We start from the raw sequence: 201,824 nt of genomic DNA, 5'->3' as shown, positions 1-201,824 counted from the left end.
TAGCGTTACTCACGGCATTGCATTTAGGACAGATGATACCATCAGGCCACTTTAGTTTTTCAAGATAGGCACGACAAGCTTCTTCAGAATGGAACCAATCAAGAAATTGGCTTAAAGTTGTCGGGTAATCGGTGCCTGCAACAGGCATGTTGTTGTGATGATCCATATTGGAATTTTGGCAGACATGGAGCTAAGGGGATACCCCATGTTTATATACAGTGTAGTAATATTTGCCCTTTTTGCATATGTTATGAGGCCAATGGCAACACTAATGGATTTGTGCTTCATGACAAGGAAACTAAAAATGTCTTCAAATCATAATGTTAACTCTCTCTTTTTAAATAGTTCATTTTTTCGTGCCGGCCCACTAATAACTGTTATGAGGCCAACGGCCTCTTAAACGGGCTGTTATGCCTTTAGGGTCATTATTTATGTTGAGTAAATTATTATAGAAATTGCTTAAGAATGAGTAGCAAAGATAATATTATTAATAGTAGAGAATTAGATGACAGCTCTTTACGGTTGTGGCGTTGGCGTTCGACTCTAGAAAGAGCAGATAAGTTAGAGTTTAGTGTATTGGCTGGAGTCGAAACACTTTTAGCCATACTAATATATGTGTGGTTAGCTCTAGAAGGGATTACTTTTCATTTAATAGCTGCTGCTTGTGTAACCCCTTTTATACTTTTGCGAACATCCGCTACTACTAAAAACTTCAATAAACTAATAGACATACACTTTAAGCGCCTATCTCCTTACTTTCTTGAGAAAACCACGCATTCTCTAGTATATAGTTTAATGGTGTTTTTAGTGTTTTGTGCAACTTTCCCAATATATATAATATTTACCCGTATAAAGATTGTTATTAAAGAACTTTTCTCTAACCCGTTAGATATGATTCAATCAATTCCCCAAAATTGGTGGAAATTGGTAGGCTGCATTGATGTCTTTTACCCGCCAGAAACGATGCCCGGAACTTTAGTGTCAAAAGCAATGGAAACCAACCCGCTTGCTTTTTTTGTAATAGCCCCTTACCAGTCAATAATTACTATTAGTAAATATATATATTATGGATCTGATTTCAGGACGCATAGGGCCTCTTCAATATTTGCGTGGCTTTTTGGTGGATTTATAATAGTAGTCACATGCGTAGGGCTATTACTACCTGCAATTGTTTATCGGATATCAATGAAGGGGGCATCCATAATATATTTACCTTTGCTTTGGCTTGTTCATATTGGTACTGGAGGCGATGTAGCTAAAAGACTACAAGTTCAAAGTAAATATGTGTTTTACAAAATACAAAGAATAATTGCTATCTTGGCTATTATTGTAGTGTTTACAAAAATTGTAATGTTCCCTTTTTGGATAGAGTTGACCAGTTTTATGGGTGAGTTGTCTCGGGTTCCATTTGTTGATGTCTTTATCGCACCTTTAATGTTGCCTAAATGGCAAATTGCCTCTGCTTTTAATGGATTGATTGTTTGGCTGTTATTTTTAGTAGGGGAGTTCTTAAGTCCATATATAGATTATGCGAAAGGACGAGGTTCAACGGCGGTTAAGGGTATATATAGGGTGTCTTGGTTATTATCTGGATGCTTGACTCTATACACTCTTGCTATCTTGATTTACAACGCATTCATTCTTGATTTTAACCTTCCTCCTATAGGAGAAGAATGGTTTCCTTGGTAAGGGTTGATTACTATCTTTTTTCATGGTTTATATTCGCCATAAGGTTACAAATAGGCATAACAAAAAAATCCAGCTGACCTCCTGCGTCGGCAGCTGATTAAGGCGTTAGATTCCAAGGGAGCTTAATGTGGATATAACAAATGGAAGTGATGTTTCTCATATGCTAATGCATTCCGCATTTGAGGAGCTACATAAAGCCTGTGAACTCTCTAAGGTTTCGTTTGATAAACATAAATTGGATATAAATAAATGCTTCTTTATGTCAAACCAGATAATCCAGAAAAGAAAGGTGATTCGGAAGCATTTAGTTAAGTCTATAGCACTTTTTCAGGCCGGAATGGAAAGTTCAATCCACTACTATCAGTCTGTTAATCCAGAATTAAAAAAGGAACGCAATTTTTCTGATAAATGGGAGAAAGCGTTTGAATATTTGGGCATTGATGCAGAGTTTAGTGGGTACAAGGCTTTCTATACAAATATTCGTAATGCAGTAATCCACCCGGATCGAGAGTCAAGAATTGAGACGATCAATAAAATTGACTTCTTAACTGTATTCAATGGAATTAAAGATGGTTGGGAAGCAGAAGAAAGGCTCGCACTCGCACTTGGAACTCCATTCGATAATGGCTCTTGGGTAATTATGTGTCAAATGTATAATCTCGATCCATTGCCAGATGAAAATAACTTCCCTGATTTAGTTAAGCTGATTGGGTGGCTAAGAAGGAAACACACCGATGGACTATCAGTGGAAACAGAAGAGGCAGAGTAATCTAACAAGGCAATTAAACGGAAAATTTACAGTTGGCTGTTTTTCGTGCCTCAAACATTTTAGCCAACTATAATTTTCCGCTTATTGTGGCGTTGGTATGACTCCCACTGTCAAGTTCACCCGCACTCATACCTGCTTTTTCTTTAAAGCTTTTTTCTCAAAATAGGATGAGTTAACACATCGAATGAGGCCGGTAATGTCGTCGGTTTTCATGCTGGTATTCGTGGGTTACTCATTCTTCAATGAGCAGCGCCTACCTTACTTATTCCGTCGTGGCACCGATCTACAGTCTATGTTCGAGGATCAACTACTTACGTAGTTGCCTGCCTAACGCCGTCGGAGCTTATGCCACTGCCGTGGCCCGATCCAATGCACTAACTCAAAACTGATCATTATGCAGGGACCCGTGATAAACGTTTACTGGGATCAACCGGCGAGAGCACTACTTCTCTGGCAATAGCCCAGATATACGCAATCATCTCTCTAGCAATGGCCGTGACTACGACATTGTAGTGTTTACCCCGTTTCATCAATCGCTGGTAGCGTCTACATAAACGTAACTGTGCTTGCCAACCAATATCAACGATCTCTTTACTCAATGACTCTTGCCGCTTTTGCAGTTCAGTCGAGATGTTCGCGCTATAGCGGTAACTATGAGCGCCTTCGATCAATAAGCGTCGGGCTCGCCCATTCCCGCATTTAGTAATACTGCCTTGTCGCTTATGCCCGCCACTGGAATGTTCGCTAGGGACTAACCCTAGATAACTCATGAGTTTGCGGGGATGATCAAACCGGGTGAGGTCTCCCAGTTCGGCAATGACCCCAACCGCCACTAATAACCGAACCCCTCGCATCGTTTGTACCGCTTTAACAACGGGGTAATAGCGCTAGTTTTTTACATGATGAATTAATTCATTATCTAAACGTTCGAGCCGTTTAACGCGCTCAGTAATGGTTTGTATGTACTCTTGTAAAACGATCTGTTGGCTAGGATAAGGCAGAATGAGCTCGGTTAACCAACGCAGATGTTTTTGCGACCAGTTATCCGTGACCGTTGGTTTAATATTGTTACGCAGTAATAAGGCTTTAAGTTGATACTTAGCGTCTTTAAGATCCTTCATCGCGGTTTCTCGTGCTCGGGATAAATCACGTATCGCTTCATCTTCTGGTTCGGGCACATAAATAGGATCAAGATCCCCGGAACGTAACAGCTGAGCGAGTTTCATCGCATCACGCTTATCGGTTTTAATTCGCTCTCCCGGTTTCTTCGGAATAAGAGAAGGAGCTACCACATAACAAGGATGGCCGAGACTCGTGAGCAATCGATAGACCCAGTAACCGCAGGGACCGGCTTCATAAACAAAATGAAGCGTGGCGTTGGGGTATTTAGATTGAAATTGGCGTACCATTTTTTTAATAGGAAGTTTGCTGCTAGGAACCCGGCCTAAGTGAGTGACCTTAGCGTTGCGATCATCTTCAACATAGGCGACCTCAACAAATTCTTTGTGAGTGTCTAAGCCAATAAAAATTATGCTACTGTTAATCATGCTGACGCTCCAGCGAGTATTGGTAACAGATACAGTATGGCTCTGGCTTACAGCTAACCCACTAAAATGGAGGTCAGCACCTCGTGGGAGTCATTATGTCTAAAGTCAGACCGCAGATATGATTGTAAAAATGTAATGACGGTCACAGGAAATCAACAATCATGAATAAAGATTCTGCCGAAACAGGAAATCTTAAAACACTCCTATCAAGTATCGGAGCCAGCCTTGATCAATTTCAAAAATTTGAACATCCTGATGCGTTTCAATCCAAACAGAAATGGCTAAAAAAACTGGATATTCCGCTACCTCAGAAAGGAGTTGGTATAAAGCAGGTGACCCGAGAATTAGCCATAGATGTTATTGCAAATGGATCTCCAGTTGGTAATCCGTTTATAACCACGGGGGCCACTACGGCGGCGGTGCTTGCGACTACGGCTTCGAGTATTGCGTCTCCACAAAGATATCTCGACACCGCTTTTAATTTTTTGGAAGAGTTGTCATTAAACTGGCTGACTGAAATGTTTAGTATTGGCCACATGAAAGGGGTTTATAGCAGCGGCGGCTCGGTAGCTAATCTCATTGCATTAGGCGGCGCTCGGCAATACGCATTTGAAAAAATAGGTATTGATCCCGCAGCAAATGGAATAGATAGACCTGTCAGCATTTATGCCAGCATGGAGTGCCATCACACTATTCAACGTTCGGGTGGCGTATTGGGCATCGGTAGGAGAGCAATAAAACTGATCGAATGCGACTCCCAGGGGAGAATGAAAATCGATGCCTTGTTAGCCGCAATTGAAAAAGATCAACAAGTTGGAATACTGCCGATGGCTATTGTGGCTAACGCAGGTACGACCAATACCGGCGCAATCGACCCATTGCTAGAGATTGGGGAAATAGCCAAACAAAAAGGGATTTGGTTCCATGTGGATGGCGCTTATGGCCTACCAGGAATTCTAGACGAGCGAGTCAAACCTTTATATGAGGGACTTCAGTATGCTGATTCTGTCATTATTGATCCGCATAAATGGCTAGGCACTTCGGTGGGTGTGGCAGCCACTTTTGTACGTGATCGAGAGTATTTATTGCGAGCATTTACTCAGGAACCCGCCGATTACTTAGAAGGCTCTTCCACTCAGGCAGTAATCGATCAGGCAAATTACGCTCGAGGAGATATTCAAAAAGACAGCTTGTCAGCTAAAATAGAACACTCTCTTGATGATTTTGGAATTCCTTACTTTGACTATGGCGTTGAATTAAGCGCGCCTTGCCGAGGCGTCGCGGTGTGGGCAATGCTAAGAGAAATAGGTGTTGAAGGTATGCGAGCAAGGGTCATTCGTCATAATGATATGGCAAAAGCCATTAGCGTTTTTGCAAAACAACACCCGAATCTTGAAGTGTTGCTTGAACCAACGCTTTCGATTTGTTGTTTTAGATATTTTGATGAAAGAATTACGGATCTAAACTCATTTAACCAACAACTTCACCGGCGACTCATTCGAGAAAATCTATTTATGCCAAGCACCACTAAAGTCAATGGACAACTCGTCATCAGACCCTGTTACGTGGGCGCCCGCCACCTGCCAGCACAAGTTGATGGATTACTCGAAGCTATTTTGAGGATAGGCAATGAGTTGCTTGCTTCATGAGAAAGTTATTAATGTGTGTCCCTGAGATTATTTTCATAACAAGCACATTAATTCGTTCGCTTCACTCACGGGGACGCTCCGCCGTTACACGACTCCTCGCTCCTTATTGTAATCGTTAGGTCTAAATTGGTTGTCGGGAAAGGCATTACTTAAACATTACACTGCTTTAAACGGTACGGTTCGAACTTTTTTAATGACTGTGGTGCTAGCTTGGGGTTTCGCGTGAAAGGCGCTTTACTTGAGGGCATTGAATTGGCAATAGCTACGTTTGATGACGATATTCCGGTCAAAATCGACGCTCAAATATATGCTAATTACAATGCGTCAGGCGCAGTCCCGTTCACTTTTCCACCAGTCACGTTGGCGGTGGGTTATTGGCGGCTAAAAGAAGCTATAAAGAGTAGACCTAGGAAAAGTGTGCCTTTTCCCGATTTAGCCCCATTTCTCAAGTCTATTCATCACGTTGCAATAAATTGTTCTGATGATGAAAAATTAAAGGATTTTTTATACTATGATTCTAGGTGTAGGAATCATTGCAGAAAATTATAGAGAAAGCAGAAACACTTATAAACTCTATTTAAAGCTGCCTTGTAGTATGAAGTATATCTATGATTTTTTTAGGGAGGGGTATTATGAGTTCAGATCAAGTTATTATTAAAAACGATAATTATATACCATTAAGCAGGAAAGAAATTAGCTCTTCTCTAAAGCAGTTTATGGAAGTTAAACCTTGGGTGTATTGGATTGACTTTTTGTTGTCAGTAATAATAGGATTTACCTCATTTCAATTGTTAAACTTGTCAGTCAGTACAGGTTTAATGACCATTCTTCTGTATATGGTTTCAGTTTTTTCTTTTTTACGTGCACTGGGATTTATCCATGAAATTTCTCATCAGTCGAAGGGGAAAAATGCAAACTTCATGAAAAAATTTCGATTTGCCTGGAATTTTCTTATCGGGGTGCCTTTTATGCTCTCTTCTCCTTTTTATTCATGTCACTTGAAACATCATTCGTCAAAGACATTTGGAACGGAGAAAGATCCTCAGTATCCTCATTTTCGTGGTAATCCATTGAAAGTAATTGGTTTTGTAATAGGGCAGGCAGTAGCATCGGTCTTGCTTTTGCCAGTTAGGTTGTTACTTTTAAATCCACTTAGCTTATTCAGTTCTAAATTAAGAATGTTAATTGAGAATCGTTTTTCATCCATTGCTGAGCCACATTATATTGCTGATTTTAGTGCAGAAGATACCTATCTATTGCGGAAAAATGATGCTCTTAGTTTTATATTTTGGGTGGTGGTAATTACTTTGTTAGTGCTTGGTATTGTTCCTGTGAGTTATATCGTCACATATTTATTTGTTGTTTTTGGTGTGATGCTCGTTAATAATTTTCGTGTGTTAGGTGAGCATAAACACGAGCAGAGAAAAGCAATTGAAAATGAAAATTTGTTTGATAAGGAATTTTTAGACAGTTTTAATTACTCAAAAGGTGGTTTGTTAATTGAGCTTCTTTATAATACAGGTCTTCGTTATCATGCGCTCCATCATTTGATGCCTCAAATACCCTATCATAATTTATCAAAAGCTCATCGCTATCTAAAAAATAATCTTCCATCGAATTCTATTTATAATCAGGTTGAGGCGAAAGGGCATTTATATAATGTCATTCAATTGTTTTCAAAATAGTAATTAACTATTAACGCCTAGTAACAAAGCCGCCTTCTGGAACTCTAAGGGAGAGGTCTTGCATTTTACAGTATTGGATACGCTGAGTGATTTTTGAGCGAGTAATATATTTGACGTTAGAGGTAGGTTCACACGGAAATGGATGATGTCACCCTTGATATGAGAGCTGAAAAATGGAGCAAAATAGTGATGAGCGAAAAATATAAAGGTTCTTGCCTGTGTGGTGGCGTTACTTTTAGTGTTAATAGCTTTAGCGACCAAGCTGCAAATTGTCATTGTACTATGTGTCGTAAATTTCATGGCGCTTCTTTTGCTACGCTAGTTGGCGTTAGTAGCCTAAATTGGTTGTCGGGTAAGGCATTACTTAAACATTACAACGCTCCAAACGGTACTGTTCGCACTTTTTGTAATGACTGTGGTACTAGTTTGGGGTTTCGTGTGAAAGGCGCTTCGCTTGAAGAAATTGAATTGGCGATAGCCACGTTTGATGACGATATTCCGGTAAAAGTCGACGCTCAAATATATACTAATTACAAAGCTAACTGGTGTCAGCTACAAAGTAGTTTGCCTTCATTTGGTGAGGGCCGAGAAACTGGCTACACTCTGTAGCTGGTGGTTAAAAGAAGGTATAAAGGGAGGCTTTAAAAATATACTTTGCCCCTATTTATCCCGAGACTCGTTAATTTATTCGAGGAGTATTTCATGCTGGTGACTTTTACAACTGATGCTTATGGCAGTATTACGATGTTTGGTGATGTAGCGCTTGCTATGCTTAAAATGATGGACCACAGCGGCTCCGTGCCCGGTGCGATTCTGGCGGCAGATGTGCCTGTTGCGTTGAGTAAGTTAACCGCCGCGATTGAAGCGGGTACAATGCCATTACCTGCTATGGATAACGATGAGGAGGAGGCTGAGGTGAGTATGGCCACGCGAGCGCTGCCGCTGATTGATCTTTTTACTGCCGCAGCGAAGGCAAAATCTAATGTCATGTGGGAATAACGTAAACGCGGGTTTGCTCTGTGTCTTTTCACCGCTTAATTGTGCAGGTGAAAGCGTTTTGATAAATGGGATTTGCTACTCTCACAAAAAGGAAAAGCAGCGATGACAAGCTTGATTAGAAGGTTGCCGTGGATTGTGCTGATTCTTGGATCGTTAACATTGGGTCTTGCTCCTTTTTTGCCTCAGCCACACCTGTTTGAAAAAGTGCACATGCTCATCAATGGGGAGTTATCTCGTGGTATAGATTTCTTTGATCTGTTTCTTCATGGTCTATTTCCATTTCTGTTAATTCTCAAAGCTGTGTTGTCTTTAACTCATTCCAAAACTAAGCAGTTCGCGAATAAGAAATGAGCCGATCTTTTTTACCCCCTTGGTGGGCAAAAAATCCACATGTGCAGACGATTTTACCTGTGTTTACCAGGGTTGATTCTCCAGTGCTATCGCGCCAACGCTTGGAGTTAAGCGATAGTGATTTTATCGATCTTGATTGGTTGGGCGATCCCCATAACGCCAGCAGCATCATTATTATTTTGCATGGACTGGAAGGTAGTTCTGATTCCCATTATGTACGCCGCTTACTGCAAGACTGCCATCGGTTGGGCTTATGCGCGGTTGTTCATCATCATCGTGGTTGTTCTGGCGAAGCTAACCGCTTGGCTCGCAGTTACCACAGTGGAGATACGCAAGACATTAGCCATACCTTGCAGTATCTCCAACAGCATTTCCCGCAAGCAAAGTTGTGCGCTGTCGGTTATAGCTTGGGGGGTAATGTGTTGGCTAAATATCTTGGGGAGTTGCAAGATAATAGCGCTATTGAGCGCGCCGTTGTTGTCTCGGCTCCTTTGCAGTTATCAGCCTGTGCCAAGCGGCTTGAAAAGGGCTTTTCGACTCTTTACCAATGGTATTTGATTAAGCATCTTCGAGCGAAACTTACCAATAAATTTAATGATCGCACTATTGTTAATGAAGCATCAATAACACCAGAGCAAGTCGGTACGCTGAAAACATTTTATCAATTCGATCATCAGGTTACTGCACCATTGCATGGTTTTGAGGGTGTAGATGATTATTACGCTAAAGCCAGTGGGTTTAGCTATTTGGCGAAAATTGACCGGCCAACGCTAGTCATACATGCCGCCGATGATCCGTTTATGAATGCTGATGTGATCCCCTCAGCTAATCAGTGCTCCACAGAGGTGACTTATGAACTGCACCCACATGGCGGTCATGTGGGCTTTATTGATGGCGGTTCTCCATTCAAACCGCGCTTTTATCTAGAACAACGTATTCTCTATTTTTTGATGACGATTGGTTAAATTAATCATGGAAAAACCATATAATATTTAACATGCAATCAGACCCTAAAAAACTAGTAGAAAAAAATAAAAACCTTACCCACTCCGAACTAATGAAGGTCACCTCTCATGTGCAACGAGAGCAAGGCGACTGGATTTTGCATAGCTTAATGGTAGAGGGTTGTGACGTGCCTTTTAAATTTAAGCGCAAAGGTAATTACCAAAGCTTAAAAGGTGCCAGAGTGAATATTACCTATTACCCAGAACAGGAAACTGTCGCAGGTATGAACTTTGAGGTGATGAAAGTAGTACGCATAAAAAGAGGGTGATGTCTTTGGCGGTTTCATCTGCCCTCATTTTTATTTGGCCCTTTCTTATTTAAGAAGACGTGACTTTTTGTTTGAGACGTATAAACGCTTTGCTGGATTTGTCCTCCTCTTTGCAAATGCTTAATAAGTCGTCAATAAAATGATGCAGTGCCCGGTGTTCAATTTGTTTTATTTTTTCTTGCTGCTTTTCATTAAGCATGTGATACATCGTTGCTGCACCAAAGTCGCCAACAATGAGATTGGCTTCCTCATCAAATAGGGCGTTATGCGCGTATAAGTCGCCATGACATACTTGGTTTGCATGTAAATGAGTAAACACATCTTCCATCTGAATAACGACTTTTTCAATGTGCTCAATTGATAGAGTAAAACCCAGTGCAAAAGTGTCTCGCGTACAGCTTTTAAAGCAGGGTGGCAGGCCTAAATTAGTATAGTGAGGAGGTATCAAGCTCATGATTAACGCTAAATATCCATCTTCATTTACTTGAGCTAACGACTTTACTAGATTTGGGTGGTGGCCTACTTTCAAACACGCTTGTAATTCGTCTTTTGGATAACCATCGCTAGTGACTTCACCCTTAAATACTTTAACGGCAATATCATCAGGAAACAGGGCTTGATGTTGGTTCCAATGCGCCTTTGAGATAACACCAGAGGCTCCTTGCCCTAGTACCTGTTGTAATGTGTAGCTGGAGGATGGCATCTCTGGAACTGACTGAATGTTTATATCGGATTGGCTAAATGGATTGCCAGAAAACGCAAACCAAGAAAGTTTAGGTAAGCTGAGTAATTGATCAGGACATTCAACCAGTTGGTTGGCTGAAATACGCACTAGTTCAAGGTTTGTTGATTGCGCTAAAGTTTGAGGTAGGTGCGTTAAGCGATTACCCGCTAATGCTAATTTTTGCAGTCTGGGTCGTTTACCTAAAGAGTCAGGCAGAGTACTAATCTGGTTGTCAGTTAAAATGAGCCAGCGTAATTTTTCTGGTAGTGAATTTTCGGGGACATGATTAATTTTATTTGATTTAAAACCAACCATTTCTAAGTTGATACATTGGCCAAGTACTTCCGGTACTGTCTCAAAATGGTTGTTTGAGGCAAAAAATATTTTGAGATTTTTCAGCTGTGTGAGTTCTTTTGGCAACGAAGTTAGTTGGTTGTTGGATAAATCCAGAATTTCTAAGCTATCAGCTAGTGATAAAATTTCCAAAGGAAATGAGGTTAGATTTTCTGATAATGCTAAGTGCCGAATACCAGATAGATCGCCAGACTTAAGTTGGGACAGTGTGTGCAAAATGATGAGCTCCGGCTTAGTTTTAAGACTAAAAGCTCGGTAGTTTACTAGAAAACCTTATTCGAGGGTTTGGCCTTTTTAAGCTTCGGCCATATAGTGTGACTTTCAATGCATGGCTCAACAAGAAGGTAGAAAATAACTCACTTATTATGATGAAAGCGATATAATCAGCGCGGGTTTAAGTGGGATTGATGCTCGGGCGCTGGTTTTTCTTGGCTCTCTTTTGTAGGTGCTTTGGCGGCGAAAATATTGGAAATTTTTTCACACAATGCTTGCGGCTGAAAAGGTTTCACTACAAAGCCTGATATGCCTAATTGAATACTTTGGTTGACGAGATCCGCGTTAGCATTACCGGTCAGCATCACAAAGGGTGTTTCTTTATGCCTTTGCATGCCTCGCATCTCTTTGAGTACCTCTAGGCCGTTCATTTCTGGCATCTCCCAATCACAGATGACCAAATCAATCGATTTTGCCTCCAGTATCTGCTTTGCTTCGACGCCGTTTGTCACTTCATGAAACTCTTTAAAGCCGATCGCCTTGAGGCTGGCGCGCACAATAGCGCGTATGGTTTGAGTGTCATCTGCAATTAAAACAACTTTAGAATCGGCATTTTCGACTACCTGCATAATAAATCCCTATCCAATCTGTGCGTTCAAAGCAGCCTATAATGAAATAAGAAAAACATTATATAGTTAACAGCTTAGTCGATAAGGGGAATTATGGATAAGTTTTTACAAGCCGCCATTGATGAAGCAAAAAAAGGTTTAAGCAACGGAGGGATTCCCATTGGTTCTGTACTCGTTATTGATGGGCGCATTGTTGGACGAGGGCATAACCAGCGCATACAAAAAGGCAGCTCAGTACTACATGCTGAAATGGACTGTTTAGAAAATGCAGGAAGACTAACGGCATCAGATTATCGCCGAGCAACGTTATACTCAACATTATCTCCTTGCGATATGTGCAGTGGAGCAATACTTCTTTATGGCGTGAAAAAGGTGGTTGTTGGTGAAAACCAAACATTTTGTGGGCCTGAAGAATACCTCAAGTCTAGGGGTGTTGAATTAGTTATTCATGATGACCACGAATGTCGCCAGATTATGGAGTCGTTTATTCAAAAAAATCCCGAGCTATGGAATGAAGATATTGGCGAATAAAACAATGTCCTAGTGGCAGGTCGGGAATTTATGCCACTATCGTGGCTTTAAGAACACGGAGTCCGCTATGCTCGAGTTTCGCCATGTCCACAAGACTTACACGACCCCCCAAGGGCCGCTAAGCGTGTTGTCAGGCGTGGACCTGCACCTTGACGCCGGCGAAAGCGTGGCGCTGATGGGCGAATCAGGCAGCGGCAAGTCGACGTTGTTGCACTTGGCCGCGGGGCTCGATCTACCCGATCGTGGCGAGGTGTGCATCCACAGTCAGTCGCTGGCCAGTCTAGATGAGTCCGGTCGGGCGCACGTCAGGCGCGAAACTCTCGGCCTAGTGTTTCAGCAGTTTCATCTGGTTGCGAGCCTTAACGTGGCCGACAATTTGCGACTGCAGGCCAGACTGGCGGGGTGTGAAGACTCGGTCTGGTCGGCCAAGCTGCTGGAGCGACTGGGCTTGGCGGGGCGAGAGAATCACTATCCCGAGCAGCTATCTGGCGGTCAGCAACAGCGTTTAGCCATTGGTCGCGCGTTGGCGTCTCGCCCGGCGTTGCTGCTGGCCGATGAGCCAACTGGCAATCTTGACGAAACTACCGCTGAGACGGTGCTCGAGTTGCTACTGGAGCTGGTTGCCGAGAGTGGTAGCAGCCTGCTGATGGTGACGCATAGCCCCAAAGTAGCCGCCCCGCTGGATCGTCGGTTGATCCTGCGCCATGGTCAGCTGCTGGCCGAATCCGGGGAGAGCCACTTGCCATGCGTTTGATCGGTGTGGTGCTGGTGACGCTTTTCTCGCACTATCGCCGGCATCCTGGCCAGCTGGCCATGTTGCTGTTGGGGCTTTGGATTGCGGGGGCGCTATGGAGCAGTGTGCAGGCCATCAATGCCTCGGCACGCGATAACTATGCACGGGCGGAGGCGCTGCTAGGCAACGGCTTTGATCGCCTTGAACGTGAGGACGGCCAGACACTGACCCGAGACGACTTTGTCCAGCTGCGTCGGGCAGGCGTACTGGTGTCGCCACTGCTTGAGGGTGAGCTTATTACTGACCGTGGTGAGACACTCACTCTCATCGGTATCGACCCGCTCACCTTACCCGGTGACAGTACGCTGGCCCGCGGCCAAGCGCTTGGTGGGCTACAGGGCTTTATCATGCCGCCCTGGCAGACCCGCCTAGCACCGGATACCCGCTCCCAGTTGGGTACCAACCCGACACTGCGCAGTGGCACACCTTTTCCGCCAATGATCGATGTGCCCGAACTGCCACCAAATACTCTGGTGATGGATATCGCCATTGCCGCAAAGCTACTGCGTGCCGACGACTCGATCACCGCGCTGGTCAGCGCCGCAGATACACTGCCTGCAGCTCCCAGCGGATTCACGCTGGTACGCGCCGATACGCGGAGTAGCCCCGGTGAGCTGACTCAAAGCTTTCATCTCAACCTGACGGCCATGGCGTTGCTCGCCCTGATTGTCGGACTATTTATTGTTCAGGCGGCGCTGGGGCTGGCGCTGGAGCAGCGCCTAGGGCTATTGCGTACACTACGTGCCCTTGGCGTGTCGGGCCGCACTTTGGTTGCCTTGCTGGCTCTAGAGCTTGTTTTGCTGGGGTTGTTGGGTGCGCTGGTAGGATTGATCAGTGGGTTGTGGCTTGCCAAAACGCTATTGCCAGACGTTGCCGCCACTCTTCAGAGCCTTTACGGAGCAGACGTTAGTACTCAGCTTAGCTTACCTTGGCATTTCTGGTTGGGCGGTATCGGAGTGACGTTGGGTGGCCTGTTTATCGCTGGTAGCGGCGTGTTGTGGCGGGCAAGTCGCATCAGTTTACTAGGGCTAGGTCAGGCTCAAGTGTGGAGAGCCGGTTTTCAACGCCAACTGCTGGCACAAACATGGCTCGGTGGCGTGGCTGCGCTATCAGCTTTAGCGCTGCTATGGCTTAGCACTCGGACTAGCGGCGATGCATTGGACTCAGGCTTTGGGTTAGTCGTGGGTTTTGGGTTGGTCGCAGCCATTATATTAGCCGCTGCCTTGTGGCTACCACCGCTACTGGCCTTGGTACTATCCGTGTCACTCAGCGGGCTATCACGTTTAACATATTTGGCTCGCAGTTGGCCACTCACTCAATGGGCATTAGCCGACTTGCAACTGCAGCTGCCTCGGCTATCGCTGGCCATGATGGCACTGCTGATTGCGCTTTCGGCCAACCTCGGCGTCAGCAGTATGGTCGGCGGTTTTCGTCTAACCTTCCTCGACTGGCTCGACCAGCGGCTGATGGCGGATCTTTACCTCAAACCGCCGGCGGCGCAGTTCGCCGCTATCGATGCTTGGCTTGTCCAGCGCGATGTGGTTCACGAGCGCCTAATCAGCGCCGACGCCGATTCGCAGCTGCTCGAGATTGCCACAGGCAGTGCCGCCTCCCGCCGCCCAGGCTTGCCGCTATTGATATTTGGCATCACGCCGGGGCAAACGCTAATGGCTGACTGGCCGCTGCTCGCTACCCTTGGCGATCGAGACGCCGCCTGGCAAGCGCTTAAGTACGGCAACGCCTTTGTTAATGAGCAGTTGGCCCGGGGCGAAGGTATCGTATTGGGCGACCGGTTAAGTTTAGCCACGCCCGGTGGTGGTGAATCGGTAACGGTAGTAGGCATCTACCCTGATTACGGCAACCCACGCGGCGAAGTGGTGATGGCCACGCACCAAGTAAGGCGGCTGTTTAGGGTGTCGCCGGGCTCCATCGGCGTCGTAATGCAGCCTGGCGAGGATGCTGGTCTGTTACGCCAGCAGCTGATCGAGCGCTTCAACCTGACACCACACAGCTTGCGAGATCAGCGCGAGGTTAAGACCACGGCTACTGCTATCTTCGAGCGTACCTTTGCCATCACCAGAGCGTTGAATGGTCTGACTCTCGGAGTGGCGGCGTTGGCCTTGTTAGCGGCGCTGCTGGCTCAGGCCCAAGAACGGCGCCGACGGCTGGCAGCACTGTGGGCGATTGGTGTGCCACTGCGTCGGTTACTTAGTATTCAGCTAGCTCAGCTGGCCGGAGCCGCACTGATCACGGGCCTACTGGCCATTCCCTTGGGTATCGCTATTACCGCCTGCCTAGTGTGGGGCATCAATGTGGCGGCTTTTGGTTGGCGGTTGCCGCTGCACATTTTTCCCGGTGAGATCAGCTTGACTTTGCTCACTGCCGTGTTGGTTGCTCTGCTGGCGGCGGGCCTACCGATGCTCAAGTTGTGGCGCACACCACCCCGGTCACTGCTGGCTGAGGAGGAAACCTGATGTGCAAACAATGGAACTTGAACCCACTGAGGCGTGGCTTATCTGTGCTGTGCCTGCTGTTGCTCGTCGCCTGCGGCCCGGCTTCTGAATCTAAGTCTGAGTCTGGCAATAGTGCAGATAGTCTTACTGATGTTAGTGGCGGTGACAGAGCTGGCTTTGCCGGCCTGGGTACGTCAAGCAAAGGCTATACCCATGCCAGCTCCACTACCTCTATTAGTTTTCCTGAGGATCACGGTCCGCACCCAGATTTTCGTATCGAATGGTGGTATCTCACTGCCAACCTAGAAAACGAGAACCGTGAGCCCATGGGAATACAGTGGACGCTGTTCCGCCAGGCTCAGCAGCCCCAAGTGCCTGACGTCGAACGTGGAGCTAAGCCCAAACTAGAGCCTTGGGCCACGAATCAACTGTGGATGGCACACATGGCACTGTCCCACGGCGACAGGCATCGTGTTGCCGAACGTTTTGCTCGAGGAGCTAGCGAGCCGCTCCCTAGTGTTGCCCATCAAGCCGGAGTCACGGCCCAGCCCTTTATCGCCTGGCTGGATGACTGGAGGCTTGAAAGCCTTACTAATAATTCTGCGGGTGACACTCTAGATCATCTTCGCTTGACCGCTCAAGCCGAGGATGAAAACGGAACCTTTGGCTATCGCCTCGAACTCAAAGCCGAAGGCCCGCTGGTGCGCCATGGTATCCACGGTTTCAGCCAGAAATCGGCAGATGGACAGGGCTCTATGTATTACAGCCAGCCCTTTTATCGGGTCAGTGGCGAGGTCATGCTAGATGGAGAGCGAGTAGCGGTCAGGGGTCAGGCCTGGTTGGACCGGGAATGGAGCAGTCAGCTACTGAGTGCTAGCCAAATCGGCTGGGACTGGTTTTCGCTGCACCTAGACAGCGGCGCTAGATTAATGGCGTTTCGCCTGCGCGGCGGGGGCAAAAACCACGACGACTACCTTTCCGGCAGCTGGATCAAACCCGATGGCGAGGTGATGCCGCTGGATGGCTCGACACTAACACTTGTGCCGCTGGCGAGCGCTGATGCTGCAGGGCATCGCATACCGGTGCGTTGGCGTCTGACGCTGCCGGAACAGAGCCTTGATCTAGAAATAACGGCTCGCCATGCGAACCGATGGATGAATACCTCGGTGCCCTACTGGGAAGGAGCGGTCAGCGTGAGCGATGCCTCAAGTGGCGTACCGCGCGGCGAAGGCTATCTGGAAATGACCGGGTATTGACGTTGCTAATTTAGCTTATGGGAAGCTTTAATACCGGCTATCTTTCATCAAGAAATCTAGTTTGTTTTGGGCTCTTTTAGGGTTTTTGAGATCAATCGCTTCAATCATTTCACATTCATCCCGCACCATTTCGTCGATTAGGCTTGGATAATGACGACAGTCTTCCGGTCGATTTAAGTAAATGCTGCAGGTGTATTTGTCGGGTGATAGCGGGCCGGTTTTTGGAACCAGTTCGAGAAATGGGCATCTTGTAAGCTGCTCCCCGGATTCAGGATCAAACCATATTTCGTTGTTTTTAACGAACGCGAAAATGTCTGGGTTAAATAACTCCCATTGCTCAATTTCTGCTTTATTGGTTGCTATATCACCATCGCCATACTTGATGCAGCATTTACCGCATTGATTACAATCTTTCATCGTTCGCTAATTAGTTAGGTGCTTTGCTTTTGCGCACATAATTCAAAATTGAAATGGGAACCACTTTTCTAACCGGAAAACCTTCGATTTCTTTTCGCTCAATTATATGGTCCAAACGGCTCTCAATGGCGCATAGGTTTTTAAAATCGCCCATAGCAACAAACGATACCGCTTCGCCCGTTGAGCCAGCACGACCAGTTCGGCCAATGCGGTGGATGTATTCTTCTGGTTTAAAAGGTAAGTCGTAATTAACAACGCGACTAAGCTCACCAATATCTAAACCGCGGGCGGCAACGCCTGTAGCGACTAAGTACTTTAGTTTGCCAGACTTAAAGTCGGCCAAAATCTTTTCACGCATGGCTTGGCTTTTATCACCATGAATGGCATCGGCTTCGATACCGCGTTTTGCCAGCTGTGCAACTAGCTTGGCCGCTCCGTGTTTTTTCTCGATAAAAATGAGCGCCTGATCCCACTGTTGATCATTAATTAAATGACTCAGCAATGCGGACTTTGTATCTTTATCTACCGTGATCAACCACTGGTTTATATTGGGTGTTGTTGAGGCTTTGGGTGATGTTGATATTTCAACAGCAGGGTTGCTCATTTTGCTATCAGAAAAATCATAGGCAATGGAGCGAACATCGTCAGTCATTGTGGCCGAAAACAACAGGTTTTGGCGGGCTTTGGGTAGGCGTTCAATGATCTTATAGATATCATCAACAAAGCCCATGTCTACCATTCTGTCGGCTTCATCTAATACCAGCACTTCAAGCTCATCAAAGTGCAGGGCACGCTGGTGAGACAAATCAAGTAACCTGCCCGGTGTAGCTACTAAAATATCAATGCCCTCGATTAAACGCTGTTTTTGTACCTCAGAATCAACACCGCCATAAACAGCCAAAGAGCTAAGATTTAGATGCTTACTGTACTGTTCAACATTGGCTGCAACCTGAACCGCTAGCTCGCGTGTAGGGGTAAGAATAAGCGCGCGTATGCGTTTACCCCGTAATGTGCGCTCTTTGTTAAATGCCTCTAATATCGGCAAAACAAACGCAGCGGTTTTGCCTGTCCCAGTTTGAGCCGTAGCGATGAGATCTTTACCAGAAAGAATGATGGGAATGGCTTGTTTCTGGATAGGAGTAGGGGCTGTATAACCTAGTTCTTCAATCGCTTGTACAATAGGTTTACACAATCCAAGGTTTAAAAATGGCATAGAGGCTCAGGTAGGTCGTCATAAGGAAAGTAGGGCGCAGTATAACAGTAAGGGTTTAGGTTGCGGTACGTTGATTCTTGCTAATTGTTTGGGCATACAAGATGCTGATAGGCCCGCGGTCTACTCAAAAGGCAAACGCTATGATATGAATGTTTATGTATTGTTAGACAAGAGTGGCTAGCTAATAAGTATGACCTAATAACTAGCAGCTCTTATTAATCAATGAGTGAAGGGAAGCACATGAGCATAGTGGCAACGACAAAAGATGACGCTGAGGCGATAGCTACGATAATAAAATTATCAAACCAAGGTGTAGCGAAAGAGTTTGGTTTAAACATGGATAACAATCCCAAGCATCCTTCTTTTTGTAATAAAGACTGGGTCTTGTCTGATTTTGATCGGGGCGAAGAGTACTTTATGTACAAAGAGGGAAGTATTGGCGTTGGCTGTGTTGCTTTTGAAAACCCTAAGCCATCAGTTGTTTACTTGAATCTTGAGGTATTAAACGACTCGTGATTATAGACAACAGAGTCATCTATTGTGATATTTTTTAATGACTATGGCACTAACACTGGCTTTGTTGGTAAGTTTGTTCTTGTCTGATCATAAGAAATTAATCGTGCAGTATAGATAATGAGCACATTTGAAAATTTCTATATTAGCTACACAACTCACAGCGGAGGTTAATATGGCTGGATATGTTATACATCATTACAAGATCACAGATCGCAGTAAAATTGATGAGCTCACGCAATTGTCGTTACCTATAAATGAGAAGTATGGCGCCAAAGTAATAGTCGGTAGTCCTACTAAAGCGCTTGAGGGGGAAATGCTTACTCATATGGTTATATTGGAGTTTGAAAGCTTTGAGGCAGCAGAAACCTTTTATCACTCCCCTGAGAATAAAGAGCTCACTAAATTCAGGTGTGGTATTACAGAAGGCTGGGCAACAATAGTCCCAGGGGATTGTGAAACCCAAAAAGTTATAGATTCCGGGTACTTCTCAAAGTGATCATAAATAAACCTGCTGGGGTGATAGTTTACGGATGCTCAACATCGCCGATTGTATGCGCTGATAGCTTTCTTTCGAGGGATTTATGAATATCGATACTTTGTTAATTTATGTCTTAGTTTCATTTTTTTATGTGATTAGCCCTGGTCCTGCCATTTTATTGGCGATCTACAATGGTGCAATGAATGGGCCTAAGGTGGTGATGGTTTCTGCTCTGGGTAACATTATCGGCTTAATGTTCTTATCAACGCTATCGATTAGTGGCTTAAGTGCTGTGCTGTTGGCATCTTCAACCTTGTTTAGCGTAGTGAAAATTATAGGTGCTTCTTATCTGATTTATTTGGGTATGCGCCAGCTCTTTTCAAGTAAGAGGGCATCACCAAACAAGAACTCAAAAAGTGCTGATAGACATCGTACCTTGCTCCCTTATTTTAAAGAGGGGCTATTTGTTGCAGCGACCAACCCTAAACCTATACTTTTCTTTGCTGCGCTGTTTCCACAGTTTTTAGATACGTCTAATCCAATTATTACGCAGTTCGTGCTGATGACACTTATCTTTATGACGTTTTCTTTTTTATCGCTGTCAACTTATGGATATATAGCACAGCGAGCAAAAGGCTTTCTATCAAATGTAAAGAGCATTAAGTGGTTTCATCGCATAAGTGGTGGTTTGTTTGTCGGTATGGGAACAAGTATTTTCTTTATTAAAACAGAAAGCTAAGGTGCTTGTTAAATAAGAGGTAAGTGCTGTTTATCGGGTTACTTCGACACGGTAAGTGGTTATGAATCAGGCAATGATTCATCGGTGTTATCAATGTTATCTAAAGCGTTGATGAGCATATCAAAACTCATTGGTATTTAATAAAATACGGCGTACATTGCCTGCTTTAGCAATTCTTTGTATCTTTGCTTTTTCTGCTTGCCCTGTAATCACTAAGCACGCCTGCTCTGGATACTTTCGGCTAATGTAGGTAACTACTTGGTCTCCGGATAATAGTGGCATTTTCACATCAGTGATAAAGGCATAGCAGTCACCTAAATCCAATTCGGCTAAGGTATCTTTTATCGAGCTAAAAAAACGGGCTCATACATTGACGATTCTAATTTAAAACGGCGCTCAAGGCTGCTCAACATCATCCAGAACAATTACTTTATGCATCATCCTGTCCCATCTTTTATCATTCCTTGACTAGGGCTTTTAAGCAGAGTTTCTAGGACATGCTTAAACATCTAAAACCCAATATAGTTTTCTTCATTGTATTCAAGCCACAAGCATTCAACAAATTTCTACCTATCTCAGGTGGGTTCTGTTCCTTCTTCAAACCTTATCCTATTACATATCTTCAAAAAGGGTTGCTTGAGAAAAAGCACGTAGGTAAGTTTGTTCTCATCCCTTAGCTAATGGTATTAACCATCATGGATTTTCCTGAAATAGCCTTCAATTATCAAAAAGCCGGTAATATTGGTATTGAATCGATTAGTCTTGAAGATCTGTATAAGCGGGCTCAAGTTATCGAGTCCAACCCAGTCACACCCCATCGCCTCAATTTTTATAATCTGATCTTTGTCGAGCAAGGATCAGGTAAACATCTCATCGATTTTATTGATTACAACTTTGAGCCCGGTAGTTTTATTCTGGTTCATCCTGACCAAGTACATGCCTATGATCTTGATGCTGATACAAGAGGTGAGGTACTACTTTTTACAAAATCATTTGTAGAGCAAGTGCTGAATAACATGCGTATGCCTGGCTTTTCGCCGAACCACTTAGGTGTTAACTATCAGCCAGTGATTACACCTTCTGATGCTGGTTTATCCAGTTGTGTCCTACTGATGGCCGAGTTATCAAAAGAGCTAGCAAACCCTGATAGGGGCGTACTTATTTTGATGCACCTATTTTCTTGCTTACTGTTAATGCTAAGGAGAGAGAGACATGAAACCGAGCAAAATATGCTTTCAGTAGGGCAAGTGGATAAACTTAATCGTTTTCTGGATCTGCTGCATAATAATTTTACGATTATGCGCGATGCCAACCTTTATGCGGATAAAATCCACACAACATATAAAACGCTGAATCAGGTCTGCAAGAAAGGGACTGGGCAAACCGCTAAACAGTTAATAGATGCCTACACATTACTCGAAGCTAAACGTCGTTTGGTAATAGACAGTTGTACCACTCAGCAACTGGCGTGGGATCTTGGTTTTAATGATGCCAGTAATTTTGTAAAGTATTTTAAGAAACATACACACTACACGCCTTCCGGTTTTCGAAAGCAATATACTCGTACTTTCTCTTAGCTTGCCGTATTAAAAAATTCATCTTTAAAAACGTAAGGTTCGATATTTACCATTTTTAGGCTCTCCCTCACCGCGTTAAATTTGTTGTTCGCCCGTAATCTATCTCCATCTTATTTGGAGACAATAATGAATAAAAAACTCACAAAACTGGTTACCAGCGCAGCAATGACTACTGCAATCTTGGCATCTACAGGGTGCTTAGCAACAACAGAGGATAAAGAGATGAGCCTGTCTAATACAGATAAAGCAGTTAGCCTGATCAGAAGTATTGAAACCGGTGATCAAACGCCCGTTGCTTACATAAACCCTGAGAAATATATCCAACACAACCTTGCCGTTGGTGATGGTTTGGCAGGTTTTGGTGCAGTGCTTCAGGCGCTACCTAAAGGCAGTGCAAAAGCGGATGTTAAGCGTGCTTTTCAGGATGGAGAATACGTTGTATTACACACTAACTATAATTTTTTTGGACCTAAAGTCGGGTTTGATGTGTTCCGGTTTGAAGAAGGGTTAATTGTTGAACACTGGGATAACCTAGCTGAAAAGGCAGAACCAAACCCAAGTGGCCGTACGCAATTAGATGGCCAGACTGATATTCACGATCTAGATAAAACTGCAGCAAATAAACAGGTCGTTGCAGGTTTTGTAGAAACTATCCTAATCAAGGGTGAGATGGACAAGATTACCAATTATATCGGCGAACAAGAGCAAGAGTACTTGCAGCATAATACAGCAGTGGGAGATGGCTTAGCTGCTTTAGGTGTAGCTCTTGGCGCTTTGGCAGAGCAGGGCATGCCAATGATTTACACTCAAAACCATAAAGTACTTGGGCAAGGTAACTTTGTTCTCAGTATTAGCGAAGGTAAGTTTCTAAATGAACATGTCGCTTTTTATGACCTGTTCCGTCTTGAGAATGGCAAAATTGTTGAACATTGGGACACAATAGAAACAATCCCGGCAAAAGTTGAACAGAAAAATGATAACGGGAAGTTCAATTTCTAAACGTTAGGATTGGTTCTAAAAAGGCGCAGTTGCCTAATATAGGTTGCTGCGTTTTTTTGTGTTTATATATCATTTTCGCTTTTACCTATTAATGCCACTTTCTCGTGGTTTTCCTCACTTTTTAGCAAAGAAAAGCAGCGGTAATTCATTGAACTTTAAAGTAGGTGGTTTATGCTCTTACGGCTGGAAGTTAGTAACCGTGAGGGCACGCAAGGTGTCGATAGTTGTCATGAACCGTTATGGCCTTAAGGAGTTTTTATGATTTATTCAACCACAGAGACAATCCCAGGTAGAGATATTACGGAGATAGTCGGCGTTGTTACTGGGAGCGTAGTTCAGGCTAAACATATTGGCCGAGATATTATGGCTGGCTTAAAGAACATTGTCGGTGGCGAGATCCGTGGTTATACCGAAATGTTAACCGATGCTCGGGATATAGCTATCCAGCGTTTAGTTGCAAGTGCTAATGAAAAGGGGGCTGACGCTGTTGTGGGTATACGTTTTACTACCAGTGCAATAATGGATGGTTCGTCTGAAATATTGGCTTTTGGAACCGCAGTTAAATTAAGCAATAAGTAATTCAAACGGAGCTCATTACCGTCAGTTGCTTCACTTCGTTGGTAATTACAGCTTTATAAAATATTGAATGTAATTTGTATTGTGTATAAAGGGAATCAAGTGCGTAATTCATTAAGAGAAAAAGTCATTAAAGTATGCGCTAAGAAGATAGACCAAAAAGGCGATAATGTAGGTGTCTCTTTCTATGCGTTCTTTGCTAATAAAAACGATACTCCCGAGTTACTGATGGAAGCGGCTACTTGGTGGATACAAACACACAAACTTGACCACTTTGAAAAAGCTAAAAAAATTATCGAAATGATTAAGTCAGGCAAATAGTGTGATTTTTCTGATTCTTTAACAATATCTTACGGTGAGGGATTACCTGTGTTTAGACTAGTGTACGTGTTTATTACCTTTCTTTTATCGAGTGCTTTGCCTGTACTAGCGAGCGGTGATTTCTCTGTGGGCTTTCTTAAAATCGAAGTAACATCAAACGAAACCAATACACATTTTCCTATGGCGGTTGTTTATCCCACTCATGTTCCCTCTAGATCCGTTAAATTTGGGCCGTTTAAGATGGAACTCTCCATAGGCAGTGCTATTGCTGAGGGTGCTTTCCCGTTGGTAGTTATTTCTCATGGTTCCAGTGGCTCTAATCTCGGTCATCGAAGTATTGCTTTTGCGCTGGTTAAGCAAGGCTTTATCGTAGCGATGCCATTGCACCCTGAGGATAATTATAAAAACAACTCTGCCCAGGGTAGTGTTAACAATTGGAAAAATCGCCCGCTACATATTAGATCTACTATTGATTCGTTAATGTTAGCCCCTGCGTTAGCGCCGAGTATTGATGTTGATAAAGTTGCTGTGATAGGACATTCAGCAGGTGGTTATAGTGCGCTGGCCGTTGCTGGTGGTGTAGCCAATACAAGGCATATTATTGAGTTGTGTGAAAGTAGCCCTCAACTGAATGCGCCTTTTTGCGGTTTAGTAAAAGACCATCAATTAATGCCGGTGGAAATCAAAAATAAGCGTGATGAACGCGTTAAAGCTTTGGTGTTGATGGCGCCCGTGGGAATACTATTCAAGTCTAAAGATGCTTTAGCTGCAGTTGATATTCCAACGCTGCTTTTAAGAGCAGAGAAGGATAGCGAATTGGTTGAGCCTTATCAGTCAGAGGTAATAGCTAGAAACTTCAAAAATAAGAAAATGCTGAGTTATCAAACCATCGAAAATGCTGGGCACTTTTCGTTCATAACCCCGTTTCCTGATGCTATTAAAAATGATGTTGGCATTGTGGCGCAAGACCCAGAAGGGTTTAACCGGCAAGCCTTCCATCAGGAGTTAGGGGCAACAGTAACCGATTATTTGGGGTCTGTATTAAATAATAAATAAACATTATATAGTGCTTTATTGTTTAGCTGACTGTATGGAGCTAATACCGCTTAAAAAGCGGAGATGTTATCCCACCTCCGCTGGTATTGATGTTAGGAATGTTCTCTTGTTTTCTTTCTTAATCTCATCAGTCCTAGCAAACCCGTTAAGAAGAGATACATCGTTGCTGGTACCGGCACTGTGCTGGCGTTATCGTTGCCATCAAAAACTTTGATAGAGTCCACAAAACCAGAAGGATTTTCACTACCGTCATCAACAAAAAAGTTTAACATTTGAGAAGGATCAGTTATCACAGCTAAATTACTTGAATCATCAAAATCCCATAAGAAATTATCATTCAAGTAAGCTGAAAAAGTATCAGTGCTACCATCTCTGCTAACTTTCAAAGTCATTGCTTCGCCAGCAGAAAAAGTGAAGTTATCAATATCTGGACTAGCATCATAAAAATAAATATAGTTGTCATAAGCATAAAGGCCATAGTCTTCTGCTATGCCATCAAAGGATATTAGTCGTTGATAACCTGAGTCATTAGAATCTAGGCTAAATTGCATCTCAATAGCATAAGTGTCTGTAATTCCAGCTACATTGATGGCAACGCCATTACCGGAATCAAAATTATATCCTGATGTATCTAATCCAGTAGGGGCGCTTAATACTGCATCATTTCCTGGTGTGCCTGCTACAGAACCATTGAAATCCCATTGGCCGATTAGGGCTGCATTTGCATTAACAGAAACGCCTATCGCTGCTATAAAACCGAGTGCTTGGAAGTAATTATTTCTCATATTTCCCTCATGATAAGTTTCCACTCACTATGGTGAGTTTAAATTGTATTTACATCACTATTTCAGCGAGAAGCATGGTCTACCTTAGGGGCTTAATGATTGCTGTATAGAGTGTTTTTTATGCATGTGGCTGTTTTTTATAATGAATTTCCTATTGATAACTAGGTGTCGTTTTCTTTGTTGCGTTGGGTATGTCAATAATATTGAATGAGAGGGGGCGATTACTTTAGCTGTGATTTTCTAATGTCCGTATAATCAGGTGCGATAACATCGTTCGTTTTGTGCACAGAGCTAAATCTGTCTGTTGTGCTTTCCCGCAATTGTCAGCATTTTTAAGTATTGGTTAGGAGTATTATTAGCGTATGTATGAGTTAACTATTCGCTCTGCAAGAGAAGAAGATCTTGATAGATGTTTTGAAATAGAGTCTGTGTCTTATGCCGGTGATGAAGCCGCTACAAAAGAAAAAATACTAAAGCGAATTAAAATATATCCTCAAGGCTTTATTGTTTTAGAGAACCAAGAAGAAATCATTGGTTTTATCAACTCTGGCGCCACTCATAACGTAGTACTGTCTGACGAGGAATTTAAAGAATTAATCGGTCATGACCCAAGTGGTGAGCATATTGTCATTATGTCTGTTGTTGTTCATCCCAAATATCAAGGCAAAGGTATGGCTGATAAGCTAATGAATAGCTTCATTGGTAGTATGAGAGAACTTACAAAAACTGAAATATATTTAATTTGCCAAACTGAGTTAATTCAAATGTACGCTAAGCATGGGTTTGTACATCTCGGCGAATCAGATTCTGATCACGGCGGGCTTAGCTGGCATGAGATGTCACTCTCACTAAAAAACTCATAACTTAGTGCCTGCATAGGGAACGCTATCCGTTCCCTTTTTGAGCTACAATAGAATGCTCATTTCTAAGATTTATATGTAGTAATCTTGATGTTAACTAAAAAATCAATCACTCGCCTTGTGCTTATTTGCTTTGTCGTTTTCCTGAGTGTGCTCGGTTACAGAACATGGCTGCTTAATAGCACTAAATTTATCAGTTTTGATAAGCAGCTAGAAGAGATATCAGGGATTGAGTTTGATAAAAAGCAGCAGCTTTGGGCTATTAATGACGGGGGGGATTCCCCCAGGCTTTATCAGCTAGATGGTGTTGGTAAGATTGAGCGTAGTATTGAAATAGAGAATGCTAAAAACTGGGATTGGGAAGACATGACCCAAGACGATTTTGGACACTTCTTTATTGGTGATTTTGGCAATAATGATAATGATCGTGAATGGCTGACCATCTACAAAATTGAAAACCCTACTGATATCAAATCTGCTAGCACTCGTGCCGAAATCATTAAGTTCACCAACCCAGAGTTTAAGGTCGGGTTAGATGAGCAAGTACGTAAAAATGCACACTACGATGTGGAAGCATTTATCTACTATAAGCGCAGTCTTTATCTATTCACTAAAAATCGTTCTAGCCCGTTTGATGGTAAAACGCGGCTTTATCGAATAGGTGATTATGCGGCAAATTTCACAGCAAAATACATCAATGAGTTTTCGACTTGCACCACTATTAAAGAGCTATGCTGGGTTACATCAGCAGCCCTAAGTCCAGACAGAAGCAAGCTAGTGCTATTAGATTCAGAACGTCTATGGTTGTTTGAAAACTGGCAGGGAGATGATTTCTTCTCTGGAGATGTACATCAAATTGATCTTGGTATCGTGACTCAAAAAGAGGCAGTGGCCTTTTATACTAACAATATTATTGTTTTTGCTGACGAGGTGTTTAGCGGAATTGGTGGTAATGGTTACGTCATTAGGTTAGATAAAGTTAAGAAAAAATTGATTCAAAAATCTGGAAAACTGATTAATGCTCCGGCTGTGAAAATGAAGCCGCCAATAGAAAAAAGTGATCTGAAAGCTACATCACAAAAGTAGCTAAAGATCTGACATCCTGTCAGATCTTTGTATAAGGTATGCGCCGCTATTAGTGGCTTTCAGTCTTATTTTTAAGTGATTCAAAATGTTCGATATGCTGATCTAAGTTTTCTTCCAGCATTTCAGAGTACTGGTTTGTGAACCACGATAATGCATCGTTGCGTTCTGCCGCTAAATCCTTCGATTTATACGCCGTTTCATGAGCACTAAAACGTGCAGCGGCATAACGTAGTGCAGCGCCTACATCTTCTAAGTCTTTATTGTCTGATGTCACTAAGCGATTGGCTACATCAATAAACTCATCGGCCATTTTAAACAAGTTTGCAGCAGCTTCTTTATCAATCATTCTGGGACTACCTAACTAAGTTGGGTTGTTATTAAGAGGCAAAACAACCTCCTACTTATTTTTTGTGTACTTTACAGTGGGTACCAGGCCGGTGCAATTATGCAGGATGCTTAAACTGTCTTGCTCTGTGTCAGAGTAAAGCCAGCTTAATGGTTGATGCTTGTCTCTGCTTGGGGAGATCTCAATTGCTGATTGAGGTCATGCAGTTGCGAGAGTAACGCTTGAAAGCGCTCTGGCGCTAGCCCAGTTGAGCAAGCAACGTCTTTTTGAATAGTGGCAATATCATCATGTAAGGCTTTTGCTTTTGGCGTGAGGCTAATCATTACTTTTCGCTCATCATCGCTGGCTCTTTGGCGAGTGACGAGCCCGGACTGCTCCATCCGTTTTAATAGCGGTGTGAGTGTTGCCGAATCAAGATAGAGCGCTTTGCCTAGATCTTTGACGATCATTGTATCTTGCTCGCTTAAGACGAGGTACGCCAGATATTGTGGGTACGTCATACTCAGCTTAGCTAAGCTCTTTTTGTATTTTTTAATAATAGCTTGAGAAGTGGAGTATAAGGCAAAGCACAGCCGCTCATCGATAGGGGAGAGTGTGTTTGTCATCTTATTGTTACCTATGAAAAAAGAGAGCTGTTTATGACAAGTGTAGCGCTCGTGTGGAGCATGGCAAGCAGGTTTTTACTTCTTAGCTATGTTAACCAATAAGTGGTTTTATTTAAGTCGCTTAGTATTAGGTAACGGGGTTGATGCCAACCCCCGTTACAACAGTATTTTATGCGTGCTTTAAAAAGAGCTGATTATTTTAAAACCAGGTTGAAACTGACCGGAATCGAATGGCCAATACTCGCTAGCCCTGCAAGTTCACGTAGTTTTTCTATTCCTGTATCTAAGCCAAAATCAGCTGCTTTTACAATAATGGGCTGCTGCGTAGAGGCTAAAATAGTTTTGCCATCAGACATCACGGTTACATTAGCTGTAATAGGTTTTTCAAGACCATGAAAATCAAGTAGGCCATCAACGCTAGTGGTAAGGACACCTCCTTGCTTAATTGCACTGAGCGCTTCAGCAGATAGCTGTGCATTTAAGGTAGCGACTTTAAAGTTAGCAGTATCAAATAGATGCTCGCGTATCTCGGATGTCAATTTGAGTCTTGATGCTGTCTAAATCTAATTTAATCTCTAATGCACCCGTATCGCTTAAGCTACCTTGAAGCTTTGTAATCTGGAATATTTCAGCTGCATTCACTTTTTTAACTGAAATAAAACTCAATGAAGATTGCGAGTTATCCAGTTGCCAATCGGCCTGAGCACTCATGCTAGTGACGCTAGCAAAAGCCGTAATTAGTAATGCCTTGGATACTGAAAGTTTAGATGAACGTTGTGCCATGGTAGATCTCCTTATCATGCATAATTTTACGTTATGAGGTTTAGTGTCACATCAAGGTTACCGCGTGTAGCATTAGAGTATGGACATACATGATGTGCTTTGTCGATCAGCTCTTTGGCTTGAGTGCTATCAATCCCTGGCAGGGAAATATTCAATGTAGCGGTGACAGTAAACGCATCACCAATAGGCCCGATACTGACTTCACCTGACACAAGGGTGTCTTCCGGGAAGGCTACTTTTTCACGTGTGCATACAACACGTAGTGCACCAATGAAACACGCCGCATATCCCGCTGCGAACATTTGCTCAGGGTTTACGCCAAACGTACCTGCACCACCTAATGCTTTTGGTGTTGTTAGTGCTAAGTCCAGTGCTCCGTCGTCTGATTTGATATGGCCTTCGCGGCCACCAGTTGCTTCTGCATAGGCGGTATAAAGAATTTTTTCTGGTTTCATTGTGATTTTCCAAACAGAATTAGGTGTCGATAATTATTTATATAGCGCACTATCAAATAGTGCGATATATTTTTATGTATGTAAAGTGTTTTTTATTAATGAAACGAGCCCACTGTTGACGGTTGTTGTAAGGTGCAGTTGTAGAATAACGACAGGTGAAGTAAATATTGTCGCCAAAGAGGAGGTGCTCTTGATATTGTGTGGGTTCTTTTACGCAAAAGTGTTTTGCCTAGAAAAGTAATACAAGGCGCTGTTAAGTTATTGAGTGCGCTAGTGAGTGAGCGTAACCTTCCTCAATGTTGTTTAACTCTTTAAAGGGTAATAGTTAGTTATGCAGGTGAGGGATTATCGATCACAATTTTGGCAAGGGGTAAGGGATCTGATGCCGTTGGTTTCAGGCGTTTTGCCGTTTGGTTTAATTGTGGGTGCCAACGGTGTAGCTTTGGATATGAGCCCCGAGTTAATCATGGGAATGACGGTGTTGTTCTTTGCTGGATCAGCACAATTAGCAGCAATGCAGCTTATCCAAGAAAATGCAGCATTTGTGGTAATTGTGTTAACCACCATCGTGATTAATTTACGCTTTGCCATCTATAGTGCAACATTCGCCCCGTTGTTTTACCCCCTGAAGAAGCGTTTCCGGCTTCCCTTTGCATATCTATTGTGCGATCAGGCCTATGGCTTGTGTATTACACCTGATCAGCAACAACGCACGGATGCAGAACGCATTAGTTATTACTTAGGCACTGCTGTGGCATTGTGGGTTAGCTGGATATTGGCGGTAATACTGGGCATTGCAGTGGGAGCGAGCATTCCTCCTGAATGGATGCTCGGCTTTACTATTCCTCTGGCGTTTCTGGCGATGTTAATGTCGACTATTACTAATCGTCTGTTGTTAATTGTTGCGGTGGTTTCGGGACTAGCCGCTATCTTTTTACAGGGTCTACCTTACAACTTAGGCTTTATTTTGGCGATTGTGGGAGGGGTTGTTGCGGGCTTGATATTACCGCGTATTGCCGGCCGCTCGTTTAACTCAGTGATGGGGCGTCCACATGAGTGAGTTGAGTTTGTGGGGACTGTTTTTTGTATGTGGCCTAGCTACCTTCTTAATACGCCTTTCTTTTATTCAGTTGCATGGAAAACTAGGGCCACTATTAGCGCGTTGCCAGCCAGTGCTCTTGTTGTTACCCCCAGCTATTTTAGCTGCACTGTGCATCCCTCCGATTGTCTTTAGTAAACAAGTTGATGGCTTACAAGTAGAGCTAGCGCAAATTTTAGCAGGGTGTGTGGCTGTTGTTTTTGCAAGTTATTTTAAAAGTCTGCTTTGGCCGATCTTGGGCGGCATGACTTTTTTATGGGGCTATCGCTGGTTAATCGGTTAGGACGAAAATAGAAGACGTTTAAATTAAAAAACTTAATGCCTAGATAAGGAGATTTAAATGGTAACCTGTTATTTACGCTATGTGATTGATCCATATAAGCTTGTTGAATTTGAAAAGTACGCGAAGATGTGGATCCCTTTAGTTAATAAGTTTGGCGGCGTTCACAACGGGTATTTTCTGCCTTCTGAAGGTGCAAACAATATAGCGCTGGCACTATTTACTTTTCCAAGCCTAACCGAATATGAGCAATATCGTATTGATTCGTTCAATGATGCTGAGTGTCTTGCCGCTTTTGATTATGCAAAAAGTACCCGCTGTATTCTGAGCTTAGAACGTAGTTTCTTTAAACCAGTATTTGAGTGATAAGAGGCAGACTCTATACACATCATAGAAAAGAATCCCGCTAAAGCTTTCGGATCAGCGCTCTTTGGGGCGCTTACTAAACCCCTAGTTTAAACCCTCACTGGACACTCGTCAGGATTGCCCTAATTGACTTAACTTTGCATCACCTGTACAAACACGGGCGTTACTGAGCTGTTGATCCGATCAATGCTCTCATGGAACCCGGTGTGAATCCGGGGCTGTTCCCGCAACTGTAATTGCTTAGCGTTTCGCTAATGCAAAAGCCAGATACATGAACCAGTAATTTATATATGCACCGGGCGGGAAAACGCGGTATGACATGTTCTGATGAGTATTATCAGCGGCATACGTTTGTCTCCTTTTTTTACGCCACTACCTGGAGATTAACATTTATGCGTTCGTTAATACTGACGCTTCTGCTTCTCATGCAGACGACAGCTCAATTTGCTTGGGCTGCTACGCCTACTCAAAATAAACAAGACTATTTACTGGTGTTGGTTTCCCAGCGCAATGCCGAGACCGTTGCCGAGGCTGCTCGCCAGTTTAGCCAGCGTTATCCTCAACTGGTTGTCAAAGCACGTACGGATGCTCAATTGCGTCAGTTACCTGAGCAGCAAACCGCCGATCTGATTAACAACAGCGAAGCTATATTAGCGATAGGCCTCTATGGTCCCAGCGTGGCTGAATTACAGCCACTGCTACGCCAGGTAAAAAGACCATTACTCGTGCTCAACAGCGATCACCGCCTGGTGAAACTTAGCCAGCTCGAACACAGAGCCGTGTTTGATAATGACCAACAGTTACGTGAGATAAGCAAAGCCCATCCTGATAACGACTTTGATGGCTGGTTGAATCAGCAGCTACAGCAGTATCCAAACCAAGCCCAGTGGATTAGAGCACGTAGTTACTGGCAGGCAGGTGGTAGTGAAAACGCTAGCCTACTCTTTAGCTGGGTTTATCAGCGTCTGGGAGCCGCTACTAAAATTGAAACTCCCTCTCCAGTTCCTAGGTTAAGGTGGTTATATAAAGGGCAGCTCAGTACTGAAATACCTACGTTAAGCGATCAACCACTGTTGGTGGTTATCGACCATGCGGGAGGAGGGCGGCCTGCTGATGCAGCAATGCTACGCGGTTTATGTGAGCAGGCACGAGAGCGAAACGGTAGCGACTGCTTGACTGCTCTCGCTTACTGGGGAGAGGCCGGTGTTGATGCAGTAGAGCAACTCAAGCCTTACAGTAAGCAGCTGAGCGCTATTGTTATGCTACAAGATTTTGTTATTGGTGGCGGTGAGGGGCGCGGAGCAGTTACTGAGATTCTCAAACAGCTTAATGTGCCCGTGATTAAAGCAATCAAACTGCGAGACCGCACAGCGCTGGAGCGCCACTTATCTTCAGATGGGCTCGCGCAAGAGAAGGTTTACTATCAGGTAGCAATGCCCGAGCTACAGGGAGCTAGCCAACCTTTGGTTATCGCAACCGCTGGAGACAACATCGATGATCCAATCTCCGGTATCCGAGTGCAGGCAATCGCTCCATTGGCAGAAGGTGTTGATACTCTATTAGCGCGTATCAAGCGTTGGCAAACCCTGCAAACTAAGGCTAATAACGATAAACGCATTGCCATCATCTATTACAACCATCCTCCTGGACGCCACAATATTGGTGCTGATAATCTCGATGTTCCCGCGTCACTCTGGCAGATTCTGCAGCAGCTTAAGGCTGACGGTTACGACACAGGAGAGCTACCGGCATCACAGAAAATATTGCTGGATATGATGCAAGAGCGTGGAGTTAACCTTCCTCAGGATGCTCAAGCACTCAAAACGATGAGTCCGAAAATCACTAAAGTGGCGGCAAAGAATTATCAGCAGTGGTTTAAGCAACTGCCCGCGAGCGTGCAGCGAGAGATGGAGTTTGGCCCCTTTGGTTTACTGCACGAGCAGCTTGAAGCTGCAATAAAAGCGGGCAAACCAGAGCTGGCTGAAAATGCATTGCAGCACACCATGGAGGAGATGTATCACCTGCTGGAGGGTGTTGATCATAAGGCTCGCCAGCGTGCATTAATTTTACTGGGTCAATTAAAATCCTGTTATCAACAAAGCCTCAGTCCTAGTAAAAACTCAAATAAGCCCAGCGATAACAAACTCTGTATGGACGATGCGTTGTCTATCATCAAAGCCTTGCAGCAAACCGGTATTGAAGGCCTTGGTGGCTGGGGTAAAGCACCGGGTAATGTGATGACTTATCAAAACCAGCTGCTGTTACCGGGTCTGACGTTTGGCAATATTTTCATTGGTCCTCAGCCACCTCGTGGTTGGGAAATTAACGAAGAACTACTGCATGCTAATTTAGCGTTCCCTCCGCCTCATCAGTATTTGGCATTTTACCAGTATCTACGTGATAGCTTTAAAGCGGATGCATTGGTGCATTTAGGGCGCCACTCAACGTATGAGTTTTTGCCACGTCGCTCGGTTGGGGTCGCAGAAGATGACTATTCGCGTATTGTTGCCGCTGATATTCCCGGCATTTACCCTTACATTGTTGATGGGGTGGGTGAAGGTATTCAGGCTAAACGCCGTGGGTTGGCGGTGATGGTGGACCATTTAACACCACCACTTAAGAGCACGCCTTTATATGATGAGTTACTGCAATTGCGCCAACTTATCGAAAGTTTTGAAACCAGCCACGGTAGTGGTAATCAAGCCGTTGCCAACCGACTAGTGCAGCAAATTCGTGACAAGGTGGAGCAGTTGGAACTTAAGGATGAACTGGCCGAGTCGATGTCTGCCGAGTTGTCGATTATGGGAATCAGTTTCGATGAAGTAGACGACGATATGTTAGTGCATGAGATAGGCCACTACCTGACTACCTTACAAGAAAAGTTTATGCCGCTAGGGTTGCACATATACGGCAAAGACTGGACTGATCAGGCCGTTGATATGATGTTGAACTCAATGGCAGCCAGCGATGAAGAACAGCAACGGGAGTGGCAGAAAAAACTACAGCTATCACCTGCAGCAGAGGCGCAGTCATTACTCAACGGTCTAAGTGGAGGATTTATTACACCAGGGCAGGGTAATGATCCGATTCGAAGCCCAAACAGTTTACCCACAGGACGCAACTTCTATGCGCTAGATAGCAGTCTTATTCCTAGTCGAGTTGCCTGGCAGCTAGGAAAACAGATGGCCGAAGATGCACGTAGCCGCAACCTGCAAAGTAATCAGCAAAACCCAGATAAAAGTGAAGCATTGGTACTGTGGGCATCAGACGTAGTACGCGATGAGGGAGTGATGATTGCTTTTGGGCTGGATATGCTGGGTATTGAGCCGGTGTGGAATAGCCGTGGCTTAGTTAAAGGTTTGAAGCCTCAAGTACTTGATAATGGGCGTGTCAGGCGCGATACCGTATTCACTACATCGGGCCTGTTTCGTGACCTTTATGGCCAGCAAATGATGCTGCTTAATCGTGCCACCCTGATGGCGCTGGATACCAGTGCAGATACTATTATTAAAGACTACCCAGCGCTTACATTGGCTCTACAGCAGGCGTTATCCCCATTGGGGAAACTTGCCGTCGGCGGTAAGGAAAGCTTGCAACAAAACCAAGTAGCTAAGCATTGGGTGAAGCAGGCGCAAGCCTTACTTCTGCAAGGGAGTTCCGCTGAGCAAGCCGGTGTTGTAGCCAGTTTTCGTGTGTTTGGTGATGCTCCCGGCAGCTATGGCGCCGGTATTAATCGCCTTGTTGAGCGTTCGGGTGCTTGGGAGCAGCGCTCTGAATTAGCGGATGTATATTTGCGACGCCTCGGCCATAGCTATGGTGCCGAAGGCTTTGGTAAGCCCGCAGCACAAGCATTTCGAACGGCATTATCTGACGTAGAAAATACCTACTTTGGTCGTTCCAGTAACCTCTATGGGCTCATCGATAATAATGATGCCTTCGATTACTTTGGTGGGTTGAGCTTATCAATTGAGACCCTAACTGGCCAAACGCCCAATAACTTTGTATTGGATCACTCCAACCCAGAACAGATCCGCACTCAACCTTTAAGTGTGGCGCTGAGACAAGAGTTAAGAGGACGCTTTCTTAATCCTGAGTGGCTGCAAGGCTTGATGCAACACGATTATGCTGGCGCTCGCACGATGGGAAGTGAGTTTCTTGAATATCTGTGGGGTTGGCAGGTGACTAACCCAAGCTTAGTCGGTGATTGGGCGTGGGAAGAGGTTAAAGCTGTCTATATGGATGACCGCTACGACTTACAACTCGATGAGTTTCTGGAGAAGGGCCATAACGTGCATGTTAAAAGCAATATGCTGGCCGTGATGTTGGTGGCTGTGCATAAAGGGTTTTGGCAGGCTGATAAGCAAACGATCGCTGAGTTAGCGGATAAGTTTGCTGAGTTGGTTACTAAAAATGGCTTGCCCGGAAGTGGCCATACCGATCCGGATCACCCAATGCTCCCTTGGCTAGAACAGCACCTAAGTGCTGAAGATTGGCAAGCTTTGGAGCAGACGATCAAGGCTGCTAAAGGGGAGCCTGAAGACCAAGCTAAAAAGGCAGTGGAGATCTATCGCCTGACAGAGATACAGCAGCTGCAAGAACAAGCTGTTCAGACATCAAAACAGCAAAGTAAACCTTCTGAGCAGCAAGTCAAGCCGGATAGTGGTCAAAAAGCGGCTACAACAAAAGCAACTGAGCAGCAGTCGGTTGTAGACGAATCTTATTGGCAGTGGCTGGCTCTGGCGTTGTTATTAACTATTATCGGTGCGGGTTTTTATCGCGGCATTCGTCACGCCAAACAACACGTAAAAGGAACCTAGTTACATGATTCACGGTATTGTTCTTGGTGCTTTGCATCAGTTTGTTGATCTATTGTTATATCCAGTACTCGTCGCTTTGGCGTTGGCCGTTATGATGACGTTATGGGAGCTGGGGTTAATGATAGCGGAGCGCTTTATCACCTTGCCAATTTACGCTAAAGGCAGTGATCAGCGTTTTGGCCATTATGCTAATTGTCGGCTTGAGCGCACTGACCTATTGGCTCGTGTAGGCCCTATCCTCGGTCTGATGGGAACTTTGATTCCTTTGGGGCCGGGCCTTACAGCGCTAAGTGCAGGAGATATCGATATCCTAGCAACGGCACTGACCGTTGCTTTTGATACGACAGTGGTGGGGCTATTAGTAGGCTTGTTCGCTTATTGCATTAGCAGGATACGGCGCCGTTGGTATGAGCATACTTGGACTCAACTAACCCAGAGCAGTAACCATGAAGCAGCCTGAGAACAAAAAGCCGTTACCTTGGCAAAGTGGTCGCTTTAGTGAGGGTGATAATGACCCGCTAACAGGTTTCGCTAATATCATGGATGTTATGTTGGTGTTTGCTCTTGGGCTGATGTTGGCACTGGTCTCGCAAAGCCAGGAGATGCGTGAGCATTTTAAGCTAGACGGTAAAACTGAAGTTACCGAAGGGCGTGAACTGGTTGAAGCGCCGGATGCGATTGAGGAGATGATTAACGGAAAGGCAAATGGTATGGAGTCGCTAGGGCAGGTTTACCGTGATCCTAAGACGGGCAAGCTTATTCTTGTGGGGGGGCAGTAATACAGGTTCCGTTTCGTTCATTACAAAAAAAGCCGCTGAACTATAAAATAGTTAGCGGCTAAGAGTCTGTACATGAAGAGAGTATAAAAAGTGTGAACCTGAGTTTTTGAGCCTGTAAATCTGAACCTAGAACTATTCCTATCAATAGTGGTAAGAGTTGAATGAGGGAGGCTTAGCTCCCTCAGAGTAATTAAAGCTGTGCTTCTGTTGATCCTGCTGGTGCAGTTAAGCCTGCAAACACAACAGTGTTGCCATAAGTGCTGACGATATACTGACTATCGTTATCTAGCTGTGCTTCTGTTGATGCGCCTAAGTGAGACAGTGGGCTATCAACTGATGCAAAACCTTGTGCTGAAGCAACATGACCGGCAGCGAGATTAGCTTCAACAGAGTGTTCAGAAAAGTCACTTAAGCCAGCAGCAAATGCCTGTGAAGCGAAAAGAGCAGAAGAAAGAAGAGTAGCCGTAAGTAGAGTTTTCATAATGTTATTTCCTTAAGTTTGTTCAGCGTGTTTCGCTGTGATGGTGCTACTTTAAAACCCGTAACTGAAACCAAACTGAAATAGGAAAAATTATTTAAATATTCATAAAATTTATTCTTCGCTGATGATCTGGCCAATGGCATTTCCTACCTGCATATCGCTTAAGCGGCCAAAGTGATTGAGCCTTATTTGCCCCTGTTGGTCGATTACAATAAGTGTAGGAGTGCCTTGCATATAGTAGGCGGCCATCGTTTTTGGAATAGCCCCTGTGTTTGACGGGGCATCTACCGCTATGGGAAATGTGAGCTGATACTCCGATGCAAAAACCTCGAGTGCTTCTACCGTCATTACGTCATGGTGTTCAAAAACAGTATGTAGGCCAATGAGTTGCACATCGTCATGTGAATATAGCTCGTGTATAGCGCCAGCTTGGGGAATGCCATGTACGACACAAGCCGGGCATAGCATTTGAAAGGCATGAATGACGACTACTTTTCCTCTTAAGTCGGATAAGGTGAGTGGTATATCTGTGTTAAGCCATGTCAGGGCTTCTAACTCGGGTGCTTGCCCGTAGGTAATGATGTTTTGCATGCTGTTTCTCCTTTTTTTATTGCCTCGAAGAAAGAAACATCCTTGTCGCTAGGTTTGCTGTTTATTGGTTTGCTTTGCCCGGAAGACTTAAATCGCCTGAGGCAATATCGATGACATTAACCACACATAACAGGGGAGCGTGCACACTTTGGTTAACACGTAAGCCTGCAGTGACGCCATCAAATGAGGTCTTCTCAAAAACCGTAATGTCATCAAAGGCGACGTTAACTTCTACAGTATCACCATTAAATACAGGATCCCAACCGGGGCTGTCTAATAGGATAGGAAGTCCTGGCCAGGTTTTAGGTAATTTTGGTGTAGCGCCTTCGGGGATATCAACAACGCCGAGTGCTCCTTTACCGCACTGCTCATTGGGTTGCAGGACCACCCAATGGCTGTGCCAAATATCACCATCATTCCCTGGATCATTGTCTGCGTTTTCATCATAGAGTGGCGTATCGTCAAAATCTGGGTGTGCTGTTACTGCCAGTGCCAAAATACCTGCGTTACTTTCAAATCCTACGCTAGCGCTATCAAGGCTGGTGGGCCATACGTATGAGTAAACCGAGCTCCCCGCTAACTTCCCACTCGCACTGGGCTTGCTTGTACCTGCTTGTGAGGCGACAGCCATATGAAAGGTGGCGATATTATTTTTTGTAGTCACTTTAGTGTGAACAATGTCAAAGGTGGGCTCAATGTTTTGAGATGTGCTTAGCTTTGAATGTATACCACTGGTATGTGAGCCATCGGCAAAGCTTACTGAGCAAGTGAGTAGGGCTGTAGCCAATGTAGCTGTTGTTAGTACGGGGTGGGTGAGTAAATGTTGAATCTTCATGGTTACTATCCTTTTGGTATTGACTCGAAACAATATTATGATGAAGTGGTTTTCTCTGCTTGTCAACAAGGTATTGATTCGATACTATTTGCTTATGAATAAATTGATAGATCAGCAATTACTGGAAAGGTTGGCGAGTTTACTGCGAAGTGAAAGCAGGGGAATGCTCCTAGAGCATGGTTTGCAGCCCGTACAGTTTGAAGCATTACAATATATTGCGAACTGTAACCGTTACTCAGATACGCCCATGGCCGTGACTGAATTTTTGGGGCAAACCAAAGGTACGGTATCGCAAACACTTAAAGTGCTTGAGAAAAAAGCATTGATAGAAAAGCTCACAGATGAAAAAGATAAGCGTGTTACACATCTGAAAATAACCGAAGCGGGGAGAGCGGTAACACAGCAGATGTTGCCTTCTCCTATCTTGAAAGCAGCCAGTGATCTTATGAGTACTGATGAGGTTGCCATGATCAACTCATCCTTACAGACCTTGCTGTATCAGCTACAGAACGCTAATGATTTTAAACCTTTCGGCCAATGTTCTAGCTGTGTTCATAATACTCAGCAAGCCTCTGGTGAGTACTTGTGCGGCCTAACTCAAGAACTGCTTACGCCAAATGATGTTCAGCTTATTTGTCGTGAGCATCAGTATTCTTAAGTGATAAAGCCATAGGAGGAAATTATGTATATAAAATGCTTCCATGCAAAACATTATTATAGCTTCTCATATTGGAAGAAATTCACCTGTAACTTATTTGCAAGTTATGAGTACGCTCGTTTTGCATTATTGTTATGCTACAATAATGCTAATTCTGGCTGTTTAAGGATGAGAAAAGCTGCAAAACACAAGCTAGTGATTTGTTAGAACCAGTTATGGGCGCTTTGTGTTATTGTGTTTTAAGAGAGTAATGAATAGGAATGTTGACAGATGGCACTTTTACAAAACCCACCCCTACTTGAAGCAATTTTTGAGTTGAGATGGGGAGAGCATGCTCCAGGTCAGTTTCAATATACTAATGATGATCAAACTCTTTTTGCTGGCAAAGTAAGTGCACTTGCTTCATTAAATGGCTATGACCATATTGAGATGTTGGGTGATGGTTCACCTTCTGTATTTCCAATGACACTTACTCATCGTTATCGTAAAGCAGAGAATAAATGGCCTTGCTTTCAAACGGGTCTGGGCCTCTTTACTGTTAATCAGGTAACAGAAGGCTATTCTTGGAGTGGTTTCAAACAGGCTATTCAGGAATGCCTTAAGATTTTTGATCAAGCTGGCCCTCATAAACTTAAGACAAACAAGGATTCACTGGTTTTAATCTTAAGATACCAAGATGCTTTTTTTCCTAAAAATGGTAATAGTGCAGAGAAGTTCCTGTCAGACACCTTTCACATCAATACGAGCTTGCCAGAAAAATTCTTGAGCAAAGATACAGTAGAAGAAGAAATTGTGGCAGTGAATTGTCAATATACAATTAAGTCACTTGACCCAAAAGGTGAAGCAGTCGTTAAAGTAGCTAGTGCGATTATCAATGATATGCCAGGATTTATACTTGAGACATTAGTGGTATCAAAGGTTTCAAGCGATTTTACAACTGATATCGATCAAACAATGATACTTGAATGGTTAGATAAAGCTCATGACCTGCAAAAGCACTCTTTTGGCACGCTAGTAAATTCGGAGGTTTGTAAATAGCTATGATTGCATGCGAGCTACCTACAGAAAACGCTATGACCTCTTACATTCAAGGTCATGATGTCACTGAAGCTGTTAATATTTCAGCTAGGCGTGCTACGCGCTCCTCAGTGGTATCTATTGTTCGCTTTCCTTTAAATACGGCTCAATCAACTGCTAGCATTCCAGCAAGAGTTTATAGTACAGAGTATTTCAGTTTGTATAAGAAAGCGCCGTGGGTATCTGACTTTTATGGTAATTCAAAAAGCTTAGATAATGTTAAATCCCTGCTGCCTTATTATAAGAGTATAAATGAGCTCCTAAAAAATCACGAATACGAAACTTGTAATAGTTTCTTGCGATTCGTTAAAGCAAAAGACTTGAGTGATGTGTTGTTAGTTGGCTTGCTGCGTTTAACAAGCTCTTGGAAGGATGATTTACCTGAATGGACTCGGTTATTATCAAGTGTTACCACTGAAATGAGTAGTAGAGGTAAAGACCCCCTAGTTTCTCTGAAAGGACTTATCTGATTTTTAATGGATTTTTATTCTTGTTTTGACTCTGACCCACAGGACATAGATCTTTTTTGTATTGCTATTGGAAGGCCTGATCGGTCAAGAAAACAGCAGCACATTGGAATTTATTATACTTCTGCAACTGGTGATACAAAATTTTTACATCAGCCTTTTCATTATCATGCTCTAGAGTCAGATCCTGAAGATAAATATCTTTGGTTGGATGTTCCATTAGATGCAGACAATAAAATGCATATGGCGACATTCTGTGCAATGGTAGCTGAGGAGAACCCGAAGGGAATCGCTTATAGCATTTGCCATAAAGGAACTAGCTTCACTAAGACTGGGAAATTCCATACAGAGAGTCAATTTGCTGGTTTGACTTGTGCAACCTTTGTTATGCAAATATTTGAGTCACAAGTATTGCCAATAATTGACGTTAAAAACTGGAAACATATTCCGTCTGATAAAGATTGGCAAAACCAAATTTTACAAGTTTTAGTTAAATACGGAGGAGTTGAAAAAGATAGTGATTATTATCTTTTTCAAAAGAAACGCTTGGCAGATGGTGTTGCGCGTTTTAAGCCTGAAGCTGTAGCTGCAGCAGCCGTATCACCAGATGCTCCACATAGCCCTTCGGATATACTCGATTGTTCTAATGAAATCTTAGAGGCAGCTATTGCGCACTCTAATAAAGTCTAAATAAATATAACACCGCACCTTTATTCTTGTTCTGTATAGAAATTACTTTTAAATTAGTAGTATAAATCTGTAAGAAAAATCAGGCTCTCTTCCTTCATAAATCTAACCTGTCTACATTTCAGATATGCTGTATTGGTCTACTTTACTTTACCTCGTTCCATAAACGTTTTACGGTCAATGCTGCGATGTCGCGCTAGCATCTCTTCAACCTTTGCTGGGTTGAGAGGATCGTTGCCTTGTAGATAGATTTCTAAATGTTCTTGTTGATCATTTCCCCAGAAAAGCTCGTCGTCCACGATGAAGGTGGGTACTCCAAAAACACCTCGTGCAATCGCTTGTGTGGTTTCTTGTTGCAGCTGGGTTTTTATATCTTCAGTTTTGATCGTGCTTAGCATTTTTGTGCTATTCAAACCGAGTGAGTCTAGTACCTTGGCAAGGTCTTCTTCAGAGGCTAGGTCGATTCCGCGAGACCACCCTGCCTCAAAGATAGCACTAATAACCTGGTGCTGGGCATCTCCGGCAACAGTAGGCAGTGATAAGCGTAATGCTGGTAATGGATTGTATGGATGGTTGCGGGGTGGATCAAAATCAAAACCATTGAGCTGTGCGTAGCGGTAGCAGTATTTATAGAGCGCTGTTTTTTTAGGCGGTACTTCTGCAGGCCCTAGTTGCCCCCAGTGATCTAGTAGCTTTCCAAATACAACGGGGTGCGCATTTAACGTGAGGCCATATTTTTCGCACAGAGGTTGCACCCAGCGCCAGCTAAAATAGGCATACGGAGACAGGTAGTCGAAGTAAAAATCCAGTTGTCGTGTTTCCATAATAATCCCTTTTTAGTCTGTTTATTTCAGTGCTATTTTTGTTTTTCTATTTGAAAGCACAAACGACAAGATGCCAGATGTGAAAATGATTGCCAAGCCTATGAGGCTGTATGCATCTGGCCATTCATTAAAGAGGAAAACGCCTAAAAGAGCGGCGGCGACCAGCTGGGAATATACGAACGGCGCTACAATGTTGGCATCTAAGCGGCGGTTAGCTTCAATAATAATGAGGTTACCCAGGGCCGAGGCAATAGAAGAGACCAGCACTAGCCAAATAATACGGCTATCGATTGTTTGGGGGATGGACTCAATACCGGCGGGTGTTAATGCGATGCTTCCGGCCAATAATGTTGATAGTAAAATCAAGCGTGGCCTAAAGAAGCCAGCAAGCCAGCGGTTAGCTACCAACATGCAGCCATAACACCCCCCCGCAATGAGGGCGAGCAGCATACCTGTGGTTATACCAACACCGGGTTTTACAACGAGTAGCACACCAGCAAAGCCAATAAATAATAGTACAGAGCGCAGTAATGTTATCCGTTCTTTAAGCACGGCGGCGGCTAAAAAATAGGCAACAATGGGCCCGATAAAAAAGATACCAAAGACGTTGGCAATAGGCTCCGTTTTAAGTGCTGATATCATACAAAATATGGCGCTGGTAAAGAGCGCTGCACGTAGCAGCATACGCCAGTCATAGAGCTGCTTTATCTCGGCGCGTACTAACCCACTAAAGGGAAGAATAAACAAAAAGCCTACTAACAGACGGCTCCAAGCAACAAACACCGGAGAGACATCCATTTCTGTGAGCAGTTTTCCGGCTGAGTCGCCTACGGGAATTAAGCTCATCCCCAGTAGTATCATCGCCAGTAGCATCGGCTTGTGTTGAGCGCTCATGTTAAAAGTTCATCCGCTTTATTGGCATATTAGAAATCTAAAGAAGCAGACAATCTAAGGGGTTAGCCGGTATAAATCGAGAGGTTTACGCTAATAGTGGGAAATAAGTACCTCTGGCTGTTATTTATATATCGCCATAAGGTACGTCTTACTGCGAATATCCTCGTTATTAAAAGGCACTCATAATTTTATCTGCCTAAAACATCTCTTAATTGCGGTGCTGCCCAGTCTAAAAAAGCTCTCACTCTGATCGAGAGTAAGCGGTTATGCGGGTAAACAAACTGTATAGGAATAGATGTTTTTTCATACTCAGGGAGCAGACGGATTAGCTGGCCTTTGCTTAACGCTTCATCTACTTGGTAGTGGAGTAAGCGCGTAGCCCCTAAGCCGCTGATGGCGGAGGAAAGAGTGCTATCAACTTGGTTGGAAGATATGACGGTATGCATGTCATAGGTGTTGAGTGTTTGGCCGTTATTAAACGTCCATTGGCTACTTTGCGGATTAAAAACAACGAGAGGCCAATGGCGTAATTCTTCAGGCGTGCTTGGTTTTCCCATTGTTTTTACTAGCGAGGGGCTGGCGCAAATGATATGGCGGTTGAGCCCTAAAGGCATTGAGATAAGAGATGAGTCAGCAAGATGCCCTATACGTATGGCCAGATCAAAACCCTCATCAATAATATCAACAATACGGTCAATCAAGGTGAGTTCAACGCGCAGGCCGGGGTGCTCACTTAAGTATCGGTTTAGCAAAGGGACAATATGCAAACGGCCAAACATCATTGGGGCCGTGATTGATAACTTACCCTCTGGTGCTCCACGGCGAGCATCCAGCAAAAATTCTGCGTCGTTGATATCCGCCAGAATACGCCGACAGCGCAAAAGGTAATCTCGTCCTTCATCAGTGAGGGATATACGTCGGGTGCTACGGTTAAGTAAACGCACACTTAAGTGGTTTTCTAAATCAGCGAGTGCTCGGACCACAGAGGCAGGAGAGCGATTAATCGCTTCAGCGGCAGCAGAAAGGCTTCCTCTATCGACGATTTCTACAAAGGTCGCCATCGCTTTGAGTTTATCCATGGTCGGCTCATTTGTGCATTTTATGCAAAGAACTTATCAGTATATGGGTATTTATTGCAACTGATGAATAAAAGATACTGTTGTCTCTTTCTATCAGGAGTAAATGATGAAAAGCATCCAACCTGTGTCGCCAATGCCTGAGATGATTCGCGCATTTGATCATGTAGGTATTCGCGTTAGTGACCGGCAACAAGCTACGGCGTTTTATGCACGGCTCGGGTTTGTAGAGACCGCTTACTTTGCCGCATATGAGGCCAATGAGATGGTGGCGGGTGATGGCGTGAGGATTAACTTAATTTTTAATGCCGCCAGGCAACCTCAATCTCGTAATGCATTGCTAGATATGCCGATTAAATATCCTGGCTTGACTCACCCTGCATTTGTTGTGGATGACTTGTATAGGCTGCGGGATTGGCTCTTGGAGGAAGGCATTACTATTACGGAAGATATTCATCCCATTGGTTCGCGTCGTGTCGCGCTTTTCTTTCGTGATCCAGACGGTAACGTGCTCGAATTTAATCAACTGATTCAAGCTATTTCACACTAATAACTTTCATATTAATAAAAGGACAATTAGGCATGAAACTTTACGATTTAGAACCTTCAGGTAACTGTTATAAAATTCGATTGCTTGCCTCGTTAATGCAAAAAGATTTGGAGCTTGAAGCCGTCGATTTTTTAGAGGGGGCGCATAAGCGCTCTCCGGTTATTGATCTTAATCCGTGGGGACAAGTCCCTGTGTTGGTCGATGGTGAGGTTGTATTACGTGACTCACAGGCGATTCTTGTTTATTTAGCTCGCCAGTATGGCGGTCATGCATGGTGGCCAGAGGGTGCTGCTCAGCAGGGTGACGTAATGCAGTGGTTGTCTACGGCTGCCAATGAGATCCAAAATGGCCCCGGTGCTGCGCGTTTAGTCGATAAATTCTCTGCTCCACTTAATAAGCCGCAAGCGTTGGCAGTTAATGATGGTATTTTGCCTTTATTAGAAGCGCATCTTTCTCAACATGATTGGTTAGCCCTAGGGCGCCCGACTATTGCTGATATTGCTGTTTTCCCATACGTTGCTTTAGCACATGAAGGTGGAATAGACCTCTCTTCTTATACCTCTATTTTGAATTGGTTTGAGCGTATTAAAGCGTTGGATAACTTTATTCCAATGTCGGGAATTTAGAAGATAAACGCAAATCCTAGTTATACATGTAAGCAGGATCTAGCTTGATCCTGCGGGTTAAAGCAGCAACTAGATAGCGGAGCATTGTCTACAAAAAATTGCTATGGTGCTTTTCTATTAGTTTTGTTTAGTTGCTCTTTAGTGAATTGGTGCTGTTTCTTTGAGACTCAGCAAGATACTGCCCAGGACTAACGCCGCTTTGAGCACGGAACATATAAATAAAGGGGGAGGGCGAGCTATAGCCCAACTCTAAAGCAATACGGGTAATACTCTGGTTTGTATTAAGTAGCTCGATCGCTTTTAAAAATCGTAAACGCAGGCACCATGCTTGTAATGATTTTCCGGTTTCTTTAATGAACCGCCTTTCCAATGTCCGTTTAGAAACGTTTAGCTCTTTAGCCAATATAGCAGTCGAATACCTCCCTTCTGGGTGATTATAAAGCTGTGTACATAAATGATATAACTCAGTGGATGTTGGCCAAGGAAGATGAGTTTTGTCTTGTGCTAAACGTGGAAGCGAGCTCAAAATTAAAGAGATCACTTGTTGCTCGTAACCTGTTGTAGAGTAGTTTATTTCGAAAGAAGAGGCTTCAATAACTAACGATTTAAGCAATGCTGATATTTCTAAAACGAGACTTTTCTTTGTGTCTAGCTGTTGATAACTGGCGTCGATATAAAGGCTCTTTAACTCTGCCCCGAAGGCCGTTGATACGCTGTGCTCACACCCCATAGGAAGCCATACCGCTTTTTCTGGAGATATAAATAGGCGCTCATTAACAACATCAACGGTTAATACTCCAGAAGTGGCATACAGTAGTTGGTGCCAGTTATGGGTATGAGCAGGGAAAAAATGTTGAGCCGGTATATATTGCTGGCGAACGAAAACTTCACGCGGTAAAGATTCCATTTCCAGTAGAGATAGTTTGTTTTCTTTCATTGGCTTGTTTATTTCTTGATTTGACGCTTTATCTATACATATTGTCATAGTGTATAGAGAAATGCGGATGATTGTCAGATAACCTCAAGGTCATCATCTTTTTGAGTCATCTTTTATGGTCATTACAGAACAAGTTAGGGTTCAAAGTGCTTGTGTTATCGGTGGTGTTATCACGGTAGGAATTGCACGATTTTCCTATACGCCGATGTTGCCGGAAATGGTTGATGGTATTGGGTTGACTGAGTCAGTTGCAGGTTTTTTAGCAGCGGCTAACTATGCGGGTTATCTGTGTGGCGCGTTGATTGTCTCATTTTTACATTGTATTAGTTTTAAAGTTGCACTCTATAAATGTAGTTTATTCGTTGCCGCCATTACGACGTTAGGTATGGCAGTGACTGTGAATGAAGAGATCTGGTATCTGATGCGTTTCTTGTCGGGTTTAAGTGCCGCGGGGGGCGTGTTATTGGGTGGTGGATTATTGATGCACTGGTTGCGTGAAAATAAGGCTAAGCCTGAGTTGGGTATATTTTTCTCCAGCTTAGGTATTGGCATTGTACTGACTGCCGTGACTGCAGAGATGATTAAAACCTCCTTTTCATGGGATCAGCAATGGTTAATTTATGGGTTGTTAGCGAGCGTGTTGATTATCCCTGTGCTGTTTTGGTTTCCGAGTTTTGGTCATCTAGTTAAGACTACTGGTTCGGTTAATATTCAAACTAAACCCTCCCGTTTATTTTTCGTGATTTTGCAGTCTGCTTATTTTTGCGCAGGGTTTGGTTATGTTGTAACAGCAACTTTCTTGGTTGCGATAGTAGAGATGTTGTCAGGGTTGGAAGGTCAAGGTTGGGCTGTTTGGTTATGGGTCGGTATTGCCGCTGCACCGGGATGTTGGTTATGGGATCTTTACGCACGTAAAGCTGGTTTGTGGTCAGCGCTGCTGCTGGCTTACCTTGTGAATGCTGCGAGTGTTGCTTTGTTACTAATTGAGCAGTCTCAGTGGACTGTTTATAGCAGCGCTGTTCTATACGGCTTTAGCTTCATTGGTATTGTCAGTATGACGTTGTCCATGATGGGGCGGCTATATCCAAGTAATCCATCAAAACCAATGAGTCATTTAACTTTTAGTTATGGAATGGCTCAGGTTATTGCGCCTGCTCTGGTGGGCGTGCTAGCGCAAAAAAGCGGAAGCTTTAGCGAAGGCTTAAGCATTACATTGGCCATATTAGGGGTAGGCACAGTCTTATTAGTGTGTGCTTCAATATTGCTTAAGCGCTCTTCAGCGGTGCTTAGCATCAATTCAGCATCATAATTAAAGGAGGCTAAATGCCACTCATCATTAAAAAAGGTATTTATCAGTTAGTTGAAGAAGCTAATAAGATCGTTGAGGAAGTCTCTATTTCTGAGGCTCTGTCACTTTACCAAGAAGAGGGCGTGCAGTTTGTTGATTTGAGGGATATTAGGGAGCTGAAGCGAGAAGGGAGGATTCCTGGTGCCTATCATTGTCCTAGAGGCATGTTGGAATTTTGGATTGATCCGCAAAGCCCGTATGCAAAAAATATTTTTCAACAAGATCTTAAGTTTGTCTTATTTTGTGGCGGTGGATTGAGGTCTGCGCTTGCCGGTAAAGCGGCTATTGAAATGGGTTTAAGCAATGTTGTACATATGCATGGTGGTTTTTCTGCCTGGGTAACAGCTGAAGGTTCTATCTCGACATCATAATGATCTAGGTTGATTTAACTCTATTTGGGATAGGGGTATTAGTTTGCTCGTTTTAATACAGACCCCAAAATTCTATTGAGGTCTTGTAGTGAGTTACAGGTTTCAACATGTGAGCAAAAGGGAGCGTACTTACTCATAATGGAGTCAGCGCTATCCCAACTGAACTCGCCTTCGGGATTTAGCCATATGACTCGCTGGCTGCGACGATACACCTCTTCCCAAACAGAAATATTGCCGTCTTCATTATTGTTTCTGGCATCCCCGAGCATGATGACTGTTGTGCGGCTATCGATATCAGCAAGCGCTATTTGTTCGAAGTCTGTTAGCGCTTTGCCATAGTCACTGGGTAGGTTGGCCCATTTTTGCATGACTTCTGCTAAGGCTAGATCCATACCCTTGTGCTCGAAAAGTTGGGTGACTTCGGCCATATCAGATGAAAATACAAAAGAGCGAACCTTGGGTAATACATCTTGTAAGCAATATAAAAACAGCAGCAAAAATCTAGCAACCTCACTTACTGAGCCGCTGACATCACACACCACCATGACTTTAGGACGGTCTACCCGAGTCGATTTCCATTTTGTGTGAAACAAAAATCCATCATAAGCAGCGTTTGTAGCAATCGTTCGTCTAACATCCAATAGGCCGCGCTTGGTAATTCGTCGTCTGCGGCTGTGCATACTGGCAAGTCGTTTAGCTGCTTTACGAACGAGTTCACCCATAAGCTTGTAGTTACGGTGGTCGATGCTGGTTAGGTTAACTTTTTGAAGGTTACTTTCTCGTAGTTTATTGGGCTCATTTTGATTAAATATCAAATATTGCTGCTCAACGTAATCTCGCACTTGTTGCTGCAGTTGTGACCTTCGCTGGCGTAATAGTTGTACAGTAGCACTGCTCTCATCACTGCTGGCTAGTCTAACCAGTTCTTGCTGAAACTCAGTATCGCCCAAGGCCTGCATAACCCGATATGTCACCATGGGTACTTGGGTAATAAATGAAATGTCCTGAGCACCAGAAGCCGTTGCCGCACTGCTAATCATGACTTGCATAGCAGACATGTCACCGTTCATTAATTGTTGTGCCAAAGGTGAATTCAGGTTGGTTACGGGTTCGTTCAACGGTGCTTGCTTAGGGCTCTTTGCTTCTGCTTGAGCGTTCTTTTCTAAGCCTTCTGTGGCGTCTTGTGGAGGCGCTTCTTGATAGCCTTCTTTAAGTTGATCATAGCTAGTAAAGTACTGATCAAATATTTGCTCATAGGTAAGGCGATGCTCCAAGCGTTTGGTTAACGTCATACCAAGCGAGTGCTTGAGTAGTGGGGCATTGTCTATCCCTACCAATTGAGCCGCTCTTAGTGCATCTAACGTTTCCGCTGATGAAATCGGTAATCCGGCATGTCGCAATGCGTGAATAAAGTCGCCCAGTACTTTTTGCATGATAATTATCGATTTTTTAGGTCGATTAGTTTTCCTTAGTGGCTGCTTTTAAAAGGTTATCAATCTCAGGCTCGACGGCTTCTATGTCGTCTTGGAACTTAAGCAGTAGATTGAGAGTAGTTTTTATCCATTCATGATCCAAGTTTTCAACATTTAGGAGTAAAAGAGCACGGGCCCAATCAATGGTCTCACTCACCGCAGGCACTTTTTTTAGCGCCATTTCCCGTAACTCGCCAATAAAAGCGACTAACTGTTGTTTAAGCTTGTCATTCAGTTCAGGGACTTGGGCTGTAATGATCTTCTGTTCAATGGCTTTTGAAGGGAAAGGGATATACAGGTGCAAGCAGCGCCGCTTTAACGCATCGCCCAGTTCCCGGGTATTGTTACTGGTTAAAAATACGATGGGTTTGGACTTTGCTTTAACCGTTCCCAGTTCAGGAATCGATATTTGATAATCAGAAAGGAGTTCTAAGAGAAACGCTTCGAACTCTTGATCTGCTTTATCAATCTCATCAATTAGAAGTACAGCGCCATCTTCTGATCTTAAGGCTTGCAGAAGCGGACGAGGTTCAAGAAATTCATCGGAATAGAATATATCGCCAAATTGATGCAGCCGAGAAACCGACTCATCAAGGCCTTTGGCGCCGCGCATTACATCGCCTAGCTGGTCTTTTAATAGCTGTGTATAGAGCAGCTGTTTGCCGTACTTCCATTCGTAAAGCGCCTTAGCTTCATCCAGCCCTTCATAGCATTGCATGCGAATAAGTGGCGAGGATAATAGTTCAGATGCTTTCTTGGCGAGCTCAGTTTTACCCACACCCGGAGGGCCTTCAACCAAAATAGGTTTTTGCAGATGACAAGCCAAGTAAACCGAAGTGGCAATAGCGTCACTACAGATATAGCCCAGCGCTTCAAAATTTAGTTTGATTGTATCGGGTGAGTTGATTTTGTCCTTATTACGGATGATCACCGGCGGCCTCTTATTTGTCCATTTACTCGATTGTATGACCGACCAAAGCCGGATGAAAGGGCTTGTAGACTATTGGCCCTTTATGGAACTGATACTATACATTAGTGAGCGCTGATGTTTGTCCGTGTTCTGAGGTTTTTCTGTTTCTCGGCGTTTTTTTCAATACGTAATAGGCCAAGCAAAAATAGCGTGCCAATCATCATGACAGCAGCAGAGAGGTAGAGCCCAAGATCATAGTTTCCAAAAGCTTCGGCAAGATACCCGGTACATACGGGGGCAATGATTTGTGCGCAACCATAAGCTAAGGTCATTGTTCCCATGAACTTAGCCGGATTACTTGGGAAAAACTTACCCGCCATGGTTAGTACTAGGCTAACACAGGCGATAAACGTCCCACCAAACAGCAGCGCACTTAATATAACTACAGGTAAAGTATCATTAATTGCCGGTAGAACAATCCCTATCGCCTGTAAGGTATAGGCGGCTAATAACGCTTTGAGGTAGCCGACGTTTCTTGCAATTCTGTCCCACACCAATGCTGCTGGAGATGCTGCTAATCCAACCAATATAAAAGCAAAACCTCCTTGTCCTTGTAAGCCTTTAATACCTTCAACAATATCCACAATAAAGGTGGAGCTAACAACATAACCATAACCTGCACAAAAATAGGCTAACATCATCATCGATGTGAAGGCTTTACTTGGAGGTGTATCTTTAGCCGTAACTCCCGCTTGGCCTTCTGTAGAAGGGTGTGGCATCCATAACCATGCTGGAATGGCGACTATTGCAGCCAAAACGGCTAAAGCGAGCCACTGTTGCTGCCAGTCGGCTGACATTGCTAGCATTATTTCTACCAGCAAGGATGTAACAATAATACTCAGCCCTGCACCAGTGAAGTGAATACCTAATTCTGCACGGTGATTATTTTTAACTAGCCATTTTAATATCAGACCCGAGGCAATAATAAGGCCTCCTGAGGCACAGACCCCTGCAATAAATCGCAACACAGCCCAGGTAATCATATCGGTAGTCACCACCATGGCTGCTGAGGTTACAACACTTAAAATAAGATAAACCCGGTGTAAGTTGTATTTATGGTTTAGGTTGTGCAGGCTGGCAGCAAGTAGGACTCCTAACATGTAGCCCATAAAGTTAGTGGTAGCCAACCAGCCTCCGCCGGACTCGGTAAGGCCCGTATTATCCTGCATTATTGGTAGTAAGAGGCTATAGGAGAAACGTGCCACACCAACGGTCACGATTAAACTACAAATACCTGCAAAGTAGACACGGCTTTTTGTTAGCTCCGTTAACATGCTAATTACCTTATTATTGAAAGATCATTCACAAACATTACTCTCTTCTGATAATCTTAAAAATTGAATTATTTAGAACTTAATATTCTGATTAAGAGAATCTTATGGAAATTCTAATGCTCAAGACCTTTCAAGCTGTTGTGGATGAAGGTGGTATTAAAGGGGCCGCTGATAAGCTGCATACGGTCCAATCCAACGTTACTAACCGAATTCAAAAGCTGGAAAGGGAATTAGATACCAAACTGTTTAAATTGGTTGGAAGAAAGCTACAGATAACGCCAAGTGGCCAACAGCTTTGTGAATATGCTAATCAGATCTTACAGTTGGAATATCAAGCTACCTCTGCCATTTCGCAAAATAAGGACCGTTATGAGTTAAGAGTGGGTATGCCAGAAACATTTGCCGCCGTTCATATGCCCTTAGCGCTAAAAAAACTCAAGCAGAACCATTCTGAGATTCGAACCAAAATTTATACTGATACCAGTGACAGGCTCGTGTTTGCTGTGCTGAACAATAAAGTCGATTGCGCTGCTTTAGGCAATGCCCCTAAGCATGAAAACCTTGTGGTTATCCCCATTGTGCAAGAAGAGTTGGTTATGGTGACGCCTCTGGAGAGTGACTATGATCCTGTACTGTTTGTTCGAGAGGAAGGCTGTGGTTACAGGAAGCACGCGCTTGCCTGGCAACAGGAAGCTGGTCGAAACACAGATGAGCTAATGGTAATGAGTAGTGCCGATGGTGTTTTAGGTTGTATTTCTGCAGGTTTAGGCTACACCATTATTGGCAAGAATATGGTGGTAGGTAGTCGGTATGAGAAGTCCCTTGTTATGACGCCGGTTAGCCATGGCCCGGCATATGTTCAGTTATCGATCGTCTATCGTAAAGGGAGTCCGCTAGAGTCAGGAACTCTGATCCTTGCCAAACTGTTAACAAAGTAACTTAACCTTCATGTGCTTGCTTACAATCTCACACGAATGAGAGCGATAATGGAAACTCTGAACATGATACCAACGATGATAATTAGGATTTTCAGTAACCCCTCTACTCTTGAATACTTAAACTTGCCAATCGTGGTCATTAGGTCCGCTGCAGTAATCTGGAAATCAATTACCTAAACCTGAAGTTTTTATGGCACCCGTCTCATTCATTGTGAGTGAAATTTTTCATCTCGCTGAACAGGACTTGCCAAGCAGGTTCTTGTTCCAAAATCACGTGATTTGAACTCTCCAACATGACGAACTGCGCATCCTTAATGCCGGCGGCAATGGATTGACCTTGCTCCAGAGGTTGTACCGAATCATTACGGGCGTGAATGACCAAAGTTGGCACTGAAACTTGGTTGAGCAGAGCAGAAATGTCAAAATGATCAATCGCACTTCTGATGGTCACCGCATTTTCTGCGGTGGTGGTTTTCTGTTGTAAATCTACCAGTGAATCGATCTGCTCTTTTGTTGAGTCAGGAATGAAAAAAGATGAAAACCCTTTTATAAACGCCCCTCCAGGCTTTCCCCAACCATGCTTGATTAATGTGAGTATTGCCTCACCCTGAGCGGCTTCCTCTATAGAGGGGCGAACCATTCTGCCTTGTACAAAGCCTCCTTGTAGAATGAGATGACTGACCTGTTCTGGGTGACGGGCAGCATATGCGACAGAAACAGGGGCTCCTTGAGAAGTTCCGTACAAGACAAACCGTTCCAAGCAGGAAGCCTCTACGACAGCTTCCAGATCCTCGACACACCTTTCCAGTGAAAATTCGCGAAGCTGCCAATCGGACAAACCGTTTCCTCTCTGGTCATAACGTGTAACGCTAAATGATTCTCCCAGAGTATTTAAGAAGGGGCGCCAGATCGGGCTATGCCAGTCATGCTCTAGATGTGTTAACCAGTGTCCAGTCCTGACAAGAGGTGTTCCATTACCTGTGGTGGCGTAGCCTATTCGAGTTTTATCTCGGGATAAGCAATATCGAATCCGTTGTGCGTTCCTTGTCTCTTTGATTGCGACAGCGGGGGAGTGTGTCTTAGTGTCAGGTTTGCTCTTGTTTTTGCAGGCTGCGGGTTCAACAATGAAACGGAACCCCTTGCGCGGCACTGTTTTTATAATTGCTTGTCTGGCCCCACTATCCCCGACAGCAGAACGAACAGCACTTATTCGTGCATCAATTGCCGAATCGGAGACTATTCTTCGCGACCATATAGTGTGGATCAATTCCTCCCGACTGATAATGCGGCTATGGTTTTCCAAGAGGAGAACAAGGAGGTCAAACACTTGTGGCTCAAGGCTGTTGGGTAGCCCGTTTCGGGTGAATTCACGTGTATCGGTATCCAACCAGCAATCTGAAAATTTGTATTGCATTTCAGTTTTCCCCCTAACATCCACCGATGTTTTCATCAGTATGACAGGTTTTACGAAGAATAAAGAAAAACACAAGGAGATCTAAAGGGAATCATCAAGCAGCCTGAATGTGACTGAAATACCATTTTCTTACATCGAAACCTATTAGTTTTTAAAGAGGAAATCGTCATGGCTTTCAGTGTTAGCTCCTTGATAAAGAGTGCGTTTACCTTATCACACTCGCCTAAACCAACGATGGCAGGTGATTGCGAAAAAGTTACACCTGAACCAAGCAGAGCCCTCCGATCACAAAATAAACAGTGTGATGATATCCCTGCAATGGAACCTAATTGGCAGGGACAATGGCGCTTATTGAAATACGTTTAGACACACGTATAACGATGAAACATACATCACAATTGTTATACAGTGTGGAGTAGCGTGGGCTTCACGGATTAGTATTTCTTAATCACTTTATTCTAATGGCTGTCATTAATTGCACGAATGTACTTAATGCGTGCTTTGTATCTCTCTAAGAGAGGTTTTAACTGACTTACCAGCACAATGGCTACCAGACTTATACCAAAAACAGGAAACAGTATGGCAAGGGCTAAGATAATACCCAGTAGAGCTTTGCCTACGTTAAATTGTGCGGGTACGGTAGGAAATCCCCAGCCGTTGCTGGGCTTTCGTTTAAGGTAGCTTATTAATCCGGCTATTGAGCTGAGTGTGAACAGTAAGCTAACAATGAGTACGCTATACCAGCTGATTCTGCCGTACTCTCCTTGATGTAGGCGCATGGCGACCTGGCGCAAGTCCATGAGAATGCCAACCTCTTTCCAGCTATGGCGTTTGAGTACTTCTCCTGAAAACTGATCAAGATAAATAACCTGCTGGTCTTGTAACCAAAAACTGCGATTGGCAAGTTTAAAGGTGCCTGTGGTTTCTTTGGGCATCGACAGTGTTAATTTTCCTGCAAGGTCTTGGCTTTGTGCAATATTGATTATTTTCTCTAGTGGCAGTGCCTTGTCTTGTACTGTGGATAACACGTTAGGGGCTTTGCGCCATGTAGTAGGAAACCCCGTATCAGTGGCCGCTTGGATCTGCTTTAGGTTGCCGCCAAATATATCAGTCCATGGCATACCACCCGCGATGATAACGAGCATAAAGAGGGATAACCAAAATCCGCCAACCGCGTGAATATCTCGCCATAAGATACGTTGACCCTTTTGCGTGCGAATGCTAAACAAGCCTGCTGCTGACCATTTTTTTAATGGCCACCACATATAAATTCCAGTGATTAATAAGATGATAAACCAACTAGCAACTAGCTCCACGACTAAGGTGCCAGGGGTGTGTAGTAATAGCTCACCGTGTAGTTTTCTGATGGTGTACATCAGGCTGTCATGTTGGATGAACTCTCCGCTTACTTCGCCCGTGTAAGGGTTTACGTAGACGAGCTGTCGTGTGTGTCCCTTGGCTTGAATACGAAAGCTGGCTGCCTCTTTCTCTGAAGAGGGTAAGGTTATTTGCATAATAGGGCGGCCAGCATGCTGGCTGGCTGCTTCTAATTGCTTATCGAAGCTTACGTATCCGCTTTGGCGTTGGTTAGCTGTAGGAACAATGGTCCGTGCCTGTTGGTATGCCCAATTATTATAGTCCTCTTTGAAAAGGTAAATGACACCCGTAAGGCAGAGTAAAAGGACTATTGGCAAGGTAATAAGCCCAGCAATAATATGCCACCGCCAAAACCAGCGATTTAAATCTTGTTGTTTGAACATAAAAAGCTCTCTTTGGCGATTATATTAGTCATCATGTGGTGACCACTTAAAATTTATAAGAAACGCCGGTATAAAAAGCACGGCCATCGGCAGTACGAAACTTCAACTGTCCACGGCTGTAAGTGGCCCTGTCTTCACGTGTGTCAGTGAGGTTTAACGCGTTTGCCCAAAAAGACCAGTTCTTTTTGTCGTATGTCATCCTGATGTTAAAACGCTCATCTCGTTTGAACTTTCCTGCCGGTGTATTGGCATCGTCACTAAAGTAAGTGCTATAGAAGTCACCCTCAAACTCCACTACTAGATGCCCAATAGGTTGCCATGCAAGCCGCGCGTTAAAGTGATGTTTAGGTGAGCGGTGCATATCATTACCCGAAAAGTCTCCTTTTGAGCTGATAAAGCTATAGTACGTATTGAGTGCATAAGTATGTGTAAGGCCTACACGCCAGTTGGTCTTATAAGGGGCGTATTCAATAACAGATTCAATACCTTTGACTGTGACTTGGCCGGCATTGGTGGTGCTTAAGTACTCGCTACCGACTTCGCCAAAGGTTTGTGTCACTAAATAGTTTTTAATTCTTGTGTGATACACCGCAAAATCATAATTGAAGTCGCCACTACTGCCACGTAGACCAACTTCAATGTTGGTGGCGTCTTCAGGTTTGAGATCAGGGTTGCCCGAATCAATGTTAAAGAGACTTTTTAAACCTGGAGCATAAAAGCCTTTTGAAATGTTTAACCACAGCATTTTTCCTGCGGGTAAATCATACGTCAGGCCAAATTTAGGTGAGATATCAGAAAAGTTAGCGTCATCCTCATAAAGGCTGGATTGAAGAGTAACGTCTTCGTAACGAACACCGCTTGTGAGTATCAGGTTTTCTGTGAGATAAGCTTGGTATTGAGCAAACCATGCATACAATGCTAACTCATTATCAAATGTTGTGTACGGCCCCGACAGTGATGTATCTGCGCGACCATAGGCTTTGGTGAATTGTTCACCCTTATAGCTTTCAAAACCGATAATGGCGTTATCTTCTGCAAAGTTATGCCGGTACATGATCTTGGAGCTAATGGCTGAGTCATCCTCATCTTTAGGACCGCTAAAACGAGATAGTCCTATAGTAGATTTTTCACGCCACACTACTGAGCCATCTAAGGATCCACTTTCAAAATCTTGTTCAGCTTTAAGCGAAATATAATCTTGTGTGTAGTCTGTAGCAGAATTCAATCCTCCTGCCTGGTTTGGGTTATCGGCAAGCTGTGCGCGGGTTAAATCTCCCCGTACGACGGTGTCTTCGCTTAAGTGTTCAGCTCTTACGGTAAAGCGGAGCGCGTCATTTACATCATAAAGTAGTTTTATACTGGCTTGCTCTCGATCATTTTTAGCATCATCGCGCTGTCCGTCTGTTCTTCTTATATTGGCATCAATAAAATATCCAAGTTTGTCTACCCGCCCGCCTGCGTTTACGCCAAAACGTTGTCGAGAGAAGCTGCCGCTTTCTGCCCATACTTTACCTTCAGGCTCATTGGGTGCTTCTCTACTAATGACATTAACGACACCACCAAAGGCATTATTGCCATAGAGTGCCGATGAGGGACCTTTGATGACTTCAACACGCTCAATATCTGATGTATTGACGCGGTCTAGTCGTTGGGTGGCTCCCTCGTAAGGGCTTTCTAGTGGAATACCGTCGAGCATGGGAATGGTGTAACTTTTGCCACCATTAGGTATGCGTAAGTTACGTACTTGTGTTTCACCTGGGATTCGGTCTAAAAATTCATCGGGGTCAACAAACTTGAGGCGTTCAATCTCTTCTCTGGTAACGACATGCGCGTTTAAGGGAGATTGCTTCAGCGGTGTTCCGCCGATAGTTGCTCGTTGATCAGAGGTACCGTTAATGACTGAAATGGTACCTATCGATACATACTCGATATCTGATGTTGGTAACAGCTCACTTGCAGATAAACTGACAGGAGGAATGAGTACTATCATGCCGATGAGTTGTTGGATGTTCAAAGTTGCTGCCCTCATAAACGAATGGATCATTTTTGGGAGGGCATACTAATGAGCTTTTACGAGGCTAGGAATGTGGCATATTGTCACGCAGTTAAGAAAAGCAAGAAAAAACAGAAAAATAGTTATGCACGCAAGCTGTGGATAAGTCTATGCATTACATATGCACATCTCTTCTAGAGCCCGATATATAAGGGCTCTAGAGAGTTGTTGCTTTAATAGCCTATTTTTAAGCAGCACTTATTATTAGTGGTTCAGGTTGCTTAATCGGGAATGCTCGATCGTACCCTAGTCCAAATAAAAATGTGTAAATTACGACAGCTGCCATCATGCCGATATCTAATAACAGTGCATTTACTAAGCTTAACTCTAACCACCAGATGATTAATGGTAGGGTGAAAAGGAGCAAAATAAGCTCAAACCCCACCGCATGATAAATCCTATGTTTTACTGAACGCTCTGTTGGAATACGCCCAAAAGAAACATCTATGTAGTCATAAGCATAGTTGTAGAAGAGATTGGTAGCCATGGCGATAGCACTGAGAACGAGTGCAAGATAACTGACTTCCAGTAAATTGCGTTCAAGAATGAAAGAGATAATAACCGTTGAGCTGGCGACCAAAATAGCTTCAAACAACAGGATATAACGTAGTCTGTCGAGACTACTACGAGTAACGATATTTGCTGTTGCTTTTTCTGACACCTGCAATGACATGTTGTTCTCCTGAGCTTTACTTTGCGTGTATTTAACTGATCGCAATATTAAAGATATTATTGATGCTTTGTAGTTAGTAAGTATCTATTATTTAGATAGATGGTTTTGGATACGCGTTTTTTAGTTTGTGCTTTCGTGCGCCATAAAAAGGAGTGGGTTATATGCCAAGTATTGAGCAGTTAACGTGTTTTGTTGTTGCCGCTGAGGTAGGTTCATTCTCTGGCGCAGCTCGCCAGCTTGGCAAGGTGCAGTCTGCAGTGAGTACTGCTATTAATAACCTGGAAATTGATGCTAACGTCGAGCTTTTTGATAGAAGTAGCCGCAGTCCCGTACTCACAGACGCGGGCCAAGTGCTACTTAACTCAGCAAGAAGCGTTTTGCATAGCCACCATGAGTTTAATGCTCATGCAGCCTCGTTGAGTAACAGTGATGAAACGTCATTGTGTATTGCTATCGAGCAAAATGTAGCATCACCCGTTGTGGTAACAGTGTTAGAGCGTTTCTCTGAGACGTTCCCCTATATTACATTGGAATTACTTGACCCTGGCAGTGGTGATGTAGCTGAGTTGGTACGCAGCAATCGGGCTGATATAGGTTTAATGATTGAACAAGAATATTATCCGCAGGGTTTTAGTTTTCGGGGAATAGGATATTCGCGTGTAATCCCTGTATCAGCCCCCAGCTTTGCGTTAGCACAAAAGAAACAGGTAACGCATGCTGACCTTAGACAGTATCGGCAAATTGTCGGGCGTAGTTTGGATCCAGACAACCAAACGCATGAACGTTACACAGTAAGTCCGCAAGTATGGCTGTCAGAAAGCCCATTCGTCATTTTAGAACTCCTAGTTGCCAACATCGGTTGGGCGTTCATACATGAGGCGGTAGTCGATGAAAAACTGCAATCAGGAGAGTTGGTAGTGCTTGATTTGGTTTACCAACAAGCTGATATTCTGCAAGGTATTGACTTGGTATGGACTGAAAACCGTGCGCTAGGTAAAGCGGGGCAATGGTTATTACAGCAGCTGCAAAACTTACATTTAGAGTAGTTATTATGCAGAGAAATTTAGCTTAAGGAGATAGGGTAGCTAGGCTATCAATTATTAAACTTATGATGCCATACCTACTCGTTTCTTATATATGAAATTTACCTATAACTTAAAATTGACTTTGGTCAATTCTATACCAGACTAAGTGAAATATAAGTTCAGTTTATAAGTGTTAGCTGGAATTTAAGTTTTATGGAGCTGCACGAATGTCTTTTTTTTCAAAAATGTCAATAAAAGCAAAACTTTTTTTGGGTTTTGGGTCGCTAATAGCCATATCAGTTTTAAGTTCTTTGTTAGTTTTTAACCAGTTAGAAAAAACCTTAGAAAAGCAAAAGTTATTACTAGATGTAAGATACCCTACTGTTGAGGCAGGTGAGCGCTTATCAGGGGCTATTAGCCAAACCTTGTCTGGCTTAAGAGGCTACCTTATTTTGGGTAATGATCCTGTTAAAGCGAATATATTTAAGAAAGAGCGCGCTTTAGGTTGGCAGGAGTTAGATGCTGCTTTGAGTGAATTGAATACTTTCTCTCAACAATGGACAGTACCAGATAATATCCGCAAGCTTAATGAAATGAAGCTATTGATTGGTGAGTTTCGAATATCCCAACAAGAAATAGAAAGCCTTGCTCATACCAGTGCCAATATCCCATCATTTGATATATTGCTAACAAAAGCTGCTCCAAGAGCTTCCAAAACTGTTGCTGCTTTAACTGCTCTAATAGAAAAAGAGATGGATAATACTTCCAGCTACGAGCGTAAAAAACTCTTCAAAACACTGGCGGATAGCCGGGCATCTTTTGCGCTAGGTCTTGCCAATATTCGAGCTTATTTGTTGTCTGGTGATGAAGCGTTCAAAGCAAAATTTTTAGCGCTTTGGGATAAAAACGAAACACAATTTAAAAAATTAAAGGCAAGCAGCATATTGTTCGCACTTAATCAAAAGAGTCATTGGAATGAGTATAAAAAACAACGCGCTGAGTTTCGTCCATTTGTTGATGAAATGTTTGCCTCACGCGCTAGTTCTGAATGGAATAAGGCTAATGCTTGGCTAGGAACGAAAGCCGCTCCGAAAGCTAAAAGAATTAAGGAAATACTCTTAAAGATGAGTCAATCTCAGAAGACGCTACTCAAGGCTGATGAGGTAAAACTAGTCGATGCGGTCGATACACTCGAGCTAGTGCTGCTCATTAGTTTGCTATTAACTATGGTACTTGGCTGTCTATTAGCTTATACGATTAGCCGCTCTGTCACTAAGCCCTTAGGTGGTGAGCCAAAAGATATGGCATTGTTAGCAGATCGTATCGCTAATGGGGATTTAACAACAGATTTTAATAACAGCGAAAAAGCACACGGGCTTTATCTCTCTATGATTAATATGAATACAAAACTACAGGGTTTAGTAAATGATATTCATATGCTTTCTCAGGCCTTAGCGAGTACTTCCACAGAAACAGCATCCATTGCAGAGCAAACAAATAATAATGTTCAAGCTCAATATGAACAAACTGAGCTAGTAGCAACTGCCGTCGAAGAAATGACAGCAACAGTGAGCGAAGTTGCTGAAAATGCAGCTAATTGCGCACTCTTAACTGAAGAGTCTAGTGAGATTACGATCAAAGGGCAGGGCAATGTTCAAAGAACTATAGCGACAATAGAACAGCTCTCTGGAGAAATTAATCAGGCATCGAAAGTTATTGTCTCTGTACAGGAAAAAAGCCAGTCGATAGGGTCTATCTCTGAAGTGATTTCAGGTATAGCAGAGCAAACCAATTTATTAGCATTAAATGCTGCTATTGAAGCGGCTCGTGCAGGTGATCAGGGCCGAGGTTTTGCTGTTGTTGCTGATGAAGTTCGCTCTTTGGCTTCTAAGACTCAGGAGTCTATAGCCAGCATTAATAGCATTATTGATACATTGCAAAATAGTTCTAATGAGGCTGTAAGTGTTATGCAGCAAAGCCAGCAAAAATCACAAGACACATTAGAGCAGGCACATACCTCAGGAGAGTCTCTCAACCATATCGCGAGTTCAGTACAGAGAATCCAAGATATGGTGAGTCAAATTGCAGTTGCATCGGAAGAGCAGGCGAGTGTTACAAGAGATATTAGCCAAAATGTACATCAAATTAGTAATGTTGCTCAGCAAACTTCTGTTGGTGCTAGCGAAACAGTCCAAGCTGGTGAAGAGATGTCGAAACAAGCAGAGGCTTTGCAAAGCTTAGTGACAACATTTAAGGTGTAAAAGTACGCCTTTACATTGGTTTACTTGTTATGAATTACATAAGAGTGCTCTTTTTATTAGCGAGTTAGATCTTATGTGAACCCAAACGTTATACCCTGTAACTGAACTTTTTAAAGATACCTCATTATGATCAATGAAATTCTTGAACTTAGGTCCGGGCAAGTTGCGTATATTAGTAGTTTAATGGCGGGCTTTTCTTTGTCTATCGCTGTACAAATTATTCGTGGCAAAGATCAACGCTTGGTTGCTACTGTTAATTATCTGTTGTTTATCGTTACTACCTTGCTATTTTTAATTGCTTTATATGTTGATGTCTCTATTAGTTTGCGGCTGGTGGGTATTGAACATTTTTCTGATGATGCACTTGTTCAAATTGGAAAAATACGAAACTTTAGTACATCCGCAGCAACCTCTGCTTTTCTTCTATTTGTGCTGTCGATAGGAGTGCTTGGTTGGTTAAAATCAAACAAAACAGGGGTCATTAGTACCGTCATGGTAGTCATAACCTTATCTACCATTATTGTTGCTAGAAATATGATCACTGGTTTAGACTTTTAAAGTAACAACTAATTAAGATCGGTTTTTTATTATAGGGAATATTCTTGACTAGTAAGCACCTAAAACAGTTATGTGATAATGCCACTGATGCTCATACACGTATTAAGCAAGATTTTAAAGAAATTGACCCTGTTGTTGGCGTAAGTCAGAAAATGCGCGAAAGCGGCATCTCCGCTGATGTAATGACTATTGATTGTTTAAGAAGCGGCAAACGCATCATTCTTATATTGCATGATCAGCAGCCTGATATCGTTAGTTATCAATTTACCTTCAAAGCGCAAGACCCTGCAGAGCAGTTTGAGCAATCTCTATTGGACGATGTGTCGGCAGATAAATTATACGACTGGATGAAAAACTATTTTTCTAATACGGTTCATATAAAGCATTGAGTTAAAAGGAAGGGTATATAACCAAGAATGTTATTCTTGGTTATGTTCATGATAGCTATGCTTTTTAGGTGTTTTTAAAATGTCTAAAGAGCTTAAGCTTGAAGAGCTAATCAGTACTATTGATAAACTAGAGCCTAGATAGTCACGGTTGTGATCTAGGAAAAATGGAGAGCAGCGAAGGGGAGCTGCCTCCATTTTGTCGCAATAGTTAAAAACGCGCTGCTAGTGTCAGGCGGATATCTCGGCCGGCTTCTGGTAAACCAATCACCTGACCACTGCTAGTACTGACACCATAACTTGCGTGACTAAGGTACTGCTTATCAAACATGTTTTTAACCGTCAAAGTGACAGCAAGGTCTTCGTTACCTTGTGGGTACCACTTCGCGTAGGCGTCGTGTACTGCGTAGCCTGCTTTTTCACTACGACCTGAGGGTACGTCGGTTAAGCGTTGAACCACTTGAGAAGACCAGCCAAATTCTAAGTTTTTCTCAGGCAACATATGTGTCACAGAAGCAGTCAGAGTATCACCAACAGCCGTACCGATAGCCATATCTCCATCATCTAGCGGTTTGCCGTCAATTTCTGGACGGTTATAGCTGTATCCTAAATGTAGGTCAGTATTATCCCAGTTGTAGCCAACGTATGCGGTTACACCTTTGTTCTCTACATCGCCTTCGTTACCATAAACTGAGCGAGAAACTCGGGTCACTGCATTATTAATATGACTGACATAGGCCGTCGCACCAAAGCTGATACGGTTTTTACTGTAATCAAAACCCAGCTCAAAGTTATCTGCTTTTTCAGCTTTACGGTTTGGATCATTGGTCGCAAAGTTCAATAGATAGGCTTCTTTAACATTAACTCCTCGCAAAGCGCGTGCGTACCCTCCATGAATATCTAGTGCTTGGTTAACTGCATAGTTCAGACCGATATTTGGGCTAAGCCCTTTAGTCTTAAAAGTCTGCCCGGTATTGTCATCAATATCGTAGTAATCGTATCGAAGGCCTGTATTTAGAGTGAGTTTCTCAGTTAGAGCAATTTGGTCCTGAGCATAGAGTCCAGCAACATTTAATACTTCATCTTGAAAGCCCGGTGTTGAGCTATTGATGTAATAACCTGTATCTCTACGAAAATCTGTACCGTATGTCAGGCTGTGATTATCTATCTGCTGAGTATTACGTAAGTCAAATCCGATAGATTTAACTCCCGCGCCATCGCGGGTACTACCTGATGGCTTCTGGCTAATATATGCCTTCGTATAGTAAAGGTTTGCTTGTAAGTCGACCTTATCGCCTGCTGGGTTTAGGTTGTACTGCAGGTTAGCAGTATCGCGATGGCTTTCTTGTTTATTTGCTTGATTCCATCCTGCTGTAATGAAATGTGGTCTGACATTACGTGTGCCATCGTCATAGCGAAAGTCATAACTGAATCGTAATGTTTCATCTTCAGATAGCTGTCCGACAACTTTGATCAAACCGCTATTTATCTTAGATTTCGTATTACCTTGTTCGTTACCTTCACCATCAACAGTATTGCCTGCATCTTGTTGAGTCAGAGAGGCTAGGATGGAGATATCGTCGGAGAGACGACCGAACAGACTGCTGTGCAATTTAACGCCGTTGCTATTATCAAAGTAACCAAGCTTAACTAAACCACCGAACTTTTCACCCTTACGTAGTAGGTCTTCAGGGTCTTTAGTAATAAATCGGATCGCACCTCCTAGTGCGCCAGGGCCATCTGTCGCTAAGCCTGCTCCGGCCTGAACTTCAACTTGCTTCAATAACTCAGGCTCTATACTCACCCGTCCTTGATGGTGGAACAGGTAGCCAGCTTGCTGTGCACCGTCAATGCTGATATTCAAATTAGTGTCTTCAATACCACGGACATAAATTTTCTGACCAGTACTGAAACCGCCTCCAACACTCACATCAGGGTTATGCTGGAATACATCTTCTAGGTCGGCTGCCTGAAAGTTATCCAGTGAGTCTTGATTAATGATGCTATCAACAGCGCTCGATTGCCCTGTGATGGTTAGCTTGTTGTCTTCAGCTAATACTGTTGCTGATTGAGCAAAAACAATTGCAGCCACAGCCAAAGACATTGTGTTTTTTTTCCAAGACACTCCTTGCCTAGCATCAAAACCTGAGTGGTACATTTACATTATCTCCAAAAAACCTATCGTTAATGAAAATAATTATCGTTTGCTTTTGCGTTTATATGAACGAATTTTACATTTCTTACATTTCTTACATTTCACGCCACTTATTCAAACTAAATCGGGGAAATGTAAGCTCAGCAAAAATATAGGTGTTTATTTAGTGGTAGTCATTTATCCACAAACATGTGATTAGCTGCCGTGACACCTCGGTCATAGGTGCAAAAGGTGTCTGTAGCAGCAGGCGTTTTGCTGTGAATTTTGATGTTGGTAATAACCTCTAAAGCGCCGGCGTCATAACAAGCTTGCTGTGCTGCTTTTACAATATCCAAGAGTTGATTCAATTCACCTTTCATTGTTGTTTCCATGGCGCCTACTTGAAAAGACACACCTGCGGCTTTGACTACGGCTATTGCTTTATCGACTACTTCAAAGTTGTTTCCTTCCTTTAATCGAGGGATGACTTGGAAAGCTAAAAATACTTCATTGTTTGGTGTATTAGATTCTGACATATGTGTTTTCTTATGATGATGTGCTGTGAGTTTGTTGCGTCTATGTATAAAGGTTTTTTGCTCTCGTCTCAATATTCCACTTACCGCGATGTAGGAGATCTTTCTGACATCAAGCACCGTCTGGGTTACAGTAAAAGGTGTAAGTACATTAAGCACTATGCAGATTGACTGCTTTTTCTGGGTAGGCCAGAAAGTGGAGGTAATCATGGAACACGTTGCACAAGCTCAATCCACCTTTCCTTGGGATCAATTGGTTTTAAAACTTATCGATTGGCCATTTCTATTATTTCTTATCGTCGTGTTTCTGATTTTCATGATGAAGGATCAGTTAAAGGCGCTGGTGGATCGTTCAAATGTGAAGATAACATGGGGGGATCGCTCAATCGAATTAAATGATCTGGCGGATAATGTTGACCAAGATATCGATCCCATAAAAGAGCGTATCGACTTACTTGAAGAGCGTTTGGCAAAAATAACCACGGATGATGTGCAAATAGAACCGGTTAATGAAGGTCCAGAGCCGACCGATGACGATATAGACAAGGTGCTTCATGTAGGGTTAGCCAACCCTAAATACAAATACCGTACAGCATCCGGTGTAGCAAGAGAGGCTAACATCCCTATTCAAACGGCGCAGAAAATCTTAACCTCTAATCCAAAAATTAGAGTGGTCAAAGCCCGTGATGGAAAGGAAATCTATGCGCCTCGATAAATTTATTTGTAAAAGCACTGAGCTAACAAGAACTGAAGTAACAAGCTTACTGCGTTCTGGTGTTGTTTTGGTTAATGGTGACGTTATTACAAACGAGGCAACTCAAGTTCATGAAAATAATAGAATTACTCTACATGGAAAGACCTTAACGGCACGTGCGTCACGCTATATTATGATACACAAACCATTAGACACAATTTGCTCTAATGTAGATGAAGCTTACCCCTCGCTATTGAATTATTTGGATGTAAAGAAGTCGAATGACCTTCATTTTGTCGGGCGTTTAGATGCCGATACCACAGGGTTGGTATTGGTAACAGATGATGGGCGTTGGTCTTACAATATAATTACGCCAAAAAAACAGTGTGCAAAAGTATATCGTGTTCATTTGCGTGATGATGTTAATGATGACGTGATCACTCGCTTTTTACACGGAGTTCAGTTGCAAGGTGAAGCATCGTTAACCATGCCTGCGATACTTGATATTGTGAATCCTAGAGAGGTGCTATTAACCATTACCGAAGGTAAGTTTCATCAAGTTAAGCGTATGTTTGCAGCTGTTGGTAATCGGGTTGTAGGACTTCATCGAGAAAAAATTGGCAATGTAAGCCTAGATATTGATCACGGTACATGGCGTTTTTTAACAGCAAATGAAATACAGAGTTTTCAAAATGAAGTGTGAAGCATGAAGAAATTTTTTATTGTTGTTTTAGCCATTATTGTTGTAAATGAGTGGCGCGATATTCGCAATGTTTTTAGTCCTCCTCCTGACTTTTCATCTGTGCATGAAGAGACCGCTGTACTGTATTCGACACAATGGTGCCCATTTTGTAAAAAAGCACGCGAACTATTTGATGAAAAAGGGATCTCTTACTTTGAGTATGATATTGAAAATTCAGAGGAGGGGAATGCTCAGTACAAGCGGTTAGGAGGTGGTGGTGTGCCTATTATTCTTATCAATGGTGAAGTGTTAAAAGGTTTTAATCGATCGACAGTTTTGGCGTTAATAGACGAGAGGTAAGGCCTTTTATTGCAAGGCTTACACTTATGAAGTTACATATTCTTTCAGATCTACATTTAAGTGCCAGCCCATTTGAGGTCCCTGTAACGGAAGCCGATATAGTGGTGCTTGCCGGAGATATTGCTCGTCCTAAAGAGGCTATACAGTGGGCTAAAAAATTCCCAAGCCTGTCTCTACGTGCCAGGCAACCATGAGTTTTATGGTAGTAGTATTGCGGCTACTATTCATGAGCTTAAGCAGTTGTCTCTTCATAGCAATGTACATGTTCTATGCGATGCCGCTTTAGAAGTAGAAGGTGTGCGTTTTCTTGGAACAACGTTATGGACCGACTTCTTGTTGTTCGGTGAGTCAGGAAAGCAGCGTGACCTTGCTATTGATACGGCCATGCAGGTAATCAGGGATTTCAGCCGGATAACGGCTGATGATAAGAGCGGAGAGTTATTTACACCGCAAGACTCTGTTTCGCAATTTAACGATCATTCCCGCTGGCTTGAAAGCAAATTAGCAGAACCATTTTTGGGATCAACGGTCGTAATTACACATCACTCGCCTTCGTCTAAGAGTATTCATCCGCGCTTTGCTGATTCGCCGTTGAATGCTTGTTTTGTTTCTGAGGCTGAATGGTTGCTTGGTGGTGATCGCGTGACATTATGGGTACACGGACACACTCATGATAGTTTTGATTACTCAATTAAAGGAACACGTGTTGTTTGTAACCCGCGTGGTTATGCAGAGGCAGGAATCAATGAAAACCTCCACTTTGATCCTAACTTTATTGCAGAGTTAGTCTAGGTAAAGCATGAGTAAGCTAGATACTCAAAAACAGTCTGAGGCGATGTATGTTAAGGAATAATTACACAAAATGGTTAGCTAACCTGATTGGTTGCGGGCTATTCGCTGTCATGAATTTTGCCGCTGCCGGTGAAGTTAGCATTCTCATGGCGGATTTTCGCAGTGCGGGTAGTAACCATTGGGCGGTTAATGTCACGCTAAAACATGATGATTCCGGTTGGGACCATTATGCGGATAACTGGCGTGTGGTTGATGTAGATGGCAATGTTCTGGGTGATCGCGTGCTATTTCATCCCCATGTTGATGAGCAGCCCTTTACACGTGGAATAAACAGTGTTCTTGTCCCAGAGGGGGTCACCACAGTGTATATAGAAGCACATGACAAGGTTCATGGTTGGACCGAGAAACGCTTGAAAGTTGACCTTAAGGACGCCAAAAATGGGCATGTTCGTGTTAAAGCTCAAGGTATGAGTCAGTAAGTGTTTGCTTGGCGAGTAAAAAATCTAGGTGATGCCATGTTAGCTGCTGAGGCGCTAGAGCATATTCAGATGCTGTTTCTAGCTGCCTATAAAAAGGCAGGTTCTCCTGACGATATGGCTGTCTATGTTCGCCATGAGGCAGAAGGGCGACTGCATTGCGAAGTTAAACTATATTTTACGCCAGCTACTCATGAGGTAGCTGAAGCTATTAGCGCTAGGTATTGCCCGCCACCCTCGCCCGAGGGTCTTGGTTTGTTGGCCGGCTCTGAAACCGCCTTATCAACTAATTAGTGCTTACCTTCTAACAAGGTTCACTCATAAGGGTTATGTAATGTCCGATTTACTCGCAGCAGATCTCAGTCACTTTGAAATTACGACTAAATGGCCAGCGAATTATCCTGAACGCTTACAGCTTTACTCACTGCCTACACCTAATGGAGTGAAAGTCTCCATTATGCTTGAAGAGATTGGCGAGCCTTATGAAGCTCATCGTGTGAATTTCTCTAGTAATGATCAAAACTCACCTGAATTTTTATCGCTCAATCCTAATAATAAGATCCCGGCAATTATTGACCCTAATGGCCCGTCGGATAAGCCTCTGGCGTTGTTTGAGTCGGTCGCTATCTTGATTTACCTCGCCGATAAGTCGGGGCAACTAATGCCTGACAACCCTCATGAGCGGGCAGAGGCGATGCAGTGGCTAATGTTTCAGGTAGGTGGCATTGGTCCTATGTTTGGGCAGGTAGGTTTTTTTAATAAGTTTGCAGGCAAAGATTTTGAAGATAAACGCCCTCGTGACCGTTATATCAGTGAGTCGCGGCGTTTGCTTGGCGTGCTTAATCAAAGGCTAGCGGATAATGTTTGGATGCTGGGTGATGAGTATTCGATTGTGGATATAGCAACTTTCCCTTGGATACGTAACTTGGTTAGCTTTTACGATACCGGTGACCTCGTCGGGATTAATGATTTCCCTCATGTTAACCGAGCCTTAGCTGCTTTCTTGGAACGTCCGGCTGTGCAGCGTGGCCTGCTTATCCCTGAAGAGTAATCTAGATTATGCGCATGGCTTAGCGCTGTTTTTAGAGGGATGATGAATGACATCATTTGAGTTTTTATTAACGCAAGTACGCTCATGTACGCTTTGTGCGGAACATTTAGAGCACGGCGTTCGCCCCGTCTTACAGATAAGCCCTCAAGCGAAGGTATTGATTGTTGGCCAAGCACCCGGCAGAAAAGTGCACGAGTCGGGTGTCCCTTTTGATGATGCCAGTGGCGATCGGCTACGAGAGTGGTTAGGGGTTACCAAAGACGTTTTTTATGATCCTGAGAAGATAGCCATTTTGCCAATGGGCTTTTGCTTTCCTGGTACTGGCAAGTCTGGTGATCTTGCCCCTCGCGCTGAATGTGCACCTGCATGGCGAGAAAAGCTACTGGCGCATCTAACGCACATAGAAGTCACACTTCTGGTGGGCCAATATGCTCAAAAATACCACCTTGAAAAGAAACCTGCCTCGCTGACCGCTACTGTGCAAGCATGGCAATCATACTGGCCTGCAGTGGTTCCTCTACCGCATCCAAGCCCAAGAAATAATATTTGGTTGAGTAAAAATCCATGGTTTGACGAGACCCTGGTTCCTCGTTTGCGTTTACGAGTAGCAGAGGTATTAGGAAAAGAGACGAGTGTTAACAACTCTATCTGATAGGTTTAGTATCTGTATTCAATACAACATTTTAAAGATAAATGAACTGGAGAAAGTCTAGTGTCAGTCAGTCATAAGAGTAGTGCAGCACTGTTAGGTATTTTCATATTTCTAGGGTTAGCTGTTCTGGGCTATACGCTGGGCAATGCTGCCATTCAATATAAGCTATATGACCGTAGCGTAACGGTAAAAGGGCTTTCTGAGAGGGAGTATCCTGCCGATATTGTTATTTGGCCGATACAGTTTAACGTTGCTGATAATGATCTTGGCAGCCTGTATAAAGATATCGATGCTAAAACTCAGAGCATTCGTATATTTTTAGAACAAAATAATATTGCTCCGAATGAAATAACGGTCGCAACACCCGATATTACGGATAAATCAGCACAGCAATACGGTAATAACGATAGGGCTCCATTTCGATATACCGCTTTTCAAACCGTCACTGTTTATTCTAAAAATATCGAAGCGGCACGTGCTGTGATGAGCTCATTATCCCAACTGGGTAAGCAAGGTATTGTCTTTAATACGAACGACTACGAATCACAAACTGAGTATATTTTTACACGCTTGAATGAAATAAAACCTGAGATGGTTGAAGAAGCAACTCGCGAAGCGCGTGAGGTTGCGCAGAAATTTGCCACCGACTCACAAAGTGCTTTAGGAAAAATTAAACGTGCTTCCCAAGGGCAGTTTAGTATCAGTGCCAGAGATAAGAATAACCCACATATAAAACGGGTTCGTGTGGTTTCAACAGTGGAATATTATTTGTCTGATTAAGATGAAAACTTCTTTCTCCACTTGTGACAACGCAGTTCATCACGTTCTTCATAAAGGCGAATAGCAGAAGGTAAGCATAGTGCGAAGCTGCTCTCAGCGTCATTACCTAACGCTGTCAAGCGCATGGTGTACCAAGCTGTTATCCCGCCTGAAGGCGCGGTCTCAAATCTAGGAAAAACTGGATCAGCACCTGTATTAGTTAACCAATCATTTGCAAGCGAAGGGTTTAATACCATCGCGCGTGCTATGCCAACCATATCAACTGCACCGCTTATAAGTGAATCCATAGCTTGTGTACGAGTTTTGAACCCCCCAGTAACGACTATAGGTATACTAGTTACCTGCTGTGCTTTTTTGGAGAAATCAACAAAGTACGGCCCTGCACCTGAGCTATCAGAACTTGATTTTGCTCCTGGGAAATAGGTACCTCCACTTAGCTCAATTAAGTCAATCGAAGTCTGGTTTAGAATTCGAATAGCCTCTAGCGCATCGTCTTGGGTTAAACCTCCTTCCAATTGATCAGTTGAGTTGATCTTAATTCCGATAGGGAATGAGGTGCCCACTGCACGACGAACTTTATCGATCACCTCGACAATAATCCGACATCTCGCTTCAATTGAACCGCCATACTGATCATTGCGATGATTGAATAAAGGGGATAAAAACTGGCTAAGTAAGAAGCCATGCCCCGCGTGAATCTGAATACCTGTAAAGCCTACCTCTTTCGCCATTAGCGCTGCTTTAGCATAGGTGTCTGGCAACTGCTTGACCTCAGTAATCGACATACCTGCACATTGAAAGCTTCCAATTTCAAGTGCTGACGGCCCAGTAGGGAGGCTGATAGGGGCGTGTGACAAAGCGCCAGCGTGGCCTATCTGAGGCCAAATATGAGCGCCATTTATGGAAGCTCGCGTGGTTAGTTTACGCAGCATCTCAAGGTTGGAGTGCTTGCCTAAAACTAGGTTGCCGGGTTTTTCAGGAAAACGTGGATCTGCTTGTACTTCACCAATAATCGATAAGGCTACTCCTCCTTCAGTCCACCTTTCATAGAGTCGGACTTGTGCCTGAGTTGGACTGCCTTCTCCATCGGCAAGCGAGTCTGACATGGCTGACTTTACAAGTCTGTTTTTTAACACTGCTCCGCAAGGAAGCTCTAGTGAGCGACTAAAAAGCTGGTTTGAATCTTTTGCTTCAATCATATCGCCTTCCCATGAATGACATTGCTGATGCCTCGCGCACTGAATTGCTTTTACGCTGCATAGTAAAGACATTATTAATGATATTGGATAAACTAAAAATACAGTAATTTATTAAACACTATTAAAAAATATTTAATAATGAATACCTCAGATCTAAGTTTGTTCATTCGAATTGCTGAAACTGGAAGCATAACCGAATCAGCTAAACAACTGGGCATCACCACGCCTGCGGCGAGTACTGCGCTTAAGCGGCTAGAAAAGCAGCTAGATGTTCAGTTGTTTATAAGAACAACTCGGCAATTACGCATCACCACGCAAGGGGAGAAGTTTCTTTTTCATTGCCGTCAGGCATTAGAGTCTCTTGAACAAGGTGTCACATCGACACATGAGCAGCAGGGTAAGGTTAGTGGAGAGTTACGGTTTTCGGTTTCATCAGATTTAGGGCGCAATATAGTGTTTCCTTGGGTGGATGAAATGATGGATAAACACCCCGCATTATCAATCGATCTTAATGTGAGTGATACGCTGTCTAATTTTTTTCTGGATCAGGTGGATATAGCTCTTCGATACGGGAAGCCAGAAGACTCAACTATGGTGGCATTTCATATTGCGACTATTAACAGAATTACCTGCACTTCTCCTTCCTATCTATCACGCTATGGTGAACCTTTACACCCAGAGGATTTAAGGCAGCATAATTGTTTGCTATACAGGCTTGATGGTCGTCTCTTTAACTATTGGGAGTATACGAATAATTCAGCTAGTCACAGAATAAAAGTAAGCAGTAACAGAATCAGTAATGATACTGATATTGTTAAGCGCTGGGCTATTGCTGGGAAGGGTATTGCTTATAGATCTCAGATAGATATCTCATCTGATTTATGCACGGGCAAACTGGTACAGCTATTTCCAGATTTTCAATCACCCCCAGTCGAACTCTACTTACTTTGTCCAAGTAGAAAGCAAGTCACTCCTGCGGTAATAGCTTTCAGAGAGATGTTAAGAGAAAAGTGTGCACAGATGATTACTAAAGCTAAACAGCCCACATAATTGCGGGCTGTTTATTGTGCGTTGAGTTATTAAGCTTTCTAACGTTAAGCTTTAACGCTTTCCTGCTCAGTAACAGGTTCTACTGAATTATAGATAGACTCATCTAGCTCGTCCTCGGACTTGGCAATTAATACAGAGACCATAAGGTCGCCAGAGACGTTAACAGAGGTACGTGCCATATCAAGAATACGGTCAATACCCGCGATAATAGCGAGTCCTTCCATTGGTAAGCCAACAGTCGTTAATACCAGTGACAACATGATTAAGCCCGCCCCAGGTACGCCCGCAGTACCCACAGAGGCCAGCGTTGCCGTAGCAATGATGGTGAGGTAGTCGCCAGTGCTAAGATCAATACCAAAAGCTTGAGCTACAAACAAAGCAGCAACACCTTGATAAAGAGCGGTACCGTCCATATTAATCGTTGCGCCTAATGGTAGAACAAAGCTGGCGGTTCCTTTAGAAACACCTAAATTTTCACGGGCGCAGCGAATACTAACAGGCAGTGTGCCTGAACTGCTGGTAGAGGAGAACGCCATCATTTGTGCGTTAACGATCCCTTTAAGATATTGAACAGGGCTTAGGCGCGAGATAAAAGCAATTGCACCGCTGTAAACCACCAATACGTGTATTATGCAGCCGATGTAAACGGCACCAATCACTTTAAATAGCGGTAGTAGAACGTCCATACCGTATTTTCCTGCTACCCAAGCCATTAGCGCAAAGATACCGTACGGTGCAAACTTCATAACAAGTTCAGTTAGCTTGAACATTGCTTCAGCAAGACTGTTAAACAGCTTGATAGCAGGTTCGCCTTTTTCGCCGATCATGTTCAGTGCGATTCCCAAACCTAAAGCAAAGACGATGATCTGGAGAATTTTACCACCAGCCAGTGCTTCAATTGGGTTTTTAGGGATCAGGTTGATAATGGTAGAGACTAGGTTAGGTGCATCTTTAGCAACCGCTACGGCGTTAGCGTCAGCAACCATATTAAGACCATCACCAGGGGCTAAAATCGTACCTAGGCCCAAACCAATGGTGATAGCAACCGCTGTCGTTAGTAGGTAAATAAAAATTGATTTAATGCCCATGCGACCCATTTTAGCGCTGTCTTGCATCGCGGTAACACCCACGACCAATGAGCAGAACACCAATGGAACAATCAACATCTTGATAGCATTGATAAACAATGTACCGATGGGTTTTAGCATCTCTGCATTAGGCCCCATGATGGCGCCGACAATGATACCGGCGACCATGCCGATAAGAATTTTTTTCCATAGTGCTAGATTGCTCCAGCCTCCGCTTTGTTGTGCTGTTGTAGTAGACATAAATAAGCCTCTAATAGTTTTTTATCGTTGTTTTTTAGCTTTCATTCAGTTTTTTAGAACGCTTTACTAGCGCCCCGGACGAATCATGTTTTCTGGTTTAAGGATGTCGTGTAATTGCTCGTTAGAGAGAAGTTGTTCTTCACGTACTAAGTCGATTACGCTGCGGCCACTGGCAAGGGCTTCCTTGGCTAGCCGTGTGGCATTTTCATATCCGATATGTGGGTTCAGAGCCGTAACCACACCAATGCTGTTATCTACTTGTGCTCGACAGACCTCAACATTGGCGGTAATGCCACTAATGCAACGGTGCTGCAGCATTGGCATGGCTTTGCTTAGTAGGCGGATTGATTCCAATACGTTGTAGGCGATTAGAGGTTCCATTGCGTTGAGCTGCAACTGGCCAGCTTCCGCTGCAAAAGATACCGCTAGGTCATTCCCCATAACTTGGTAGGCAACTTGGTTGACTGCCTCAGGGATAACCGGGTTGATTTTTCCGGGCATAATTGAGCTGCCAGGTTGCTGTGGCGGCAAGTTGATCTCGTTTAATCCGGCCCGTGGGCCCATGCTCAGCAGGCGCAAGTCGTTGGAAATTTTGGAGAGCTTGATAGCTAGCCGCTTTAGCATGCTTGAGAACAATACAAATGCGCCCATGTCTGAGCTGGCTTCAATCAAGTCTGTGGCTTGGATCAAGGGAAAACCGCTGATGCGTGCAAGTTGAGACACCGCGCATTTTCCGTAGCGCTCATCTGCATTGATACCGGTTCCTATTGCTGTACCGCCAAGGTTGATTTCATGCAGTAGCTCAGCAAGACCGGCAATACGTTCAACATCTTCTCCTAGTGTGGAAGCCCAACTCTGAAACTCCTGACCTAGGGTCATAGGAACGGCATCTTGTAACTGTGTACGGCCCATCTTTATGACATCAGAAAACTCATTAGCTTTAACAACCAGTGACTGTTGTAACGAGCGCAAAGCAGTTACTAGGTCAGCGTGGCTGAGTAAAATAGCGACTCGTACAGCGGTAGGGTAGGCATCATTGGTAGACTGAGACATGTTGACGTCATTGTTGGGGTGCAACTGTTGATAACTGCCTTTATCGTGTTCCATCAATTCTAGAGCGACGTTAGCGATGACCTCATTAGCGTTCATATTGGTTGAGGTGCCGGCACCGCCTTGAATCATATCGACAATAAATTGGTCGTGATATTTTCCATCAATAACCTGTTGGCAAGCGGTATCAATAGGCTTTGCCCGGCTAGGTTCTAGGTAACCCAGTTGAAGATTGGCACGGCCTGCTGCTTGCTTGACCATTCCCAACGCGCGAACCAGTTGAGGGAAGTGGTTCAGTGTTACTCCGCTTAAGTCAAAATTTTGCTGTGCTCGCCAGGTTTGTATTCCGTAATACGCTGTTGCTGGAATATCGGCTTCACCGAGTAGATCTTTCTCTGTGCGTGTGGCGGTTGTAATAGCGGCCGCTGCTGAGACTGAGTGCGTCATGAGTATGAATAGCTCTTTTTATTATTAGTTGTTGATTACCGTGCTTATTAATAGAGCAAGTCTGATGCCAGTTGCTTTGTGTTTATTTAAATTGTTGTTTCTAAAGAGTTTTATGGTTTTTTTATTGAGTTTATTTGATACAAATCGTTATAACTTTAGTTATAGGGTGAAAGGTAAATCATCGCTACTATTGAGCTGTAGAGCAGTGCTGGTGCGGGATACGAGTAGGTATAACAGGCGTTATGGTTATAACTTTTGTTATAAGGGGATGCTTATGAGTGGATGCTTACAGAAAGTCGATGTATCAGTATGTACAAAGCTTACCTATTCCTAATGGTTATAGATTGTTTGCGTGGGTTTCTCTGTTAGTGACAGGTGTTTGGCTGGTAGAGTGCGGGCTCTTGGATAAGGGAATGACGATGGAACTAGATATAACGCTCATCATTGTATTGATCTTAACGGGCTTTGGTGCTGGTATGATTGACGCTATTGCTGGAGGTGGAGGCCTTATTACACTGCCCGTGTTATTGGCGACCGGTATGAGCCCAGTAGAGGCGTTGGCGACGAATAAACTACAAGGAAGCTTCGGTACTTTGGCGGCGTCCGTTTACTTCGTGCGTAAAAAACTGGTTGATCTATCAGAAATGAAACTAATGATCGCCTGTACCTTTGTGGGAGCGGTAGTCGGCACGCTACTGGTACAGCAACTGGATGCCAGTTTGTTGTCAGCCGTTATGCCGGTATTACTGGTGTTAATTGCGTTGTACTTTATGTTTTCTAAACGAATGGGTGATGAAGACCGAGATAGAAAAATTGGTAATGCACTATTTGCGTTTGTATTTACCTTCGCGATTGGTTTTTATGATGGTTTTTTTGGCCCAGGTACAGGCACTTTTTTTGCGGTGGCCTTTGTTTCTTTACTGGGTTTCAGTATGGCTCGTGCCACAGCGCATACAAAAATATTGAACTTCACATCTAACATTGCTTCGCTTATTTTCTTTGCTATGTGTGGCAATATTATCTGGATAGCGGGGTTTATAATGGCTGTGGGTCAGCTGGTAGGTGGTCAACTCGGCGCGCGAATGGTGGTGAGCAAAGGTGTGAGTTTAGTGCGCCCTTTAATTGTTATTGTTACGCTGGTGATGTCAGCCAAGTTACTTTTTGACCAGTATCAACAAGGTGATATTCAGTCATTTTGGCAGCTATTAGGTTACTTGAACTGAAAAGAGCAACCAAATAGCCTAAATATAATATGTTAATAAATAATAAGCAGAAGAATACCAAAAATTATTCTATAAATACCAAAAGCAACAAAAGTAAAGTTTTCTAAAAATTTAATAAACAGTTTTATCGCTAAGAACGCGACAATAAAAGATACAATAAAACCAATTGATAGATTAAATAAATTTTCATCTGTAAGAAGTGTTTCATGATGTTTTAATAAATCATATGCTGTTGTTGCACACATGACAGGAAAAGCTAAAAGAAATGAAAATTCTGCACTGGCTTTTCTATTCAGGCCCACAAGCATTGAACCAATAATACTAGATCCCGCTCTTGACGTTCCTGGAATTAATGCGAATACTTGAGCAAGACCAATCCATGCCGCTTGTTTATAGGTGACATCTTCAACACACAGGGTATGTTTTCTTTTCTCGTTATAAAATTTTTCTACAGTTATGAATACTATTCCGCCAATAATGAACATATAGGCGACTATCTCCACCGAAAACATTGCTTTTACTTGTGTAGAAAATAAAAAGCCAATGGCTGCAATTGGAAGAAATGCAATAAAGATTTTTGTCCATAAATTTATATATTTGAAAGTGAATTTCGAAGGGTAATTTAAAACAACTGCTAAAATAGCTGCGAATTGTATAATGACTTCAAATGCTTTATTTGTATCATTTTGTTCTAACCCTAAAAATTCACTTGCAACTATTAAATGCCCTGTGGAGGAAATAGGTAAAAACTCAGTAACTCCTTCAATACATCCTAGTATTATCGTGTCAAATATGTTCATTTATAGGTTTTTACTTTTGTTGGTTTATAAAGTGAGGTGCTGTAGATAAGAGTAATATTTTACTTCTAAGCATGGATATAAATCAATAATGCTGTCAGTTTCGTCGGGGTTCCAAGTTGGAATATTTATTGTTAGTGAGGACACCGCGCATATTGTGGTTTTTGGAGGAAGGAGGTCTAAAAACTCTAAATTTTTAGACCGTAATATTACTCTACTGGTCGGGATTTTTTGAGTCGTTTACTAAGGGCTGGCTGTGAGATGCCCAGTAGTCGTGCTGCCAACGACTGATTGTTATTAGCACGGCGTAATGCTTCTTCAACGAGCAGGCGATCCATCTGCGCTAGTGTTGGTAAAGGCTCCTCAGCATTGAAGTGGGGTGGGCTGTTGTTTAATTGCTCCGTTTGGTGTTCTGTTATTTCAATGTTTTGCCCTATTACTTGGCGAAATACTTCCATTGATAATAGGTGTGAGCGGTGTTGGCTTAGTGCATCAAAAATAAGTGCACGTAGTTCACGAATATTCCCGGGAAAATGATAGTTACTTAATAAAACAGGTAGCTCAGGAGGGTAGCTAGGTACAGATTTACTCATCTCTTGTGCCGCTTGAGCTAAAAAGTGCTCAAGCAGTAAGGGGATATCTTCTTTGCGTTGACGTAAGGGTGGAATATGAATCTGATGTGTACATAAGCGGTAATACAGGTCGCGACGAAAACTGCCTTCTGCTTGGCGTTGCTGTAATTCTTGATGAGTCGCGACAATAACACGCGCACGGATTCTTTTCGGGCGATCACTGCCTAAGGGATAGTATTCGCCTTCTTGTAATAGACGCAGCAACTTTACTTGCGAGGCCATACTGAGATCTCCAATCTCATCGAGAAACAGTGTACCTCCGGCGGCCTCTTCTATTAACCCTGCACGGCTGCGTTCGGCACCGGTAAAAGCGCCACGCTGGTGGCCAAATAAAGTATCAGCAAAAACATTATCATCTAGCCCTGCAACATTAACAGACACCAGTGGCCCTGCACGGTTACTCAGCTGATGTGCTGCTTTAGCCAGTAACTCTTTACCTGTTCCGCTTTCTCCGCAGATCAGTAGCGGCTGATTACTTGGTGCTACTGATTCAAGATATTGAAAGACTGCACGCATTTGCTTGCTACAACCAATGATTGGGTCAAAGACATGCGGGCTTTCAAGGTTGTTGTTGAGGATGCGCTGGCCTAATGCTTGGTTTTCTCTGCGCATCTCTTGCATACGGATGGCGCGTTTTATGCCTTCTATTAAACGACCTTCTTCACTGGTTTTTACGAAGTAATCAAATGCACCTTGTTGTAAGCATTTAACCGCAGACTCAACGTGGTTCAAACCGCTGATAATAATGACCGAAATATCAGGGTGTTGCTCGGTCATTGTTTGAAGAAGTTGTTGCCCTGAAATATGAGGCATGGTGAGATCCAGTAATACCAGCCCAATCGATTCTTGTTGAATAATGTTCATAACATTACGGCTATCACAGCAGCGGTAAATATGAGTAATGCCGCCATTGCGTTCCAGTGTAATGCTTAAACTACGTAGGAATGATGCTTCATCGTCAACCAGTAGTATGCCGAATTCTGGGTAGAGCGTTTGGTTGATCATGTTTTCTTTCCGTTGATTGGCAATGTCATGGTAACGGTTGTACCTTGGGCCGGAATTGAATCAAAGTGGAGTGTGCCGCCGTGTGTTTGTACTATTCCACTTGAAACAGATAAACCTAACCCTGTACCACCATGCTCACGTCGCGTAGTGAAAAAAGGATCGAGCAGACGAGATAAATTACGTGCTTCGATACCGCAGCCTTCATCGCTGATTTGTAAACAGATCTGTTGTGTTTCACTTATTAAATAAGTTCTTACAGCAATCGCTTTACTACGCTCATGTAATGCTTGGCAGGCATTTAGAATCAAGTTAATGACAACCTGTTCAATTCTTTGGGCGTTACCATAGATAGTCGGAAGTTTGGCGCTGTAGTTGCTACTGAAATTGTCTGTGCTGTTGTGAATAGAGTTTTCGGCTAACCTGACAGCTGTTGTCACTACCTCGTTAAGGTCAAATGCTTCGTAGATGTCTTCACTTTCTTGGCGGGAAAAATCTTTTAGGTCATTAACGGTGCGTTTTATGCGCCGTGCGCCATCATGCATATCACTCATTAGCACAGGGATTTCGTTGCGCATTTGTGAATAGGCTAAGCCTCCAAGCAGAAAGTCGCCGTGTTGTTCATAATGCTGCTCAAGTATCTCTTCACAGTCTTGCCATGCTTCTTGGATAACGGGCATGTTAAGTAGTAGTAACCCAGTCGGGTTGTTTATTTCATGTGCTACACCTGAGACCAAAATTCCTAGTGAAGTCATTTTATCTGCTTGGATTAGCTGTTGCTGCTGCATATCCAGCTCAGCTGTTCTTTTATCGACTTGTCGTTTCAGCATGCGATTCCAGATGATGCTACCGCCAAGAATCAGTAATAACAGCGCAGAAACAAATGCAGCAAGTTTTCCCAGTTGCTTCCAAGGAAGACTCTTTTCCTGAAGTGGTCCGAGCCATTTATTATAAATAAGTTGTTGGCGGCCCGTATTTTTAAGAATGGCTAACCCTTCGCTAAACTGGGCGAGCAAGTCTTCGTTACCTTTCAGAACGGCGTATCCGTAATGTTGTGCCTGGAAGGGTTTGCCAACCGGGATTATATTAGAGAGCCCTAACTCTTTACCAAGGTATAAGCCTGGTAGGTTGGCAACCAGTGCATAGTCATGTTTACCCGCCGCAAGTTGGCGTAAGGCATCGGCATGAGTTTCGACAGTGAAGAGCTGTGCGCCAACATCATTTTGAAGTAAGTAATCATGCATAATGCCATTTTTTTGTACGATGACTTCTTTGCCTTTTAGCTGTTGCAGAGATGCGGTACGTGGGGTGCCTTGTCGTGCAAAAATAGACTGGTGAATAATGGCGTGTGGCGGGCTAAAGTCAAAGGTCTCACGGCGCTCTGGTGAGTTCACCATGCCTTGTAAGGCGTCGATATTACCCTCTTTAAGAGATTCTCGTACTTGGGCCCAGTCTGAAAAAATAAACTCTACTTTCATTCCCATTACTTCTGCAATGGCGAGTGTTAGCTCGACATTGTATCCATTGGGCTTACCTTCATCATCGAGAAATTCATAAGGAGGGTAGTTGTAATCGCCGCCTATTAGCACGGTTTGATCAGGGGATAAGTTTTGAGCACTGGCAAACGGGCTGAGGAATGCTAACAGCAGCAGTAGTTGGCATAATGGCTGTCTATGATTTAAATACATAATGACCAAATAGTGTAGACTTTAGTCGTGATCATAGCGGTATTGAGTAACGGTTCATAGATAGCAGTTATATCAGTGCCTACATTTTTCTTCTAGGAGGTTATTGGTGAAGTCCCATCCGCAGCGTCAACAGATTGCCGATGAAGTGCATGCGCGTCCCTTTCAACAGCTGAGTTCTCCTCTAAAAGTGATGCATTTTGCAGTGATGAATGCTGAACACAGTACAGAGGATATTCTACATTCAGTGTCTGCTTTGTATGAAGTGTGTGGTGCAAACCCACTGGCTGAAGGCGCTACTTTTGGGTTTCAAGATGTGGGGCAGTTATCACTGCGCTGGGAAGCACATAACGAGTTTTATACCTTAACCTTTTACTATCGTGGTGAGGAACAGAGTTGGCAGCAGTCTATACCTGGAATCCCGCAAGACTGGAGTGAGCAGATTGTCGGTGAGCTTATTACTGGTGTGCAAATACTGGTTAAAGCACCGCAGGAAGATGAGGCTAGTTTGTCTGAAGATCCCGTTTCTATTTCTGATAATCTGGCTATTGGTTCGCACATTATGCGAAAAGCAGCCACATTGTGGACTGATTTTAAGGGAAAGGCAGAAGTTGCTATTCTGTATGAAGGTCCAGTTTTAGACGGGGTATTTGGTGATAATCAGGCTATTGGATCGCAGGTTATGCGAAAGTCTGCCACCTTGTGGACTGATTTTAAGGCGCAGGGTGAGTTTGGTCTAAATTGTATTTTGCTACACGATCATCATTTGCATGATTTTCAATGCGGTCGATTGATTCAGCGCTTGTGTGAAATTGATACTTATCGTGCTGTGGCTTTGCTGGGCTTATCACCAGCGCGCTTAACGATGAAACAGATAACAGATTTAGGGAATGAGCTATCTGTTATCACTAACCATTTAAGCAACCTTGAGGCTGGAGAGGAGCCAGAGGCATTATCAGCGTTGATGGTGATGGCAGCAAAAGTAGAAGAAATTTCAGCAGAAACCGCGCATCGTTTCTCTGCCTCTGAGGCGTATTATGCTGTAGTGAAAATGCGTATTTCTGAATTGGACGAAACGCGTATCGAGGGGCTACAAACGATTGAACAGTTTATTGAGCGTCGTGTAGATCCTGCCATGCGTACGTGTAAAGCGGCATCTATGCGGCTAGATCGTATCTCTCAGCGTATTGCGCGTGCCAGTAATTTATTACGCTCTAAAATTGATTTGTCGACTGAGCAAAAAGTACATGATCTGCTTAGTTCGATGAATAAGCGGACGAGGCGTCAATTAACACTCCAAGCAAAATTGGAAACGTTTTCTATTATCGTAGTGACTTATTACTTATTTGACTTAATCGACCGTACCGTTCATTACCTTACTTCAGGTAAAACAGAAGAGATGGCAACCAATGGCTTGGTCTATTCGCTACCGGCTGTCGTGTTAGGTGTTTGGTGGTATGTGCGCAGAGTCACTAAAGAGTTTAAGTCAGACGAGTAACGGAACACTCAGGCGTTTGTTTGAGTGATCCGCTGTTTTAGCCAGTGCTTATAGCACTGGTGCATCAAAGTCGACTGGCTCATCGCTATAAACACAGACGTTCCATTTTTCTACAGGGCCGTTTTCGGCGACACAGTTGGTTTCGAAAAACTCAACAATTTCTTTACGCTGACAATGCGCTTCAAAGGCTGCTGTATCACTCCAAATTTCATGAAAAGCAATCGGGTAGCTTTCACCTTCAGCAAATGGGCTGGCGATATGGCGGGTGACTGTATATTGAATACAGCCGTCTTCACGGTGTGCGTTGGGTTCGAGTGCTTGCAGTGTGGCAAAAACTTCTGCTTCTTTGCCTGCTTTAGGTAAAAACTGTGCAGTACAATAAACCTTTTTAGACATATGCTTTCTCTTATTTATTTTCTATAAACACTGAGAACAAAAAAGCCTCCATTATTAATAAGGAGGCTTTTCAGTGACGCTATTTAAAAAGGAACTACTTTTTATTTAGCTGCTTCGTACATTTTAACGCCATCAACGATAGCTGCACGTGCTGCGTCAGCACCTTCCCAACCATCTAGCTTAACCCATTTACCTTCTTCCAGGCCTTTGTAGTTCTCGAAGAAGTGCTTGATACGAGCCAGTGTCATTTCAGGCAGGTCGCTGATGTCGTTAACATCTTTGTACATTTTTGTTAGCTTGTCATGTGGTACTGCTAGTAATTTAGCATCCTGACCGGCTTCATCAGTCATGTTTAGAATGCCAATTGGACGACAGCGGATCACAGAACCCGGAATAACTGGGTAAGGTGTCAGCACTAGTACGTCAACGGCATCGCCGTCATCAGCAAGCGTGTTGTTGATGTAACCATAGTTAGCAGGGTAAAACATAGGTGCTGCCATGAAACGGTCAACGAAGATCGCGTCTTCTTCTTTCTCGATCTCGTACTTTACCGGGGAGCTTTCCGCCGGGATCTCGATGATCACGTAGATGTCGTTCGGTAGATCTTTACCAGCAGGCACTTTTGCAAAGCTCATGCGTTCCCTTCCTGTTCTGAAGAATAAAAAAAATTGGATTCAGACATTATAAGAGTCGTACACGTTAGTTTGTATACGACTATCAGACGATTTATGCCTCTTTTGTGCTTTCTACTCGTGCGTGATATTCCATTAGCGCTTCCACTTCTTTGCGCGAACCTAATGAAACAGAAACACGTTCATGAATGTCATCGGGTTCAACATCCATGATGTCGGAGTAGCAGTTTGTCGCTAATCCGCCAGCTTGCTCAATCAGCATGCTCATTGGGTTGCCTTCGTACATTAGACGCAATTTACCCGGTTTCTTAGGCGAGCGAGCATCCCAAGGATAAGTGAAGATACCGCCGCGAGTAAGAACGCGGTGAACTTCAGCTACCATCGCAGCAACCCAGCGCATGTTGTAGTTTTTCTCACGCGGACCATCAGCACCGAGTAGTAGGTCATCTACGTAGTTACGCATGGCGGGTTCCCAGAAGCGATGGTTTGACATATTGATGGCAAACTCACGCGTTTCTTCAGGAATCATAACGTTTTCGCGTGTTAGTAAGAAGTCACCGGTATGCGACATGGTAAACATGTTAACGCCTTTGCCGGTTGTTAATACCAATACAGCGGAAGGGCCATACAAAACATAACCCGCAGCGACCTGTTTACGGCCGCTTTGAAGGTAGGGATGTTCCGTGCTGTAGTCTTGGTCTTTTGGTGCTTCAAGAATAGAAAAAATAGTACCAACAGATACATTGATATCAATATTTGAAGAGCCATCTAGGGGATCAAAAACGACCAGAAAACGACCGTCTGGGTTACCCGGTACTGACTCGCTTTCTTCTTCAGAAGCGACGCCGGCTACCAATGAATGGTTAAGCAAGACTGTTTTCATTATCTCATTGGAAATCACGTCCAGTTTTTTCTGGGTTTCGCCCTGAACGTTAGTGATATCGGTCGTTCCGAGCACTCCCGCTAATGCACCTTCCCGCAGTTGTAACGCGATCTCTTTACAGGCGACCATGAGTGTAGCAATCAGGTCCATTAATTGTTCGTCAGTGTCGTTGCGTCTCAGAAACTGGCTCAGCAGTTGCATGGGGGATAATACCTTTGAGTGTGTGAAAAAAAGGGCGAAACAAATTTTGTAGTAATTTTACGTGATTAAGACGGGAAAATCATGTGATGAAGTTCAAAAAATGCTTATAAATCGCGCCCTTTTTTCATAATTGCCGGTATTATTATCTGAATTGTTTTATTGGCTGTTTCTTAGGAGTGACACTTTGCATATTCATGTTCTGGGTATCTGCGGAACCTTTATGGGTTCGTTGGCTATATTGGCACGCGAGTTGGGTTATCGAGTAACGGGTTCAGATGCCAATGTATACCCACCTATGAGTACTCAGTTAGAAGCTCAAGGTATCGAGCTAATGGAGGGGTATTCGTCGGAACACCTAAACCCTGAACCTGATTTGGTGATTATCGGTAATGCGATGTCCCGTGGTAACCCCGCTGTAGAATATGTCTTGGATAAAGGCTTACGTTATATTTCAGGGCCGCAGTGGTTGTGTGAACATGTACTCCAAGAGCGCTGGGTACTGGCTATCGCGGGTACGCATGGTAAAACGACTACGTCTTCGATGCTGGCTTGGATTTTGGAATACGCTGGTATGGAGCCGGGTTATTTGATCGGTGGTGTACCGAATAATTTTGAGGTGTCGGCGCGCTTGGGTGGTTCTCCTTTCTTTGTAATTGAAGCAGATGAATACGATACTGCTTTTTTTGATAAACGCTCTAAGTTTGTACATTATCGCCCCCGCACTTTGGTGTTGAATAATCTTGAATTTGATCACGCCGATATCTTTCCCGATTTAGCCGCTATCCAGCGACAGTTTCATCATGTAGTACGTACCGTTCCCGCTAATGGCCAGGTTATTATTCCTCAACAACATGAAGCCATTAAAGAAGTCATCGATATGGGCTGCTGGACACCCGTTGTCAGTGCATCGGTTGGTGATGGCGGGGAGTGGTCTGCACAACTGGTTCGCGAAGATGGCAGCACCTTTGATATTTTGCACGAAGGCAAAAATCTTGGTCAAATCTGTTGGGGTATGACGGGGCGGCATAATGTTGAAAATGGTTTGATGGCGTTAATTGCAGCGCGTCACGTAGGTGTACAGCCTCATCACGCTATTGAAGCACTATCTGCTTTTGGCGGTGTTAAGCGTCGTATGGAAAAATTAGCTGAAGTCGCCGATGTTACCGTTTATGACGACTTTGCTCACCATCCAACAGCGATAGCAACAACGCTACAAGGACTGCGAGCACAAGTCGGTAGCGATAGCATTGTGGCAATTATTGAGCCGCGCTCCAACACTATGAGGTTAGGTGCCCATCGTGCTGCATTGGCTGATTCAGCAGAAATGGCAGATGAAGTCATTTGGTATCAACCTAGCGGTTTGGACTGGTCGCTCGATGATATTGTCAATGGGCGTGAAAACAAAATGCGTGTAGCAAGCAGTATTGAGAAAATTATCGCCTCTGTAAAAGCGTCTGTTACTAAAAACACACATATAGTAGTGATGAGTAATGGCGGTTTTGAAGGTATTCATCAGCGCTTGATTACTGCGTTAGAAGAGCGATTTTCAGAGGGTAATAATCATGGCTGAGTTTGCTCAAAGAATCACACTAGCAATTACCGGCGCATCAGGTGTGCAATATGCTGTGCGACTAATGGAATGCTTGGTTGCTGCTGATGTACAAGTATTGTTGATGATCTCGCGTGCAGCACAAGTGGTGGCAGCGACAGAAACAGCATTGTCTATTCCTGGCGCAACCGCTGCACAGCAAAAATATTTTACTCAGTTGTTTAACGCTAAACCGGGTCAAATTAAAGTATTTTCGCGTGAGCAGTGGATGGCGCCGGTTGCCTCAGGTTCAGGCGCGCCAGCGACTATGGTGGTGTGCCCTTGTAGCACGGGTACCTTGTCAGCTATCGCGACAGGTGCGAGTAATAATTTGATCGAGCGTGCGGCTGATGTTGCTTTAAAAGAACGTCGGCAACTGCTGTTGGTGCCTCGTGAGGCGCCGTACTCTGAAATTCATTTAGAAAATATGTTGAAGTTGACACGTATGGGCGCGGTAGTTCTGCCGGCGAGCCCTGGTTTTTATCATAAACCTGAAACGATTAACGATATGATCGATTTTGTGGTCGCTCGAATTCTCTCTCAAATAGGGATTGAGCAGTCTTTTATGCCACGTTGGGGCGATGCTTTGCTGCAAAGTGATGAAAATCCGCCGTCGCACGATTAGAATAGGCTCCTTTTGTATAACTGGAGTGGGTTAATGCCTAAAATTCTTGCCTTGGATACCTCTACTGACGCCTGTTCAGTGGCTTTACATGTGGCGGGTGATATTCGTGAGGATTTCAGAGTTATCCCCAGGCAGCATACTAAACAGCTGCTGCCGATGATTCAATCGATGCTAGATGGTGCCGGCCTTAAAGTAAAAGACCTAGATGCCATTGCTTTTGGCCGAGGCCCGGGATCTTTTGCCGGTATTCGTATTGCTACCGGTGTTGCTCAGGGTTTGGCGTTTTCAGCAGAGCTGAATTTGTTACCTATCTCTACATTGGCTGCTATTGCATTAGCGCACCACCTTAAAACAGGTGACCAGCAAGTGATTGCTGCTTTGGATGCGCGCATGGATGAGGTTTATTGGGCGACTTATAAATTTGAGAATGGGCTCCCCATTTTAATAGGTGAAGAACGTGTTGATGCGCCTGCTAATGTTTGCCTGCCAGATGCCAGTGAATGGGCTGGAGTGGGTTCGGGCTGGCGTTATTTACAAGGCATGTCTGATCAAGTGAAACAATTGGTCACTACGCTAGAAGGGGATTCTCAAGACGTAGATGCTGAGAATACCACTTACCCAACAGCGGCTCATATTGCGCGCTTGGCTATTCAGGATTATCAGGAAGGGAAATCGGTATCGCCAGAACTGGCTTTACCCGTGTATTTACGCGATAACGTCGCATGGAAAAAGAAGGATCAGCAATAAATGGATTGGGTTCAAACAGTTGTACTTGCGATAATACAAGGCTTAACAGAATTTTTACCGGTATCAAGTTCTGCTCACCTGATCTTGCCTTCTCAGTTATTGGGTTGGGAAGATCAGGGGCTAGCTTTTGATGTCGGTGTACATATGGGTACGCTAGCAGCAGTTGTGATCTATTTCCGTCAAGATATTACTAATATGTTGGTGGCCTTTTTTGCTTCCCTTAATGGCGTTAGGTCGGTTGATGGGCGTGTCGCTTGGTTTGTTATTTTTGCGACGATACCGGCTTTGATTTTTGGCTTCATGCTCAATGATATTGTTGATCAATATGGTCGTTCTATATTAGTGATTGCCGCTACTACGCTAATTTTTGGGGCATTGCTATGGTGGGCTGATATCAGCCGAAAAGAGGTCAAACCTCTAGAAGAAATTACATTGCGCGATGCTATTACTATTGGTTTAGCGCAAGCTGTGGCGTTAATTCCTGGCACTTCGCGTTCGGGTATCACCATTACAGCAGCACTCATGTTAGGTTTTACACGCCAAGCTGCTGCACGTTTCTCATTTTTGCTGTCGATTCCTGTGATATTAGCAGCCGGTAGTTTTAAAAGTTTAGAGTTATTGCAAACCGCGACCGCGACACAGTGGGAGATGGTGATAGGTGGAGCACTTGTGTCAGCACTGAGTGCTCTTGCTTGTATTCATTATTTCTTAAAGCTACTTGATCGTACCGGTATGCTGCCTTTTGTCATCTATCGTTTGTGCTTGGGTGTTTTCTTGCTAGGTGTTTACTTTTACGTACCTGTAAATGCTTGATTTAGTTGATGGCATTCAAATAGCTGCCAGTGATAAGCCTTTGCTAGATCAGGCAACACTCCTTGCTAAGAAGCTTGGTTTAGCACCTGCGCTGGTTATCTCTGATGTTTCTCGCTGCGCTTATCCTTTGCTGCTTTATGTCACTTATGATGGCGTAAAGTTACAAACGACAGGAAAGAAAGCTCCTGGGCCTGTTTGGGTCGACTTTCTTAGTGGTGCGGTAGCACACCGTAGAAAGTTTGGTGGTGGAGCAGGGCAAATGATCGCCAAAGCCGTGGGAGTTAAAGGCAGTATTCGCCCGACGATATTAGATGCGACGGCAGGGCTTGGACGCGATAGCTTTGTGCTGGCAACGTTGGGCTGCCAAGTCTCAATGATCGAGCGTTCTCCCATTATTCATGCGTTGTTAGAAGATGGGTTGTCTCGCGCGATGGCGGATGATGAAGTCTATGACGTTTGCTCAAAAATGAAATTGCTACAGGGAAATTCTATTGAGTTATTGCATTCCATTGAGCCTCCACAGGTAGTGTATGTTGACCCTATGTTTCCGCATGCAGAGAAGTCCGCATTAGTGAAAAAAGAGATGCGTATTTTTAGAGATATTGTCGGTGACGATGAAGACTCTTCCGCTTTGCTAGAAGCGGCGCTAGATGTGGCTTCAGCGCGTGTAGTTGTTAAGCGCGCACGCAAAGCCCCACTGATTGAGGGGCGAGCACCTAGCTACCAGTTAGAGGGAAAGTCTAGCCGCTATGATATTTATGCACTGGCTAAGCTAACATAAAAACTTACGTGAAAGCTGATTACTGTCCCGCGCTTGTTAGCGCGGATGTAGGTTATGCTCTATAGCATTCACATAGTGTGGATTCAATATTTGAGAGGCCCGTTTTAGCAAGGCGTTGCTCTCGATCTGATAATGAACTTGACCGTCTTTTTCTGCAAAAACGTTTTGTTGAATCAATGTTTGTATAAAAACATTGAGCACGCGCGCGTCAGCATATTCTGGTGAGTTAAAAGCAAACTGTTGATGCAGGTGAGCCGCAATGCGTTGGCTTTCACTTACTAAGTCTGCAATTGGCATAACTGTACCGTCAGACAATAAGCGGAACACAATATAGTAGCGTACCAGTATGGGTTCTGCTGTTTGCATTAGCGCAATAGACAAAGGTGTTTCTATAACACGAATTATGTTGCCTTCGCGCTTGATCAAACCACGTTTTTCCATACGCAGCCGCAATTGCTTTAATGCTGTTTTTAATTCTATAGCATCCCAAGGTAGGTATAGCTCTGCCTTTAAGTAGGGATAGAGCGTATTCAGAAGCCGTGGCAGGGTTTGTGGCAGTGGTTTAGGGTAGCGCTTAGCTAACAGTAAAAAGACCCCAGGGAGCAGTGTCATATGATGCAATTGGTTTCGATAAAACGTCATCTCCTGAGCCTGAGTGCTGCTAAGGAATACATGGTCCTCAGAGCGGCTAAGTTGTCGGCGTTTGCATGCTTGCTTTATCCATTTTTTGACAGGCCCGGTTGCAGTAGCAATAGGTGGGTTAGGTAATATATTAAGTAACGCAACTAGCTCTTCTGCTTCTTCCGATAACTCAGTAATACTGCGTTGTTTTTTCGGGTTGGACAGCATTAGTGTCGCTAGTATTGCTGTTTGGTTTGCATAGGCTGATTGATTAATACGTTGCAGCACCTGTTGGCTGATATGCTGAGTTAGCTCAAGCTTTGTGCTAGCAGGCGTTTGGTCAGTGCTTTCAGGCACTTCATTGAACGCCTGTTGTAACATTATGGGCTCACCAAAACTAAGGGCCGCATCGCCGAACTGGTGGCGAAACTCCTTTAATGACCTGATGAGTCCTAAAAAGGATTCTTTGCGCTTTTCTCCACCAGATAGCTCTTGTTGATAGCTTTTGCTTTCAACAAGCTTGTCATAACTAATCCATACAGGTATCAGAGCAACAGGTTTTTCCGGATGGTTTAAGTGATTCTCTAGCGTCATGGCTAGTAAGCCTGTTTTGGCTGGTAACAAGCGTCCTGTTCGGCTGCGTCCCCCTTCAATAAAGTATTCTAGAGAGTGGCCTTTGTTAGACATTACAGACAAATAACTTTGAAATAGCTGAGCATACAACGGGTCATCACGAAAACTACGGCGCATGAAAATAGCACCGCCACGTTTGAGGATATTGCCTAAAACAGGGGTATTTAAGTTATCACCTGCAGCAATATGTGGAACCATTAATCCATGCCTATATAAGTGTGAAGACAGCATGACATAATCCATGTGGCTACGATGGCAAGGAAGATATACAAGCTGATTTTCAGGTGCACAAAGCTGTATGCGTTCTATGCCATTGATATGGATTTTTTTATAGATTTTTTTCCAAAAGATACTCAGTAAAGACGCCAGAATACGAGTGGTCGTCGGACTGAAGTTAGCAGCCATTCCTTTTAGCAGAACCTTAGCGTCGTTATTCACCTGCTCTACTGTTCGGTTTTGTTTTAATGCTGTTTGGTAAATGGCTTCTTTGACTGCAGGCTCTCGTAAAATGAGTGTAAATAAAGTACTACGGTGGGATAAATTAGGGCCGATAATAGCGAGTCGACGACGATAAAAATGATGATGAAAAACCCGCATGGCTTTATGAGCAATAACACCCGCGGGTTGATGAGGTGATTCCTTTTTGAGCTGCCTTAACGATAGCGCTGGATCAACCTGCATGAGGGTCTGACGTCCGTTCACTAACAATTGCATAAAACGCCCAACAATACCTGTTTTGCTCCAGCTCTCGGCATATAGCAAATTCAGATAAGAAGTTTCTCGTTGCGGCATTCGCCCGTGATAGACCGAGATAGGAACAATCTTGATATCTTGCTCTGGGTTAAGAAAGCTTAATTTATCAACTTGAGCTTCAATGCGGTTACGTAAATCATCTTGATGATCATGCGCGGCGCATAAAATCTTTTGTTCAGGCAGAGTGTTGCCTTGGCGGCGCAGCTGTTCAATTAACAGTAGCCTATGCGAGTATCGAGCTGTCTCGATCACGAACAATGTATTAGGAGTGGGCTTTAAATGCTGCCTACCTTCAACTGTCGAATTTATAATAAGCCGCAATAAGAACCGGCTAATGCGGTTTAATCCTCGCATGTATTCAGGCCTTATCTCGTATTAATAGTGTGGTGGTGGGGCGTCATTAAAGGATATACCTTGATTTTCTTGTCCCACTGTTTTGAGCTGTTGGTTAAAAGCTGTGATCAATTTCTTGAGTTCAGAAATAGTTTTATCTTGATGAGATATTACGTCGTTTAGCTTGTCCAGCGCATCTTCTTGGAAGGCTACTCGGCTTTCGAGTTCGGTTATACGTTCGTCGTGATTCATTACAGTGCCTGTGACATAGAGTTTAATGTAATAAGCATAACGGAGTGGCATAGTGAAAGTAAATTCAGTTGTAAGTGGGTAAGCTATTGAAATTTTAAGTTTTCTTGTGTATACCTTTGCGGTTGCTGCTTTAAATTAAGTATGGGTGGCTCAAATAATAGTAATTATCATGATAAGACAAGAGATAGATACATGAGTGGTAACCAAATAGTTCGTAGTGTAATTGTAAGTATTATTGCAGCAGCGTTGATTCCTGTGCTGCTTAAAGCTGTAGCTGGTGTTGAAGTAGGGTTAACAGGCCCGGTCATCGCAGTAACATTTATTGTGGTTCTAATTAGCAGCCTGATTTCTGCTATGGGTGGAAGTACTTCTTCGGTTCCAGCTCTTGATCAGGTTGCTGATGAAGATATGGAAGAGGAAGAAGACTACGAAAATGATGACCGTGAACTGGGAACAGTGAAATGGTTTAATGTTTCTAAAGGTTTTGGATTCATTACGCGCGAGAATGGCGACGATGTTTTTGTTCATTTTCGTAACATTCGTGGGCGTGGACATCGTTCTTTGAGTGAAGGCCAGCGTGTTCGTTTTAATGCTCGTGAGAGTGATAAAGGTTTGCAAGCGGAAGATGTTTCCGTGATGCGCGGCTAATCACTTCAATAGCGGAAGCCTAGGCTTCCGCTTTCTTTTTCTGCTTTCTTTTTCTTCTGCATATTATTCCGCTTGTTCGATAATCCCTTGTAAACGTTTAATGACTCCCTCAGAACTACAATAACCATCACTGATACGTATCGCTTGTTGGCCTTTTACTGCGCGTAATGCAGGAAATCCCGATACATCGAGTTGCTGAGATATCATCATGTGATTTTTTAGTTGCTGATGGGTATCTTGTGCATCCAGCTGTATTGAAAATTCAGTTGTATCAATGCCTATTGTTGTTGCTAGTGCTGTTAGTGTTGCGCTGTCAGAAGGGTTCTTTGCTTCTAAGTAATAGGCTTGTTGTATCGCTTGAGCCATTGTCGAGGCGCTACCCGGTTGTAATTGGTCGGCAACAATAATAGCTCTGCATGCTCGCCAAGTACTTCTTCTGGGCGTGCACTGCGTCCAGAAATCGTAATTAAACTGTGCCCCTGTTTTAGCTTCAATTTGATGCCAAATAGATTGGATAGCCTTTTGTTGCTCTAAGGACATTGTTGAGTCTGAATCGGTTGCTAGCCCTCCCATGACGTATTGAATAGTAAGTGTGGGGAAGTGTTTTTTTATAGCCTGTATTGTTGGTGAAAATGCCCAACACCAGCTGCACATAGGGTCCATGACATAAAGTAGTTGCATCAGAATAGCTCCGGTTGAAGGGTGTCTTTGTTCCAAATAGTCTGTACGGGAATATCGGGCCGATGTTTATGAATTTCTTCACTGAAAAAACGAGCAACTTCAGGTGCCTTTTTATTATCGGGCGTATGGAAAAACAGATACGGTGTACGTTCTTCGTCTATCCATTGCAGCGTTTTTTTGACCCAAGGCATGAGGTATGCGTAGCCATCGATGATTTTCAATGGAGTAATGATGCGTACAAAGGGGGTTATTCCTGTAGCAATCGCATGTACGGGCATTCTAGGCTTGGCGCGTAATGCATCTTGGGTAATGGCATCCTTGCTTGGGTGAGCGAATAAAGCGCGTGTATCGAATGTTATACGGTTAATAGCGTGTTGTATGAGTAACTGGTTAAAGCGCTTCTCTATATCATCCTTTAAAAAGAACCCTGTATGCCTAACTTCAATACCATAATTAAAATCTGGCGGTAGGCTCTGAATAAACCGCGATAGTTTATCCAAGTCTCTTGGTGAAAATGAGGCGCTTAACTGCAACCAGAGCGTGCCTAATTTGTTTTCTAATGGTGCAACTCTATTAAGAAATTCGCTGACTTGCCGATCACAATGATGAAGCTTTGCATGGTGTGTGATGGTTTGTGGGAATTTAAAGCAAAACTTGAAGTGTTGGCTGCTTTGTTGCTTCCAGTTTTCTATAGATGAAGCACTCGGAAGGCCGTAAAAGCTACTGTTGCCTTCCACGCTCGAGAAATGTTTTGAGTACTCAGGCAGGGCCTGAGCAGCGGCATCTTGACCTATGTGCCAGTCAGGATGGTGCCATTGAGTTAGGCCAATATAATAGCTTGGAATGTTTTGAGGGTAATCGTTGTGCATGCACTTATGGTGTACTGAACAGCTGCTATACTCAAGTAATTGATTATTAATAAATACTCGGAGTGACTTAGGAGATGGATTTTGCATCACTTATAGGAATCTTGTCAGGACTGGCATTAATTGTTTCAGCCATCTTGATTGGTGGTAATGCGGACATCTTTGTTAATGTGCCCGGCATGATGATTGTTGTCGGTGGAACGATGGCCGCTACCCTATTAACCGTTCAGTTTCGTGACGTTATGAACGCGTTTAAGGGGGCGTACATGGTGTTTACTAAAGACAAAACTAACCCTTCTGAAATGATCGACACAATGATTAATTTAAGCAAAATTAGTCATCGGCATGGGCTTTTGAAGCTGGGCGATGTGAAAACTGACTCAGCAGTATTGCGCCGTGCTTGTGCATTATTGTCTGAAGCTGCCTCTGAGCAGGTGATTCGCAATACATTGCAGAATGAGATTGATTCCCTAGTGGCACGACACTTTTCCGTACAAGATGTATTCAAAAAAATGGCAGCTTATGCGCCGGCATTCGGTATGTTAGGAACCTTGATCGGCTTGATTCAGATGCTAAGTGAACTAGATAATCCAGATACGATTGGCCCTGCTATGGCTGTGGCTTTGTTAACTACTTTTTATGGGTCACTATTAGCGACAATGGTTTTTTTGCCTATAGCCGGTAAGTTAAAGGCGCGAACCTTATTAGAAGTCACTAACTTAGAAATTATTCGAGAAGGCAGCATTAGCATTTTGACCAATGATCATTATGCGCATGTTTATGAGCAGCTGTCGTCATATCTTCCTGAGCGGGTGCGAAAACCTATATTCAACCAGAAAAAAGCTGCACCTAAAGAGGCCAAAAAATGAGTGCTCGGCGTGCCATTATTGATGAGGCAGAGCCTAGTTGGATAGTTACTTATGCCGATCTTATGACGCTTCTTCTGGTGTTTTTTGTATTACTATTTTCTATATCAACTGTAAAAAAAGAGCAATTCGCATCGACTATTCGCTCATTTCAACTAGCAATAGGCGATACCGGAGGAAGTCTTATTCCTCTACCTGAAGAGTTAAGAGCACCGGCCATTGAGATCCCCGATTCGTTAGAGCACAATAATGCAGATCAGATAACACCGCCAATAGTCGTGGTTCAAGAGGTAGAACAAGAAGAGATTCGGCTCCCTGAAATGCCAGAAGCTGAAGAGGAGGATCTCTCCTACATGTCGAATACCTTAAGAGATGTTTTTGCTTCAATGGGTGTTACTGACGCTGTCGATGTGGGGGAGCCGCGTGATGGGAAAATACGCATTAGAGTTAAAGGGTCGGTACTATTTAAATCTGGTGATGCTGAATTTAATCGACAAATGATGCCTATTTTAGATGGGTTATTAGAGAAGCTTGAAAAAAATCCAGAATTTAAAATGGGTATCCAAGGGCATACTGATAATATCCCGATTGAAACGGCTAAATTCCCCTCTAATTGGGAGCTGTCTGCTATCCGCGCGACTACTGTTTTACGATACCTTGTAAGGGGAGGGATAGACCCTGAGAGAGTTACTGCAACAGGGTATGGTGACGCACTACCCATCGCCCCTAATGAAACAGCAGAGCAGAGAGCAGAAAATCGTCGTATTGAGTTTGTGTTAGAGAAGGTGCGTGAGCCATGAAACCTGTAATTGAAATTGATAATGATGACTCTCAGCGCCTTACTTATAGGGTGAAGTTACATCATGATGACCCTGTAAGCTTGAGCGTTGCCGGTGTTGCTGTAGATATTATTGATATATCAGCAAAAGGCGTAGCGTTTCGCTATCAAGGTGACGCCACAAAAGAGGTCTATCCGATGTTGTTAACATTTGAAACGGACAAGGTGTATGAAGTGGCGTGTAATCTGAAAATCCATCGTAGAAGTAATCCCGAATACAGTGCTGAGTATATCGATATTGATGAAAAAGATGTCACACGAATCACTGGGCTGATTATTGAGTGCCAAAAACGAGACATTCGTCGTGAAAAGTTGCTAGAAGTAGAACGTCGTGAAAGAACTTGAGATTAATGTTGCACAAGCGAAATAATCACTATAGTATTCGCTCCACAATTTGATGCGGGGTGGAGCAGTATGGTAGCTCGTCGGGCTCATAACCCGAAGGTCGTTGGTTCAAATCCGGCCCCCGCTACCAATTTTGTAGAAGCATATCAAAGAGTTACTATTGATGGCTTCGATGTGAACTAAGTAAAAGTTTTAAAGTTGTTGCGGGGTGGAGCAGTATGGTAGCTCGTCGGGCTCATAACCCGAAGGTCGTTGGTTCAAATCCGGCCCCCGCTACCAATCTTAATTTACTTGTTCAGTGATAGTGTTGCGGGGTGGAGCAGTATGGTAGCTCGTCGGGCTCATAACCCGAAGGTCGTTGGTTCAAATCCGGCCCCCGCTACCAACACTAATATAAAGAAACCAAATCAATAGTTTTATTGATTTGGTTTTTTGCGTTTTACCCCTGAAAAATTATCTCCTATGATTTTTAGCCTCCTTATCCGTATCTATACTAAGGACTTTGGGTCAAGCAGTACTGTTAGTTCTTCAAGAGATAGTCCGGTTTTCTCCTTTGCAACGCTAATAATTGGGCGTTTTTCCTTGTAAGCTTGTTTTGCAATTTCTGTGGCTTTTTCGTATCCAATAATTGGGTTTAGAGCAGTGGCTAATATCGGATTGAGTGCTAAGACTTGTGTGAGGTTTTCTTCGTTTACTTTAAAAGTAGCTATCGCTTTATCGGCTAACAATATACTAGTGTTTGATAAGAGCTGGATACTGTTAAGTAGGTTGTAAGCAATGAGTGGCAGCATTACATTTAATTCAAAATTTCCTGATTGGCCAGCAACAGTAATGGTTGTGTCATTACCTATTACTTGTGCGGCTACCATCGCGGTTGATTCTGGAATAACAGGGTTTACTTTGCCTGGCATAATAGAGGAGCCAGGTTGGAGCGTTTCTAGCTCTATTTCGCCCAGCCCAGCTAAGGGGCCCGAGTTCATCCAGCGTAGATCGTTCGCTATTTTCATCAAAGAAACCGCTGTAGTTTTTAGTTGACCTGATAGCGCTACTGCCGTGTCCTGCGAGCTAATGTAAGAAAAGACGTTATCTGCAGGGGTAAATAGTACGCCTGTTGTAGCGCTTAACTCTTTACAGAAACATTTTGCAAAGTCAGGGTGGGCGTTAACGCCTGTGCCCACTGCTGTACCGCCTTGTGCTAGTCGCTGTAAGCAGGGTTGTAGCTGTTTGATGTTCTCTGTGTTGAGCTGGATTTGTGCAGCCCAGGCGCTCAGGCACTGGCCAAGCCTTATCGGCATCGCATCCATCAAATGAGTACGCCCTGTTTTGATAATGTGATTAACTGAGCTGGCTTTTTGGTGAAGGGTTTCAGTAAGGTGGTAAAGGGCAGGCAGTAACTTTTCTGATAGAGCGACTGCTGCACTAATATGGATAGCAGAAGGGATGCTGTCATTGCTGCTTTGGCCAAGGTTTACATGATCGTTAGGGTGAATGGGTAAGCTTGATTGCTGCTTTGCTAGCGTTGCAATGACTTCATTGGCATTCATATTAGTGCTGGTGCCCGAGCCTGTTTGAAATACGTCTAATGGAAAGTGTTGCATCAAGTTTTTATCAACTAATAGAGTTTCTACTGCTTGGTTAATGGCTTTTCCTATCTCTTGAGGCAACTCGTGGAGTGATGAGTTTACGGTAGCTGCGGTGGCTTTTGTTTGTAATAGAGCTCGTATGAATGCTTCGGGCATTGTTTGTCCGCTGACAGGAAAGTTGTTAATAGCACATTGCGTTTGCACACCGTATAGCGCATTTTTTGGCAGAGATATCTTACCTAAGCTATCACTTTCAGTTCGTTTTTCGTGTCGTTTAAGCATGATCTGTCTCCCGTGTATAAGTGCTGTCTTTCAGGAGTGTGGAAGGTATTAATAATTATTAGATTACCTACTTCTTTGATAGTTTCGTACTGTGAGTTAATGAGGTTTTTAGGCCGCTATATACTCCTTCAGAGGAATAAACAGTGCGGCATTGCTGTGACAAAATAGGGGCATCTTTTTGTGGAGGTACTTACAATGTTTAAGGGCAATGTGTCAGGAGAATTTACCAAGCTGCTTGAAGCTGCCAAACAGCAGGATCAGCCTCAGCGACTGCTCATGCTTTTTGCTCGTGCTGAAGGTGATGAGGAAAAGATAAGCAATGGATCTCATGAGACAGGTACGGTTACTCCGCTAATGTGTGTTGATAAGTTACCTGAAGAAATTGATAGTTTTGAAGCTCTCGTAAAAGAAGCAGATGCTATTGAAAGTAATTGGAGTTTTGTGCTGATAGCCGGTTTAGGGGGTGTTGATGGTGAAGCGCCTCCAACCGAGGCTGCTGAGCAGTATCTAAATCAGATGGCTAACGATTTGATGATGGGCCAGGATCTGTCGGGTTACACTATTCTTGATCGCCAGCAAAGCCCGGTAATCTTACAGGCCAGTTAATTTTAAATGGTTTTCTATCTAGTTTGGCTGTCTCGTTTGTAAATGAGATAGCCACTCCTCTCTTCTGTATATTTTAAAAAGTGTCATAGGCACTCGTTCTTATTTTATTCATCTATACTTTATTTTAAATATTGATAGGTGTCTCTATAGTGCATAAAAGCTGCTTGTTTTTTGAACAGATTTTTCCTGGTTTGAGAATGGCTTTTTCTCTCTTAATAATGCTTATTTGTAGTGCTTGCAATGCTTCCAGTACATCGGCAGATGAGACTATTGTCTTGCAGTTGAAGTGGAAGCACCAATTTCAATTCGCGGGCTTTTACGCGGCTATCAAAGAGGGATATTTTGCAGAGGAAGGTTTGAATGTCACTATTCGAGAAGTCGATAAGCAACGAAGTGCGACACAAGTAGTGCTCAGTGGTGATGCGCAGTTTGGTATCACTGATTCTAGTGTGGTATTGGCACGGCTAGAAGGGCAACCTTTGGTTGTAGTTGCCGCTATTTTTCAGCATTCTCCTATGGTTTTGTTAACGTTAGGTTCTTCAGGAATCTCCAGCCCTTTGGCGTTGAAGAATAAGCGAGTTATGTATCAACGAAATACAGATGATGCGGTTTTATTGGCTATGTTTACTCAGCTGGGTTTAACTGAATATGACCATACGCATGTGGCACATGATTTTCGTGATGATGTGCTGGTGAATACTAATGTGGATGCAATGTCGGCTTATATCACAAACCAGCCCTATATGTATAAAGAGAAAAATATCCCAATTAATGTCATTTCACCGATTGATTTCGGTATAGATTTTTATGGGGATTTGTTGTTTGTTGAAGAAGGTTTTCTTAGAGAGAATAAAGAAAAAGTACTGGCGTTTCGTCGTGCTAGTTTAAAGGGTTGGAAGTATGCAGTTGATCATCAAGAAGTAATGGTTGAATGGATGCTGGCGAACCTTAACACTGGTAAATCTAGAGCGCATTTACTTTATGAAGCCCGGAATTCTATGCGGCTAATTCAACCAGAGGTTATTGAGTTAGGTTCTTTTAACGCGAACAAGTTTATTGGTATTTCCGAAATATATAAGCAACTAGGCTTTGCCCCGTTAACCGGTGACATCGCAGGGATAGATTATCAAGAGTACTATGTTAAAAAGCTAAACCCCAATGCTTGGTTTTTCAATGCTGTACTAGTGGTAACGGCCTTTTTTATATGTCTAGTGTTTTATAGATGGATAAAAAGAGAGATACTCATGCGTCAGTTAGCGTTGAGAAAGACTCATTTTTTGCTAAAGCATTACTAGGCTGTTAATAATGAATTTTTAGGGTCTAGCCTTGTAACCAAAGAGCAGCCATTAAAAACATGGATGTAATAAACCAGACTAAGGACATCATCTGCCAGAAAATAACACTCTGTGTTTTTTTCTCTACTTCTTTTGGTAATAAAAATTCAGGGTTAGGGTGGGTTGCATCCTGTAAAAACTGATCAATTGTGTCGTATCTGCCTTCTGATTTAATTGATACCCCTTTCATTAAAGCACGATCAAACCATAGTGGTAATACAGGGTTGTAGCGTTCAGAAGGGATGTATTTCAATTTTTCAAGCTGCTGGGGTGTCTCACACCGCTCAAGCCCTTCCCCGTAAGGTAGTTGGTGAGTAAACATCTCGTAAGTAATGCAGGCTAAAGAAAAAAGATCTCCTTTTATACCCGTGTTCTGTCCTAACCTGAGTAATGGGTCAGAGTAATTAACGGTACCAAGCACTCGATCTCTTTCGATGGGTATGAAAATTTCGTTGATACCAGAAACATAAACGGAGCCGAAATCGACTAGCGTAATATGATTATCTGGCGAAATCATAATGTTGCTGGGTTTCAAGTCCTGATGTAACGTTTCGCGTTGATGAAAGGCTTGTAGCCCTTTTGCGATCTGCTTTACCAGTTTTATCGCTTCTGAAGGTTTAGGGTAAGGGTTATCTTCGATCCATTGTTCTAATGAAACCCCTTCAACTTTTTCCATCAAATAGTAGAGAAACGTTTTTGGGCGGTTGGCGTTACAAACTTTAACGACATATGGGCTATCAATGCGGCTTCCTACCCACTCCTCCATAATGAAGCGCTCAATATAAGCAGGGTCGTCATTAAAGTTTTGTGAAGGTGTTTTCATTATTCGTTGTTTACCGTTAAGAGGGTCCTTAACGATATAGAGCTGGCTGCGACTACTGGCGTAGAGCTCTGAGACAACTTCATAGTCATCAATACGCATACCAGGCTCTAGGTCTGGTGGGAAAGGTAGTTCGGTTAGTTTGTCGGTTAGATCATCGATACTTTCTCGGATGATTTGGTCAACACGTATTAATTGGCAGCTTATATTATCAGTGCTGCCTTTCTCGTAAGATCGGCTGACTAATTTTTCGCATGCTGAGTCTAGAGATTCACTTTCATGAATGAGCGTTTGTATCTCTTGTGGTGACAGAGTGTCATGTACACCGTCGGTACTAAGAAAGAAAATATCATTGGGCTCTATCGAGATTGTCCGATAATCAATGTCTAAATGCGTATCCATGCCCATGGCGCGAGCTAAGCAGCTGGTGCTTTGGCTTAATGGAGTCGTATGATCAGTGGTTAAGCATTCCATATGGTCATCGCGAATACGATAAATACGGCTGTCGCCTATATGGAATATGTGTGCTGTATGTGACTTGATGATTAAAACTGAAAATGTACACACATAACCGCGAGTGCTGCTTAGGTATTCATGACTACGAGAGTAGAGTGAGCGGTTAATGGAAGTGAGTACTTTTTGTGCAGATTTTTTTACTGTCCAGATATCGGGTGTATCGAAATAGTCATTTATAAATTCACGTACACAGTGTTCGGCGGCCTCAGCGCCGGCTTCGGCAGTGCTGACGCCATCGGCAATCATTCCGCAGGCACCTTTCGTCGTGAGGAGGTTACCGACAGGCATAAAAAAACCCAGACAATCCTCATTACGGGCCTTTCGTCCGGTAATGCTTTGCTGGGCAGTCGATAATCTAATTTCACTGTTAAGGTGCATAATGGATCCTTGTCGCAGAACCTGAATAAACTGTATAGCCCGTATTACGCAATATAAAAGAGAGCCCTAAGGCTCTCTGCGTAGAGTTACTTATTCAACGTCAATTAGCTGGACTGTACCATCGGGTAATATTTCAGCCATCTGTCCTGAAGGCTCATCCATAAATTGGACGAACAGGAAGGCGACTGCGGCAGATGCGCCAATCACCAAAAAGAATGTTGAGTAGTCTACAAACGATAGCACTGTTAGGTAACAAACTGCACCGACGTTACCATACGCTCCTGCCATACCTGCAATTTGCCCTGTCATACGACGCTGAATTAAAGGTACTGCTGCAAATACAGCTCCTTCACCAGCTTGTACGAAGAAAGAGCAACCCATTGTGGCAATAACGGCAACAGGGATAAACCAGTTAGCGTCAATTTGACTGAGCACAAAATATCCCACAGCTAAGCCTGCAATGAATATGGACAGTGCTTTACGACGACCGTATTTATCGCTGAAGTGACCACCTGTTGGGCGAGCAACTAAGTTCATAAAAGCAAAACCTGAAGCAAGTAACCCCGCTTGGACTGCACTTAGACCTTCAAATGTATCGAGGAAGAACAGTGGTAGCATTGAAACAACAGCCAATTCAGATCCGAAAGTAACGAAATAAGCTATGTCCAGTACAGCAACCTGTTTGAATTTATAACGTTGAATCTCAGGAACACCATGCTTCAGGTTTTCTTCGTTTACATGATAGATGGCACGCACTTGAACGATGAACAATGTTACAAGTACTGCGTAGATGCCGTACGTGCCTATGTCGTTTAATAGACCTAAATTTGAAGGTGAAAGTTTCCATGTCAGCACAGCAAGTGCTAAGTACATAGGCACATTCATTAGTAGGTAAAAATAGAAGTCGCCTTTACTGGTAACTTCGAGACCGCCGTGTTTTTTTGGCTTGAAGTAAGTCGAACCTTTTGGAGTATCACGTGCAATTTTTCGATAAATGAGACCGTATACAAAAGCTAACACACCAGTCATGCCTAGCGCATAGCGCCAGCCATCCTCACCGCCGAACATAAGAGCAAGAGAGGGAAGGCTCATAGCTGCTGCTGCTGAACCAAAGTTACCCCAGCCGCCGTAAATCCCTTCAGCAATCCCTACTTGCTTGGCAGGAAACCACTCAGAGACCATACGGATACCGATAACAAAACCCGCACCAATAAAGCCACTAAGAAAACGTAGTATTGCCAGTTGCTCATAAGTTTGTGCTGAGGCGAACCCAACGCAAATAACTCCCCCTATCATCAGTAGCATGCTGTAAATAGTACGTGGGCCGTATTTATCTACTAACGTGCCAATGACGATGCGAGAAGGGATGGTTAGCGCAACGTTAAGAATTAACAATGCTTTGACTTCAGGGGTAGTAAGGTCAAAAGCTTCTTTGATTATAGCCATCAGGGGAGCATGGCTAAACCAGACCATAAAGGTCAGGAAAAATGCAAACCAAGTGATATGCAAAGTTTTTATCTTTGGATCACTAAAGTTTAGTAATTGGATTTTGTCATTGGACATTGGACTACTCCTGTAGCGGGTAAGGACGTCGCTACGTCTTTGAAGGCATCGTTTAAATCGTTGTGTTTATCTTTTGGGTAAATTCAGCTATCCGAGCTAGTCATCAGCAGATAACGTGTTATCCATATAGGGTAAAAATAGGGGAGTTTTGAGAGGGGCGTGTTGATATGAATCAAGGCTTATGTCGGTGCCGTAAATAGCATTTTTAGCCTGTACCTATTAAGAGGTATGTGTTTTTTTGTGTTAAGTTATTGATTTTTATTGGTTGTTTTTTTATTTTTATTTGTCTGCTAAAAAATAGATGGTTTCCGATTCATAGGGGGTAGCTAGTCTGCGCAGTAAAAATACTTGCCTTAATTTTTATTGTTTATCTAATGTTTTAATAAGAACATTAATTTGAGCAATTAACATATCCCGTTGTTGATGAAGTTCAGCTAAACGGTCGCATGCTAACGTGTGGTTTCCATCACTAACCAGTTCTATTAGCTCGGCGCTCAGTGAGCAGGTTGCATCATACAAGGGTGCTATATTTTGAAACTCTTCTAAGGTGCCGTAACGGGCAAATCCACTACTGCGGTACCAGCGTCTGAATTGACCATGATTGTTGATTTTTCTTGGGTGAGGGCAGCTTGGGTCCCTCATAAATGCTTCTAGAGAGTCCAGCCAATTTATATGGCTCTGCATGGCGACTTTAAGGCTTAGGTTTGTATCTTTTCCAATAGGTTTTCTAATGGCTAACCAGGGTTTAGTCTCTTGCCATTGTGTTGCCCAGCTAGGGATGCTTTCAGCAGGCATTGGGCGTGCTATGCCGTACCCCTGTGCCTGTTGGCAGCCGAGTTGTACGAGCATGGCTCCATGTTCTAAGGTTTCTACACCTTCCGCAATAACGGGGCGGTTAAAGGTTTGAGCGAGGCGTAGGATACTTTCAACAATATCTAAATCGTTTGGGTCATCTAGCATGTCTCTTACAAAGCTCTGATCAATTTTAAGAATATCGACAGGCAGGCGCTGAAAATAAGTCAGTGACGAATAACCCGTTCCAAAGTCATCTAAGGCAAATCGGACACCCATATTACGGCACTGCGCTAATACATTATTTGCTTGGTCTAAGTCGTTGAGAGTACTTGTTTCAAGAATTTCTAATTCTAAATCTTCATGGCGAACAGCGGGGTAGCGTTCTAACATTTCTTTTAAGCGTTCAGAAAAACCCTCTTTTAATAGATGGTTAGCGCTTAAGTTCGCGCTAACTTGAAAAAACAGCCCTGCTTTATTCCATTCTACAATCTGTTTTATGACAGATTCTATTACCCATTCACCTATATCAATTTCAAGGTCGTGCCCATCAATGAGATCTAAAAATGCTGCAGGAGGAAGAATACCTTTAACAGGGTGCTGCCAACGGATTAACGCTTCAGCACCTGTCATCTCACCGCTGACTAGATTTACTTTTGGTTGATAGTAGAGAACGAATTCATTATTTTTCAGAGCTTTTTCAATATTCTTAAGTTGAGATCGCCTGGCTTGAACTTCCAAATCTAACTCTGGATCAAAGAGGTGGTAACGGTTTTTTCCTGCATCTTTTGCTCTATACATGGCTTGGTCTGCATGTCGCAAGAGTGTGTCTGCATCTGCGACATCTTCAGGGAATATCGTGACGCCGATACTGGCTGAAATACCAACAGTATTGCTTTCAACTTTTATCGGTTCACTGATCGCTTTTAATACTCGATTTAGGGCTACATCTATCTCTTCAGGCTTTTCTATTTCGGCAAATAAGATAACAAACTCATCACCACCTAAGCGTGCTAGAGTATCTTCTTCTCGCAATATTTTTAGTAGTCGTTGAGTTATTTCTATGAGTAGTAAGTCACCTGCGGCGTGTCCATATTGATCATTAACGGGTTTAAACCCATCTAGGTCTAAATAGCATACAGCCAGAGACCTGTTACTACGTTTTGATCTTGCGATTGTCTGAACAAGCCGGTCACCCAATAGGCGACGATTAGGGATGCTGGTCAATGGATCATAATTAGCACTGCGGTGAAGTTCGGCTTCGTGTATTTTTAAGCGACTAATATCAGAAAAAACAGCGACGTATTGGCTAGTCTCGCCGTTTTCTTTGTGGACTGTATCTATTGATAAACGCTCTGCGTAAATTTCACCTGACTTTCTCTTGTTCCAAATTTCACCTTGCCAGGAGCCCGTTTCATTTAGGGTGCTTTTCATTTCTGCATAGAATTCAGGTGACTGTTGGCCAGAAGAAAGTAGGTTTGGATTTCTCCCAATAACGTCGTTATAGCTATAACCAGTAATACGGGAAAAAGCTGGGTTTACGTCAATAATGAGGTTGTTCTCATCAGTGACCATAATACCTTCTTGGCTATTAGTAAAAACACTGGATGCTTGCCGTTGTCTGGTTTCTGATTTTTTACGCTCTGTAATATCGGTACTAACACCGATGAAGTGCTGTAAATGGCCTTTGTTATCATAAAAGGCTGTAATAGTTGCTTGGACATCATAGAGGTGACCATTTTTACATCGGTTTTGTAGCTCTCCTCGCCATACTCCTTTTTCGTGGATGCACTCCCACATCTGTTGATAGAAGGTGTTGTCTTGTAGCCCAGAAGAGAGTACTCGAGGGTTCTGGCCAATAACATCTTCAGGGCGGTAGCCTGTTATTTGGCTAAAGGCTGGGTTGACTGAAATAATATTGGCATTGATATCGGTAATAATGATGGAGTCAGCACTACTGCCAAAAACAGTCGCATTAATACGTTGAAGCTGTTCCGAGTTTTCACGTTCACCTTCAATCTGCAATTGGCGTCGATAAAATACAATGATGAGCCCTGCTAATGTGAGAACGATAACTATGATGACACCAAGCAGTGTCTTCGCTTCGGCCTTCCAGTTTTGCATCGCGCGCTGGCGATCGATACGGGTTATGAGCAAAAATGGGTAGAGTCGGGAGGCCCTAAAGGAGCTAAAGGCTGGTGGATTGTTTTCAAGTAACGACGTTAGAAGTTGGCCTGACTCGGCGGTTTCTGGTGATAATGATTGTTCAATTTCTTGATATAAAGAACCTATTTTTGCAGAGACTTCGGTACTCATCAGTAAGGTGCCGTCATAGCGAATAATATCAACAATACCGTTTTCGTTATCGAGAACTTGGGATATATGGTTAATGAAAAAGTCAGGGTTAATAGCTATGAGTAACGTAACTGTTCTTGTCCCAAAAGCCAGTGTGTGCACTATTGGGACAAAGTTTAGCTGCTGTGAACGGGTGGGTTTTTGGTGAGTCGTTGGACTTGCGCTAATAAAATCACGACCAACCCATGGCATTCCAATACTTAGAAGGTCTTGTTCGCCTGTAGGAGTGGGTAAAAAATTATTTGTATTAATGACAATGCCAACGTTTGCTCGGTTGGAGCTGGCGATGATGCGTCCTTGCTCGTTCAAAAGTGAAATTGAGCGTTGTGCCGGGTTGTTTTTGAGCGTTGCACGAAGTGATCTTTCTATATTGAAAAGGTTCTTTTTCCTGCTGTCCATATTAGCAATATTGGTTGTGGCCAATTCGGCTAAGCGAAAATTCTGGGTTAGAAAGTTTTCAAAGCTTCGAGTGTGCATTGTTGACACTTCTTGCATTCCTGCGGCTGTTTCTTCGTGTAGCCGCCATAAGGAATACCAAGTAATCACGATAATTACTGCCACGAAAAACACAACGGCAGTGATATATATATTACGCAACTGTTTGGATTGTGAGTTCATGGTAAGAGGATGCTGGATAATTTGTGGTATTTGGCAGACATCCTTAACCGACCATCTTGCTTGATGTCCCGCACAAAACTTTCAATACGGTTATACCAGATATCATCCCCATGTTTCATTGCATATGCATAGGATGTTTTATGGTAGTTAGCGGGTGGAAGAATCAGTCTAGCCCAGTCGCGTGTTTTTAGAAAACGTAGGCTATATGGATAATCTGTCATGAAAACATCAGCCCGACCTGAGCGAACCTCTAATTCACGAGCAAAAGGTTGGTTGAGTATTAACAACTTTGCTGACCGTAAAGCCCCCTTCATGAATGATTCTTGTAATGTACCTTTCCTAACGGCAACAATTGAGCCGGGTTGGTCAATGTCATGCCAATTTTTTAAACGAGGATTACTTTTTGATGTGACCGCATAAATATCACTATGAAGGTGGGGTTGGCTAAAGCGTAGCTTTTCTTTTCGGTAAGGTGTGATACCAATAGCAAACATGGCAATGTCACAACGATCTTGCGTGATATCTTCGGTTACTTTTGAAAAGGAGCTGTTTACAAATTTTACTGAAGCTCCCAAGTCTTTACCGAGCTCGTTGGCCATATCGAAATCAAGGCCCGAAAGCTGTTGTGTTTTCGGGTTTCGGTAGGTGATGCTGTAATACTCTGGCCAGATACAAACGCGAATAATCTTCTGGGCAGTGATCTTAGTTAGCCGGCTTATATCACTGCTTTCAGATGCTGACGCCTGAAAAGAAAAGCCAAAGACTACTAGCAATAAGGAGCATAGTAATCGCATCGCAGTCTCTTTTTATCTTTTAATTTTTGATCAAACAGTCAATGTTGGATAAAAGTATAGACTAGCTATTTGTTTGTGCGTTAATGATATGCCCATATTATCAATAACTAGGTTGTAGTGCTTCCTCCCTAAATTAATCATTGGCTATTCACACGGGAATGGGTGAAGGTGGTTTGTCATGACCTAAGCTATCTAGCTCAGTAAAGCCGAGGTCTTCGAGTATTGCATAAGAGGCTGGTAGCACTAGCAGTAATAACAACGTAGCGGACAACATGCCAAACACTACGCTGGCAACGAGTGGAACTAACACTTGTGCCTGTAAGCTGGTTTCTGATAATAAAGGAATCATACCTGCCACGGTGGTGACAGATGTTAGGAAAATAGCCCTGAAACGATCTCGGACAGCTTGTCCTGCAGCCTCATGTAAGAGCATTCCTTCCATACTGCGTGCTTTCACAAACTCAACTAAAAGTATTGAGTCATTGACCACAACGCCTGCTAATGACACAAAACCAATCATGCTTGGTAAGCTTAAATCTAAGCCCATTAAAAAATGCCCCCAGATAACGCCAATCAACGCCAATGGAATATTAAGTAGAACAATAATAGGCTCTTTAAAATTGGCAAACTGTAAGCTCAATAGTAGGTAGACTCCGGCTATGCCAAGAATGAAACCGGTTAATACTGAACCGCTGGTTTCTGAGTCGTTTTTAACTTCACCTTCTAAACTAAAAACTAAATCGGGATAGCGCGCTTTTAACTGCGGCAAAAACTCATTGCGGGTATGGCCGATAATTTCATTGGTATTTGCTATTTGAGTATCAACGTCACCACTGACCGTCACGGTGCGCTGATGGTTTATACGCACGATACGTGAGTATTGACGACTTTCTTCAATATCGGCAATCGACTTAAGTGGGATATCTACACCGGTTTTGGAAAAAAGGGTAATGTTTTCGAAATCATTCAATGCGTTTTCAGGCTTGCTATCAAGCATTACGTTAATTTCGTAAGCTTCGCTGCCGCGGTATATATCGCTAACTTTGACGCCTTGGTAAGCAGCTCTGAGTTGCGATGAGAGTCCTTGGACATCAATACCTGAGCTAATAGCGCCTGCCTGTAGTTGAACCTTGAACTCTGTTTTTCCGGGACGAATATCAGACATGATATTACTAGTGCCAGAATAACCTTTCAGCCAATTTTGTAATTCCCAAGAGGCTGTATAGAGGGTATCCAAGTTATCGCCTTGTAAGCGAATTGAAATGGCTTGCCCGGAGGGGCCAAATTTGGGTTCTTTAAATTGAATGGATACAGCATCTCTGATTTGTGGTGTGAGTTCGCGCCAGCGCCGTTTAAGTTCTACGAGTGAGGTGTTACGTTTTTCTGCATCCAGTAAATCAAGGCTGATGGTGGCAAGGTGGGCGCCACTTTCATGTGCATCATCATTGCGGCTGTATAAAATGGCAGTATTTTTAACCAGTTTACCTTCAGTTTCGACAGGGAGTTGTTGCAAGGTTTTATCTAGACTTTGCGTCAGAATGGAAACGACTTCTTGAGTACGGCTAAACGGTGTTCCTTGTGGCATTAAAACACGTACTTCTAAGCGGTTTCCTTCTATGTCAGGAAAGCCTTTAAATTTCACTGTGCCTGATATGAGTAAACTGATCGATATGATTAACATGACAATGGCAAAGCCAACAGTAAGGTAGCGATAACGGATCGCTGTATCTGCCATTAATCCTACGCGTGCTCTTAGCTTTTCAAACTTTGCTTCAAAATTGCTACGCCACTGTGGTGGTTGGCGCTCACTGTGATGAGCTAGAGAATGTTGTAAGTGGTGAGGTAGAATTAGGAAAGCCTCAATAAGGCTAATAGATAGTACGGTGAGTAGTACAACAGGCAATACGCCAAGAATCTGGCCCATATCACCCTTTAAAAATAATAAGCTTCCAAATAGCATCGTTGATGTGACGAAGGATGAAAAAACACCGCGTGCAACTTTTTTAACACCATCAATACTGGCCTGAAAGGGTGACTTTCCTTTGCGATATTCATGATCAATGCTTTCAGATAGAACAATGGCATCATCCATCAATATGCCGATCGCCATGAGTAATGCGACCATGGAGATCATATTAATACTCACCCCAAGCGTCGACATGATGACTAGCCCGCCCAAGAAGGATATAGGCAATCCTAAGGCGACCCAAAATGTATAACGCCAGCTAAAAAACATAAATAATGCGAGGGTAGCGAGTAATAAACCTTGCCAACCATTTTTCATTAACAAGCTCAGTCTATCTTGGACAATAGAGGCTGAGTCTTGCGTGATAATTAATGAGGTACCGGCAGGTAAGCGAGCATTCTCCTGATCAATGAATGTTTTTGCGGCGTTGTAAATTGTCAGTGTATTGTCGGTCTTGTTTTTACTGATTTGTATCAGTGCAGCAGGCTTTCCGTTTAATTCGGTGCGTTGTTCTTCATCAGCAAAATCATCTTGGATCGTTGCTATGTCGCCCAGTGTGATCTGGCCGCCTTTTTCATTATTGAGAATAACGAGGTCTTCCAGTTCCGTCACAGTGCGGCGGGTGTTTTCAACACGGATTTGGTAAGAGTTTTGGCTTCCTTCAAGAACACCTGCGGGTAGGTCTACAGCCTGTGCTGAGATGAGATCAGCTACATTTTGAATACTGAGTTGGTATTGACGCATGGCATCTGGTTTTACGCGCACACTGAGTTCGTGTTCAGAAAAACCGGTAACAGTAACGATAGGAATTTCAGGTAACGCTAATAGACGGTTGCGATAATACTCAGCCAAAGCTTTAAGCTCTGGCATGGTGTTATTAGCCGTCACTGCAATGCTTAATACAGCCTCTGTTCGCCCTGACTCTTGTACTACTGGGTCTTCTGCTTTATCAGGAAAATCATTAATGCCGTCAATGGCAGCATTAACATCATCGACAAATTGTTTTATATCTCCAGCTTCTTGCATCTCTAATGTTAGCGTTGCCAGGCTATCGCGAGCTTCACACATTTGTTCGTCTAAAAAGCTCAGGCCATCAGTAGCATCCTCTAAACGGTTACATAGCCCTTCTTCAACATCGGCTGGGCTGGCGCCAGGGTAAGTCACAGTAACACTGACTTTATTGAGCTTAATCTCCGGAAATGTCTCCTTGTTTAATTCAGGTAAAGCGACTAACCCAAGTAGAATAATCACTACCATCAGAATATTGGCAGCAGTTGGGTGTCCTGCAAAGTAGCGGATCATTGAGCTGCTCCGCTAGTATTACCCGCCTTGTCGATAATAGTGGATGTTAGCTGCGCTGGGTTTTTAGCCGCTGCCCTCAGTGCTGATTCGCGCTGAATATCAAGTATAGGTTGTAAAGGCATACCTTCAATAACTGGGATCAGGTCATTGATAATGATCTGTTCTCCTGCTTCTAAACCAGACTCGATAATGATTAGATTATCTTGATTAAACAGCACATTAACCGAGCGTATTTCCAGTTGTTGCTGTGTGTTTGAAAGGTAAACTCGACCTTCATGTAACGCGCTTCTGGGTATGACAATAGCTTGATATGCTGGAGCATAGAGGTCAACCGCTGTGTACATTCCTTTAATCAGAGGAGGGCGCTTCCCAGGGATAACTTTCTGATAAGGGTTATCCACAGCGACAACGACCCCTAAAGTGCGACGAACGGGGTCCACAGATTCGCTGAAGCGTAGCAGTTTTGCCTCCCAGTGGGCTTCTGAACTTGCGCCTACAAGGCTGACATGAGCTGAAAAGTTCAACTGTTCCATAATTTGGCTCAAATCAAAGCCAAGGGTGTCTGCTTCACCTTGTGGCATTCCTGAGCTGATCAAGGTGCGCATTTTTTGCACGGGTAATTGAGCATTTATTTCAATACGATTAATAGCTAAAGACTCAAACAGGTAAGTGCCGACCGTGACATACTCGCCTTCTTCGATTAATACTTCGCCCACTCGAGCATCAAAAGGCATGTATATCTCAGTTCTACCTAGCGTGGTGGTTTGCCCTTTGACTTGCTGAGTAGCACGCTCTATCTGCGCTTTGGTGGAGTCTTTACGACTAGCGTATGTATTGAGTTGTCCTTGTAAGTCTGTGGTGCTTTGGCGTAGCTGTAATACTTTTTGCTCTTCGGCATCAAGTGTTGAACGGGATATAAGCTGTTTGTCCCAGATATCCCTGATTCTGGCTAACTCTTTTTCTCCAACACGTAAGTTTTGTCGAGCATATTGTAACGAGCGGCGTGTGGTTTTCTCTTCTTCGTTGAGCTGTGCTAAAGATGATAAGTTAGCACGCAAGTCTGCTTCGCTTTGGCTGAGTGATATTTGAGAATCTTCAGGGTCAATCTTTGCAACCAGTGTGCCCTGTAAAATACTTCCGCCTGATTGTAAACCGGGATGAAGGTAGCTGATTTTACCGCTGACTTGTGCTTTGGTCTTAAGTGCTATTGCAGGCTCAACCGTGCCATAGGCTGTTACGTGCGGGCTAATCTCTATAGGCCTAACGGTTATAACATCAACGGCTTTGGCTGGCATTCCTGTAGTCGAGTGTTCAATGGTGGGTTTGCTTTTGATCATGAAAGCAGCCAGCGCTGCTCCGATAAGTAGCATGACAAAAAACATAAATGGTTTTTGAAACAGAGCTTTCATCAAATTTTCCAGAGCAGCAGGAGAGAGGAACAATAAATTTTATATATACAGTCTCTAATATATAGAAGATTTGTTCATGGCACAGCCAACTTTACAGAGATTTACATTACTGCTTGATCTAGCGAAGCAGAGAGGTCTCTTTTATACGGTCTAGTGTGCGTGAGTGGGCGGCAATTTTCTTAGAGACTTCTTCTACTAGTCTTCAACTTTCATGCGCGTGTAATAAGGGTCAAACAAGGCGGCAGCAGCATGGGTATGAAAAGGATGCTCTTTGTAGAGAGTAAAAGTGCTTTGTTTGATATCGGTTGGCTCACGGCCTAATGTCATGATTTCCCGGTGTGCCTCATGTTGGTCGCTATTACGTACCAGCATGCGTTCCTGTGGATAAAGCTGTAATGGTTCAGCGAGCTTTACCAAGGTTTCAGATTCTTGCAGTGGCAGTAGTATCCATACCTGGCCGTTTGCTGTTAGTAGCTTATCGATTGCTTTGATTAAATCAATGAGAGGGAGCTGGCTATTGTGGCGTGCCAGTGATGCTCTATCGCAGGCATTGTGGGTTGAGTCTGTAAAAAAAGGAGGGTTAGTGAGGATGCAATCATAGCGTTGAGGCTGTTGATCGGCGTAGTCACGAATATCCATCTCGATTAACGATAAACGTTCAGGCCAGGGGCTATTATGGAAGTTTATTCTGGCTTGAGTTGCTGCTTGTGCATCTAGTTCGACGGCATCTATAAAGGCGGATGTTCGTTGCGCCGCGAACAGACTCAACAAGCCTGTTCCTGTGCCAATATCGAGTATTCGCTGGGTGTTTTTTACATTGGCGTAAGCACCCAAAAGTGAGGCGTCAGTGGTGACTTTCATGGCGCAATCACCTTGCTCAATTTTAAATTGCTTACATTCAAAGTAGCTATTGCGTTTACGCCGGGTCATAAAAAGCTCTAAGGATATTAAAAGTGTGTGAGAGTTTTTATAGCTGAATAGTTGAAGCTAGAGATTAGCCCAGCCCTTCCTGTACAGCCCAAACGGCGACTTCAACACGTGAGCGTAAACGTAATTTTTTAAGTAGATGTTTTACATGTACTTTTACTGTGCCTTCGGTGATGTTGAGCTTTCGGGCGATTAACTTGTTAGGTAGCCCACCAGCAATCAATTTGATGATTTGCTTTTCTCGAGGTGTAAGACTGCTGATATCTGATTTGTTACTACTACGACCAGACTGCAGTGCTTGTGCTAATAAAGTTGTCAGTTTATCACTGATTACTACCTTGCCCAGTGCTGCTTGGCGCAAGCTCTCAAGGAGCTCTTCTGGTTCCATGTCTTTTAACAGGTAACCGTCGGCACCGGCTTTTAATGCAGCCACTACGTCTTCTTCGTTATCAGACACCGTAAATACGATAACGCGTGATGCTACTTCTTCATCGCGTAGCATCTTGAGTGTCTCTATGCCGTTGATATTTGGCATGTTGAGATCAAGTAAAATTAGATCGGGTTCTGTTTCTTTGGCCGCTTTTATACCCTCAATGGCATTGCTGGCCTCTGCGATAACGATTAGTTCATCATCAAGCTCGATCAGTTGTTTCACGCCTTTACGCAGTAGCGGATGGTCATCAATGAGTAGGATAGAAGCCGATGTTGTGTCACTCATAAAATTGAGTCCTTATTCTTGTATTCTCAATGATGTTTTGATTTAAATATTAACAGAACTCGGGTGCCGCCGCTTGGCTGGTTTGCAACACTCAGTTGGCCGTTAATGGTGGCCGCTCTGTCTTGCATTATGACTAATCCATAGTGGTTAGTTAGTTCCTGGTTTTGGGGAAGCCCCACACCGTTATCTTGTATAGAGACTGTGATTTCATCTTTCTCTGCACTGATCGAGACATTAACCTCGCTGGCTTGAGAGTGCTTGACGACATTGGCCAACGCCTCTCTCAATAATTGAAGCACGTGAATCTCTTCGTTAGGTGTTAACGTTAAGTGGTGGATACCGTAGTGATATTTTATAGGGACGCCTAAACGTTCCGAAAATTCATTGATGGTGGTTTCAAGCGCATGTGCCAATCCTGGCTCATCCAGTTTGAGACGAAAAGTGGTAAGTAGCTCGCGTAATTGACGATAAGCGTTGTTAAGCCCTTCTTTCAGCTCATCTACAACATCATCGATACTCTCTGTGCTCGATTCTTTTTTGCGCAGGATTTGTAGGCGAGTGACCTGTATTTTTAAATAAGAAAGTGACTGAGCGAGCGAGTCATGAAGCTCGCGTGCAATAACGGCGCGCTCTTCTATCAGTGATAGTTGCTGTTCTTGTTCTGCTTTTAACTCAAGAGACATTGATGTAGCTAAGTTTTCTACTATGGTTTCAATCAGTTTTATCTCTGACTGATTAGGAGGGACATGAGGAAGAAACTGTGCATTAAACTCCCCAAAATACGTTTCTCTTGTCTGAATAGGTAAAGATAATGTTTTGTGCGGACGGTGGTCAAGTTCTTGAACGATACAGCTATTACAGCTGAGTACACGACAGTTCTCAGGCCTTGCTGTGGTTTGTGTAGTGAGCTCTCGGTAGCTTTTTTTGTTGTTGGGTTCGCAAAGAGTTACTTCTATTGGGCCAAACGGACTGACCGTTTCCAACTGCTGCATGACCGGCATTAAGCGACGACAGATATCTTCTTTACGGTTAAAGCATCGAGTGGTGTCGTATAAGAGCTGTAAGGATTCATTTGATTGCTGTAATAGAGCGGTTTTACGCTCAACACGTTGTTCTAGATCTGTGTAAATTTTTGAAAGCTCTTCGGCCATATGGTTAAAAGAATCACCGAGTACACCGAGTTCATCTTGGCTTTCATATTCAACCCTAGCTGCTAAGTCACCACGGCTGGCACGACGAGCCATATGCACGAGCTCTTGTAGAGGGAGAACTACGTTATTTTTTATGTCTAACATGGCAATAAAGATGATCAGTACCGTCATAAAGAGGCTGATAGCCTGAACCAAACTGAGTAGCTTAATTTTAGATTCAGTACTGCGCTCTAGCAGTAATACCATCTGATCGATTCTGTGAACAAATTTCTCAATTAGATCGATATACTTATGTGAAGGTTCGGTACTAATCAGTGCTTTGTTAAGGGATGGGATTATATGCTCATTCCAATCATTGACTAGGTTCTTGTGGAGGCGGTAGAGGTCATGGTCGCCGTCCTGAGGTATTACGGTTTTGAGGATGGGGCTATTAATGCGCTTTTCAAATTCTGAGATAGAGAGTTTTACTTTGCTATGATTTTCATCAGAAGGGGATTGAGTGTATTGGCCTGTTTCAGCAATAACTCTGTAAGAGAGCATTCGCAGAGAGCCTGCTAGGTTAATACCTGCGGCGTCACCTTGAGTACTTTCCGCTACAATAACTGATCCAATCATGCTGACTACCGCCATGATGCTGATAGCTAACATGGCTGCACCTAAGCGCGCGATGATTGATTGTTTAAAAAAGTGCATTGGCTTAATTGTGCCTCTAGCAATGCCAAATACTCACAAAGAAACTGTGGGAAAGGGCTTTCTGAATGATTGGTCTAGTCTGTGTTTAAAATATCAGTAAAATCATGTGCTTACAAAGATAAAAAGAGGTACTCATAAAGGGGTATTTTGGTAAAAAATGACTTTAATCATAAGGTTAGGTCTTGATTTCGATCAACAAAAATAAATAGCTACGGGCTTACCTTTACACCTATTCATATCACTTTGAACGGGTGTTCGATGATAGTTAACAGCAACCAGCAACAGATATCTGCGATCGCGATGGCCACATTGGCCTTTTCTGCGTGTTTCGCAGTCTGGACATTGGTCTCTGTTATCGGTCTTCAAATAAAGCATGAGTTGGGGCTTTCTGAGACACAGTTTGGAGTGTTGGTGGCTACGCCAATCCTGACAGGTGCACTACTTCGATTGCCGATGGGGATTCTTGCTGAGCGCTGGGGAAGCCGAATTCTGATTGTTGCCTTACTCATGTTCGTCAGCGTGCCTCTGTTCTTGTTTTCTTACGCGTCTACTTTTCATCACTACTTGTTACTGGGTTTATGTGTAGGTGTTTCCGGTAGCATGTTTAGTATTGGTATCCACTTTGTTTCTTCTCGTTCTAGTGAGCGCTCGCAAGGCTTGGCCATGGGTATTTTTGGTGCAGGTAACTTGGGAGCGGCAGTAACAAATTTAATTGCGCCGCTAATAATTATTGCTTATGGCTGGCGAATGGCACCAACCGTTTATGGTGTAGTACTGCTGTTGCTGGCTTTTTTGTTTTGGATACTGACTGATGAAGATCAGAAAAGTATTGGCAAGCCGCGTCGAGTATACCGTTTAGCTGAACAGCTTAAACCACTCGCTGATGCCCGTGTATGGCGTTTTGGTTTGTATTACTTCTTTGTGTTCGGGGGGTATATAGCGCTTGCTTTATGGCTGCCTGATTACTATGTCAGTCATTATGATTTGGATATTCAGACCGCATCATTTCTGACATTAATGTTTACGCTTCCAGGTGCGTTAACACGCATCTTGGGAGGTTGGAGTGCAGATCAATTAGGAGCTCGCCATGTTAATTGGAGTGTCTTCTGGGTTTGTCTCGTGTGCTTGTTTTTCCTTTCCTATCCCCCCACCACTATGACAGTTCATGGAATTCGTGAGGATACGACGTTCGTGATCGATATGCCGGTCTGGCTGTTTACTGTTTTAGTTATGGTGATGGGTGTGGCAATGGGCTTTGGGAAGGCCAGCGTGTTTCGTCTTGTCTACGACTACTATCCAGAAAGAATGGGTGTAGTAGGGGGCATGGTGGGCATGTTGGGTGCGATTGGTGGGTTTGTCTTGCCAATCCTGTTTGGCCTAGTGGCCGATACGATGGGGGTTCGCAGCTCCTGCTTTATGTTGCTCTACGGCGTTTTGGCTGTCTGTATGTGCGTAATGTACTACGGAATCTCTGTTGAAGAGCGGCGTTCTCGATTGCAGGAAGCGATCCGCAATAACTTTCTAAAAGAAGATTCTGATATTACCAGCAGCAGATAATGGCAGTAATTATGCGTGTATCAAGCTGTTCAGATTATGTAGGTCGAATGCAGAGATTGTCATTAGGCGGCGTTGCATTCACTTTGGAGAAAAAGTATGTCTGATATAAAAAAATGGGACGTAGAAAACGAACAATTCTGGGAATCAGAAGGTAAGCGAGTTGCTACGCGCAACTTGTGGATCTCTATTCCTAGTTTATTGTGTGGTTTTGCCGTCTGGTTGTACTGGGGCATCATTGCGGTACAGATGCTTAACTTGGGCTTTCCATTTGAGAAGGCTGAACTCTTTACATTAGCAGCGATAGCGGGGCTAACAGGGGCAACCTTGCGAATACCGAGTAGCTTCTTTATTCGTATAGCTGGTGGTCGAAATACTATTGTCTTTACTACCGCATTGCTTATGATTCCTGCTATTGGTGCTGGTTTTGCTTTGCAAGATCAAAATACACCGTTGTGGGTTTTCCAATTGCTGGCTTTCTTGTCAGGGATTGGTGGTGGTAACTTCGCATCTTCGATGTCTAATATCAGCTTCTTCTTTCCAAAGAAACAGCAGGGTTTGGCGTTGGGGCTAAATGCGGGTTTAGGTAATGCTGGTGTAACTACCATGCAGATCCTTGTACCACTAGTCATGACTATGGGTATCTTCGGTGGTGCACCGATGATCCTAGAAAACACTTCAGGTACCTTGATTGGTAAGATTCCTGCTGGATCTGAAACGTATATCCATAACGCTGGTTTTGTTTGGTTGTTGTTTTTAATTCCGCTGGCGATCGTTGGTTGGTTTGGAATGAACAACCTTCGCACAGATGATGTTTCTCCCGATATAGGTTCACCTATCGGTGCGATGTCGAAAATTGTCGGCTTGCTGCTTATTGGTTTTCTGACAGCTGCTGCTGGTTTGTTCATTATCTTACCAGACCCAACTGGTCTCGGTGCTCCAGGCTGGGCTAAGTGGCCGGTGATTGTTGGTATTCTCTTCTTCACAATTATGCTGATGAAGATGATACCTGGCGACATCAAGCCTAATTTGCAGCGTCAGTTTAAAATCTTTGAAAACAAGCATACTTGGGTAATGAGTGTTATCTACACTATGACTTTTGGTAGTTTCATTGGTTACTCTGCTGGTTTTGCATTGGCAATCAAAGTTGTGTTTGGTTACCAGCACATAATGGTTGATGGCGTGATGACTCATAATATAGTCAACGCGAATGGGCCTTCTGCTCTAATGTTTGCTTGGATGGGACCATTTATTGGTGCTTTCATCCGTCCTATCGGAGGCTGGATGGCCGATAAGATGGGCGGTGCACGCGTAACTCACTATGTTTCTATTGTAATGATTGCAAGTGCTCTAGGGGTTGCTTACTACCTTAAAGCGGCTTACCAGTCAGCGACACCTGAAGAGTATTTTGTACCTTTCATTGGATTGTTCTTAGTGCTATTTGCTGCAACAGGTATTGGTAATGGCTCTACTTTCCGTACTATTGCGATGGTATTCCCTAAAGAGCAAGCGGGTCCTGCACTAGGTTGGACTTCTGCTGTAGCTGCTTACGGTGCGTTTGTTATACCAAAAGTATTTGGTGAGCAGATTAAACTGGCTACACCTGAAATGGCTCTCTATGGCTTCGCTGTCTTCTACTTGCTGTGCTTGGCGCTGAACTGGTGGTATTACCTAGGTCCTAAAGCTGAGTTTAAGAACCCATAGATGCATAATTAAGCATTATAGCTTTCTATTTAAAAGAGCCCTTCAAGGGCTCTTTTTTTATGTCCACCATTTCTGTTTTTGCTGACTACCTACAAATACTCCTCTGTCGTTATTTTGTTAGAAGCATTGCTGGCGTATTTATTTTTTATTCTTATGAAACATGTGCTTAAGTTGTTTTTTCGATATATCACCAAAGTGGTATTTTCTACTTTTGGGGTTGGTTTTCATGGTTTTTATGTTGATACAGATCAACAAGTTTTGAGCATTAAAGCGGTTATTGTGGGCTCAACAGTAAGCAATAGGGCTTGTTCATCAGGGATGGTTGAACAGCTTTATGACCGGATAAATCGGTATGCGCTCAAGACAACTGACCTTGTCGGCGTATTAATAAAACGGCTCGGGGTTATAGCCCCGTCCTGACCTAGCGGTTTCAGGAGAGAATAAAATGAGTCATTTGCTCGATAGATTGAGATTTTTAAAGAAAAAGCAGGGTACCTTTGCCAACGGGCACGGAGAAACTGTTAAAGAAAGTCGTGAATGGGAAGATGGATATCGTCAGCGCTGGCAGCATGACAAAATTGTTCGTTCCACTCATGGTGTTAACTGTACCGGTTCTTGTAGCTGGAAAATCTACGTTAAGAATGGTCTGATCACTTGGGAAACCCAGCAAACAGATTATCCTCGTACGCGTCCTGACCTGCCAAACCATGAGCCTCGTGGTTGCCCTCGTGGTGCAAGTTACTCTTGGTACATCTACAGTGCTAACCGCCTTAAGTACCCAACTGTACGTAAGCGCTTAATTAAGTTGTGGCGTGAAGCACGTGCGACCAAAGATCCAGTAGCTGCGTGGGCTTCTATTGTTGAAGACTCTGCAAAGGCAACATCTTATAAGTCGATGCGTGGTCAAGGTGGTTTTGTTCGTTCCACTTGGGATGAAGTAAACGAAATCATTGCTGCTTCAAATACCTATACGATTAAAGAATACGGCCCAGACCGCGTGATTGGCTTCTCGCCAATTCCAGCGATGTCTATGGTTTCTTATGCTGCTGGTGCGCGTTACTTGTCGTTGATTGGCGGTGTTTGCCTGAGCTTTTATGATTGGTACTGTGATTTACCACCCGCGTCTCCTATGACCTGGGGTGAGCAGACTGACGTTCCAGAATCAGCTGACTGGTATAACTCTAACTATATTATTGCTTGGGGCTCTAACGTTCCTCAAACACGTACACCTGATGCTCATTTCTTCACTGAAGTGCGTTATAAAGGTGCTAAAACAGTATCGATTACTCCAGATTACGCCGAAGTTTCAAAACTGTGTGATCAATGGTTGAACCCTAAACAGGGTACTGATGCTGCCTTGGCGATGGCTTTTGGCCATGTCATTCTGAAAGAATTCCATGTTGATAATCCAACTGAGTACTTTACTGATTACTGCCGTGACTATACGGATATGCCATTTTTGGTTCAGTTAGAGCAACGCGATGATGGTTCGTATGCTGCTGGCCGCTTTATCCGTGCTTCTGACTTTGATGGCAACATGGGGCAGGATAACAACCCAGAATGGAAAACCGTTGCTTATGATGAAGCAACGGATAGCTATGTAGTGCCAAATGGTTCTATTGGTTTTCGTTGGGGTGAGAAAGGTAAGTGGAATATCGAGCAAAAAGAAGGGCTTGAAGGCCGTTCTACTTCATTGAAAATGAGCTTGCTAGATAGCCATGATGAAGTGGCTTCTGTAGGGTTCCCGTACTTCGGTGGTGTAGAAAACGAACACTTCACGCACAATACCTTTTCTGATGTTATTCATCACAACCTTCCGGCTAAGCGCGTTAAGCTAGCTGACGGTTCAGAGTCACTGTTAGTAACAGTTTATGACTTGATGATGGCTAACTACGGTATTGATCGCGGTCTAGGCGGTGATTTTGTAGCGACTAGTTATGATGATAACGCACCGTATACGCCTGCATGGCAAGAGCAAATTACCGGTGTAGACCGTAATGTTGCTATCCAGATTGCACGTGAGTTTGCTGATAACGCCAGTAAAACTAAAGGTAGATCCATGATCATCGTGGGTGCCGGTATGAATCACTGGTATCACATGGACATGAACTACCGTGGCCTGATGAACATGTTAATCATGTGTGGTTGTGTTGGTCAGTCTGGAGGTGGTTGGGCTCATTATGTGGGTCAGGAAAAACTACGTCCTCAGACGGGTTGGACACCACTAGCTTTCGGTCTTGATTGGCAGCGTCCACCACGTCACATGAACGGTACTTCTTTCTTCTATAACCACTCAAGTCAGTGGCGTTATGAGAAATTGGATGTTACCGAGATTTTATCGCCATTGGCTGATAAGTCTAAGTGGACAGGTAGCTTGATTGATTACAACATCCGTGCAGAACGCATGGGTTGGTTGCCATCAGCTCCACAGTTGGACCTTAACCCGTTACACATTACTAAAGCGGCTGAAGCTGTCGGCAAAACGCCTCAGGAGTACACGGTTGATCAGTTAAAATCAGGCGCTATAAACTTTGCCTGTGAAGATCCTGATAATCCTAAAAACTTCCCTCGTAACATGTTTATCTGGCGCTCGAACCTATTAGGCTCGTCAGGTAAGGGGCATGAATACCTGCTGAAATACCTACTCGGTACTAATCATGGTGTGATGAACAAAGATCTAGGCGAAGCGGGCACTAAAAAGCCGGAAGATGTGGTATGGCATGATGAAGGAGCTGAAGGCAAGGTTGATCTGTTAGTGACTTTGGACTTCCGTATGTCTACTACATGTTTGTACTCAGATATCGTTCTACCAACAGCAACTTGGTATGAAAAAGATGATCTGAATACATCAGATATGCATCCGTTCATCCACCCATTGTCTGCTGCTACTGACCCTGCTTGGGAAGCGCGTTCTGACTGGGATATCTATAAAGGTATTGCTGAGAAATTCTCAGAAGTGTGTGTAGGGCACCTAGGTGTAGAACAAGATTTGGTGACTATTCCAATGCAACATGACTCTCCGGGTGAGCTGGCTCAGCCGTTAGGTGTTATGGATTGGAAAAAAGGCGAATGCGATCCTGTTCCGGGTATTTCCATGCCGAATCTGGTAGTCGTTGAGCGTGATTATCCAAATACTTATAGACGCTTTAGTTCAATTGGTCCTTTGCTAGAGTCTGCCGGTAATGGTGGTAAAGGGATTGGTTGGGATACTAAAGACGAAGTTAAATTCCTTAAAGAACTTAACTGGACGCACACTGAAGAAGGTGTTCATAAAGGCCGTGCAAAACTGGATTCGGCGATTGATGCTTGCGAGATGATTTTAAGTCTGGCACCAGAAACAAACGGACAAGTCGCAGTAAAAGCGTGGGAAGCGTTGGGTGAAATGACCGGTCTTGATCACACGCATTTAGCGAAGCCTAAGCAGGAAGAGAAAATTCGCTTCCGCGATGTGCAGGCTCAGCCGCGTAAGATCATCTCTTCACCGACATGGTCGGGTCTGGAAGATGAGCACGTGTCTTACAATGCTTGTTACACCAACGTTCATGAGTTGATCCCTTGGCGTACTGTTACAGGTCGTCAGCAGTTCTACCAGGATCATGAATGGATGCGTGACTTCGGTGAGGGTTTTGTTTCTTATCGTCCACCGATCAATACGAGATCTGTTGCACCGTTGATGAACAAAAAACCAAACGGTAACCCTGAGGTCGCACTGAATTTTATTACCCCTCACCAAAAATGGGGTATCCACTCTACTTATACCGATAACTTGCTGATGCTGACGTTGTCGCGTGGTGGTCCGATTGTCTGGATGAGTGAAGGTGATGCAACTACCGCCGGTATTGAAGATAACGATTGGATCGAGGTGTTTAATGCTAACGGTGCAATTGCTTGTCGTGCGGTCGTGTCGCAGCGTGTACCTGAAGGGATGACGATGATGTATCACGCACAGGAGCGTATCGTAAACGTCCCCGGGGCTGAAACAACCGGAACACGTGGTGGTATCCATAACTCGGTTACTCGTGTATGTCCTAAGCCGACACATATGATTGGTGGTTATGCACAGCAAGCTTATGGCTTTAACTACTACGGTACTGTGGGTTCTAACCGTGATGAATTTGTCATTGTTCGTAAAATGAAAAACATCGATTGGTTAGATGGCGAAGACAACGATTACACTCAGGAGGCAGCCAAATGAAAATCCGCTCCCAAGTAGGTATGGTGCTTAACCTTGATAAATGTATCGGTTGTCACACCTGTTCAATTACTTGTAAAAACGTCTGGACCTCTCGTGAAGGGACTGAGTATGCCTGGTTTAACAATGTAGAAACCAAGCCAGGTATCGGTTACCCGAAAGAGTGGGAAAACCAAGAAAAATGGAAAGGTGGTTGGGTACGTAAAGTCGACGGCAGTATAGAGCCGCGTATCGGTGGTAAATGGCGTGTGTTAGCGAATATATTCGCTAACCCTGATCTGCCAGAAATCGATGATTACTACGAGCCGTTTGATTTTGATTACCAGCATTTGCATAACGCACCTGAAGGTAAGCATCAGCCAGTAGCACGTCCTCGTTCATTGATTACTGGCCAGCGAATGAAGAAAATCGAGTGGGGCCCAAACTGGGAAGAGATTCTTGGTACTGAGTTCTCTAAACGCTCGAAAGATAAAAACTTCGACAATGTACAGAAGGAGATCTACGGCCAGTTCGAGAATACCTTCATGATGTACTTGCCGCGTTTGTGCGAGCACTGTCTAAACCCTGCTTGTGTAGCATCTTGCCCAAGTGGTGCGATCTACAAGCGTGATGAAGACGGTATTGTACTGATCGATCAAGATAAGTGTCGTGGCTGGCGTATGTGTGTCAGCGGCTGCCCTTACAAAAAGATCTACTACAACTGGAAAAGTGGTAAATCTGAGAAGTGTATCTTCTGTTACCCACGTATCGAATCAGGTATGCCAACTGTCTGCTCAGAAACGTGTGTAGGGCGTATCCGTTACCTTGGCGTGCTTTTATATGATGCAGATCGCATCGAAGAAGTGGCTGCCAGTGGTAGTGAGCAGGATCTATATGAGAAGCAGCTTGAGATCTTCCTTGATCCGTTTGACCCAAAAGTTATTGCTCAGGCAAAACTGGATGGTGTCACTGATAACGTGATTAGTGCGGCTCAGAAGTCTCCTGTTTACAAAATGGCGGTAGATTGGAAGCTGGCATTGCCACTTCACCCAGAATACCGCACATTGCCAATGGTTTGGTATGTACCACCACTAAGCCCAATTCAGTCTGCTGCAGATGCAGGTTCAATTGGTATGAATGGTGCGATCCCAGATGTGGATTCACTACGTATCCCAGTGAAATACCTTGCTAACCTGTTGACTGCTGGTGATGAAAAGCCTGTTCGTCTTGCTCTTAAACGTCTGTTAGCGATGCGTGCATACAAACGTGATGAGCAGGTTGAAGGTAAAATCAATCTTGATGTACTAGAAGATGTTGGCCTGACAGAAACACAGGTACAAGAAATGTACCGCTACCTAGCTATTGCTAACTACGAAGACCGTTTTGTTATTCCAACCAGCCATCGTGAGCTTGCTAACGACGCTTTCCCTGAAAGAGGCGGTTGTGGTTTCACATTCGGTAACGGTTGTGGCGGTGGTGAAGAAGAAACCAATATGTTTGGTGCTAAAAAGCAGACAGTCACCATGGTCAAAAAAATCAGCGGTGTACAGCAGGTTGATCCTGCACTGTTGAACGATGGGGAGCGATAAGATGCGTAGTCTTAAAGTGATCTCTTTGTTGCTGGATTACCCCAGCGACGAATTACTTGAAATACAACAGGAACTGATCGAAGAGATCAGAGCCGACAAAGCGCTGCCTGAAGGGCAGCGTGCACCTCTGATCGAATTTATTGATCAGCTGTGTACCACGGACCTGTTGGATGCTCAGGATAATTATGTAGGCCTGTTTGATCGTGGTCGTTCACTGTCATTGTTGTTGTTTGAACACGTCCACGGTGAGTCCCGTGACCGTGGTCAGGCGATGGTAGATTTGATGGCTGTGTATGAAGACAACGGCTTCCAAATTGATGCTAAAGAACTGCCGGATTATATCCCACTGTTCTTAGAGTATCTCTCTAAGCGTCCGATGGAAGAAGTGCAGCAGTGGTTGGGTGATGTGAGTCATATTCTAGCGTTGCTAGAGACTCGCTTAGATCAGCGTAAGAGCTTTTATGCAGTACTTTGTACCGCGCTTATCGAGATATCAGGTGTAGAAGTAGAGCGTAAAGAACTGGTAGCTAAGGTTGCTACTGAAGCCGCTGATGATACACCTGAAGCGCTTGATAAAGTGTGGGAAGAAGAGATGGTTCGCTTTACTGAACCCGCCACTCAAGACTGTGGCAATGATGCTGTAACGCAGCGTCGTCGCGAGCTTGATCAGGTGCAGCAGTTGCATATCAGCGATGCTGTTAAACATATCACCCCTACTGGACCATCTGGCTCTTGAGGGGCCGAGGAGAACAAAAATGTCTTATCTAAATGACTTGCTCTTTGGCATTTACCCATACCTTGCCGGCGCTGTATTTCTGGTAGGGAGCTGGGTACGTTATGACCGTGAGCAATACACCTGGAAAACAGGCTCCAGCCAGATGCTGAGCAGTGCTGGTATGAAACGTGCGAGCAACTTGTTTCACGTGGGTATATTGGCCATTTTCTTTGGACACTTGGTAGGTTTGTTAACGCCACATGCGTTTTATGATCCTTTCATGTCTGCAGGCACTAAGCAGGTGATCGCTATCCTGATTGGTGGTGTGGCCGGTGTTGCATGTTTGATAGGTGCCGCGTTGTTATTGCAGCGTCGTCTGTTTAATCCACGTATTCGTGCAACCAGTACAATGGCAGATATCCTGATCCTAGTGATCTTGATGGTTCAGGTGACGCTAGGTTTGTTCACAATCTTTGCATCGTTAGGGCATCTGGATGGCAGCGTAATGCTACTACTAGCTGGCTGGGCGCAAGGTATTGTAACGTTCAATGGTGGTGCAGCGGATTACCTATTAAATGTGAGCTTCATCTATAAGCTACATATCTTCTTAGGTATGACGATCTTCCTACTGTTCCCATTTACTCGATTGGTTCACGTGTGGAGTGCTCCAGTGAAGTACTTGGCACGTAGCTACCAGATCGTTCGTCAACGTTAATTATCACGTAAAGCTTATAAGGGGTGGTACGCCGCCCCTTCTTTAAGGAGACTCTTATGGAACTTATCGATTCAATTACGGTGTCGGATATTGTTAATGACTTCGTACCGGTAAGCGTTAATGGCGAAGCGATTGACGAAGCGGAAATCTTGCAAGAGATGCAATACCATTCTGCTGAAACAATAGAAGCAGCTCATCAGAAAGCAGCCTCAGCTTTAGTGGTAAAAGAGTTAATGTTACAACGGGCAAAAGAGCTTGAGTTATCAGCAGAAGTGTTGACGGGTGAAAACCAAGATGAAGCACTTATTCGTACGTTATTGGTTGAAGAAGTAAAACAACCGACCCCTAATGAAGAGGCGTGTGAGCGCTATTTTCTTGCTAACCAAGATAAATTCACAACACCCATGCTAATTGCTGCAAGCCATATTTTGCTAGGTGCAGATCCTCAAGACCAAGAAGCGCGTGAATTTGCAGCACAACAAGCAGAATCTATCATCGCTACACTCGTAAAAAATCCGGATAGCTTTGCTGATTTGGCGAAACAATATTCTGATTGCCCGTCTAAAGAAGTTAATGGCGAATTAGGCCAGCTGGAAAAAGGTCAAACAGTTCAGGAGTTCGAACGCCAGGTTTTTAAAATGGAAGAGGGCCTTGCTCTACATCCAGTGGAAAGCCGCTATGGGTTCCATATTGTGCGTTTGGACAAACGTGTAGAAGGTGATCCATTACCGTATAACATGGTGGCAGATCGTATTGCTACTTATCTTAAAGACCAAGTTTATCGTCGTAGTATCAGTCAATATGTTTCACTTTTGGCAGGGCAAGCTTCCATCGAAGGCATAGATATTCAGGGTGCCGATTCTCTGTTAATGCAATAATAGGTACCGCAGATGTTGCGTGATTTGTTAGATAACAATAAGCAGTGGGCACGCTTTATGGAAGTGCAATGCCCAGGCTTCTTTAAAGAGTTGTCCGAGCAGCAAAAGCCTGAATACTTGTGGATAGGTTGCTCTGATAGCCGTGTCCCTGCGAATGAAATTGTAGGCATGCTGCCGGGTGAACTCTTTGTGCACCGTAATATTGCTAACTTGGTTTTGCACACCGACCTCAACTGTATGTCGGTACTTCACTATGCCGTCGAAGTACTGCAAGTGAAACACATAATTGTATGTGGGCATTATGGTTGTGGTGGCGTTAAGGCGGCACTTGGTAACCAGGATCTAGGTCTGATCGATAATTGGCTGCGGCATTTAAAAGATATCGGTTTTGAATACAGAGATGTATTGAATGCAGAACCTGATGAAGATAAACGAGTTGATCGTTTATGTGAGTTGAGCATACAAAAACAAGTAACCAATATTTGCCATAGTAAAGTAGTACAAAGGGCCTGGAAAAATGGTCATGAACTGACAGTACATGGTTGGATTTACAGCATTGAAGATGGAATTATCAAGGAACTTAATGTTGATATCAGTGGTTTAGATGATATTCCCGATATTTACTGCATGAATACTTGATAAGCTGAATGAGCAGTACGGTGATTTTTAACATAAATGCCACCTTCCTAAGAAGGTGGCATTTTGCGTTTTAGTGATTGTCGAATTTCTTAATTTCTCCTGATTTCAAACGTGACATATATGAAGTCAGTTCTTTTTTAACGATAGGCATTAAGAAGTAAAGCCCGATGATATTGGCAACTGCCATGGCAAAGATGGCGGCATCGGAGAAGTCGATCACTGGGCCAAGATTGGCTGCGGCACCAATTACTACGAAAATACAGAAGATTATCTTAAAGGTTAACTCTGTTGTTTTTCCTTCACCAAACAGATAAGTCCACGCTTTTAAGCCATAGTAAGACCAGCTAATCATGGTTGAAAAAGCAAACAACACTACCGCGACAGCAAGCACGTAAGGGAACCAGCTGAGTGCTGATGAGAATGCGGCAGACGTCAGCGCAACTCCCGATGAGCCATCTGCCGTTATGATGCGACCATTCTCTCCAACGAGGTAAAGTCCGGTCGCTGGATCTGAAGTTAACTGCCCTGTAATAATGATAACTAGGGCCGTCATTGTGCAGATCACAACCGTATCAATAAATGGCTCAAGCAGAGAGACTAACCCCTCTGTAATAGGTTCTTTGGTACGTACTGCGGAATGAGCGATGGCGGCAGAACCGACTCCGGCCTCATTGGAGAATGCGGCACGTTTAAATCCTTGAATTAGAGCGCCGACAAACCCTCCGGCAATACCTAATCCAGTGAAAGCGCCGACGAAAATTTGCTCAAAAGCCCAACCAACTTTATCGATATTCATCAGAATAATGACTAATGCTGCTGCAACATATAGTAGCCCCATGAATGGAACAATTTTTTCGGTAACATTTGCGATGGATTTAATTCCACCAACAATGACAGCAAAAACGATAAGAGCAAAAATAATACCGGTAATCCAACCTGGATAAGCACCGACGATGCTACTTATTTGAGCATGCGCTTGATTCGCCTGGAACATATTCCCGCCGCCTAGCGAACCTAGAATACAAAATACCGCAAATAAGCCCGCAAGGAATTTCCCGCCAGGGACGCCACGCTCTTTGAAGCCTTTTGATATGTAATACATTGGTCCGCCCGATACGGTTCCATCTGCATACTCATTACGGTATTTCACACCTAACGTACATTCGGTGAATTTCGAAGCCATCCCCATTAAGCCTGCAAGAATCATCCAAAAAGTAGCTCCGGGGCCACCAATGCTAACGGCTACGGCAACGCCGGCGATATTACCTAAACCGACGGTGCCGGATAAAGCGGTAGCCAGTGCCTGAAAGTGAGATACCTCACCTGCATCGTTAGGGTCAGAATAATCACCCTTCACAAGGGCAATCGAATGCCGAATCGCTCTGAATTGAATAAACCCGAAGTAGAATGTGAAAACAGTGGCACCAACCACCAACCATAGAACGATCCATGGAAAGCTGGTGCCGGGTAGTGGGGCAAAAATCAGGTTGACAAACCAGCCTGTTGCCCATGAAAAGGCCTCATTTACCGTTTGATCAATACTGCTTTCTGCTAATGCGATTGAGCTTTGAAAAAGTGAAATAAGGGAGATGATTGCGCAACTTATTATTTTTTTAGTTTGCATAATAAAAACCTCAGTTTACGACTGTGACGGGAACGCTAGCACTCATCACAAGTTTTGCGGTGACACTGCCAAACAGCTTTGCTGCAAAGCCACTTTCCTTCGATCGGGCGACAATAATCTGTTCAGCTTTATCTTTGGTTGCTACTGAGTTCAGGATTTCTGCAGCATCACCGTGCAGCACACGTCCATTTGCTGAGAAGCCATCACTGTTAAGTGCAGCCAGTGCAGGTGCTATCACACGCTCTGTTGCGGTTTTTATCTCTTGGTCTCTGCGTTTATGACGCATGGCGTTTTCTTCGGCGGTTTGGAAGCTGTATGGAGACCATTCAATGATATACACCAGTTCAATGGTGCAATTACCAATGAGCTTTGATAAGCATTTAGCGTGTTCGAGAGCTCTATCTCCTGGCTCACTACCATCCAAACCTACTATTAGTTTCGTTGTCATTTGATCACTCCTTTTCTTATTATCTAATCAGTAAGTCTATATATGAGTGGGGAGTCAAGGATGGTGTCGATATTTAATAGGTAGAGGTCTCAGTATTGAAACTTTGCTTCTGTTTGTCTGCAAATAGTGAGTTGATGACTTTAGTGAGAAGAAGTAGGGGTATATATTTGTTGGATAAATACTTCGTATGTAACCAGAACAAACTGATTATATAAATGCCACTTTCCATAGAAAGTGGCATGTTACGTTTTACTGCTTACATAAAAATTTAGTTAGACGCTTTTATGTAGGGGCCAGAAGGAATACCGATCCCTTTGTTGTTAAGCGCCAGCTGGTTAGCAAGTGTAGCAACGGAGGGTGTGTAGTCGAGAATGTTTCCTGCAATCTGCTCAACAATAGCGGCTACCAGTATGCCAGCAAGACCGCCGCCACCATCTCCAGATGAGCGTTGTCCTGCTGCAACACCATCCCAAATTACCGTCCCTGTTTTAGCATCAACAAGTTTTAATGTTGCTTGCACAACAGTCGTTGAGGCCAGAACTTGGTATTTCTGCCCCCACTCTTCAATATTTACATAAAGAACAGCATCTGGAGCGATAAACTCATTAATTTTCTCTAACGGAATACTATGCATCTCTGCAGGAGAGGTTAAACCGTTTTGTTTTAATAATTGGTCTATCACTGCAACAGGAAAAACATAATATCCTTTTTCTGCCAACGGGCGAGAAATCGTTGAAAGATAAATATACGGAGCATTGACCTCAACAGTATTGTTTTGAGGGGGGATGACTAAAATCGATTTTGGTTTGCTGGTTTCAAATGCACTGTAATCATAAGTTTGCTGCTGTTGGGCACAACCTGTGATTAATACAAGAATGAAGGCAGGTAGCAAGCGGATAATTTTTGGAAAACGGCTGATCATTTCTGAACTCCTTTATTGTTCCTTAATAAAGTCTCAATAAGAACTGAGGACTCCGGATACGCTGCCTTCTCTTTTTGTAAAGCATCGATGGCTGAATCAGCTTGATCTATGCTTGCGTACATCATACCAAGATGCGCGTAGACTCCAGGTGGAGGATTTTTTCCTTCGGACTCAGATTTTTGAATATCTAGGTTGAGTTGATCTATCTGTATTGTCGCTGTTGCCTTATCAGGTGCGACGTACATATTACGTACTAAACCTTCATAGCTTCCCCAGTGATAAAGCTCTTTCTGAGTTGCACATCCTGTTATTACAAGACAAAGTAATAGCAGGGCTGATGTGTTTTTAATGAGAGTCATCTTAATAATCCTTTATTTTTCAACAACAAAAATACCATTTTGTAGATCTCGTGACATATTATTTACTGCTGCTTGTATGGAAAGGTTAAGCACTTTTCCATTGAGGGTGGCATCGTAACCAGCCGTTCCTCCAAAGCCGACAACCTCTCTATTGCTGAGTTTGTATTCTCCAGCTCCTTGTGTTGAATAGATTATTTCAGAAGTGGCCACATCCACAATATTAAGGGAAACTTTCGAGTAAGCTGTCTGTGTTTTACCAGAGCCTAAAATACCGAATAATTGATGGTCTCCAGTAACTTTTCTGCCGAACTCAGTTACGTGACCAGTGACAACATATCTAGCTCCACTTAGCTTTTGCTTAACATTTCTCATTGCTGCTTCTTGTGCAATTTGCTGCATGTTTTCGCGATCAACGACTTTAAAGCGATTCGTTTGCTGCAAATGAGTTTTCAAAATTGTTTTAGCTTGATTACCCAAGTGGTCTGTATCTGAAGAGAATATTCCTTGTAAATGTGTGGAGCGGTTTTCAAATGCACCTACTGCTAAGGTTGCCTTAACACCTTGATATTGTGTTCCGTAGGTTTCTACGGTTTGAGGTTTAATCGTGACATGGCTTTCTGTGGCACAACCAGATAAGGCTAATAGGGCCATTAGACTGAATGTGAGACGTGAGAGCTTGTAGCTAAGCGAGTAGTTGAACATATCTATTTCCTTGACGTGTAAGCTTTAGGCATATTTTAAAAAAATGGATTATATCCCTTTTAATCCATTTAGTTACCACCTGTTAGGTATATTTCAGTAGAGGCCACCCCTCCATAATATAAGTTAGCTGAAAAGGGCGAGAACTATTATGGCGGACAGCACAATTAACAGCAGTATTGCTAGTTTATCGGATACACAGTTGGTCGACGGTTTTGGGCGTCGCATCGAGTATCTGCGTATGTCAGTGACTGATCGTTGTGATTTTCGCTGTGTTTATTGCATGTCTGAAGATGTTAAGTTTCTTGCACGCTCACAAGTTCTCTCTTTGGAAGAGTTAGCGGCTATCGGTCAGGCGTTCAGTGAGCTGGGTGTTAAAAAGATTCGTTTAACAGGCGGTGAGCCACTAGTACGCCATGACATTATCTCTTTGGCGGAAAAATTAGGTGTATTACCGGGCCTTGATGAAGTCACGATGACGACTAATGGTTCTCAATTAGTACGTTATGCAGAGCCTTTGCTAAAAGCGGGCGTCAAGCGCTTGAATATTAGTTTGGATTCTTTAAACCCTCTGCGTTTTGCGGCATTAACTCGACGAGAAAAGCTTGATCAGGTGCTCGAAGGAATACGTGCAGCAGCTGCTGCAGGTTTTGAGCGAATCAAGTTGAATGCTGTTGTCTTGAAAGGTCGTAATGATGATGAAGTTATTGATCTTGTGGACTTCGCTAGAGAGTTGAATATTGATATTAGTTTTATTGAAGAGATGCCATTGGGAGTGGTTAGTTCGCATAACCGCCAAGAAGCATTTTGTTCCAGTGATGAAGTGTTTGAGCGTATTCAAACACGTTATGCATTGATTGCTAGTGATGAAAAAACAGGTGGCCCATCACGCTACTATCGAATGCAAGGCAGTGATACTCGTATCGGTTTTATATCGCCACATAGTCATAATTTCTGTGATACCTGTAATCGTATTCGTCTAACGGTTGAGGGGCAGCTGTTGTTATGTTTAGGGCGTGATAATGCCGTTGATTTAAGAGCAGTAGTAAGACGTTACCCTGGGGATACGGAGCGTTTAAAGCAGACGATTATTGACGCTATGCAATATAAACCCAAAGAGCATACTTTTTATCAGGATGACCAGCCTCAGGTCGTTCGTTTTATGAACATGACAGGAGGTTAGTTATGAATCCAGTTATTCGAGTAAAAGTACTAGATCGAGTACGAGTGCATCCATTATTTTCTTCGCTTAAAGATGAAGATTTGGTTCAGCTATTTGAGCGAGCACGTCCTATTGATTTAGTGGCACATGAAAAGCTTTTTTCACAAGGCGAAAAGGCAGATCGTTTTTTTATCGTAGTATCAGGAAGCGTTAAGCTTTTTCGATTCTCGAAAGATGGGCAGGAGAAAGTCATAGAAGTGATCGAGGAAGGACACTCTATGGCAGAAGCGATCATGTTTATGGAGGATCTCAGTTGTTATCCAGTGAACGCTGAAGCTTTGGAAAAAACTACCGTTGTTGGTTTTAATAGTAGTTTGTATTTACAGATTTTAGAGTCATCACCACAGAGTTGTTTTAAAATTCTTGGTACACTTTCGCGCCGTTTACACACCCGTCTAAATGAGATAGAAACGCTGACATTAAAAAATGCGAGGCATCGTGCCTGCCGATACTTGCTTGATCTTGCAGGTAAAGATGCGCTGTCAGGACAGGAGATTCACCTGCCTGTTGCAAAACAACTCATTGCAGCTAGGTTAGCGATGCAGCCTGAAACCTTGTCTCGTATTCTAAGAGAGCTAATTAAAGAAGAGATCATCATAGTCAACGGTAGAGATGTAACTATTAACAATCTTGAACGGCTTAAAGCGGTAGATTAGTTGTTTGTGAGCACTTTATGCGGATATGTGTGCTCACAATATACTGAGATAGAGACTGCTTAAATGCGTAAATAGCGGAGTAAATCAATGGGACACGCAAAAGAAGGAGTGGCCTTTGCGCCACTAAATATCGCTGTATTAACTGTATCCGATACACGAACATTTGAAACAGATACGTCAGGCGATACATTAGAAACCTTGTTAACGGCCGCCGGGCACCATTGTACTGAACGTAAAATTGTTCCTGATGACATCTATCAGTTACGTGCGGCAGTTTCTCATTGGATTGCATGTGAATCTACACAGATTATCTTAGTAACGGGTGGTACTGGCTTTACTACACGTGATAGTACACCTGAGGCGTTAACTCCCTTGTTTGATAAGCATGTTGAAGGATATGGCGAGTTGTTTCGGACTCTATCTTATGAAGAGATTGGAACTTCAACAATTCAGTCTCGTGCGGTTGCTGGTATTGCTAACCGTAAAGTTATTTTTTGTATGCCGGGTTCTCCTAAAGCCTGTAAAACTGCTTGGACACGCATTATTGAAGAGCAATTAGATGCACGTCACCGTCCTTGCAACTTTGTAGAGATGGTCTTACCACATGCACAAACTGCTTGCGGGAGCCGCTCATGAGCTGCTCATGTGACAGCGGTAAATTACAGCCCTTTGAAAGTGGTTTAGCGCAATTAGTTAATGCGGCGAGTAGCGTTCAGGAAACAGAGGTCGTTGAGTTACAAGAAGCGCTTGGTAGAGTGTTAGCAAGAGACATTCGTTCGACATTATCTGTTCCTCCAGCAGACAATAGTGCTATGGACGGGTATGCGGTTTGCGCTAAAGACTTAGAAAATGGGAAGGTTTTTAGCATATCGCAGCGCGTCGCGGCAGGCCATAAAGCAACGGCTATTCAACGTGGTACAGCCGTTCGATTATTTACCGGATCAGAAATTCCTAAAGGCGCTGATACAGTCATCATGCAGGAAGAAGTCTTGCTTGATGGCGAAGGCGTTCGTTTTATTGGAAAACCGGTCAAAGGCGATCATATTCGTCGCGCAGGCCAAGATATTAATATCGGTGATCAGGTTATTACCCAAGGAACCATACTAGCACCACAGCACTTAGGTGTTTTGGCCTCTGTTGGTGTGGCCGATGTGACTGTATATCGGCGTTTACGGGTCGCCGTATTAAATACCGGTGATGAACTAGTCATGCCTGGAATGCCTTGTTCACAAGGGAAAATATACAACTCAAATTTTTTCACGTTAAGCGGTTTATTAACACGTCTTGGCTGTGATGTATGGACCCCAGGCATCGTTAAAGACACCCCAGAAGCGACACAGCAGGCACTCGTGCAAGCAGCGAGTAATGCCGATGTTATTATCAGTAGCGGTGGTGTCTCTGTGGGTGAAGAAGATCACGTAAAATCAGCGGTTGAAGCGCTAGGCTCTTTAGATCTTTGGCGCTTAGCAATTAAACCAGGTAAGCCATTAGCGTTTGGTGAAGTAAAGGGAACACCTTTTATTGGTCTGCCAGGTAACCCTTCTGCCGTATTAGTAACATTCTTAATGCTGGCGCGTCCGTATCTTTTGAAAATGCAGGGTTCGAAAAATGTTGAACCTCGTTGCTATCAGGTATGTGCAGGGTTCGAGCGTAGCAAGGGTATCTCTCGAAAAGAGTTTTTAAGGGTTGTAGTGAAAAATGAAAACGGACAATTGTTGGCAACACCGGCACATAGTCAAAGTTCGGGTGTGCTTAGCTCGGCAGTAATGGCTGATGGTTTGCTGGTGGTACCTGAGCAGCATCAGGTTAAGCGTGGAGATGTATTAGACTTTATTCCGTTTTCAGACATTGGCGCTGTTTAGATAATTAGTCGGCTGAGAATAAGCACAATACTAGATAAATACTATGCAAAGGATGGGCAATGAGTGAACCTTCTCGCTTTTAGCAATCCGATTTAATTACAGAAGGCGCATTTAGCGCCTTCTTTATTTTTATTGTGTAGCACGCACCAAGATCGTTTAATGTTTATTGTCGTAACGAATACCTTTTCGTGTCGCCTTTATTGCTTGATCAATGTTGATGATGGCAGCAATTTTATGGACGCCTTTGTCGTTTGAGGCACGCTCTAGTTCCCATTTTGCTTTTTCTAGGCTTTTGAGTGCGGCTTCCATTAATGGCTGAGATTCAGCGATGACCACGCTACTCATTATTAGTGTTAGCAAAGTAGAAATAACAGCAGTTTTTACGAGTGTCATGAGTGTTCTCTAATTTTCATTCAAAGTGTTTTGAAAAGAGTCGTTTTTAGATGGCTCTTTTGTCGAGGCAATTAAACGTTTAGCAAGTGTTTGTGCCCAATCATCTAGCGTATCTTTTACTAGCACCCAAGGCGCTGGCTCATTTTGACCAACCGTTTTACTGGCTCCTTCTTGTGTGTCGATAGCAGTCGCAAGGCGTTTGTTTGTAACACTATCCAAGTATTCAGATTCAAGCGTCATTTCTAATACAATCAGTTCACTATTTTGTGTATTACGCACAACATCTTTGGCGGTATTGAGTACTAAGCGAAACGGAATGTAGTCCAGTGCATTCTTGCTGGGAGCTTTTCGCTTAATGTTGGTGATAGCGAGCCTAATGCGCAGAACATCAAGGCCTGGTTCATCAACAATAGTGAAGTGCTCGCCAAGGTTCTTACTAAACGTGCCTTCCAAGTAGTCCACAACGGATTGTAGATCTACCACTCTCATGCCGTGAACAGGCGAGTCTGGATGAAACCATACTTCAGCTGGGTCTAGCATGATTTTTGTGTAGCGTTTAATGGGTTGTTTCTCAACATCAGGGCTAACCCAGATACTTGCACCACTAAAAGAGCTTTGCTTCATTTGATCGTAGTTGTCTAAGAATCCTGAGTGCGGCGTAGCGGCTTGTACGGGTGAAAACGTGAGTAAAGAGCATAAGCAGGAGGTGAGCAATATCTGTGATGTTTTCATAAATTTTATCGTCTCATTAAGGTTAATAGGCAATAAGCCTAGTGCAAAGTGATGAAACACTAGCTTTGTAATCGTTGTTGCTTATATTCCTGAGGGTTGCATTGGAACCAGCGTTTAAAGGCACGAGTAAAATTACTTGGCTCAGAAAAACCTAATAAATAGGTTATTTCGGCATGGCTCTTCGGCGACCCTTTTAGATACTGCTCAGCAAGGTCTTTACGGGTATTTTCTAACAACTCTTTAAAGCTACAGCCTTCGTGCTGTAATTTGCGTTGTAAGTTTCTTAAACTGCAGTTTAGCTCTTTAGCGACGACTTCTTGAGTAATACGACCGCTAGGTAACGACTCAATAATAATTGCCCTGACCTGCGCTATGGTGTTGTCTTTATCAAACCTTGCAAGGTAGTCGATGACAACTTGATCGTTAACTCTGGCTAGTACAGGGTTTGCGGTAGGCAGCGCTTGATCCAATGTGTTGTTATCAAAATATATACGATTCTCTTTACTTGAATACTCAATAGGGCATTTAAAAAATGTATCAAATGGTGTGACGTCCAATGGTTTAGGGCGCCTCATTTCGACTCTCAAAGGTGTTATTCCTTGATCTGCCGTTATCCTACATACCTGAATAAACAAGGCTAAGGCTGAATCAATCGATGCATTAATAACATGTACAGCCTCTGCGGGAATGATAAGCCAAAGACAAGACTCGTGTTCATCCCTATTTAATTCAAGCGTCGTTCCATTATTGATAAGCTTGAAATAGCGGGAGAGCCGTTGTAATGCGTCAAATAAGGTATCGCTAGCTAGCCAAGAAAAGCCTAACCCATTGAATGCAATAGGTGACAGCTGCTGGGCCACCGTCAGCCCTAAGCTTTCATTACCCGTTTCCTCTATCGCAAGGTTCCAGGCCTTTTGCATGGCAACAGCCGGAAAACGAGCTTCAGGGTTTCTTGCTTGGGTCGCATCAATACCTGCTGCTTTGAATATTGGTTGACTATCACACCCATGAGACTCAATTGCCTGCTTAACCATTAATACGATGCTGGCGATTGTTGTTCCTTTAGCTGCATCGGATAGCGGTGCTTGTGACATAACCTGAAACCCATAGTGAAAATGCTAATGTAAGAGCATTTTGTTCAAGGTACAAGTTGATACAGCTAAGGGTGTTCATTGCTTATGGGTAGGGAGCGTAACCTAGATTTAATCTTTGTATAACAGGCTGGCATAAAAGGACAAGGGGTCGGCATACAAGGATAACTAGCGTATGACTCGGTGGCATTAATATGGAGGCATAATTCATTACAACGTAATAATAGGAAGACTAATGATTATTTCGAAGTCACTTTGTAAAGCGTGTGTTCTATCCATAATTAGCGTTGTGTTAATTTTGCCTACGGCTTCTCAAGCGGCAGGGTTCGCTGATCGCCAGGACAATAGACAAGAGAACCGCTCGGATGACCGGCGCGACGATAGACAATACGATCGCGTTGATGACAGACGGGATGACCGTGTAGGTTATCGAAGGGATGATCGTCCTTATGAGTATAGAGATGGTAAGCGTTTAGTGGTGGTTGCTCCACGTGAACGGCATTTTCGTAATGTGGTGGTTATTCGACCTCATGGACATGCTTACTACGGCTATGGCCGATATACATTAGATGATGATGCTTGGAAGTGGATGGCTTTTACGGCAATCACACTAAAAGTCTTGGATAACATAGATGAGCAAGCACAACGTGAACATGAGGCTGCTCAAGTACGTGCAACCACGGCGCCTATTGGCAACACAATTTATTGGGATACGGGAGATGCAGCCGGCTATGTGGTTGCTACAAAGCAAGGTATAAGCAGCAATGGTGCGACCTGTCGAGAATTTCAGCAGGTCATTACGGTTGGCGGTAAAAAGGAGCAGGCTTATGGTACGGCTTGTTTACAAGCTGATGGTGCTTGGAAAATTATAAGCTAGAGTTAGCAATAGTAAATGCGCAGGTTTAACGGGCGCATTTTGCTTTTTGTATTGCTAGAATCGCTTTATATCTACTTTATGTGAGGGAACCATTCAATGAAGCCACTTATCTATTTATTACTGATGTCATCTGTAGCGTTGACGATTACAGGATGTAATCAAAATGACGCATCAGCACCTGCTGTAAAAGTACCTCCACCGTCAGTAATAGTGGCTGATGTCATTTCTCAGCAAATAACGGGCGGCACTGTTTTTATAGGACGAACACATGCGACGGAAAAAGTAGATCTTATTGCGCGTGTTCAAGGTTTTCTTAAGGCAAAACATTTTGCAGAAGGAAGCTCTGTAAAAAAAGGTGATGTTTTATATGAAGTTGAAACCGAGCGCTACGATGCTCAAGTAGCTCAATCCAAGGCGAAAGTTGCGGCAGATAGAGCTAAGCAGACAGAAGCGACGTTGCAACTCAAAAGATTACGCGCACTGAGTAAGAAAAGATTAGCGAGTCGACAAGATTTGGATGCAGCGGTTGCCAGTGAACAAGCAGCCAGAGCTGGGGTTCAAGAAAGTAAAGCGAAGCTACAAGATACAGAGTTAAACCTGTCCTATACAAAAATTATAGCGCCATTTTCTGGACAAATTGGTGCTGCCGCAGTGGATGTAGGCAACCTAGTGGGGCCTGAATCGGGCGTGCTGGCAACCATTATTGATCTGTCTGAAATGGACGTTACCATCAATATTAGCGATACCCAGTACCTTGCATTTACAAAGCTGACAGCACAAAGGGCTGAGGAAGGTAAAGCTGAACTTAATATAGTACCGAAACTCATTTTAGCGGACGGCTCTGAATATGCTCAGGAGGGCGTCGTACGCTTTATTGGCAATGAGGTAGAAGCCGCTACAGGAACAATCCCTCTGACTATTCGTTTTCCTAACCCAACACAGTTATTACGTCCCGGGTTATTTGTAACGGTTAATATGAGTAGTGCAGAAACAGAAGCCTTGTTAACCGTACCGCAGTCGTCGGTTCAAACAGGCCAAGGAGGTTATTCTGTGCTGGTGGTGGGCGCCGATAATAAAGTTGAGCAAAGAGTGATACAGCTGGGTGAGCGAACTGGAAATGATTGGATTGTTGTTGCAGGACTAAAAATAGGTGAACGAATCATTGTCGAAGGTCTACAAAAGGCTAAACCAGGAAGAACAGTGAACCCTGTTTCTCTGTAACGTCAATAAAAGGACACGACTATGTTCAGCGGTTTTTTTATATCCCGACCTAAGTTTGCATTTGTACTCTCTATTCTAATTACCCTTGCAGGACTTTTGGCATTTCCAGGTTTGCCTGTCTCACAGTTTCCACAAGTGACACCGCCTACCGTGCAGGTGACGGCTGTTTATCCTGGTGCTAGTGCTGAAGTCGTGGAGCAAACAGTAGCTCAGCCATTAGAGGCCGAAATAAACGGTGTAGAGAATATGCTCTACATCTCTTCAAAATCATCAAATGATGGCAGCATGACGCTAACGGTGACTTTTGAAATAGGCACTGACTCTGATATTGCAGCGGTCAACGTGCAAAACCGCGTGTCTGCAGCGTTATCGAAATTGCCAGAAGATGTTAAGCGCCAAGGGGTTGTTACCAAGAAAAGTGCCACCGATATGGTACTGCTGATTAATCTATTCTCCCCTGATAACTCGCGTGACGGTATTTTCCTGTCCAATTATGCCTCGATCAATATTCGAGATGCGTTAGCGCGAGTCGAAGGCGTGGGTAATGCGATGCTATTTGGATCTCAAGATTACAGTATGCGGATTTGGTTAGACCCTAATCGTATGGCGAGCTTGAACATTAGTGCTTCGGATGTGGTTAACGCGCTTAAAGAGCAAAATGTACAGATTCCAGCAGGCCAGGTTGGTGCACCTCCGGTTGCTTCAGGGCAGCAATTTCAATATACCGTCACGACTCAAGGGCGTTTAAGCGACCCTGAAGAGTTTGGCGATATTATGGTGCGGGTCAACAAAGAAGGCTCACAAGTAAGAATTAAAGACTTAGCTAGAGTAGAGCTGGGTGCTGCATCTTACGGGTCGTTCGGGCGTTTAAATGGTAAGCCAGCAGTGGCCATGGCGGTATACCAACTCCCAGGGGCTAACGCATTAGATGTTGCCGATAATATCAGGGCAGAGTTAGATCGTTTAGCTGAGAGCTTCCCTACGGGTGTCACTCACGACATTCTTTATGACACCACTAATTATGTACGTATATCAATGACTGAAGTAGTGGTCACACTCTTCCAGGCATTGGTGTTAGTTATCTTGGTTGTATTCGTGTTTTTAGGAGATTGGCGTGCGACGCTGGTCCCCGCTATTGCCATCCCCGTATCATTGATAGGCACCTTTGCTGTCCTATCGTTGATGGGTTTCTCGTTGAATACGGTGGTTTTGTTTGCGCTGATATTAGCGATCGGGATAGTAGTGGATGATGCCATTGTGGTGGTGGAAAACACTCAGCGGCATATCGATGAAGGATTATTACCCAAAGATGCCACGATTCAAGCGATGAAAGAAGTCTCAACGCCCGTTATTGCAACCACGTTAGTGTTGTTAGCGGTGTTTGTGCCAGTAGCGATGATACCGGGTATCACCGGGGAGCTGTATAAGCAGTTTGCTGTAACCATAGCCGCTTCAGTAACACTGTCATCTGTGGCAGCACTAACGCTGAGTCCTGCATTGTGTAGCATATTACTGCGCCCTAAAGCACAAGCATCCACTGGGATGCTGGGCTTCTTTAATCGTGCAGTGTCAAAGCTCACTAACGGTTATTCATCAACGGTTAGTTTCTTGTTACGCCGTTCTTTTATGGTAATGCTGGTATTAGTTGTCATGATTGCTGGTGTTTGGAAACTGTTTGAGACGCTGCCGACTGCTTTTTTATTACCTGAGGATCAAGGCGCACTCATGATCGATGTGCGTTTGCCAGATGCCGCTTCACTTGAAAGAACCACGGCTGTTTTAGCTAAGGTTGAACAAAAGCTGTTAGAAGTCCCTGGGGTAACAGATGTGATTGGTGTGACCGGTTTTAGCTTGATGTCTGGTACCGTTGCTTCAAATACCGCTTTTGCTATTGTTATGCTGGATGACTGGAGTAACCGCACCACGCCAGAGGTTCAACTGCGTGGCTTGATGGGTCGCATTTGGGGGGATATGTCGGCCATACCTGAAGCCAACATTATTACCTTTATGCCTCCGGCTATTCCTGGCTTAGGTAGTAGCGATGGTTTTGAGTTTATCCTTCAAGATAAGTCAGGTTCAACACCGCAAGAGCTTGAATCTGTCATGAATGGGCTTTTAGTGGCCGCCAATACGGATGAGAAATTGAGCCGCGTATACTCGCAATACCGTGCGAACGTGCCGCGCGTATGGGTTGATATTGATAAGCAGAAAGCGAAAGCTCTGGATGTACCTTTGAATGAAATATTCACAACCTTACAGACGCAACTAGGGGGTTATTATGTGAATGATTTCCCTAAATTTGGGCGCATTTACCGTGTTTTAGTCCAAGCGGATGCACAATATAGGGATGAGCCTGACGACATAAGCCATCTTTTTGTGAAGAGTAATGCTGGAAACATGGTGCCGTTATCAACACTCGTGACGGTAGGTATGCGAACCGGCCCTGATGTTATTAGCCGTTATAACATGTTCCGCTCGACAACCATCAGCGGTAATGCCGCTCAAGGGTTTAGTTCGGGGGATGCTATGTCTGAAATGGCATTGTTAGCCGAACAAAATTTACCCGAAGGTATGGGGTTCGAGTGGTCGGGAATGTCGTATCAAGAATTAAAATCGGCAGGTCAAACCACGCTGATCTTTATGCTTTCTTTACTGTTTGTTTACCTGTTTTTAGTGGCTCAGTATGAAAGCTGGACGATTCCATTAGCCGTCTTGTTGTCTGTTCCCGTTGCTATTTTAGGTGCTTTGGGGTTGGTGGGCTTTGTTGGGATGCCTGTGAATATTTATACCCAAGTCGGGTTGGTTATGTTGATCGGTCTTGCCGCCAAAAATGCTATTTTGATTGTTGAGTTTGCCAAAGAGTTGCGGGAAAAAGGCGAAGATACAATGGCCGCTGCTGAAAAAGCTGCACGATTGCGTTTTCGTGCCGTTATGATGACAGCAATCTCTTTTGTGTTAGGTGTGTTGCCTTTGGTATTGGCAACAGGCGCTGGAGCCGTGAGCCGAGTTTCCATTGGTTTAGCGGTATTTGGTGGTATGCTTGCAGCGACCTTGATTGGTACCTTGATGATTCCTGTACTCTATTATGTGATTCAAAAAGGGCGTGATCGCTCGTCCGGATCTGATACAAAAACGAGTGCTTTATAGACTCTGTTGATAGGAGCCAGTCTTGGCTGATCTGATTGGACGTTTACCGTTAAAGAGCCTCAATATTTTTCGTGTGGTAGCAAGGCTCAATAGTTTTAAACAAGCGGCAGAAGAGTTGTGTGTTACCTCGCAAGCGGTAAGCTTACAAGTTCGCTCGTTGGAAAGTGCGCTAGGTATTACTTTGTTCCAGCGTTTTGCTGCAGGCGTTGGGCTTACGCCTGCGGGGGAGCGTTTATATGAATATACTGAGCGTAGCTTACAGCTATTAGAGCAGGGTATTCGTGAAGCGCAATCGTGCCAGCAGCGACGCCAGTTCCGTATTAACGCCTCTCCATGGTTCGCTATTCACCGTTTGCTACCCGTGCTGGAACAGTTTGAGCAACAGCATCCTGATGTAGATGTAAAGATAACAACCGCGGTTGGTTTTCCAGACTTTGTATCGCAGCGGTTAGATTGCGCGATACAGTGGGGATGGGGGCAGTGGCCTAGCAGCGCTAAACAACTGTTGTTGAAAGATGACAAAAGGCTCGTTTGCGCACCTTCACTAATAAGCGCTCAAAAACCATTAGATACGCCCGCAGACCTTAAGCATCATCGTTTATTGTGCACTGAACTGTCGGTGGCTTTGTGGCAACAGCTATCTAATACGCTAAGTCTTGACCTGTTATTGGAACGGCAAACGCTTATTCTTGATAGTCAGGCCAGCCAGGTAGAAGCAACCGAGAAAGGATTAGGTGTAGCCTTGATTTCAGATGCTCTGGCGCTAGAGGCTTGTAAGGAAGGCCGGTTGGTAATGCCATTATGGGAAACGCCTGTGAGTGTGCTTAATCCTTCGCTATTACCGGGCTATTGGTTGGTAATGGGGGAAGAACGTCAGCAAGACGAGCTGACGTTGGCATTCAAAAAATGGCTGTTTAATACATTGAAGAATGATGCTCGCTTCGCGGGTTTTTAACATCAGTCCAGTGCTTTAGCCCAATAGCTCGTCCAGTTGGGCTTCAGAGTATCGTTCTCGTAACGTTCGTTTTAACAGTTTACCGGCGGTATTTTTGGGTAAGTTGTCAGCAAAAATAATTGCTTTGGGTACTTTAAAACTGGCTAAGTGTTCTTGGCAGTGATCGATCAGTATTTGCGCTGTTGTTTCACCGTCAGGCTTGAGAACTACGACGGCTGTAATGGCTTCAATCCATCGGTTGTGGGGAGTGCCTATTACGGCAACTTCAGCCACGGATGAATGCAGATAAAGCGCTTCTTCTACATCACGGCTGGCAACCAATACGCCCCCCGTATTGACGACATCTTTAATTCTATCGACGATATAGATAAACCCTTCTTCATCAGCATAGGCTAAATCACCGGAGTGAAACCAACCTCCTTCAAAGGCTTCACGGGTTTCGTCAGGTTTATTCCAGTAGCCAATCATCAAGTGCGGTGAGCGGTGGACTATTTCACCACGCTCACCCGGAGTGCAGTCGATCATCGTTAGTGGGTCAACAATACGAGTAGTAACGGACATCACCGGCTTTCCTGCAGATGAAAGCCTTCCCGCATGCTCATCTGGGCCTAATACAGTGGCCAATGGCGCAATTTCACTTTGCCCATAGCAGTTATATAAACGACTTCCGGCTAAACGTTTGGTGAGCTCTGCGACAATCGGCTCTGGCATAATAGAGGCGCCGTAATAAATATTTTGTAGAGAGCTAAGATCGTATTGGTCAAATGCAAGGTGGCGTAAAAGGCCAATCCATACGGTTGGCGGGGCAAAAAATGAATTTATTTTTTCGCGACTAATAATGTCAAATACCGACTCAGGTAGAGGCGCTTCCATTAAATAAGTTAGGCTGCCAATCATCAATGCCGGCATGGTAAATACATGCATTTGTGCTGAATGGTAAAGAGGTAATGCGGCTAATGATCGGTCCGTGCTTTTTAGGTTTAAATGGTGAATACAGCTGTTGTATTCACTCATGAAAGAGCGGTGCGTGTGCATAGCGCCTTTAGGGTGTGAGGTAGTTCCTGACGTATATAAAATTTGTACTACATCAGTATCGCTAATATCGATATTTGGAAGATGGTCGTTACCTTGTGATCGAGCAATCTTGAGTATATCTAATTCATTATCTGATGTGTTTTTTGAGCGTAATCTGCCAACAAGTGAAAGTGACGTTGAGTTTTTTATGTTTGATACATGCTCCGCTAATGCATCATCTACAAAAACCGCTTTGGCGCCCGACTGCTTTAACAGATAGCTGAGCTCATCTTGAATAAGCGCGAAGTTGACCGGCACATGAATTAGCCCAGCACGTGTGCAGGCAAGCCAAAGTATTAAGTAAGCATCTGAATTTTTACCATAAGCGGCGACCCTATCTCCTTGCTGTAGACCAGAGTCTGTCAGGCAGTTAGCTACGCGGTTAACCGCTAAATCCAGTTGTTGATAAGTCCAACGGCGCTGTTCGAAGATGATGGCTTCTTTATCAGAAAATCGCATTGCTGAGCGCGTTAGCCCGTTGCCGATAGTATTACTGGTTGCAGCTTGGATAACAGGTAGAAAATCAGTTTGCATCGTCAATGGCCTCTAAAATTTTATTGTTGTTTTCTCATGGGCTTTTATCGAGTTGTCTCATATTTTCGATGAGTGCTGTTAGGTAAACAATGATTATTATGTCCAAAAGGTTTAACGATTAAGGCCAGCAAGGTGGTCGATGTTTGATGTTAACCTTAAAGAAGGTAGGACTTTAGCCGATATGCTCAATACTGATCAGTTAATACTAAACAGCTAGTTAACATGGCCAATATGTGTCGGAGTTGGTGTGAATACAGAAAATTTCCAAAAAAGTACTGCATATCTAGATGGTGCCTTGATGTCTCTGGATGGGGATAAAGTCATCATCATTAGTTTTGGGGCCCTACAAGAGCGTTTTTATGTGTCCAGCAGTGGTGAAGTAAATCGTTGTGGCGAACAAGGCCCTGTCAGAGGAGATGAGAGTGACTTTGAGCGCTATCGGATGGCTTTTTTAGAAGCATTGATGGATGGCGGGTCATTGATCGTGCGTCAAGTTGCAGTGGGTGAACTTAAATTGCCCGACGCTTTGGGCAGCGGTGTTGTTCCTTTAGATTATTTAAGCGCAGCAAAAGTAGGACCTAAAGGGGTGCGCTCAATGAAAGCGGAAGAGCTAAAAAAAGTGTACCAACAAGGCGCTGATGGTGCTGTGGAGTACCATGATTTTCCTAGTAAGAATCAAGTGAAAATTGCCATGCTTAAGTTGCTAGAAACCGAACAAAATTAATATCGAAAGGTGTGATTAAATGAGCTGTACTGCTTTTTAGCTTCAGCTCATTTGCACAATAAAAGAGAGAGGATCTGCAATGGATCTTCATAGCCTATTATTCTGCTATGTCAAATAGGAAAGGCAAGCTGTTGTTTTTTTAAGTATGCTATACCCTCACGGCTGAGAAATCAGACGTTGATATTCTAACGAGCTAATGAATGACCATGACCTTTTGGTTGTTTAGTGCTTAGAGGATATGGAGGGGCGTATGAATCTTTTTGACATAGTAAAAGGTGCCTCATCGCATGGCAGGTCTGAACTTGAGAGAATTGACTACTTAGATGGATGGAGAGGAGTAGCTATTTTACTCGTTCTACTGAGTCACTTTTTTAATGTTGTCGAAGTTGATTTGGGTAGAATGGGAGTCGATGTCTTTTTTGTCTTGTCCGGCATGCTCATGTCTAACATCTTATTTATTAAACGAACACCACTGAGCACTTTTTATAAAAGGCGCATTAGCAGGATTCTTCCAGTTTTTATTGTTTTTCTGTCTTTAATAAGTTTGATGAGTTTAGTTTTTAATCTCTCTTCTGAACATTTCAATTATTTTTATAATGTGTTTTTTCTTCGATCATATTATCCAGTTGAGCCTGGGGTACTAAATTCTGGTTTGCCTCTAGGGCACCTTTGGTCACTCAATGTTGAAGAGCATATCTATGTATTACTAAGTTTAATTACACTGATTTCATTCTGTAAAAATCGTATTTGCTTGATACTCCTGGCATTGGGAGGGGGGTCTATATTTCTTCAAGTGCTATATGTGAAGTTTCCTCATTTAACATCGGAAAACTATTCGTTTAGAACAGAGGTGGCGGCAAGTTTTTTATTGATTTCGGCGGGGTATTTTTTGCTGAAAGAAAGGATGGAGCAATTTGTACCGTCATGGTTGCCTATTATAACTTTTTTGATAGCATTAATTTGCTACAGTGACTTTCCTCTTCATTGGTCTGCACAATGGTTGATTGCCCCTATTCTTTTGGCCTTTACAGTCAACCACCTCAACTCGCTTTCTCCTTTCTTAAAACGCTTACTTTGCGTGCCTGCCTTGAGGCTTGCTGGACTTTGGTCTTTCTCTATATATCTTTGGCAACAGCCCTTATATTACTGGGGAACAAAAGGTGGAGATGCTTTTTATTTGGCGGGCCCAGTTCTCTTTGTACTAAGTATTATTTTAGGGGCAATGTCTTTCTATTTAATAGAAAACCCTGCGCGAAGATATCTAAATAATAATTGGTGATTAGTGGGTTTTATTTCTGCCGTTTAAATTAAATATTAGATTGCAGATAAACACTAGGAGCTACGCCGGTCCAGTTTTTAAAAGCTCTACAAAAAGCCGCTTGTTCCGTAAAGCCTATGAGCTGGCTGATATCAGCAATGGATAGTGATTCTTCTGTGAGTAAACGAATCGCTGTATCGCAGCGCAATCGGTCTTTAATCTGTTGATAACTTACTCCCTCATCTTTTAGCTTACGGCGCAGTGTTCTTGCTGTCATGTGTAATAGCTCCGCTATTTTCTCTAACGTGGGCAGCTGCTCAAGCCCTTGTTTAAGCAATAAACGCCTTACTTGGGAGTGCAAAGAGCTGTCTTGCCCTACGCGTCGTAGTATTTCTAACGGAGATTGTTTTAAGAATGTTGCAAGCTCGTTCTGGTCTCTGACAATAGGAAGGTTGAGTAGTTTGGAGTGTAATGTAAACCCCGATGTTGGTTGTTCAAATAATAGCTGCCCACTAAACATGGGAGCGTACTCATTATTATGAAAAGGCTCTTGATAGTTGAAACGTGTACCTAAAAAGGTCACTTGTTTGTTGACTAGCCAACAACTAAAACGCTGCCACATTAATAGTAAAAATTCTTGGAAAAGGTGGTTTGGGTCGTACTCAGGATGGCGCAATGTAATTGAAAAATCGACGATGTCACCTTGTTGCTCGATGATAAATTCAATGTCGTTTTGTACACGGCTATAGAACCGAGCGCTTTGCTGCAGCATGCCGCCAAGTGTTTTGGACTGCAGTACTGATTCAGCCATTAATTCAAATACCCCAAGACGACAAGGGGTTTCCGTCAGCCCCATGAACTCATCACCCGTTTCAAGCCATACACTGCGTATTAAATTAGCGAGCTGAATCTCGGTAATGCGAGCGCGTGGCTTATTTACCAACTCCAGTGGAATTGAGGCTTGAGTTAAAAGCTTCTGTTTTGAGAAACCCGCCTGAAGCGCCCCACTGATGGTGGCGTGTATGTAATGGTTGGATACCAGTTTCTTCTTCATTTTACTCTACGTGAAAACCCTAGTTTAAGAGCATAACGCTATTGCTGTTTGCCTGCCAGTCTGAGATTCGAGCTTCGAATAGTTTCTTTTAAAGGCGTACATGGACACTTTGGTTAAATAAAACGTCTGTAATCATCATGGTCAGTATGTGCACTCACCGTTAATACTGATATGCAAAAGCACATGATTAGATCAGTGTTTCCCCTGCAGCTATTAGCGGAGTGTTCCTAGTATGAATGTTGATAATAAAGTAGCGGTGGTGAGCGGAGGAGCATCAGGTTTGGGGTTAGCCACTAGCTTACGTCTCATCGAACAGGGGGCCAAGGTTGCTATTTTTGACCTGAATACTGAATTGGGCAAATCGTTACAGGCAGAGTATCCACAGCAGGTTGCTTTTTATCACGCTGATGTCACGCAAGGTGGAACTATTGAGTATGCCCTCAGTGATGTAGTGACACGCTGGGGAAAGATTAATATTTGTGTTAATTGCGCCGGTATTGTTGCTGCAGGAAAAGTGCTTAATCGTGAAGGTAAAGCACAACTCTTAGCTAGTTTTAGCCAAGCAATACAGATTAACTTAATTGGAGTGTTTAACGTATTACGTGTCGCTGCTGAAAAGATGGCGCTTAACCCTCCTGATGCTGATGGTCAGCGCGGTGTCATCATTAATACGGCATCAGTGGCTGCTTTTGATGGGCAGGCAGGACAAGCGGCTTATAGCGCGAGTAAGGCTGGCATTGTTGGTATGACGCTTCCATTGGCACGAGATTTAGCGGGTATCGGTATTCGTGTGATGACGATTGCCCCTGGGCTGTTTGATACTCCCATGATGAAGTCTTTACCACAGGAGGTGCGTGAGCCATTGGTTAGCATGGTGCAGTCACCTAGTCGTTTTGGTGAACCGAATGAGTTCGCCTCTTTATGTTGCCATATTATCAATAACAACTACCTCAATGGTGAGGTCATCCGCTTGGATGCCGCTATTCGTATGGAGCCTCGCTAATGTTAAATGAAGAAATAAACCTCTACCGTGATATGACCATTCGTATGCTAGAGCAAGAGGTCGTACCTTTTTATGAGGCGTGGGAAAGTGCGGGACAAGTACCACGTTCTCTTTGGAATACTCTAGGGGCCGCGGGCTTGTTAGGTGTTGATATGCCTGAACGTTATGGCGCAGCGCAAGCACCGTTTGATGTGGCTCAGATGGTTCTAGAAGAGATGTCGCGTATGGGGTTTGGTGGGCTGGCGAGTGGGCTGAATATACATGCCAATATCGTTATGCCTTATATTCTGGCGTATGGCAATGAGGAGCAAAAACAGCATTGGTTGCCTAAATTAATTTCAGGAGAGGCGGTAGGTGCAATAGCAATGACGGAGCCCAGTACTGGTAGTGATTTAGCTGCAATTCAAACCCGTGCAGTACGTAAGGGTGATAACTGGGTTCTTAATGGATCAAAAATATTTATCACTAATGGGCTACATGCCGATGTAGTTATTGTTTGCGCCAAAACAGAACTACAAGCAGGCGCGAAAGGCATCTCATTGTTTCTAGTGGATACCTCTTTAGCGGGTTTTTCTCGCGGCCCTGGGATTAAAAAAATAGGCCAGCATGCCAGTGATACGGCTGAGCTTTTCTTTGATGATTTAGTCATCCCACATGTAGCCTTGTTAGGTGAAGAGAAGCAAGGCTTTACTTATTTGATGCAAGAGCTACCGCGGGAGCGACTAGGAGTGGCGACTCAAGCGGTAGGTTCTGCTGAGGGTGCATTGGCACTAACGATTGATTATGTCCAGCAACGTAAAGCTTTTGAACAACGCATTGCTGACTTTCAAAATACCCGTTTTAAACTGGCTGAAATCAAAACCCGAATAGAGGTCTGCAAAGCCTATTTGAACCAGTGTATGCGCTTATATCAGGCAGGAGATATGACTAGCCAAGAGGCATCTATTTTAAAATTGAGTTCGACCCAGATGCAGTGTTGGGTAGTGGATCAATGCTTACAGTTATTCGGTGGGTACGGTTATACGCAAGAGTACCCTATCTCGCGTTTTTATCTTGATGCTCGAGTGCAAACTTTATATGCCGGTACATCTGAAATCATGAAAGAAGTGATTGCCCGTGGCATGATCAGTAAGAGAGAGACAAAATGAGTAATGCAAAAATTGCCGGTGTCGGCATGGTTAAATTCAGCAAGCCAGGACAACACCAACCTTATAGCTTGATGGTCAAACACGCGGTAGAAACTGCATTAACAGATGCTAGCATTAACTTTACAGATATTCAGCAGGCCTACGCCAGTTATATTTATGGTGACAGCACTAGTGGACAAAATGCTCTCTACACGGTGGGAATGACCGGTATTCCGGTGATTAATGTGAATAATAACTGCTCTTCTGGATCAACGGCGTTATTTTTGGCTCGTCAGGCTGTTGCATCGGGGGCAGTGGAGTGTGCATTAGCGTTTGGTTTTGAAGAGATGCAACGTGGTGCATTGTCTTCTCATTGGACAGATAGAGAGTCGCCGTTTGATTCGATGTTGCAGCAACTGGATGTTATTGCTCCTGAAGCACCAGCGGGACCATTAGCTTTACGTATGTTTGGTTCAGCGGGTACGGCGTATATCGATAGGTATGCTGCAAATCCTGATATCTTCGCTAAAGTTGCTGTTAAATCACGCAAGCATGCAGTACAGAATCCATTTTCACTCTTTAATAATGAATTAAGCGTTGAAGAGGTGATGTCTGCGCCATCTATCTATGAACCTTATTTAACACGATTAATGGCATGCCCACCGACCTGCGGAGCTGCGGCGGTGATTGTTTGTAGCGAAGCATTTGCACGTCGACATGGTATTAAGGCATCTGTTGAAATTGCAGGCCAAGCAATGGCGACTGATCTAGCTAATAGTTGGGATAACCCAATGGACCTGATTGGCGCGCAGATGACGAGAAAAGCAGCCAATGAGGCCTACCAAGAATCCGGTATTGGTATTGATGACGTTGATCTAGTTGAGCTGCATGACTGCTTTACACCTAATGAAGTTATTACCTATGAAGCCTTGGGGATGTGCGGCGAAGGGCAAGCTGAGCAATTGATCAATGATGCAGAAAATACATACGGAGGTCGCTTTGTTGTGAATCCATCAGGGGGGTTAATGTCTAAAGGGCATCCTATTGGTGCGACGGGCTTAGCGCAATGCACCGAGTTGGTTTGGCACTTACGCGGTCAAGCAGGTACACGACAAGTGCCTAATGCAAAAATTGCTCTACAGCATAACTTGGGCTTAGGGGGCGCTGCTGTCGTAACGATCTATAAAGCCTGTTAGTAGTCATTACAGGTTCATGTGGCTGAGGAGTAAAACTTGCCCTTGGTGGTAAGTTTTATTGTTTGCTCTGTAGTGTGTTCACCGTCAAACTTAGAAAAAATAAACCTTTTCTTGGAGCGCCTCATGCAAGCTGAAATCTTTTTTAATGAACTGTGGACTGATTACGTCAACATTGCTCCACAGGCTCAGAAAATTCATGATCTGTTTGCGGCCACGGATGGTGAAGTGATAAATGATCATGTTGCGTTTCGTACGTTTGCTAATACGCCGCTGCGACTTGACCTACTTGAGCCTCTGATTCTAGCGATGGGGTATGAGCGCCAAGATAGTTATGAGTTCAAAGCAAAAAAACTACGTGCTCATAGCTTTATTCACCCCAACCCTCTGGTACCCAAAATCTTCTGCTCTGAACTGCTGGTGGAGCAGCTGAGTGACTCTGCACAGAAAACTATCGAGAAATACACAGCACAGATAACAGAAAAATCACTCGATCAATCAGTTTTTTGGTCTGGCCGCCACTGGGAAATGCCTAGCTGGGATGATTACAACACGCTCATGGCTGAAAGTGAATATGGTGCTTGGTTACTGGCTATCGGTGTACGAGTTAATCATTTTACTGTCAGTATTAATCATCTAACGACGACGAGTGCGATCCGTGAAGTGTTAGAGCGCGTGAAGAGCGCAGGATATAAAGTGAACACGGTAGGGGGGGAAGTCAAAGGTACGCCTGAATCCTTATTAGAGCAAAGCTCGACAATGGCTGATCGTCAGTTTTTTGAATTTACAGGCGGTGATCAGCATGAAATCCCAACGTGCTTTTATGAATTTGCTAAACGCCATGCTGATAATCAGGGTGTTGTTTACCAAGGCTTTATTGAAGCGAACGCTGATAAAATTTTTGAATCGACAAACGGTTAACTTTTTCTATTTATAACGCATTTAGTTATACACATAGGCCTGCCTCTATAGCGCAACGGTTATTTAGCGCGGGCCTTGTTGATTTTATTCATATATTTTAAAGTGGATACCTCCTATAGTCGTTTTGCTATCACAAGGAGGAACCACTTAATGAATTGCTGTCATCATTTTCAGCTCATGGCTATCTATAATCGACGGCTGAATAAGCAGGTCTACCAAGCCTCAACGAACTTATCTTCGGCTGAACTAGAAGAAGGTATAGGTGCCTTTTTTAAGTCTATTTTAGGGACCCTGAATCATATAGTTGTCGGGGATTTGTTGTGGCTATCACGCTTTGCAACGCATTCGATCCGTTATCAATCTTTAACGCACCTGACAACGTATCCCCAACCATCTTCATTGGATGAGCAGCTGTATGATAATTTAGATGCATACTGGCGCGCTCGTAAAGATATAGATGACAGGGTGCATGAATGGTTGTCGAATGAGGTTTTGGAAGCTGATTTTGAGCGTGACCTTACCTATACCAATAGTAAAGGTATTGTCAGTAAACGAAATTTTGCTGAGCTAGTTTCGCATCTTTTTAATCACCAGACACATCATCGAGGACAGGTCAGTGCTTTACTTTATCAGAAGGGTATTGATATAGGCGTGAGTGATTTTTTGATGGATATACCTGATACGATAATTAAATAATTATGCTTATTCGTTCTTGGTAGTGAAACCACCTAAATTATTAAGGAGTATGTTGTCTAGTCCATAGGTTTGCATAATTTGCCCCCAATTCTTGTCAGCTAACATTTTTTGTGGTATTTCCTCTATGTAGCTTGATAGCTCTTTATTGGTTGTTTTAATTAAAAAATGTCGTTGGTAGTTATGATATATAGAATATGAGAAGTCATCTTTCCAACTGTTATCTTTTATAATATAAGCAAACGAGCTATATGGGCCAATGCCATCATCGAAACGCTTAAGCAATAACATTTCTAAGAGTTGTTGCTCTGAGCCTGTATCTGAGCGCTTAACCTCTCCAGATTTTACGAGCGGGCCGACATTGATGAAGTGGTATCCCTGTATTCCTCCTAAATGAAATCCTTTTAGGTGCTCGGGTTGTGAAAATGTTTGAACACTCTTTTTATTCCAAATATAAATACTAGCATCTTTAAAAATAGGCTTAGACCATTGGTATTTCTCTGTGGCCTTTGGGCCAAACCATGCATACGACACCCAAGGAATAATCATGTCGGTTTTAGTTAATAACATGTCCAAGCGATTGCGTGGTAATACTTCAACATTGAATTGATAGGCACCATTGCTATTTTTAGAGAGGTAGTTTGCAAGCTCATAGCCCAACCCCACTGCTAGTAATAAAAGGGGTAAGTGTATAAAGTGACTTGCTCTGAACCGGAGGCCCACATCGAGGTTAGCCCAGCAAGACTAAATATAATCTTGATGAGGCGTCTGTGATACTGAATACGGTTTTTCATGGAGACTCACCTATTGGTTCATGTGTCAGCAATATCCTAATAATTCAGTTTTTAGCACCTGAGTCGTTTAATTACAATTTAGTATAGATGACTCTTGTTAGATGTGGCCGGATATACAAATTTCATAGTAATACCCGTTAATTTTTTGTTATATATAGCTAGCAATTAAGCCAATTAGACCGCCAAATACGCCTCCCCAAACGACCAACCAACCTAGATGTTTTTTGATCATATGTTGAATAATATTCTTGACCATTTCTGGCGTTAGTTCATTTAAGCGCGCATCGACAATCTGTTCAATATGCTTGCTAATATCAGCCCCGAGTTTTTCTGTACTTAGGCTTTGATGAATGGCTGCCTGAAAGCGCTCGCTTTGTGCTATCTCTTGCAAAGCAACACGCATTTTTTCAGATATGGGTTGGCGTAAAGGCTCAAGTGCCTCAGCCCCACCCATCATGTTCAGCATGGCGCCAAGAGACGAGGAGTTGATGGCGTCGATCAGCTTTTGAAAAATATTATCGTAATCAACCGCATCCAAAACAGGTGTGAAGTCTAAATCCTTTTTAACAGACTCTTCTTCAGATTGAATGAAGCGTTTAATGTTGTCTGTGGTGAAAAATTGCAACATGATGATATTTTTAATGCCGCTTTTGAAATCTTCGAATTGATTTGGAATAACCCCTGAGCCATACAAAAATGGTACTTTCTCAAAGAGCATATGAATAGCTAACCAATTGGTGATGGCACCAGAGAGAGCAAATAAGCCGATAGATAATAAGGTATGTGAATACACAGGAGAAAAGAAGCCAGCAATAACGAGTAAGATGGCAAGGAGGTTGGTGATGAGGCTTTTATTCATAATATGAAACTGATTTAACTGTTAAAGTTTGGGAGAAGGATTTTAGTACATTATTGGCTTATTGAAGAGAGTATTTGATGAAAACTTACCTTCTTAAAAGCAGAACGATCTATTTGTCAGTCATTGTGGGTTGATACACTACTAATGCTGCCCATTCTCTAATGGCTGGTTTATGTTTTTTTATTATAGGTAAGTAGGATTTGGAGCATTATTCATGGACATGAAAGCTATCCCATTTGGTACCACCGACTGGTCAGAAGTTAAGCCCACTCAACATCCCGGCGAAAAAGGTTTTGCTCTATGGCGTACATGCCAGTTCGGAGATATTCGCGTTCGTATGGTTGAATATTCAGCTGGCTACCTTGCTGATCATTGGTGTTTGAAAGGGCATATTTTGCTTTGTCTTGAAGGTGAGTTGAATACAGAGCTAGATGATGGTCGTGCATTTGTTTTAAAGCCAGGTATGAGTTATCAGGTAGCTGATAATGCTGAGGCTCATCGGTCATCTACGAAAGTGGGAGCTAAACTTTTTGTGGTTGATTGATGGAGTATTTTTATTACTTGTAAGCTTCTGGGAGGCCTAGCCTCCCATTGCTATGTTTTTTTGAGTTTATAGTAGCGCTTCGCTCGAGTTTGATGGTACTTCTAAGCCATAACTTGCAACTGTGCTGCCCACAACGTTAGCTGTATGTGTCTCTGTTGCAAAGTGTGCTTCAGTTGATGTGCCTAAAGACGAAAGGGGGCTAATCACTGCAGCAAACCCTTGAGCCTGAGTAGTAACACCAGCAGCTAAATTATGTTCTACTGATTGAGTAGAAAAATTATTTAAACCACCAGCAAAAGCCTGTGAAGCGAAAAGTGCAGAAGTGATCAGTGTAGCGTTAAGTAAATTTTTCATGTTGAGTTACTCCAGTAATGTAAGTTGATGTGTGTACTTTAACGACCATTACTGAAACGAAACTGAAAAATAATATAAAGTATGATTATTTTATTACATAAAGTTTTTAAACCTTTATGCGTGTAATTTATTAAAAAGGAATGTTCTATGGATATCGATAAAACAGGGATTATTCTTAATACAGAAAAATATGATGAGTGTGTTGCGTTTTATCAAAACTTATTTTCACTTAAGGTTATTTTTGAAAAAAATGAAGAAGAATTTAAGCTGACTAGCTTCGAATTTGGCGGTGCTTATTTGTTGGTAGAAACAGGAGGCTTAGCCAAAAATAAACAGAAATTGATATCTGAAAACTCAACAAAGATACGTTTTAATGTCACTGATATTGAAAAGGCCCTAGAGGAAGTTATCCAATACGGTATAGCGGCGAAAATAGAGACATATGAGTGGGGAAAAACGATTAATATTACAGACCCTGATGGGAATCGAGTCGGTATTAGAGATATCCCGAAGTTATGTCGTTCTTTGTAGAGATGAGATGTCTAACTATTTTATATTAAATGCTTATGGGAGGGGGTACCTCCCATTTTTGTATTAATAGCGTTTATAGAAGTACTTCAGTAGAGCTTGCAGGCGCTTCCAAACCAAAACTTGCGACTGTGCTGCTAACAGTGTTTGTTGCATGTGAATCCGTTGCAAAGTGTGCTTCAGTAGATGTGCCTAAAGAGGAAAGGGGGCTAATCACTGCAGTAAAACCTTGAGCCTGAGTAGTAACACCCGCTGCTAAATTATGTTCTACTGATTGAGTAGAAAAACTATTTAAACCACCAGCAAAAGCCTGTGAAGCAAAAAGGGCGGAAGTGATCAGTGTAGCGTTAAGTAAAGTTTTCATGTTGTGTTACTCCAGTAATCTAAGTTGATATGAGTACTTTATAACTCGCTACTGAAATGAAACTGAAAAAATAAAATTATAAAAAATATATGTTTTTTTATAATAGTAATAATTAGTTTTTATATTAATATGTGTTGGTATTACTGTATATATTAATACTTTATAGGTTTTCTTATGCTTTCTGTTGAAAGGCTCTTTATCATGAAGATAAAGAGCCTTTTAAGAGGATATATGAATTAGTTTAGAGCTTCACTCGGGCCAAAAATTTCAAAGTGTAACTGTTTTTCGGCTACGCCTAACTGGAGTAGAGTCGTGTATATTGCTTGCATAAAAGGTAGCGGCCCGCAGAAATAGAATTCGGCATCTAATGGGCAGTTTTCTTTTATTAGCTGGGCTGTCATATAACCTTCATGGTTATAATCAGTTTCTTTTGTAGCACCTGTCACGTCATCATAAAAAACAACTTTTGTCAGGTTAGGTAAGTCGTTGTTTAGGGCGTTGATATGCTCTCGAAACGCATGGGTTTGGCGATTACGGGTGCCATGCAGCCATGCAATTTTTCGTGTTGAGTTTTGTAGGGTTAAGTCATTTAGCATGCTTAGTAATGGAGTGACGCCTACACCTCCACTGATAAGGACAATAGGCTTATCTGATTCGTCTAAATAAAAATTCCCACCTGGTGCGTGGACTAAAATTGTGTCTTCTACATTGATTTTATCGTGAAGAAAATTAGAAGCAACGCCAGCAGGGATGCCATCTTGTAGTGTTGGTTCACGCTTAACAGAGATGCGATAGTGCTCACCATTATGTGAATCTGACAAGCTGTATTGGCGCAGTTCTGTGTTCTCTAAGTCAGCGTCAGTAATTTTTAAGCTAATATATTGACCAGGTTTATAATGAGGCAATGGTTGTCCATCAACTGGTTGCAGGTAGAAGGAGGTGATTTCGCTGCTTTGACTAATTTTTTGAACGACACGAAAAGGTTTAAAACCAGACCAACCACCTACAGCATTTTGCGCATCGTCATAAAGTGCCTTTTCTGCACCCACGAGAATGCTTGTTAATTGTCCGTAAGCTTCTGCCCATGCGCTGATTACAGCGTCGGTTGCAACGTCTGCTCCTAGCACTTCACGAATAGCTTTTAACAAGTTTCTGCCAACAATCGGATATTGTTCGGGTTGAATGTCTAAACTGAAATGCTTAGCTGCAATGCTACCGACGGCATCCCCAAGAGCTTCTAGCCGGTCAATATTGGCTGCATAACCCAGAATGGCGTTAGCAAGGGAGGCTGGCTGGCGGCCATTCTTTTGGCTTGCCATATTGAATATATCTTTGAGCTCAGGGTTTTCTTCAAATAAAAGGTGGTAGAAATGCTGGGTGATCTCTTCTCCACGTTCTTGAATAACAGGTACGGTTTGTTTAATTATTTCGATATTTGACGCTAGCATAGAATGTCTCATTTATAGATGTATTTTGGATGCATTAAAATGGATGCTTATTAAAATGTCAATAAAATACATCTTTAATTGCAAACTAAATGAAGTTAGCTAGCCTTGTCTGCTAAGTGAAAAATTGAACGGTTTTTGCAAACAATCGGGCTTTTAAATACTTTGGATGTTCTGGCTAAGTGTGTGTTTTTTGTAAAGGGCGGGGCGTTTTTATATTCTGTAACTAGAATGAAAAGGCGGTACTATCATATTTATTCAAAAACGATGGGAGACTTAGCCTCCCATTTTTGTGTTGAAAACATTTATAGAAGTACTTCAGTAGAGCTTGCAGGCGCTTCCAAACCAAAACTTGCGACTGTGCTGCTAACAGTGTTTGTTGCATGTGCACCCGTTGCAAAGTGTGCTTCAGTAGATGTGCCTAAAGAGGAAAGGGGGCTAATCACTGCAGTAAAACCTTGAGCCTGAGTAATAACACCAGCTGCTAAATTATGTTCTACTGATTGAGTAGAAAAATTATTTAAACCACCAGCAAAAGCCTGTGAAGCGAAAAGGGCGGAAGTGATCAGTGTAGCGCTAAGTAAAGTTTTCATGTTGTGTTACTCCAGTAATCTAAGTTGATGTGAGTACTTTAAAACTCATTACTGAAACGAAACTGAAAACAATAAGATACTTTTAAAAGAAACTTCAAGTGCGCTAATAAATCGCATTAGCAGCCAGTATCATTTGTTATAACTTATAGCCACGCTTTATAAAGTGTGGCTATAAGTTGGGTGCTGTTGGCGTTAGTTAGTTTGCGATGCATGATGTGCTTGTGCTTCGAGTTCTGCTTTTAAAGCAGGCTCGAATTTTAATTGTCGAGCGAGCTCTTCTAGATAAGCTTTTTCCATAAAACTATCTTCATCAATAACTAATAAGCTAGCCAGGTACATCTCTGCTGCCATCTCAGGAGAATTTGCGTTACGGGCGATATCGGCAGGATCTAACGGCTTGTGCAGCTCTTGCTCGAACCAGTGTTGTAATTCAGGGTCATTGATTATCCCTGCAATCCCTTGATCAATTAACTGGCGCTCATGTTCGTCAATATGACCGTCTGCTTTTGCTGCACCGATCATTGCACATAAAACAGCACGGCTATGATTCTCGGCTTCTTGCGCTGGTAGGGCGTTTATTGGGCGCGCAGCAGGGGCTGACGAATTATCTTGTTGCTCTTGCCAGTTATTGTAGGCTTTGTATGCAACAGTACCTAAAGCAGCGAGACTGCCGTACGTTAGTACTTTTCCGCCTATCTTACGTCCTTTTTTGCTACCCAGAAGTAGTCCAAGAACTCCGCCAGCAAGTACACCACCGCTGGTGCCTGATAGCAGGTCACCAAGTGCTGATCTATCTTGCAGTTTACCGGTGGTATCAGTGCTATTGGTGTTTTTGTTCTGTAAAAAATCTGTTCCTGATTTAAGGAGTTGGTCTAGTAAGTTACGTGTATCCATAAATATCCCTAAAGGTTGTTTATATGGCTATTCGACACCGGTTACACAGAATAATTACTGAGTACTCAGTCATTCATTTTCTATCTATGCACTCTGGTTGAGAGTAGTTTTGTTTTATTGGTAACAGTGTTTAGTAAGCCATCTTGTGTGGAATGAAAGAAGAAAATGAGCCAGGTAAGCTGGCTCAGTGTAATTTAAATCAAGTCTCCTGGTGAAGGCGCTGGAGAGCTGGATTTATTCGAGTCTGTATTGGCGAAGCCTATGCTCGCTTGAGCGGCTTCCTGCAAGAAATCCCAACTGAGTACGGCTGCAGCGTCATCGAATGTATAACCGATACCCGCATCAAGTCCGAATGATTTATTGGTATAAGGATAAAAAGTTGCGCCTACTGCTGCGACGAATTCATCTTCATCGTCACTTGATAGTGCTTTAACAGTGACACCAAACTCGCCATTAAATGCATAGCTTAATCCAAACATTATGGCAGGATCAGCTTGAGCGGTTGACGTACATAGAATAGATAAGGTGAGAAGTAGAGTTTTTTTCATGTTGTCATCCTTGCACCCAATTGTAGGCCGTCCTGCATCAGGGTGCTTAGATGTTGAACGGTTAACTACTTGTAATACTGCTGATAGGACAAGTTTCAAAATAGGGAGAGCCTTTCGAGTATTGCGTTATGGCATCCTAGAAAAGTTTCTAATTTTGATCATGCAATTTTTTTTTAGATGAGTCTAGTGCAGTTTTTCAAACCTTGTGCTACTGCCAGTTAGTTGCTTGTATTCATAGGAAAAATAAAAATTATACTTTAGGGAGGTTAACCATAACGATAAGAATTGATGTAAGTATGGACACTTAACCGTAACGCTTGAGGATTTCCATGTACTTACTAACCTGCGCTGAGGTGCGTTGCTCAGGGCTGAGTTTGTCGGCGATAGTTAGCGCTGTTTTTAAATCATTTATGGATTGTTTCTCATCTTCTGTGAGAATTTTAGAGTCATCGCTCTTTAAATAGTGATCAAGTTCGGCTGCGGCTGTTGCTGGGTCGATAGGAAATGTTTTTGATTTTGATCCATCGAGGTTATCGAGTATTTTTTTTGATTTATCCAACACAGATAACAGACCAGATACACCTTCTTCATCTTTTACACGCTCAAATATGGTGTCTAAAGCAGACTTCAGTGTTGTGAGGCTTTGCGTAGATTTACTTCCGTCACTGGTAAGCGGTAAACCTTGGTTCAACTCTGTTGCTTCGCTTTTGCTTAATAACCCTATTTCGGATAGTCGATTAATAAACTGTTGTGAAATATGAAAATCAGAGCCGGTAATATCAAACTCTTTGTTCATCTGGGCCAACATTTCTGCTCGTGAGCTAAATTCTGGCTGAGCACTTTGTGATTCTGTTTCTTTCGCTACCGAAGTGTCTGTATTTGAAACTGATTTAACATCTTCTGCTTTAGCTGGATCAGTTTTAGCCGTACTTGATGCGAGTGGGTTGCTGTGGAGTGTGATCAAGTTAGGCCTCAATTAAGTCCGTTTATTTATGGCAAACTATAGCATGATTTTTCTTCTTGTAAGCAAGACGATTCACAGAATTGAACAGTCAAAAAAGCGGCATAAACATCTTGTTTCTGCCGCTTACGAGTAGCCCTTATCTGCGCTTTGCGAGCTTCTTTTCTTGGGCTAGCTGGTCGGCTAGGTATTCTTCATAGGTGCCCTGGAAATCGACAAGCTTTTTGTCTTTTATTTCGATGACCCGCGTAGCCAATGATGATACAAATTCGCGGTCATGGCTGACAAAAATAAGTGTGCCAGGGTAGTTTTCCAATGCCAAGTTTAACGCTTCAATTGCTTCCATATCGAGATGGTTAGTTGGTTCGTCCATAATTAGGACGTTAGGATTAGACATCATTAATTTGCCGAATAACAGACGGTTTTTCTCACCACCGGAGCAGACTCTTGCTTTTTTGTTATAGTCATCAGCAGAAAATAGCAGCTGTCCAAGTATGGAGCGAACAACCTGGTCGCCATGTTTGGGTTTGCGCCATTGGCTCATCCAGTCAAATACGTTGATGTCAGAGTTAAAATCAGCGGTGCTATCTTGTGGGCAGTAGCCAAAAGATGTGTTTTCAGACCATTTAACTGTGCCTTCTTTCGCACTTAATTGATCTAGCAAGCAACGTAATAGTGTGGTTTTACCTGCACCATTTTCGCCGATAATGGCCAAGCGGCTACCTGCATCAAGGATGATATTACCACCTGTAAATAGTGGTTCTCCTTCAAACCCGTGTCCTAAGTTTTCCAGAACGAGCGCCTGACGAAATAGTTTTTTATCTTGTGTGAAACGGATAAAAGGATTAATACGGCTAGAAGGTTTGACTTCGTCAAGTTTGATTTTATCGATTTTTTTAGCGCGTGAGCTAGCTTGCTTAGCTTTAGAGGCGTTCGCTGAGAAGCGGCTAACAAACTGCTGCAGGTCAGCAATTTGAGCACTCTTTTTCGCATTTTCTGATAACAGACGTTCCTGGACTTCGGTTGCAGCCATCATGAAGTCGTCATAGTTGCCTGGATAGACACGTAGCTCGCGATAATCGATATCAGCCATGTGAGTACACACAGAGTTGAGGAAATGGCGGTCATGCGAGATGATTACCATTGTACTTTTTCGCTCATTTAATAGTGCTTCCAACCAACGAATAGTGTTGATATCCAAGTTGTTGGTAGGCTCATCCAATAATAAAATATCTGGGTTTGAGAATAGCGCTTGAGCTAGTAATACACGTAATTTCCAGCCCGGAGCAACACCGCTCATTGGACCATAAAAAAGAGACTGGTCAATACCGGCACCTAGCAATATTTCTTCAGCACGGCTTTCTGCACTGTAGCCATCCATTTCGGCAAAAATGACTTCGAGCTCCGCAACCTTCATGCCTTCTTCTTCAGACATCTCAGGTAAAGAATAGATGCGCTCTCGTTCCTGTTTTATCTCCCACAGTTCTTTATGACCCATGATGACAGTATTAACGACACTGAATTGTTCGAAGGCGAACTGGTCTTGATGTAGCTTACCAACACGTTGGTTAGGGGATATCGAGACGTTACCGGAAGTCGGTGCTAGGGTACCATCCAGAATTTTCATGAACGTCGTTTTACCGCAGCCATTTGCGCCAATCAGGCCATAACGATTACCGTTACCAAACTTTACAGAGATGTTTTCGAACAATGGCGTGGTGCCAAATTGCATGGTGATGTTTGCGGTGGAGATCAATGGATTATTCCTGAATCTGGGAAGCGTTTAGAAATGCTGCATGAGCGGTACGGTACTATAAAGGATTGTGCAGCGATTCAAAGGGGGAGATGCATATTATTGGATAAATTTTGTGCAATAGTTAGTAGGGTTATGGATTTGTCCTATTGCGGTATTAATAACTCTACGCTCATGCCTTGGTCTATCCATTTTAGCTCAAGCTTCCAGCCAAGGCGGTCGCAAATTTTCTGTACAAGAATGAGCCCTAACCCAAAGCTATTGTCATGATCTGTATGTGTTACATGACTACGATTAGTGATAATGATTCGGTATTGATCCACAGATAACTCAATTTCTCCCTGATCAGTATACTGATAGGCATTACGCAAGAGGTTGCTGAGAACAATCCTTAGTGGTGTGTGAGGTAAAGCTTGCTCGGTCAGCCCACTGACATAATTACGTGTGACGTTTACTTCTTTATCTTGTAGTAGGTAATCCAGCTCTTCGCTGAGTTCATCCAGCAGTATGTCAGGCCTTATCTGCTTTAGTGTGGGGGCTGTTTCATTTTCTCGGCTGAGCCAAAGTAAGGTTTCAGTCAGTTGTTGCATACTTTGGTTAGCCCGGCTAACTCTTTCTATAGGTCTATGCAGCTCTGTCGGTATACCAATTTTCTGTAATAACTCCATATTGGCACGAATTATTGCTATAGGTGTACGTAACTCATGGCTGGCATGACGAAGAAATTGGTGCTCACGATTCATTAGCCCTGATATTCGTTCAAATGCTGATAGCAGTTGTTCTGCAATACTGTTTAGCTCACGAAAGTGAAAATTAGGGCGTGTTTGTTGCAAATTTGAGAGTACCAGAGAATCTGCCCAAAGGGCTAAGGCCTGGGTATAGCGGTTGATTCGTTTGTTATACAACCAAATTGCCAGCAACATCAATAACAGGTACACACCTCCAAATAGAAAAACCTTATTAAGTTGGTCATCAAACTCTTGCTGCTCTTCTTTGGTGAGTAAGTTGGCTTGGTAGTCGACAACCGCATATAGAATGCGCTGATCCGGAAGCGTATGTTGATAGACGATGAGGTAACGTGAGTCTTTCCACTCTTCTTCTCCATGCGGGCTCCAGTCATACTCGACAAATTCTTCGTTTTCGAGCTCATCTTGCTTAATTATCTGTCTATAGATAGGGGGGGCTTTCTGTAAATCGTCATAAAAAACTCGAAGACTTGTGCCTGTGGGTAGTGGCGTGCTGGGGTCCTCACGATAGCGCGCCTCAAAGGCGCGGGTTTCCATGAGAATAAATCCCTCGACAGCATCTGTCATGCCATCCTCAAAGAAAGATATTAAGGTGATGATGAATGCAAAGGCAGAGCCGGCAGCCAAGCTAAGAATGTACAGGCTTAGCTCTCGACGCATCGTTCGGCCAATAGGCTTGGTTTTCTTATCAGGCATTGTTAATGACAAACCCTTGCCCTTTTACTGTATGTATTAAGGGTTTGGAAAAGGGCTTATCCACTTGTTGTCGCAAGTGGTACATATGAACCTTTAAACTGTTTGTGTCGGGCAGATCATTCGGCCATAAGACGTGTTCTAGTTCTTGCCGGCTGACTATAGCTGGGCTCGCTCTTAATAGCGTTTCTAGTAGCGTCCATTCACTTGGGGTGAGTTTTATACTTTGCCCATCTCTGGTGGCGGTTTTAGTGTCTAACTCCAGAGTTAGGCCCGCTGTTTGTAGCTTTCTTACCTGCCCACTGCGGCGTTTAGCTAGCGCTTGTATACGTACGATTAGCTCTTCGAGTGCGAAAGGTTTGACTAAGTAATCATCAGTACCCGCGCTGAACCCTGCAATTTTATCATCCAATGTATCTCGAGCCGTTAACATCAATACTGGGGTGTCGATACCCTGCTGACGAAGTTTTTCGCATAAGGTGAGTCCATTCATTCTAGGGAGCATTAAGTCCAACAACAGTACATCGTAGCTGTTCTCAAGCACTAGCGTTAAACCTGCTTGGCCATTGTAGGCATGATCGACACTGATTTTTTCAAGTAGTAAGTAATCTGCTACTGATGCCGCCAAATCTCGGTCATCTTCAACCAGCAAAACCTGCAGGACGTTATTGTTCATAAAGCGATATCTGCTTTCAATTGACGGGCCTTACGTTGAGCCAGCCAGTGGCGAATGTTTAGGTCATCACTGATTAATACTAATGCCGGAATCAGTAATAACGTGATCAAAGTAGCAAACAGAATACCATAGCCCATAGCGACTGCTGCGGGTATTAGAAATTGTGCATTCTCAGCTGTTTCCCAGATGAGTGGTACTAAGCCTGCGTAAGTCGTAATTGACGTTAAAATGATTGCGCGCATCCTACCGCATCCAGCTTCAATCATGGCGAGCCGTGCTGGTTTTCCCGCCGCTCGGTTTTCATTGTAGCGACTGATCAGTAGCAAGCTATCGTTAACCACAACACCAGACAGCGCCAGAATACCAAACATTGATAACAGACTGAGTGGAATACCATGTAACCAGTGACCAAGTAGGGCGCCAATTACACCGAAGGGAATAGCGCTCATAATCATGAGAGGTTGAATATAGGATTTCAGTGGGATGGCCAGCAATGCATAGATTGCGATCAGTGCTACTAAAAACGCTCCTTTTAATGAGCCCGTGGTTTCCGCTTCTTCTTGGGCTTCACCCGCAAACGTGACGGTGAGGTCTGGATAATCTTGTTGTAGCTGAGTCAGTAATTGCTTATCTAAGCTATTAAGAACTTCAGTCGGTGATGCGACCATTTTATCTAGATCGGCGCTAATGTAAGCAACTCTGCTACGATCAATATGCTCTATTTCATCAGAGACATAACGTGTACTGATGTGGGCAACCGTTCGAAGTTGGACTATCTGACCATTGGGTGTTCGGATGCGTGCTTGTTCCAAATCCTCAATGCGGCGACGCTGTTCGTCAGGGTAGCTAACTTTTACTTTGACTTCATCTCGCCCTCTTTGGATACGTTGAATTTCGTAACCTTGGTATGCCTGTTGAATTTGTTGTGCCAACATAGCGGTGGTTAGCCCCATAGCTTCTCCAGCGGGAAGTAGCTTGAGATCTATCTGAGCTTGGCCTGCTTTAATACTGTTCTCGATGCCAGACACACCACTGAATTGGGCCAGTGCATTTTGTACTAGCGGCGAGGCTTGTTTAAGTGTTTGTGCTGATTCAGAACGCAATTCAATCGTAATATCTGCGGCGCCTTCCCATGCAGTGACAAACTTGAGTTTACGTACGGCTTCCATCGCACTAATTTTTTGTTGCCAAAGATCAGCAATTTCAGAAGTACTTAATGGACGCTCGGTTCTTGGTGAAAGCCCTGCAATAATGGTGGCGCTGGTGTTCCCGGTTAACGTCATTAGGTGTGGTATGGGCTCACTGCTAAGTTGGTGTTTTTCCTGTAGTTGCCTATTTACCTGCATGGCAATTTGCTCGATCTCTAATGCTTGTGCTTGTACCAGCCCGTAACCGGCTTGATCCTCTAATTCTAACTGCACTTCGATGAAGTCACTGGGGATATCCGGGAAAAAGACAGAGCGTATCTTCCCTGAGGGAACCAATCCACCCACTAATATAAACAGCGCAATAGCGAGTAATACTGTTGTGTAGCGAAAATTCAGAACCTGATGAATAAAAGGCCGGTAGATTTTACGGGTAAAAAATCTAAGGCCTTGGTTGGTCTTTTTTTGTAGCCAACCCCATCCCTTGCTAATAGGGTTCTTTGCTGATTTATTCTCCATTTTAAGGTGCGCTAAATGAGCCGGTAAAATCAATTTTGATTCAATCAACGAAAAAATTAAGCAAAAGGCAGCAGCATAGGCAAAGAAACTAAAAATTTTCCCCATTTCTCCCTCTACCAATGTTAATGCCATAAAAGCAACGACGGTTGTTAAAACGCCAAATACTGTGGGTACTGCGACTCGTTGCGCGCCACTAATTGTTGAATTCAAGCTAGCACCGTGGCGCTGTCGCTCAGTATAGATACTCTCACCGACTACGACTGCATCATCCACCACGATGCCTAAAGCGATGATAAAGCCGAAAGTAGTCAGTTCGTTTAGGGTCATATTAAATAGGCGGGCGTCCATCAGCAGCATGGCGCCGGCAAAAATAACGGGAAGCCCAGCGCCTACCCAAAAGGCGACTCGTACGTTTAGAAACAGAGCGAGCAGGAGCATGACGAGTGCTATGCCCATAATGCTGTTTTTAAGTAACAGGTTTAGACGATTAGCGATATATATGCTTTGGTCATTCCAAACGGTAATTTGAATGCTGTCGGGTTGTGTCAGGCGAAAGTGTTTAACCTCTTTCTGAACGGCAGTAGATATTTCCATGATATCGGAGCTGGAGTACATTTTCACATCTAACCAGATGGCTCGTTCACCATTAAAGCGTGACAGCACACCGGACTGCTCGTAAGCATCCTTAACCGTGGCAATATCTGCTAACGTCAGTCGTTGGCCACTCTGTGTTTGTTTGATGAGAATCGATTCAAAGTCTCGTAGTTGGTAACGTTGCTGATCTGCTTTAACAATGAGGTAACCATCTTTACTGAATAACTCACCTCCAGCGACAGTGAGGGAAGAAGCTGCAACCTTATCTGCTATATCACGGATAGTAAGCTCTAGTGCTTGCAGTTGCTGCTCATTCACTTGAATACTGATTTCTGGCGTGTGTCGGCCGTTACTGTTGACCCTTTCTATAGCGGGGTTGTTTAGTAATTTTTTGCGTAAAGTGCGAGCGCTCTGTTGCAGAACATCTTGTGGAACATCACCAGCAAGATGAACGGAAACCGCATCTTCAAGATAAATCTCACGGCTGATGATGGGGCGTTCTGCGTCGTTTGGTAAGGTAGCTATACCATCCACGCGGTTTTTGACGTCTCTGTATAGTGTATCTAGATCGTAGCCGCTGGTTCTATTAACCGTGATCGAAGCACTACTGGTGTTTGATGTGCTGGTTACTGTTTTGATTCCCTGCACACCTTGTAGGGCCTCTTCTATCTTTGAAGTCACACCTTCTTCAACTGATCGAGCTGATCCGGTGTCATATTCGACACTAATGCTGACGCTATTGGGTGGTAGCGGAGGAAAGGCTTCGACCCGTAGATTAAGTGCTGATATGACGCCTGCTACTAATATTAGGGCCATGAGAAGATTCGCCGCTACTGGGTTAGAAGCAAACCAGGCAACCCAGCCTTTCGAGGTGACTTTACTCATCAGTTAGCTCCGTTTGCATAAGCTAGAGATTTGGCTACTGGCCCTGTTGTGTATGGTTCAACTTCCATGTCAGGCAAATAACTTGCTAAAGGTTTTACGACTAAGGCTATTTGTTCTGGTAATTGTTTTTGTGGGATATATAGCTTTCCGTTGGCGCTGAACAACGGCTGGCTTTTGTGCCTTTGGAGGCGGTCATTAGTGATACTCCAGATATAACCATCAGCGGTTAGCGATGTGCTTGGAATTTCGAAAAGGTTATCTATCGAGTGACCTTTGATCCGTGCGCTGATAAAGCTACCCGACAATAATGGAGGTTGCTGAGCTAGCGGGTTTTTTACGTGGATAGTCAGGCTGCGTTGCCGGGTTGAAGGATCAATTGCGGCCGATAAGGGGCTTATTCTCCCTTCCCAGTGACTTTCTGGTTGATCGGGGTTGTGCAGTTGAACTACGGTTGCACTTAAATCTTGTGGTAGTTGTTGCCACTGGCTAGCGGATAAGGTCAGAACCATTTCTGCTTCAGCGCTGCCGCGCAGGGTTGATAGAGTGTTTCCCGCTTCTACATAGCTTCCTAGAGCAGCGTTTCGGTTGATAACAACACCACTAAAAGGTGCTTTTATAGTTGTTTCTGCGAAGTTCCTACGAGCGTGAATTAAGCTGCTTTTAGCTGCTTTATAACGTGCCTGAGCTAGCTTTAACTGTGGTTTACGTAGAGCAAGGGCGCTAGGTCTTTCAGACAAGCCTGAGCGTTGCCAATCGGTCTTTGCTTGACGTTGTTGTTGCTTTTCTTTTTGTAAATCTAAATTAGCTTCAGCTAAGTTTTGATGAGCAATTGCCAGTGCTTCGCGGTATTCAGTATCATCAAGACGTAGTAGAGCATCCCCTTTAATGACTTGTTGGCCGTTAGTAAATCTTTGCGAGCGCCAAGTAACTCGGCCGCTAACAAGGCTGCTGAGGCTGATTTCATCGCTTGCCCTCACTTCAGCATAACTTGTTACAACGCCTTGGTGTGCAGCACTATTTAGCTGAATAACAGAAACTCGAGGGACTGCAATTTGAGCTTCAGACTGCTCAGGCTCATTCTGAATACTGATAGCATAATTGGTGTAACCGATGGCTAGAGGAATTGAGACTAAAGCGATGGTCGTTAGTAATATGTGATATCTGCGTTTTTTCTGTTTCATGTCTAATTCACATCTTCATTAATGGCAGTGCTAGAGCGCGTACTTGTTTTAATATTGAGTCCTAAAGCAAGCCCTAGGCTGATTCGGTTGCTTAGGCGAGCTTGACGAATTTGGAGTACTTGAATTTGAGCTTCATAGGTGCTTTGTTGTGCACTGAGTAAGTTTAGAATGTCGCTGACACCATCTCGATAACGAGTTTGGTAATGGTTTAGGCTTGCTTCAGAATTCTGTTGTGCTTTGCGTAAAGCTTGCTCTTGATCTGCTAAACTCAACTCCTGATTCAGTGTGCTTTCGACTTCATTGAGTGCAATGAGAAGGGTTTTTTGGTAGTTAAGAAAGCTTAATTCTGCATCTAATTGGGATATTTTAACTCCAGCTTTTAATCTTCCCGCATTAAATAGAGGTGCTGTTAATTGGCTTAGTAGGCTCCAAGCCGGGGAACCCTTTAGTAGGTCTTCAAGATGTGGACTACTATCAGAGATGCTTGTCCTGAATGAAAAGTTAGGCAACAGTTGCTTATAAGCAACGTGGCTAAGATTATCAGCTGCCTGTATTTGCAAGTAAGCTGACTGTAGGTCGGCACGGTTTGCTAGTACTTGTGCCGGAAGTAGTGCGGGAGGTGTGCTGATATGAGGGACTTTTAGCAATGTAGGGAGTGTTGCGTTGGCGGCTTCTCCTCGTAATAGATTTAATGCCCTTTTGGCATCTCGTTGATTCGTCTGGCGAGCGATAAGGTTTGCTTTAATCCTTGCAGTTGCGGCACGTGAGGTAGCTAGATCATTCAAGTCTCCAAGGCCGCGCTTGTAACGCTCTAAGATAACAGCTTCGTTGTTTTGCAGGCTGGTTAGCCATTGTTGTTCTGTATTAACAATTTTCTGGCGTAAAGAGATATCTATCCAACTTTGAATTGCCCTTCCTGCAAGAGAGTTACGTGCTGCCTGATAATCCAGAGTTTGGGCTGCAGTTGTGCTTTGAGCAGCATTGTTTGCATCTGCAAGCCGGCCCCATACATCTAGTTCCCAGTTTAGGCTTAATGCTAAAGAGTGAGCGGTGTTGATTTGTTCTTCTTTATTACGCTGACTGGTTATATTCAGATTTAAATCAGGTCGACTGTCTGCTTTTGTTTGGCGGGTAAGTAAGCGTTGTTGCTTTAATCGAAGGGCTGTTTGCTGTAGGTCTAAATTGTTGTTTAAGACTTCGTTAATGAGCTTCTTAAGTTCGGGCTCGTCAAAAAGATCAAGCAGCTTAGTGCTCCCTTCACTAGCATTGATGTGGATATTGCTATCCCATTCAGCTGGAATACTGAGCTGTTTGGTTAACTCTGCACGAGGTTGAGGTAGTGAACCACAAGCGCTAATAAGCATTGTTAGTAACAGAATTAGGCCGGTTTGTGATATCGCCTTAATGAGCATTTAGGGTATCCGGTTAAAGTTTAGAGTCGTTATACTTCAAACGGGGTAAAGAGAAGGTAAAGAGAGAGTGAAATACCGTGGAGTTTATTTGTGATTTTTTTAAATGAAAATTAGTCAGCGCTTACAACAGATCGACCGGATGATAACTAAGGAATACGAGCATATATGGGATTGTTGTTGTGATCATGGCTTGTTAGGTTTTTTACTGCTGCAACGTAGTGCAGCAAAAGTTGTTCATTTCGTTGATATAGCTGAACCTTTGGTGCTTGAAGTAGAGACTAAGCTACAACGTTTTTTCCCAGAACCGCAGGTTAACCACTGGCAGGTACATGCGGTTAATGTAGCCCAGCTGCGGTTGGCAGAGGTTAGCTGCATCGATGACAGTGGTCGTCATTTGATGATTATTGCAGGGGTGGGTGGTGAGCTATTAATTGAATTAGTTGAAGGGCTGCTTAATGAGAACCCGCAGCAGGAAATGGAGTTTTTGCTATGTCCAATTTTGCATACGTATAAAGTGCGTAATGCACTAATTTTAATGGGGTTTTATTTGATTGATGAGTGTTTAGTAAAAGAAAATAACCGTTATTATGAAATATTGCATGTTAGCTTAGATGCATCAAAAGCTATCTCTCCGGTTGGTTCAATTATGTGGGACTTTACGCAAGAAGATCATCAAGCGTATCTGAAGCGCACATTGGGACATTATCAACGTGTGTTTCAAACCACAGATAGAGAAGGCCGTAAGGTTTTAGAAGATTATCAAGCTTTAAGCTTCGCACTTGGTGATAAAAAATAAATATCATCAAGTGCTCCAGCCGCAGTGCTTAAATTGTTTAATCAGCAAATACGACAGTACGCTGCCCGTTCAAAAAGACACGTTGTTCAACATGGTAACGTACCGCTCGTGAAAGCGTGACGCGTTCTATATCTCGGCCTTTGGCGACCAAATCTTCGGGGTAGTACGCATGGTCTACTGAGTCGATACCTTGAGCAATAATAGGGCCTTCATCAAGGTCATCATTAATATAGTGGGCGGTTGCTCCCACTGTTTTAACGCCTTTTTCATACGCTTGATGGTAGGGTTTGGCGCCTTTAAAGCCGGGTAGCAATGAGTGATGGATATTGATTGCCCAGCCCTCTAGATGCTGGCACAGTTGTGGAGACAGTACCTGCATGTACCGTGCAAGTACGACTAGCTCAGCGTCCACATCTTTGATGATCTGCATGACTTTTGCTTCTTGAGCCGGTTTAGTCTCTGCGCTCACCGGTAGGTGGTAATAAGGGATACCATGCCATTGAGCTAATGATTCAAGATCCGGGTGGTTGGAAATGATAGCCGGTATCTCGATTGAGAGCTGTCCAATACGGTGCTTGTAAAGCAGGTCATTGAGGCAGTGATCAAATTTGGAAACCATGATCACGACTTTAGGTTTGTCGGCAGTGGAGCGTAATTGCCATTGCATATCAAACTGTTCAGCTTTTAATGAGAACTCTTGGTGGAAGGCTGCTTGATCAAACGATGTATTGGCACGAAACTGCGCTCTGATAAAGAATTGCTTGCTATGGCAATCATCAAACGAGTGCAATTCAGTGATGTAATGTTGATTGTTATAAAGCAGCCCAGTAACAGCATCGATAGTCCCTAAGCGGCTTGGGCATTGTGCGGTAAGAATCCAATGATTATTGTCCATCAATTACCTCCAAAGAGTACGATAAAAAACCAGTGTAGAAGATATTACTCTCCAATACCTGTTATGCCGCTTGTGGGTGTATTTTTCGAACAGACGATTTATTCATTGTGATAAAGCGTACTAGGCCCCCCACAGCAAGTTGTAATGCTTGAAAGGTTGCTTGATCAATAATGAAATCACCATTTTCAGTAACCTTCCCAGGCGCTAAAGCAACACGGTAATCATCAAGATCCTCATTACTCACTAAATACATCTGTGATGAGGCAGGTAGATCACTTACCACTTGAAAGTGGCTGCTGCAGCTATCTTTAACACTGCGAATCTCTTTAGTGTCGGCTTGTACAGAAGGGCCACCATCAAATAAATCTACATAGCCTGAAAACTGAAAGCCTTCTTTTTTCAGCATGAATAACGCAGGCGCGGAGAAATCATGCGGCTTACCTATTACCTCTTGTGCTTCTTGTGGTAGAAGGCTGATATAGATTGGGTATTTAGGCATTAAATCAGAGATAAACTGTGAACCTTTGAGTGCTGCTGTGTTTACTGCGTCTTGGAACTCAATACCAAAGAAGGGCTTTCCAAGGTTATCCCATAACGGAGAACGGCCATTATCATCCTGCCAGCCACGTAGTTCAGCAATGACTTGATCACCAAAACGTTCTGGGAAGTCAGCCATCGTTAAAAAGCGTGCGCGAGATAAAAACTGCCCGACACCTGGCTTGCGGTATTCAGGTAACAAGTAAATAGAGCCAACTTCGGTTGAGCCTGTGTAATCATTGACGATATTGAGTACTTGGGTTTTACGAATCATTTCAAGGTCACTGCTGCTACTGACCAGTGTGGATATTTTATAAGAATAGAAAGGGCGGCTAAGACCAACACCTGTATAAATAGCCGTAGTACCGGCTAGATGCCCAGTGGCCGTATCTTCCAATACCATAAAATAAGTATTGCTCTGTGCAGCTGGTTGAGCAGAGTTAAAAGCTTCTGCCGACGCACTGATCTTTTCTAACCAGGCCTCCTCATCAGCAGGCATTGATGTCATCCCTTTGCCGACAGCATGGGAAATATTCATCAAATCATCCAAGTCACTTTCTTTACAAGGGCGAATAATCAGCATGTTGGGCTCACTTAGTTATCATTATTATCTGATATTTTACGCGTCGCCTTTCAAAATGAGCTGTTTAAATACTTGCTTAGCTAGCAATAAAATACGGAAATAATAATTTCTTCCGAATATTATTCGGTCTATAGGGGAGGAGCTGTACTAGTGATTTCTTATGGCAGAGCAGGTGTTTAAATGCAGTTGTCTATAGGGAATGTGGCTGTTGGGGAGTTTAAAGCGTATCTATACAAAATATTCTTTTGTAATTGAAATAAAAGAAAGCTTTTTTACTTATCTAAAAAAGTCATCATAAAAGTGCTGGGCATACAAAACTACATAGCACTATAAGAGAGTTCGTCGATCTCCATAGCAGATCTGTATTGTTTGATGATCGCTCTAGCTGAGCGAGTGCACTTACCACAGCAGCTACCAACTGATAGCGTTTTATTGAGATCAGCGACACTTGTAGCACCGTCGTCCAGTGCATCTTTAATTTGTGAGTCTGTTACTGCGTTGCAGATACATATGTACATAATTAGAGAACCTATATGTTATTAAGATTGATAATAGTTCTCATGTAGATTTATATCAAGCTTTTGGTGGGTTTTTTATCCTAACGTACGACTTTTGTATTTCATCGTCTTGTGCTTCTGGTATCGTACGAACTTAAGTAGAGTCTGCCGGAGAATGATATGCAGGGTGATAAGCAAGTACTAAGTATGCTCAATAAGGTTTTGACGGCCGAGTTGACATCCATTAATCAGTTTTTCTTACATGCTCGTATGTATAAAAATTGGGGACTGGGTGAGTTAAACGACAAAGCTTATAAAAAATCGATCAAAGATATGAAGCAGGCAGACGAGCTGATCGAGCGAATTTTATTCCTTGAAGGTTTACCGAACCTTCAGCATTTAGAGCGATTACGTATTGGCGAGAACACTGCTGAAATGCTGCAATGTGATCAGGATTTTGAAACAGATCAATTGTCACAACTACGTGAAGCGATAGCGCTGTGTGAGACCCAATCAGACTACGTTAGTAGAGACATGTTAGAAGAGATTCTTGAAGCTGAAGAGGCGCATCTTGATTGGATTGAAGCTCAGCTATATCTGATTAGTCAGATGGGCATCGAAAATTATCTACAGAGCAAAATGTAAGAGAGCGGAGAAAAGAGATGAAAGGTAATCAACGCGTTATTGATGGCTTGAATTCATTGCTGGCAATGGAGCTAGCCGCTATGGATCAGTACTTTATCCACTCACGTATGTACGATGATTGGGGGCTATCTAAGCTTTTTGAGCGTATCGATCATGAAGTAGAAGATGAAAAAGGTCATGCCTCGTTACTGATCGAGCGTATGTTGTTTCTCGAAGGCACGCCAGATATGGTGACACGAGAAGGTTTGAAAATCGGTACTAATGTTGTTGAGATGATAGAGAGTGACTTACGGATTGAATATACCGTGGGAAATCAGCTCAAAGCAGTGATTAAAATCTGCGAAGAAGAACAGGATTACCAATCCAGAGAAATTCTTGAGAAGCTACTAGAAGACACTGAGGTTGATCATGCTTATTGGCTTGAGAAGCAGCTGGGTCTTATTAAGATGATTGGGTTAGAAAACTACCTCCAATCACAGATGTAATTCGTTTTTCTTTTAACTGATAGTCGATAAAAGCGGCTACTTTTTTAAATTAAGGCGCCGCTTTTTTATTAGATTTTTAATTTATATTTATCAACTTGCGGCCTTTAATGCTTGTTGGCGCAATGTTTTGCAGCCGCCACCATGTTTTGTAAAGCAGGGGTTACCTCTTTTCACTGTCGAGTTTTTAAACCACAATCTGGGTTGATCCAAAGACGTTCAGCAGGAATCCGTTGAGCTGCTTTCTCTATTAATTTAATAATTTGATCCTGTGGTGGTGTGTTTGGTGTGTGGATATCATATACACTTGGACCAATGTCATTGGGATAGTTGAAATGATCGAATACGTCCAGTAACTCCATATCTGAGCGTGATGTTTCAATAGTAATAACATCTGCATCCATATCGGCAATGGCAGAGATAATATCGTTAAACTCGGAATAGCACATATGCGTGTGGATCTGAGTCTTATCATCGACGCCGTTGGCGCTGATACGAAAACTTTCAATGGCCCATTGTAAATATTCTTGCCATTGCCATTGGGATTGGCGCAAAGGAAGGCCTTCACGTAGTGCTGCTTCATCAATTTGTATGATGTTTACACCGGCTTTTTCAAGGTCCTGAACTTCTTCGCATATCGCTAACGCTAACTGGTAACAGGAGACTGAACGTGGCTGATCATCTCTTACAAATGACCAGTTAAGTATGGTCACAGGTCCGGTTAGCATGCCTTTCATGGGTTTCTTTGTTAATGACTGGGCATATTGAGCCCAATTGACAGTCATAGCTTTTGGCTTGCTTATATCACCAAATAGAATGGGTGGTTTTACACAGCGAGAACCATTCGGCTGTACCCAGCCGAATTGACTGAAAGCGTATCTTTGAAGCTGCTCGCCAAAGTACTCCACCATGTCATTACGTTCAGCTTCTCCATGTACCAGCACGTCCAGACCCAGAGCTTCTTGCTGCTCCACAGCGTGTTTAATCTCTTGTTGCATCAATTGTGTGTAGTCGGGTTAGCTGCTTACATCTGTTCATTACACGCTATTGACAAAGTAGGGTGATTTTTATATAAATGTTATGTTATAACATTTATATAAAGGTTGTATTTTAGATGAATTCCCTCGCATTACCTGATGTCGCCAGCCAACTTAACTCTTATCAAGACACCCCCCTCAAATTGGTTGGTATGCAAGGAATTGCTTTACCAATTAGGCTTGCTGGTCAGCCGTTAAATGCATATGTAGATGCAGGTGTCAGTCTTGACAAGTCAAAGGCTCGGGGTATTCATATGTCACGCCTCTACTTGGCATTAGAAGCGCTTGAAGATCAAGAGTTGACCATCCCGCTACTCAATGAAGTGCTTGACTGCTTTCTCGATAGTCATTCTGACCTATCCACAGCTGCACATCTAAGTATTAAGGGTGATGTATTGTTTAAACGTCCGGCATTGCTGAGTCAACTTGCTGGTTGGAAGGCTTACCCCTTTGAAGTAAACGCAATTCGCAGTGGTCAAGATACTCGTATAACAGTGAAATTAGACATTGGTTATTCCTCAACGTGCCCTTGTTCAGCGGCGCTTGCTCGCCAGTTGATACAAAAACAATTTAATAAGGATTTTGCTGGAAAAGACTTACAATATGCAGAGCTGCACGACTGGCTCGGAAGCTCGCAAGGTATTGTAGCGACACCCCATAGCCAGCGCAGTACAGCTACACTGACAGTACATTTAGCGGAGAATAATAATACAGAATTTCCCTTGCTTGTACTGCTTGATCGCGTTGAATCAGCTCTTGGTACTGCTCTGCAAACAGCAGTGAAGCGGGTTGATGAGCAGGCGTTTGCTTTGGCTAATGGACAAAATACTATGTTCTGTGAAGATGCTGCTCGCCGCATTCATCAAGCTCTACTAGAGGATACCTGTATTCAAGGTTTTCATTTGCGCATTGCGCACATGGAAAGTCTACATGCCCATGATGCTGTTGCTGAAAGCGCGTGGAACTGGGGGAGCCAGAAATGATCAAGTACAGAATTGAGGCTCTCATGGCTGCGCCTAATCGATGAATATCTGGATGCAATTGGAACAGGCTGAGGTAGGTCAAACGCGTTCATTAGCTGCTGTGTTGGATGCCATTCCATGGAATAGTGATGGTTTAGTTGCAGCTATTGCTCAACAGCATGACACTGGTGAAGTGCTGATGTTGGCGTGGATGAATCGTACTGCACTAGAAGAAACCCTAGCAACAAATAGGGTGTGTTATTGGTCTCGTTCACGTCAGCAGTTATGGCGAAAAGGTGAGACCAGCGGCCACCGTCAATCTCTGATAGAAGCCCGTTTAGACTGTGATGGTGATGCTATTCTGTTGCGCATCGAGCAGCAAGGTCCTGCTTGCCATACTGGCCGAGCAAACTGTTTTTACAACTCCATTCAGAGCGATCAAATAGTGGTTATCAGCGCGCCGCAATGACGTATGTATTGAGTGAGCTAAGCATCCATTAGTACTCACTCAATCCTGCTTTGGTATTCATAAGCTAGGTAATAGTAATTAGTGAATATCCCTTAACTAGCCGCTATCATGGACTATATCTGCAGAGTAAATAAGAAGAACTAGGCTAGCTCATGACTCTTGATCGTATTAATCGTAAGATCCTTTCGGTACTTCAGCAAAGCGCACGTATTACTAATCAAGATCTGGCTGATCGTGTCGGTTTGTCGCCGAGTTCTTGTTTAAATCGTGTGAAAAAGCTAGAAGACGAAGGCTTAATTGATGCCTACATGGCCGTTTTAGATCTGCCTTCTTTGTGTCGCAGTGTGACGGTTATCGCAACAGTCAGTTTAAAAGACCAAAGTACCGAAGCCTTTAAGCTATTTCGTCATGCTGCAGATGAGATTCCTGAAGTGGTGGAGTGCTATACAGTGAGTGGTGCATTTGATTTCTTTCTACGCATTATCGCTCCTGATATGCAGCGCTATAATGCCATTAATGACCGTTTGCTGGATCTACTGCCTGGTCAAGTGAATATCAGTAGCCATGTTGTATTGGAAACGGGTAAGCCTTTTAAGGGCTACCCATTAGAGCAATTACTGGATGAGATAAAGCCTGTTAAAGCATAACGGGCTTCATCTCATCTGTTGTTTTACGCTTTGCTTATTGCGGCAATAACAGAAATTTCGACCAATAATTCAGGGCTAGCCATACGCGCTTCCACGCAAGCTCTCGCCGGCGCTTTGCCTTCTTCAACCCATGCATCCCAAACGCTGTTCATTTGGGCAAATAAGTTCATATCTTTTAAGTAGATAGTGGCTGACAGAATGTTGTCTTTTGAGCTACCGACAGTCTCAAGTAGAGAGGCAACTTTTGCCAGCATAGTTTGTGTTTGCTCAGTAATATCTGTTGAACGATCTTCTGCTACTTGCCCACAAAGGTAAACAATATCGTTGTGTACAACAGCACGGCTCATACGCGCGGCGGTTTCATATCGGGTAATCGACATCTCTTTTACTACCTGTAAGTTGGTTAGTGATGGGTATTGAACTTTTATTCCGCCAAATCTGCCAGTTCACCAATAGTGAGCGGTTTAATGGGGGTGCGTATCTGGTAATAACCCACCTCACTGACGGGAACTTGTCTCTCATCAGCGATAATTTGAGCCACTGTTAATCCGCAAAGGCGTCCTTGGCAGGGCCCCATACCTGCTCGGCTAAAGGCTTTGGTTTGGTTGGGCCCTGTGCAACCTTGTGCCACCATGCTGCGTATCTGACCTGCGGTTACTTCCTCACAACGACACACTAATGTTTCGTCCGAAGGCTTTAAAAATTCATCTGCCGGTTGGTACATCGCATCAAGAAAAGGGCGTATTGCCTGTTGTTGCTGAAGTAACCTGCCTGTTTTGGCTGTTTGTAGCAGTAACGTTTCTTGAGATAATTTATCGAGTTGTTGCGCGATACGCTGTGCTGTTAATTCGCCCATATACTCAGCGGCACGTGCGCCTGCAATGCCACTTGAATCACCTGCTACAAAAATCCCGGTTTGGCTACTTTCTCCCCAGCTATCGAGTGTAGGTTTCCAGCACTGTTGTAGCTCATCCCACTGGTGCTCTAATTGCAAAGCACGTGTTAGCTGCACATTAGGAACAACTCCTTGATGCACTAGTAGTGTCTTGCAGTTGAGTGTTTCAGTTGATTCATCGGTTTTATATTGCAGTTTGGTTAGCAGGCCTGTGTCATCAGGTAGTGCTTTTAGCTGTTCTGCATTGTTGATATAACGAATACCGGCACGCTTAAGTTCGGTGAGTAGCCCCAGCCCTTTTAAGAGCAAGGGTAAGTTACGTAAAGCTCCGGGCAAATGCCGAATAGACTTTAAGTAACGTCCTTTTGGGGTCGTATCCAGAATGGCCTCAATCTCAACACCTGCTCTGTTAAGCTGCGCCGCTATTAATAACAGCAGTGGCCCGCTACCCGCCAAAACGAGAGGGCCTGCTGGGGTTAGTCCGCTGCTTTTAAGTAAGATTTGCGCCGCGCCGCAAGTCATAACACCAGGCAATGTCCAGCCTAAAAAGGGCACAGGACGCTCTTGAGCACCGGTAGCGATCAACAGCTTTTTAGCTTGAATCTTGCTACTTTTTCCCTCCCGGCTAAAGCTGATAAATAGCTCGGATGAAACCGTCCATACGCTGCTACTAGGGAAGTAATCAACCCCGGCATAGCGCATCGCTGATAATAATGCCCGGCCATGGTAATAATCAGCGCCTAGAATGCTTTCGTCAGCGATAGCGGGGCTGCTAATGGAGCGGTAAATTTGTCCGCCAGGCGCTGTCTGTTCATCTAAAATAGCGACTTTTAAACCATGAGATGAGGCTGTTGTTGCAGCAGACATTCCTGCAGGGCCTGCCCCGATAATGACTAGATCATATTCGGGAGTGTTCATACGACCGTGCCCTCTTTTTTAATGTGGCTATTTTTTAGATCATCAGGTTTTAAGGTACTAGGGTTTGAGTCGTTCAGTTGCCTCGCTTGTTTCTGACTCATTATCTGCATTCCTTCGCGAGCGGGTGTCATGCAACCCTGTACATTTTCTACACCGTCAATTTGGAGTAAGCATTCAAAACAAACACCCATGAGGCAGTAGGGTGTGCGACCGCTACCGCTGACCACAGTAGTACGGCTAGGTTGCAATCCTGCGGCTAAAACTGCTGCTGCAGCACTATCACCTTGGCGTACTTTGACTGGCTGGCCTTCGATATAAACAGTCACCCACTCAGCATTGTTGGTAGGTAGGCGTTCAAAGGGTAAAGCGTTTGGCATTGAATACCTCCAAAGGCAATTCAGTTCGGTCATTGGCGATCCAGTCGGCAATAGGGCCTTCATGTAAGGCGCCTAATGTGACACCGCTGTGGCAGGTAACGAGGTAAGCTCCTGGGTGCTGCTGGGAAGCTTCGTACAATGGGTAGCCATCAGGAGTCATAACACGTAACGCACCCCAGGCGCGGATCAAGCGAACATCACGCAAGAGGGGGAACATCTGGCTGGCTCTGTGTGCAATTTTTGCGACAATGTCTGAGGTTGTACCAGAATCGAAACCAACATCTTCTTTTGAGTCACCTAATTGCAGAGTGCCTTCGTTGGTCTGTCTCACATGGCCTGTAGGGTAATTTAGAAATGGCTTTACACGTTCGCAGATAAGTACTTGGCCACGGTTAGGAACTAACGGTGCAGACAAACCTACTTGAGGGGCTAAATCACGGTTACCCAAACCGGCGGCTAATATTATTTGATCGCCATGCCATTGTCCGGAATCTGATGAAAGCGTGAAGCCGGAGTCAGTTGGTTCTATTTTGGATACCTTGCCTGAGTTATCAATTATCCCGCCGCGCTGTAGAAACTGTTCTGTCATGGCGCGTAAGTATAAAAGCGGGTTTAGATGGCCATCTTCTGGCCCCCATGTTGCCCCTGCTACTTCAGGGCCTGCTTCGGGGATAAATTCACGAAGTTGTTGTAGGTCGAGTGTTTTAAAGGGATAGTCGCCGTCCACTGCTTTTTGCATACGAGTTAGCATGGCATGTCGTTGCCTTAGCTCTTCTTCGTTGAGACATAAGAACAAGCCGCCATTTTGTTGCAGCTGTACATCAATCCCGGTGGCTTCTTTTAGGCGTTGTGCATGACTAGCCCAGAGTTTTGCTGATAGACGTGAAATAGCCGCATACTCAGGTAATGTATCGCCTTTACCTTGCACCCAGACTAGGCCGAAATTGCCGCGTGAAGCACGCAATGCAATATCGCCTTCATCAAGAATAGTTACGCTCAGTCCATTGCGTTGTAGACCCAATGCGACGGCCAGACCGACAATGCCGCCGCCCAGAACGCAAACATCTGTTCTACGTTGGCTGTCAGTTGAAAACTGCGTCATGGCGTGTCCTTTATTAGGGAAAAAGGCCCGGCATATATTCGCCGGGCAATGAGACAAAAATTACTGCAAGGGCTTCGTTGCAGGGTTTACATCTACTCTTTCTATATTTAGTGGCTTATTTCAAGGCTTCGTCTAAAACGCCTTGTGCCCACTCTGCGCCAATGTCATTGATGATTTCAGGCCATACTTTTTCGCGAACAATGGTTGCATGAGCTTCAATTTGCGCTTCGCTAACAGGAACAATATGTGCACCTGCTTTTTCTAGTAGTTGTTCGTTTTTAGCCTGATCACCGCGTGCATTTTCCCACCGTGTCGCTTCAAACTTATCAGCGGCGCTTGTGAGTTTGGTGCGCTGATCATCATTTAACTCATTGAAAACGTCTTTGTTAATGATTAGGTACCACATTTCAAAATGGGTATTGATAGGCAGGTAGCTCTTGGTTACATCACGAAATGATGCGTAATAACCTTCAGCCCCCGATCCCATAACACCATCAACAACACCGGTTTGTACGGCTGTGAAAGCTTCAGAGAAGGGTAGAGGCGAGCCAATAAAGCCGATATTGTCAGCGGTTAGCTGGAACGTTTTGATAGGTGGAACGCGAAGCTTCGCACCTTTGTTTACTGAAGGATCTGCTGCATTATCTATCTCTTTATTCAAAGAAACGCCGCCGAAGTAAACCGGCCATGCACCCAGAACAGTGATGTTCTGTGCATCATAAAGTTCTGCAACGGTTTGGCGCATAGAAGAGCCTTTAGCAAAAACTTTTTGTGCGTCATCCCACGTTTTCACAAGGTAAGGCATGTAAACAACCTGAAAGCGTTTATCAACACCTGATGCTGGTGGTTGTACCGCCATATCAACTGCGCCCAAACCTACGCGCTCTTGTACAACGGTGTAGTCACCTAGTGCGCTAGCCGCATAGATTTTTACCTTAACCTTGCCATCTGTTGCTGCTTTTATGTCGTTAGCAAATTGTTTGGCATCCATATCGATGGCAGTTGCTTGTGGGCGAACATGTGACAGTTTTAGCGTGACAGCTTCAGCTGTTGCTGTGAGTGATACTGATAATGCGACCGCCATGGCCAGCTTATTAATCAGGTTTTTTTTCATTGTTATCTCCCGAGTGACATTGGATTTTTTTATGTTGTTTTAATAACCGAACGCGCGTGGAAAGTATTCCGACAGGTCAGGCCAAACTGAGACCAGTATTACAACTGGGATGTATCCGAAGAGGATCAGCAGCATGGCTGGCTTAACCACTTCTGTGAATTTAACTTTACCGATACGAGCACCTAAATAGAGGATGCTGGCATACGGTGGTGTAACGCCCCCCATCGCTGTGTTAACACCCATGATGGCAGCGAATTGAATAGGACTAACACCTAAGGCAGACATCAATGGCAGCAATAGTGGGGCTGTAAGAATGATGGCTGTGATATCGTTTACGACCATGCCAATAGCGAACAGGAATAAGTTAACGAGTATTAGCAGCAGCACTTTGTCGTCGGTGATCTCAAAGATCTTATCGACTAACATTTGTGGAATATCTTCCATTACATAAATCTGACTCAGCATTAGGCTGAATAAAATCATGATCAGAATAGCGCCGACAGCAGTGGCAGATTCTTTACCGGATTCAAGTAGGGTTTTAAAGGTCAGTCCTTTGTAGATCATGAAACCGACAGGCAATGAGTAGATAACAGCAACGGCTGCTGCTTCAGTTGGCGTCATAATACCGCCGTAAATTCCACCTAAAATTATGACCGGCATTAGCAAAGCAGGAACCGCGTTAACTGTGCGTTTACTGGCCTCACTCATCAATTGTTTCATCGGCATTGGATCGTCAAGAATCAACGGAAATTTACGTGACATCACCATGTTAACAATGGAAAAGTTAGTCATTATTAACAACCCAGGGCCTAATGTTGCCAGAAAGCATGCCAGGATTGAGGTGTCTGTTACCCAGCCATAAACAATCATAGTGACGCTGGGTGGAATCAATAGTCCAAGAATGGAAGAGTTAGCTACCAAGGCTGTTGCATAAGCGCGGGGGTAACCTTTGCGCTCCATTTCAGGAATCAACAAAGGGCCGATGGCTGCAATACCCGTAAGCCCACTACCTGAAATGGCACCGATAATGGCACAGCTAATGGCTGCCACCACACCCAGTCCACCGCGGATACGACCAATAAAGATGTTAACGAAATCGAGTAAGCTAGCGGCAATGCCGCTGATACTCATAATAGTACCGGCAAATACGAACAGTGGAATCGCCAGTAGTACGGGGTTTGTGAGTTGGCTAAAGCCCCACAGCATCATGCCGCGCATAGATGCTTCGCCTACGGTTGTCATAACGATGAGTCCAGCACCAAAACAGTAGGGTAGTGGTACTCCAATGGTCAGTAAAATGACCAGTACGGCAAATGCCAGAATAGCGATCTCAACCATTGTTATTATCCTTTTGTGTGTCAGCTAGCATCTGAAACTCCTCTACCTCGTTGGTAGTTGGAAGGTCCGGATCAATCTCATGATCTGGTTTAGTGCGGTAGCCCAGCAAGAACTGCACATTGCGGATCAAGTGCCATATCGTGAATGCGGTCATCATGAACAAGCCAAGGAAAAGAGCAGACTCATAAATGAAGGTTGGGATATATAGCGTTGGCGTACCTTTCCAAACACGTAGTGAGTAGCTGAAGTACAGCCAAGCCCACCAGGTTAACCAGATAGAAATTGCTATACTGATAATCTCTGAAATAGCCTGTAGTACAGCACGTGCTTTATCTGTCTTGAGAAAAATTTCAAGTACGTTTGCGCGTATTTGGGTGTCTTCACGTGAGGCGTTAACACTACCCATGATATACAGCCAGATTGTTGGAATCAGTGCCGTTTCTTCTAATCCCATAATGGGCGTTTCGAAGACATACCGTGTAATCACTTGTATGAATTGGCAGGCGGCTACTGTGCTGATTAAAGCGGTCAGTAGGTAACGAAACAATTGTTCCATCAGTCCCTCTCTTTTTTATGTTTCTAGTTGAGGTGTCGGCTTTATTTAATGATGATGATTTGATTAAATAACATCAAATCGTTTATTTATATTACTTGATAGTATTTTGTTATTAAGTGGAGAAGGTAATGGCACGTGTAACTTACCGGCAAATAGAAGCATTTAGAGCCGTCATGATTAGTGGAACCACGAGTGGCGCCGCGGATATTTTGTGTGTATCGCAGCCTGCGGTGAGTCGTTTGTTGAGTGATTTTGAGAGCATGGTTGAGGTGCAAATGTTTGAACGCCATAAAAAACGTTTGATTCCAACACCAGAGGCCCATGTGTTTTATGCAGAAGTAGAGCGCTCTTTTGTTTCAATGGAAACACTGGCACGTGCTGCTGATGACTTGCGTGAGTGCCATACAGGTACATTGCGGGTTGCTTCTATGCCTGCTGTTTCCATCGATTTTATTCCGAGAATTACACAGCTATTTGGAAAAGAGTATCCCGATGTCACCTTTTCATTACAGGTGAGAAGTACTCAGCAAGTAGCCGATTTGGTGGCCAGCCAGCAGTATGATTTAGGGGTGGTTTCTGCGATTCCTATGGCTGATGTAGCGATTGAAGTTGAGCCTTTGGCCGAAAGCCGCTTGGTGTGCATTCTTCCTACAGGTCATCCGCTTGTAGAGAAAGAAGTGATCGTTCCGAAAGACTTAGAAGGAGAGAGCTTTATATCTCTGGGTACTGAGCAAAGCATCCATCATAAAATTGATAGTGTATTTGATTCTGCAAGTGTTAAACGCAAGCTCTTAATGGATACACAGCTCTCTTATAGTGCGTGTGCGCTCGTTTTATCTGGAGCAGGAGTTTCTTTAGTAGAACCCATTACGGCACTACATTATCAAAAGCTTGGTTTAGTGGTAAAACGCTTCGAACCACGCATCGCTTATCGTTATAACTTGATATTTCCTGCGCACAAAACTAAATCAGCGTTAACCTTGTCTTTCGTTCAGCTGCTACGAAAAGAACTGAAAATGCTTCATAAAAGCAGTAATGGTTTATTTGAAAAACTATCGGGTTAAAAAGGATTAGCGGTAGACGCAGGCTTTTCATTGCCTCAATACGGGTTATACGATCTTTATTCAGTTGATTGAGTAGCTAGGTAAGCCATAGGTTATTCGCTGTACTATGGTCCAGAGTTTATTAGCCACGAGTTCTCAGCATAGGCGTTGAAGAACAAAATACATATCAAATATATTCAGTCCGGTAACCCACAATAGAATGCCTATACTGAACGCCACAATCGTACAGTTAGATGAAGATTGGCATTCTCCTTTGTGAATCTAAAGTCGGGCGGCTCAAACTGATTGAGATTCAAATTGATAGTCGTTGAACCGCTAGCGCCTTTTTCTTGGTAGCGCTCTGTTCACTTGGGCTAAGTTATGTTCAATAGGACAATAGTGATAAAGAGCATGAAGATAAAAAAATTTGCTTATACCTCCCATATGGGAGGTAACTTAATCGCATGAAACCAATACAATTCCAGCAAAGCAGGAAACGGAGAAAAGCTTTTAGTACTGTGTCGTTTAGAGTTCTTTTTATTTTTCTGTCTGTAAAGCTAGAGAAGTTACAAATACCGCTAAAACTGTATTTCACGCTTCATTACTAAAACCACGACTTTAATGAGAGAGTTCATTATGACTAAAGTAACAACCGCTATTTCAATACTGGTTTTTGGTAGTATGAGTCATTCCGCTCTGGCAATGCCAATAAACGACATCTCACTGATTGAAGTTCGCCAGTTTGAAAACAGAACAACTCCTTCTGAAAACACCCTCATTAAATTCACAACAACGAACAACAGCGTATCCAATGCACTCCCGTCTAACGTTGGCAGTGACATCCGTGTCCGTGGTGATTTGTCTACCGGACAAACCGGTAGCGTTGCGACATCAACATCGGCTGAAACAAATAATATTGCTTCCCGAATTCAGATGTTCGACACACTCAATTTTTCAACTAGTGGCGGATTGCCTACCAACATCACATTCGGACTGAATTTTGACGGCTCTCTTACTAATGACGGTACGGGAATCTCAGGAGGAGCATCCACAGCACAAGCCAAAGTCTCTATTTTTGATATTACAGGGCTGAATACCTGGTTAGTCTCTGGTGGAACAATAACCTATGCCAATCCACTTGCATTACTTGTGGCTGATTTACGCATTGAGTTTGCGGTAGGCTCACAAGATTTTATTGATATCTTTAGTCCATCGGGGTTTTTCGATGAGTTGATCGTTAATACCAGCGGGCAAACATTTGACTTTGATCTTAGCAAACAAACTTCCTTTCTTGCCGACCCTAGCAAGACGTATGGCATCCAACTCAGTACCCGCACTGGGACGATCGGTGGAGGCTCATCAAACTTCTTAAACACCAGCGCCTTTCAGTTCACTAATTTGAATGGTGCATCTTTTACATCAGGATCAGGCGCATTTTTGAGCAATTCACAAGTAAATTTTGTCCCTGAACCATCATCTGTATTACTTGTAAGTACAGCATTTTTATTACTTATTGGTTTTCGACGAAAAAGAGGCCAGCCCTCATGACATCGTTCACCTTCACGGATTAGCGTATAAGCTTCGCGGTAATAATAAGAATATGGGCGTGGTGAAAACCGCGCTAGGAAAAGCAATACATGGCAATGCGCTATAATAGTCGAGCTTCACCTGCCTCGACTATTATCGCCCTCGCGTTGACTTCACACCCTTGCTAAACGTAACCCGTACGTATCGTAAATTTCGATGATTCAGCTAAACCAGCCCCCAAGCGGTATATTCATCTATTCCTTTAAAGCCGATAAAAACCTTTAAGCTCAATTCGTAAGTTCCGCAATATAAGGATACTCCATGAGATTTTTTCTAACGTTAATATTACTAACCATCACCTCTTTCATTCATGCAAATGAGCAGATAGCCGAGGCTATCAAAACGATTGAAATTCAAGGAATTAATATTTTCACGGATTCAGATAAAGCACGTTCAATACTGACACAAAACGGTTATAAACCGGTTCTAGGCCATAGTAATGCCCCTAACACCCTCTCTTTAAAAAAAGACGCTTGCTACATTGATTATATTAATCAACCTGCCTTAAGAATACTAACATATCGATGTGATCAGCAAGATTATGATGAGGGTATTACACACGCTTTTGATAAGCTCTGCGGCATTGAGTCAAGCGACCCTCGGATAAAAAAACAATGCGAGACAAACGTCCCAATAAAACCGTTCACACATCAACAAAAGCATGAGGGCTATCGATATTCTGCTGCATTTAATCTGTCGCGTAATCATTACGCCTCTAGCAAAATAAGCATTAGAGCAGATGGGTTCGCTGTACCTAAAGATGACGATGGAACAGCCAAAGTGATAGGTTCATTGCATCGAGTTCGGTTTATGCCGCTCAAAGTTGAAGGGCATAAAGAGCCACTAATATCGATGCTGGTTCAGCTTCACAGAAATTCGAATGCGTCGGATGAGGTGAAGTTAAAATGTCATGAAACTTATTACCTTAATACCACGCCGGGCTCACGGCAAGCCGGCCTGATGGGTCGAGAAGAAATAGAAGAAAAGGTTCATGAAATAAAACAAGCGGGTAAAACCTTAGTCGGTCTGAGCAACATAGAAATTATTAAAAACAGAAACAAACACACCTGCTTATTTAGTGACATCGAAATTCTGCAGCGATAAAAAACAACTAATCAATATATAAGGATATTCCGTGAAATTTCTTATCACATTAATAATATTAGCGCTCACTCCCCTCACCTATGCAAACGAGCAGATTGCAAAAGCGATAAAAACGGTCAGTATTCAAGGGGTTAACTTCTCTATGGACCTGGAGCAGGCACGCTCAATTTTGACCGGTAATGGTTATAAGGTCAGATCCTTTGATGCAGTGTCCAAATATGCAACGTTTGATAAAGAAGGTTGCAGCGTACTTATTGACAGAAGCACCACTAAAAGAATGCTTCAATATAATTGTCGAGTTGAAAGCCATAATAACTTTGTTATTCAGTTTTTAGACGAATTATGTAAAAAAAGTGACGATGCGTCGATTAGGAAGGGGTGCAACCTTGACGGCGCTTCTGCGAAACTGAATATATATGAACAATTTACGAACTTAGAAGCCTACAAAAAATACAAATATTCTGCCCAAATAGGCTTGGTGCCAGGAAAGTCTAGCATTCAGATGACCGCAGACACTGAATATGAAGAAATAAGGAATAGCACGGCTAATATCACAGGAAGGCTTAGTGGGATTCGAAAAGATATTAAGATAATTAACGACCAGCAAGATAGTGTATTTATTAGAATAGACCTTAGAGATACCAGTAGAAATGTTGCTGATGCCGCGTCATGTGATGGCGTTTATTACGTCAACAAAACGTTCCCAAAGCTACAACCAGGAGAAGCGTATAACGATCAGTCCATAAACGATGAAGTACAGAAATATACTGAAAAAATGCATGATCTTGGTTCCGCGAAGGAAACATGGTTTGGGCTTTCAAATTTAAAGATGATTAAGGGGCGTTTTGGCTATATCTGCCTGTTTGAAGACATTGAAGATATTTCATACTCACCTATTGATCGTGGGGTTGAGCACGTTGAGGAAGTTGTTAAAAACTTTAACATTCAAGGAGTTAGCCTGTTCACTGGCATAGAGAAAGCACGCTCCATACTCATGGCTAATGGTTTTAATGGAGCGATCCACCCCCATGGTGGTGTAAGTGTAGGGTCAGATTTAAACCTCACCAAAGAGGGTGGCCTCTGCAAATTTTCTATCGCCTCTACTCATCAAGATTTCTCTTATCGGGGTGTAGTTTCCTCGAAAAACGTAGATTCGTTATCATATAGCTGCCCTTCTGACGGCGAAGGAAGTCTTGAAATTGCCAAGCTTTTTAAAGAGTTATGCGCTCTCGATTACAATGGAACGTTGAAAGGTCACCGGCAAGGCTGCTCGCAACCATATAGGGGAGAGCCCTCACAAATACATGAAACTTTTGAGGTTAAGACCGAGGGTCAGGATAAGCATTATGTCGTAACAATAAAATCTCATAAAACGGCCCCCTTAACTTTTTATTACTCGTTAGGTATACGTGCGATAAGGACCAACAAATGAGTAAGGTAGAAAAAATATTATTACTTGTCTGCATGCTTGTTAGCTTTCCTGAGGTGTCTTTTGCCAAAGAAACGTTGTTAGAACGGAGTGAAGTTGCCGCTTTTATTGGCTCCCGTGACGTTCTACATGACTTATCCGAAGAAATGAAAGTGGCCGGAGTTCGAACATTTTATACATTTGATCGAACATTAATGGCTAACAAAAGCATGCCCGTTTTTTTTGAAAACGTGCGTATTATGCAGGAAAATTCCCCAGCATTTTATGACAGGTTTACGGGCATCGTAACGAACTATTCCCACGATAGCGGGGAAAATAGCGACCCTGTTTATCGTTTCAAAAGCGCCAATGACTGGGCTCAAATTGGCGACCGTATAATGCTGGCTTACTTCACAGAAAATTCGACGGCAAGTCGTACTGCCTATGATGATTTTATGGCCCAGATGCCGCCTGGTATGCTGGAAATGCTTAAGCCTGAAGATAGAGCAAAAGTGGACGAGCAGTTAGGGTTATTACAATCAGCCCAAAATGTTCCAGAAGGAGATAAAAAACTTGTAGAGAGCTTTAAGGATAAGCTCAAAATGGTTCTCATTGAAATCGAATACGAATTTTAGAGAGGTAAACTAACAAGTCCCATAGATATGTCTTTTGCTAAAAGCTCCGTAGTCAACGGAGCTTTTTCTAATTCCATGTAGATACTTCGCTCTTGAAATATTTGAAGCTGTTCAGGCTTTATCGGTGGGGAATTGCCGTTCACCTGTTCTGGTTGAATATTACGGCTTACCAAGAAATGATATGTCTTGCATGAGCTTAATGATAAGACCTGACTGACTATTCACATCGAGCTTACTCATAACCTGTTTAGAGTACCACCGCGCCGTCTCCTTGGTCAGCCCCATAACTTCGGCCACTTGGTTGACCGACAAGCCTTTAAGAAGATTACAGCCGAACTCGGCTTCTAGAGGCGTTAAAGACCAGCGATGTTCAAGGTATTCAGCATTCCCAATTTCCCTATCATCTGGGTCGGTAATAAGAAGAGTGACATAGCGGGATGTCACGCCTAAAAAGCCCTTATTACCACTCGAAGGTAGTATCGTGATAGTGAGGGGCGATTTTCGCTCTCTGTTAATTTTTATAGTCGATGATTTTTCTTGCGCATAAGCGCTATCAATACAATGCAGCAACGCTCTGTTACAGCTATCCGAGACAGCCTTTAATCTTGATCTATGATCAAACAACCCATTTTTTGAATAAATAAGGTTTCTCGCGTAGTCGTTCATATATTCCATTCGACCTGACACACCAAGAGCAACGACTGCAATCTTCAAAGTATCAAGAATAGTTTCCGTTAAGGCGGTCTGTAGGTTTGAATTATCAAGCCGAAAATTCACATCTGCCGCCCTCACTAGGTGACGACATAAACTACTATATTCTAAAATCTCTCTATCACTGTAATGCCCTGAATGGTGAGATCGAAAGAAAGAGAAATTAAGCATATTACCATTCATGTCGATCAGGTTGCCGCCCATGAGATGTCTGAAATCCAATGTTTTGCACCACCCCTGATAGAAATCAGTACTCGAAAATGCCTTTCTATCCTTGTAAAGTTCCTCAAGTGAGTAGTCCGTAAGAACGCGACCCGGCTTCATTAATCCAGGAACAGTAAACCACGGATTTTTTTCTGCATAGTGTGCGCCATAAATACCCATTACATCTGGATCAATACCCAGAATGTGATTTTCGACAAGTTGATTGTTTTTTGTTTCGATGAAAAAGCCTGCCGCTTCAGAATTGAAGGCGGTTCTTATGCTAGATACCGCACTACGCCATAAATCAGGATTAAGTGCTGCGTCATATATATTATCAACGAGGGCATTGTAGGTTTCACGTTCCATGTGAGCTTAGCCTCCTTACACATTAATAACTGATATATCACGCATGATTTTGATGATTAATCTAGACTGGCTTGTTCACATCAAGCTTACTCATAACCTGTTTGGAATACCACCGCGCCGTTTCCTTCGTTATAGCCATAACCTCGGCCACTTGTTTGACAGAAAAGCCTTATCTTGGTCTATCAGATTTCGGGCATAGATGTTCATATGCTCGATACCGCCAGTGTGACCTAAAACAATGACACCCAAGTTTAAAGCATCAAGAATTAAATCGTTCGTAGATAGTCTTTCTTTCAGGCCATCCATGTATGAATTTAGCTCAACAGCTTTCATAAGATATCGCGATAATGACTGAAAAATATTAATTTCAGAGTTCTTATAATATCCGTCTTTAGCAGATCGAATGAAAGTAGAGTTAAGGTGATTACTTCGACTATCTATCAGATTAATGCCCATTGAATGCCGAAAATCCAGTGGTTTAAAAAAGCACTGATAATAATCGTTATTCACAAAATACTTATCATCGCCATTGAGTAATTCCAGGGTACGGCCACTGATAATTTGGCCGGGCGCAGCAGGTCAGGTGTTAAAAACCAAGGATTAATAGCCGCAAATTCGCGTTCATATTGAGCGAGTATACTTTGCTCAAGCCCTTCAAATATATCTCCACCATATTCCTGATTTTTGATTTGGACAAAAAGGCCGGTAACGGGAGATGCAAATGCATGCCAATATCAATCACAACATTTTGTCATTTTTCCGGCTCTATTGAGGCATCATATATGTTTTCAACGAGGCCATTGTAGGTTTCACATTCCATATGAACGAAGGTCTCAATAGCTGGGTTAGTAAGCATCTATTCGAGGCTCGGAAGGACGTTCAAGACTATGCAATAAGTTGTATGGCTTTACAATTATGAACGGCCACATGAAGTCAATGACGATAAACCGCTGATTTAAAACCCTATGAATTAACAACATTTGTGGTTGCTTGGTAATTTGAATCTGTATTTAAGGGTAGATACGGGGTTCTAGGTTGCAAGAGATTATTAGGATGAAGGGATTTTAAACAAAAAAAACCGGGCTTTCACCCGGCGACAGAAGAGCAATAACTAATAAGAGACTTCCAGCAAGCTTATGCTCGCTGGAAAGGGTACACCGAGCCTAGGTGTAGAATTTGAGTCAAGGCATCTAATGCACTGCGGGATTCTAGTAATAGCTGAGGGTCAGCTAAGTCGGCTTCAGAGATACGGTCGCGATAATGTAGATTAACCCATTGAGTTAAGCGGCTATAAAGTGCTTCACTCATCAGTGTATTTGGGTTGCAGGCCGCTTGTTCTTGCTCATTGAGCACTACGCGTAAACGCAGGCATGCTGGCCCACCACCGTTGCTCATGCTCTGTTTTAGATCGAACACTTTCAACTCACTGATAGCGGAATCACCATCACGCAGCTCTGTTAGGTAATCCCAAACAGCGGGTGTTTTTTGGCATTCTTCAGGAATAACAATGACGGTTTTTCCATTGATTGAAAGTAGCTGGCTGTTGAATAGATAGCTTTTTACAGCATCCTCAACAGAAACGCGTGCGCTCGGGACTTCGATAATATTGAACTGGTTGTTCATTGATGCAGTGAGCTGTTTAAGTACTTCGGGCTGGTTCAGAAATGCTTCCTGATGACAGAACATGAGGTCGCGGTTACCTACAGCGATAACGTCGTTATGAAATACGCCTTTATCAATCACATCCGGGTTTTGTTGTGCATAAACTACCCCTTTATCTTGCAAGCCGTGCAAACGAGCTACGGCTTCAGATGCCTCGTAGGTATGGCGGGCAGGGTAGCGAGTTGGTGCAGGTTTACTGCTATCAAATGCATAGCGCCCATACACGAAGAACTCTACACCGGCTTGGCCATACTCATGGCAGAAGCGCGTGTGGTTTGCTGCACCTTCATCACCGAAGTGCTCAACACCTGGTAATGCTTGGTGGTGAGAAAAATAGCGCTCATCACTGAAAGTCGCTTTAAGAATTCGCCCTGTTACTTCATGCTCAATTGATCGATGGAATTTATTGGTTAGGTTTGCGGGTGTGAAATGTACTTTGCCATCAGCTGTGTCGGCACTGGGTGATACGGTGGCAGCATTGGCTGTCCACATGCTAGAGGCTGAGCAGCAGGCTGCCAAAATTTTAGGTGCTTGTTTACCGGCTGCTTGCAGAACATTAGTATCACTACCGGTAAAGCCAAGGCGGCGTAGCGTATTAAGGTCAGGACGCTCTTGCGGTGCAAGTACTCCCTGAGTCATACCCGCATCGTGCAGGGCCTTCATTTTGGCTAAGCCTTGCAGCGCCGCTTGTTTGGGATTTGATGCTTGCGCAGAGTGGCTCTGCGAAGCAACGTTACCAAATGACAGGCCAGCGTAGTTATGAGTAGGCCCGACTAGCCCATCAAAATTAGCTTCTACCGCGTTTGTAGTGGGTGTCATCTTAATCTCCATGCGGCTTAGTTGAGTGTTAGGCCAGGGGATAGTGTTGCTGGCATCGACAGCTGCTCTGCTTCAATGCCTGCAACCGGGTAAGCACAATAATCTGCGGCATAATAAGCACTAGCACGGTGATTACCACTGGCTCCGATGCCACCAAAAGGAGCCGCGCTACTGGCACCTGTTAACTGTTTGTTCCAGTTAACGATACCGGCACGAATATGTCGGTAAAAGTGATCGAAATTGGCTTGATTGTCGCTGAATAGACCGGCGGACAAACCAAACTGAGTAGCGTTGGCTTGGCGGATAGCATCATCAAACTCTGTGTAGCGAATGATTTTTAGTAAGGGGCCAAAGTGCTCTTCATCTGGCATGTCTGTAACGGCTGTGACATCAATTAAACCTGGAGAAACCAAACCAGTACCGGCTTTGATTTTTTCTAGTTTAAGTAAAGATGTCGCGCCCATATCAAGCAGTTGTTGCTGTGCTGTAACCATACCATCGGCAGCGGCTTCTGATATGAGGCTTCCCATGAAGGGGGCGGGTTCATCAAACTGACCGCCCACTTTAATTTTACTGACGGCGGCTTTCAGCTGTTCTATGAACTGATCGCCCGTGTCGTTTAACGGTACAAATAAGCGACGTGCGCAAGTGCAGCGCTGCCCAGACGTGATATAAGCAGATTGGATGGTTTCGTGAACGGCGGCTTTAATATCACTGATTTCGTCAATGATTAGTGGGTTGTTTCCACCCATTTCCAGAGCCAAAATTTTACCCGGATGGCCTGCGAATTGTTCATGCAGCAGATGGCCAGTACGTGAGCTGCCGGTGAAGAATAGGCCATCAATTTCAGGGTTGGCCGCCAGAGCGATGCCTGTTTCTTTCTCCCCTTGTACTAGGTTAATCACGCCGCTAGGTAAACCTGATTTCTCCCACAGGGATACCATTAGTTCAGCTACTTTTGGGGTAAGTTCGCTTGGCTTGAAAACAACGGTGTTGCCTGCTAATAAAGCCGGAACTATATGACCATTGGGCAAGTGTGCAGGGAAATTGTAGGGGCCAAAGATAGCCACAACACCATGTGGTTTATGGCGAAGTACCGCTGTTGCGCCAGCCATATCACTACTGCGCTCTCCGGTACGTTCAAGGGCTGCCTTGATAGAAATTTCTACTTTACCAATAACAGCAGCGGCTTCAGTTTGGGTTTCCCAAAATGGTTTGCCGGTTTCTTCTGCAATGGTGCGAGCCAATAGCATTTTATTTTCGCTAAGTTGTTCTGCATAACGACGTACTTGTTCGCAGCGCTTCTCAAAGCTTAAGTTTGCCCATTCAGTACTCGCGGCACGAGCGGCTGCGACAGCAGAGATCACTTGTTCGGGATTAGCAGAAGAGCCAGACCAGATAGTTTCTCCGTTAGCCGGATTAACCGAGTTAAAGCTTGTGCCTTGGCCTGCTAACCATTGGCTGTTAATAAAAAGTGATGTGCTCATTTTAAAATCTCCTTCCTGAGGACAGCGGAACAATGCGAACGGTGGTACCCTCAATAACATTCAGTGCAGAGGCCACGTCGGGCGTTATCGTTATTACGTTTTTACCAGCGCGGCTGATAGGTGACATACAGCAGCGAAACTGTGAAAACTCAGTGGTGCTGATTAGGTAAGTTTCACCATCGGATGGGATGTCAGCGATATGAACTTTTACGTATTGGCTTTCTTGGATTGCACGAATATCGTTGACACGTGCTTCAAGCGTTGGGCCACCATCAAAAATATCGATATAGCCTGTGTATCGCAGCCCCTCATTTTCTAAAAGGCGGCGTGCTGGTGTAGTTGCTTCATGGGTTTTACCAATGGATTCTTGTGCATCCTTTGATAAAAGGTTCGTATAAATGGTGTTTTTAGGCATTAGCTCCGCAATGAAAACTTTGTCCATTGAAGAGATCTTATCGGCTTCTGCAAAATCCAGAGAAAAGAAATGCCGGCCCAGGCCTTCCCAAAAAGGAGATACGCCACTCTCATCTGAGTAACCGCGCATCTCGGCAATGAGGTGCTCGTTAAAACGTTGTGGGAATTCTGCCAAAAACATAAAGCGAGATTTAGATAGCAGTGAGCCTTGCTTGCTATGACGTGCTTCAGGCGTTAAAAATAATGTGCACAGCTCAGAGTAACCGGTGTGGTCATTGGTAATCGTCAGAGTGCTAATTTGGTTATAAACGTCGAGCTCTCGTGAGGCATGTACCATCGTGCCGACTCGATAATTATACCAAGGGTCAGACAAGCCTACGGCTGATTCTATACCGCAGATACCGACAACTTCTTGTGTCTCCGTGTCTTCCATAACAAACAGGTATAGGGCTTCAACGGGAACACTTCCTGCTGTAAATGCAGCCAAGCCAGCCTCAAGCTTTGTGGCGACTTGCTCATCATTATCTTGTAATGATGTAAAGCCAGGCCCGGTTTTGCGTCCTAGCTCGCGCAGTGCCTCATGGTCATTTGCCTGAATAGGGCGGACTACCATCATAATTAAACTATCTCCTGTGCGGGTTAAAGGCTAATAATACGAATGTTATCGCCATTGCTGAGGTGCAATAAACTCGCTACTTCAGCCGTTATTTCGGGTTGCTGAGGGTCAAGTTTGACTACTAGGCAACGAAAGTTTTCCCGTTCTGTATTACTGATCAATACGTTGACCTGTTTTTCTGATGACGAGCCACTACTAATGTTGATAGTGCTTCTTTTGCTTTGAGCTACTGTGCGGATATCTTGAGTGCGGGCCTCGAGTGTTGGGCCAGCATCAAAAATATCAACATAGCGTCTGTAGTTAAAACCTTCTTCTTCCAAGAGGTTTTTAACATCGACCATATCTGGACGAGGTTGCCCTAGCGATGCTTGTGCTTCATCGCTCAGTAATGGTACATACACTGGGTAATGAGGCATGAGATCAGCAATAAAGCCTTTAGAGTTAATACCTGTGAGGTAGTTAGCTTTAGTAAAATCCATATTGAAAAAGTGTCGGCCCAGACATTCCCAAAAAGGAGAACGATTTTCACTGTCAGCAACACCTTGTAGTTCGGCAATTAACTTGTGTGCAAAGCGCTCTGGGTGCTGAGCCATGAACAACATGCGTGAGCGGGAGAGTAAGTTTAGGTTCTCTTCAGTGCTGTAGGCTTTATCGAGAAATAGTGTGCAGAGCCTCGCTGAGCCTGTGTAATCTTGGCACAAATGTAATGCAGGAATGCGGTTATGGATCTGTAACTCGCTAGAGGCATGTACGACTTCATCAACGCGGTAACTATAAAAGGGGGTATTCATACCCACGCTTGCATCAATACCACAGACGCCCACTATCTCACCATTGGTTTGCTCTTCCAAGACAAAGTGGTAACTCTCATCAGAGTATTGAGTCACTTCTTTACGTAATGACTGTCGAGTGCGGTTGATTAGCTCATTTAAATGATCACGGTTGGCTGGCAGTGTCGTCATGCGGCCACCAGAAATAACCGCTAAGCGTTCTAATCCTTGTAGATCGGCAAATGTCAGAGGGCGGATTAACAGCATCTATTGCTCCTTCAGCCAACTAAGGTCATCGGCACTAGCTAGCTTCATTAATAGCAAGGCACTCAAGCGGGCGCGTTCAGATAAGCTACTTACAAACATAAACTCATCACTTGAATGGATTTTCCCACCCTGCACACCCAAGGTGTCGATATTAGGAATGCCTGCTGCTGCCAAGTTATTACCATCACAACAACCGCCGGTAGCAACCCAATTAATGCGCATGCCTAAATCTGCACCGCACTCTTTAGCGAGTTCAAAGAGTTTTTGGTTAGCGCCACTGAGAACTTTTGGCTTGCGACCAAAGCCGCCGTGCAGTGTGGCATTAATACCGTCGCGTTGATTGAGGTCTATTAGCAATTGTTCTATGTGGTGTGTGCACCATGCTTCATCTTCTGGGCGTTCTAAGCGTATATTAAAACGTGACAAGCACAGATCAGGGACCACATTGACGGCACCACCGCCTTCAATAAAGCCAGGATTAATTGTTACGCCTTCTCGTTGTCCGTTGAGGTCGTCTAAGCGTGAGATGAAATCACACATAGCTCGGATCGCATTGCGCCCAAGGTGGTGTTCACGCCCTGCATGGGCTGCTTTGCCACGTACAACAATACTGAAATTACCGCTGCCTTTACGAGCACCCGCCAGTGTTCCATCTGGCATGCAAGGCTCATAGATCATACCAAGGTCAACACGCGTTGCCGCATCAGCAATTAAGGGAGCGGAGCCTGGTGAGCCTATCTCTTCATCTGGGTTGAATAAAATCTCCCAGCCAATATTATCTGCCCACGGGCTGCGCTCTAATGCTTCAATAGCTTTAAGCATCACTATTAAGCCACCTTTTAAATCTGCGACACCGGGACCATTGAGAGTGTTGTCGTCTAACCAGGTAATATCTTGAAAGGTAGAGTCTACAGGGAACACGGTATCCATATGGCCACAGAAAAAAATCTGCAGTGGCGCTTCAGGACGTTTTCTAATACGTAGAGCATCCCCTAGTGGCGCTTGGGACACTTCTCCTGCAGCATTAACGAACTCGAAAGGAGCCACAGGAATAACTTCGGCTTTTCCGCCAAGGGGGGCAAAGTATTGTGCTAGTTTCTCACGAACATGATTCACGCCAGCAGTATTGAGTGAGCCGGAGTTTATCAGGGCGAGTTCAATGGTTTTGTGTAGCATTTCATCTTGCTGTGAATCGATCCAATCCAGCCATTGTGTGTAATCGTGAGCCATGTGTGAGTCCTTTTATCTGATTTGACCATTATTGGTGAAAACTTTAAAAGAATCTGTTGAGTATGCGACCTGATTTTCAGATTTTTTAAGGAGTATTTACTCTGTTAGCAAAGTTGTATGGCAAGAAAGGGGAAGTGGTTGCTGCTATAAAACTCACGTTAGAATAAGCAGCTAAAACATGATAGCGCGGCTGATTAGCAACAACCGCGTTTGGTGTTTACAGTGTTTTCATTATTTATCAAAGATTAAACGAGAGGCCTTCTTGTTTTAGCATTGCTTGAATAGAGTTGCGTTTAAGAAGGTTTTTCAGCAGTTGCTCGAGCTTTGGGAAGTCTTGTGCTCGGCTTTCGTAACGTCGGCTCCAGTAGGCAATCATGAATAAATGAAAGTCCGCACCGTTTAAGGTGTCTCCGAGCATCCAGGGGCCAGCTTTGTCTAAGTCATTTTCTATAACGTGCCAGCAACGCTCAAGCTCTTGAGATGCTTTTGTTTTTAGGGAGTCTTGGCCTGCTTGGTCATCACAGTATTGCTCGGGATGTGCCCAGCGGTTGGCTGCCTCTTGTAGTGTGTTCGACATCCATAATAGTGATTGATAATAACGGCCCCGCTGAGGTGACGTTGTAACAGGAGCTAGGCCTGACTCAGGGTGTTGGTCTAGTAGGTATATAAGAATGGCAGCTGATTCATAAACGATATTGTCATTATGCAATAGGGTAGGTACCTTTCCATTTGGATTAATGGCTAGGTATTCAGGCGTTTTTTGCATCTGGCGGGTGAGGTCAATCTCTACAAGCTGATAGTCAACACCAAGCTCTTCCAAAAGAGCATGAGTCGCCATATTAGCGCCTCCGCGATCCCAATATAGTGTATAGATAAGCTGTCTCCTGTCGATTTTCTATCAGGAAATATTATACATAAAGATAGTTTTTCTGGCTTCTGTATAAGTGATTACTGACTATTCGGTCTGTGAAGTGTGCTTATGTTCCCCTACAATAATGCCTTTTTATGAGCTGGTTAAAATCATGCCAAGAGCTTCAGAACTTAGAAAAGGTCATGTTGTAGATATCAGTGGAACGCTATATCGAGTTCTACATATTGATGTGCGTAGTCCATCATCAAGAGGCGCTCAGACACTGTATAAAGTGCGCTTTAATCAGTTGCCTCAGGGCGGTAAGCGTGAAGAAACTTTCACCGGAGATGATGTCGTTACTTCTGTGGCTCTTGAGAGGTGTCAGGTATCTTTGCTCTATCGAGAAGATAACATTTATACCTTTATGGATCAGGAAGACTATAGCCAATATAGCGTAGATAAAGAGACTATTAGTGAGCAGTTGCCTTTTCTTAGCGATGGTTTGGTCGGCATTAATGCCATGTTGGTAGATGAGCAGTTGATCGCAATTGAAATACCAATAATGGTGGAATTGTTAGTTGCGCAGTGCATGCCCGGAACACAAGCTGCCAGCGCTACGGGGAGAACCAAGCCTGCAAAGTGCGTCAACGGATATGAGTTGCAGGTGCCAGAATATATAAAAGAGGGTGAGCAAATAAAGGTTAATACGGAAACGGGTAAGTTTGTTTCGCGTGCCTGATGTTGGTAGTAGGAGTGAATTCATACAGTAAAAGCCCAGAACGACGAAAGCCTACATAAATGCAGGCTTTTCGGGCTTTACTCAGATCAGCAAATTGAAAGCAGTAAGGTTAATTATCTGCTCTCAATATAGCCTCAGCACTGTTATATAACCAAAGTTATTGAGCAATGCC

The 201,824-nt window shown here is 43.6% G+C and carries 198 protein-coding genes, 3 tRNA genes, 3 pseudogenes and 1 riboswitch; of the genes and pseudogenes, 108 read left to right on the top strand and 96 right to left on the bottom strand.

Annotation, left to right across the window (positions count from 1 at the left end; genetic code table 11):
• Positions 1-166 (bottom strand): transposase (locus tag G511_RS24165; protein ID WP_169565719.1); only part of this gene is annotated, 166 nt, incomplete at its 3' end.
• A 299-nt stretch (positions 167-465) separates the two neighbouring features.
• On the opposite strand from G511_RS24165, the gene G511_RS0105475 reads away from it, so the two are divergent.
• The 3 genes from G511_RS0105475 (at position 466) to G511_RS24805 (ending at position 2,777) form a co-directional block, all read left to right on the top strand.
• Positions 466-1,689: a hypothetical protein gene (locus tag G511_RS0105475; RefSeq protein ID WP_028468741.1), complete on the top strand. Its 1,224-nt coding sequence runs from the start codon at positions 466-468 to the stop codon at positions 1,687-1,689.
• A 127-nt stretch (positions 1,690-1,816) separates the two neighbouring features.
• The gene (locus G511_RS0105470) at positions 1,817-2,458 is read left to right on the top strand and encodes a hypothetical protein (protein ID WP_028468740.1); all 642 of its coding nucleotides are present in this window, start codon (positions 1,817-1,819) and stop codon (positions 2,456-2,458) included.
• Positions 2,459-2,654: 196 nt separating this feature from the next.
• The gene (locus tag G511_RS24805) at positions 2,655-2,777 is read left to right on the top strand and encodes a hypothetical protein (RefSeq protein WP_281170401.1); all 123 of its coding nucleotides are present in this window, start codon (positions 2,655-2,657) and stop codon (positions 2,775-2,777) included.
• Between the two features lie 73 nt (positions 2,778-2,850).
• On the opposite strand, the pseudogene G511_RS21910 reads toward G511_RS24805, so the two are convergent.
• Positions 2,851-4,005 (bottom strand): annotated as a pseudogene (locus G511_RS21910) (IS110 family RNA-guided transposase).
• A gap of 161 nt (positions 4,006-4,166) precedes the next feature.
• Here G511_RS21910 and G511_RS0105460 point away from each other — a divergent pair.
• The 7 genes from G511_RS0105460 to G511_RS0105425 all read left to right on the top strand — a co-directional run bounded on the left by G511_RS0105460 (position 4,167) and on the right by G511_RS0105425 (position 9,962).
• A complete protein-coding gene (locus G511_RS0105460; RefSeq protein WP_028468739.1) occupies positions 4,167-5,654 on the top strand; it encodes a pyridoxal phosphate-dependent decarboxylase family protein in 1,488 nt (495 codons plus the stop codon).
• A 632-nt stretch (positions 5,655-6,286) separates the two neighbouring features.
• Entirely contained in the window at positions 6,287-7,339 is a 1,053-nt protein-coding gene (locus tag G511_RS0105450) for a fatty acid desaturase family protein (protein ID WP_028468737.1), read from the top strand.
• 138 nt (positions 7,340-7,477) lie between these two features.
• Complete coding sequence (locus G511_RS0105445; RefSeq protein ID WP_245573818.1) at positions 7,478-7,948, top strand: GFA family protein; 471 nt, start codon at positions 7,478-7,480, stop codon at positions 7,946-7,948.
• Positions 7,949-8,041: 93 nt separating this feature from the next.
• The gene (locus tag G511_RS0105440) at positions 8,042-8,338 is read left to right on the top strand and encodes a DUF1840 domain-containing protein (protein ID WP_028468735.1); all 297 of its coding nucleotides are present in this window, start codon (positions 8,042-8,044) and stop codon (positions 8,336-8,338) included.
• A 102-nt stretch (positions 8,339-8,440) separates the two neighbouring features.
• Positions 8,441-8,689: a hypothetical protein gene (locus G511_RS0105435; RefSeq protein WP_028468734.1), complete on the top strand. Its 249-nt coding sequence runs from the start codon at positions 8,441-8,443 to the stop codon at positions 8,687-8,689.
• Complete coding sequence (locus tag G511_RS0105430; protein WP_028468733.1) at positions 8,686-9,654, top strand: hydrolase; 969 nt, start codon at positions 8,686-8,688, stop codon at positions 9,652-9,654. The genes G511_RS0105435 and G511_RS0105430 overlap by 4 nt, the downstream gene beginning before the upstream one ends.
• A 32-nt stretch (positions 9,655-9,686) precedes the next feature.
• Positions 9,687-9,962 (top strand): hypothetical protein, encoded by a 276-nt coding sequence (locus G511_RS0105425; protein ID WP_028468732.1) that lies wholly within the window; start codon positions 9,687-9,689, stop codon positions 9,960-9,962.
• 49 nt (positions 9,963-10,011) lie between these two features.
• Here G511_RS0105425 and G511_RS0105420 read toward each other — a convergent pair whose 3' ends face one another.
• Together G511_RS0105420 and G511_RS21905 are read right to left on the bottom strand one after the other, a co-directional pair.
• Positions 10,012-11,256, bottom strand: coding sequence for a leucine-rich repeat-containing protein kinase family protein (locus tag G511_RS0105420; RefSeq protein ID WP_028468731.1), 1,245 nt, complete (start codon positions 11,254-11,256; stop codon positions 10,012-10,014).
• Positions 11,257-11,423: 167 nt separating this feature from the next.
• Positions 11,424-11,882, bottom strand: a complete 459-nt coding sequence (locus G511_RS21905; protein WP_051221599.1) for a response regulator — start codon at positions 11,880-11,882, stop codon at positions 11,424-11,426.
• A 93-nt stretch (positions 11,883-11,975) separates the two neighbouring features.
• Between G511_RS21905 and G511_RS0105410 the strand changes: the two genes are divergently transcribed.
• The 4 genes from G511_RS0105410 (at position 11,976) to G511_RS0105395 (ending at position 16,915) form a co-directional block, all read left to right on the top strand.
• Positions 11,976-12,413 (top strand): nucleoside deaminase, encoded by a 438-nt coding sequence (locus G511_RS0105410; protein ID WP_028468730.1) that lies wholly within the window; start codon positions 11,976-11,978, stop codon positions 12,411-12,413.
• A 67-nt stretch (positions 12,414-12,480) separates the two neighbouring features.
• Entirely contained in the window at positions 12,481-13,167 is a 687-nt protein-coding gene (locus G511_RS0105405) for an ABC transporter ATP-binding protein (protein ID WP_028468729.1), read from the top strand.
• The gene (locus tag G511_RS0105400) at positions 13,158-15,680 is read left to right on the top strand and encodes an ABC transporter permease (protein WP_028468728.1); all 2,523 of its coding nucleotides are present in this window, start codon (positions 13,158-13,160) and stop codon (positions 15,678-15,680) included. Before G511_RS0105405 ends, G511_RS0105400 begins: the two co-directional genes overlap by 10 nt.
• Positions 15,680-16,915, top strand: a complete 1,236-nt coding sequence (locus G511_RS0105395; RefSeq protein WP_036551319.1) for a lipocalin-like domain-containing protein — start codon at positions 15,680-15,682, stop codon at positions 16,913-16,915. The genes G511_RS0105400 and G511_RS0105395 overlap by 1 nt, the downstream gene beginning before the upstream one ends.
• A gap of 27 nt (positions 16,916-16,942) precedes the next feature.
• On the opposite strand, the gene G511_RS0105390 is transcribed toward G511_RS0105395, so the two are convergent.
• Both G511_RS0105390 and G511_RS0105385 read right to left on the bottom strand, forming a co-directional pair.
• On the bottom strand, positions 16,943-17,332 hold the full coding sequence (locus G511_RS0105390) for a YkgJ family cysteine cluster protein (protein ID WP_028468726.1): 390 nt from the start codon (positions 17,330-17,332) through the stop codon (positions 16,943-16,945).
• Between the two features lie 10 nt (positions 17,333-17,342).
• Positions 17,343-18,545: a DEAD/DEAH box helicase gene (locus G511_RS0105385; RefSeq protein ID WP_028468725.1), complete on the bottom strand. Its 1,203-nt coding sequence runs from the start codon at positions 18,543-18,545 to the stop codon at positions 17,343-17,345.
• A 240-nt stretch (positions 18,546-18,785) separates the two neighbouring features.
• Here G511_RS0105385 and G511_RS21900 point away from each other — a divergent pair, with 240 nt between their 5' ends.
• From G511_RS21900 to G511_RS0105370, 3 genes are all read left to right on the top strand, one after another.
• On the top strand, positions 18,786-19,061 hold the full coding sequence (locus G511_RS21900; RefSeq protein ID WP_211224869.1) for a hypothetical protein: 276 nt from the start codon (positions 18,786-18,788) through the stop codon (positions 19,059-19,061).
• A gap of 172 nt (positions 19,062-19,233) precedes the next feature.
• Complete coding sequence (locus G511_RS0105375) at positions 19,234-19,557, top strand: DUF1330 domain-containing protein (RefSeq protein WP_028468724.1); 324 nt, start codon at positions 19,234-19,236, stop codon at positions 19,555-19,557.
• An 85-nt stretch (positions 19,558-19,642) separates the two neighbouring features.
• Positions 19,643-20,278 (top strand): LysE family translocator, encoded by a 636-nt coding sequence (locus G511_RS0105370; protein WP_028468723.1) that lies wholly within the window; start codon positions 19,643-19,645, stop codon positions 20,276-20,278.
• Positions 20,279-20,398: 120 nt separating this feature from the next.
• Here G511_RS0105370 and G511_RS0105365 read toward each other — a convergent pair whose 3' ends face one another.
• Positions 20,399-20,623, bottom strand: a complete 225-nt coding sequence (locus tag G511_RS0105365) for a response regulator (protein WP_084629019.1) — start codon at positions 20,621-20,623, stop codon at positions 20,399-20,401.
• A gap of 350 nt (positions 20,624-20,973) precedes the next feature.
• On the opposite strand from G511_RS0105365, the gene G511_RS0105355 reads away from it, so the two are divergent.
• From G511_RS0105355 to G511_RS0105330, 5 genes are all read left to right on the top strand, one after another.
• Positions 20,974-21,855: an AraC family transcriptional regulator gene (locus G511_RS0105355; protein WP_028468720.1), complete on the top strand. Its 882-nt coding sequence runs from the start codon at positions 20,974-20,976 to the stop codon at positions 21,853-21,855.
• A gap of 126 nt (positions 21,856-21,981) precedes the next feature.
• On the top strand, positions 21,982-22,854 hold the full coding sequence (locus G511_RS0105350; RefSeq protein ID WP_028468719.1) for a nuclear transport factor 2 family protein: 873 nt from the start codon (positions 21,982-21,984) through the stop codon (positions 22,852-22,854).
• Between the two features lie 258 nt (positions 22,855-23,112).
• On the top strand, positions 23,113-23,433 hold the full coding sequence (locus tag G511_RS0105340) for a heavy metal-binding domain-containing protein (RefSeq protein WP_028468717.1): 321 nt from the start codon (positions 23,113-23,115) through the stop codon (positions 23,431-23,433).
• Positions 23,434-23,532: 99 nt separating this feature from the next.
• Positions 23,533-23,751, top strand: coding sequence for a DUF6500 family protein (locus G511_RS0105335; protein WP_028468716.1), 219 nt, complete (start codon positions 23,533-23,535; stop codon positions 23,749-23,751).
• A 48-nt stretch (positions 23,752-23,799) separates the two neighbouring features.
• The gene (locus G511_RS0105330) at positions 23,800-24,807 is read left to right on the top strand and encodes an alpha/beta hydrolase family protein (RefSeq protein WP_156905149.1); all 1,008 of its coding nucleotides are present in this window, start codon (positions 23,800-23,802) and stop codon (positions 24,805-24,807) included.
• Positions 24,808-24,899: 92 nt separating this feature from the next.
• Here G511_RS0105330 and G511_RS0105325 read toward each other — a convergent pair whose 3' ends face one another.
• The gene (locus tag G511_RS0105325; protein ID WP_028468714.1) at positions 24,900-25,592 is read right to left on the bottom strand and encodes a PEP-CTERM sorting domain-containing protein; all 693 of its coding nucleotides are present in this window, start codon (positions 25,590-25,592) and stop codon (positions 24,900-24,902) included.
• 362 nt (positions 25,593-25,954) lie between these two features.
• Between G511_RS0105325 and G511_RS0105320 the strand changes: the two genes are divergently transcribed.
• Positions 25,955-26,455: a GNAT family N-acetyltransferase gene (locus G511_RS0105320; RefSeq protein WP_036551315.1), complete on the top strand. Its 501-nt coding sequence runs from the start codon at positions 25,955-25,957 to the stop codon at positions 26,453-26,455.
• 87 nt (positions 26,456-26,542) lie between these two features.
• Positions 26,543-27,538 carry a hypothetical protein gene (locus G511_RS21895; RefSeq protein WP_051221596.1) on the top strand — a complete coding sequence of 332 codons (996 nt, stop codon included), beginning with the start codon at positions 26,543-26,545 and terminating at the stop codon, positions 27,536-27,538.
• Between the two features lie 49 nt (positions 27,539-27,587).
• On the opposite strand, the gene G511_RS21890 is transcribed toward G511_RS21895, so the two are convergent.
• The 5 genes from G511_RS21890 to G511_RS0105295 all read right to left on the bottom strand — a co-directional run bounded on the left by G511_RS21890 (position 27,588) and on the right by G511_RS0105295 (position 29,727).
• On the bottom strand, positions 27,588-27,884 hold the full coding sequence (locus tag G511_RS21890; RefSeq protein WP_036551312.1) for a DUF3144 domain-containing protein: 297 nt from the start codon (positions 27,882-27,884) through the stop codon (positions 27,588-27,590).
• Positions 27,885-28,030: 146 nt separating this feature from the next.
• Positions 28,031-28,489, bottom strand: coding sequence for a MarR family winged helix-turn-helix transcriptional regulator (locus G511_RS21885; RefSeq protein WP_036551308.1), 459 nt, complete (start codon positions 28,487-28,489; stop codon positions 28,031-28,033).
• Between the two features lie 194 nt (positions 28,490-28,683).
• Complete coding sequence (locus G511_RS23770; RefSeq protein ID WP_051221594.1) at positions 28,684-29,028, bottom strand: YceI family protein; 345 nt, start codon at positions 29,026-29,028, stop codon at positions 28,684-28,686.
• The gene (locus G511_RS23765; RefSeq protein WP_051221592.1) at positions 28,997-29,272 is read right to left on the bottom strand and encodes a hypothetical protein; all 276 of its coding nucleotides are present in this window, start codon (positions 29,270-29,272) and stop codon (positions 28,997-28,999) included. The genes G511_RS23770 and G511_RS23765 overlap by 32 nt, the downstream gene beginning before the upstream one ends.
• A gap of 26 nt (positions 29,273-29,298) precedes the next feature.
• Positions 29,299-29,727, bottom strand: coding sequence for an organic hydroperoxide resistance protein (locus G511_RS0105295; RefSeq protein WP_028468712.1), 429 nt, complete (start codon positions 29,725-29,727; stop codon positions 29,299-29,301).
• Between the two features lie 382 nt (positions 29,728-30,109).
• Between G511_RS0105295 and G511_RS0105290 the strand changes: the two genes are divergently transcribed.
• The 6 genes from G511_RS0105290 (at position 30,110) to G511_RS0105265 (ending at position 37,068) form a co-directional block, all read left to right on the top strand.
• Complete coding sequence (locus G511_RS0105290; protein ID WP_169565714.1) at positions 30,110-30,787, top strand: AzlC family ABC transporter permease; 678 nt, start codon at positions 30,110-30,112, stop codon at positions 30,785-30,787.
• Positions 30,780-31,109 (top strand): AzlD domain-containing protein, encoded by a 330-nt coding sequence (locus G511_RS0105285; protein WP_028468710.1) that lies wholly within the window; start codon positions 30,780-30,782, stop codon positions 31,107-31,109. Before G511_RS0105290 ends, G511_RS0105285 begins: the two co-directional genes overlap by 8 nt.
• Positions 31,110-31,166: 57 nt before the next feature.
• A complete protein-coding gene (locus tag G511_RS0105280) occupies positions 31,167-31,472 on the top strand; it encodes an NIPSNAP family protein (RefSeq protein ID WP_028468709.1) in 306 nt (101 codons plus the stop codon).
• 152 nt (positions 31,473-31,624) lie between these two features.
• Positions 31,625-31,765, top strand: a riboswitch (cobalamin riboswitch).
• Between the two features lie 99 nt (positions 31,766-31,864).
• Positions 31,865-36,289, top strand: a complete 4,425-nt coding sequence (locus G511_RS0105275) for a cobaltochelatase subunit CobN (RefSeq protein ID WP_028468708.1) — start codon at positions 31,865-31,867, stop codon at positions 36,287-36,289.
• Positions 36,290-36,293: 4 nt separating this feature from the next.
• Positions 36,294-36,749 (top strand): MotA/TolQ/ExbB proton channel family protein, encoded by a 456-nt coding sequence (locus tag G511_RS0105270; RefSeq protein ID WP_028468707.1) that lies wholly within the window; start codon positions 36,294-36,296, stop codon positions 36,747-36,749.
• A complete protein-coding gene (locus tag G511_RS0105265; protein ID WP_028468706.1) occupies positions 36,736-37,068 on the top strand; it encodes a DUF2149 domain-containing protein in 333 nt (110 codons plus the stop codon). Before G511_RS0105270 ends, G511_RS0105265 begins: the two co-directional genes overlap by 14 nt.
• 190 nt (positions 37,069-37,258) lie before the next feature.
• On the opposite strand, the gene G511_RS0105260 is transcribed toward G511_RS0105265, so the two are convergent.
• The 3 genes from G511_RS0105260 to G511_RS0105250 form a co-directional block, all read right to left on the bottom strand.
• Positions 37,259-37,549, bottom strand: coding sequence for a hypothetical protein (locus G511_RS0105260; RefSeq protein ID WP_028468705.1), 291 nt, complete (start codon positions 37,547-37,549; stop codon positions 37,259-37,261).
• Positions 37,550-37,660: 111 nt separating this feature from the next.
• A complete protein-coding gene (locus tag G511_RS0105255) occupies positions 37,661-38,140 on the bottom strand; it encodes a redoxin family protein (protein ID WP_028468704.1) in 480 nt (159 codons plus the stop codon).
• Between the two features lie 61 nt (positions 38,141-38,201).
• Entirely contained in the window at positions 38,202-38,975 is a 774-nt protein-coding gene (locus G511_RS0105250; RefSeq protein WP_028468703.1) for a hypothetical protein, read from the bottom strand.
• A 94-nt stretch (positions 38,976-39,069) separates the two neighbouring features.
• Between G511_RS0105250 and G511_RS0105245 the strand changes: the two genes are divergently transcribed.
• From G511_RS0105245 to G511_RS0105230, 4 genes are all read left to right on the top strand, one after another.
• Positions 39,070-39,633 (top strand): MarR family winged helix-turn-helix transcriptional regulator, encoded by a 564-nt coding sequence (locus G511_RS0105245; protein ID WP_028468702.1) that lies wholly within the window; start codon positions 39,070-39,072, stop codon positions 39,631-39,633.
• A gap of 270 nt (positions 39,634-39,903) precedes the next feature.
• Entirely contained in the window at positions 39,904-40,671 is a 768-nt protein-coding gene (locus G511_RS0105240) for a TIGR04255 family protein (RefSeq protein ID WP_028468701.1), read from the top strand.
• A 35-nt stretch (positions 40,672-40,706) separates the two neighbouring features.
• Positions 40,707-41,180 (top strand): hypothetical protein, encoded by a 474-nt coding sequence (locus G511_RS0105235; RefSeq protein ID WP_156905148.1) that lies wholly within the window; start codon positions 40,707-40,709, stop codon positions 41,178-41,180.
• 6 nt (positions 41,181-41,186) lie between these two features.
• A complete protein-coding gene (locus G511_RS0105230) occupies positions 41,187-41,867 on the top strand; it encodes a hypothetical protein (protein ID WP_028468699.1) in 681 nt (226 codons plus the stop codon).
• A gap of 137 nt (positions 41,868-42,004) precedes the next feature.
• Here G511_RS0105230 and G511_RS21875 read toward each other — a convergent pair whose 3' ends face one another.
• From G511_RS21875 to G511_RS0105215, 3 genes are all read right to left on the bottom strand, one after another.
• Entirely contained in the window at positions 42,005-42,688 is a 684-nt protein-coding gene (locus tag G511_RS21875; protein ID WP_051221590.1) for a 2-hydroxychromene-2-carboxylate isomerase, read from the bottom strand.
• Positions 42,689-42,709: 21 nt separating this feature from the next.
• Positions 42,710-43,582 carry a DMT family transporter gene (locus G511_RS0105220; RefSeq protein WP_028468698.1) on the bottom strand — a complete coding sequence of 291 codons (873 nt, stop codon included), beginning with the start codon at positions 43,580-43,582 and terminating at the stop codon, positions 42,710-42,712.
• 188 nt (positions 43,583-43,770) lie between these two features.
• A complete protein-coding gene (locus tag G511_RS0105215) occupies positions 43,771-44,661 on the bottom strand; it encodes a LysR family transcriptional regulator (protein ID WP_028468697.1) in 891 nt (296 codons plus the stop codon).
• Between the two features lie 103 nt (positions 44,662-44,764).
• Here G511_RS0105215 and G511_RS0105210 point away from each other — a divergent pair, with 103 nt between their 5' ends.
• Both G511_RS0105210 and G511_RS0105205 read left to right on the top strand, forming a co-directional pair.
• A complete protein-coding gene (locus G511_RS0105210; RefSeq protein WP_084629018.1) occupies positions 44,765-45,208 on the top strand; it encodes a VOC family protein in 444 nt (147 codons plus the stop codon).
• Positions 45,209-45,240: 32 nt separating this feature from the next.
• Entirely contained in the window at positions 45,241-45,834 is a 594-nt protein-coding gene (locus tag G511_RS0105205; RefSeq protein ID WP_028468695.1) for a glutathione S-transferase family protein, read from the top strand.
• A gap of 127 nt (positions 45,835-45,961) precedes the next feature.
• Here G511_RS0105205 and G511_RS21870 read toward each other — a convergent pair whose 3' ends face one another.
• On the bottom strand, positions 45,962-46,771 hold the full coding sequence (locus tag G511_RS21870) for an AraC family transcriptional regulator (protein ID WP_036551304.1): 810 nt from the start codon (positions 46,769-46,771) through the stop codon (positions 45,962-45,964).
• A gap of 115 nt (positions 46,772-46,886) precedes the next feature.
• Between G511_RS21870 and G511_RS0105195 the strand changes: the two genes are divergently transcribed.
• Complete coding sequence (locus G511_RS0105195; RefSeq protein ID WP_028468694.1) at positions 46,887-48,080, top strand: YbfB/YjiJ family MFS transporter; 1,194 nt, start codon at positions 46,887-46,889, stop codon at positions 48,078-48,080.
• A gap of 14 nt (positions 48,081-48,094) precedes the next feature.
• Positions 48,095-48,490: a rhodanese-like domain-containing protein gene (locus G511_RS0105190; protein WP_028468693.1), complete on the top strand. Its 396-nt coding sequence runs from the start codon at positions 48,095-48,097 to the stop codon at positions 48,488-48,490.
• Positions 48,491-48,528: 38 nt separating this feature from the next.
• Here G511_RS0105190 and G511_RS0105185 read toward each other — a convergent pair whose 3' ends face one another.
• From G511_RS0105185 to G511_RS21865, 3 genes are all read right to left on the bottom strand, one after another.
• On the bottom strand, positions 48,529-49,923 hold the full coding sequence (locus tag G511_RS0105185; RefSeq protein ID WP_036551302.1) for a vWA domain-containing protein: 1,395 nt from the start codon (positions 49,921-49,923) through the stop codon (positions 48,529-48,531).
• A 25-nt stretch (positions 49,924-49,948) separates the two neighbouring features.
• The gene (locus tag G511_RS0105180) at positions 49,949-50,893 is read right to left on the bottom strand and encodes an AAA family ATPase (RefSeq protein WP_028468691.1); all 945 of its coding nucleotides are present in this window, start codon (positions 50,891-50,893) and stop codon (positions 49,949-49,951) included.
• Between the two features lie 101 nt (positions 50,894-50,994).
• Positions 50,995-52,206: a YbfB/YjiJ family MFS transporter gene (locus tag G511_RS21865; protein WP_036551300.1), complete on the bottom strand. Its 1,212-nt coding sequence runs from the start codon at positions 52,204-52,206 to the stop codon at positions 50,995-50,997.
• Positions 52,207-52,322: 116 nt separating this feature from the next.
• Between G511_RS21865 and G511_RS0105170 the strand changes: the two genes are divergently transcribed.
• Entirely contained in the window at positions 52,323-53,144 is an 822-nt protein-coding gene (locus tag G511_RS0105170; RefSeq protein WP_245573817.1) for a LysR family transcriptional regulator, read from the top strand.
• Between the two features lie 202 nt (positions 53,145-53,346).
• Here the strand turns inward: G511_RS0105170 and G511_RS0105165 are convergent, their stop codons facing one another.
• Positions 53,347-54,594 (bottom strand): alpha/beta hydrolase, encoded by a 1,248-nt coding sequence (locus G511_RS0105165; protein ID WP_084629017.1) that lies wholly within the window; start codon positions 54,592-54,594, stop codon positions 53,347-53,349.
• Between the two features lie 132 nt (positions 54,595-54,726).
• Between G511_RS0105165 and G511_RS0105160 the strand changes: the two genes are divergently transcribed.
• Positions 54,727-54,924, top strand: coding sequence for a hypothetical protein (locus G511_RS0105160; protein WP_028468688.1), 198 nt, complete (start codon positions 54,727-54,729; stop codon positions 54,922-54,924).
• A 92-nt stretch (positions 54,925-55,016) separates the two neighbouring features.
• Here the strand turns inward: G511_RS0105160 and G511_RS0105155 are convergent, their stop codons facing one another.
• The 3 genes from G511_RS0105155 to G511_RS0105145 form a co-directional block, all read right to left on the bottom strand.
• Positions 55,017-56,318, bottom strand: coding sequence for a PepSY-associated TM helix domain-containing protein (locus G511_RS0105155; RefSeq protein ID WP_028468687.1), 1,302 nt, complete (start codon positions 56,316-56,318; stop codon positions 55,017-55,019).
• A gap of 46 nt (positions 56,319-56,364) precedes the next feature.
• Positions 56,365-58,332: a TonB-dependent receptor family protein gene (locus G511_RS0105150; RefSeq protein ID WP_169565713.1), complete on the bottom strand. Its 1,968-nt coding sequence runs from the start codon at positions 58,330-58,332 to the stop codon at positions 56,365-56,367.
• Positions 58,333-58,558: 226 nt separating this feature from the next.
• Positions 58,559-59,044: a PACE efflux transporter gene (locus G511_RS0105145; protein ID WP_051221586.1), complete on the bottom strand. Its 486-nt coding sequence runs from the start codon at positions 59,042-59,044 to the stop codon at positions 58,559-58,561.
• Positions 59,045-59,205: 161 nt separating this feature from the next.
• Here G511_RS0105145 and G511_RS0105140 point away from each other — a divergent pair, with 161 nt between their 5' ends.
• From G511_RS0105140 to G511_RS0105125, 4 genes are all read left to right on the top strand, one after another.
• Entirely contained in the window at positions 59,206-60,090 is an 885-nt protein-coding gene (locus G511_RS0105140; protein WP_036551294.1) for a LysR family transcriptional regulator, read from the top strand.
• A 206-nt stretch (positions 60,091-60,296) separates the two neighbouring features.
• Positions 60,297-62,330 carry a methyl-accepting chemotaxis protein gene (locus G511_RS0105135; protein ID WP_028468683.1) on the top strand — a complete coding sequence of 678 codons (2,034 nt, stop codon included), beginning with the start codon at positions 60,297-60,299 and terminating at the stop codon, positions 62,328-62,330.
• A gap of 126 nt (positions 62,331-62,456) precedes the next feature.
• A complete protein-coding gene (locus tag G511_RS0105130; protein WP_051221583.1) occupies positions 62,457-62,888 on the top strand; it encodes a hypothetical protein in 432 nt (143 codons plus the stop codon).
• Positions 62,889-62,932: 44 nt separating this feature from the next.
• Positions 62,933-63,277 (top strand): hypothetical protein, encoded by a 345-nt coding sequence (locus G511_RS0105125; RefSeq protein ID WP_028468681.1) that lies wholly within the window; start codon positions 62,933-62,935, stop codon positions 63,275-63,277.
• A gap of 208 nt (positions 63,278-63,485) precedes the next feature.
• Here G511_RS0105125 and G511_RS0105115 read toward each other — a convergent pair whose 3' ends face one another.
• Together G511_RS0105115 and G511_RS0105110 are read right to left on the bottom strand one after the other, a co-directional pair.
• A complete protein-coding gene (locus G511_RS0105115) occupies positions 63,486-65,432 on the bottom strand; it encodes a TonB-dependent receptor domain-containing protein (RefSeq protein ID WP_051221580.1) in 1,947 nt (648 codons plus the stop codon).
• A 170-nt stretch (positions 65,433-65,602) separates the two neighbouring features.
• Positions 65,603-65,944: a thiamine-binding protein gene (locus G511_RS0105110; RefSeq protein ID WP_028468679.1), complete on the bottom strand. Its 342-nt coding sequence runs from the start codon at positions 65,942-65,944 to the stop codon at positions 65,603-65,605.
• 205 nt (positions 65,945-66,149) lie between these two features.
• On the opposite strand from G511_RS0105110, the gene G511_RS0105105 reads away from it, so the two are divergent.
• The 10 genes from G511_RS0105105 to G511_RS0105065 are packed head-to-tail and all read left to right on the top strand — an operon-like array spanning position 66,150 to position 71,428.
• Positions 66,150-66,656 carry a hypothetical protein gene (locus G511_RS0105105; RefSeq protein ID WP_156905147.1) on the top strand — a complete coding sequence of 169 codons (507 nt, stop codon included), beginning with the start codon at positions 66,150-66,152 and terminating at the stop codon, positions 66,654-66,656.
• Positions 66,643-67,338: a pseudouridine synthase gene (locus tag G511_RS0105100; RefSeq protein ID WP_028468677.1), complete on the top strand. Its 696-nt coding sequence runs from the start codon at positions 66,643-66,645 to the stop codon at positions 67,336-67,338. The genes G511_RS0105105 and G511_RS0105100 overlap by 14 nt, the downstream gene beginning before the upstream one ends.
• Before the next feature lie 3 nt (positions 67,339-67,341).
• A complete protein-coding gene (locus G511_RS0105095) occupies positions 67,342-67,677 on the top strand; it encodes a glutaredoxin family protein (RefSeq protein ID WP_028468676.1) in 336 nt (111 codons plus the stop codon).
• Between the two features lie 26 nt (positions 67,678-67,703).
• A complete protein-coding gene (locus G511_RS24615; RefSeq protein WP_211224868.1) occupies positions 67,704-67,871 on the top strand; it encodes a metallophosphoesterase family protein in 168 nt (55 codons plus the stop codon).
• Positions 67,855-68,469 (top strand): metallophosphoesterase family protein, encoded by a 615-nt coding sequence (locus G511_RS21860; protein ID WP_211224867.1) that lies wholly within the window; start codon positions 67,855-67,857, stop codon positions 68,467-68,469. The genes G511_RS24615 and G511_RS21860 overlap by 17 nt, the downstream gene beginning before the upstream one ends.
• A gap of 47 nt (positions 68,470-68,516) precedes the next feature.
• The gene (locus G511_RS21855; RefSeq protein ID WP_028468675.1) at positions 68,517-68,948 is read left to right on the top strand and encodes a hypothetical protein; all 432 of its coding nucleotides are present in this window, start codon (positions 68,517-68,519) and stop codon (positions 68,946-68,948) included.
• Positions 68,949-69,239, top strand: a complete 291-nt coding sequence (locus G511_RS0105080; RefSeq protein WP_028468674.1) for a hypothetical protein — start codon at positions 68,949-68,951, stop codon at positions 69,237-69,239.
• A gap of 40 nt (positions 69,240-69,279) precedes the next feature.
• Positions 69,280-69,996: a glutathione S-transferase N-terminal domain-containing protein gene (locus G511_RS0105075; protein WP_028468673.1), complete on the top strand. Its 717-nt coding sequence runs from the start codon at positions 69,280-69,282 to the stop codon at positions 69,994-69,996.
• Between the two features lie 46 nt (positions 69,997-70,042).
• Positions 70,043-70,648, top strand: coding sequence for a uracil-DNA glycosylase family protein (locus tag G511_RS0105070; protein WP_028468672.1), 606 nt, complete (start codon positions 70,043-70,045; stop codon positions 70,646-70,648).
• A 60-nt stretch (positions 70,649-70,708) separates the two neighbouring features.
• Positions 70,709-71,428, top strand: coding sequence for an SIMPL domain-containing protein (locus G511_RS0105065; RefSeq protein ID WP_028468671.1), 720 nt, complete (start codon positions 70,709-70,711; stop codon positions 71,426-71,428).
• On the opposite strand, the gene G511_RS0105060 is transcribed toward G511_RS0105065, so the two are convergent.
• A complete protein-coding gene (locus tag G511_RS0105060) occupies positions 71,425-72,627 on the bottom strand; it encodes an NADH:flavin oxidoreductase/NADH oxidase family protein (RefSeq protein ID WP_028468670.1) in 1,203 nt (400 codons plus the stop codon). The genes G511_RS0105065 and G511_RS0105060 overlap by 4 nt on opposite strands.
• 138 nt (positions 72,628-72,765) lie before the next feature.
• Between G511_RS0105060 and G511_RS0105055 the strand changes: the two genes are divergently transcribed.
• Positions 72,766-73,677: a LysR family transcriptional regulator gene (locus G511_RS0105055; RefSeq protein ID WP_028468669.1), complete on the top strand. Its 912-nt coding sequence runs from the start codon at positions 72,766-72,768 to the stop codon at positions 73,675-73,677.
• Between the two features lie 44 nt (positions 73,678-73,721).
• Here G511_RS0105055 and G511_RS21850 read toward each other — a convergent pair whose 3' ends face one another.
• Together G511_RS21850 and G511_RS0105045 are read right to left on the bottom strand one after the other, a co-directional pair.
• Complete coding sequence (locus G511_RS21850) at positions 73,722-75,005, bottom strand: dicarboxylate/amino acid:cation symporter (protein WP_051221578.1); 1,284 nt, start codon at positions 75,003-75,005, stop codon at positions 73,722-73,724.
• Positions 75,006-75,071: 66 nt separating this feature from the next.
• Positions 75,072-76,502, bottom strand: coding sequence for an aspartate ammonia-lyase (locus G511_RS0105045; RefSeq protein WP_036551290.1), 1,431 nt, complete (start codon positions 76,500-76,502; stop codon positions 75,072-75,074).
• 278 nt (positions 76,503-76,780) lie between these two features.
• Between G511_RS0105045 and G511_RS21845 the strand changes: the two genes are divergently transcribed.
• Entirely contained in the window at positions 76,781-77,725 is a 945-nt protein-coding gene (locus tag G511_RS21845) for a TSUP family transporter (RefSeq protein ID WP_245573816.1), read from the top strand.
• Positions 77,726-77,757: 32 nt separating this feature from the next.
• Here the strand turns inward: G511_RS21845 and G511_RS0105035 are convergent, their stop codons facing one another.
• From G511_RS0105035 to G511_RS0105025, 3 genes are all read right to left on the bottom strand, one after another.
• Positions 77,758-78,525 (bottom strand): undecaprenyl-diphosphate phosphatase, encoded by a 768-nt coding sequence (locus G511_RS0105035; RefSeq protein ID WP_028468667.1) that lies wholly within the window; start codon positions 78,523-78,525, stop codon positions 77,758-77,760.
• Positions 78,526-78,731: 206 nt separating this feature from the next.
• On the bottom strand, positions 78,732-80,156 hold the full coding sequence (locus tag G511_RS0105030; RefSeq protein WP_028468666.1) for a sigma-54-dependent transcriptional regulator: 1,425 nt from the start codon (positions 80,154-80,156) through the stop codon (positions 78,732-78,734).
• Positions 80,156-81,844 carry a transporter substrate-binding domain-containing protein gene (locus G511_RS0105025; protein ID WP_036551288.1) on the bottom strand — a complete coding sequence of 563 codons (1,689 nt, stop codon included), beginning with the start codon at positions 81,842-81,844 and terminating at the stop codon, positions 80,156-80,158. The genes G511_RS0105030 and G511_RS0105025 overlap by 1 nt, the downstream gene beginning before the upstream one ends.
• Before the next feature lie 106 nt (positions 81,845-81,950).
• Here G511_RS0105025 and G511_RS0105020 point away from each other — a divergent pair, with 106 nt between their 5' ends.
• Complete coding sequence (locus G511_RS0105020; RefSeq protein WP_028468664.1) at positions 81,951-83,339, top strand: DUF3422 domain-containing protein; 1,389 nt, start codon at positions 81,951-81,953, stop codon at positions 83,337-83,339.
• Between the two features lie 48 nt (positions 83,340-83,387).
• Here G511_RS0105020 and G511_RS0105015 read toward each other — a convergent pair whose 3' ends face one another.
• The 3 genes from G511_RS0105015 to G511_RS0105005 form a co-directional block, all read right to left on the bottom strand.
• Entirely contained in the window at positions 83,388-83,735 is a 348-nt protein-coding gene (locus G511_RS0105015; protein WP_028468663.1) for a putative quinol monooxygenase, read from the bottom strand.
• Between the two features lie 101 nt (positions 83,736-83,836).
• The gene (gene ppa, locus G511_RS0105010; protein WP_028468662.1) at positions 83,837-84,370 is read right to left on the bottom strand and encodes an inorganic diphosphatase; all 534 of its coding nucleotides are present in this window, start codon (positions 84,368-84,370) and stop codon (positions 83,837-83,839) included.
• Between the two features lie 91 nt (positions 84,371-84,461).
• Positions 84,462-85,451 carry a class 1 fructose-bisphosphatase gene (locus tag G511_RS0105005; protein WP_028468661.1) on the bottom strand — a complete coding sequence of 330 codons (990 nt, stop codon included), beginning with the start codon at positions 85,449-85,451 and terminating at the stop codon, positions 84,462-84,464.
• 184 nt (positions 85,452-85,635) lie between these two features.
• Between G511_RS0105005 and mpl the strand changes: the two genes are divergently transcribed.
• Genes mpl through G511_RS0104980 form a run of 5 tightly spaced genes read left to right on the top strand, consistent with a single transcriptional unit; the run spans position 85,636 to position 90,005 of the window.
• Complete coding sequence (gene mpl / locus G511_RS0105000; RefSeq protein WP_028468660.1) at positions 85,636-87,021, top strand: UDP-N-acetylmuramate:L-alanyl-gamma-D-glutamyl-meso-diaminopimelate ligase; 1,386 nt, start codon at positions 85,636-85,638, stop codon at positions 87,019-87,021.
• A complete protein-coding gene (locus tag G511_RS0104995) occupies positions 87,014-87,664 on the top strand; it encodes a flavin prenyltransferase UbiX (protein WP_028468659.1) in 651 nt (216 codons plus the stop codon). The genes mpl and G511_RS0104995 overlap by 8 nt, the downstream gene beginning before the upstream one ends.
• Positions 87,665-87,697: 33 nt before the next feature.
• Positions 87,698-88,411, top strand: a complete 714-nt coding sequence (gene tsaB, locus G511_RS0104990) for a tRNA (adenosine(37)-N6)-threonylcarbamoyltransferase complex dimerization subunit type 1 TsaB (protein WP_028468658.1) — start codon at positions 87,698-87,700, stop codon at positions 88,409-88,411.
• Positions 88,412-89,224 (top strand): undecaprenyl-diphosphate phosphatase, encoded by an 813-nt coding sequence (locus G511_RS0104985; RefSeq protein WP_028468657.1) that lies wholly within the window; start codon positions 88,412-88,414, stop codon positions 89,222-89,224.
• Positions 89,217-90,005, top strand: coding sequence for a class I SAM-dependent methyltransferase (locus tag G511_RS0104980; protein WP_028468656.1), 789 nt, complete (start codon positions 89,217-89,219; stop codon positions 90,003-90,005). The genes G511_RS0104985 and G511_RS0104980 overlap by 8 nt, the downstream gene beginning before the upstream one ends.
• Before the next feature lie 36 nt (positions 90,006-90,041).
• On the opposite strand, the gene plsB is transcribed toward G511_RS0104980, so the two are convergent.
• Positions 90,042-92,366, bottom strand: coding sequence for a glycerol-3-phosphate 1-O-acyltransferase PlsB (plsB, locus tag G511_RS0104975; protein ID WP_036551286.1), 2,325 nt, complete (start codon positions 92,364-92,366; stop codon positions 90,042-90,044).
• Between the two features lie 21 nt (positions 92,367-92,387).
• Positions 92,388-92,597 (bottom strand): SlyX family protein, encoded by a 210-nt coding sequence (locus tag G511_RS0104970; RefSeq protein ID WP_028468654.1) that lies wholly within the window; start codon positions 92,595-92,597, stop codon positions 92,388-92,390.
• 192 nt (positions 92,598-92,789) lie between these two features.
• Here G511_RS0104970 and G511_RS24800 point away from each other — a divergent pair, with 192 nt between their 5' ends.
• Entirely contained in the window at positions 92,790-93,245 is a 456-nt protein-coding gene (locus G511_RS24800; RefSeq protein WP_028468653.1) for a cold-shock protein, read from the top strand.
• A gap of 63 nt (positions 93,246-93,308) precedes the next feature.
• Here the strand turns inward: G511_RS24800 and G511_RS0104960 are convergent, their stop codons facing one another.
• Positions 93,309-93,926, bottom strand: a complete 618-nt coding sequence (locus tag G511_RS0104960) for a DsbA family protein (RefSeq protein ID WP_028468652.1) — start codon at positions 93,924-93,926, stop codon at positions 93,309-93,311.
• Entirely contained in the window at positions 93,926-94,882 is a 957-nt protein-coding gene (locus tag G511_RS0104955; RefSeq protein ID WP_084629014.1) for a DUF72 domain-containing protein, read from the bottom strand. Before G511_RS0104955 ends, G511_RS0104960 begins: the two co-directional genes overlap by 1 nt.
• On the opposite strand from G511_RS0104955, the gene G511_RS0104950 reads away from it, so the two are divergent.
• The 6 genes from G511_RS0104950 to G511_RS0104925 all read left to right on the top strand — a co-directional run bounded on the left by G511_RS0104950 (position 94,870) and on the right by G511_RS0104925 (position 97,226).
• Positions 94,870-95,661 carry a motility protein A gene (locus tag G511_RS0104950; RefSeq protein WP_028468650.1) on the top strand — a complete coding sequence of 264 codons (792 nt, stop codon included), beginning with the start codon at positions 94,870-94,872 and terminating at the stop codon, positions 95,659-95,661. The two genes, G511_RS0104955 and G511_RS0104950, sit on opposite strands and share 13 nt — an antisense overlap.
• Complete coding sequence (locus G511_RS0104945; protein WP_028468649.1) at positions 95,658-96,458, top strand: OmpA/MotB family protein; 801 nt, start codon at positions 95,658-95,660, stop codon at positions 96,456-96,458. Before G511_RS0104950 ends, G511_RS0104945 begins: the two co-directional genes overlap by 4 nt.
• Positions 96,455-96,841, top strand: a complete 387-nt coding sequence (locus tag G511_RS0104940) for a PilZ domain-containing protein (RefSeq protein WP_028468648.1) — start codon at positions 96,455-96,457, stop codon at positions 96,839-96,841. Before G511_RS0104945 ends, G511_RS0104940 begins: the two co-directional genes overlap by 4 nt.
• 53 nt (positions 96,842-96,894) lie before the next feature.
• A tRNA-Met gene (locus tag G511_RS0104935) sits at positions 96,895-96,971 on the top strand.
• A gap of 72 nt (positions 96,972-97,043) precedes the next feature.
• A tRNA-Met gene (locus G511_RS0104930) sits at positions 97,044-97,120 on the top strand.
• A 29-nt stretch (positions 97,121-97,149) separates the two neighbouring features.
• Positions 97,150-97,226, top strand: a tRNA-Met gene (locus G511_RS0104925).
• A gap of 103 nt (positions 97,227-97,329) precedes the next feature.
• Here the strand turns inward: G511_RS0104925 and G511_RS0104920 are convergent.
• A complete protein-coding gene (locus tag G511_RS0104920; protein ID WP_028468647.1) occupies positions 97,330-98,706 on the bottom strand; it encodes a class II fumarate hydratase in 1,377 nt (458 codons plus the stop codon).
• Positions 98,707-98,901: 195 nt separating this feature from the next.
• Here G511_RS0104920 and G511_RS0104915 point away from each other — a divergent pair, with 195 nt between their 5' ends.
• Both G511_RS0104915 and G511_RS21840 read left to right on the top strand, forming a co-directional pair.
• Complete coding sequence (locus G511_RS0104915) at positions 98,902-99,312, top strand: hypothetical protein (protein WP_028468646.1); 411 nt, start codon at positions 98,902-98,904, stop codon at positions 99,310-99,312.
• 197 nt (positions 99,313-99,509) lie between these two features.
• The gene (locus G511_RS21840) at positions 99,510-100,607 is read left to right on the top strand and encodes an ABC transporter substrate-binding protein (protein ID WP_156905146.1); all 1,098 of its coding nucleotides are present in this window, start codon (positions 99,510-99,512) and stop codon (positions 100,605-100,607) included.
• Positions 100,608-100,632: 25 nt separating this feature from the next.
• Here G511_RS21840 and G511_RS0104905 read toward each other — a convergent pair whose 3' ends face one another.
• The 9 genes from G511_RS0104905 to G511_RS0104865 all read right to left on the bottom strand — a co-directional run bounded on the left by G511_RS0104905 (position 100,633) and on the right by G511_RS0104865 (position 116,648).
• Positions 100,633-102,360: a bifunctional protein-serine/threonine kinase/phosphatase gene (locus G511_RS0104905; protein WP_028468645.1), complete on the bottom strand. Its 1,728-nt coding sequence runs from the start codon at positions 102,358-102,360 to the stop codon at positions 100,633-100,635.
• 90 nt (positions 102,361-102,450) lie between these two features.
• The gene (locus G511_RS0104900) at positions 102,451-103,923 is read right to left on the bottom strand and encodes a NarK family nitrate/nitrite MFS transporter (RefSeq protein WP_028468644.1); all 1,473 of its coding nucleotides are present in this window, start codon (positions 103,921-103,923) and stop codon (positions 102,451-102,453) included.
• Positions 103,924-104,283: 360 nt separating this feature from the next.
• A complete protein-coding gene (locus tag G511_RS21835) occupies positions 104,284-107,631 on the bottom strand; it encodes an EAL domain-containing protein (protein WP_169565712.1) in 3,348 nt (1,115 codons plus the stop codon).
• A gap of 53 nt (positions 107,632-107,684) precedes the next feature.
• Complete coding sequence (locus tag G511_RS0104890) at positions 107,685-108,482, bottom strand: ABC transporter substrate-binding protein (protein WP_028468643.1); 798 nt, start codon at positions 108,480-108,482, stop codon at positions 107,685-107,687.
• Positions 108,483-108,630: 148 nt separating this feature from the next.
• Positions 108,631-111,750, bottom strand: a complete 3,120-nt coding sequence (locus tag G511_RS21830; RefSeq protein ID WP_051221570.1) for an efflux RND transporter permease subunit — start codon at positions 111,748-111,750, stop codon at positions 108,631-108,633.
• Positions 111,747-113,159 (bottom strand): efflux RND transporter periplasmic adaptor subunit, encoded by a 1,413-nt coding sequence (locus G511_RS21825; RefSeq protein WP_051221568.1) that lies wholly within the window; start codon positions 113,157-113,159, stop codon positions 111,747-111,749. The genes G511_RS21830 and G511_RS21825 overlap by 4 nt, the downstream gene beginning before the upstream one ends.
• A 195-nt stretch (positions 113,160-113,354) precedes the next feature.
• Positions 113,355-114,089, bottom strand: coding sequence for a tRNA1(Val) (adenine(37)-N6)-methyltransferase (locus G511_RS21820; protein ID WP_051221566.1), 735 nt, complete (start codon positions 114,087-114,089; stop codon positions 113,355-113,357).
• Between the two features lie 64 nt (positions 114,090-114,153).
• Positions 114,154-114,804, bottom strand: a complete 651-nt coding sequence (narL, locus tag G511_RS0104870) for a two-component system response regulator NarL (RefSeq protein ID WP_028468642.1) — start codon at positions 114,802-114,804, stop codon at positions 114,154-114,156.
• Between the two features lie 26 nt (positions 114,805-114,830).
• A complete protein-coding gene (locus G511_RS0104865; RefSeq protein WP_036551281.1) occupies positions 114,831-116,648 on the bottom strand; it encodes an ATP-binding protein in 1,818 nt (605 codons plus the stop codon).
• A 258-nt stretch (positions 116,649-116,906) separates the two neighbouring features.
• Between G511_RS0104865 and G511_RS0104860 the strand changes: the two genes are divergently transcribed.
• The 8 genes from G511_RS0104860 (at position 116,907) to can (ending at position 128,613) form a co-directional block, all read left to right on the top strand.
• Positions 116,907-118,205, top strand: coding sequence for a nitrate/nitrite transporter (locus G511_RS0104860; protein ID WP_051221564.1), 1,299 nt, complete (start codon positions 116,907-116,909; stop codon positions 118,203-118,205).
• A 96-nt stretch (positions 118,206-118,301) separates the two neighbouring features.
• Complete coding sequence (locus G511_RS0104855) at positions 118,302-119,906, top strand: MFS transporter (RefSeq protein WP_028468639.1); 1,605 nt, start codon at positions 118,302-118,304, stop codon at positions 119,904-119,906.
• A gap of 445 nt (positions 119,907-120,351) precedes the next feature.
• Positions 120,352-124,101, top strand: a complete 3,750-nt coding sequence (locus G511_RS0104845) for a nitrate reductase subunit alpha (protein WP_028468637.1) — start codon at positions 120,352-120,354, stop codon at positions 124,099-124,101.
• Positions 124,098-125,666 carry a nitrate reductase subunit beta gene (narH, locus tag G511_RS0104840; RefSeq protein ID WP_028468636.1) on the top strand — a complete coding sequence of 523 codons (1,569 nt, stop codon included), beginning with the start codon at positions 124,098-124,100 and terminating at the stop codon, positions 125,664-125,666. The genes G511_RS0104845 and narH overlap by 4 nt, the downstream gene beginning before the upstream one ends.
• A 1-nt stretch (position 125,667) precedes the next feature.
• A complete protein-coding gene (gene narJ, locus G511_RS0104835) occupies positions 125,668-126,402 on the top strand; it encodes a nitrate reductase molybdenum cofactor assembly chaperone (protein WP_028468635.1) in 735 nt (244 codons plus the stop codon).
• 19 nt (positions 126,403-126,421) lie between these two features.
• On the top strand, positions 126,422-127,096 hold the full coding sequence (gene narI / locus G511_RS0104830; protein WP_028468634.1) for a respiratory nitrate reductase subunit gamma: 675 nt from the start codon (positions 126,422-126,424) through the stop codon (positions 127,094-127,096).
• A 56-nt stretch (positions 127,097-127,152) separates the two neighbouring features.
• Complete coding sequence (locus tag G511_RS0104825) at positions 127,153-127,974, top strand: peptidylprolyl isomerase (RefSeq protein WP_036551278.1); 822 nt, start codon at positions 127,153-127,155, stop codon at positions 127,972-127,974.
• Positions 127,975-127,986: 12 nt separating this feature from the next.
• Positions 127,987-128,613 carry a carbonate dehydratase gene (gene can / locus G511_RS0104820; protein WP_028468632.1) on the top strand — a complete coding sequence of 209 codons (627 nt, stop codon included), beginning with the start codon at positions 127,987-127,989 and terminating at the stop codon, positions 128,611-128,613.
• A 70-nt stretch (positions 128,614-128,683) separates the two neighbouring features.
• Here the strand turns inward: can and G511_RS0104815 are convergent, their stop codons facing one another.
• The 5 genes from G511_RS0104815 to G511_RS0104795 form a co-directional block, all read right to left on the bottom strand.
• Positions 128,684-130,237, bottom strand: a complete 1,554-nt coding sequence (locus tag G511_RS0104815) for an alanine/glycine:cation symporter family protein (RefSeq protein WP_028468631.1) — start codon at positions 130,235-130,237, stop codon at positions 128,684-128,686.
• A 10-nt stretch (positions 130,238-130,247) separates the two neighbouring features.
• On the bottom strand, positions 130,248-130,685 hold the full coding sequence (locus tag G511_RS0104810) for a universal stress protein (RefSeq protein ID WP_028468630.1): 438 nt from the start codon (positions 130,683-130,685) through the stop codon (positions 130,248-130,250).
• Between the two features lie 268 nt (positions 130,686-130,953).
• The gene (locus G511_RS0104805) at positions 130,954-131,607 is read right to left on the bottom strand and encodes a DUF799 domain-containing protein (protein ID WP_028468629.1); all 654 of its coding nucleotides are present in this window, start codon (positions 131,605-131,607) and stop codon (positions 130,954-130,956) included.
• Entirely contained in the window at positions 131,604-131,966 is a 363-nt protein-coding gene (locus G511_RS0104800; protein ID WP_051221562.1) for a DUF4810 domain-containing protein, read from the bottom strand. Before G511_RS0104800 ends, G511_RS0104805 begins: the two co-directional genes overlap by 4 nt.
• 12 nt (positions 131,967-131,978) lie before the next feature.
• Positions 131,979-132,668 carry a CsgG/HfaB family protein gene (locus G511_RS0104795; RefSeq protein ID WP_028468627.1) on the bottom strand — a complete coding sequence of 230 codons (690 nt, stop codon included), beginning with the start codon at positions 132,666-132,668 and terminating at the stop codon, positions 131,979-131,981.
• A gap of 148 nt (positions 132,669-132,816) precedes the next feature.
• On the opposite strand from G511_RS0104795, the gene moaA reads away from it, so the two are divergent.
• From moaA to G511_RS0104775, 4 genes are all read left to right on the top strand, one after another.
• Positions 132,817-133,848, top strand: coding sequence for a GTP 3',8-cyclase MoaA (gene moaA / locus G511_RS0104790; protein WP_051221560.1), 1,032 nt, complete (start codon positions 132,817-132,819; stop codon positions 133,846-133,848).
• A gap of 2 nt (positions 133,849-133,850) precedes the next feature.
• Entirely contained in the window at positions 133,851-134,543 is a 693-nt protein-coding gene (locus G511_RS0104785; protein WP_028468625.1) for a Crp/Fnr family transcriptional regulator, read from the top strand.
• Between the two features lie 87 nt (positions 134,544-134,630).
• Complete coding sequence (gene moaB, locus G511_RS21815; RefSeq protein ID WP_036551274.1) at positions 134,631-135,179, top strand: molybdenum cofactor biosynthesis protein B; 549 nt, start codon at positions 134,631-134,633, stop codon at positions 135,177-135,179.
• Complete coding sequence (locus tag G511_RS0104775; RefSeq protein WP_028468624.1) at positions 135,176-136,405, top strand: molybdopterin molybdotransferase MoeA; 1,230 nt, start codon at positions 135,176-135,178, stop codon at positions 136,403-136,405. The genes moaB and G511_RS0104775 overlap by 4 nt, the downstream gene beginning before the upstream one ends.
• A 156-nt stretch (positions 136,406-136,561) precedes the next feature.
• On the opposite strand, the gene G511_RS0104770 is transcribed toward G511_RS0104775, so the two are convergent.
• From G511_RS0104770 to G511_RS0104760, 3 genes are read right to left on the bottom strand one after another with little or no spacing between them, the layout of a single operon-like run.
• Positions 136,562-136,798, bottom strand: coding sequence for a hypothetical protein (locus G511_RS0104770; RefSeq protein WP_036551272.1), 237 nt, complete (start codon positions 136,796-136,798; stop codon positions 136,562-136,564).
• A 9-nt stretch (positions 136,799-136,807) separates the two neighbouring features.
• The gene (locus G511_RS0104765) at positions 136,808-137,530 is read right to left on the bottom strand and encodes a DUF3313 domain-containing protein (protein ID WP_156905145.1); all 723 of its coding nucleotides are present in this window, start codon (positions 137,528-137,530) and stop codon (positions 136,808-136,810) included.
• Positions 137,531-137,589: 59 nt separating this feature from the next.
• Positions 137,590-138,624, bottom strand: a complete 1,035-nt coding sequence (locus G511_RS0104760; protein ID WP_028468621.1) for an AraC family transcriptional regulator — start codon at positions 138,622-138,624, stop codon at positions 137,590-137,592.
• A 232-nt stretch (positions 138,625-138,856) separates the two neighbouring features.
• Here G511_RS0104760 and G511_RS23760 point away from each other — a divergent pair, with 232 nt between their 5' ends.
• The 4 genes from G511_RS23760 (at position 138,857) to G511_RS23755 (ending at position 144,821) form a co-directional block, all read left to right on the top strand.
• On the top strand, positions 138,857-139,498 hold the full coding sequence (locus G511_RS23760; RefSeq protein WP_051221558.1) for a hypothetical protein: 642 nt from the start codon (positions 138,857-138,859) through the stop codon (positions 139,496-139,498).
• 96 nt (positions 139,499-139,594) lie between these two features.
• Positions 139,595-140,719: an efflux RND transporter periplasmic adaptor subunit gene (locus G511_RS21805; RefSeq protein ID WP_051221556.1), complete on the top strand. Its 1,125-nt coding sequence runs from the start codon at positions 139,595-139,597 to the stop codon at positions 140,717-140,719.
• 21 nt (positions 140,720-140,740) lie between these two features.
• Positions 140,741-143,866 (top strand): efflux RND transporter permease subunit, encoded by a 3,126-nt coding sequence (locus G511_RS0104745; protein WP_028468620.1) that lies wholly within the window; start codon positions 140,741-140,743, stop codon positions 143,864-143,866.
• Positions 143,867-143,888: 22 nt separating this feature from the next.
• Complete coding sequence (locus G511_RS23755) at positions 143,889-144,821, top strand: LysR substrate-binding domain-containing protein (RefSeq protein ID WP_051221553.1); 933 nt, start codon at positions 143,889-143,891, stop codon at positions 144,819-144,821.
• 15 nt (positions 144,822-144,836) lie between these two features.
• Here G511_RS23755 and G511_RS0104735 read toward each other — a convergent pair whose 3' ends face one another.
• Positions 144,837-146,429 (bottom strand): fatty acyl-CoA synthetase, encoded by a 1,593-nt coding sequence (locus tag G511_RS0104735; protein ID WP_036551269.1) that lies wholly within the window; start codon positions 146,427-146,429, stop codon positions 144,837-144,839.
• 247 nt (positions 146,430-146,676) lie between these two features.
• Between G511_RS0104735 and G511_RS0104730 the strand changes: the two genes are divergently transcribed.
• Positions 146,677-147,153: a hypothetical protein gene (locus G511_RS0104730; protein ID WP_028468618.1), complete on the top strand. Its 477-nt coding sequence runs from the start codon at positions 146,677-146,679 to the stop codon at positions 147,151-147,153.
• Between the two features lie 250 nt (positions 147,154-147,403).
• Complete coding sequence (locus tag G511_RS0104725) at positions 147,404-148,432, top strand: acyltransferase family protein (protein ID WP_028468617.1); 1,029 nt, start codon at positions 147,404-147,406, stop codon at positions 148,430-148,432.
• Between the two features lie 28 nt (positions 148,433-148,460).
• Here the strand turns inward: G511_RS0104725 and G511_RS0104720 are convergent, their stop codons facing one another.
• The gene (locus G511_RS0104720) at positions 148,461-149,465 is read right to left on the bottom strand and encodes an AraC family transcriptional regulator (protein ID WP_028468616.1); all 1,005 of its coding nucleotides are present in this window, start codon (positions 149,463-149,465) and stop codon (positions 148,461-148,463) included.
• A gap of 232 nt (positions 149,466-149,697) precedes the next feature.
• On the opposite strand from G511_RS0104720, the gene G511_RS0104715 reads away from it, so the two are divergent.
• The 5 genes from G511_RS0104715 to G511_RS0104695 all read left to right on the top strand — a co-directional run bounded on the left by G511_RS0104715 (position 149,698) and on the right by G511_RS0104695 (position 154,405).
• Entirely contained in the window at positions 149,698-150,468 is a 771-nt protein-coding gene (locus G511_RS0104715; RefSeq protein ID WP_028468615.1) for an SDR family NAD(P)-dependent oxidoreductase, read from the top strand.
• Entirely contained in the window at positions 150,468-151,616 is a 1,149-nt protein-coding gene (locus G511_RS0104710; protein ID WP_028468614.1) for an acyl-CoA dehydrogenase family protein, read from the top strand. The genes G511_RS0104715 and G511_RS0104710 overlap by 1 nt, the downstream gene beginning before the upstream one ends.
• Positions 151,613-152,791 (top strand): lipid-transfer protein, encoded by a 1,179-nt coding sequence (locus G511_RS0104705; RefSeq protein WP_028468613.1) that lies wholly within the window; start codon positions 151,613-151,615, stop codon positions 152,789-152,791. Before G511_RS0104710 ends, G511_RS0104705 begins: the two co-directional genes overlap by 4 nt.
• 123 nt (positions 152,792-152,914) lie before the next feature.
• Positions 152,915-153,709, top strand: coding sequence for a DUF1338 domain-containing protein (locus G511_RS0104700; protein WP_028468612.1), 795 nt, complete (start codon positions 152,915-152,917; stop codon positions 153,707-153,709).
• Between the two features lie 150 nt (positions 153,710-153,859).
• Positions 153,860-154,405, top strand: a complete 546-nt coding sequence (locus tag G511_RS0104695) for a DinB family protein (protein ID WP_028468611.1) — start codon at positions 153,860-153,862, stop codon at positions 154,403-154,405.
• Between the two features lie 6 nt (positions 154,406-154,411).
• On the opposite strand, the gene G511_RS0104690 is transcribed toward G511_RS0104695, so the two are convergent.
• Together G511_RS0104690 and G511_RS0104685 are read right to left on the bottom strand one after the other, a co-directional pair.
• Positions 154,412-155,125, bottom strand: a complete 714-nt coding sequence (locus G511_RS0104690) for a transporter substrate-binding domain-containing protein (protein ID WP_084629012.1) — start codon at positions 155,123-155,125, stop codon at positions 154,412-154,414.
• 219 nt (positions 155,126-155,344) lie between these two features.
• Positions 155,345-156,055 carry a DUF445 family protein gene (locus tag G511_RS0104685; RefSeq protein ID WP_028468609.1) on the bottom strand — a complete coding sequence of 237 codons (711 nt, stop codon included), beginning with the start codon at positions 156,053-156,055 and terminating at the stop codon, positions 155,345-155,347.
• 214 nt (positions 156,056-156,269) lie between these two features.
• Here G511_RS0104685 and G511_RS0104680 point away from each other — a divergent pair, with 214 nt between their 5' ends.
• On the top strand, positions 156,270-156,599 hold the full coding sequence (locus G511_RS0104680; protein WP_028468608.1) for a DHCW motif cupin fold protein: 330 nt from the start codon (positions 156,270-156,272) through the stop codon (positions 156,597-156,599).
• A 66-nt stretch (positions 156,600-156,665) separates the two neighbouring features.
• Here the strand turns inward: G511_RS0104680 and G511_RS0104675 are convergent, their stop codons facing one another.
• Entirely contained in the window at positions 156,666-156,953 is a 288-nt protein-coding gene (locus tag G511_RS0104675; RefSeq protein ID WP_028468607.1) for a hypothetical protein, read from the bottom strand.
• 147 nt (positions 156,954-157,100) lie between these two features.
• On the opposite strand from G511_RS0104675, the gene G511_RS0104670 reads away from it, so the two are divergent.
• A complete protein-coding gene (locus tag G511_RS0104670; RefSeq protein WP_028468606.1) occupies positions 157,101-157,484 on the top strand; it encodes a VOC family protein in 384 nt (127 codons plus the stop codon).
• A 73-nt stretch (positions 157,485-157,557) separates the two neighbouring features.
• Here the strand turns inward: G511_RS0104670 and G511_RS0104665 are convergent, their stop codons facing one another.
• The 12 genes from G511_RS0104665 to G511_RS21785 all read right to left on the bottom strand — a co-directional run bounded on the left by G511_RS0104665 (position 157,558) and on the right by G511_RS21785 (position 171,890).
• Positions 157,558-157,845 carry a hypothetical protein gene (locus G511_RS0104665; protein ID WP_028468605.1) on the bottom strand — a complete coding sequence of 96 codons (288 nt, stop codon included), beginning with the start codon at positions 157,843-157,845 and terminating at the stop codon, positions 157,558-157,560.
• Between the two features lie 236 nt (positions 157,846-158,081).
• Positions 158,082-159,293: an NO-inducible flavohemoprotein gene (gene hmpA, locus G511_RS0104660; RefSeq protein ID WP_028468604.1), complete on the bottom strand. Its 1,212-nt coding sequence runs from the start codon at positions 159,291-159,293 to the stop codon at positions 158,082-158,084.
• A gap of 302 nt (positions 159,294-159,595) precedes the next feature.
• A complete protein-coding gene (locus G511_RS0104655) occupies positions 159,596-159,883 on the bottom strand; it encodes a hypothetical protein (protein WP_028468603.1) in 288 nt (95 codons plus the stop codon).
• A gap of 192 nt (positions 159,884-160,075) precedes the next feature.
• A complete protein-coding gene (locus tag G511_RS0104650; RefSeq protein ID WP_028468602.1) occupies positions 160,076-160,777 on the bottom strand; it encodes a tellurite resistance TerB family protein in 702 nt (233 codons plus the stop codon).
• A 194-nt stretch (positions 160,778-160,971) separates the two neighbouring features.
• Complete coding sequence (locus tag G511_RS21795; protein ID WP_051221552.1) at positions 160,972-161,325, bottom strand: hypothetical protein; 354 nt, start codon at positions 161,323-161,325, stop codon at positions 160,972-160,974.
• Positions 161,326-161,629: 304 nt separating this feature from the next.
• On the bottom strand, positions 161,630-162,289 hold the full coding sequence (locus G511_RS0104640; RefSeq protein WP_028468601.1) for a hypothetical protein: 660 nt from the start codon (positions 162,287-162,289) through the stop codon (positions 161,630-161,632).
• A 136-nt stretch (positions 162,290-162,425) separates the two neighbouring features.
• Positions 162,426-164,042 (bottom strand): ABC-F family ATPase, encoded by a 1,617-nt coding sequence (locus G511_RS0104635; protein WP_028468600.1) that lies wholly within the window; start codon positions 164,040-164,042, stop codon positions 162,426-162,428.
• A gap of 143 nt (positions 164,043-164,185) precedes the next feature.
• A complete protein-coding gene (locus tag G511_RS0104630) occupies positions 164,186-165,493 on the bottom strand; it encodes a sensor histidine kinase (protein ID WP_169565711.1) in 1,308 nt (435 codons plus the stop codon).
• Complete coding sequence (locus G511_RS0104625; protein WP_028468598.1) at positions 165,474-166,154, bottom strand: response regulator transcription factor; 681 nt, start codon at positions 166,152-166,154, stop codon at positions 165,474-165,476. The genes G511_RS0104630 and G511_RS0104625 overlap by 20 nt, the downstream gene beginning before the upstream one ends.
• Positions 166,151-169,297 carry an efflux RND transporter permease subunit gene (locus G511_RS21790; RefSeq protein ID WP_036551264.1) on the bottom strand — a complete coding sequence of 1,049 codons (3,147 nt, stop codon included), beginning with the start codon at positions 169,295-169,297 and terminating at the stop codon, positions 166,151-166,153. Before G511_RS21790 ends, G511_RS0104625 begins: the two co-directional genes overlap by 4 nt.
• Positions 169,297-170,478 carry an efflux RND transporter periplasmic adaptor subunit gene (locus tag G511_RS0104615; RefSeq protein WP_028468597.1) on the bottom strand — a complete coding sequence of 394 codons (1,182 nt, stop codon included), beginning with the start codon at positions 170,476-170,478 and terminating at the stop codon, positions 169,297-169,299. The genes G511_RS21790 and G511_RS0104615 overlap by 1 nt, the downstream gene beginning before the upstream one ends.
• A 2-nt stretch (positions 170,479-170,480) precedes the next feature.
• Positions 170,481-171,890: a TolC family protein gene (locus tag G511_RS21785; RefSeq protein WP_051221550.1), complete on the bottom strand. Its 1,410-nt coding sequence runs from the start codon at positions 171,888-171,890 to the stop codon at positions 170,481-170,483.
• Positions 171,891-171,993: 103 nt separating this feature from the next.
• On the opposite strand from G511_RS21785, the gene G511_RS0104605 reads away from it, so the two are divergent.
• Positions 171,994-172,686 (top strand): tRNA (adenine(22)-N(1))-methyltransferase TrmK, encoded by a 693-nt coding sequence (locus tag G511_RS0104605; RefSeq protein WP_028468596.1) that lies wholly within the window; start codon positions 171,994-171,996, stop codon positions 172,684-172,686.
• Positions 172,687-172,723: 37 nt separating this feature from the next.
• Here the strand turns inward: G511_RS0104605 and purU are convergent, their stop codons facing one another.
• The 3 genes from purU to G511_RS24160 all read right to left on the bottom strand — a co-directional run bounded on the left by purU (position 172,724) and on the right by G511_RS24160 (position 175,219).
• On the bottom strand, positions 172,724-173,581 hold the full coding sequence (purU, locus tag G511_RS0104600) for a formyltetrahydrofolate deformylase (RefSeq protein WP_028468595.1): 858 nt from the start codon (positions 173,579-173,581) through the stop codon (positions 172,724-172,726).
• A gap of 61 nt (positions 173,582-173,642) precedes the next feature.
• Positions 173,643-174,701, bottom strand: a complete 1,059-nt coding sequence (locus tag G511_RS0104595) for an arginine N-succinyltransferase (protein WP_028468594.1) — start codon at positions 174,699-174,701, stop codon at positions 173,643-173,645.
• Between the two features lie 317 nt (positions 174,702-175,018).
• Positions 175,019-175,219 carry a (2Fe-2S)-binding protein gene (locus G511_RS24160; RefSeq protein WP_084629010.1) on the bottom strand — a complete coding sequence of 67 codons (201 nt, stop codon included), beginning with the start codon at positions 175,217-175,219 and terminating at the stop codon, positions 175,019-175,021.
• Positions 175,220-175,378: 159 nt separating this feature from the next.
• On the opposite strand from G511_RS24160, the gene bfr (G511_RS0104590) reads away from it, so the two are divergent.
• Together bfr (G511_RS0104590) and bfr (G511_RS0104585) are read left to right on the top strand one after the other, a co-directional pair.
• A complete protein-coding gene (gene bfr / locus G511_RS0104590; RefSeq protein WP_028468593.1) occupies positions 175,379-175,843 on the top strand; it encodes a bacterioferritin in 465 nt (154 codons plus the stop codon).
• 17 nt (positions 175,844-175,860) lie between these two features.
• On the top strand, positions 175,861-176,328 hold the full coding sequence (bfr, locus tag G511_RS0104585; RefSeq protein WP_028468592.1) for a bacterioferritin: 468 nt from the start codon (positions 175,861-175,863) through the stop codon (positions 176,326-176,328).
• A 104-nt stretch (positions 176,329-176,432) separates the two neighbouring features.
• Here bfr (G511_RS0104585) and metE read toward each other — a convergent pair.
• Positions 176,433-177,338 (bottom strand): annotated as a pseudogene (gene metE, locus G511_RS0104580) (5-methyltetrahydropteroyltriglutamate--homocysteine S-methyltransferase); the annotation flags it as partial.
• Between the two features lie 101 nt (positions 177,339-177,439).
• On the opposite strand from metE, the gene folE2 reads away from it, so the two are divergent.
• The 3 genes from folE2 (at position 177,440) to G511_RS0104565 (ending at position 179,440) form a co-directional block, all read left to right on the top strand.
• Complete coding sequence (folE2, locus tag G511_RS0104575) at positions 177,440-178,345, top strand: GTP cyclohydrolase FolE2 (RefSeq protein WP_028468590.1); 906 nt, start codon at positions 177,440-177,442, stop codon at positions 178,343-178,345.
• Positions 178,346-178,385: 40 nt separating this feature from the next.
• Positions 178,386-178,793: a phosphoribosyl-AMP cyclohydrolase gene (gene hisI, locus G511_RS0104570; protein WP_028468589.1), complete on the top strand. Its 408-nt coding sequence runs from the start codon at positions 178,386-178,388 to the stop codon at positions 178,791-178,793.
• Between the two features lie 152 nt (positions 178,794-178,945).
• Positions 178,946-179,440 carry an Lrp/AsnC family transcriptional regulator gene (locus G511_RS0104565; protein WP_028468588.1) on the top strand — a complete coding sequence of 165 codons (495 nt, stop codon included), beginning with the start codon at positions 178,946-178,948 and terminating at the stop codon, positions 179,438-179,440.
• Positions 179,441-179,463: 23 nt separating this feature from the next.
• On the opposite strand, the gene G511_RS0104560 is transcribed toward G511_RS0104565, so the two are convergent.
• The 7 genes from G511_RS0104560 to G511_RS0104530 form a co-directional block, all read right to left on the bottom strand.
• Positions 179,464-179,820: a RidA family protein gene (locus G511_RS0104560; protein ID WP_028468587.1), complete on the bottom strand. Its 357-nt coding sequence runs from the start codon at positions 179,818-179,820 to the stop codon at positions 179,464-179,466.
• Between the two features lie 44 nt (positions 179,821-179,864).
• Positions 179,865-181,253, bottom strand: a complete 1,389-nt coding sequence (locus G511_RS0104555) for an FAD-dependent oxidoreductase (protein WP_028468586.1) — start codon at positions 181,251-181,253, stop codon at positions 179,865-179,867.
• The gene (locus tag G511_RS21780; protein WP_051221548.1) at positions 181,250-181,630 is read right to left on the bottom strand and encodes a (2Fe-2S)-binding protein; all 381 of its coding nucleotides are present in this window, start codon (positions 181,628-181,630) and stop codon (positions 181,250-181,252) included. The genes G511_RS0104555 and G511_RS21780 overlap by 4 nt, the downstream gene beginning before the upstream one ends.
• Positions 181,608-182,732 carry an NAD(P)/FAD-dependent oxidoreductase gene (locus G511_RS0104545; RefSeq protein ID WP_028468585.1) on the bottom strand — a complete coding sequence of 375 codons (1,125 nt, stop codon included), beginning with the start codon at positions 182,730-182,732 and terminating at the stop codon, positions 181,608-181,610. The genes G511_RS21780 and G511_RS0104545 overlap by 23 nt, the downstream gene beginning before the upstream one ends.
• A gap of 115 nt (positions 182,733-182,847) precedes the next feature.
• Positions 182,848-183,846 carry a TRAP transporter substrate-binding protein DctP gene (gene dctP / locus G511_RS0104540; protein ID WP_028468584.1) on the bottom strand — a complete coding sequence of 333 codons (999 nt, stop codon included), beginning with the start codon at positions 183,844-183,846 and terminating at the stop codon, positions 182,848-182,850.
• Positions 183,847-183,885: 39 nt separating this feature from the next.
• Positions 183,886-185,184 (bottom strand): TRAP transporter large permease, encoded by a 1,299-nt coding sequence (locus G511_RS0104535; protein ID WP_028468583.1) that lies wholly within the window; start codon positions 185,182-185,184, stop codon positions 183,886-183,888.
• Positions 185,177-185,740, bottom strand: coding sequence for a TRAP transporter small permease (locus G511_RS0104530; protein ID WP_028468582.1), 564 nt, complete (start codon positions 185,738-185,740; stop codon positions 185,177-185,179). Before G511_RS0104530 ends, G511_RS0104535 begins: the two co-directional genes overlap by 8 nt.
• A 128-nt stretch (positions 185,741-185,868) precedes the next feature.
• On the opposite strand from G511_RS0104530, the gene G511_RS0104525 reads away from it, so the two are divergent.
• The 5 genes from G511_RS0104525 (at position 185,869) to G511_RS0104505 (ending at position 191,517) form a co-directional block, all read left to right on the top strand.
• Positions 185,869-186,804 (top strand): LysR substrate-binding domain-containing protein, encoded by a 936-nt coding sequence (locus G511_RS0104525; RefSeq protein ID WP_028468581.1) that lies wholly within the window; start codon positions 185,869-185,871, stop codon positions 186,802-186,804.
• A 615-nt stretch (positions 186,805-187,419) separates the two neighbouring features.
• Positions 187,420-188,331, top strand: coding sequence for a PEP-CTERM sorting domain-containing protein (locus G511_RS0104520; RefSeq protein WP_028468580.1), 912 nt, complete (start codon positions 187,420-187,422; stop codon positions 188,329-188,331).
• Between the two features lie 300 nt (positions 188,332-188,631).
• Entirely contained in the window at positions 188,632-189,474 is an 843-nt protein-coding gene (locus G511_RS0104515; protein ID WP_028468579.1) for a hypothetical protein, read from the top strand.
• A gap of 31 nt (positions 189,475-189,505) precedes the next feature.
• Positions 189,506-190,906 carry a hypothetical protein gene (locus tag G511_RS0104510; RefSeq protein ID WP_028468578.1) on the top strand — a complete coding sequence of 467 codons (1,401 nt, stop codon included), beginning with the start codon at positions 189,506-189,508 and terminating at the stop codon, positions 190,904-190,906.
• Positions 190,903-191,517: a hypothetical protein gene (locus tag G511_RS0104505; RefSeq protein ID WP_028468577.1), complete on the top strand. Its 615-nt coding sequence runs from the start codon at positions 190,903-190,905 to the stop codon at positions 191,515-191,517. Before G511_RS0104510 ends, G511_RS0104505 begins: the two co-directional genes overlap by 4 nt.
• A gap of 159 nt (positions 191,518-191,676) precedes the next feature.
• Here G511_RS0104505 and G511_RS0104500 read toward each other — a convergent pair whose 3' ends face one another.
• The 8 genes and pseudogenes from G511_RS0104500 to G511_RS0104465 form a co-directional block, all read right to left on the bottom strand.
• Entirely contained in the window at positions 191,677-192,798 is a 1,122-nt protein-coding gene (locus G511_RS0104500) for a helix-turn-helix transcriptional regulator (protein ID WP_028468576.1), read from the bottom strand.
• A 61-nt stretch (positions 192,799-192,859) separates the two neighbouring features.
• Positions 192,860-192,955 (bottom strand): annotated as a pseudogene (locus tag G511_RS24915) (hypothetical protein); the annotation flags it as partial.
• A 977-nt stretch (positions 192,956-193,932) separates the two neighbouring features.
• Positions 193,933-195,279, bottom strand: coding sequence for an N-succinylarginine dihydrolase (gene astB, locus G511_RS0104490; RefSeq protein ID WP_036551257.1), 1,347 nt, complete (start codon positions 195,277-195,279; stop codon positions 193,933-193,935).
• Between the two features lie 17 nt (positions 195,280-195,296).
• Entirely contained in the window at positions 195,297-196,766 is a 1,470-nt protein-coding gene (astD, locus tag G511_RS0104485; protein WP_028468573.1) for a succinylglutamate-semialdehyde dehydrogenase, read from the bottom strand.
• A gap of 1 nt (position 196,767) precedes the next feature.
• Positions 196,768-197,796 (bottom strand): arginine N-succinyltransferase, encoded by a 1,029-nt coding sequence (gene astA, locus G511_RS0104480; RefSeq protein WP_028468572.1) that lies wholly within the window; start codon positions 197,794-197,796, stop codon positions 196,768-196,770.
• Positions 197,797-197,819: 23 nt separating this feature from the next.
• The gene (gene astA, locus G511_RS0104475; protein WP_028468571.1) at positions 197,820-198,833 is read right to left on the bottom strand and encodes an arginine N-succinyltransferase; all 1,014 of its coding nucleotides are present in this window, start codon (positions 198,831-198,833) and stop codon (positions 197,820-197,822) included.
• Positions 198,834-200,063 carry a hydrolase gene (locus tag G511_RS0104470; protein ID WP_028468570.1) on the bottom strand — a complete coding sequence of 410 codons (1,230 nt, stop codon included), beginning with the start codon at positions 200,061-200,063 and terminating at the stop codon, positions 198,834-198,836.
• Positions 200,064-200,301: 238 nt separating this feature from the next.
• Positions 200,302-200,937, bottom strand: coding sequence for a glutathione S-transferase family protein (locus G511_RS0104465; protein WP_084629008.1), 636 nt, complete (start codon positions 200,935-200,937; stop codon positions 200,302-200,304).
• 148 nt (positions 200,938-201,085) lie between these two features.
• Between G511_RS0104465 and efpL the strand changes: the two genes are divergently transcribed.
• On the top strand, positions 201,086-201,652 hold the full coding sequence (gene efpL / locus G511_RS0104460; RefSeq protein ID WP_028468568.1) for an elongation factor P-like protein EfpL: 567 nt from the start codon (positions 201,086-201,088) through the stop codon (positions 201,650-201,652).
• The last annotated feature ends 172 nt before the right edge of the window (positions 201,653-201,824 follow it).

It is taken from the genome of Neptunomonas japonica DSM 18939, assembly GCF_000422765.1.
GTDB classification, from domain to species: Bacteria; Pseudomonadota; Gammaproteobacteria; order Pseudomonadales; family Balneatricaceae; genus Neptunomonas; species Neptunomonas japonica.
This window is presented reverse-complemented; position numbering and strand designations above follow the sequence as displayed.

What these genes read in the sequence shown, in the direction of transcription:
- can (WP_028468632.1), top strand. Translation starts at nt 127,987, where the DNA reads ATGTTGCGTGATTTGTTAGATAACAATAAGCAGTGGGCACGCTTTATG.
- G511_RS0104865 (WP_036551281.1), bottom strand. Translation starts at nt 116,648, where the DNA reads ATGCACTTTTTTAAACAATCAATCATCGCGCGCTTAGGTGCAGCCATG.
- G511_RS0105110 (WP_028468679.1), bottom strand. Translation starts at nt 65,944, where the DNA reads ATGTCAGAATCTAATACACCAAACAATGAAGTATTTTTAGCTTTCCAA.
- G511_RS0104675 (WP_028468607.1), bottom strand. Translation starts at nt 156,953, where the DNA reads ATGAAAAATTTACTTAACGCTACACTGATCACTTCTGCACTTTTCGCT.
- astD (WP_028468573.1), bottom strand. Translation starts at nt 196,766, where the DNA reads ATGAGCACATCACTTTTTATTAACAGCCAATGGTTAGCAGGCCAAGGC.
- G511_RS23765 (WP_051221592.1), bottom strand. Translation starts at nt 29,272, where the DNA reads ATGGCACAACGTTCATCTAAACTTTCAGTATCCAAGGCATTACTAATT.
- G511_RS0104520 (WP_028468580.1), top strand. Translation starts at nt 187,420, where the DNA reads ATGACTAAAGTAACAACCGCTATTTCAATACTGGTTTTTGGTAGTATG.
- G511_RS0104650 (WP_028468602.1), bottom strand. Translation starts at nt 160,777, where the DNA reads ATGGATACACGTAACTTACTAGACCAACTCCTTAAATCAGGAACAGAT.
- G511_RS0105205 (WP_028468695.1), top strand. Translation starts at nt 45,241, where the DNA reads ATGAAACTTTACGATTTAGAACCTTCAGGTAACTGTTATAAAATTCGA.
- G511_RS0104980 (WP_028468656.1), top strand. Translation starts at nt 89,217, where the DNA reads ATGCTTGATTTAGTTGATGGCATTCAAATAGCTGCCAGTGATAAGCCT.
- narH (WP_028468636.1), top strand. Translation starts at nt 124,098, where the DNA reads ATGAAAATCCGCTCCCAAGTAGGTATGGTGCTTAACCTTGATAAATGT.
- G511_RS21855 (WP_028468675.1), top strand. Translation starts at nt 68,517, where the DNA reads ATGTTAAGGAATAATTACACAAAATGGTTAGCTAACCTGATTGGTTGC.
- G511_RS21890 (WP_036551312.1), bottom strand. Translation starts at nt 27,884, where the DNA reads ATGATTGATAAAGAAGCTGCTGCAAACTTGTTTAAAATGGCCGATGAG.
- G511_RS0104945 (WP_028468649.1), top strand. Translation starts at nt 95,658, where the DNA reads ATGAGTGCTCGGCGTGCCATTATTGATGAGGCAGAGCCTAGTTGGATA.
- G511_RS0104905 (WP_028468645.1), bottom strand. Translation starts at nt 102,360, where the DNA reads ATGCACCTTAACAGTGAAATTAGATTATCGACTGCCCAGCAAAGCATT.
- G511_RS0104710 (WP_028468614.1), top strand. Translation starts at nt 150,468, where the DNA reads ATGTTAAATGAAGAAATAAACCTCTACCGTGATATGACCATTCGTATG.
- G511_RS0105005 (WP_028468661.1), bottom strand. Translation starts at nt 85,451, where the DNA reads ATGCAACTGCTGAGCCAGTTTCTGAGACGCAACGACACTGACGAACAA.
- hmpA (WP_028468604.1), bottom strand. Translation starts at nt 159,293, where the DNA reads ATGCTAGCGTCAAATATCGAAATAATTAAACAAACCGTACCTGTTATT.
- G511_RS0105130 (WP_051221583.1), top strand. Translation starts at nt 62,457, where the DNA reads ATGATCAATGAAATTCTTGAACTTAGGTCCGGGCAAGTTGCGTATATT.
- G511_RS0104535 (WP_028468583.1), bottom strand. Translation starts at nt 185,184, where the DNA reads ATGGTTGAGATCGCTATTCTGGCATTTGCCGTACTGGTCATTTTACTG.
- G511_RS0105385 (WP_028468725.1), bottom strand. Translation starts at nt 18,545, where the DNA reads ATGCCATTTTTAAACCTTGGATTGTGTAAACCTATTGTACAAGCGATT.
- G511_RS0105340 (WP_028468717.1), top strand. Translation starts at nt 23,113, where the DNA reads ATGATTTATTCAACCACAGAGACAATCCCAGGTAGAGATATTACGGAG.
- G511_RS0105100 (WP_028468677.1), top strand. Translation starts at nt 66,643, where the DNA reads ATGCGCCTCGATAAATTTATTTGTAAAAGCACTGAGCTAACAAGAACT.
- G511_RS0104825 (WP_036551278.1), top strand. Translation starts at nt 127,153, where the DNA reads ATGGAACTTATCGATTCAATTACGGTGTCGGATATTGTTAATGACTTC.
- G511_RS21900 (WP_211224869.1), top strand. Translation starts at nt 18,786, where the DNA reads ATGAGCATAGTGGCAACGACAAAAGATGACGCTGAGGCGATAGCTACG.
- G511_RS21805 (WP_051221556.1), top strand. Translation starts at nt 139,595, where the DNA reads ATGAAGCCACTTATCTATTTATTACTGATGTCATCTGTAGCGTTGACG.
- G511_RS0105285 (WP_028468710.1), top strand. Translation starts at nt 30,780, where the DNA reads ATGAGTGAGTTGAGTTTGTGGGGACTGTTTTTTGTATGTGGCCTAGCT.
- G511_RS0104955 (WP_084629014.1), bottom strand. Translation starts at nt 94,882, where the DNA reads ATGCAAAATCCATCTCCTAAGTCACTCCGAGTATTTATTAATAATCAA.
- G511_RS0104670 (WP_028468606.1), top strand. Translation starts at nt 157,101, where the DNA reads ATGGATATCGATAAAACAGGGATTATTCTTAATACAGAAAAATATGAT.
- G511_RS0104500 (WP_028468576.1), bottom strand. Translation starts at nt 192,798, where the DNA reads ATGGAACGTGAAACCTACAATGCCCTCGTTGATAATATATATGACGCA.
- G511_RS0105070 (WP_028468672.1), top strand. Translation starts at nt 70,043, where the DNA reads ATGACATCATTTGAGTTTTTATTAACGCAAGTACGCTCATGTACGCTT.
- astA (WP_028468571.1), bottom strand. Translation starts at nt 198,833, where the DNA reads ATGCTGTTAATCCGCCCTCTGACATTTGCCGATCTACAAGGATTAGAA.
- G511_RS0105190 (WP_028468693.1), top strand. Translation starts at nt 48,095, where the DNA reads ATGCCACTCATCATTAAAAAAGGTATTTATCAGTTAGTTGAAGAAGCT.
- G511_RS0104695 (WP_028468611.1), top strand. Translation starts at nt 153,860, where the DNA reads ATGAATTGCTGTCATCATTTTCAGCTCATGGCTATCTATAATCGACGG.
- tsaB (WP_028468658.1), top strand. Translation starts at nt 87,698, where the DNA reads ATGCCTAAAATTCTTGCCTTGGATACCTCTACTGACGCCTGTTCAGTG.
- G511_RS0104800 (WP_051221562.1), bottom strand. Translation starts at nt 131,966, where the DNA reads ATGACTCTCATTAAAAACACATCAGCCCTGCTATTACTTTGTCTTGTA.
- G511_RS0104995 (WP_028468659.1), top strand. Translation starts at nt 87,014, where the DNA reads ATGGCTGAGTTTGCTCAAAGAATCACACTAGCAATTACCGGCGCATCA.
- G511_RS0104970 (WP_028468654.1), bottom strand. Translation starts at nt 92,597, where the DNA reads ATGAATCACGACGAACGTATAACCGAACTCGAAAGCCGAGTAGCCTTC.
- G511_RS0105435 (WP_028468734.1), top strand. Translation starts at nt 8,441, where the DNA reads ATGACAAGCTTGATTAGAAGGTTGCCGTGGATTGTGCTGATTCTTGGA.
- G511_RS0105325 (WP_028468714.1), bottom strand. Translation starts at nt 25,592, where the DNA reads ATGAGAAATAATTACTTCCAAGCACTCGGTTTTATAGCAGCGATAGGC.
- G511_RS0105015 (WP_028468663.1), bottom strand. Translation starts at nt 83,735, where the DNA reads ATGTCTAAAAAGGTTTATTGTACTGCACAGTTTTTACCTAAAGCAGGC.
- G511_RS0105250 (WP_028468703.1), bottom strand. Translation starts at nt 38,975, where the DNA reads ATGAAGATTCAACATTTACTCACCCACCCCGTACTAACAACAGCTACA.
- G511_RS0105185 (WP_036551302.1), bottom strand. Translation starts at nt 49,923, where the DNA reads ATGCAAAAAGTACTGGGCGACTTTATTCACGCATTGCGACATGCCGGA.
- G511_RS0104845 (WP_028468637.1), top strand. Translation starts at nt 120,352, where the DNA reads ATGAGTCATTTGCTCGATAGATTGAGATTTTTAAAGAAAAAGCAGGGT.
- G511_RS21830 (WP_051221570.1), bottom strand. Translation starts at nt 111,750, where the DNA reads ATGATCCGCTACTTTGCAGGACACCCAACTGCTGCCAATATTCTGATG.
- G511_RS0104555 (WP_028468586.1), bottom strand. Translation starts at nt 181,253, where the DNA reads ATGAACACTCCCGAATATGATCTAGTCATTATCGGGGCAGGCCCTGCA.
- G511_RS0105320 (WP_036551315.1), top strand. Translation starts at nt 25,955, where the DNA reads ATGTATGAGTTAACTATTCGCTCTGCAAGAGAAGAAGATCTTGATAGA.
- G511_RS0105445 (WP_245573818.1), top strand. Translation starts at nt 7,478, where the DNA reads ATGGATGATGTCACCCTTGATATGAGAGCTGAAAAATGGAGCAAAATA.
- G511_RS0104680 (WP_028468608.1), top strand. Translation starts at nt 156,270, where the DNA reads ATGGACATGAAAGCTATCCCATTTGGTACCACCGACTGGTCAGAAGTT.
- G511_RS21825 (WP_051221568.1), bottom strand. Translation starts at nt 113,159, where the DNA reads ATGAAAGCTCTGTTTCAAAAACCATTTATGTTTTTTGTCATGCTACTT.
- G511_RS21795 (WP_051221552.1), bottom strand. Translation starts at nt 161,325, where the DNA reads ATGAAAAAAACTCTACTTCTCACCTTATCTATTCTATGTACGTCAACC.
- G511_RS0104720 (WP_028468616.1), bottom strand. Translation starts at nt 149,465, where the DNA reads ATGAAGAAGAAACTGGTATCCAACCATTACATACACGCCACCATCAGT.
- G511_RS0105165 (WP_084629017.1), bottom strand. Translation starts at nt 54,594, where the DNA reads ATGAAAACATCGGTGGATGTTAGGGGGAAAACTGAAATGCAATACAAA.
- G511_RS0104745 (WP_028468620.1), top strand. Translation starts at nt 140,741, where the DNA reads ATGTTCAGCGGTTTTTTTATATCCCGACCTAAGTTTGCATTTGTACTC.
- G511_RS0105135 (WP_028468683.1), top strand. Translation starts at nt 60,297, where the DNA reads ATGTCTTTTTTTTCAAAAATGTCAATAAAAGCAAAACTTTTTTTGGGT.
- G511_RS0105035 (WP_028468667.1), bottom strand. Translation starts at nt 78,525, where the DNA reads ATGAACATATTTGACACGATAATACTAGGATGTATTGAAGGAGTTACT.
- G511_RS0105170 (WP_245573817.1), top strand. Translation starts at nt 52,323, where the DNA reads ATGCTCAAGACCTTTCAAGCTGTTGTGGATGAAGGTGGTATTAAAGGG.
- G511_RS0105215 (WP_028468697.1), bottom strand. Translation starts at nt 44,661, where the DNA reads ATGGATAAACTCAAAGCGATGGCGACCTTTGTAGAAATCGTCGATAGA.
- G511_RS0105370 (WP_028468723.1), top strand. Translation starts at nt 19,643, where the DNA reads ATGAATATCGATACTTTGTTAATTTATGTCTTAGTTTCATTTTTTTAT.
- G511_RS0104715 (WP_028468615.1), top strand. Translation starts at nt 149,698, where the DNA reads ATGAATGTTGATAATAAAGTAGCGGTGGTGAGCGGAGGAGCATCAGGT.
- G511_RS0104890 (WP_028468643.1), bottom strand. Translation starts at nt 108,482, where the DNA reads ATGCGATTACTATGCTCCTTATTGCTAGTAGTCTTTGGCTTTTCTTTT.
- G511_RS21885 (WP_036551308.1), bottom strand. Translation starts at nt 28,489, where the DNA reads ATGACAAACACACTCTCCCCTATCGATGAGCGGCTGTGCTTTGCCTTA.
- G511_RS24800 (WP_028468653.1), top strand. Translation starts at nt 92,790, where the DNA reads ATGAGTGGTAACCAAATAGTTCGTAGTGTAATTGTAAGTATTATTGCA.
- G511_RS21905 (WP_051221599.1), bottom strand. Translation starts at nt 11,882, where the DNA reads ATGCAGGTAGTCGAAAATGCCGATTCTAAAGTTGTTTTAATTGCAGAT.
- hisI (WP_028468589.1), top strand. Translation starts at nt 178,386, where the DNA reads ATGAATATCTGGATGCAATTGGAACAGGCTGAGGTAGGTCAAACGCGT.
- G511_RS0104560 (WP_028468587.1), bottom strand. Translation starts at nt 179,820, where the DNA reads ATGTCGATTACCCGATATGAAACCGCCGCGCGTATGAGCCGTGCTGTT.
- moaB (WP_036551274.1), top strand. Translation starts at nt 134,631, where the DNA reads ATGGGACACGCAAAAGAAGGAGTGGCCTTTGCGCCACTAAATATCGCT.
- G511_RS0105140 (WP_036551294.1), top strand. Translation starts at nt 59,206, where the DNA reads ATGCCAAGTATTGAGCAGTTAACGTGTTTTGTTGTTGCCGCTGAGGTA.
- G511_RS24615 (WP_211224868.1), top strand. Translation starts at nt 67,704, where the DNA reads ATGAAGTTACATATTCTTTCAGATCTACATTTAAGTGCCAGCCCATTT.
- G511_RS0105280 (WP_028468709.1), top strand. Translation starts at nt 31,167, where the DNA reads ATGGTAACCTGTTATTTACGCTATGTGATTGATCCATATAAGCTTGTT.
- G511_RS21870 (WP_036551304.1), bottom strand. Translation starts at nt 46,771, where the DNA reads ATGAAAGAAAACAAACTATCTCTACTGGAAATGGAATCTTTACCGCGT.
- G511_RS0105405 (WP_028468729.1), top strand. Translation starts at nt 12,481, where the DNA reads ATGCTCGAGTTTCGCCATGTCCACAAGACTTACACGACCCCCCAAGGG.
- moaA (WP_051221560.1), top strand. Translation starts at nt 132,817, where the DNA reads ATGGCGGACAGCACAATTAACAGCAGTATTGCTAGTTTATCGGATACA.
- G511_RS0104545 (WP_028468585.1), bottom strand. Translation starts at nt 182,732, where the DNA reads ATGACGCAGTTTTCAACTGACAGCCAACGTAGAACAGATGTTTGCGTT.
- G511_RS24160 (WP_084629010.1), bottom strand. Translation starts at nt 175,219, where the DNA reads ATGTACATATGTATCTGCAACGCAGTAACAGACTCACAAATTAAAGAT.
- G511_RS0104805 (WP_028468629.1), bottom strand. Translation starts at nt 131,607, where the DNA reads ATGATCAGCCGTTTTCCAAAAATTATCCGCTTGCTACCTGCCTTCATT.
- bfr (WP_028468592.1), top strand. Translation starts at nt 175,861, where the DNA reads ATGAAAGGTAATCAACGCGTTATTGATGGCTTGAATTCATTGCTGGCA.
- G511_RS0104725 (WP_028468617.1), top strand. Translation starts at nt 147,404, where the DNA reads ATGAATCTTTTTGACATAGTAAAAGGTGCCTCATCGCATGGCAGGTCT.
- G511_RS0105115 (WP_051221580.1), bottom strand. Translation starts at nt 65,432, where the DNA reads ATGTACCACTCAGGTTTTGATGCTAGGCAAGGAGTGTCTTGGAAAAAA.
- narJ (WP_028468635.1), top strand. Translation starts at nt 125,668, where the DNA reads ATGCGTAGTCTTAAAGTGATCTCTTTGTTGCTGGATTACCCCAGCGAC.
- folE2 (WP_028468590.1), top strand. Translation starts at nt 177,440, where the DNA reads ATGAATTCCCTCGCATTACCTGATGTCGCCAGCCAACTTAACTCTTAT.
- G511_RS0104855 (WP_028468639.1), top strand. Translation starts at nt 118,302, where the DNA reads ATGTCTGATATAAAAAAATGGGACGTAGAAAACGAACAATTCTGGGAA.
- dctP (WP_028468584.1), bottom strand. Translation starts at nt 183,846, where the DNA reads ATGAAAAAAAACCTGATTAATAAGCTGGCCATGGCGGTCGCATTATCA.
- G511_RS0104920 (WP_028468647.1), bottom strand. Translation starts at nt 98,706, where the DNA reads ATGCTTAAACGACACGAAAAACGAACTGAAAGTGATAGCTTAGGTAAG.
- ppa (WP_028468662.1), bottom strand. Translation starts at nt 84,370, where the DNA reads ATGAGCTTTGCAAAAGTGCCTGCTGGTAAAGATCTACCGAACGACATC.
- G511_RS0105460 (WP_028468739.1), top strand. Translation starts at nt 4,167, where the DNA reads ATGAATAAAGATTCTGCCGAAACAGGAAATCTTAAAACACTCCTATCA.
- G511_RS0105430 (WP_028468733.1), top strand. Translation starts at nt 8,686, where the DNA reads ATGAGCCGATCTTTTTTACCCCCTTGGTGGGCAAAAAATCCACATGTG.
- G511_RS0104565 (WP_028468588.1), top strand. Translation starts at nt 178,946, where the DNA reads ATGACTCTTGATCGTATTAATCGTAAGATCCTTTCGGTACTTCAGCAA.
- G511_RS0105375 (WP_028468724.1), top strand. Translation starts at nt 19,234, where the DNA reads ATGGCTGGATATGTTATACATCATTACAAGATCACAGATCGCAGTAAA.
- G511_RS24805 (WP_281170401.1), top strand. Translation starts at nt 2,655, where the DNA reads ATGTCGTCGGTTTTCATGCTGGTATTCGTGGGTTACTCATTCTTCAAT.
- G511_RS0105395 (WP_036551319.1), top strand. Translation starts at nt 15,680, where the DNA reads ATGTGCAAACAATGGAACTTGAACCCACTGAGGCGTGGCTTATCTGTG.
- G511_RS0105245 (WP_028468702.1), top strand. Translation starts at nt 39,070, where the DNA reads ATGAATAAATTGATAGATCAGCAATTACTGGAAAGGTTGGCGAGTTTA.
- G511_RS0105145 (WP_051221586.1), bottom strand. Translation starts at nt 59,044, where the DNA reads ATGTCATTGCAGGTGTCAGAAAAAGCAACAGCAAATATCGTTACTCGT.
- astB (WP_036551257.1), bottom strand. Translation starts at nt 195,279, where the DNA reads ATGACACCCACTACAAACGCGGTAGAAGCTAATTTTGATGGGCTAGTC.
- G511_RS0104900 (WP_028468644.1), bottom strand. Translation starts at nt 103,923, where the DNA reads ATGTCCAATGACAAAATCCAATTACTAAACTTTAGTGATCCAAAGATA.
- G511_RS21875 (WP_051221590.1), bottom strand. Translation starts at nt 42,688, where the DNA reads ATGGAAACACGACAACTGGATTTTTACTTCGACTACCTGTCTCCGTAT.
- G511_RS0105240 (WP_028468701.1), top strand. Translation starts at nt 39,904, where the DNA reads ATGGCACTTTTACAAAACCCACCCCTACTTGAAGCAATTTTTGAGTTG.
- narI (WP_028468634.1), top strand. Translation starts at nt 126,422, where the DNA reads ATGTCTTATCTAAATGACTTGCTCTTTGGCATTTACCCATACCTTGCC.
- G511_RS0105045 (WP_036551290.1), bottom strand. Translation starts at nt 76,502, where the DNA reads ATGACGCACTCAGTCTCAGCAGCGGCCGCTATTACAACCGCCACACGC.
- G511_RS0104795 (WP_028468627.1), bottom strand. Translation starts at nt 132,668, where the DNA reads ATGTTCAACTACTCGCTTAGCTACAAGCTCTCACGTCTCACATTCAGT.
- G511_RS0105155 (WP_028468687.1), bottom strand. Translation starts at nt 56,318, where the DNA reads ATGTTCAAACAACAAGATTTAAATCGCTGGTTTTGGCGGTGGCATATT.
- G511_RS0104815 (WP_028468631.1), bottom strand. Translation starts at nt 130,237, where the DNA reads ATGCAAACTAAAAAAATAATAAGTTGCGCAATCATCTCCCTTATTTCA.
- G511_RS0104655 (WP_028468603.1), bottom strand. Translation starts at nt 159,883, where the DNA reads ATGAAAACTTTACTTAGCGCTACACTGATCACTTCCGCCCTTTTCGCT.
- G511_RS21840 (WP_156905146.1), top strand. Translation starts at nt 99,510, where the DNA reads ATGGCTTTTTCTCTCTTAATAATGCTTATTTGTAGTGCTTGCAATGCT.
- G511_RS0104505 (WP_028468577.1), top strand. Translation starts at nt 190,903, where the DNA reads ATGAGTAAGGTAGAAAAAATATTATTACTTGTCTGCATGCTTGTTAGC.
- G511_RS0104765 (WP_156905145.1), bottom strand. Translation starts at nt 137,530, where the DNA reads ATGAAAACATCACAGATATTGCTCACCTCCTGCTTATGCTCTTTACTC.
- G511_RS0105275 (WP_028468708.1), top strand. Translation starts at nt 31,865, where the DNA reads ATGCGTTCGTTAATACTGACGCTTCTGCTTCTCATGCAGACGACAGCT.
- G511_RS23760 (WP_051221558.1), top strand. Translation starts at nt 138,857, where the DNA reads ATGATTATTTCGAAGTCACTTTGTAAAGCGTGTGTTCTATCCATAATT.
- G511_RS0105235 (WP_156905148.1), top strand. Translation starts at nt 40,707, where the DNA reads ATGACCTCTTACATTCAAGGTCATGATGTCACTGAAGCTGTTAATATT.
- plsB (WP_036551286.1), bottom strand. Translation starts at nt 92,366, where the DNA reads ATGCGAGGATTAAACCGCATTAGCCGGTTCTTATTGCGGCTTATTATA.
- G511_RS0104525 (WP_028468581.1), top strand. Translation starts at nt 185,869, where the DNA reads ATGGCACGTGTAACTTACCGGCAAATAGAAGCATTTAGAGCCGTCATG.
- narL (WP_028468642.1), bottom strand. Translation starts at nt 114,804, where the DNA reads ATGAGTGACACAACATCGGCTTCTATCCTACTCATTGATGACCATCCG.
- G511_RS21895 (WP_051221596.1), top strand. Translation starts at nt 26,543, where the DNA reads ATGTTAACTAAAAAATCAATCACTCGCCTTGTGCTTATTTGCTTTGTC.
- G511_RS0105160 (WP_028468688.1), top strand. Translation starts at nt 54,727, where the DNA reads ATGGCTTTCAGTGTTAGCTCCTTGATAAAGAGTGCGTTTACCTTATCA.
- G511_RS0104530 (WP_028468582.1), bottom strand. Translation starts at nt 185,740, where the DNA reads ATGGAACAATTGTTTCGTTACCTACTGACCGCTTTAATCAGCACAGTA.
- G511_RS0105475 (WP_028468741.1), top strand. Translation starts at nt 466, where the DNA reads ATGAGTAGCAAAGATAATATTATTAATAGTAGAGAATTAGATGACAGC.
- G511_RS0105055 (WP_028468669.1), top strand. Translation starts at nt 72,766, where the DNA reads ATGAATACCTCAGATCTAAGTTTGTTCATTCGAATTGCTGAAACTGGA.
- G511_RS0104785 (WP_028468625.1), top strand. Translation starts at nt 133,851, where the DNA reads ATGAATCCAGTTATTCGAGTAAAAGTACTAGATCGAGTACGAGTGCAT.
- G511_RS0104595 (WP_028468594.1), bottom strand. Translation starts at nt 174,701, where the DNA reads ATGCTGATTATTCGCCCTTGTAAAGAAAGTGACTTGGATGATTTGATG.
- G511_RS21850 (WP_051221578.1), bottom strand. Translation starts at nt 75,005, where the DNA reads ATGTCTACTACAACAGCACAACAAAGCGGAGGCTGGAGCAATCTAGCA.
- G511_RS0105195 (WP_028468694.1), top strand. Translation starts at nt 46,887, where the DNA reads ATGGTCATTACAGAACAAGTTAGGGTTCAAAGTGCTTGTGTTATCGGT.
- G511_RS0104760 (WP_028468621.1), bottom strand. Translation starts at nt 138,624, where the DNA reads ATGTCACAAGCACCGCTATCCGATGCAGCTAAAGGAACAACAATCGCC.
- G511_RS0105355 (WP_028468720.1), top strand. Translation starts at nt 20,974, where the DNA reads ATGGATTTTCCTGAAATAGCCTTCAATTATCAAAAAGCCGGTAATATT.
- G511_RS0104665 (WP_028468605.1), bottom strand. Translation starts at nt 157,845, where the DNA reads ATGAAAACTTTACTTAACGCTACACTGATCACTTCCGCCCTTTTTGCT.
- G511_RS0105075 (WP_028468673.1), top strand. Translation starts at nt 69,280, where the DNA reads ATGTCCGATTTACTCGCAGCAGATCTCAGTCACTTTGAAATTACGACT.
- G511_RS0104735 (WP_036551269.1), bottom strand. Translation starts at nt 146,429, where the DNA reads ATGCAAACTGATTTTCTACCTGTTATCCAAGCTGCAACCAGTAATACT.
- G511_RS21865 (WP_036551300.1), bottom strand. Translation starts at nt 52,206, where the DNA reads ATGTTAACGGAGCTAACAAAAAGCCGTGTCTACTTTGCAGGTATTTGT.
- astA (WP_028468572.1), bottom strand. Translation starts at nt 197,796, where the DNA reads ATGATGGTAGTCCGCCCTATTCAGGCAAATGACCATGAGGCACTGCGC.
- G511_RS21780 (WP_051221548.1), bottom strand. Translation starts at nt 181,630, where the DNA reads ATGCCAAACGCTTTACCCTTTGAACGCCTACCTACCAACAATGCTGAG.
- G511_RS0104940 (WP_028468648.1), top strand. Translation starts at nt 96,455, where the DNA reads ATGAAACCTGTAATTGAAATTGATAATGATGACTCTCAGCGCCTTACT.
- G511_RS0104705 (WP_028468613.1), top strand. Translation starts at nt 151,613, where the DNA reads ATGAGTAATGCAAAAATTGCCGGTGTCGGCATGGTTAAATTCAGCAAG.
- G511_RS0105230 (WP_028468699.1), top strand. Translation starts at nt 41,187, where the DNA reads ATGGATTTTTATTCTTGTTTTGACTCTGACCCACAGGACATAGATCTT.
- G511_RS0104770 (WP_036551272.1), bottom strand. Translation starts at nt 136,798, where the DNA reads ATGACACTCGTAAAAACTGCTGTTATTTCTACTTTGCTAACACTAATA.
- G511_RS0105220 (WP_028468698.1), bottom strand. Translation starts at nt 43,582, where the DNA reads ATGAGCGCTCAACACAAGCCGATGCTACTGGCGATGATACTACTGGGG.
- G511_RS0104860 (WP_051221564.1), top strand. Translation starts at nt 116,907, where the DNA reads ATGATAGTTAACAGCAACCAGCAACAGATATCTGCGATCGCGATGGCC.
- G511_RS0104625 (WP_028468598.1), bottom strand. Translation starts at nt 166,154, where the DNA reads ATGAACAATAACGTCCTGCAGGTTTTGCTGGTTGAAGATGACCGAGAT.
- G511_RS21785 (WP_051221550.1), bottom strand. Translation starts at nt 171,890, where the DNA reads ATGCTCATTAAGGCGATATCACAAACCGGCCTAATTCTGTTACTAACA.
- G511_RS0105410 (WP_028468730.1), top strand. Translation starts at nt 11,976, where the DNA reads ATGGATAAGTTTTTACAAGCCGCCATTGATGAAGCAAAAAAAGGTTTA.
- G511_RS0104960 (WP_028468652.1), bottom strand. Translation starts at nt 93,926, where the DNA reads ATGCAACTACTTTATGTCATGGACCCTATGTGCAGCTGGTGTTGGGCA.
- G511_RS0104810 (WP_028468630.1), bottom strand. Translation starts at nt 130,685, where the DNA reads ATGACAACGAAACTAATAGTAGGTTTGGATGGTAGTGAGCCAGGAGAT.
- G511_RS0104950 (WP_028468650.1), top strand. Translation starts at nt 94,870, where the DNA reads ATGGATTTTGCATCACTTATAGGAATCTTGTCAGGACTGGCATTAATT.
- G511_RS0105210 (WP_084629018.1), top strand. Translation starts at nt 44,765, where the DNA reads ATGATGAAAAGCATCCAACCTGTGTCGCCAATGCCTGAGATGATTCGC.
- G511_RS0105270 (WP_028468707.1), top strand. Translation starts at nt 36,294, where the DNA reads ATGATTCACGGTATTGTTCTTGGTGCTTTGCATCAGTTTGTTGATCTA.
- G511_RS0104700 (WP_028468612.1), top strand. Translation starts at nt 152,915, where the DNA reads ATGCAAGCTGAAATCTTTTTTAATGAACTGTGGACTGATTACGTCAAC.
- purU (WP_028468595.1), bottom strand. Translation starts at nt 173,581, where the DNA reads ATGGACAATAATCATTGGATTCTTACCGCACAATGCCCAAGCCGCTTA.
- G511_RS0105440 (WP_028468735.1), top strand. Translation starts at nt 8,042, where the DNA reads ATGCTGGTGACTTTTACAACTGATGCTTATGGCAGTATTACGATGTTT.
- G511_RS21790 (WP_036551264.1), bottom strand. Translation starts at nt 169,297, where the DNA reads ATGAGTAAAGTCACCTCGAAAGGCTGGGTTGCCTGGTTTGCTTCTAAC.
- G511_RS0104515 (WP_028468579.1), top strand. Translation starts at nt 188,632, where the DNA reads ATGAGATTTTTTCTAACGTTAATATTACTAACCATCACCTCTTTCATT.
- G511_RS0105400 (WP_028468728.1), top strand. Translation starts at nt 13,158, where the DNA reads ATGCGTTTGATCGGTGTGGTGCTGGTGACGCTTTTCTCGCACTATCGC.
- G511_RS0104915 (WP_028468646.1), top strand. Translation starts at nt 98,902, where the DNA reads ATGTTTAAGGGCAATGTGTCAGGAGAATTTACCAAGCTGCTTGAAGCT.
- G511_RS0105290 (WP_169565714.1), top strand. Translation starts at nt 30,110, where the DNA reads ATGCCGTTGGTTTCAGGCGTTTTGCCGTTTGGTTTAATTGTGGGTGCC.
- G511_RS21820 (WP_051221566.1), bottom strand. Translation starts at nt 114,089, where the DNA reads ATGACCCGGCGTAAACGCAATAGCTACTTTGAATGTAAGCAATTTAAA.
- G511_RS0105390 (WP_028468726.1), bottom strand. Translation starts at nt 17,332, where the DNA reads ATGAAAGATTGTAATCAATGCGGTAAATGCTGCATCAAGTATGGCGAT.
- G511_RS0105350 (WP_028468719.1), top strand. Translation starts at nt 21,982, where the DNA reads ATGAATAAAAAACTCACAAAACTGGTTACCAGCGCAGCAATGACTACT.
- G511_RS0105295 (WP_028468712.1), bottom strand. Translation starts at nt 29,727, where the DNA reads ATGAAACCAGAAAAAATTCTTTATACCGCCTATGCAGAAGCAACTGGT.
- G511_RS0105060 (WP_028468670.1), bottom strand. Translation starts at nt 72,627, where the DNA reads ATGATTGAAGCAAAAGATTCAAACCAGCTTTTTAGTCGCTCACTAGAG.
- G511_RS0105260 (WP_028468705.1), bottom strand. Translation starts at nt 37,549, where the DNA reads ATGAAAACTCTACTTACGGCTACTCTTCTTTCTTCTGCTCTTTTCGCT.
- G511_RS0104685 (WP_028468609.1), bottom strand. Translation starts at nt 156,055, where the DNA reads ATGAATAAAAGCCTCATCACCAACCTCCTTGCCATCTTACTCGTTATT.
- G511_RS0104775 (WP_028468624.1), top strand. Translation starts at nt 135,176, where the DNA reads ATGAGCTGCTCATGTGACAGCGGTAAATTACAGCCCTTTGAAAGTGGT.
- G511_RS0105265 (WP_028468706.1), top strand. Translation starts at nt 36,736, where the DNA reads ATGAAGCAGCCTGAGAACAAAAAGCCGTTACCTTGGCAAAGTGGTCGC.
- G511_RS0105105 (WP_156905147.1), top strand. Translation starts at nt 66,150, where the DNA reads ATGGAACACGTTGCACAAGCTCAATCCACCTTTCCTTGGGATCAATTG.
- G511_RS0105095 (WP_028468676.1), top strand. Translation starts at nt 67,342, where the DNA reads ATGAAGAAATTTTTTATTGTTGTTTTAGCCATTATTGTTGTAAATGAG.
- G511_RS0104605 (WP_028468596.1), top strand. Translation starts at nt 171,994, where the DNA reads ATGAAAATTAGTCAGCGCTTACAACAGATCGACCGGATGATAACTAAG.
- G511_RS0105255 (WP_028468704.1), bottom strand. Translation starts at nt 38,140, where the DNA reads ATGCAAAACATCATTACCTACGGGCAAGCACCCGAGTTAGAAGCCCTG.
- G511_RS0105450 (WP_028468737.1), top strand. Translation starts at nt 6,287, where the DNA reads ATGAGTTCAGATCAAGTTATTATTAAAAACGATAATTATATACCATTA.
- G511_RS0105025 (WP_036551288.1), bottom strand. Translation starts at nt 81,844, where the DNA reads ATGTATTTAAATCATAGACAGCCATTATGCCAACTACTGCTGCTGTTA.
- bfr (WP_028468593.1), top strand. Translation starts at nt 175,379, where the DNA reads ATGCAGGGTGATAAGCAAGTACTAAGTATGCTCAATAAGGTTTTGACG.
- efpL (WP_028468568.1), top strand. Translation starts at nt 201,086, where the DNA reads ATGCCAAGAGCTTCAGAACTTAGAAAAGGTCATGTTGTAGATATCAGT.
- G511_RS0105425 (WP_028468732.1), top strand. Translation starts at nt 9,687, where the DNA reads ATGCAATCAGACCCTAAAAAACTAGTAGAAAAAAATAAAAACCTTACC.
- G511_RS0104985 (WP_028468657.1), top strand. Translation starts at nt 88,412, where the DNA reads ATGGATTGGGTTCAAACAGTTGTACTTGCGATAATACAAGGCTTAACA.
- G511_RS0104470 (WP_028468570.1), bottom strand. Translation starts at nt 200,063, where the DNA reads ATGGCTCACGATTACACACAATGGCTGGATTGGATCGATTCACAGCAA.
- G511_RS0104615 (WP_028468597.1), bottom strand. Translation starts at nt 170,478, where the DNA reads ATGAAACAGAAAAAACGCAGATATCACATATTACTAACGACCATCGCT.